Origin of the sequence: Aliiroseovarius sp. YM-037 (assembly GCF_048060095.1) — a bacterium.
GTDB lineage: Bacteria > Pseudomonadota > Alphaproteobacteria > Rhodobacterales > Rhodobacteraceae > JBLUOA01.
This window is the reverse complement of the sequence record NZ_JBLUOA010000001.1, coordinates 1528594-1750757: the sequence shown is the minus strand read 5'-3', so window position 1 is coordinate 1750757 and position 222164 is coordinate 1528594. Positions and strand designations below refer to the sequence as shown.

General features: G+C 59.7%; 219 protein-coding genes, 4 tRNA genes and 1 pseudogene (2 of these 224 only partly in view). 114 read left to right on the top strand and 110 right to left on the bottom strand.

Features of this window, described 5'->3' with window-relative positions; all coding sequences use genetic code 11:
• From bamA to lpxB, 6 genes are all read left to right on the top strand, one after another.
• A protein-coding gene (gene bamA, locus ACEWPJ_RS08640; RefSeq protein ID WP_416512456.1) for an outer membrane protein assembly factor BamA crosses the window boundary here: on the top strand, positions 1–1972 show its 3' portion. It extends 374 nt beyond the left edge of the window; 1972 of the gene's 2346 nt are visible here — the last part of the coding sequence; the start codon falls outside the window, past its left edge; the stop codon is at positions 1970–1972.
• Between the two features lies 1 nt (position 1973).
• Positions 1974–2543: an OmpH family outer membrane protein gene (locus ACEWPJ_RS08635; protein ID WP_416512455.1), complete on the top strand. Its 570-nt coding sequence runs from the start codon at positions 1974–1976 to the stop codon at positions 2541–2543.
• Between the two features lie 75 nt (positions 2544–2618).
• A complete protein-coding gene (fabZ, locus tag ACEWPJ_RS08630; protein WP_416512453.1) occupies positions 2619–3077 on the top strand; it encodes a 3-hydroxyacyl-ACP dehydratase FabZ in 459 nt (152 codons plus the stop codon).
• A 6-nt stretch (positions 3078–3083) separates the two neighbouring features.
• Complete coding sequence (gene lpxA, locus ACEWPJ_RS08625; protein WP_416512451.1) at positions 3084–3881, top strand: acyl-ACP--UDP-N-acetylglucosamine O-acyltransferase; 798 nt, start codon at positions 3084–3086, stop codon at positions 3879–3881.
• A gap of 4 nt (positions 3882–3885) precedes the next feature.
• Positions 3886–4704, top strand: a complete 819-nt coding sequence (locus ACEWPJ_RS08620) for an LpxI family protein (RefSeq protein ID WP_416512450.1) — start codon at positions 3886–3888, stop codon at positions 4702–4704.
• Complete coding sequence (lpxB, locus tag ACEWPJ_RS08615) at positions 4704–5873, top strand: lipid-A-disaccharide synthase (RefSeq protein ID WP_416512448.1); 1170 nt, start codon at positions 4704–4706, stop codon at positions 5871–5873. The genes ACEWPJ_RS08620 and lpxB overlap by 1 nt, the downstream gene beginning before the upstream one ends.
• Here the strand turns inward: lpxB and mnmA are convergent.
• Positions 5870–7015, bottom strand: coding sequence for a tRNA 2-thiouridine(34) synthase MnmA (gene mnmA, locus ACEWPJ_RS08610; RefSeq protein ID WP_416512446.1), 1146 nt, complete (start codon positions 7013–7015; stop codon positions 5870–5872). The two genes, lpxB and mnmA, sit on opposite strands and share 4 nt — an antisense overlap.
• 120 nt (positions 7016–7135) lie before the next feature.
• Between mnmA and ACEWPJ_RS08605 the strand changes: the two genes are divergently transcribed.
• From ACEWPJ_RS08605 to ACEWPJ_RS08585, 5 genes are all read left to right on the top strand, one after another.
• Positions 7136–7414 (top strand): DUF1153 domain-containing protein, encoded by a 279-nt coding sequence (locus ACEWPJ_RS08605; RefSeq protein ID WP_416512444.1) that lies wholly within the window; start codon positions 7136–7138, stop codon positions 7412–7414.
• A 93-nt stretch (positions 7415–7507) separates the two neighbouring features.
• Entirely contained in the window at positions 7508–8221 is a 714-nt protein-coding gene (ctrA, locus tag ACEWPJ_RS08600) for a response regulator transcription factor CtrA (protein WP_416512442.1), read from the top strand.
• A gap of 112 nt (positions 8222–8333) precedes the next feature.
• Complete coding sequence (gene ligA / locus ACEWPJ_RS08595) at positions 8334–10454, top strand: NAD-dependent DNA ligase LigA (RefSeq protein ID WP_416512440.1); 2121 nt, start codon at positions 8334–8336, stop codon at positions 10452–10454.
• Positions 10451–12541, top strand: coding sequence for an ATP-dependent DNA helicase RecG (gene recG, locus ACEWPJ_RS08590; RefSeq protein WP_416512439.1), 2091 nt, complete (start codon positions 10451–10453; stop codon positions 12539–12541). Before ligA ends, recG begins: the two co-directional genes overlap by 4 nt.
• Positions 12542–12647: 106 nt before the next feature.
• The gene (locus ACEWPJ_RS08585; protein ID WP_416512437.1) at positions 12648–12770 is read left to right on the top strand and encodes a hypothetical protein; all 123 of its coding nucleotides are present in this window, start codon (positions 12648–12650) and stop codon (positions 12768–12770) included.
• Positions 12771–12941: 171 nt separating this feature from the next.
• Here the strand turns inward: ACEWPJ_RS08585 and ACEWPJ_RS08580 are convergent, their stop codons facing one another.
• The gene (locus tag ACEWPJ_RS08580; RefSeq protein ID WP_416512435.1) at positions 12942–13394 is read right to left on the bottom strand and encodes an iron-sulfur cluster assembly scaffold protein; all 453 of its coding nucleotides are present in this window, start codon (positions 13392–13394) and stop codon (positions 12942–12944) included.
• 64 nt (positions 13395–13458) lie between these two features.
• Between ACEWPJ_RS08580 and hisI the strand changes: the two genes are divergently transcribed.
• Positions 13459–13821 (top strand): phosphoribosyl-AMP cyclohydrolase, encoded by a 363-nt coding sequence (hisI, locus tag ACEWPJ_RS08575; RefSeq protein WP_416512433.1) that lies wholly within the window; start codon positions 13459–13461, stop codon positions 13819–13821.
• Between the two features lie 44 nt (positions 13822–13865).
• Here the strand turns inward: hisI and gluQRS are convergent, their stop codons facing one another.
• The 4 genes from gluQRS to gyrA form a co-directional block, all read right to left on the bottom strand.
• A complete protein-coding gene (gluQRS, locus tag ACEWPJ_RS08570) occupies positions 13866–14750 on the bottom strand; it encodes a tRNA glutamyl-Q(34) synthetase GluQRS (RefSeq protein ID WP_416512432.1) in 885 nt (294 codons plus the stop codon).
• On the bottom strand, positions 14747–15358 hold the full coding sequence (locus tag ACEWPJ_RS08565) for a class I SAM-dependent DNA methyltransferase (protein ID WP_416512431.1): 612 nt from the start codon (positions 15356–15358) through the stop codon (positions 14747–14749). Before ACEWPJ_RS08565 ends, gluQRS begins: the two co-directional genes overlap by 4 nt.
• Before the next feature lie 22 nt (positions 15359–15380).
• Positions 15381–16718 carry a methylenetetrahydrofolate--tRNA-(uracil(54)-C(5))-methyltransferase (FADH(2)-oxidizing) TrmFO gene (gene trmFO, locus ACEWPJ_RS08560; protein ID WP_416512429.1) on the bottom strand — a complete coding sequence of 446 codons (1338 nt, stop codon included), beginning with the start codon at positions 16716–16718 and terminating at the stop codon, positions 15381–15383.
• Between the two features lie 69 nt (positions 16719–16787).
• Positions 16788–19526, bottom strand: coding sequence for a DNA gyrase subunit A (gene gyrA / locus ACEWPJ_RS08555; RefSeq protein ID WP_416512427.1), 2739 nt, complete (start codon positions 19524–19526; stop codon positions 16788–16790).
• Positions 19527–19719: 193 nt separating this feature from the next.
• Here gyrA and ACEWPJ_RS08550 point away from each other — a divergent pair, with 193 nt between their 5' ends.
• Positions 19720–19989 carry an usg protein gene (locus ACEWPJ_RS08550; RefSeq protein WP_416512425.1) on the top strand — a complete coding sequence of 90 codons (270 nt, stop codon included), beginning with the start codon at positions 19720–19722 and terminating at the stop codon, positions 19987–19989.
• Positions 19990–20031: 42 nt separating this feature from the next.
• On the opposite strand, the gene nhaC is transcribed toward ACEWPJ_RS08550, so the two are convergent.
• From nhaC to rocF, 3 genes are all read right to left on the bottom strand, one after another.
• Positions 20032–21453 carry a Na+/H+ antiporter NhaC gene (gene nhaC / locus ACEWPJ_RS08545; protein ID WP_416512424.1) on the bottom strand — a complete coding sequence of 474 codons (1422 nt, stop codon included), beginning with the start codon at positions 21451–21453 and terminating at the stop codon, positions 20032–20034.
• Positions 21454–21533: 80 nt separating this feature from the next.
• Positions 21534–22586 carry an ornithine cyclodeaminase gene (locus ACEWPJ_RS08540; RefSeq protein WP_416512422.1) on the bottom strand — a complete coding sequence of 351 codons (1053 nt, stop codon included), beginning with the start codon at positions 22584–22586 and terminating at the stop codon, positions 21534–21536.
• A gap of 44 nt (positions 22587–22630) precedes the next feature.
• Positions 22631–23557 carry an arginase gene (gene rocF / locus ACEWPJ_RS08535; protein WP_416512420.1) on the bottom strand — a complete coding sequence of 309 codons (927 nt, stop codon included), beginning with the start codon at positions 23555–23557 and terminating at the stop codon, positions 22631–22633.
• A 125-nt stretch (positions 23558–23682) separates the two neighbouring features.
• Here rocF and ACEWPJ_RS08530 point away from each other — a divergent pair, with 125 nt between their 5' ends.
• Entirely contained in the window at positions 23683–24126 is a 444-nt protein-coding gene (locus tag ACEWPJ_RS08530; protein WP_416512418.1) for an Lrp/AsnC family transcriptional regulator, read from the top strand.
• Here ACEWPJ_RS08530 and ACEWPJ_RS08525 read toward each other — a convergent pair.
• Complete coding sequence (locus tag ACEWPJ_RS08525) at positions 24123–24566, bottom strand: disulfide bond formation protein B (protein WP_416512417.1); 444 nt, start codon at positions 24564–24566, stop codon at positions 24123–24125. The two genes, ACEWPJ_RS08530 and ACEWPJ_RS08525, sit on opposite strands and share 4 nt — an antisense overlap.
• 8 nt (positions 24567–24574) lie before the next feature.
• Positions 24575–25153, bottom strand: coding sequence for a YqaA family protein (locus ACEWPJ_RS08520; RefSeq protein WP_416513026.1), 579 nt, complete (start codon positions 25151–25153; stop codon positions 24575–24577).
• Between the two features lie 118 nt (positions 25154–25271).
• On the opposite strand from ACEWPJ_RS08520, the gene ACEWPJ_RS08515 reads away from it, so the two are divergent.
• The 3 genes from ACEWPJ_RS08515 to ACEWPJ_RS08505 all read left to right on the top strand — a co-directional run bounded on the left by ACEWPJ_RS08515 (position 25272) and on the right by ACEWPJ_RS08505 (position 27533).
• Positions 25272–26120 carry a neutral zinc metallopeptidase gene (locus ACEWPJ_RS08515; protein WP_416512416.1) on the top strand — a complete coding sequence of 283 codons (849 nt, stop codon included), beginning with the start codon at positions 25272–25274 and terminating at the stop codon, positions 26118–26120.
• Between the two features lie 61 nt (positions 26121–26181).
• Positions 26182–26267, top strand: a tRNA-Leu gene (locus tag ACEWPJ_RS08510).
• A 630-nt stretch (positions 26268–26897) separates the two neighbouring features.
• The gene (locus ACEWPJ_RS08505; protein ID WP_416512415.1) at positions 26898–27533 is read left to right on the top strand and encodes a Hint domain-containing protein; all 636 of its coding nucleotides are present in this window, start codon (positions 26898–26900) and stop codon (positions 27531–27533) included.
• Between the two features lie 6 nt (positions 27534–27539).
• On the opposite strand, the gene ACEWPJ_RS08500 is transcribed toward ACEWPJ_RS08505, so the two are convergent.
• On the bottom strand, positions 27540–29948 hold the full coding sequence (locus tag ACEWPJ_RS08500) for a GcvT family protein (RefSeq protein ID WP_416512413.1): 2409 nt from the start codon (positions 29946–29948) through the stop codon (positions 27540–27542).
• 210 nt (positions 29949–30158) lie between these two features.
• Here ACEWPJ_RS08500 and ACEWPJ_RS08495 point away from each other — a divergent pair, with 210 nt between their 5' ends.
• Positions 30159–32573, top strand: coding sequence for a GcvT family protein (locus ACEWPJ_RS08495; RefSeq protein ID WP_416512411.1), 2415 nt, complete (start codon positions 30159–30161; stop codon positions 32571–32573).
• A gap of 1 nt (position 32574) precedes the next feature.
• Here the strand turns inward: ACEWPJ_RS08495 and ACEWPJ_RS08490 are convergent, their stop codons facing one another.
• From ACEWPJ_RS08490 to ACEWPJ_RS08470, 5 genes are all read right to left on the bottom strand, one after another.
• On the bottom strand, positions 32575–34113 hold the full coding sequence (locus ACEWPJ_RS08490) for a trimethylamine methyltransferase family protein (RefSeq protein ID WP_416512410.1): 1539 nt from the start codon (positions 34111–34113) through the stop codon (positions 32575–32577).
• 214 nt (positions 34114–34327) lie between these two features.
• Positions 34328–35176: a TPM domain-containing protein gene (locus ACEWPJ_RS08485; protein ID WP_416512408.1), complete on the bottom strand. Its 849-nt coding sequence runs from the start codon at positions 35174–35176 to the stop codon at positions 34328–34330.
• Between the two features lie 33 nt (positions 35177–35209).
• Entirely contained in the window at positions 35210–36052 is an 843-nt protein-coding gene (locus ACEWPJ_RS08480) for an isocitrate lyase/PEP mutase family protein (RefSeq protein WP_416512406.1), read from the bottom strand.
• Positions 36049–37221, bottom strand: a complete 1173-nt coding sequence (locus ACEWPJ_RS08475; protein ID WP_416512404.1) for a pyridoxal phosphate-dependent aminotransferase — start codon at positions 37219–37221, stop codon at positions 36049–36051. The genes ACEWPJ_RS08480 and ACEWPJ_RS08475 overlap by 4 nt, the downstream gene beginning before the upstream one ends.
• A 79-nt stretch (positions 37222–37300) precedes the next feature.
• Entirely contained in the window at positions 37301–37639 is a 339-nt protein-coding gene (locus ACEWPJ_RS08470; protein WP_416512403.1) for an MmcQ/YjbR family DNA-binding protein, read from the bottom strand.
• Between the two features lie 204 nt (positions 37640–37843).
• On the opposite strand from ACEWPJ_RS08470, the gene cysS reads away from it, so the two are divergent.
• Genes cysS through ACEWPJ_RS08455 form a run of 3 tightly spaced genes read left to right on the top strand, consistent with a single transcriptional unit; the run spans position 37844 to position 41696 of the window.
• Complete coding sequence (cysS, locus tag ACEWPJ_RS08465; protein WP_416512401.1) at positions 37844–39307, top strand: cysteine--tRNA ligase; 1464 nt, start codon at positions 37844–37846, stop codon at positions 39305–39307.
• Positions 39304–40923 carry a citramalate synthase gene (cimA, locus tag ACEWPJ_RS08460; RefSeq protein ID WP_416512399.1) on the top strand — a complete coding sequence of 540 codons (1620 nt, stop codon included), beginning with the start codon at positions 39304–39306 and terminating at the stop codon, positions 40921–40923. The genes cysS and cimA overlap by 4 nt, the downstream gene beginning before the upstream one ends.
• Positions 40920–41696 (top strand): squalene/phytoene synthase family protein, encoded by a 777-nt coding sequence (locus tag ACEWPJ_RS08455; protein WP_416512398.1) that lies wholly within the window; start codon positions 40920–40922, stop codon positions 41694–41696. Before cimA ends, ACEWPJ_RS08455 begins: the two co-directional genes overlap by 4 nt.
• A 4-nt stretch (positions 41697–41700) precedes the next feature.
• Here ACEWPJ_RS08455 and ACEWPJ_RS08450 read toward each other — a convergent pair whose 3' ends face one another.
• Positions 41701–42933: an MFS transporter gene (locus tag ACEWPJ_RS08450; RefSeq protein WP_416512396.1), complete on the bottom strand. Its 1233-nt coding sequence runs from the start codon at positions 42931–42933 to the stop codon at positions 41701–41703.
• A 161-nt stretch (positions 42934–43094) separates the two neighbouring features.
• Here ACEWPJ_RS08450 and ACEWPJ_RS08445 point away from each other — a divergent pair, with 161 nt between their 5' ends.
• Both ACEWPJ_RS08445 and ACEWPJ_RS08440 read left to right on the top strand, forming a co-directional pair.
• The gene (locus ACEWPJ_RS08445) at positions 43095–43748 is read left to right on the top strand and encodes a DNA-3-methyladenine glycosylase family protein (protein ID WP_416512394.1); all 654 of its coding nucleotides are present in this window, start codon (positions 43095–43097) and stop codon (positions 43746–43748) included.
• Positions 43745–44413 (top strand): alpha/beta hydrolase, encoded by a 669-nt coding sequence (locus ACEWPJ_RS08440; RefSeq protein WP_416512392.1) that lies wholly within the window; start codon positions 43745–43747, stop codon positions 44411–44413. The genes ACEWPJ_RS08445 and ACEWPJ_RS08440 overlap by 4 nt, the downstream gene beginning before the upstream one ends.
• Here ACEWPJ_RS08440 and ACEWPJ_RS08435 read toward each other — a convergent pair.
• Positions 44410–44826, bottom strand: a complete 417-nt coding sequence (locus tag ACEWPJ_RS08435) for a VOC family protein (RefSeq protein ID WP_416512391.1) — start codon at positions 44824–44826, stop codon at positions 44410–44412. The two genes, ACEWPJ_RS08440 and ACEWPJ_RS08435, sit on opposite strands and share 4 nt — an antisense overlap.
• A gap of 186 nt (positions 44827–45012) precedes the next feature.
• Here ACEWPJ_RS08435 and ACEWPJ_RS08430 point away from each other — a divergent pair, with 186 nt between their 5' ends.
• Entirely contained in the window at positions 45013–45597 is a 585-nt protein-coding gene (locus tag ACEWPJ_RS08430; RefSeq protein ID WP_416512390.1) for an HNH endonuclease, read from the top strand.
• A 12-nt stretch (positions 45598–45609) separates the two neighbouring features.
• Here the strand turns inward: ACEWPJ_RS08430 and ACEWPJ_RS08425 are convergent, their stop codons facing one another.
• Positions 45610–46563, bottom strand: coding sequence for a radical SAM protein (locus ACEWPJ_RS08425; RefSeq protein ID WP_416512388.1), 954 nt, complete (start codon positions 46561–46563; stop codon positions 45610–45612).
• A 163-nt stretch (positions 46564–46726) separates the two neighbouring features.
• Between ACEWPJ_RS08425 and zwf the strand changes: the two genes are divergently transcribed.
• Genes zwf through pgi form a run of 3 tightly spaced genes read left to right on the top strand, consistent with a single transcriptional unit; the run spans position 46727 to position 50466 of the window.
• Positions 46727–48178: a glucose-6-phosphate dehydrogenase gene (gene zwf / locus ACEWPJ_RS08420; protein WP_416512387.1), complete on the top strand. Its 1452-nt coding sequence runs from the start codon at positions 46727–46729 to the stop codon at positions 48176–48178.
• On the top strand, positions 48179–48853 hold the full coding sequence (gene pgl / locus ACEWPJ_RS08415) for a 6-phosphogluconolactonase (protein WP_416512386.1): 675 nt from the start codon (positions 48179–48181) through the stop codon (positions 48851–48853).
• 2 nt (positions 48854–48855) lie between these two features.
• Positions 48856–50466, top strand: coding sequence for a glucose-6-phosphate isomerase (gene pgi / locus ACEWPJ_RS08410; RefSeq protein ID WP_416512384.1), 1611 nt, complete (start codon positions 48856–48858; stop codon positions 50464–50466).
• 3 nt (positions 50467–50469) lie between these two features.
• Here the strand turns inward: pgi and ACEWPJ_RS08405 are convergent, their stop codons facing one another.
• Positions 50470–50940, bottom strand: a complete 471-nt coding sequence (locus ACEWPJ_RS08405; RefSeq protein WP_416512382.1) for an acyl-CoA thioesterase — start codon at positions 50938–50940, stop codon at positions 50470–50472.
• Positions 50941–51095: 155 nt separating this feature from the next.
• A tRNA-Gly gene (locus tag ACEWPJ_RS08400) sits at positions 51096–51169 on the bottom strand.
• Between the two features lie 362 nt (positions 51170–51531).
• Between ACEWPJ_RS08400 and ACEWPJ_RS08395 the strand changes: the two genes are divergently transcribed.
• Positions 51532–52236, top strand: coding sequence for a DUF6998 domain-containing protein (locus ACEWPJ_RS08395; RefSeq protein ID WP_416512380.1), 705 nt, complete (start codon positions 51532–51534; stop codon positions 52234–52236).
• Between the two features lie 62 nt (positions 52237–52298).
• Here ACEWPJ_RS08395 and ACEWPJ_RS08390 read toward each other — a convergent pair whose 3' ends face one another.
• Both ACEWPJ_RS08390 and ACEWPJ_RS08385 read right to left on the bottom strand, forming a co-directional pair.
• Complete coding sequence (locus ACEWPJ_RS08390) at positions 52299–54350, bottom strand: ASKHA domain-containing protein (protein ID WP_416512379.1); 2052 nt, start codon at positions 54348–54350, stop codon at positions 52299–52301.
• Positions 54351–54460: 110 nt separating this feature from the next.
• A complete protein-coding gene (locus ACEWPJ_RS08385) occupies positions 54461–54775 on the bottom strand; it encodes a hypothetical protein (protein ID WP_416512378.1) in 315 nt (104 codons plus the stop codon).
• Between the two features lie 179 nt (positions 54776–54954).
• Between ACEWPJ_RS08385 and ACEWPJ_RS08380 the strand changes: the two genes are divergently transcribed.
• Positions 54955–55515 carry a cytochrome P460 family protein gene (locus ACEWPJ_RS08380; protein WP_416512377.1) on the top strand — a complete coding sequence of 187 codons (561 nt, stop codon included), beginning with the start codon at positions 54955–54957 and terminating at the stop codon, positions 55513–55515.
• Positions 55516–55595: 80 nt separating this feature from the next.
• On the opposite strand, the gene ACEWPJ_RS08375 is transcribed toward ACEWPJ_RS08380, so the two are convergent.
• From ACEWPJ_RS08375 to ACEWPJ_RS08360, 4 genes are all read right to left on the bottom strand, one after another.
• A complete protein-coding gene (locus ACEWPJ_RS08375) occupies positions 55596–56207 on the bottom strand; it encodes a DUF6778 family protein (protein ID WP_416512375.1) in 612 nt (203 codons plus the stop codon).
• A 168-nt stretch (positions 56208–56375) separates the two neighbouring features.
• The gene (locus ACEWPJ_RS08370; protein WP_416512374.1) at positions 56376–57332 is read right to left on the bottom strand and encodes a methyltetrahydrofolate cobalamin methyltransferase; all 957 of its coding nucleotides are present in this window, start codon (positions 57330–57332) and stop codon (positions 56376–56378) included.
• Between the two features lie 30 nt (positions 57333–57362).
• Entirely contained in the window at positions 57363–58295 is a 933-nt protein-coding gene (locus ACEWPJ_RS08365) for a methylenetetrahydrofolate reductase (RefSeq protein ID WP_416512372.1), read from the bottom strand.
• Positions 58296–58321: 26 nt separating this feature from the next.
• Positions 58322–58621, bottom strand: a complete 300-nt coding sequence (locus ACEWPJ_RS08360; protein ID WP_416512370.1) for a virulence factor — start codon at positions 58619–58621, stop codon at positions 58322–58324.
• A gap of 381 nt (positions 58622–59002) precedes the next feature.
• On the opposite strand from ACEWPJ_RS08360, the gene aroQ reads away from it, so the two are divergent.
• The gene (aroQ, locus tag ACEWPJ_RS08355) at positions 59003–59443 is read left to right on the top strand and encodes a type II 3-dehydroquinate dehydratase (protein ID WP_416512369.1); all 441 of its coding nucleotides are present in this window, start codon (positions 59003–59005) and stop codon (positions 59441–59443) included.
• Complete coding sequence (locus ACEWPJ_RS08350) at positions 59443–60201, top strand: helix-turn-helix transcriptional regulator (RefSeq protein ID WP_416512368.1); 759 nt, start codon at positions 59443–59445, stop codon at positions 60199–60201. Before aroQ ends, ACEWPJ_RS08350 begins: the two co-directional genes overlap by 1 nt.
• Positions 60202–60530: 329 nt before the next feature.
• Here ACEWPJ_RS08350 and tsf read toward each other — a convergent pair whose 3' ends face one another.
• On the bottom strand, positions 60531–61406 hold the full coding sequence (gene tsf / locus ACEWPJ_RS08345) for a translation elongation factor Ts (protein ID WP_416512367.1): 876 nt from the start codon (positions 61404–61406) through the stop codon (positions 60531–60533).
• Positions 61407–61476: 70 nt separating this feature from the next.
• The gene (gene rpsB / locus ACEWPJ_RS08340; protein ID WP_416512365.1) at positions 61477–62292 is read right to left on the bottom strand and encodes a 30S ribosomal protein S2; all 816 of its coding nucleotides are present in this window, start codon (positions 62290–62292) and stop codon (positions 61477–61479) included.
• A 222-nt stretch (positions 62293–62514) separates the two neighbouring features.
• Here rpsB and ACEWPJ_RS08335 point away from each other — a divergent pair, with 222 nt between their 5' ends.
• The 4 genes from ACEWPJ_RS08335 to ACEWPJ_RS08320 all read left to right on the top strand — a co-directional run bounded on the left by ACEWPJ_RS08335 (position 62515) and on the right by ACEWPJ_RS08320 (position 65458).
• The gene (locus tag ACEWPJ_RS08335; protein ID WP_416512364.1) at positions 62515–62850 is read left to right on the top strand and encodes a cupin domain-containing protein; all 336 of its coding nucleotides are present in this window, start codon (positions 62515–62517) and stop codon (positions 62848–62850) included.
• Positions 62851–62894: 44 nt separating this feature from the next.
• Positions 62895–63785, top strand: a complete 891-nt coding sequence (locus ACEWPJ_RS08330) for a PfkB family carbohydrate kinase (protein ID WP_416512362.1) — start codon at positions 62895–62897, stop codon at positions 63783–63785.
• Complete coding sequence (locus ACEWPJ_RS08325; RefSeq protein WP_416512360.1) at positions 63782–64687, top strand: pseudouridine-5'-phosphate glycosidase; 906 nt, start codon at positions 63782–63784, stop codon at positions 64685–64687. Before ACEWPJ_RS08330 ends, ACEWPJ_RS08325 begins: the two co-directional genes overlap by 4 nt.
• A gap of 81 nt (positions 64688–64768) precedes the next feature.
• The gene (locus ACEWPJ_RS08320; protein WP_416512358.1) at positions 64769–65458 is read left to right on the top strand and encodes a DUF502 domain-containing protein; all 690 of its coding nucleotides are present in this window, start codon (positions 64769–64771) and stop codon (positions 65456–65458) included.
• Here the strand turns inward: ACEWPJ_RS08320 and ACEWPJ_RS08315 are convergent.
• Positions 65455–66486: a patatin-like phospholipase family protein gene (locus ACEWPJ_RS08315; protein WP_416512357.1), complete on the bottom strand. Its 1032-nt coding sequence runs from the start codon at positions 66484–66486 to the stop codon at positions 65455–65457. The two genes, ACEWPJ_RS08320 and ACEWPJ_RS08315, sit on opposite strands and share 4 nt — an antisense overlap.
• A gap of 34 nt (positions 66487–66520) precedes the next feature.
• Complete coding sequence (locus ACEWPJ_RS08310) at positions 66521–67294, bottom strand: 3-hydroxybutyrate dehydrogenase (protein WP_416512356.1); 774 nt, start codon at positions 67292–67294, stop codon at positions 66521–66523.
• Between the two features lie 268 nt (positions 67295–67562).
• Here ACEWPJ_RS08310 and ACEWPJ_RS08305 point away from each other — a divergent pair, with 268 nt between their 5' ends.
• From ACEWPJ_RS08305 to ACEWPJ_RS08275, 7 genes are all read left to right on the top strand, one after another.
• Positions 67563–69380: an extracellular solute-binding protein gene (locus tag ACEWPJ_RS08305; RefSeq protein ID WP_416512354.1), complete on the top strand. Its 1818-nt coding sequence runs from the start codon at positions 67563–67565 to the stop codon at positions 69378–69380.
• Between the two features lie 3 nt (positions 69381–69383).
• A complete protein-coding gene (locus tag ACEWPJ_RS08300) occupies positions 69384–69500 on the top strand; it encodes an entericidin, EcnA/B family (RefSeq protein ID WP_416512353.1) in 117 nt (38 codons plus the stop codon).
• Positions 69501–69544: 44 nt separating this feature from the next.
• Positions 69545–70021 (top strand): arsenate reductase ArsC, encoded by a 477-nt coding sequence (locus ACEWPJ_RS08295; RefSeq protein WP_416512352.1) that lies wholly within the window; start codon positions 69545–69547, stop codon positions 70019–70021.
• Positions 70018–70668, top strand: coding sequence for an MIP/aquaporin family protein (locus tag ACEWPJ_RS08290; RefSeq protein WP_416512350.1), 651 nt, complete (start codon positions 70018–70020; stop codon positions 70666–70668). The genes ACEWPJ_RS08295 and ACEWPJ_RS08290 overlap by 4 nt, the downstream gene beginning before the upstream one ends.
• Before the next feature lie 46 nt (positions 70669–70714).
• A complete protein-coding gene (locus tag ACEWPJ_RS08285) occupies positions 70715–72244 on the top strand; it encodes a class I adenylate-forming enzyme family protein (RefSeq protein ID WP_416512348.1) in 1530 nt (509 codons plus the stop codon).
• Positions 72231–72875, top strand: a complete 645-nt coding sequence (locus ACEWPJ_RS08280; protein WP_416512346.1) for a DsbA family oxidoreductase — start codon at positions 72231–72233, stop codon at positions 72873–72875. The genes ACEWPJ_RS08285 and ACEWPJ_RS08280 overlap by 14 nt, the downstream gene beginning before the upstream one ends.
• Positions 72876–72986: 111 nt before the next feature.
• On the top strand, positions 72987–74201 hold the full coding sequence (locus tag ACEWPJ_RS08275) for a multidrug effflux MFS transporter (RefSeq protein ID WP_416512345.1): 1215 nt from the start codon (positions 72987–72989) through the stop codon (positions 74199–74201).
• Positions 74202–74205: 4 nt separating this feature from the next.
• Here the strand turns inward: ACEWPJ_RS08275 and mfd are convergent, their stop codons facing one another.
• Positions 74206–77676, bottom strand: coding sequence for a transcription-repair coupling factor (gene mfd, locus ACEWPJ_RS08270; protein WP_416512343.1), 3471 nt, complete (start codon positions 77674–77676; stop codon positions 74206–74208).
• A 12-nt stretch (positions 77677–77688) separates the two neighbouring features.
• A complete protein-coding gene (locus ACEWPJ_RS08265) occupies positions 77689–78216 on the bottom strand; it encodes a component of SufBCD complex (RefSeq protein ID WP_416512341.1) in 528 nt (175 codons plus the stop codon).
• Between the two features lie 115 nt (positions 78217–78331).
• Between ACEWPJ_RS08265 and hemB the strand changes: the two genes are divergently transcribed.
• From hemB to ACEWPJ_RS08245, 4 genes are all read left to right on the top strand, one after another.
• Positions 78332–79330, top strand: a complete 999-nt coding sequence (gene hemB / locus ACEWPJ_RS08260; RefSeq protein WP_416512339.1) for a porphobilinogen synthase — start codon at positions 78332–78334, stop codon at positions 79328–79330.
• A gap of 201 nt (positions 79331–79531) precedes the next feature.
• Complete coding sequence (locus ACEWPJ_RS08255; RefSeq protein WP_416512337.1) at positions 79532–79966, top strand: universal stress protein; 435 nt, start codon at positions 79532–79534, stop codon at positions 79964–79966.
• A 43-nt stretch (positions 79967–80009) separates the two neighbouring features.
• Positions 80010–81512: an alanine/glycine:cation symporter family protein gene (locus ACEWPJ_RS08250; RefSeq protein ID WP_416512335.1), complete on the top strand. Its 1503-nt coding sequence runs from the start codon at positions 80010–80012 to the stop codon at positions 81510–81512.
• Positions 81513–81685: 173 nt separating this feature from the next.
• Positions 81686–82246: a YSC84-related protein gene (locus ACEWPJ_RS08245; protein ID WP_416512333.1), complete on the top strand. Its 561-nt coding sequence runs from the start codon at positions 81686–81688 to the stop codon at positions 82244–82246.
• A gap of 63 nt (positions 82247–82309) precedes the next feature.
• Here the strand turns inward: ACEWPJ_RS08245 and ACEWPJ_RS08240 are convergent, their stop codons facing one another.
• Together ACEWPJ_RS08240 and ACEWPJ_RS08235 are read right to left on the bottom strand one after the other, a co-directional pair.
• Entirely contained in the window at positions 82310–82945 is a 636-nt protein-coding gene (locus tag ACEWPJ_RS08240) for an FMN-binding negative transcriptional regulator (protein ID WP_416512331.1), read from the bottom strand.
• 42 nt (positions 82946–82987) lie between these two features.
• Positions 82988–83860: an NAD(P)-dependent oxidoreductase gene (locus tag ACEWPJ_RS08235; protein ID WP_416512329.1), complete on the bottom strand. Its 873-nt coding sequence runs from the start codon at positions 83858–83860 to the stop codon at positions 82988–82990.
• Between the two features lie 80 nt (positions 83861–83940).
• On the opposite strand from ACEWPJ_RS08235, the gene ACEWPJ_RS08230 reads away from it, so the two are divergent.
• The gene (locus ACEWPJ_RS08230) at positions 83941–86406 is read left to right on the top strand and encodes a penicillin acylase family protein (protein ID WP_416512327.1); all 2466 of its coding nucleotides are present in this window, start codon (positions 83941–83943) and stop codon (positions 86404–86406) included.
• A 3-nt stretch (positions 86407–86409) separates the two neighbouring features.
• On the opposite strand, the gene hflX is transcribed toward ACEWPJ_RS08230, so the two are convergent.
• The 9 genes from hflX to dusB all read right to left on the bottom strand — a co-directional run bounded on the left by hflX (position 86410) and on the right by dusB (position 98226).
• Entirely contained in the window at positions 86410–87687 is a 1278-nt protein-coding gene (hflX, locus tag ACEWPJ_RS08225) for a GTPase HflX (RefSeq protein ID WP_416512326.1), read from the bottom strand.
• Positions 87688–87690: 3 nt separating this feature from the next.
• Complete coding sequence (hfq, locus tag ACEWPJ_RS08220) at positions 87691–87924, bottom strand: RNA chaperone Hfq (protein ID WP_039003554.1); 234 nt, start codon at positions 87922–87924, stop codon at positions 87691–87693.
• A 136-nt stretch (positions 87925–88060) separates the two neighbouring features.
• The gene (locus ACEWPJ_RS08215; protein WP_416512323.1) at positions 88061–89581 is read right to left on the bottom strand and encodes a TrkH family potassium uptake protein; all 1521 of its coding nucleotides are present in this window, start codon (positions 89579–89581) and stop codon (positions 88061–88063) included.
• Between the two features lie 3 nt (positions 89582–89584).
• Positions 89585–90961 carry a Trk system potassium transporter TrkA gene (gene trkA / locus ACEWPJ_RS08210; RefSeq protein ID WP_416512321.1) on the bottom strand — a complete coding sequence of 459 codons (1377 nt, stop codon included), beginning with the start codon at positions 90959–90961 and terminating at the stop codon, positions 89585–89587.
• Positions 90962–91022: 61 nt separating this feature from the next.
• Positions 91023–92429 (bottom strand): sigma-54-dependent transcriptional regulator, encoded by a 1407-nt coding sequence (locus ACEWPJ_RS08205; protein WP_416512319.1) that lies wholly within the window; start codon positions 92427–92429, stop codon positions 91023–91025.
• Positions 92430–92433: 4 nt separating this feature from the next.
• The gene (locus ACEWPJ_RS08200) at positions 92434–94698 is read right to left on the bottom strand and encodes an ATP-binding protein (RefSeq protein WP_416512317.1); all 2265 of its coding nucleotides are present in this window, start codon (positions 94696–94698) and stop codon (positions 92434–92436) included.
• Between the two features lie 98 nt (positions 94699–94796).
• Positions 94797–96164 (bottom strand): response regulator, encoded by a 1368-nt coding sequence (locus tag ACEWPJ_RS08195; RefSeq protein WP_416512316.1) that lies wholly within the window; start codon positions 96162–96164, stop codon positions 94797–94799.
• A complete protein-coding gene (locus ACEWPJ_RS08190) occupies positions 96164–97243 on the bottom strand; it encodes a two-component system sensor histidine kinase NtrB (RefSeq protein ID WP_416512314.1) in 1080 nt (359 codons plus the stop codon). Before ACEWPJ_RS08190 ends, ACEWPJ_RS08195 begins: the two co-directional genes overlap by 1 nt.
• Positions 97240–98226, bottom strand: coding sequence for a tRNA dihydrouridine synthase DusB (dusB, locus tag ACEWPJ_RS08185; protein WP_416512312.1), 987 nt, complete (start codon positions 98224–98226; stop codon positions 97240–97242). The genes ACEWPJ_RS08190 and dusB overlap by 4 nt, the downstream gene beginning before the upstream one ends.
• A gap of 180 nt (positions 98227–98406) precedes the next feature.
• On the opposite strand from dusB, the gene ACEWPJ_RS08180 reads away from it, so the two are divergent.
• The 4 genes from ACEWPJ_RS08180 (at position 98407) to ACEWPJ_RS08165 (ending at position 101840) form a co-directional block, all read left to right on the top strand.
• Positions 98407–99552 (top strand): bifunctional 2-C-methyl-D-erythritol 4-phosphate cytidylyltransferase/2-C-methyl-D-erythritol 2,4-cyclodiphosphate synthase, encoded by a 1146-nt coding sequence (locus tag ACEWPJ_RS08180; RefSeq protein ID WP_416512310.1) that lies wholly within the window; start codon positions 98407–98409, stop codon positions 99550–99552.
• Positions 99549–100037: a phosphatidylglycerophosphatase A gene (locus tag ACEWPJ_RS08175; protein ID WP_416512309.1), complete on the top strand. Its 489-nt coding sequence runs from the start codon at positions 99549–99551 to the stop codon at positions 100035–100037. Before ACEWPJ_RS08180 ends, ACEWPJ_RS08175 begins: the two co-directional genes overlap by 4 nt.
• On the top strand, positions 100034–100504 hold the full coding sequence (locus tag ACEWPJ_RS08170) for a CinA family protein (protein ID WP_416512307.1): 471 nt from the start codon (positions 100034–100036) through the stop codon (positions 100502–100504). Before ACEWPJ_RS08175 ends, ACEWPJ_RS08170 begins: the two co-directional genes overlap by 4 nt.
• Before the next feature lie 154 nt (positions 100505–100658).
• A complete protein-coding gene (locus ACEWPJ_RS08165) occupies positions 100659–101840 on the top strand; it encodes an ammonium transporter (RefSeq protein WP_416512305.1) in 1182 nt (393 codons plus the stop codon).
• Here ACEWPJ_RS08165 and ACEWPJ_RS08160 read toward each other — a convergent pair.
• The gene (locus tag ACEWPJ_RS08160) at positions 101837–102283 is read right to left on the bottom strand and encodes a type II toxin-antitoxin system RatA family toxin (protein WP_416512303.1); all 447 of its coding nucleotides are present in this window, start codon (positions 102281–102283) and stop codon (positions 101837–101839) included. The genes ACEWPJ_RS08165 and ACEWPJ_RS08160 overlap by 4 nt on opposite strands.
• Positions 102284–102438: 155 nt before the next feature.
• Here ACEWPJ_RS08160 and hpt point away from each other — a divergent pair, with 155 nt between their 5' ends.
• The 3 genes from hpt to ACEWPJ_RS08145 all read left to right on the top strand — a co-directional run bounded on the left by hpt (position 102439) and on the right by ACEWPJ_RS08145 (position 104244).
• Positions 102439–102981 (top strand): hypoxanthine phosphoribosyltransferase, encoded by a 543-nt coding sequence (gene hpt, locus ACEWPJ_RS08155; protein ID WP_416512302.1) that lies wholly within the window; start codon positions 102439–102441, stop codon positions 102979–102981.
• A gap of 102 nt (positions 102982–103083) precedes the next feature.
• Positions 103084–104043: a hypothetical protein gene (locus tag ACEWPJ_RS08150; protein WP_416512300.1), complete on the top strand. Its 960-nt coding sequence runs from the start codon at positions 103084–103086 to the stop codon at positions 104041–104043.
• Between the two features lie 18 nt (positions 104044–104061).
• Entirely contained in the window at positions 104062–104244 is a 183-nt protein-coding gene (locus tag ACEWPJ_RS08145; protein WP_416512298.1) for a hypothetical protein, read from the top strand.
• On the opposite strand, the gene lipA is transcribed toward ACEWPJ_RS08145, so the two are convergent.
• Positions 104241–105191 carry a lipoyl synthase gene (gene lipA / locus ACEWPJ_RS08140; RefSeq protein WP_416512296.1) on the bottom strand — a complete coding sequence of 317 codons (951 nt, stop codon included), beginning with the start codon at positions 105189–105191 and terminating at the stop codon, positions 104241–104243. The genes ACEWPJ_RS08145 and lipA overlap by 4 nt on opposite strands.
• Positions 105192–105415: 224 nt before the next feature.
• Here lipA and ACEWPJ_RS08135 point away from each other — a divergent pair, with 224 nt between their 5' ends.
• On the top strand, positions 105416–105964 hold the full coding sequence (locus ACEWPJ_RS08135; protein ID WP_416512295.1) for a peroxiredoxin: 549 nt from the start codon (positions 105416–105418) through the stop codon (positions 105962–105964).
• Positions 105965–106030: 66 nt separating this feature from the next.
• On the opposite strand, the gene ACEWPJ_RS08130 is transcribed toward ACEWPJ_RS08135, so the two are convergent.
• The gene (locus ACEWPJ_RS08130; protein WP_416512294.1) at positions 106031–107161 is read right to left on the bottom strand and encodes a DUF6456 domain-containing protein; all 1131 of its coding nucleotides are present in this window, start codon (positions 107159–107161) and stop codon (positions 106031–106033) included.
• Between the two features lie 217 nt (positions 107162–107378).
• Here ACEWPJ_RS08130 and ACEWPJ_RS08125 point away from each other — a divergent pair, with 217 nt between their 5' ends.
• Positions 107379–107663, top strand: a complete 285-nt coding sequence (locus ACEWPJ_RS08125; protein WP_416512292.1) for a DUF6477 family protein — start codon at positions 107379–107381, stop codon at positions 107661–107663.
• Here ACEWPJ_RS08125 and ACEWPJ_RS08120 read toward each other — a convergent pair.
• Positions 107656–109200 (bottom strand): trimethylamine methyltransferase family protein, encoded by a 1545-nt coding sequence (locus ACEWPJ_RS08120; protein ID WP_416512291.1) that lies wholly within the window; start codon positions 109198–109200, stop codon positions 107656–107658. The two genes, ACEWPJ_RS08125 and ACEWPJ_RS08120, sit on opposite strands and share 8 nt — an antisense overlap.
• Before the next feature lie 189 nt (positions 109201–109389).
• On the opposite strand from ACEWPJ_RS08120, the gene guaA reads away from it, so the two are divergent.
• The 9 genes from guaA (at position 109390) to ACEWPJ_RS08075 (ending at position 117802) form a co-directional block, all read left to right on the top strand.
• Entirely contained in the window at positions 109390–110964 is a 1575-nt protein-coding gene (gene guaA, locus ACEWPJ_RS08115; RefSeq protein WP_416512290.1) for a glutamine-hydrolyzing GMP synthase, read from the top strand.
• A 46-nt stretch (positions 110965–111010) separates the two neighbouring features.
• The gene (locus ACEWPJ_RS08110) at positions 111011–111382 is read left to right on the top strand and encodes a hypothetical protein (RefSeq protein ID WP_416512288.1); all 372 of its coding nucleotides are present in this window, start codon (positions 111011–111013) and stop codon (positions 111380–111382) included.
• Positions 111361–112257, top strand: coding sequence for a DMT family transporter (locus ACEWPJ_RS08105; protein WP_416512287.1), 897 nt, complete (start codon positions 111361–111363; stop codon positions 112255–112257). Before ACEWPJ_RS08110 ends, ACEWPJ_RS08105 begins: the two co-directional genes overlap by 22 nt.
• A 96-nt stretch (positions 112258–112353) precedes the next feature.
• Positions 112354–113403, top strand: a complete 1050-nt coding sequence (locus tag ACEWPJ_RS08100; protein ID WP_416512286.1) for a hypothetical protein — start codon at positions 112354–112356, stop codon at positions 113401–113403.
• A 110-nt stretch (positions 113404–113513) separates the two neighbouring features.
• Positions 113514–114380: an ATPase gene (locus ACEWPJ_RS08095; protein ID WP_416513025.1), complete on the top strand. Its 867-nt coding sequence runs from the start codon at positions 113514–113516 to the stop codon at positions 114378–114380.
• A 34-nt stretch (positions 114381–114414) separates the two neighbouring features.
• Entirely contained in the window at positions 114415–115332 is a 918-nt protein-coding gene (gene metA, locus ACEWPJ_RS08090; protein WP_416512285.1) for a homoserine O-acetyltransferase MetA, read from the top strand.
• Positions 115322–116317: an alpha/beta fold hydrolase gene (locus ACEWPJ_RS08085; RefSeq protein ID WP_416512283.1), complete on the top strand. Its 996-nt coding sequence runs from the start codon at positions 115322–115324 to the stop codon at positions 116315–116317. The genes metA and ACEWPJ_RS08085 overlap by 11 nt, the downstream gene beginning before the upstream one ends.
• A gap of 5 nt (positions 116318–116322) precedes the next feature.
• Entirely contained in the window at positions 116323–117192 is an 870-nt protein-coding gene (ppk2, locus tag ACEWPJ_RS08080; protein ID WP_416512282.1) for a polyphosphate kinase 2, read from the top strand.
• Entirely contained in the window at positions 117185–117802 is a 618-nt protein-coding gene (locus ACEWPJ_RS08075) for a TetR/AcrR family transcriptional regulator (protein WP_416512280.1), read from the top strand. The genes ppk2 and ACEWPJ_RS08075 overlap by 8 nt, the downstream gene beginning before the upstream one ends.
• Positions 117803–117935: 133 nt before the next feature.
• Here ACEWPJ_RS08075 and rpsI read toward each other — a convergent pair whose 3' ends face one another.
• The 3 genes from rpsI to ACEWPJ_RS08060 form a co-directional block, all read right to left on the bottom strand.
• Positions 117936–118424, bottom strand: coding sequence for a 30S ribosomal protein S9 (gene rpsI, locus ACEWPJ_RS08070; RefSeq protein WP_416512279.1), 489 nt, complete (start codon positions 118422–118424; stop codon positions 117936–117938).
• Positions 118425–118426: 2 nt separating this feature from the next.
• On the bottom strand, positions 118427–118891 hold the full coding sequence (gene rplM, locus ACEWPJ_RS08065) for a 50S ribosomal protein L13 (RefSeq protein ID WP_416512278.1): 465 nt from the start codon (positions 118889–118891) through the stop codon (positions 118427–118429).
• A gap of 203 nt (positions 118892–119094) precedes the next feature.
• Complete coding sequence (locus ACEWPJ_RS08060; protein ID WP_416512277.1) at positions 119095–119520, bottom strand: PaaI family thioesterase; 426 nt, start codon at positions 119518–119520, stop codon at positions 119095–119097.
• A 57-nt stretch (positions 119521–119577) separates the two neighbouring features.
• Here ACEWPJ_RS08060 and ACEWPJ_RS08055 point away from each other — a divergent pair, with 57 nt between their 5' ends.
• Positions 119578–120369 carry an enoyl-CoA hydratase gene (locus ACEWPJ_RS08055; RefSeq protein ID WP_416512276.1) on the top strand — a complete coding sequence of 264 codons (792 nt, stop codon included), beginning with the start codon at positions 119578–119580 and terminating at the stop codon, positions 120367–120369.
• 9 nt (positions 120370–120378) lie between these two features.
• Here the strand turns inward: ACEWPJ_RS08055 and ACEWPJ_RS08050 are convergent, their stop codons facing one another.
• From ACEWPJ_RS08050 to ACEWPJ_RS08040, 3 genes are read right to left on the bottom strand one after another with little or no spacing between them, the layout of a single operon-like run.
• Complete coding sequence (locus ACEWPJ_RS08050; protein ID WP_416512274.1) at positions 120379–121857, bottom strand: carboxypeptidase M32; 1479 nt, start codon at positions 121855–121857, stop codon at positions 120379–120381.
• 1 nt (position 121858) lies between these two features.
• Positions 121859–122998 (bottom strand): heme A synthase, encoded by a 1140-nt coding sequence (ctaA, locus tag ACEWPJ_RS08045; protein ID WP_416512273.1) that lies wholly within the window; start codon positions 122996–122998, stop codon positions 121859–121861.
• A 54-nt stretch (positions 122999–123052) separates the two neighbouring features.
• Positions 123053–123808, bottom strand: a complete 756-nt coding sequence (locus ACEWPJ_RS08040) for an RNA methyltransferase (RefSeq protein WP_416512272.1) — start codon at positions 123806–123808, stop codon at positions 123053–123055.
• Positions 123809–123970: 162 nt separating this feature from the next.
• Here ACEWPJ_RS08040 and ACEWPJ_RS08035 point away from each other — a divergent pair, with 162 nt between their 5' ends.
• Positions 123971–124591, top strand: coding sequence for a thiamine phosphate synthase (locus tag ACEWPJ_RS08035; RefSeq protein WP_416512270.1), 621 nt, complete (start codon positions 123971–123973; stop codon positions 124589–124591).
• Positions 124592–124654: 63 nt separating this feature from the next.
• Here ACEWPJ_RS08035 and ACEWPJ_RS08030 read toward each other — a convergent pair whose 3' ends face one another.
• The 3 genes from ACEWPJ_RS08030 to ACEWPJ_RS08020 all read right to left on the bottom strand — a co-directional run bounded on the left by ACEWPJ_RS08030 (position 124655) and on the right by ACEWPJ_RS08020 (position 126589).
• The gene (locus ACEWPJ_RS08030) at positions 124655–125506 is read right to left on the bottom strand and encodes a lysophospholipid acyltransferase family protein (RefSeq protein ID WP_416512268.1); all 852 of its coding nucleotides are present in this window, start codon (positions 125504–125506) and stop codon (positions 124655–124657) included.
• Positions 125503–126282: a GNAT family N-acetyltransferase gene (locus ACEWPJ_RS08025; protein ID WP_416513024.1), complete on the bottom strand. Its 780-nt coding sequence runs from the start codon at positions 126280–126282 to the stop codon at positions 125503–125505. Before ACEWPJ_RS08025 ends, ACEWPJ_RS08030 begins: the two co-directional genes overlap by 4 nt.
• Before the next feature lie 124 nt (positions 126283–126406).
• Positions 126407–126589 (bottom strand): DUF3553 domain-containing protein, encoded by a 183-nt coding sequence (locus ACEWPJ_RS08020; protein ID WP_416512267.1) that lies wholly within the window; start codon positions 126587–126589, stop codon positions 126407–126409.
• A 27-nt stretch (positions 126590–126616) separates the two neighbouring features.
• Between ACEWPJ_RS08020 and ACEWPJ_RS08015 the strand changes: the two genes are divergently transcribed.
• Positions 126617–127228 (top strand): histidine phosphotransferase family protein, encoded by a 612-nt coding sequence (locus ACEWPJ_RS08015; RefSeq protein ID WP_416512266.1) that lies wholly within the window; start codon positions 126617–126619, stop codon positions 127226–127228.
• A gap of 8 nt (positions 127229–127236) precedes the next feature.
• Here the strand turns inward: ACEWPJ_RS08015 and ACEWPJ_RS08010 are convergent, their stop codons facing one another.
• The 7 genes from ACEWPJ_RS08010 to ACEWPJ_RS07980 form a co-directional block, all read right to left on the bottom strand.
• Complete coding sequence (locus ACEWPJ_RS08010; protein WP_416512265.1) at positions 127237–128502, bottom strand: glutamate-5-semialdehyde dehydrogenase; 1266 nt, start codon at positions 128500–128502, stop codon at positions 127237–127239.
• Positions 128503–128561: 59 nt separating this feature from the next.
• Entirely contained in the window at positions 128562–129668 is a 1107-nt protein-coding gene (gene proB / locus ACEWPJ_RS08005) for a glutamate 5-kinase (protein WP_416512264.1), read from the bottom strand.
• On the bottom strand, positions 129656–130693 hold the full coding sequence (obgE, locus tag ACEWPJ_RS08000) for a GTPase ObgE (protein WP_416512263.1): 1038 nt from the start codon (positions 130691–130693) through the stop codon (positions 129656–129658). Before obgE ends, proB begins: the two co-directional genes overlap by 13 nt.
• 66 nt (positions 130694–130759) lie before the next feature.
• Positions 130760–131302 (bottom strand): GNAT family N-acetyltransferase, encoded by a 543-nt coding sequence (locus ACEWPJ_RS07995; protein WP_416512262.1) that lies wholly within the window; start codon positions 131300–131302, stop codon positions 130760–130762.
• Positions 131299–131904, bottom strand: coding sequence for a LysE family translocator (locus ACEWPJ_RS07990; protein ID WP_416512260.1), 606 nt, complete (start codon positions 131902–131904; stop codon positions 131299–131301). Before ACEWPJ_RS07990 ends, ACEWPJ_RS07995 begins: the two co-directional genes overlap by 4 nt.
• An 83-nt stretch (positions 131905–131987) precedes the next feature.
• Positions 131988–132257 carry a 50S ribosomal protein L27 gene (gene rpmA / locus ACEWPJ_RS07985; RefSeq protein WP_416512258.1) on the bottom strand — a complete coding sequence of 90 codons (270 nt, stop codon included), beginning with the start codon at positions 132255–132257 and terminating at the stop codon, positions 131988–131990.
• Positions 132258–132268: 11 nt separating this feature from the next.
• Positions 132269–132964, bottom strand: coding sequence for a 50S ribosomal protein L21 (locus tag ACEWPJ_RS07980; protein ID WP_416512257.1), 696 nt, complete (start codon positions 132962–132964; stop codon positions 132269–132271).
• A 188-nt stretch (positions 132965–133152) separates the two neighbouring features.
• Here ACEWPJ_RS07980 and ACEWPJ_RS07975 point away from each other — a divergent pair, with 188 nt between their 5' ends.
• Together ACEWPJ_RS07975 and ACEWPJ_RS07970 are read left to right on the top strand one after the other, a co-directional pair.
• Positions 133153–133464, top strand: coding sequence for a hypothetical protein (locus ACEWPJ_RS07975; protein WP_416512256.1), 312 nt, complete (start codon positions 133153–133155; stop codon positions 133462–133464).
• Positions 133465–133527: 63 nt separating this feature from the next.
• Complete coding sequence (locus ACEWPJ_RS07970; RefSeq protein ID WP_416512254.1) at positions 133528–135684, top strand: sulfotransferase; 2157 nt, start codon at positions 133528–133530, stop codon at positions 135682–135684.
• Here the strand turns inward: ACEWPJ_RS07970 and ACEWPJ_RS07965 are convergent.
• Positions 135681–136502: a hypothetical protein gene (locus tag ACEWPJ_RS07965; protein WP_416512253.1), complete on the bottom strand. Its 822-nt coding sequence runs from the start codon at positions 136500–136502 to the stop codon at positions 135681–135683. The two genes, ACEWPJ_RS07970 and ACEWPJ_RS07965, sit on opposite strands and share 4 nt — an antisense overlap.
• Positions 136503–136672: 170 nt before the next feature.
• On the opposite strand from ACEWPJ_RS07965, the gene ACEWPJ_RS07960 reads away from it, so the two are divergent.
• Positions 136673–136762, top strand: a tRNA-Ser gene (locus ACEWPJ_RS07960).
• Positions 136763–136822: 60 nt separating this feature from the next.
• Here the strand turns inward: ACEWPJ_RS07960 and glpK are convergent.
• Positions 136823–138307: a glycerol kinase GlpK gene (gene glpK, locus ACEWPJ_RS07955; protein WP_416512252.1), complete on the bottom strand. Its 1485-nt coding sequence runs from the start codon at positions 138305–138307 to the stop codon at positions 136823–136825.
• Positions 138308–138436: 129 nt separating this feature from the next.
• Complete coding sequence (gene glpD, locus ACEWPJ_RS07950) at positions 138437–140041, bottom strand: glycerol-3-phosphate dehydrogenase (protein ID WP_416512250.1); 1605 nt, start codon at positions 140039–140041, stop codon at positions 138437–138439.
• A 271-nt stretch (positions 140042–140312) separates the two neighbouring features.
• Here glpD and ACEWPJ_RS07945 point away from each other — a divergent pair, with 271 nt between their 5' ends.
• Positions 140313–141071: a DeoR/GlpR family DNA-binding transcription regulator gene (locus ACEWPJ_RS07945; protein WP_416512249.1), complete on the top strand. Its 759-nt coding sequence runs from the start codon at positions 140313–140315 to the stop codon at positions 141069–141071.
• Here the strand turns inward: ACEWPJ_RS07945 and cueR are convergent.
• Together cueR and ACEWPJ_RS07935 are read right to left on the bottom strand one after the other, a co-directional pair.
• A complete protein-coding gene (gene cueR, locus ACEWPJ_RS07940; RefSeq protein WP_416512247.1) occupies positions 141058–141465 on the bottom strand; it encodes a Cu(I)-responsive transcriptional regulator in 408 nt (135 codons plus the stop codon). The genes ACEWPJ_RS07945 and cueR overlap by 14 nt on opposite strands.
• Positions 141462–143768, bottom strand: a complete 2307-nt coding sequence (locus ACEWPJ_RS07935) for a heavy metal translocating P-type ATPase (protein ID WP_416512246.1) — start codon at positions 143766–143768, stop codon at positions 141462–141464. Before ACEWPJ_RS07935 ends, cueR begins: the two co-directional genes overlap by 4 nt.
• Positions 143769–144049: 281 nt before the next feature.
• On the opposite strand from ACEWPJ_RS07935, the gene ACEWPJ_RS07930 reads away from it, so the two are divergent.
• From ACEWPJ_RS07930 to ACEWPJ_RS07920, 3 genes are read left to right on the top strand one after another with little or no spacing between them, the layout of a single operon-like run.
• Entirely contained in the window at positions 144050–144757 is a 708-nt protein-coding gene (locus tag ACEWPJ_RS07930) for an ABC transporter permease (RefSeq protein WP_416512245.1), read from the top strand.
• Positions 144750–145490, top strand: coding sequence for an ATP-binding cassette domain-containing protein (locus ACEWPJ_RS07925; protein ID WP_416512244.1), 741 nt, complete (start codon positions 144750–144752; stop codon positions 145488–145490). Before ACEWPJ_RS07930 ends, ACEWPJ_RS07925 begins: the two co-directional genes overlap by 8 nt.
• 12 nt (positions 145491–145502) lie before the next feature.
• A complete protein-coding gene (locus ACEWPJ_RS07920) occupies positions 145503–146321 on the top strand; it encodes a substrate-binding domain-containing protein (protein WP_416512242.1) in 819 nt (272 codons plus the stop codon).
• On the opposite strand, the gene ACEWPJ_RS07915 is transcribed toward ACEWPJ_RS07920, so the two are convergent.
• Positions 146318–147019, bottom strand: coding sequence for an RlmE family RNA methyltransferase (locus ACEWPJ_RS07915; RefSeq protein ID WP_416512240.1), 702 nt, complete (start codon positions 147017–147019; stop codon positions 146318–146320). The genes ACEWPJ_RS07920 and ACEWPJ_RS07915 overlap by 4 nt on opposite strands.
• 2 nt (positions 147020–147021) lie before the next feature.
• Positions 147022–148137 carry a Ppx/GppA phosphatase family protein gene (locus ACEWPJ_RS07910; protein WP_416512238.1) on the bottom strand — a complete coding sequence of 372 codons (1116 nt, stop codon included), beginning with the start codon at positions 148135–148137 and terminating at the stop codon, positions 147022–147024.
• Positions 148138–148360: 223 nt separating this feature from the next.
• On the opposite strand from ACEWPJ_RS07910, the gene ACEWPJ_RS07905 reads away from it, so the two are divergent.
• Entirely contained in the window at positions 148361–151387 is a 3027-nt protein-coding gene (locus ACEWPJ_RS07905; RefSeq protein WP_416512236.1) for an aminotransferase class III-fold pyridoxal phosphate-dependent enzyme, read from the top strand.
• On the opposite strand, the gene phoB is transcribed toward ACEWPJ_RS07905, so the two are convergent.
• From phoB to ACEWPJ_RS07870, 7 genes are all read right to left on the bottom strand, one after another.
• Positions 151384–152073: a phosphate regulon transcriptional regulator PhoB gene (phoB, locus tag ACEWPJ_RS07900; protein ID WP_416512234.1), complete on the bottom strand. Its 690-nt coding sequence runs from the start codon at positions 152071–152073 to the stop codon at positions 151384–151386. The genes ACEWPJ_RS07905 and phoB overlap by 4 nt on opposite strands.
• A complete protein-coding gene (gene phoU, locus ACEWPJ_RS07895) occupies positions 152073–152792 on the bottom strand; it encodes a phosphate signaling complex protein PhoU (RefSeq protein WP_416512232.1) in 720 nt (239 codons plus the stop codon). The genes phoB and phoU overlap by 1 nt, the downstream gene beginning before the upstream one ends.
• An 11-nt stretch (positions 152793–152803) precedes the next feature.
• The gene (gene pstB / locus ACEWPJ_RS07890) at positions 152804–153601 is read right to left on the bottom strand and encodes a phosphate ABC transporter ATP-binding protein PstB (protein WP_416512230.1); all 798 of its coding nucleotides are present in this window, start codon (positions 153599–153601) and stop codon (positions 152804–152806) included.
• Between the two features lie 9 nt (positions 153602–153610).
• Positions 153611–154936 carry a phosphate ABC transporter permease PstA gene (pstA, locus tag ACEWPJ_RS07885; RefSeq protein WP_416512229.1) on the bottom strand — a complete coding sequence of 442 codons (1326 nt, stop codon included), beginning with the start codon at positions 154934–154936 and terminating at the stop codon, positions 153611–153613.
• Positions 154933–156156, bottom strand: coding sequence for a phosphate ABC transporter permease subunit PstC (gene pstC / locus ACEWPJ_RS07880; protein ID WP_416512227.1), 1224 nt, complete (start codon positions 156154–156156; stop codon positions 154933–154935). Before pstC ends, pstA begins: the two co-directional genes overlap by 4 nt.
• Positions 156157–156220: 64 nt before the next feature.
• Positions 156221–157249, bottom strand: a complete 1029-nt coding sequence (locus tag ACEWPJ_RS07875) for a substrate-binding domain-containing protein (protein ID WP_416512226.1) — start codon at positions 157247–157249, stop codon at positions 156221–156223.
• Between the two features lie 129 nt (positions 157250–157378).
• Positions 157379–158485 (bottom strand): ATP-binding protein, encoded by a 1107-nt coding sequence (locus tag ACEWPJ_RS07870; protein WP_416512224.1) that lies wholly within the window; start codon positions 158483–158485, stop codon positions 157379–157381.
• 171 nt (positions 158486–158656) lie between these two features.
• On the opposite strand from ACEWPJ_RS07870, the gene ACEWPJ_RS07865 reads away from it, so the two are divergent.
• Positions 158657–159028: a hypothetical protein gene (locus ACEWPJ_RS07865; protein WP_416512222.1), complete on the top strand. Its 372-nt coding sequence runs from the start codon at positions 158657–158659 to the stop codon at positions 159026–159028.
• On the opposite strand, the gene ACEWPJ_RS07860 is transcribed toward ACEWPJ_RS07865, so the two are convergent.
• From ACEWPJ_RS07860 to ACEWPJ_RS07845, 4 genes are read right to left on the bottom strand one after another with little or no spacing between them, the layout of a single operon-like run.
• A complete protein-coding gene (locus tag ACEWPJ_RS07860) occupies positions 159009–160205 on the bottom strand; it encodes a trans-sulfuration enzyme family protein (RefSeq protein WP_416512220.1) in 1197 nt (398 codons plus the stop codon). The genes ACEWPJ_RS07865 and ACEWPJ_RS07860 overlap by 20 nt on opposite strands.
• Positions 160206–160231: 26 nt before the next feature.
• A complete protein-coding gene (locus tag ACEWPJ_RS07855) occupies positions 160232–160756 on the bottom strand; it encodes a gamma carbonic anhydrase family protein (RefSeq protein ID WP_416512219.1) in 525 nt (174 codons plus the stop codon).
• Positions 160753–161397: a guanylate kinase gene (gene gmk, locus ACEWPJ_RS07850; RefSeq protein WP_416512217.1), complete on the bottom strand. Its 645-nt coding sequence runs from the start codon at positions 161395–161397 to the stop codon at positions 160753–160755. The genes ACEWPJ_RS07855 and gmk overlap by 4 nt, the downstream gene beginning before the upstream one ends.
• A 3-nt stretch (positions 161398–161400) precedes the next feature.
• On the bottom strand, positions 161401–162306 hold the full coding sequence (locus ACEWPJ_RS07845) for a YicC/YloC family endoribonuclease (protein ID WP_416512216.1): 906 nt from the start codon (positions 162304–162306) through the stop codon (positions 161401–161403).
• Between the two features lie 198 nt (positions 162307–162504).
• Between ACEWPJ_RS07845 and ACEWPJ_RS07840 the strand changes: the two genes are divergently transcribed.
• Positions 162505–163113 carry a PAS domain-containing protein gene (locus ACEWPJ_RS07840; RefSeq protein WP_416512214.1) on the top strand — a complete coding sequence of 203 codons (609 nt, stop codon included), beginning with the start codon at positions 162505–162507 and terminating at the stop codon, positions 163111–163113.
• A 6-nt stretch (positions 163114–163119) separates the two neighbouring features.
• Here ACEWPJ_RS07840 and ACEWPJ_RS07835 read toward each other — a convergent pair whose 3' ends face one another.
• Entirely contained in the window at positions 163120–164490 is a 1371-nt protein-coding gene (locus ACEWPJ_RS07835; protein WP_416512213.1) for a class II 3-deoxy-7-phosphoheptulonate synthase, read from the bottom strand.
• A 183-nt stretch (positions 164491–164673) separates the two neighbouring features.
• On the opposite strand from ACEWPJ_RS07835, the gene ACEWPJ_RS07830 reads away from it, so the two are divergent.
• A complete protein-coding gene (locus tag ACEWPJ_RS07830) occupies positions 164674–165675 on the top strand; it encodes a GlxA family transcriptional regulator (RefSeq protein WP_416512212.1) in 1002 nt (333 codons plus the stop codon).
• A gap of 4 nt (positions 165676–165679) precedes the next feature.
• On the opposite strand, the gene ACEWPJ_RS07825 is transcribed toward ACEWPJ_RS07830, so the two are convergent.
• Positions 165680–166783, bottom strand: a complete 1104-nt coding sequence (locus ACEWPJ_RS07825) for a PQQ-dependent sugar dehydrogenase (protein ID WP_416513023.1) — start codon at positions 166781–166783, stop codon at positions 165680–165682.
• 184 nt (positions 166784–166967) lie between these two features.
• Between ACEWPJ_RS07825 and ACEWPJ_RS07820 the strand changes: the two genes are divergently transcribed.
• From ACEWPJ_RS07820 to ACEWPJ_RS07800, 5 genes are all read left to right on the top strand, one after another.
• Complete coding sequence (locus tag ACEWPJ_RS07820) at positions 166968–168155, top strand: ABC transporter substrate-binding protein (RefSeq protein ID WP_416512211.1); 1188 nt, start codon at positions 166968–166970, stop codon at positions 168153–168155.
• A gap of 105 nt (positions 168156–168260) precedes the next feature.
• Entirely contained in the window at positions 168261–169043 is a 783-nt protein-coding gene (locus tag ACEWPJ_RS07815; protein ID WP_416512210.1) for an ABC transporter ATP-binding protein, read from the top strand.
• A gap of 82 nt (positions 169044–169125) precedes the next feature.
• On the top strand, positions 169126–169950 hold the full coding sequence (locus tag ACEWPJ_RS07810; RefSeq protein ID WP_416512209.1) for an ABC transporter ATP-binding protein: 825 nt from the start codon (positions 169126–169128) through the stop codon (positions 169948–169950).
• Positions 169951–170305: 355 nt separating this feature from the next.
• Entirely contained in the window at positions 170306–171316 is a 1011-nt protein-coding gene (locus ACEWPJ_RS07805) for a branched-chain amino acid ABC transporter permease (protein WP_416512207.1), read from the top strand.
• The gene (locus ACEWPJ_RS07800) at positions 171313–172623 is read left to right on the top strand and encodes an ABC transporter permease subunit (RefSeq protein WP_416512206.1); all 1311 of its coding nucleotides are present in this window, start codon (positions 171313–171315) and stop codon (positions 172621–172623) included. The genes ACEWPJ_RS07805 and ACEWPJ_RS07800 overlap by 4 nt, the downstream gene beginning before the upstream one ends.
• 4 nt (positions 172624–172627) lie before the next feature.
• Here ACEWPJ_RS07800 and ACEWPJ_RS07795 read toward each other — a convergent pair whose 3' ends face one another.
• Positions 172628–172999, bottom strand: a complete 372-nt coding sequence (locus tag ACEWPJ_RS07795; protein WP_416512205.1) for a hypothetical protein — start codon at positions 172997–172999, stop codon at positions 172628–172630.
• A gap of 153 nt (positions 173000–173152) precedes the next feature.
• Here ACEWPJ_RS07795 and ACEWPJ_RS07790 point away from each other — a divergent pair, with 153 nt between their 5' ends.
• The gene (locus ACEWPJ_RS07790) at positions 173153–173908 is read left to right on the top strand and encodes an SDR family NAD(P)-dependent oxidoreductase (RefSeq protein ID WP_416512204.1); all 756 of its coding nucleotides are present in this window, start codon (positions 173153–173155) and stop codon (positions 173906–173908) included.
• A 133-nt stretch (positions 173909–174041) separates the two neighbouring features.
• Positions 174042–174566, top strand: a complete 525-nt coding sequence (locus ACEWPJ_RS07785; protein WP_416512203.1) for a GrpB family protein — start codon at positions 174042–174044, stop codon at positions 174564–174566.
• Positions 174567–174624: 58 nt separating this feature from the next.
• Here ACEWPJ_RS07785 and ACEWPJ_RS07780 read toward each other — a convergent pair whose 3' ends face one another.
• From ACEWPJ_RS07780 to ACEWPJ_RS07770, 3 genes are all read right to left on the bottom strand, one after another.
• The gene (locus ACEWPJ_RS07780; protein ID WP_416512202.1) at positions 174625–176436 is read right to left on the bottom strand and encodes an ABC-F family ATP-binding cassette domain-containing protein; all 1812 of its coding nucleotides are present in this window, start codon (positions 176434–176436) and stop codon (positions 174625–174627) included.
• A gap of 39 nt (positions 176437–176475) precedes the next feature.
• Positions 176476–177228: a GNAT family N-acetyltransferase gene (locus ACEWPJ_RS07775; protein WP_416512201.1), complete on the bottom strand. Its 753-nt coding sequence runs from the start codon at positions 177226–177228 to the stop codon at positions 176476–176478.
• 104 nt (positions 177229–177332) lie between these two features.
• A complete protein-coding gene (locus tag ACEWPJ_RS07770; RefSeq protein WP_416512199.1) occupies positions 177333–177797 on the bottom strand; it encodes an outer membrane protein assembly factor BamE in 465 nt (154 codons plus the stop codon).
• 87 nt (positions 177798–177884) lie between these two features.
• Between ACEWPJ_RS07770 and ACEWPJ_RS07765 the strand changes: the two genes are divergently transcribed.
• The 8 genes from ACEWPJ_RS07765 to ACEWPJ_RS07730 all read left to right on the top strand — a co-directional run bounded on the left by ACEWPJ_RS07765 (position 177885) and on the right by ACEWPJ_RS07730 (position 183409).
• Positions 177885–178445, top strand: a complete 561-nt coding sequence (locus ACEWPJ_RS07765; protein WP_416512198.1) for a YceD family protein — start codon at positions 177885–177887, stop codon at positions 178443–178445.
• Between the two features lie 164 nt (positions 178446–178609).
• A complete protein-coding gene (gene rpmF / locus ACEWPJ_RS07760) occupies positions 178610–178819 on the top strand; it encodes a 50S ribosomal protein L32 (RefSeq protein WP_416512197.1) in 210 nt (69 codons plus the stop codon).
• Positions 178820–178845: 26 nt separating this feature from the next.
• Complete coding sequence (plsX, locus tag ACEWPJ_RS07755; RefSeq protein ID WP_416512196.1) at positions 178846–179958, top strand: phosphate acyltransferase PlsX; 1113 nt, start codon at positions 178846–178848, stop codon at positions 179956–179958.
• Positions 179955–180926 (top strand): beta-ketoacyl-ACP synthase III, encoded by a 972-nt coding sequence (locus ACEWPJ_RS07750; protein ID WP_416512195.1) that lies wholly within the window; start codon positions 179955–179957, stop codon positions 180924–180926. Before plsX ends, ACEWPJ_RS07750 begins: the two co-directional genes overlap by 4 nt.
• A 93-nt stretch (positions 180927–181019) precedes the next feature.
• On the top strand, positions 181020–181322 hold the full coding sequence (gene ihfA, locus ACEWPJ_RS07745) for an integration host factor subunit alpha (protein ID WP_416512194.1): 303 nt from the start codon (positions 181020–181022) through the stop codon (positions 181320–181322).
• 14 nt (positions 181323–181336) lie between these two features.
• Entirely contained in the window at positions 181337–182128 is a 792-nt protein-coding gene (locus ACEWPJ_RS07740; RefSeq protein ID WP_416512193.1) for a MerR family transcriptional regulator, read from the top strand.
• A gap of 63 nt (positions 182129–182191) precedes the next feature.
• Positions 182192–182268 (top strand) — tRNA-Pro (locus ACEWPJ_RS07735).
• 58 nt (positions 182269–182326) lie between these two features.
• Complete coding sequence (locus tag ACEWPJ_RS07730) at positions 182327–183409, top strand: 2'-deoxycytidine 5'-triphosphate deaminase (RefSeq protein WP_416512192.1); 1083 nt, start codon at positions 182327–182329, stop codon at positions 183407–183409.
• A gap of 7 nt (positions 183410–183416) precedes the next feature.
• Here ACEWPJ_RS07730 and ACEWPJ_RS07725 read toward each other — a convergent pair whose 3' ends face one another.
• The 6 genes from ACEWPJ_RS07725 to argS form a co-directional block, all read right to left on the bottom strand.
• Positions 183417–183632 carry a hypothetical protein gene (locus tag ACEWPJ_RS07725; RefSeq protein ID WP_416512191.1) on the bottom strand — a complete coding sequence of 72 codons (216 nt, stop codon included), beginning with the start codon at positions 183630–183632 and terminating at the stop codon, positions 183417–183419.
• 13 nt (positions 183633–183645) lie between these two features.
• A complete protein-coding gene (scpB, locus tag ACEWPJ_RS07720) occupies positions 183646–184305 on the bottom strand; it encodes an SMC-Scp complex subunit ScpB (RefSeq protein WP_416512190.1) in 660 nt (219 codons plus the stop codon).
• Complete coding sequence (locus ACEWPJ_RS07715; protein ID WP_416512189.1) at positions 184298–185116, bottom strand: segregation and condensation protein A; 819 nt, start codon at positions 185114–185116, stop codon at positions 184298–184300. Before ACEWPJ_RS07715 ends, scpB begins: the two co-directional genes overlap by 8 nt.
• Positions 185109–186116, bottom strand: coding sequence for a glycoside hydrolase family 3 N-terminal domain-containing protein (locus ACEWPJ_RS07710; protein ID WP_416512188.1), 1008 nt, complete (start codon positions 186114–186116; stop codon positions 185109–185111). The genes ACEWPJ_RS07715 and ACEWPJ_RS07710 overlap by 8 nt, the downstream gene beginning before the upstream one ends.
• Before the next feature lie 2 nt (positions 186117–186118).
• Positions 186119–187042, bottom strand: a complete 924-nt coding sequence (locus ACEWPJ_RS07705) for an SPOR domain-containing protein (protein WP_416512187.1) — start codon at positions 187040–187042, stop codon at positions 186119–186121.
• 76 nt (positions 187043–187118) lie between these two features.
• The gene (gene argS, locus ACEWPJ_RS07700) at positions 187119–188864 is read right to left on the bottom strand and encodes an arginine--tRNA ligase (RefSeq protein WP_416512186.1); all 1746 of its coding nucleotides are present in this window, start codon (positions 188862–188864) and stop codon (positions 187119–187121) included.
• Between the two features lie 588 nt (positions 188865–189452).
• On the opposite strand from argS, the gene ACEWPJ_RS07695 reads away from it, so the two are divergent.
• Positions 189453–189701, top strand: coding sequence for a hypothetical protein (locus tag ACEWPJ_RS07695; protein ID WP_416512185.1), 249 nt, complete (start codon positions 189453–189455; stop codon positions 189699–189701).
• A gap of 43 nt (positions 189702–189744) precedes the next feature.
• Here the strand turns inward: ACEWPJ_RS07695 and ACEWPJ_RS07690 are convergent.
• Positions 189745–190887, bottom strand: a pseudogene (locus tag ACEWPJ_RS07690) (deoxyguanosinetriphosphate triphosphohydrolase); the annotation flags it as partial.
• A gap of 80 nt (positions 190888–190967) precedes the next feature.
• Here ACEWPJ_RS07690 and ACEWPJ_RS07685 point away from each other — a divergent pair.
• Positions 190968–191294: a HesB/IscA family protein gene (locus tag ACEWPJ_RS07685; RefSeq protein ID WP_416513022.1), complete on the top strand. Its 327-nt coding sequence runs from the start codon at positions 190968–190970 to the stop codon at positions 191292–191294.
• Here ACEWPJ_RS07685 and ACEWPJ_RS07680 read toward each other — a convergent pair whose 3' ends face one another.
• Positions 191295–192197 (bottom strand): Hint domain-containing protein, encoded by a 903-nt coding sequence (locus ACEWPJ_RS07680; protein ID WP_416512184.1) that lies wholly within the window; start codon positions 192195–192197, stop codon positions 191295–191297.
• Between the two features lie 253 nt (positions 192198–192450).
• Between ACEWPJ_RS07680 and xth the strand changes: the two genes are divergently transcribed.
• Positions 192451–193230: an exodeoxyribonuclease III gene (gene xth, locus ACEWPJ_RS07675; RefSeq protein WP_416512182.1), complete on the top strand. Its 780-nt coding sequence runs from the start codon at positions 192451–192453 to the stop codon at positions 193228–193230.
• Positions 193231–193236: 6 nt separating this feature from the next.
• Here the strand turns inward: xth and ACEWPJ_RS07670 are convergent, their stop codons facing one another.
• Both ACEWPJ_RS07670 and dksA read right to left on the bottom strand, forming a co-directional pair.
• Positions 193237–194415 (bottom strand): FAD-dependent monooxygenase, encoded by a 1179-nt coding sequence (locus ACEWPJ_RS07670; RefSeq protein ID WP_416512181.1) that lies wholly within the window; start codon positions 194413–194415, stop codon positions 193237–193239.
• A gap of 84 nt (positions 194416–194499) precedes the next feature.
• The gene (gene dksA / locus ACEWPJ_RS07665) at positions 194500–194922 is read right to left on the bottom strand and encodes an RNA polymerase-binding protein DksA (RefSeq protein WP_416512179.1); all 423 of its coding nucleotides are present in this window, start codon (positions 194920–194922) and stop codon (positions 194500–194502) included.
• Positions 194923–195109: 187 nt separating this feature from the next.
• Here dksA and ACEWPJ_RS07660 point away from each other — a divergent pair, with 187 nt between their 5' ends.
• Genes ACEWPJ_RS07660 through ACEWPJ_RS07640 form a run of 5 tightly spaced genes read left to right on the top strand, consistent with a single transcriptional unit; the run spans position 195110 to position 199125 of the window.
• The gene (locus tag ACEWPJ_RS07660; RefSeq protein ID WP_416512177.1) at positions 195110–195949 is read left to right on the top strand and encodes an AAA family ATPase; all 840 of its coding nucleotides are present in this window, start codon (positions 195110–195112) and stop codon (positions 195947–195949) included.
• Complete coding sequence (locus tag ACEWPJ_RS07655; RefSeq protein WP_416512176.1) at positions 195946–196395, top strand: GNAT family N-acetyltransferase; 450 nt, start codon at positions 195946–195948, stop codon at positions 196393–196395. Before ACEWPJ_RS07660 ends, ACEWPJ_RS07655 begins: the two co-directional genes overlap by 4 nt.
• Positions 196395–197768: a DUF2927 domain-containing protein gene (locus tag ACEWPJ_RS07650; protein WP_416512174.1), complete on the top strand. Its 1374-nt coding sequence runs from the start codon at positions 196395–196397 to the stop codon at positions 197766–197768. Before ACEWPJ_RS07655 ends, ACEWPJ_RS07650 begins: the two co-directional genes overlap by 1 nt.
• A gap of 3 nt (positions 197769–197771) precedes the next feature.
• Complete coding sequence (locus tag ACEWPJ_RS07645) at positions 197772–197936, top strand: hypothetical protein (RefSeq protein ID WP_416512173.1); 165 nt, start codon at positions 197772–197774, stop codon at positions 197934–197936.
• 4 nt (positions 197937–197940) lie between these two features.
• Positions 197941–199125, top strand: coding sequence for a vWA domain-containing protein (locus tag ACEWPJ_RS07640; RefSeq protein ID WP_416512171.1), 1185 nt, complete (start codon positions 197941–197943; stop codon positions 199123–199125).
• Here ACEWPJ_RS07640 and ACEWPJ_RS07635 read toward each other — a convergent pair.
• Entirely contained in the window at positions 199115–199447 is a 333-nt protein-coding gene (locus ACEWPJ_RS07635; RefSeq protein ID WP_416512169.1) for a hypothetical protein, read from the bottom strand. The genes ACEWPJ_RS07640 and ACEWPJ_RS07635 overlap by 11 nt on opposite strands.
• On the opposite strand from ACEWPJ_RS07635, the gene ACEWPJ_RS07630 reads away from it, so the two are divergent.
• On the top strand, positions 199434–200132 hold the full coding sequence (locus ACEWPJ_RS07630; protein ID WP_416512168.1) for a M48 family metalloprotease: 699 nt from the start codon (positions 199434–199436) through the stop codon (positions 200130–200132). The two genes, ACEWPJ_RS07635 and ACEWPJ_RS07630, sit on opposite strands and share 14 nt — an antisense overlap.
• On the opposite strand, the gene ACEWPJ_RS07625 is transcribed toward ACEWPJ_RS07630, so the two are convergent.
• Positions 200129–200668, bottom strand: a complete 540-nt coding sequence (locus tag ACEWPJ_RS07625) for an RSP_2648 family PIN domain-containing protein (RefSeq protein WP_416512167.1) — start codon at positions 200666–200668, stop codon at positions 200129–200131. The genes ACEWPJ_RS07630 and ACEWPJ_RS07625 overlap by 4 nt on opposite strands.
• Positions 200668–201867, bottom strand: a complete 1200-nt coding sequence (locus tag ACEWPJ_RS07620) for an RSP_2647 family RNA methyltransferase (RefSeq protein ID WP_416513021.1) — start codon at positions 201865–201867, stop codon at positions 200668–200670. The genes ACEWPJ_RS07625 and ACEWPJ_RS07620 overlap by 1 nt, the downstream gene beginning before the upstream one ends.
• A 131-nt stretch (positions 201868–201998) precedes the next feature.
• Here ACEWPJ_RS07620 and edd point away from each other — a divergent pair, with 131 nt between their 5' ends.
• Positions 201999–203804 (top strand): phosphogluconate dehydratase, encoded by a 1806-nt coding sequence (gene edd, locus ACEWPJ_RS07615; RefSeq protein ID WP_416512166.1) that lies wholly within the window; start codon positions 201999–202001, stop codon positions 203802–203804.
• A 48-nt stretch (positions 203805–203852) separates the two neighbouring features.
• Positions 203853–204497, top strand: a complete 645-nt coding sequence (gene eda / locus ACEWPJ_RS07610) for a bifunctional 4-hydroxy-2-oxoglutarate aldolase/2-dehydro-3-deoxy-phosphogluconate aldolase (protein WP_416512165.1) — start codon at positions 203853–203855, stop codon at positions 204495–204497.
• Here eda and ACEWPJ_RS07605 read toward each other — a convergent pair.
• Positions 204494–204778 (bottom strand): hypothetical protein, encoded by a 285-nt coding sequence (locus ACEWPJ_RS07605; RefSeq protein ID WP_416512164.1) that lies wholly within the window; start codon positions 204776–204778, stop codon positions 204494–204496. The two genes, eda and ACEWPJ_RS07605, sit on opposite strands and share 4 nt — an antisense overlap.
• A gap of 1 nt (position 204779) precedes the next feature.
• On the bottom strand, positions 204780–207569 hold the full coding sequence (locus tag ACEWPJ_RS07600; protein WP_416512162.1) for a glutamine-synthetase adenylyltransferase: 2790 nt from the start codon (positions 207567–207569) through the stop codon (positions 204780–204782).
• 83 nt (positions 207570–207652) lie between these two features.
• Here ACEWPJ_RS07600 and ACEWPJ_RS07595 point away from each other — a divergent pair, with 83 nt between their 5' ends.
• The 4 genes from ACEWPJ_RS07595 (at position 207653) to ACEWPJ_RS07580 (ending at position 210066) form a co-directional block, all read left to right on the top strand.
• Positions 207653–208123: a YbaK/EbsC family protein gene (locus ACEWPJ_RS07595; RefSeq protein WP_416512161.1), complete on the top strand. Its 471-nt coding sequence runs from the start codon at positions 207653–207655 to the stop codon at positions 208121–208123.
• 115 nt (positions 208124–208238) lie between these two features.
• A complete protein-coding gene (locus ACEWPJ_RS07590; protein ID WP_416512160.1) occupies positions 208239–208640 on the top strand; it encodes a DUF2852 domain-containing protein in 402 nt (133 codons plus the stop codon).
• A gap of 47 nt (positions 208641–208687) precedes the next feature.
• Positions 208688–209158: an RDD family protein gene (locus ACEWPJ_RS07585; protein WP_416512159.1), complete on the top strand. Its 471-nt coding sequence runs from the start codon at positions 208688–208690 to the stop codon at positions 209156–209158.
• A gap of 77 nt (positions 209159–209235) precedes the next feature.
• The gene (locus tag ACEWPJ_RS07580; protein WP_416512157.1) at positions 209236–210066 is read left to right on the top strand and encodes an arginyltransferase; all 831 of its coding nucleotides are present in this window, start codon (positions 209236–209238) and stop codon (positions 210064–210066) included.
• 144 nt (positions 210067–210210) lie between these two features.
• On the opposite strand, the gene ACEWPJ_RS07575 is transcribed toward ACEWPJ_RS07580, so the two are convergent.
• The 3 genes from ACEWPJ_RS07575 to ACEWPJ_RS07565 form a co-directional block, all read right to left on the bottom strand.
• Positions 210211–212565 (bottom strand): TRAP transporter large permease, encoded by a 2355-nt coding sequence (locus tag ACEWPJ_RS07575; RefSeq protein WP_416512156.1) that lies wholly within the window; start codon positions 212563–212565, stop codon positions 210211–210213.
• Positions 212566–212582: 17 nt separating this feature from the next.
• Entirely contained in the window at positions 212583–213473 is an 891-nt protein-coding gene (locus ACEWPJ_RS07570) for a TRAP transporter small permease subunit (protein WP_416512155.1), read from the bottom strand.
• Positions 213474–213567: 94 nt separating this feature from the next.
• Complete coding sequence (locus ACEWPJ_RS07565) at positions 213568–214650, bottom strand: TRAP transporter substrate-binding protein (RefSeq protein WP_416512154.1); 1083 nt, start codon at positions 214648–214650, stop codon at positions 213568–213570.
• A 230-nt stretch (positions 214651–214880) separates the two neighbouring features.
• Between ACEWPJ_RS07565 and ACEWPJ_RS07560 the strand changes: the two genes are divergently transcribed.
• A complete protein-coding gene (locus tag ACEWPJ_RS07560) occupies positions 214881–216308 on the top strand; it encodes a cache domain-containing protein (protein ID WP_416512153.1) in 1428 nt (475 codons plus the stop codon).
• Complete coding sequence (locus ACEWPJ_RS07555; protein ID WP_416512152.1) at positions 216305–216949, top strand: response regulator; 645 nt, start codon at positions 216305–216307, stop codon at positions 216947–216949. The genes ACEWPJ_RS07560 and ACEWPJ_RS07555 overlap by 4 nt, the downstream gene beginning before the upstream one ends.
• 3 nt (positions 216950–216952) lie before the next feature.
• Here ACEWPJ_RS07555 and ACEWPJ_RS07550 read toward each other — a convergent pair whose 3' ends face one another.
• Together ACEWPJ_RS07550 and ACEWPJ_RS07545 are read right to left on the bottom strand one after the other, a co-directional pair.
• Positions 216953–217267 (bottom strand): protealysin inhibitor emfourin, encoded by a 315-nt coding sequence (locus tag ACEWPJ_RS07550; protein ID WP_416512151.1) that lies wholly within the window; start codon positions 217265–217267, stop codon positions 216953–216955.
• Between the two features lie 10 nt (positions 217268–217277).
• Complete coding sequence (locus ACEWPJ_RS07545) at positions 217278–218363, bottom strand: M4 family metallopeptidase (protein ID WP_416512150.1); 1086 nt, start codon at positions 218361–218363, stop codon at positions 217278–217280.
• Positions 218364–218760: 397 nt separating this feature from the next.
• Between ACEWPJ_RS07545 and ACEWPJ_RS07540 the strand changes: the two genes are divergently transcribed.
• A complete protein-coding gene (locus tag ACEWPJ_RS07540) occupies positions 218761–220515 on the top strand; it encodes an acetolactate synthase 3 large subunit (RefSeq protein ID WP_416512149.1) in 1755 nt (584 codons plus the stop codon).
• Between the two features lie 13 nt (positions 220516–220528).
• The gene (ilvN, locus tag ACEWPJ_RS07535) at positions 220529–221089 is read left to right on the top strand and encodes an acetolactate synthase small subunit (RefSeq protein WP_416512148.1); all 561 of its coding nucleotides are present in this window, start codon (positions 220529–220531) and stop codon (positions 221087–221089) included.
• A 144-nt stretch (positions 221090–221233) separates the two neighbouring features.
• Here the strand turns inward: ilvN and ACEWPJ_RS07530 are convergent, their stop codons facing one another.
• Positions 221234–221479 carry a hypothetical protein gene (locus ACEWPJ_RS07530; protein ID WP_416512147.1) on the bottom strand — a complete coding sequence of 82 codons (246 nt, stop codon included), beginning with the start codon at positions 221477–221479 and terminating at the stop codon, positions 221234–221236.
• Between the two features lie 256 nt (positions 221480–221735).
• On the opposite strand from ACEWPJ_RS07530, the gene ACEWPJ_RS07525 reads away from it, so the two are divergent.
• A protein-coding gene (locus ACEWPJ_RS07525) for an RNA polymerase sigma factor (protein WP_416512146.1) crosses the window boundary here: on the top strand, positions 221736–222164 show its 5' portion. The gene runs 84 nt beyond the window's last position; only the first 429 of its 513 coding nucleotides appear in the window; it begins with the start codon at positions 221736–221738; its stop codon lies beyond the right edge, outside the window.

The following is a 222164-nucleotide window of genomic DNA, read 5'->3' as shown; positions in this document are numbered from 1 at the left end:
TCGTCTGAAGGACGATGCCTTGACGTCTATCCTGCAATCCCAATCCCGCCGGGTTTACAGCCCCAGCGTTGCAGAAGCTGACGCCGCCGCGATCACCGAAGCCTATCAGGTTGAAGGGCGTCTGGCCGCCACCGTTGATCCTAAGATCATCCGCCGGTCCGATAACCGTGTGGACCTTGTGTTCGAGGTGACAGAGGGCCGCGTTTCAGAGATTGACCGGCTGAGCTTTGTCGGCAACCGCGCGTTTTCCGAGCGCCGCCTGCGCCGCGTTCTAGAGACGAAACAAGCCGGTATCCTGCGTGCAATCATCCGCCGCGATACGTTCATCGCCGACCGGATTGAGTTTGATAAGCAAGTTCTGCGCGATTTCTACCTGTCGCGTGGCTATGTCGACTTCGAAGTTCTGTCAGTCACATCCGAACTGTCCCGCAGTCGTGATTCCTTTTTCGTGACGTTCAACGTGCGCGAGGGGCAATCGTTTGATTTTGGTGAGATCACGACGACGACGGACATCCCCGAGATTGATCCGGATGAATTTCAAGAGGCCATCCGCATCCGCCCCGGCGACACCTATTCGCCGAGCCTTGTCGAAAACACGATTGCGCGGCTTGAACGCCTCGCGCTTCGCAAAAACCAGAACTTCGTGCGGGTCGAACCGCGCATCTCGCGGAACGACCGCGATCTGACGCTTGATGTTGAATTTGCCCTAACGCGCGGCCCGCGCATTTTTGTTGAGCGGATCGATGTCGAAGGTAATTCCACCACGCTCGATCGCGTCGTGCGGGAACAGTTCCGTGTCGTTGAGGGCGATCCGTTCAACCCCCGCGAAGTCCGTGAGGCGGCGGAGCGCATCCGTGCGCTTGGCTTCTTTGAGAATACAGAGGTCAACGCGCGCGAAGGATCTAGCCCCGACAGCGTGATTGTCGATGTTGATGTCGAAGAAGCCCCGACCGGCAGCCTGTCGTTCGGTGCCAGCTATTCGATTGATAGCGGCGTTGCCTTTATCATCGGGTTCTCTGAACGGAACTTCCTTGGCCGGGGCCAGCGGATCAGCTTTTCGATCAACACGGCCTCTGACAGCGCATCAGGTGCGTTCAGCTTTACCGAACCCCGACTACTCGGCCGCGATTTGGAGCTTGGCCTCGCCCTGGCTTACCAGACGACCGACAATGACAACTCTGCTTACTCAACACGCAGTGTTTCGTTCCGACCCTCGTTGGAATTTCCTGTAAGCGAGAACGGGCGCCTGAACCTCAACTACAGAATCGCCAAGAGCAAATTGTTCAATGTTGAGGCTGACTCTTCCACGATCCTTCAGGCGGAAGCCGCTCAGGGCTCATTGTTCACCAGCTCTGTTGGATATTCCTACAGCTATGACACGCGACGCACCGGTCTGAATCCGAACGCTGGTGTGATCTTGCGGTTCAGTCAGGACTTCGCTGGGCTTGGTGGTGACAACAAATACATCCGGACGACAGCGCTGCTTGGCGCGGAAACGAAAGTCTGGAACGAAGAGGTGACGCTGCGGGCCGTATTCGAAGGCGGTGCGCTGCATATGCTTTCGGGCGATAGCCGCATCACAGAGCGCTTTAACCTAAACAGCCGGAGCTTGCGTGGGTTTGAGGCGAACGGCGTAGGGCCGCGTGATCTGGGGGCGGTCAACGAAGACGGCCTTGGCGGTAATCTGTTTGCCGTCGCCCGGTTTGAGGCGGACTTCCCGCTTGGTTTGCCTGAGGAATACGGGATAACCGGCGGGCTGTTCTTCGACGTCGGTTCAGTTTGGAGTCTCGACAACGTCGCAGGCACTGGTGGCCCGGTTGACGACAGTTTTAACCTTCGGGCAACGCTTGGCTTCTCGGTCTTCTGGGACACGCCGCTTGGGCCGCTGCGGTTCAACTTCTCCAAAGCGCTCAAGAAAGAAGACTACGACCGGGAACAGACGTTCGATCTGACGATTTCCACGACGTTCTAACATGATGGGCTTGGTCAAACGCGTGATGCTGGCAACGGGACTAACCCTGTTGCTGGGGACGCAGTCTGTCGCGCAACAGCAACCTCAGCCGGGGGCCAACGGTATTCTGACAGTTGAGCCAGAAAGGCTCTATGCCGAGAGCATGTTCGGCCAAAAAATCGAGGCCGAGCTGGACCAGGCGCGATCAGCGTTGATCGCCGAAAATCAAGCTTTGGACACATCGCTGAGCGAGGAGGAGGCGAGCCTTGCAGAACGCCGCCCCACCATGCCAGCGGATGAATTTCGCCAACTCGCCGACGCGTTTGACGAGAAAGTGCAAGGCATCCGCGAAACGCAGGAAAACAAATCGAAGGAACTGACCCAGCGCCGCGAATCCAGCCGGCAGGAGTTCTTTTCGACCGTCATCCCAATCCTTGCCGAAATCACCGAAGCGCGGGGCGCGGTCGCGGTTCTGGAACGTCGCGTTGTTCTTCTCGCTGCAGATAGCATCGACATCACCGATCAGGCCATCGCGCGGATCGACGCTGAATTGGGCGACGGCGAAGGCGTCGAAGACCCTGCGCCGAAATAGCCCCGGCTTGTCTGCGGACATTGTTATTGCTACTCAGGCTTTTACCGATATTGACCGTAGAACAAGGGCTCCCTCATGGCAGAGTTGATCACCGAAGCTGACGTCGATCTCATTCAGCGGATTATTCCGCACCGCTACCCATTCCTGCTAATTGACAAGGTCGAAGATATCGTCGCTGGCAAAAGCGCGGTTGGAATCAAGAATGTCACTTACAACGAGCCGCACTTTCAGGGCCATTTCCCCGGCGCACCGATCATGCCCGGCGTCACGATTATTGAGGCTATGGCGCAAACCGCTGCCGTTATGGTTGGGGTGACGCTGGATCTGATCGACAAGCCACTGCTGGTTTATTTTATGTCCGTCGACAACTGTAAATTTCGGCGCAAGGTGGTTCCCGCTGATGTTCTGAAACTGAATGTGACAGTCACGCGGGGCGGTTCAAAAATCTGGAAATTCCACGGTGAAGCAATGGTCGGCGACGAACTCGCCACCTCCGCAGATTTCGCGGCGATGATCCATCTGCTAGAGGACTAGCGCCATATGACCGTTCATCCCAGCGCGGATATTCACCCTTCGGCCGTCATTGAAGACGGGGCCGAGATTGGCGAAGGCTGCGTCGTTGGCCCGTTTTGCACGGTCGGCGGGCAGGTATCGCTTGGCACGGGCGTGACGTTGAAAAGCCATGTCGTTGCGACCGGGCAAACCCGCATCGGTGATGAATCCGTGGTGTTCTCCTTTGCCTGTGTTGGGGAAATCCCGCAGGATCTGAAATTCAAAGGCGAAGCTACCCGGCTTGAAATAGGCAAGCGCGCCCGGATCCGCGAAGGCGTGACGCTAAATTGTGGAACCGACGGCGGTGGCGGAGTGACCCGCGTTGGCGATGACTGTCTGCTGATGGCTGGCGCGCATGTCGCACATGATGCGCAGGTCGGGGACCGGGTTATTATGGTCAACAACTCCGCGCTCGCGGGCCATTGCATCATCGAAGACGACGTTATCATCGGTGGGTTATCGGGCATCCATCAATGGGTTCGCATCGGGAAGGGCGCGATTATCGGCGCGGTCACGATGGTGACGAACGATGTCATTCCCTACGGCCTCGTCCAAGGGCCGCGGGGCGTTTTGGATGGGTTGAACCTCGTTGGGTTGAAGCGGAAAGGCGTTGCCCGCGCCGACATCACCGCGCTGCGGGCGGCCTATCAGATGCTCGCGCAGGGGGACGGTGCGTTTCAGGACCGTGCGCGGCGATTGGGCGATGAAACCGACAGCGACTATGTGCGCGAGATTGTCGATTTCGTCATGGGCGCCAGCGACCGCTCGTTCCTGACGCCGAGTTGACGGGATGCTTGCGCTGATCGCAGGGCAGGGGCGGCTACCGGTTGCGATTGCCGACAGGTTGGAGGCGGAGGGAACACCCTTCCACCTGTGCGAAATGGAGGGCTTCCCGGTTGAGAACTGCGGGGGCCGGCCCATCATCCGGTTTCGGATCGAACAGGTCGGTAGTTTCTTGGAAAAGCTGACGGGTCTTGGTGTGAACGACGTGGTCTTTGCCGGAACGGTGCACCGTCCGCCAATTGATCCTTCCCAGATAGATTCCAAAACGCTGCCGTTGGTCCCACGAATGCTTGCCGCGATCAAGGCGGGCGATGATGCGGCCCTGCGTGGCGTGCTGTCGATCTTTGAAGACGCAGGGTTTGCGATCAAGGCAGCGCATGAGGTCTTGCCGGAATTGCTACCCGCGGCGGGTGTGTTGAGCGACGCCCAACCTGATGAAACGGCGCAGTCCGACGCGGCGCGCGGAGCGGAGATTGTCGCGGCGATGGGCGCGGTCGATGTGGGGCAGGCGTGCGTTGTGTCGCGGGGGCAAGCACTTGCCATCGAAGCGCTGCCCGGGACGGATTGGATGTTACAAACGCTCAGCGATGGGGGCGGTGGCCCGCAGCGACCGGAGGGCGGTATCCTGTTCAAAGCGCCGAAGCCGATGCAGGACCGGCGCGTTGATCTGCCCGCGATAGGCCCGGAAACAGTTCGCGGGGCGAAAGCTGCGGGACTTTCGGGAATCGTGATCGAGGCGGGGGGCGTCATGGTGCTTGACCGTGACGCGACAATCGCAGAGGCAAATGCCCTTGGCCTGTTCCTTTGGGTACGGGAGTCTGCGTGATGCGCGTCTTCCTGATCGCAGGGGAGCCGTCGGGCGATAAGCTTGGCGGGGCGCTGATGGCAGGGCTCAAAGCCTTGATGCCAGACGTGACATTCTCCGGCGTCGGTGGGCCACTGATGCAAGCAGAGGGTATGGAGAGCCTTTTCCCGATGGACGAACTCTCCGTCATGGGAATCGCAGAAATCGCGCCGAAGTATTTTCATCTGAAACGGCGGATCAGCGAGACGGCCGCCGAAGTGTTGAAACAATCGCCGGACGTTCTGATCACAATCGACAGCCCGGATTTCTGCCTGCGTGTCGCGCGGCTGGTGAAGGCTGAAAGCGATATTCGCACCGTTCACTATGTCGCTCCGACGGTCTGGGCCTGGCGGGCTGGTCGGGCGGAGAAGATGGCGAAGGTGATCGACCAAGTGCTCGCCCTATTTCCGTTTGAGCCGCCTTATATGGAAGTCGCGGGAATGCGATGCGATTTCGTCGGTCATCCGGTTGTGGCCGAACCGCAGGCGACGGATGATTACGCTGCGTCCTTCCGTGCCGCAAACGGTATTTCGCCAGAGGATCCGTTGATCCTCGCGCTGCCCGGATCGCGGTCGGGTGAAGTGCAGCGCCTGGCCGACGTGTTCGGCGAAGCGCTTCGGGTGTTCGCAGCGGACCACCGCGCCGCCCGTGTCGTTGTGCCGGCGGCCGCTCCGGTTGCCGATCAGGTCAAGGCGCAGGTCGCGGCGTGGCCCGGCGACCCCATCGTGATTGATCCGCGTGTGGGCGATGCGGCTGCCGCGTTATCGACCAAGCGGGCGGCGTTCCGGGCCGCGGATATCGCCTTGGCGGCGTCTGGCACGGTGTCACTTGAACTCGCCGCCGCAGAAACGCCGATGGTGATCGCTTATGACATGAGCTGGCTAAGCCGGGTCATTATCAAGCGGATGCTGAAGGTCGATACCGTCACGCTGGTCAATCTGGTCGCCGAAAGCCGCACTGTGCCGGAGTTTCTAGGCGCTGATTGCAAGCCCGCCGCCATCGCTGCGGGGTTGGTCGATGTGTTCAACCACCCTGACGCGCAGAAACAGGCGATTGCACTGACAATGGCTCGGTTAGGCAGGGGCGGCGAAGCCCCCGGCCTTCGTGCGGCGCGTGCTGTTCTGGATGCCTTGGCGAGCGCTAACGCTTAGTGCCCGCGCCAGATCCAGCCGCCGCCGAAAATCCGGCTGCTATCCGTGTCGTAGAACACGCAAGCCTGACCCGGCGATACGCCTTCCTCGGGGGTTAGCAGCTCCACCTCGGCTTCGGTCGCGGAAATCGGTCGCAGGATCGCAGGTTGCGGCGGCCGGGTCGATCGTACGCGAACAGCGACATGCCACTCGGGCTGGCTGTCGAACGGCGCATCCCCCAGCCAGTTGATTTCGCGCACCGGCACGATCCGGGTGGCGAGCATCTCTTTCGGGCCGACGATCACGCGGCGATTGTCGACATCCAGTTTTACGACGTAAAGCGGGGTCTCCAACCCGCCAATGCCCAGACCCCGCCGCTGGCCGACCGTGTAGTGGATGACGCCGTTATGGGTGCCGAGGACGTTGCCCTCGGTATCCACGATCTCTCCGGGTTCAGCAGCACCGGGGCGGAGTTTTTCGATCACGCCCGCATAGTCGCCATCAGGCACAAAGCAGATGTCCTGGCTGTCGGGCTTGTCCGCAACGCTCAGCCCATATTTTGCCGCCAACGCGCGGGTTTCATCCTTGGAGGCCAGATGGCCCAGCGGGAAGCGCAGGAACGACAACTGCTCGGGCGTCGTGGAGAACAGGAAATACGACTGATCCCGGTTGGCATCGGCCGCCGAATGAAGTTCTGGCCCGGCGGGGCCGTCGAACCGCTGGATATAATGACCGGTCGCCATGCAATCCGCATCAAGGTCTTTGGCGGTCTCCAGCAAATCCTTGAACTTCACACGTTCGTTGCAGCGAATGCAGGGCACCGGCGTCGCGCCAGCCAGATAGCTGTCGGCGAATTCATCGATCACTGCGTCCTTAAAGATGTTTTCATAATCCAGAACGTAATGCGGAAAGCCCATTTCCTCCGCCACGCGGCGGGCGTCGTGAATATCGATTCCGGCACAACATGCGCCTTTTTTGGCCAGCGCTGCGCCGTGATCGTAAAGCTGCAAGGTGACGCCAACGACGTCATACCCTTCGTCCGCCAACATCGCTGCCACGACCGAACTGTCGACACCCCCGGACATAGCAACGACAACCCGCGTGTCCGCCACGGGTTTCGCAATGCCGAGTGAGTTCAGCGGAGTGTCCGCGTCCAGTGCCATATCACGCTCCTGATGATCGTGCGGAATATATGAAAATCTTACAGACTAACAAGGGGTCGCTTCATATCCCTTTAAGTCCGATCCGCAATGCTTGTGCCATCAGAAACTGAGGGGTGTGTGATGTTTCTAAAGAAAGTCGATGGCCCACGCGCCGTCACGCTGCCGGATGGCACCGTGATGACACGGGCGGATTTGCCCGATCCCAACACGACGCGATGGGTGGCGAGCCGCAAGGCGGCAGTGGTCAAAGGGGTCGCCTTTGGCCTGATCCCGCTCAGCGAGGCCTTGCAGCGCTACGGATTGTCGCACGAGGAGTATGAGGCGTGGGAAACTGCGATAAAAATGCACGGTGAAGGGGCATTGAAAGCAACGACGCTTCAGACATATAGACAATCATAGGTTGTATAGATATCTCCCGCTTAACGGTAACGCGAGATTAACCATTGTTAGCCAAGGTTAAGGCTCCAGAAGGGAAAGTAGCGGAGAATTAGTATGCGTGTCTTGCTTGTCGAAGACGATCCAACAACGTCAAAAAGCATCGAATTGATGCTGACCCATGCCAACCTGAACGTGTATTGCACGGATCTAGGGGAAGAAGGCATCGATCTGGCGAAACTTTATGATTACGACCTGATCCTGCTGGATCTGAACTTGCCTGACATGAACGGGCATGACGTTCTGCGGCAGCTTCGCCTGGCGCGGGTCGAAACGCCGATTCTGATCCTATCCGGGGTCGATGATACGGAAAACAAAATCAAGGGATTCGGATTTGGAGCCGATGATTACTTGACGAAACCGTTCCATCGCGAAGAACTCGTCGCCCGTATCCACGCGATTATCCGGCGGTCGAAGGGCCATTCGCAATCTGTCATCAAGACGGGACGGATCGCGGTGAATCTGGATGCCAAGACGGTCGACGTCGAGGGAAAATCCGTTCACCTGACCGGGAAAGAGTATCAGATGCTCGAACTGCTCAGCCTGCGGAAGGGTACGACCTTGACGAAAGAGATGTTCTTGAACCACCTTTACGGTGGGATGGACGAACCAGAACTGAAAATCATCGACGTGTTCATCTGCAAGCTGCGCAAAAAACTCAGCGAAGCGACGGGCGGCGACAATCACATCGAAACGGTGTGGGGCCGTGGATATGTGCTGCGCGACCCGGAACCGAGTGAGATTGCCAGCCCGATTGCCATCGGTGCCTGACCGGCCGGGCCTCTGTTAGCGAACGCGATAATTTCACTCCGTCGAGGCTTGTCCCTCTGGACCTCTCTCGGGCTGGCTCCTATCAAAGTATGAGACAGCCGGGGAGGGCGGGATGACTGCCGATATCGCAGTTGAAAAGCTGAGCGAAGCAGAGGCGGAGCGTGAACTCGCGCGGCTGGCAGAGGTTTTGCTGCGGGCGAACACGGCGTATCACGGCGAAGATGCGCCGGATATATCCGATGCGGACTATGACGCGCTGAAGCGCCGAAATACTGAGATTGAGGCCCGGTTTCCGCATCTTAAGCGGGCCGATAGCCCGAGCGATGTCGTCGGCGCCCCCGTTGCAGAGAAATTCGACAAGGTCCGCCATGCGGTGCGAATGTTGTCGCTGGCGAATGCGTTTGACGATGATGATATCTCCGAATTCGATGATCGCGTTCGCAAGTTCCTGAACGTCACCGCCGAGACCTCGCTCTCCTACACGGCGGAACCGAAGATTGACGGGCTATCGCTGTCGCTGCGCTACGAGGGCGGCAAGCTTGTCCAAGCCGCGACCCGTGGTGATGGCGAGGTTGGCGAGAACGTAACCGGCAATGCCCGAACGATTGACGATATCCCCGAAACCCTGACCTCAGCACCCGACGTGCTTGAGGTGCGCGGTGAGGTGTATATGTCTCACGCCGATTTTGAGGCGCTGAACGAACGGCAGGCGCAGGCCGGGGAAAAGACCTTTGCCAATCCGCGAAACGCGGCGGCGGGCTCGCTGCGCCAGCTTGATTCCGCGATCACGAAATCCCGCCCGCTCCGGTTTTTTGCCTATGCGTGGGGCGAGGTGTCCGAACCGCTTTCCACGACGCAAATGGGCGCGATTGAACGGCTGGGAAAGTTTGGATTTTCTATCAATCCGGAAACGAAGCTTTGCACTGATGTTGAAGGCATGATCGCGCAATATCGGGTGATCGAACAAAAACGCGCGACGCTCGGCTATGATATTGATGGCGTTGTTTACAAGGTGAATGATCTCACGCTGCAGGGGCGGTTGGGGTTCCGCTCCACCACGCCCAGATGGGCGATTGCGCATAAGTTTCCCGCCGAGCTCGCCTGGACCCGGTTGGAGGCAGTGGATATTCAGGTTGGGCGCACTGGCGCACTGTCCCCAGTTGCGCGGCTTGCGCCTGTGACGGTTGGCGGTGTCGTTGTGTCGAACGCGACACTTCACAACGAAGACTACATCGCAGGGCGCGATTCCAAGGGCGCCGAAATTCGCGGGGGCAAAGACATCCGCGTTGGGGATTGGGTGCAGGTTTATCGCGCGGGCGACGTCATTCCGAAGATTGCCGATGTCGACCTGTCCAAACGACTGGACGACGCAGTTGCCTACGAATTTCCGACGATTTGCCCGGAATGCGGATCGGACGCAATCCGCGAGGAAGGCGACGCCGTCAGGCGATGCACCGGCGGCATTATTTGCCCCGCGCAAGCCGTTGAAAAGCTGAAACACTTTGTCAGTCGGGGTGCATTTGATATCGAGGGGCTTGGCGCGAAACAGGTCGAACAGTTCTACGCCGATAAATGGATCGCTGAGCCGGCCGATATCTTTCGCCTGAAAGAATGCTACGGCAGCGGTATGCAGCAGTTGAAGAACCGCGAAGGTTGGGGCGAAAAATCCGCGACCAACCTGTTCGAAGCGATTGATGAAAAAAGAGAAATAGATCTTCACCGGGTGATCTTTTCCCTTGGCATCCGGCATGTTGGGGAAAGCGCGTCGAAATTGCTCGCCACGTCTTACGGAAGCTGGGCCGCGCTTGAAGAGGCGTTGACCCAAGCCACCGTCGGCGAAGGCGATGCGTGGGACCATCTGCTGTCAATCGACGGGATCGGCGCGGTTATGGCGGCCTCTCTCGTTACCACGTTCCAGCAAGAGGCGGAGCGCGCTTCCATCGACCGATTGATCGCGGAGCTTTCGGTGAAAGATGCGATCAGCACGGCCCCAACGGACAGCCCCGTGGCCGGAATGACGGTCGTGTTCACCGGCACGCTCGAAAAGATGACGCGGGCCGAAGCGAAGGCGCGGGCAGAGTCGCTTGGCGCTAAGGTATCCGGTTCGGTGTCCGGCAAGACAGACCTGCTTGTCGCGGGACCGGGGGCCGGATCAAAAGCGAAGAAGGCAGCGGACCTTGGTGTGAAAACCATCGACGAAGACGGCTGGCTTTCGTTGATTGAGGGGGCATGAGCAGCCGCCCGGAAATCCTGTTTCCGCTATTTGCGGAGCTTGAAACGCTGGATGGCGTCGGGCCAAAAACCGCGCAGACCTTTCAACAGATGGGGGTGGAGCGTCCGCGCGATCTGCTGTTCACTTTGCCGTATTCGGGGATCGATCGCCGCCGTCGGGACACGATCCAAGGGGCTGAGGTGCCAGCAGTCGTAACTGTTGAGGTTACCGTTGGCGCGCATCATCCCCCAAAGACCCGCGGGCGGCCCTATCGGGTTCACGTGCAGGACGCGAAGGCGGACTTTCAGCTCGTGTTTTTCCATGCCCGCGCGGATTATCTGCAAAAACTCCTGCCGCCCGGGCAGCGTCGGTTGGTGTCAGGCAAGCTCGAAATCTTCGACGGCATTGCGCAAATGGTGCACCCGGACCATGTCGTGCGGGTAGAGGAGGCGGAGTCGATACCGGACTTTGAACCGGTCTATCCGCTGACGGCGGGCATCACCCAAAAAGCAATCATGAAGGCGGCCGCGGGAGCCTTGAAGCGCGTGCCAGACATAGCTGAGTGGATCGATCCCGGCGTCAAAAAGCGCGAGGGATGGCCCGACTGGTCGGAGGCGGTGCGCGCGGCGCACAGCCCGACAAACGCGGCGGACTTATCGCCGGAAGCGGCAGACCGAATGCGCATCGCGTATGATGAATTCTTCGCGCACCAGCTAACGCTCGCACTGGCCCGCGCCGCGACTCGGCGAAAGCCGGGCATCCCGTCGGTCGGCACCGGAGCGCTGCAAAAACGCGTGTTGGGGGCTTTGCCCTACAAACCGACATCCGCCCAAGACCGGGCAATCGCTGAAATTACCGAGGATATGGGCAGCGATCACCGCATGAACCGACTGCTTCAGGGGGATGTTGGGGCGGGCAAAACGCTCGTCGCGTTTATGTCGCTGCTAGTCGCGGTTGAGGCGGGCGGGCAGGGCGTGATGATGGCGCCGACAGAAATACTGGCCCGACAGCACCTCGATAGCCTGAAACCGTTGGCGGAGGATGCGGGCGTCGTCCTCGAACTCCTGACCGGGCGCGATAAGGGGGCGGAGCGTCGGGCCAAGCTCGCCGCACTTCAGCGCGGAGATATTCAGATTCTCGTTGGCACCCATGCGGTCTTTCAGGACGATGTGACGTTTCATGATCTTCGCCTTGCGATTATCGATGAACAGCACAGATTTGGCGTGCGACAGCGGCTGCAACTCGGCGCGAAGGGGCAGGCGGTCGATGTTCTCGTAATGACTGCGACGCCGATCCCGCGCAGCCTCGCACTCGCGCAATATGGTGATATGGACGTGTCGGTGCTGGATGAAAAGCCAGCGGGACGGCAGCCGATCAAAACAGCGCTGGTGTCAACCGGGCGGATGGAGGAGGTGGTCGACCACCTTCGCAAGGCGATTGCCGATGGGCGTCAATGCTATTGGGTCTGTCCGCTTGTCGAAGAAAGCGAAGCGGTTGACCTGACGGCGGCGGAGGCGCGGTTCAAACACCTTCGCGCGGCACTTGGCGAGGGGACAGTCGGCCTTGTTCACGGGCAAATGCCCCCGGCTGAGAAAGACGCGGCGATGGCCCGCTTCGTCGCCGGAGAGACTTCGGTGCTGGTTGCAACGACGGTGATTGAAGTCGGCGTGGATGTGCCCAACGCCTCAATCATGGTGATCGAACGCGCCGAATATTTCGGCCTCGCGCAACTTCACCAACTTCGGGGGCGTGTGGGGCGAGGCACCGCCGCGTCGACCTGTCTGCTGATGTTCCAATCGCCGCTTTCGCAGGGGGCGGAGCGTCGCCTGACGACCCTGCGCGATAGCGAGGATGGCTTTCGGATTGCTGAAGAAGACCTTGCCATGCGCGGTGCGGGCGATGTGATCGGCACGGCACAATCCGGGCTGCCGCGTTTCCGGGTTGCCGATTTGGAGCGACAGGCCGGATTGATGGCAATGGCGCAGAAAGACGCGCGAAATCTTCTTGGCTCTGATCCGAAACTGTCAACAGAGCGCGGGCAGGCTGCGCGTGTGTTGCTTTGGTTAATGGAACAGGACAAGGCAATTCGTTTACTTTCAGTCGGTTAGCCGTAAAAATCCCATTTTGTTCACAAATGTTCTCAAAAAGTTCTTTACATGGCGTTAACGATATGAGAACAAAGTGGCAACACTACACAGAAGGTAGGTTGAGAGCATGTTGAAAGAAATCAAATCCGTTATTGAGCGTTCGTCCGGCACCCTGTTTCAAGATGTGCTGGGGGCGAGCGCGCTTTGCCTCATGCTGCTGATCGGCCTTCATCTACCGACATTTGTTTAGGTTTCTGCCTGCGTTCTCTGTTACTGGGTCGCGCATCCTGTCCCCAATCCGATGCGTTCCACATTGACTGCCTGTCAAAGTCCGGGTGCTACCCCTTCACCCCGTCGACCCATATCTGCCGAGAGACACGCATACTTCCGCCGCCGTCCATCAGGATGCGCGGCGGTTTTTTTATGCGCAGCAGCTATTGGTGGCGTCGTCGAATGCATCGAGCGTGGCATCAAGCGCAAGCAGGATGGAGCCGTGCCTATTGGCAAACCCTCGCGCGGGGATCAGAACCTCAAGCTCGTTGAACGGCGCGTCAGGGGCGGGGCCGTCGGATTTCAGCATGGCGCGGAGTTGATTGCGGGCGGTTTCAACCTCTGCCCGTGTCCGGCCGATGATGTTGGCACCGACGACGGATGCGGCGGCTTGACCGAGCGCGCAAGCCTTCACATCCTGCGCAAATTTGGACACGCGCCCATCCGCCACGCAAAGATCGACCGTGACGGCAGATCCGCAGAGCGGTGCGCGCTTCTTGACGGTCGAGTGGGGGTTGGAAAGCCGATCGGTCAACGGGATATCCGCCGCGAGCGCCAGAATACGGGTCGAGTAGAGCTTGAATAGGTCCGCGTCGGTCGTCATGGCTTTCCCTCATCGCCGCTCTGACTTAGATAGGCTTTGCTGACAGCAATCAAATGGGTATGCCATGTCCTTCGATCCCGCAACGCTGAAATTTGATGACCAAGGCCTGATCCCGGCGATTGCGCAGGATGAGACGAATGGAGACGTGCTTATGATGGCGTGGATGAATGCGGATGCCGTGGCGCGGACGTTAGCGACCGGGAGGGTCACGTATTGGTCCCGTTCTCGCCAATCGTTCTGGGTAAAGGGCGAAACGTCAGGTCATACGCAGGAGCTGGTCGACCTACGTGTGGATTGTGACAGCGATTGTTTGCTTCTGCTCGTCCGGCAAGAGGGGTCAGCGTGCCACACCAATCGGCGGAGTTGTTTTTATACGGCGGTTCGGGATGGTGAAGAAGTCGAGTTGTTAAAGCCCGAGGCGCAATAGATTTTATGCCTCCGGCGGGAGTATTTTGGGCAAGATGAAACCGGTTAGAGTCCGACCATTCGGCGGATGTCTTCCGGGGTCGCGCCATCCTGTCTGAATTTCGCGATGGCGCGGGCGTCATCCCGTTTGGCAAGGCGCTTACCGTTTTCGTCGCGGATCAGTTTGTGATGGTGGTAGATCGGCGTCGGCAGACCCAGCAGTATTTGCAGAACGACGTGGATTTTGGTGGCCTCGAACAAATCCTGACCACGCACGACATGGGTGATGCCCTGCGCCGCGTCATCGAGGACGACGGAGAGATGATAGGACGTGCCCATATCCCGTCGGGCAAGGACAACGTCGCCGATTGAATTGATGAGGGTATCTTGGCGGATTTCGATGGGGCCGTGTTTGCCATCGGGTCCGGTGCCGTCTTCGGTGAAATTGGTTGGGTGGTGATGGGCAATGCACTGGATAGCTCGATCCATATCAAGGCGTAGCACCACGTCTTTGGGGCGCTCTAATTCTGGATCAATCGGGCCATGCCCTTTGTCGCGGCATGTTCCCGGATAAATTAATCCGTCCGGCCCAAAGGTCGGTTCGACACCTTCTTGCGGAGCGCTGGCGGCAAGTTCGATGTCCCGTCGGCTACAGGTGCAAATGTAGACAATCTCTCGCTGCCAAAGTTCGTCCAGTGCCGATTGATAGGCAGCGGTTCGCTCTGATTGCCGCATGGCGGGATCGGGCCACCAGATACCGAGCCAGCGAAGATCGTCATATATTTGCTCTTCCCATTCCGGGCGAGCGCGGGACCGGTCGATATCTTCTATGCGGAGGAGAAAATCGCCACCCGCAGCCATCGCCATGTCATAGGCTAGCAGCGCCGAGTAGGCGTGACCGAGGTGCAGGGGGCCAGTGGGTGACGGGGCGAAACGGGTTCTGAACGTCAATTTTTGCGCAGCACGTAGACCATGGATTTCAGATTGATCCCCGGAAGGTGATCGCCATGTTCGCGAAATTCCAGCCGCGCGGCGCCGCAATCGGTGTATTCCATCACCTTGGCCTCAAACACCGGATCAGCAAGCGCGTGATCGTTAAGCGAAAAGACGAACAGCCCATCTTTGTCCAGCAGATTCATCAACACATCGACCACCTCAATTGGTGCGGCGCCGACGCCGATCGCGCCACAGGCTGTCACGGCGCCGTATTTGCCTTGATGCGTGGAAAGGTCATCGCCCGCTTCGACTTGCTGAAGGTCGCGATAAACGCCCTTTGCTTTCGCCTCTGCCAGCATATCTGCTGACAAATCCACGCCATCAATCATCGTGAACCCGGCGGCTTTTAGGGCTTCGCCGCTTAGCCCGGTGCCGCAGCCGAAATCCAGAATGACCGTGTCGCGATCGGCGAATTGTCGGAGCGCGTCCGCGATCCTGTCCGGGGTCTGGTAGCCGTTCTCGGCGATCTCGGCGTCGTAGCTTTCGGACCAGTCGTCGTAGAGCTTTCGCGTGTCCGCCGAGGTGAACAACTCATACGCTTTGCTTAGAAATGACTTACCCATGGGATCAGCATAGAACACCCGGTCACTTTTCGTCCAGCCACCGTTGCCATGCTGCCTTCGCCCGGTCCGTGTAGGCCTTGTAGCGCGCCTTGCGGTTCCGTCGACCACCCTTGGCGTCAACCTCGGGGAACAGGCCGAAATTGACGTTCATTGGTTGAAACGTCTTGGCGTACGCGCCGCCGGTGATGTGATGGATCAGGGCGCCCATCGCAGTCACGTTGGGTGGCGGGGGGAGAGGTTTGCCCGTGATCTCTGCCACAGCAAGGCGACCAGCCAGCAGGCCCATCGCAGCGGATTCCACGTAGCCTTCAACCCCCGTGATCTGCCCGGCGAACCGGACGTTGGAGCGGGATTTCAGCCGCATCTGATCGTCGAGCAGCGTTGGGGAGTTCAGGAACGTATTGCGATGAATACCGCCAAGCCGGGCGAACCGCGCGTTTTGAAGGCCGGGGATTATCCTCAGCACATCCGTCTGCGCGCCGTACTTCATCTTGGTCTGAAACCCGACGATATTAAACAGCGTGCCAAGCGCATTATCACGGCGCAGTTGCACGACCGCGTAGGGCTTCACATCGGGCTGATGCGGGTTGGTGAGGCCAACGGGTTTCATTGGGCCGAACCGCAGTGTTTCGCGCCCGCGCTCTGCCATCACCTCAATCGGCAGGCAGCCGTCGAAATAGCCGGCGGTTTCGCCTTCGTGGAATTCGGTCTTGTCGGCGGCAAGCAGGGCGTCGATGAACGCCTCGTATTCGTCGCGGGTGAGGGGGCAGTTCAGGTAGGCTTTCTGCTCCGCCTCGGTTTCGCCTTTGTCGTAGCGGGACTGCATCCACGCGATGTCCATGTCGATGCTGTCGGCATAGACGATCGGCGCAATCGCGTCGAAAAAGGCGAGGCTGTCGGTTCCGGTCTCGGCGCGAATACTCTCAGCCAAGGTGCCGCTGGTGAGGGGGCCAGTCGCGATGATCCAATGACCATCGGTCGGCAGTTCCGTGATCTCACCCTCATCAACCGTGACCAGCGGATGCGCTTTCAGGCGGGCGGTCACGTCGGCGGCAAACGGGTCGCGGTCGACAGCGAGGGCGGAGCCCGCAGGCAGCGCGTGCTTGTCCGCCGTTTCAATAATCAACCCGTTGGCCGCGCGCATTTCCCAGTGCAGCAGGCCGACCGCGTTTGCCTCATCATCATCTGACCGGAAGGAGTTTGAGCATACCATTTCCGCCAGATGCCCGGTCTGGTGCGCGAAGGTGCCGACCTTTGGCCGCATCTCGTGGATAACAACGGGAATGCCCGCCTCGGCTGCTTGCCATGCTGCTTCGGACCCGGCCATGCCGCCGCCAACGATGTGGAGTGTCTCAGTCATGGCGCGGAGATAGCCCTTGGACTGCGAAAAGAAAAGACCGGGTATGTTGTTTGCGGGGAGGGCGGTGGTTTATTCGCCGCCGTCCCCGTCAATCTCTTCCTCGTCGTCCTGATCGGCGATCCATGCGACCGATACGACCTCTTCCTTCTTCGCGGTGTCGAACACCTTGACCCCGCCGGCAGAGCGTGACCGGAAGGAAATGCCATCAACCGGGCAGCGGATAGATTGCCCTTTTGATGTGGCGAGCATGATCTGGTCATCCATATCGACCGGGAAAGACGCGACGAGCTCGCCACCGCGCATCGCCTTATCCATTGCCGCGACGCCGAGGCCACCACGCCCGCGCACTGGATAGTCGTGTGACGAACTGAGCTTGCCTGCGCCGTTTGCTGTAATCGTCAGGATCAGATCCTCAGCCGCGGACATCTCGGCGTAGCGGTCCGGCGTGATTGATCCCTCAACCGCGTCTTCATCCTCGTTCTCTGCGTCATCCGGCAACCCGGCGACAGCGCGACGCATTTTCAGATAAGCGGTGCGCTCCTCGCTCGTCGCTTCGAAATGGCGGATCACGGACATCGAAACAACCCGATCATCACCGTTCAGGCGGATACCGCGAACCCCGGTGGATTTACGCCCTTTGAACACACGAACGTCGGTGGTGCGGAAGCGAATGGCGCGGCCCGAATTTGTGACAAGCATCACGTCATCGTCCTCGCTGCAAATCCGCGCGTTCACCATTTCAACGCCTTCCGGCAGATCCATCGCAATTTTGCCGTTACGCATGACGTTGGTGAAGTCTGACAGCGCATTGCGCCGCACATCGCCCGCCGTAGTCGCAAAGACAATCTGAAGCTGATCCCATTCCTTTTCGTCCCGGTCGACCGGCATGATCGCCGCAATCGAAACGCCCTGCGGAATCGGCAGAATGTTGATGATCGCCTTGCCCTTCGCGGTGCGCCCGCCTTGGGGCAGACGCCATGTTTTCAGTTTGTAGACCATGCCGTCGGTCGTGAAGAACAACAGCTGCGTATGGGTGTTCGCAACGAAAAGGGTCGTAACGACATCCTCTTCTTTCGTCGCCATACCGGCGGTGCCTTTGCCTCCGCGTTTCTGGGCGCGGAAATCGGCAAGCGGTGTGCGCTTGATGTAGCCGGACTGCGTGACGGTCACAACCATATCTTCGCGTTCGATCAGGTCTTCGTCATCCATATCGCCGGACCAATCGACGATTTCCGTACGACGCGGCACCGCGAACTGTTCGCGCACGCTGCGGAGTTCGTCGGCTATGATCCCCATGATCCGGTCGCGGGACCGCAGGATATCGAGGTATTCGCGGATTTTTCCGGCAAGTTCCTGAAGTTCGTCCGTCACCTCTTTCACGCCGATTTGGGTCAGGCGTTGCAGCCGCAGCTCAAGGATCGCGCGGGCTTGCGTTTCGGACAGGTAATAGGTTCCGTCGTCGTTCATCGTATGGGTCGGATCGTCGATCAGCTTGATGTATTCGGCAATGTCTTGCGCAGGCCATTGGCGGGTCATTAGCTTTTCGCGGGCTTCCGCCGCGTCGGCGGAGGATCGGATCGTCGCGACAACTTCGTCGACATTGGTGACAGCGACCGCCAGACCGCACAGGATGTGGCTGCGTTCGCGAGCCTTGCGAAGTTCATAGGCCGTGCGCCGTGCGACGACTTCTTCGCGGAACTCAATAAACGCCGTCAGGAATTTGCGCAGGGTCAGCGTTTCCGGCCGCCCGCCATTCAGCGCGAGCATGTTGCACCCGAAATGCGTTTGCATCGGGGTGAAGCGGAACAGTTGGTTCAATACGACCTCGGCAGTCGCATCGCGCTTCAGTTCGACAACGACGCGGACACCGTTACGGTCGGATTCGTCCTGAACGTGGCTGATGCCGTCGATCCGCTTGTCGCGCACCATCTCTGCGATTTTTTCGATCATAGAGGATTTGTTAACCTGATAAGGAATCTCATCAATAACAATGGCGTAGCGGTCTTTCCTGATCTCTTCGATCCGTGTTTTGGATCGAATGATGACACTGCCGCGCCCTTCAAGATAGGCTTTACGCGCGCCGGAGCGCCCCAGCAAAATGCCGCCTGTCGGAAAATCCGGGCCGGGGACGTAATCAATCAATTGTTCGCTGCTCAGGTCCGGCTCATCAATCAGCGCAAGCGTTGCATCAACGACTTCGCCAAGGTTGTGCGGCGGGATGTTGGTCGCCATACCAACCGCAATGCCGCCAGCGCCGTTGACCAGCATGTTTGGATAGCGGGCAGGCAGGACGGTCGGTTCCTGATCCTTGCCGTCGTAGTTGTCCTGAAAGTTGACAGTATCCTTGTCGATGTCTTCCAGCAGCGCTTGGGCGGCCTTTTCCATCCGAACTTCGGTGTATCGATAGGCCGCGGCCTTATCACCGTCCATTGAGCCGAAGTTGCCCTGACCATCCAGCAGCACCAGCGACATCGAAAAATCCTGCGCCATCCGCACCAAAGCATCATAGATCGCAGAGTCGCCGTGCGGGTGGTATTTACCCATCGCCTCGGCCACGGGGCGGGAGGATTTCCGATACGGTTTGTCGTGCGTGTTGTTGGTTTCGTGCATCGCGTAAAGGATGCGACGGTGCACCGGTTTCAGGCCGTCACGCAGGTCCGGGATGGCGCGGCTGACGATAACGCTCATAGCGTAGTCGAGGTAGGATGTGCTCAGCTCATCGGTGATATCGATGGACGGGCCGTCATACGTCGAAACGGGTGGCGTATTTTCGTCTTCGTTTTCAGGAGTTTCCGGAGTGTCGTTCACGTTCTCAACCGCTCTGTTATTTTGGCCATTTCTGCCCTTTCGCGGACTATACAGGAGGCGGCACAAGCAGCGCAATCCCGCAGCGAAAACCAGTTTGTCAGCCGGACCAGAAGACTGCTAACAGATTGTTTTTATTGAAAAGTAATTCTTTCGTGGCATCCTGTTGTTAAGACTAACAATAAATGAGGCAGAAATGGAGATTTCGGAAACCGAATTAATGCTGAAAGGGTATGGGCTGACGACCGCAGAAATGTTCTACCACATGCCGGACTACGCCCACGTGTTAAACACGTTTGTCTGGCAGGAATACGACCTTGCGCCGGACCATCCAAGATTGTTCAAGTTCATTGAATTCTGGCAGGACGAAATTGAAGGTCCGCTACATTCCGTGCGCTTTACGCACCGCAAGATGATTTCTCCCGGTGAATGGCAGAACGTCGTCGGGGAAATCCCACTGCATTAGGGTTCGGAAGGTAAGGGGCGACGTTCGCCGCCCCGGATATTGTCAAACCTCGGCCGCCTCGGCGGCGGCTTCGGGTTCGATCCTGTGGATCGTCCAGCCGGTGATGCCAAAGATGATCGTCACGATTGGCGACAACCAGCAGAAGAAGTTGAACGGCAGGTAAGCGATTGTCGCGACGCCCAATGTTGCCGCCTGATATGCGCCACCAGAGTTCCAGGGCACGAGGTTCGCTGTCACCGTCGCAGAATCTTCAACAGCGCGGGACAGATTTTCCGGCGCAAGGCCACGTTCCCGATAGGCTGGCGCGTAGGTTCGTGCGCCCATGACGATTGCCATATATTGATCGCACAGGATCAGGTTCGCGGCGATGGATGTCAAAACCGTCGAAGTGATCAGCGACGCGGTCGACTTTGCGTAAGACAGGATTTTATCTGCAATCACCTTCAACTGGTTCGTCCGCTCCATCACACCGCCGAACATCATCGCGACGATAATCAGGCTGATCGTGAAAAACATGGATTCGAGCCCTCCGCGGGAAAGGAGGGAGTCGACCTCATCAACGCCGGTGTCCGAGCTGAATCCGCCGAATGCTGCGTTCGCGAGGGCTTCGTAATTTGCGCCCTGCAAGCCGACTGCACAGATAACTCCGGCGATGACGCCAAGTGTGATCCCTGGAATGGCGGGCATCTTGCGGTAAGACACGAACAGCACCACGAGGGGCGGCAAAAGCAAAACCGGGTTGATCGTGAAGTTATCGGCCAACGTGGTCAGCATCGTGTCGATCCGTTCAAGATCGCCACCCGCCGCGCTGTAGCGTAGCCCCAGAACGATTTCGATTATCAGCGTCAGGGTGATCGAAACGCCGGTCGTATAGGACATATGCTTGATGTGGGTGAACAGATCCGTTCCCGCCATCGCAGGCGCAAGGTTCGTGGTGTCGGACAGCGGTGACATCTTGTCCCCGAAATAGGCGCCCGACAAAACGGCACCTGCGACGAGCGGGAGTGGAAAGCCAAGCCCGGCCCCGATCCCCATCAGCGCAACACCGATGGTGCCTGACGTGCCCCAGCTTGTCCCGGTGGCAAGTGAAGTGATCGCGCAGATAATCAGCGTTGCAGGCAGAAAGATCGTGGGCGACATGAATTGCAGCCCGTAATAGATCAGCGTCGGCACAACGCCCGCCAGAATCCAGACCCCGATCAGGATACCGACGACAAGCAGAATGATCATCGCGGGCAGGGCGTTCGTGATCCCTCGCACCATCCCGTTCTGAATGTTCTGCCAGCTAAAGCCACAGCGCAGCGCGACAAGGCTTGCCACGATCACGCCCAGCAGCATCGGAATCTGCGGATCGAGCCCGTAGGCCACGATTGAAATGCTGATCCCGACGACAAGCGAGAAGAGCGATATGGTCGCCTCCCACAGATGAGGCATCCGCGCCCCTGTTGGAATATCGGTCTTCATGTTCTGTCCTCTCATAGAGCCGCGGCGCGGCGTATAAAGAGGGAGTTGTCTCTCCCGCAGACTTTTTATTGCTCGGAAGTTTAGGGTTTCGCCCTTTGCAGCATACCAAACAGATCGCGGGGGTCATCGGGATCCGCCACCATGTCGAGGTCTTGATATAGCCCGGTATCTTCCAGCCGATCACGGACATATCGTAGCGCTGAAAAGTCTTCGATGGCAAAGCCGACTCCGTCAAACAGCGTGATCTGGCGGTCGTTGACGCGGCCGGGCACGTCGCCATTGATGACCTGCCACATCTCGGTCACGACGAAGTCTTCGGGCATCTGCTGGATCTCGCCTTCGATGCGGGTTTGCGGGGGATATTCGACGAACACGTCGGAGCGGCCAAGGATGTCTTTGTGCAGTTCGGTCTTGCCGGGGCAGTCGCCGCCGATTGCGTTGATGTGGACGCCAGCGCCGACCATGTTGTCGGTCAGGATCGTGGCATATTGCTTGTCAGCGGTGCAGGTGGTGATGATTTGCGCGCCCTCAATCGCCTCTTCGGGCGTTTGGCAGGGGGTGAGAGTCATGCCCAGCCCCTCAAGATTTCGCATCGCCTTTTCGGTCGCAGCTTTGTCGATGTCATATAGCCGCAAGGAGTCGATGCCGCAGATCGCCTTCATGGCAAGCGCCTGAAATTCAGACTGCGCGCCGTTGCCGATCATCGCCATTGTCTTTGCGCCCTGCGGGGCAAGGTGGCTTGCTACCATCGCGCTGGTCGCGGCGGTTCGTAGGGCGGTGAGGACGGTCATCTCGCTCAGCAACACGGGATAGCCCGTGTCGACATTGGCGAGCAGCCCGAACGCGGTCACGGTCTGAAGCCCCTCGCGAGTATTCTTCGGGTGGCCGTTGACGTATTTGAAGCCATAAACCTCTCCGTCAGAGGTTGGCATCAATTCGATCACGCCCTCCTTGGAATGCGACGCAACGCGCGGCGTCTTGTCGAACAACTCCCACCGGCGGAAGTCATCCTCGATGTAGCGCGACAGGTCGCACAACATCGGTTCGATCCCGATATGATGGACAAGCTTCATCATATTCTCAACGCTGACGAACGGAACGTAGGCGAGTTCGGATGGCTTGGGGGCGGTCATGGTTTGGGTCTCCGGGTCAGGCGGCGATAGGGTGCTCAGCGATGTCAAAAGCTCTGGGTTGGGCGATCAAAGACGCGGCGGCCAAGCAGCGATGCGGTCAGGTCCACCATCAACTGCGCGGTGCGCCCGCGTTCATCGAGGAAGGGGTTAAGTTCGACGAGGTCGAGAGATGTGACAAGTCCGCTGTCACATAGAATTTCCATCACCAGATGCCCTTCGCGGAACGTCGCACCGCCCGGCACCGTCGTGCCAACAGCGGGCGCGATTGACGGGTCAAGGAAATCGACGTCCAGCGAAACATGCAGCATTCCGCCCGCGTCAGACACTTTCTTCAGAAACGCCTTGAGCGGCGTCGCGATTCCACGCTCGTCAATCGACCGCATGTCATGCGCTTGCATGTCGGTGCTTTGCAGGGCAGCCCGTTCGGCGGCATCGACGGAACGCAAGCCGATGAGGCACACGTTTTCGGTCGGAACCATGGCGGGCAGGGCAGGGAACGCTTCGAACCCCTCACGGCCAGTGACGTAGCCAAGCGGCGTGCCGTGCAAGTGGCCGGAATCGGTGGTGAGCGGTGTGTGATAATCCGTATGCGCATCGAGCCAGAGAACGAACAGCGGGCGGTCAGCTTTCTTCGCGTGCACCGCAACCCCGGCGACTGTGCCAAGCGACAGCGCATGATCCCCGCCAAGGAAGATGGGGAAACCTTCGGCTGCGGCGGCCTCTGCCGCTTCGCTCAGCGCTTCGGTCCAGGCGACGTTTTTCGGCAGATCATAGACCTGCGCATTGCTGCTTTCTGCGGGGCGTTCGTCTTTCGGTGTCACATTGCCAATGTCACGAACGCTGTGGCCGAGCTCTTCGATCACCTCAGCCAGTCCGGCGGTCCGGTAGGCATCCGGCCCCATTAAGCAACCCTGACGGCGCTTGCCACTATCGACCGGCGCCCCAACCAATACGCATGTCTTCGGTTCCATATCGGCCCCCTACGATTCAAGAAAATGAGTTGCGGCAAGGATTCGCACAAAACGGGGTGGATAGGAGGCGTGTTTTTGATTAATTTGCATATCGAAAGTTCAAATCGCAGGGTGATTTTAACAAAATGGATAATACAGACGCAAAATTGATCGCAGCGCTCCGCCGCGATTCACGCAAATCGGTTTCGGAACTTTCGTCAGAACTTGGCCTGTCCCGAACCACGGTGCGCAGCCGTATGGATCGTCTGATCGAAAGCGGCGTGATCCTTGGCTTCACGGTGATCCTGCGGGATGAGGCGAGCCAAAGCCCCGTGCGGGGGTTGATGCTGCTGGGGATCGAAGGGCGCGGCACGGATCGGATCGTGCATCGGTTGAACGGTATCCCGGCGGTGCAAGCGATACATTCGACCAACGGAAAGTGGGACCTGATCGCAGAAATCGGGACGGACACGCTTGAGGAGTTGGACAACGTGCTTGCCGAAATTCGTCGGTTTGATGGGGTGGCGACCAGCGAAACCAATCTGCTGTTGGCGACGCGCCGCGCGTCCGGGCCTGCGGGGCGGCGTTAGCGCCGGGCGGCGATGATCCAAAGACCGGCCAGCGCGAATGACGCGATTGCGTTCCAGCTTGCCATCGACAGGGTGAACATCTCCCACGCGACATCATCGCACCGGACCAGCGGCGCGTTCAGGATCTGGGTCATCAGGTCTTTGGCGGAGATGTCATTGATCGCGCCGGAGGTGCAGGTCGTCGGGCCTTCCCACCAGTCCCTTTCGACGCCTGTGTGATAGGCTCCGACAAACCCACTTGCCGCAGCCGCACACGCGCCGAGGATGCACCAGATCCGGTCCTTCAGGGCGAGGGCGATTACGCCGCATAACACAGCGACTCCATGCGGATAGCGTTGCCAGATACACAGCTTGCAGGGTGCCATGTCGCCAATAAACTGAAACCCCAACGCGGCAATCAGTAGCGCGAGGGAGCCTCCGGCGGCGAAAAGGATAAGCATGGAACGGGTCATAGATACCGAACGAGATAGAAACCGCCGAGCAAGATCACAAGGAACACCACGAATAGTAGCCCAAGACGTTTCTCGATGAAGTCGCGGATCGGAGCGCCGAATTTCCACAGCAATGCGGCAACGATGAAGAACCGGACGCCGCGCGCAACGATTGACGAAACGATGAATACGGGTAGCGATAGCCCCGTTGTGCCGGACAGGATCGTGATGACCTTGTAGGGGAACGGTGTCATGCCGGCGATCAAAACGCTCCACGCGCCCCATTCGTTGTAGCGGGTTGCGAAATCCTCGAAATAGGCATCTTTTCCATAAAATTCGAGGATCGGCCGCCCGACCGTTTCAAACAGGCTCGCCCCGATATAGTAGCCGAACAGCCCGCCAAGAACCGAAGCAACAAGCGCAACGCCTGCGATCAGCCAAGCGCGGGACGGTCGGGCCAAAACCATCGGGATCATCAGAACATCCGGCGGGATCGGAAAGACAGAGCTTTCCAGAAACGCCACAACCGCTAACGCCCAAAGCGCGTGCGGCGTCTGTGCCAAGTTTATGGTCCAGTCGTAAAGCCGCCTGATCATCCGCTCTGCCCGTTTTTCTTTCCCATGCACCACGCCCAAACCCCTACGTCAAGCACTTCTGCGTTGCCGGATGAAGCGAAGACGTTAATATCGGATGATGTAACGAGGAGATGTGTCGATGAAATGGCGTGGGCGACGGGGAAGCCGGAACATTGAGGATCGACGCGGCAGCAGGGCTGGCGCGATTGGTGGAATAGGCGGGATCGGTTTGATCGCCGTGCTTGTGATTGGCTACTTTCTGGGCATCGACGTATCGCCGTTGTTGAACAACCAATCGATCGGCGCGCAATCATCGGGTTCGGTCGAAATCACAGAGGCCGACCAGCAGGCGGGCGAGTTTGTTTCGGTCACGCTTGCCGATACCGAAGAGGTTTGGGCCGATCTCTTCCGCACTCAGGTCGGGCAGGAATATAACCCGGTGACGTTGGTTCTGTTCAAGGGTGCAACCACCTCGGCCTGCGGCGGGGCGAATGGCGCTGCCGGTCCGTTCTACTGCCCGCTGGATAAGAAAGCCTACCTCGACACCGAATTTTTCACGACGTTGTCGCGCCGCCTTGGCGCATCGGGGGACTTCGCGGCGGCCTATGTCGTGGCGCATGAGGTCGCGCATCATGTTCAGGATGAACTTGGCATTCTATCGAAAGCCAACAATGTGCGCGCGCAGTCCAGCGAAACGCAAAGCAATGCGATTTCGGTTCAGATCGAACTGCAGGCCGACTGCTTCTCTGGCATCTGGGCGCGACAGGCGCAGGCCAAGTTTGGTTCCTTGGAGCGGGGTGATATTGCCGAGGCGATGAATGCGGCACGTCAGATCGGTGACGACACGCTGCAACGCAATGCCGGACGCAGGCCCGTGCCGCACACCTTTACGCACGGCACGTCAGAGCAGCGGCAGAACTGGTTTCAGCGGGGATACGAAACCGGTGACATGCGGGAATGCGACACATTCTCGGCCCGGCAGCTTTGATGGCAGTCGGGCGCATTTTCCGGTAGACGCGCCAAGACCGAATAGGTAAATCAGCGCCGTGGCCCGAGTGGCGGAATGGTAGACGCAGGGGATTCAAAATCCCCCGATGGCAACATCGTGCGAGTTCGAGTCTCGCCTCGGGCACCACACCCAACAACGAAACAAGCCGACAGAGCGTATTCGCGAATCGTCGGATGCTGGAATTGGAAACAATCGGGCTGATGTGGCGCGTTCGTAGGGTTATCGCGAACAATGCGGCGTTTGGATGGGTGACTGCCACCCCGTTTCATCACAACCAGAACGCGGCGGCCGTATCAAAGACTCGTGTTAAGCTACTGCTTTGTCGCGAGAAACGGGCATGGCGATTTGGGCAGGTGCCGGGTTTAGGCGCCGCCAGAGATGTTTGAAAAACAACCAAGAATCCCGCGACAGGCCTGTTTCTTCCATCGCAACAATACCCGATCAATCGCGTGACAATCCTGAATGTTAAACAAATCCGCCGTATTACCTGTCGCAGCGTCATCGGCGCACGGCAGGGGTTTTTCCTTTTTGCACGGGCTGGAACTTGGTATTTTCGGTGTGTCCGTGGGGGAATTGGAGGGTGTCAGGCGTTTTGGCCGTGACCCTCATCTTTGTTCAAGCGCCCCGACGGAACGATCAAGCCTCGCTTTTCCGAGGTTTGCGAAAGGCATTTTAGACCGCCGGGCAACCGGTTTTTGACGACAAATAATTGGTGCGAGCCGTTCGATTGGCTTGGCAAAGAAACGGATTAAACGAATGACATTGGACCGTCAGATATTTGATGACGCCGAAAACACCGCAGCAACGCCGTGCTTTACCCCCGGAACGCATATCGCGACTCCGAAGGGTGAACGGAAGATTGAGGATTTGAAGCCCGGCGACGCGGTCGTGACTCGCGACAACGGACTTCAGACCGTCCGTTGGGTTGGGGCGAAGGTCTTTCCGCGGCGCAAGGTGGCGCACACGCCGCATCTGCGCCCGATTCTGATCCGCGCACGATCGCTCGGGAATGGCCTGCCAGAGCGGGATATGATGGTCAGCCCGAACCACCGGATGCTTGTGACGAAGGATCGCACGTCGCTTCATTTTGAAGAACCGGAAGTGCTGGTCGCCGCGAAACACATGGTCGACAATCGCGGCGTCTGCCGCGCCGGGGCGGTTGATACCTGCTATGTCCACATCCTATTCGATCACCATCAGGTTGTTCTGGCGAATGGCGCATGGACCGAGAGCTTTCAGCCCGACGATCATACGCTGAAAGGCATCGGCAATGCCCAGCGGACCGAGATTATGGAGTTGTTCCCGGAGTTGGAAACCAAAGAAGGCTTACGCAACTACGCCCCCGCCCGCCGTGTTTTGACGCGGGAAGAGGCGATTCAATTGGTTGAGTAGCCTGCGCTAACCGCGCATTCGCGCCCCTTCCGGGTCAAACAACGGGGTGCTGATGAGCGTCGCGGGCCGCATGTCGCCTAGAATCTCAATCTCAACCGCCAAACCATCCTTCGCATGTTCCGTCGGGATCAGCGCGAGCGCGATTGATTTGTCCGTGTAGTGCGAATACCCGCCGGAGGTGCAGAAGCCTTTGACCTCGCCATCAATCCACACCGGTTCATACGCAACTACGTCGGCGTCATCCGCATCGACTTCGAAAGCGACCAGCGTGCGGGCGGTGCCGTTTTTCCGTTCAACCTCTGCGGCGGATCGTCCAATGAAATCAACATTCTTCTTGAAAGAGATAAAGCGATCCAGCCCCGTTTCGGCGGCGGTATAGTCGGGCGAATATTCACTCAGCCAAGAGCCGAAGAATTTGTCGAGCCGCAGGCTCATCATCGCGCGCATCCCGAAGGGGCGCATGCCGTGGTTCTGCCCCTCGGCCCATAGGTCGTGGAACAGGGCGCGCTGGCTCATCGCGTCTGTATAAATCTCGTAGCCCAGATCGCCGGTATAGCTGACCCGTTGCACAATGCAGTCGCACATGCCGATCGTCATGCGCTGCACATCGAGGAATTTCATTGAGGCGACATCGGCGTGAGTCACAGCGGCCAGCACATCACGTGCCTTCGGCCCGGCGATCTGAAAGCCAGTGCGCCGGTCCGAGATGTTCTCAAGCGTCACGCCATCGTCGAGGTTCCGACGCAACCAGCGTTCGTGAAACGCTTGGGAGCCGTAGGAGGCGGTAAGCTGGAATTCAGCCTCCGACAGGCAGGACACTGTGAAATCGCCGATCAGCCGACCCCTGGGCGACAGCATCGGGGTCAGTGACAGCCGCCCCGGTTTCGGCATCCGACCTGCCATGACCCGGTCAAGCCATGCGCGGGCACCTTCGCCAGTGACACGAAACTTGCCGAAGTTTTGAACCTCATTGATTCCAACGGCTTCACGGACGGCCTTTACTTCCCGTCGCGTCGCATTCCACGCGTTTGAGCGGCGGAAAGACGGCGTTTCGTAACGCGGTTCATCCCCTTCCGCGAAGTAGTTCGGCACCTCAAGCCCGAATTGCTGGCCCCAAACCGCGCCCATGCTGTCCCAGATGTCATACATCGGGGTCGTCTGGAATGGCCGCGCAGCCGGGAGCTCTTCGTTCGGGTAACTGACGGAAAAGCGGTTTTGATAGTTCTCAACGACCTTTGGTAGGGTGTAGCCGGGGGTGATCCACTTGCCGAAGCGGGCGATGTCCATCGCGAAGACGTCGCGCGCCGGCTCTCCTTCGATCATCCATTGGGCAAGGGTCAGGCCGACCCCGCCGCCTTGGGAAAAGCCCGCCATGACTCCGCAAGCCGACCAATAGTTGCTTAGGCCCGGGACTGGGCCGACAAGTGGGTTTCCGTCGGGCGCGAAGGTGAAGGGGCCGTGGATGATGTTCTTGACCCCTGCATCTGCCAAAACGGGGAAGCGTTTATAAGCGAATTCAATGCTTTCTTCGATCTTGTCAATATCGTCGGGCAGCAATTCATGCCCGAATTCCCAAGGGGTGCCGCCGACGGCCCACGGCTTGCAGGTCTGTTCGTAGAACCCGATGCATAGCCCGCGCCCTTCTTGCCGCAGATAGCTTTCACCGCCGGGGTCCATGACGTGCGGGTGTTCGGCGTCGCGTTCGTAGATCGATGGGATATCATCGGTGACGAGGTATTGATGCTCCATCGGGTGGAGTGGCAGGTAGACGCCGGCCATCGCCCCGACTTCGCGCGCCCAAAGGCCCGCGGCATTGACAAGGTGTTCCGCGATGATCGTGCCCTTGTCGGTCACGACCTCCCAGCTTCCATCGGGGCGGGGGTTGGTTTCTTCGACTTTGGTGTGAAGAACCACCTCAGCCCCGTTCATCCGGGCACCCTTCGCATAAGCGTGTGTCGTGCCGGACGGGTCGAGGTGGCCGTCAAGCGGGTCATAAAGCCCGCCGAGCACGCCTTCGACATTGGTGACGGGGGCGATCTTGGCGATTTCTTCCGGTGACAGGATTTCGGTTTCAAGGCCCATATAGCGGTGCTTGGCCCGCTCTGCCTTCAGCATATCCATGCGCTCCGGCGTGTCGGCGAGGGTAACGCCGCCAACGTGGTGAAGACCACAGGACATGCCTGTCAGTTCCTCAAGCTCCTTATACAGCCGGATCGTGTAACCCTGGAGCGCCGCCATGTTGGTGTCGCCGTTCAGCGTATGAAATCCGCCAGCCGCGTGCCATGTTGAACCTGACGTTAGTTCCGACCTCTCTACCAGCATCACGTCGGTCCAACCGAGCTTGGTCAGATGGTAAAGGACGGATGCCCCGACGACGCCGCCGCCAATGACACAGACACGCGTATGGGTTTTCATGGTCGGGCCTTTCACATCTTGATTTTCCGGCAGCGTCCGATGCGTGGCCGTTCAAATCATGTAGATTTGCGGCATGTTGCGTCGCAAACGAAATAGGGTCAAACGCCGAAACTTGACGCTGTGAGGAAACTCTGTGTCGGGATCGGGCATTATTTTTCTGGGCGTCCCGTCAGGGTGAAAGCAATTGAAACGCAACAAAACGCGGGTCCCATGCGCACACACGCTCAAGTCGTCGTCATCGGAGGAGGGCTTGTCGGGTGCTCCATCCTCTATCATCTGGCAAAACTTGGCTGGACCGATGTTGTCCTGCTGGAGCGGGATGAGCTGACATCGGGGTCTACCTGGCACGCGGCGGCGAATATCCACGGGCTGCATGACAGCACCAATATCAGCCGCATTCAGCACTACACGATGAACCTGTATAAACAGCTTGAGCAGGAAACCGGGCAGGGTTGCGGGGTTTTTCAGCCGGGCTCTCTCTACCTCGCGCAGACCGAGGCGCGGGAACATCAGTTACGGCTGCAAGAAGCCAAGGCAAAGCTTTATGGCATGAATTTCCACGAGGTGAGCCGGGATGAGGCGGAGCGGTTACACCCGATGGTCAATTTCGACGGCATCCGCTGCATCATGTATGAACCCGACGGTGGCAACGTCGACCCGTCGGGCGTCACGATGGCCTATGCTGCTGGCGCGCGAAAAATGGGGGCGGAAATCATGCGGTTCACCCCCGTCACGGCAACCGTGCCGCAGCCGGATGGCACATGGGTCGTCGAAACCGCGAAGGGCAGCATCAAGGCCGAATGGGTCGTGAACGCCGGTGGGCTTTGGGGGCGAGAGGTTGCGGCGATGGCCGGGATCGAACTGCCGCTGATGCCGACGGAACATCAGTATTTCGTCACCGAAACTATTGCAGAGATTGCGGATATGGGCCGCCGCTTGCCGTCAGTCGCGGACCGCGATGGCGAATACTACCTGCGTCAGGAAGGCAATGGCCTGTTGGTCGGTGCCTATGAAAAGGCGATGAAGTTCTGGGCAGAGGAGGGCACCCCCCAAGGGTTCGGCCACGAATTGTTCGCCGACGATCTGGAGCGGATCGAGGATAACATGATGCGCGCCATCGACCGTGTGCCAGCCGTCGGTGAGGCGGGGATCAAGCGCGTCATCAACGGCCCGATGATCTGGTCGCCGGACGCGAACGCGCTGTTCGGGCCGGTGCCGGAGCTTAGCAATTACTTCTGTTGCAACGGCATCATCCCCGGTTTTTCGCAATCGGGCGGTTTGGGGATGCTGGCGGCGGAATGGATTGTCGAGGGTGAACCAAAGCTCGACCTCTTCGCGTGGGATTTGGCACGGTTTGGCGTTTGGGCGGGCAAGGCCTTCACCAAGGCGCGGGTGCAGGATCAATACGCGCATCGCTTCAAAATCCATTTCCCGAACGAAGAACGTGACGCCGGGCGCCCGGCGCGGACGCGACCGATCTATGAGTTGCAGAAATCAATGGGCGCTGTGTTCGGCCTAAACTACGGCTGGGAACACCCGCTTTGGTTCGCTGAGACACCCGGCACCAAGGATACGGACGGGTTCAAACGCCAGAACTGGTTTGAACCGGTCGGCCGCGAATGCCGGATGCTTCGAGAGGCTGCCGGGATCATCGATATTTCAAATTTCGCCAAATACATCTGTCGCGGCCCGGGGGCAGAAGATTGGTTGAACGCGGTCTTCGCCAACAGGATGCCGACCGCGGTGGGACGGTCCTGCCTAACGCCTCTGATCGGGGTGCGCGGCGGTGTCGCCGGGGATTTCACCGTCACGCGCATCGCGGAGGAGGAGTTCTGGATCATCGGCTCGGGCATGGCCGAACGCTATCACAACCGATTCTGGAAACAGGTGCCGCTGCCAGACGGAACGACGTTCGAAAGCCGGACCGAAGCGGTCTGCGGGTTCAACATCGCAGGGCCAAAATCGCGGGCGTTGTTGGAACGGTTGACCAATGCGGACCTATCGACCGAGGCATTCCCGTTCATGCGGTCAAATCGGATCGTGGTCGCGGGTGTCGAGGCCGTCGCGCTTCGGGTGTCCTTCACCGGCGATCTGGGGTGGGAACTTCATTGCGATGTGGGCGATCAACTGGCGCTCTACGAAGCTCTGTTGAAAGCTGGCAAAGACGTCGGGGCCGGGCCTGTCGGCGGTCGCGCTTTGATGTCGCTGAGGGTCGAAAAGGGTTACGGCAGCTGGGGCCGGGAATACTCGCCCGAATACTGGCCGCAAGAGGTTGGGCTGGCACGGTTGGTTAAGATGGACAAGGAATTCCTGAACAAGGCCGCCTATGCCGCCGTGATGGACAAGCCCGCCCGCGAAACGCTCTCGCTGTTCGAGGTTGACGTAACGGACGCCGACGCGACGGGCGGAGAGCCGATCTTCACGCTGGATGGCGCGCCCGCGGGCCACGTGACATCCGGCACCTACGGCCACACGGTCGGGGCGTCGCTGGCGCTGGGTTACCTCAAGGCAGGCACCGCGGCGCCGGGGGATGAGGTTGATATCTTCATCCTAGGCCGGCCACACCGGGCGCGAGTTTTGGCAGAGCCGCCGTTTGATGCGAAAGGCGAACGGCTCCGCGCTTAGCCTACGTCGGCAAGTGGATGTTGAACTTGGCCCTGATCGCCGCATCGAGGGCGGGGTCAAACTGGGCGGCTGAGCGTTCGGACAGGATCTCTTCCTTTCGCGCCGTCGCCTTCTTGACGAGGTCGGGCTTATCAAGCTCTGCCCATTCCTTTGGTGAGGTCCGATCGCCCAGCGCGGGGTAGACGTGATCGGTCTGCATCCGGCCCAGCGTCGCATCCGTGCCAAGGTAGTGACCAGGCCCGCCAAGGCAGACCTCGCGCATCTGATCGAGGCCGAGCGTTTCGTCCGTCACTTCGATCCCCCGCACGCAGCGCATCGCCTGTCCGATCAGATCGTCGCCAAGGATCAGGGATTCGTGGCAGAAACCAAGCAATGAGGCGTGCATTCCCGCGGCCTCATAGACCATGTTCAGCCCGGACAGCCCGGCCATGACGTTGGAACACATCTGTTCCCACCCGGCTTGCATGTCGGGAAGTTTTGAATCCGACGCGCCAGCCGCCGCGCCGCCGGGGATGCCGTAGAATTTGTGCATCTGTGCGCAGCCCGCTGTCAGCAATGCCTGCTCACCCGACCCGACGGTCATAGCGCCGGTGCGTAGGTCCAGCCCGAACGGCCAGGTGCCGAAGATCGCCGGATGACCGGGCCGGATAGCGTTCACGTAGACGATCCCGGCCAGACATTCCGCGCACGCCTGCGTGATTGCGCCCGCGATGGTCGAGGGCGCGGTTGCGCCCGCCATGCCCGCGGACAGAAGCAGCACGGGCATTCCGCCTTCGATGCAAGCCTCCATCACCTGGCAGGCTTCGGTGGCGAATTTCATCGGCGGCACGACGAAGCAGTTTGAGTTGCTTAGAAATGGCCGTGCGCGCCATGCCTCTTCACCGCCCGCAATCATGTGCAGCATATCAAACGCGCCGGGGACGAAGGCGGGCTCCGTAAAGCTCGTGCCGATGTGTTTCGTGGTGCCTGCGCAGGTCGCGTAGATGGTGTTCAGGTCCATCTCGTAATTGTCGGGAATGTCCCGGCACACCATCGGGCGCTGGAGAAAGTGGATATTGTCGAGCTGATCGACGATCCGCGCCGCGTCATGCAAATCCTGCACGGTCGACTCGCGGTAATTGCGCCCATCGGGATCGACCATGTGAACGGCCGCCCCGGCGGTGCCGAAATGCACGCGGTTGCCGCCAAGTTGCAGGTCATGCGCCGGGTCGCGCCCGCATAACGTTATTTCTTTCGCGGCTTTCGCCAGCATGTCTTCGACCAAGGCGCGGGGGAAGCGCAGGCGACCATCGTCGCCGAGGATCGCGCCGACCGCGGTCAAAATCTCCACCCCTGATGGGGGCGCGTCCGCAAGGCCGATCTGTTCCAGCGCCTCAAGTGCTGCAGCATGGATGCGGGCGACTTGCGCACCGGTCAGCGGCTGATAGGTGCCGCCCTCCATGCCGGGGCGGATCGGGCGGATATCGTCGGTGAGCGGGGCAGCCCGCATAGCGCGGCGCGCGGCGCGTCCACCGGAACGGCGTGGGGATTGATCTGTCATGGAATACTCGGGTTTTGGGAGTGGGGCAGGGGCTACGGCGGTGGATTACACCGACGGCCGCCCGCGCGCTGCGCGCCCTCTTTCCGCACCGATGGTTCTGATCACCAACGCGATGACCCAATCGTGCCCGGCCATGACCCCTCCGCTTTTCCACAGCGTAAGAAGGAGTTTAGGCCGCTGTCAGGTCTGTTTCCGCCAAAATGTCGTTTTTAGACTACCATTTGCCGGACGCCCCACCGCCTGAGGAGCTTCCGCCGCCAAATGACCCGCCGCTGCTGCTGCTTGATCGCGTTCGGATCGGGATCGTGACGTTCCGATGATCGTTATAATCGCAATGGCTGCAATTGGTGGTCTCGGTCCGAAGGCCGGTTTCTTCCTTCGTGGCGTGGGTCACGACCTCGCGATGCCGATGCAACCCGCGCCGTCCGCAGTTTGGGCATGATTTAAAGCGGGTGAACAGATCGCCGATGAACCGGCGGAAGATAATCAGCAGCGCCACGCCCGCAAACATGATTGGGATCAGGAAACGTGGCAGACCCGCGCCGGAGCGTTGACGCTCTTCCGGGGCAAGGCCGTCCGCGTGGCGTTCGGCAATGCGAATGATGGTTTCGGTGGTGCCCCTGACGATCCCCTCGCTGTAGTTCGCATCGCGGAAGGCGGGAATGAAGTGCTGGTCGATGATGTCTCCCGCGACGATGTCAAACGATTCCGAATACCCGTTCCCAAGCTCGATCCGCATGTCGCGATCATTCTGCGCCACGAGGATCAGGATGCCGTCGCTCCGGTTCGCGTCACCAATGCCCCAGTCATTGAACAGCCCGGTTGCGAAGCTTTCCACCGTATCGTGGCCGCCAAAGGTCTTCCAACTGCGCAAGGTCAGGACGGTCATTTCGATCCCGGTGTCGTCGCGCAGCTTTTCGAGCTTTGCGGCAAGCGCGGCCTCCGCCTCATCCTCGATCAGACTGCCGTAATCGTTGATGTAGACGGAGTCGTAGGCCGGATAGGTCTGCGCCATCAGGGCGGTCGGGCAGAGCAGGGCGAGGATCAGCAGAATACGCTTCATGGGTTTCTCCGGACTGGCAGTGTCGGCTTGTTCCTACACGGTTTTTCGGGCTTCGTCTGCGGTTCCGGTCAGAAGCCCGTCGATCAGGTCGCCGCTGATTCCGTTGCCGAGCGGGGCGAACGATCCGTCATCGAACATCGCCTTCGCGGCGTCGTGGATCACGCGATGCGTCGCGCGGGCGAGGGCGCTGCCGAGGGAGATGCGGGCGACCCCCGCCGCGGCGAATTCGGCCCGCGTGACATTGGTGTAGGGACCGGCGGCAAGCGCGTTGATCGGTAGGCTGGTCGCCGCGCAGATGCGTTTGAGGTCGTCCATCGTGGCCGGAAGCGGGGCGTAGAGACAATCGGCGCCTGCCTTCTCATACGCGGCGAGGCGGCGCAGGGCTTCCTCGATATCGTATTCCCCGTTCATGATCCCGTCGGCGCGGGCGACCAGGACGAAATCACCCTTCAGGGTACGCGCGGCGGACGCTGCGGCGCTGATACGTTCGACGGACAGGTCGAATTCGTAGGGCGTGGCGGAGGGGAGATCCGTATCCTCTATCGAAATTCCGGCAAGCCCGACTTCGGCGGCGAGGCGCACGGTTTCCGCGACGCCATCAGGATCGGTGGCGAAGCCGTTTTCGAAATCGCCTGATACCGGGACGTTGACGGCGGCGACAAGATCGGCGGCGTGGGAAAGTGCTTCGTCCCGCGTGACATGTCCCATGTCGGGCCGCCCGAGCGTGAAGGCGTGCGCGGCGGAGGAGGTCGCAATCGCTTCCGCCCCCAGCGCCTCAAGCATCTTCGCGCTGCCGATGTCCCATGCGTTCGCGAGGATGAACGGCTTGCCGGGGCGGTGAAGCGCGCGGAAATCCGCGCCGATATCCTTGCTCATGCTCTGTTCCTTTCTGCGAAATCGACAAGGCTTTGGAGGGCGCGGGCAAATTCATCGTCCGGCACGGTCATCGCGACCCGGATGTGACCAGAGGCGGCTTCGCCAAAGCTTTCCCCCGGCATCGTGGCGATAAGTTCTTCGTCAAGCAAGCGATCCGCGAAGTCGTCGCCCGACAGCCCCGTCGCGCGGATGTTCAGCATCAGATACATCGCCCCATCGGCAGGAACGAGGCTAACGGTGTTTTGCTTCGCGAGAATGTCTTGCGCAATCGCGCGGCGGCGGCGGAAGGGGGCGGCGACCTCCTCCTCCAACGCAGCACCTTCGTTCAGGGCAAACAACGCGGCATCCTGCACAAAGCCCGGCACGCCGTATGTCGTGTGGGTCGCAAGGTTTATCAAATGCGCGATGACATCAGGCGGCCCGACGACCCACCCGACGCGGCTGCCGGTCATGGCGTGGCTTTTCGACATCGACCCGACGACCAGCGTGCGCTCTGCCATGCCGGGCAGGGCCCGGGGGCTGATGTGGTTGCCGCGCCAGACCTGGGTGTCGTAAACCTCATCCGAAATGAGCCAGAGGTCGTGGGTGCGGCACACCTCGGCAATCCCTTCCAGCGTTTTCTGCGTGTAGACCACCCCCGTCGGATTGTTGGGGGAGTTGATGAGCAGCGATTTCGCGCCGGCCGCTTTTGCCGCAATATCGTCGGCGCTTGGCTGGAACCCGTTGCTGGCATGGGCAGGGATCGCCACGGGCTTCGCACCTACGCCGCGCAATGTGCCGGGGTAGGTGGCATAATAGGGATCAATGAACAGCGCCCGGTCGCCCTCGTCACACACCGCGTGATGGGCCGCGAACAAGCCCGCCTGACCACCGGGGGTAATCAGCACGTTTTGCGGCCCGGTTTTAACACCGGTGCGTTCCGTGACCCGCCGCGCGACGGTTTCCCGCAGCGCGTCCACGCCCGGAACAGCGGCATAGCCCGTATGCCCGCCCAGCGCGGAGGCCTGCATTGCGTCGAGAATTTTTGGAACCGTCCGAATATCATGCTCACCAATCGTCAGTTCAACAACCGGGGCACCCGCCGCCTTCATCTGGCGTGCTTTCAGGAACAGATGCCAGCCGTCCGACCCGCCGCCCGTCAATCCGGTGATCCTGTTCGATAGCTTCATCTCCGCCTCCGCCACCTGTTTCGGGCACGCGACCACGGAGGTGCGGGATTGTCAAACCCTGAGAGCGGCGAACAGGTGATTATCCCAAAGTCGCCTGCACCTTTTTGGTGAGACCCGAGCGGATGATGCGATAGGACGCCTCCAGCCGTTCGGCAAGTTCGCCGTCCTCAACCATACCCCACGGGATATGGACCCAGCTCTTGTGGAAATAGGGTGCGCGTTTGGCGTGGCCGACTTCGATCAGCAGTTGCGCGGTTTCGATGTCGGCGCATTTCACGGACACCCCGTCACCGACAGACCCGACGCAGGCGAACATCTTGCCGCCAACCTTCCACGCGTCATGCCCGCCGCCCCACGGGTCGGAGACTTCGGCCCCCGGAAAGGCGGCGCAGGTGGTGTTAACAAACTCTCGGCTCATAGCCGTCAGTCTGCGGATCAGGCCCGCCAAAATCAAGGTACTTGGCGGATCGGGCCGCCTGCGCTATGCTCTGCCACATGAAAACGGCAACCATCGTTACGATTTGTATTATCCGCTGACATCGTCACGCGGGCCGTCTTTCATGTTTCCATACAAGATCGAAGTTGATAAGCCCGCGTGCGGCACCGCGCGTGAGAGGGACTTATGGTCGAGATCAAGCTTCATAACACCAAGACCCGCAAGAAAGAGGTCTTTTCCCCGCTAAACCCGGACAATGTGCGAATGTATGTCTGCGGGCCGACGGTCTATGACCGCGCCCATCTTGGTAACGCCCGCCCGGTGATCGTGTTCGACACGCTGTTCCGGCTGCTGCGGCATGTCTATGGCGAAGACCACGTAACCTACGTGCGCAATTTCACCGACGTTGACGACAAGATCAACGCGACGGCGCTCGCGCGGAAAGAGGCGGGCGATCCGCGCTCGCTCGAAGAACTGGTGCATGAGCGGTCCGAAGAAACGATCGGTTGGTATCTTGAGGACATGAAAGCGCTTGGCGCGCTTGAGCCGACAGAGATGCCCCGCGCGACGGAGTTCATCCCGCAGATGGTGGCGATGATCGAAGATCTGATCGCGAAAGGGCACGCCTACGCCGCCGAGGGTCACGTGCTGTTCGCTGTCGAAAGCTACAAGGATTACGGCACGCTGTCGGGCCGCTCTGTCGATGACATGATCGCCGGGGCGCGGGTTGAGGTTGCGCCCTATAAGAAGAACCCGATGGATTTCGTGCTGTGGAAGCCTTCAACCGACGATTTGCCCGGCTGGGATAGCCTCTGGGGCCGCGGGCGCCCCGGCTGGCATATCGAATGCTCGGCCATGGCGCATGATCTGCTGGGGGAGAGTTTCGATATCCACGGCGGCGGCAACGACCTTCAGTTCCCACATCACGAAAACGAAATCGCCCAGTCGAAATGCGCCCACCCGGAGGGCGACTTTGCCAATGTCTGGATCCACAATGAGATGTTGCAAGTCGAGGGTAAGAAGATGTCAAAGAGCCTTGGCAACTTCTTCACCGTGCGCGATCTGCTGGATCAGGGCGTGCCGGGCGAAGTGATCCGGTTCGTGATGCTGAGCACGCATTATCGGAAGCCGATGGATTGGACGGAGAAGAAAGCCAACGACGCCCGCGAAAAGCTTGGTCGCTGGCGCGCAGAGACGAAGGATGTTGAAGCAGGTGAGGTATCGGCTGACGTGATTGCTGCACTTGTCGGCGACCTAAACACCTCGGGAGCAATTTCCGCGCTGCATGGATTGTTCCAGAAGAAAGACTTTGCCGCGCTGAAGGCGTCAGCGGTTTTCTTGGGACTCCTCGAAGATGGACTTGGCGAAAAATACGCTGCGCCCGCCAAATACGTTTTATCGGCGGAAACTGGTAAAATAGGTGTGACAGGCAACGCCGCCCAGTTTGTTGTTTCGGGCGGGGTCGACGAAGATATCCAGAAAATCGCCGCAGCCCGAGATAAAGCCAAGAGAGCCAAGAACTTTGCCGAAGCGGATCGAATTCGGGACCAGCTTGCGGATGCAGGAGTCGTATTGGTCGATACCAAGAACGGTTCGATCTGGGAAAAGACCGAGAACTTCGACCCCGCCAAGCTGGAGGCACTCAAATGACCCGCGAACGCCTCTCACTCTATGACACGACGCTCCGCGATGGGCAGCAGACTCAGGGCGTGCAGTTCTCTACGTCTGAAAAGCAGCAGATCGCGGCGACGCTGGACTCGCTGGGTGTCGATTATATCGAGGGCGGCTGGCCCGGTGCGAACCCGACGGATAGCGAGTTTTTCGAGGTCGCGCCGAAAACGAAAGCCACGCTCACGGCGTTCGGAATGACCAAGCGGGCAGGGCGGTCGGCTGAAAACGACGATGTGCTCGCCGCTGTGATGAACGCGAATACGCCTGCGGTTTGTCTTGTCGGTAAGACGCATGATTTCCATGTGACGGATGCGCTTGGGATTACGCTTGAGGAAAACGTCGAGAACATCGCAGCCTCCGTCGCCCATATCGTCGCGTCTGGCCGCGAAGCGCTGTTCGATGCGGAGCATTTCTTTGACGGCTACAAGGCGAACCCCGACTACGCGCTGACCTGCGTGAAGGCCGCCCATGACGCGGGCGCGCGATGGATCGTGCTTTGTGACACCAATGGCGGTGCGATGCCGTCGGAGGTGGCCGCAATCGTGGCCGACGTCATCGCGGCGGGCATTCCGGGGATGCATGTCGGCATCCACACCCATAACGACACGGAAAACGCTGTGGCCAACACGCTCGCCGCCGTTGACGCGGGGGCGCGGCAGGTTCAGGGCACGCTGAACGGCCTGGGCGAACGCTGCGGCAACGCGAACCTGACGGCACTGATTCCTACGTTGTTGCTGAAGCCTACGTATGCGGAGCGCTTCGATATAGGCGTGACGCCAGAGGCGCTTGAGGGGCTGACGCAGGCGAGCCGGATGCTCGACGATATTCTCAACCGCGTTCCGCTGCGGCAGGCGGCTTACGTTGGCGCGTCTGCCTTTGCGCATAAGGCGGGGCTGCACGCCAGCGCGATCCTGAAAGACCCGTCGACCTACGAACACATTGACCCGGCAGTGGTCGGCAACGCCCGCATCATCCCGATGTCCAATCAGGCGGGCCAATCGAACCTGCGCAAGCGGCTTTCTGATGCTGGATTGGACGTCGCGCGGGACGATCCCGCGCTGCCGCGCATCCTCGACAGGATCAAGGCACGCGAGGCGAAGGGCTACTCCTACGACACCGCGCAGGCGAGCTTTGAACTGCTGGCGCGGGACGAGCTTGGCCTGTTGCCGCAGTTCTTTGAGGTGAAGCGCTACAAGGTGACGGTTGAGCGGCGCAAGAACAAGCGCAACAAGATGGTGTCGCTCTCCGAAGCCGTGGTGGTCGTGAAGATCGGCGAGGAAAAGATGCTGTCGGTGTCCGAAAGCGTGGATGCGGAGGGCAACGACCGCGGCCCGGTCAACGCGCTGTCAACGGCGCTGGCGAAAGACCTTGGCCCGTATCAGAGCCTTATTGAGGATATGCGGCTGGTCGACTTCAAGGTGCGGATCACCGATGGTGGGACCGAAGCCGTCACCCGCGTTGTGATCGACAGCGAAGACAGCAAAGGCCGTCGCTGGTCGACGGTCGGTGTGTCGCCCAACATCGTCGATGCGAGCTTTGAGGCATTGCTGGACGCGATCAATTGGAAACTGATCCGGGACGGGGCAACCGCGTGACCCTCGCTGCCTGCGCAGAGATGGTGCGCCGGGGCGACCCGGATCGGTTTCTGTCGACGATGACAGCCTCGCCTGGGGCGCGGGCTAAGCTGTTCCCGCTTTATGCCTTCAACCTTGAGGTCGCCCGCGCCCCGTGGGTCACGCAGGAACCGATGATCGCCGAAATGCGCCTGCAATTCTGGCGCGATGCGTTAGAGGAGATCGCAGCAGGCAAACCCCCGCGCGCGCATGAGGTCGCCGCGCCACTGGCCGAGGCGATCCGGGCAGGCGAGATTGACACCGAACCACTCGACGCACTGGTCGCCGCGCGGCGGTGGGATATCTACCGTGATGCGTTTGAGGATCAGGCGGCGTTCGATGCCCATATCGACGCAACCGCCGGACATTTGATGTGGTCTGCGGCGACAGCGCTTGGCGCGGATGTCGCGTCGGAACCCGTGGTGCGGGATTTCTCGTTCGGGGCAGGGGTCGCGGGCTGGCTGCAAGCCGTGCCGGAGCTTGAGGCGCGGGGGCGTATTCCGCTGCTTGATGGCCGCCCGGACGCTGTGGTCGCGTTGGCGCAACGGGCGTTGTCGCGGTTGAAATCCGCGCGGGCGAAGCGGGGGCAGGTTGCTTGCGCCGCAACGCCAGCGCTGCTTGCGGGGTGGCGCGCGGAAAGCGTGCTGAAGGCGGCGATTGCCGATCCGCGCCGGGTCGCGGATGGGGCGCTTGACCAAAGTGAATTTGCGCGGCGCTGGGGATTGCTCTGGCGAGGCCAGACAGGGCGATGGTAAGCGCCTAAGCCTCCTCCGGGCGGCGCAGCATCAACCAGATCAACGCGCCGCCTGCCAGCATCAGGAACGGGGCCATCGCTAGGTTCACCGCATTCCACCCTTCCGCCGCAGTTCCGCCGGAACAATTCATCAATCCACCGGAGGCGAGCGAGGCAATCGTCACGCAGCCGAACACGATCATGTCGTTCATGCCTTGCACCCGTCCGCGTTCCTCCGGCGCGTGCGCCCCGGCAAGCATCGACGTTGCGCCGATAAAGCCGAAGTTCCAGCCGAACCCCAGCAGGATCAGCGCGATGAAGAAGTTTTCAACCTCCACCCCCGCAAGGGCTACGGCCCCCGCCGCAGCAAGGATAATCAAGCCTAGCGCCACAATCCGCTCTACCCCGAAACGGGCGATCAGGTGGCCGGTGAAGAAAGACGGCGCAAACATCGCGAGGACATGACCGGTCACGACATCGGCGGCCACGTCCTTTTCAAATCCGCATCCAACCACCGCGAGGGGCGTCGACGTCATGACGAGGTTCATCAGCGCGTAAGACACCATTCCGCAGATGATCGCGACAGCGATGCGAGGGGTGCGCAACAGTTCTAGCCGCGACCGTCCCTTAGGGGAGTCCATCGTAGGTGCAGGCGGTTTCGGGATGTCGAGCAGCAGGAACAGCGCCGATCCGATGATGTTCAGCACAATCACCGCGACGTAGCTGCCCAGAAACACGACTGGGAACACATCATCCGTGACCTTCACAAGCTGCGGGCCGATCACTGCGGCGGCGAGGCCACCGGCCATGACGTAGGAGATCGCCTTGGGCCGGAACGCGTCGGACGCCGTGTCAGCAGCCGCAAATCTGTAAAAACCCTGCGCGGACATATAGATACCGGTCACAAATGATCCGACAAGGAATAGCGTGAACGAGGATTGGTAAAGGCCAAGTGCAGCAATCGCAGCTCCGATCGCTCCAGCGAAGGAGCCGATAAAGAATCCGAGCGTCCGCCCATATTTCTGCATCAACGCCGAAAGCGGCTGCGCCGCGAGCATTGAGCCGAGCACGATCAGCGAGATCGGTAGTGTCGCGAAGCAGATATTTGATGCGAGCCCCTGTCCAGCCAGCCCGGCAATCGTGAACAGGATTGGCATTTGTGAGCCTAAAATCGCCTGCACAAACACCAAGACGGTCACGTTCCGTCGGGCGCGACGGTCGGTTTCTGCGGCGGTCGTGGGGGCGGCAAGGTCGGACATGAAACGCTCGTATCCGGTTTTGCTGGAAAGGGGAAGTGTGGCCGGTGGCATTCCCGCGCGGAAGCTATTGCTGACCGTGCCGGGGCGCGTATAGTTCGCCGGATGAACCGATTTGATGACCCTCTGTTAGTGGATGTGAAGGCCGGAGTTTCTCCGTCTTTATGCGTCCAAGGCGTGTGCTTTCGGTGATCGGGCGCGTGATCGAAGGGCCAGCTTGTGTTGCTGAAGGTGCGGCCGTGCTGGCAGGGCAAGAGCCCCGCTTTGCGGATGCGCTGGAACAGACGGGGCCGCTGCCGCTTCGCCTCAAAAAAGATGGGTTTGAGGCGTTGCTTGATGCAATCGTCAGCCAACAGATTTCGGTCTCTGCCGCTGCGGCGATCTGGGCGCGGTTGCGGGCGGCAAAGATGACCGGGCCGCGCAAGGTGTTGTGGGCGACGGATGAGGATTTACGCGCCTGTGGCCTGTCGCGGCCAAAGGTCCGCTATGCCCGCGCGCTGGCAGAGGCGCGGATTGACTACAAAGCCCTGCGAAACACCCCCACGGATGAGGTTATCGAAACACTCGTCGCGATTCCCGGTATCGGGCGCTGGACGGCAGAGATTTATGCGATGCTCGCGCTGGGGCGGGCGGATGTGTTTGCGCCGGGTGACCTTGCTTTACAGGAATCCGCGCGGATCTTGTTCAACCTCGACGCTCGACCAAGCGAACGCGCGTTCCGCGAAATGGCCGAAGCGTGGTCCCCCTGGCGATCGGTTGCGGCGCGGTTGCTATGGGCCTACTACAGGGTCGAAAAACAACGGGAAGGGATCAGATGACTCGCAAACTGGAAAGCGCCCGGCGGGCGGCGGCGTCCGGTACAACGAAAAGCGTTGTGGTGTTCCTGCATGGCTATGGCGCGGATGGAGCGGACCTGCTTGGGTTGGCTGATCCCTTATCGCAGCACATGCCGGATACGGTCTTCCTGGCCCCCAACGCGCCAGAGCGGAGTGCCGCGAACCCGATGGGGTATCAGTGGTTTCCGATCCCTTGGCTTGACGGATCGTCCGAGGAAGCAGCCGCCGAAGGGATGGCCGCAGCGGTCGACGATTTGAACGCATATCTTGACGCCGTGCTGGAAGAAGAGGGCGTAAGCACCGAAAAAATGGTGCTTTTCGGGTTCTCTCAAGGCACGATGATGAGCCTTCACGTCGCGCCGCGCCGGGCGGAGCAGGTCGCCGGGGTTGTCGGCTTTTCTGGTCGTTTGATCGAACCGCAACTGCTGGCAGCGGAGGCTGTTTCCAAGCCTCCGGTCCTGCTAGTGCATGGCGATCAGGATGATGTGGTCCCACCGCAAAGCCTGAACGAAGCAGGCAACGCCCTACTGGAAGCTGGTTTTGAGGTTTACAGCCACGTCATGCAGGGCACCGGGCACGGAATCGCGCCGGATGGGTTGGGTGTGGCGCTGTCATTCATGCATCAGAAGCTTGGGATTGAGGGCTAATCCGCCCATAGCACCGGATTTGCTATTTCGACGGAATTGCCCGCGGGGTCGCGGAAATAGAGTGATCGCGCGCCGTTTGGCCACGCGAATTCCGATTCGATTTCAATACCTTCCGCGACTAACTTCGCGCGCCAAGCGTCGATCTCCGCCGTCGACACAGAGAAGCATAAATGCCCCGGCCCCCGCGCACCATGCGGCGGCACCGGAAGGTTTGGATTATCGGTCGGCTTCTCAGTCTCATACGGATTGAAGATCAGCAGGATCACGGGTCCGACGCGAAAGAACACGTGACGGTCGCGGACGCGGATAATCTTTTCAAGCCCCAGCTTGTTCTCATAGAATTCTTCGGCTGCGTCCAGATCGTCGGCGTAGAGTGTCGCTTCGAGGATGGAACGGAGCGGCGGTGGCGGCATGGAATCTCCGGTCGGGTCGGCGTCATGGTTGTGTTGCAGTCACAGGATAACACAGGTTCAGCAGCGTCGCACATCATGGGGCTTGCCAGAATGCGAACGCCATATATAGTTATCCACAAGCTGGGGCGGGACGTCCCGCCCTCGCAAGGTCAAAAGACCTCACAGGGCGAGGACGGAGTCAGTTAGATGGACGGCGATTTCAGGACACATTTCACCCATGAGCCGACGCGGTTGAGGCACAACCCCGCGCTGGTTCTGAACGCCGATTACCGGCCCTTGTCTTACTATCCCCTGTCGCTGTGGCCCTGGCAGGACGCGGTCAAGGCTGCCTTTCTTGAACGTGTTGATATTGTTGCGGAATACGAACAAGTGGTGCGCAGCCCGTCGGTTGAAATTCGCATCCCGTCGGTTGTTGTCCTTAAGGAATACGTAAAACCGCAGAAGCGCATCGCGTTCACCCGGTTCAACCTGTTTCTGCGGGATGAATTCCGCTGCCAGTACTGTGGGGCGAAGGGGGATCTGACCTTTGACCATGTCGTGCCGCGCGCGGCGGGTGGGATCACCAGTTGGGAGAACGTCGTGGCCGCCTGTGCGCCGTGCAATCTTCGCAAGGGGTCGAAGTCATTGCGGCAGGCGAACATGTCCTTGCGCAAGCCGCCACGCGCCCCGGCGGTGCAGGAATTGCAGAATATGGGGCGGAAGTTTCCGCCTAACTTCCTGCACGAAAGCTGGATGGATTTCCTTTACTGGGATGCTGAACTGGATGCGTAACGCGCCGCTTGCCTAAGCCGAACAACTCGCCCCACCCAGAACGCAGAACTTCGCGCAATGCGGGTGGTTGAGGGCGACGTCACGTTCGGCCTCTTCCAAGGTTTCTCCCAACTCAAATTCCGGCGAATAGGGCAGAAGAGTGCAGGCGAGGACCGCAGGTTTCGCAGCGCCTTTGCGCTTCACCACCATCCGGGATGACGAACACATTACATCGGCCGGGGATTTGTTCAGGATACCCCAGCAAGCGGTGGTTATTTCCGGCACTTCGACGGAGGCGTCCATTTCGGGAAACAACACGGTCATGCCCGGATTTTCGGCATCGATATCAAAGCCGTGTTGGGCGAAGAACTCGGCGTAACCTGCGCGTTCTTCTGGCTCGGTCTCGCCCCACAGCATCCGCCCGGCAACGGCCATCCGCGCACCGATGGAGCGGAGCCATTCCATCCCCTCGACCGTTTTTGCATAGCTACCCGCGCCGCGCATTTCATCGTGGTGCTGTTCGGACCAGTGGTCGAGCGAGACGCGGAAGGTGATGCGGTCGCCAAATTCCTTCACCAGTCGCGCGATACCCTCGCGCACGGTCTTGCGCATCATCGGGCGCATCGCGTTGGTGAGGATCAGAACCTCATACCCGCGTTCAAGGCAGCGGCGGGTCATCTTGTTCATTTCCGGGTTCATGTAAGGCTCCCCACCGGTGAAGCCGATTTCTCGGACTCCCCAAGCGCGGGTGTCAAGTTGGTCTAGGTAGTCGCTCACCTCATCCGCGGTTATGTAAACCAGCGCGTCATTGGTGGGGGAGCTGAGGATATAGCAGTTCACGCATTCGATATTGCACAGCGTTCCGGTGTTGAACCAAAGCGTCTGGGGCTCGGTCAGTGCGACCGTCGCACGGTCAGATCCGTCAGCCGTAACTGCGGGGTCGACAAATTTGCCCTGATTGGCACTGCCTTCGATCTGATCCTTCATAACCTGCCTTCTATTCGCCTTCACCTTCTGTGCTAACTGGCAGGGTTCGGCAATAAAACCCCCAGATGGGGGTTTGACGCCATTGTGATGGAAATTCTGCGTGCTAGACTCTGGCTGGCGGAGCGGGTAAGACGCATCCGTTAGCGCTAACAACAGGTGAAGCATGGTCTCTCGCGTTATTCCCGTCGACGATTTCGATCTTGTGATTTTTGGCGGAACAGGGGATTTGGCCCGCCGCAAAATTATTCCTGGGCTGTATCGTCGCTTTCTAGCCGGACAGATGCCGGAAAAAGCGCGGATCATCGGTGCCGCGCGGGGCGAGATGGACGATGCGGGCTACCGCAAGCTTATCACCGACGCGCTGAATGAATTCGTGCCAGCAAGCAAGCGGGACGCGACGACGATCGAGGATTTCGTGGCGCAGGCGCATTACACGCCGATCGACGCAATGGGCGATGCCGGTTGGAAAGACCTGGCCGCGCTGATGCGGCCTGATGTGATCCGGGCGTTTTATTTCTCGGTCGGGCCCCGGCTGTTTGGGCCGTTGGCAGAACGGTTGCACGACCACAAGATTGCCGATGACGACAGCCGGATCGTGGTCGAAAAACCCTTCGGGCGCGATCTGGAAAGTGCCAGGGCGCTCAACAAGGTTTTGGCGAGTTCCTTTGACGAGCATCAGATTTATCGGATTGACCATTACCTCGGCAAGGAAACCGTACAGAACTTGATGGCGGTTCGCTTTGGCAACATTCTTTTCGAACCGCTGTGGAACGCGCAATACGTCGATCACATACAGATCACGGTGGCCGAAACTGTCGGTGTCGGTGGGCGCGGCGGTTACTACGATAAGTCCGGCGCGATGCGGGATATGATCCAGAACCACCTGATGCAGCTTCTCTGCCTCATCGCGATGGAACCGCCCAGCCATTTCGACCCCGATGCGGTTCGCGATGAAAAACTGAAGGTGATCCGCGCGCTTGACCCTGTTGAGCGGGACGAGATCGTGCGTGGCCAGTATCGCGCGGATGACGGATCGCCGTCCTATATCGAAGACTCCGAAAATCCGAAAAGCACGACCGAAAGCTTCATCGCAATGCGGGTGCATGTGTCGAACTGGCGCTGGAAGGGCACGCCGATCTACCTGCGGACCGGTAAGAAGCTCCGCGCACGTGCGTCTGAAATCGCGGTGGTGTTCAAGGATCCGCCGCATTCGATTTTCGGCCCGCAAGAGGGGCGGCGCGGCAACGTGTTGGTGATCCGCCTGCAACCGGATGAGGGTATGAACCTGCGCGTCACGATCAAGGAACCCGGCCCGGGCGGAATGCGTTTGATCGAAGTGCCGCTGGATATGTCATTCGCAGAGGCGCTGGGTGAAGAAGGGGCCGACATCCCGGACGCATATGAACGGTTGATCATGGACGTGATCCGGGGCAACCAAACCCTATTCATGCGCGGTGATGAGGTTGAGGCTGCATGGGCCTGGACCGATCCGATCATCGCCGCATGGGAAGAACGCGGCGACAAGCCGAAACCATACGATGCGGGTAGCTCTGGCCCTGAAGACGCGCTGATGCTGCTTCACAAGGACGGGCGCCGCTGGCGGGAGATCAAGTAAATGAACCTCATCGAATATCCAGACGCCGATATGATGATGATCGATCTGGCAAACACCCTTGCCGGAGAGTTGAATTCAGCGCTGCGAAGCAATGACCGGGTTAGTTTCGCGGTGCCCGGAGGAACGACTCCGGGGCCGCTATTCGATGATCTGTGCGCAGCCGACTTGCCGTGGGATCGGGTCGATGTGCTTTTGACCGACGAACGCTGGGTGCCTGAAAGCTCGGAGCGATCAAACACCCGCCTGCTGCGCGAACGGCTTTTGACCGGGCGGGCCGCGGCGGCGACCCTGATCCCGCTTTATGCAGACACCGAAACGCCAGAAGAAGCGATGCCGACCCTGCGCCAGAAAATCGGGCCGATCCTGCCGCTGAATCTGTTGTTGCTCGGGATGGGCACGGATATGCACACGGCGTCACTGTTTCCCGGCGCGGATCGGCTGGAGGAGGCATTTGACACACACGCCCCGGTGCTTCTGCCGATGCGAGCCGACGGCGCGGATGAGCCGCGCGTGACCCTGACCGCGCCGGTGTTGAAAGGCGCGATCACCACGCATGTTCTGATCACCGGCGCTGAAAAACGCGAGGTGCTGGAACGCGCCCGCAATATCCACGACCCGATGGAGGCGCCGATCAGCGCGATCCTCGGCGACGCAACCGTGCATTGGGCGGAGTGAATATGGGCTGGAGCGACCTGAAAGACCTTGCCGGCGCGGTCGGGGATCGGCGCATTGAGGATCTGTTCGACGCGGACCGGGCAGGGGCGTTCTCCGTCCGTGCCGATGGAATGCTGTTTGACTATTCCAAGACGAATATCGACGCGGAGAGTCTGAAGGCGCTGATTGCGCTGGCTGAGATTGCAGATGTCGCCGCCAAACGCGACGCGATGTCTACGGGCGCAAAGATCAACGAAACCGAAGGCCGTGCCGTGCTGCATACCGCCCTGCGCAACCTTGATGGCGGTTCGGTTAAGGTTGGCGGCGACGATGTCATGCCGGAGGTGCGCGCAACGCTCGACCGGATGGCGGAATTTGCCGAGGGCGTGCGCTCCGGTGTCATCAAGGGGCAGGGCGGGCCATTCACCGATGTAGTGAATATCGGGATTGGCGGGTCCGACCTTGGCCCGGCGATGGCGACGCTCGCGCTCGCGCCTTATCACGACGGGCCGCGCTGCCATTTCGTATCAAACGTCGATGGCGCGCATATCCATGACACGTTGCGGGGGCTGAACCCTACGACGACGCTGGTGATCGTGGCATCGAAGACATTTACCACCATCGAAACCATGACCAACGCGGAAACCGCGCGGGACTGGATGGCGAAAGACGTGACCGACCCAGGCGCGCAATTCGCCGCCGTTTCGACGGCAGAGGACAAGACTGCCGCGTTCGGCATCGACAGCACCCGCGTCTTCGGGTTCGAGGATTGGGTCGGCGGGCGTTATTCGATGTGGGGGCCGATTGGCCTGTCGCTGATGCTCGCCGTAGGGGCCGATGATTTCCGGGCGTTTCTGCGGGGCGGGCAGGCGATGGACACGCATTTCCGCGATGCGCCTCTAGCCGGCAACATGCCTGTCATCCTGGCGCTGGTCGGGATCTGGCACAATCAGGTGCTTGGCTACGCGACCCGCGCGGTGTTGCCCTATGACCAGCGGCTGTCCCGGTTGCCCGCCTATCTGCAACAGCTTGAGATGGAGTCAAACGGCAAGCGCGTGGCGATGGATGGTGGCGCGCTCGCGCAGCATTCCGGCCCCGTCGTTTGGGGAGAGCCCGGCACCAACGGGCAGCATGCGTTTTATCAGTTGATCCATCAGGGCACACGGATCATCCCGTGCGAATTCCTCGTTGCCGCGGAGGGGCATGAGCCTGAGTTGCAACACCAGCATCGCTTGTTGATGTCAAACTGCCTCGCCCAATCCGAAGCGCTGATGCGGGGCCGTGATCTTGACACGGCTCGCGCACGAATGGCGGAGAAGGAGCTGGAGGGCGCAGAGCTTGAACGACAGTCGCGGCATCGGGTGTTCCCCGGCAATCGACCTTCGACCACGCTGATTTACCCGAAGTTGACGCCGCATGTGCTCGGCCAGATCATCGCGCTTTATGAGCATCGCGTGTTCGTCGAAGGGGTGATCCTTGGCATCAATTCCTTCGACCAATGGGGCGTCGAGCTTGGCAAGGAACTTGCCGTCGCGCTTGAACCGATCGTGTCGGGAAAGGAGAGTGCTGGGGGCAAGGATGGGTCAACCCGGATGCTGGTCGATTTCATCCACGAAAACGGGCCGGTTGGCTAAGACCTATTCTTGCGTTGCCCCGTCTCGATCCTTGAAGGTTTGCTTTTGCGCATCCGTCAGCGGAACCCGGTCAGCGCCGTCCTGCGTCATCAAAACAATCACCGCGTCACCCGTCGCGCACAGCCCATCGGACCAGCAGGCGTATTCCATCGTGAAGCTCGTATTGCGAAACCGCGTCGTGCGCCCGGTGATGATGTAGTCCTGCCCAAGCCCCATCTCGCGGTGAAACCGCGCCGAAACGGACCGGAGCACCAGCCGCGGCGCGGTCGGTCCGTAATCCGATACACCATAGGCGTTGAGGTAAGGCAGGCGAAAACTCTCGAACCAGCGCAGGTAGACCGCGTTGTTCACATGGTTCAGCGCGTCGAGTTCATAGAACTGCACTCGATTGGCGAGGCCGAAGGTCCAGTCATCCGGCACGCCGTGGGCGGCGAGGATATCGGCGGGCAGGGGCGTGTGATAGGGCAGCGTCATGGGATCGGTTTAGGCAATGGTGCGCGCGGCTGCAATGGCGTGCTGCGTCGGCCGGATGCGTCCGTTGTGCGCAGAGGAGCCTCCCCCTCTCGGTGGGAAACCCACCTGACGGGCAATGGGCGGGAGTATTTGGAGCAAGATGAAGCCGGGGGAGGTGGAGCGGGTGAAGGGAATCGAACCCTCGTCGTCAGCTTGGGAAGCTGCTGCTCTACCATTGAGCTACACCCGCGTGAGCGTTGAGGTAGGCGAAGCCGCGTGGCGCGTCAAGATTGAAACGTGAAACGGGCCGCCCACGGGAGAGGGCGGCCCGCCTTACTCAGTCACTCGTTACGCATCTGGTGCGTGTCAGTGTGTCAGAAGGACAAGGATCGCGGCGGCGATAAGGATGGCCTCGGTCGATGTTGGCATGAGTTCCCCCTGACACTGGGCGGGTTGTCCGCCGTTGTGAGAGGAGACACGGGAGAGGAGCGGGGAAAGTTTCAGGGGGGGGGTGGTTTTATATAATTGATTTTGTGAGGGACACTGGCGCTTGGCATCTTGTTATTCGTTTGGCATTACAGCTTAAGAACCCGCTAAATTGATGAGACTGATATGTCGCAAAACCTCTCCCAAACTCAGATAATTCGTTCGCTAGGACAGGCTCTCGAGTGGTTCGAAAAAGAAGTCGGATGGGGTGTCTCTCCGGGCGAGCTCAATCACCTGACCGGAAGGATCGGCGAGCTATACGCCGCAATGGTTACCCGTGGGCAGATGGCTCTTGCAACCAATCAACGGGGTTACGATGTTGTCTCGCTGGAAGGCGAGCGTATTTCGGTCAAGACCGTAACTAGCTCAAATCATGTCAGTTTTCGTGCCAGCACTTTCGATTTAGTCGACCGAATAATGATCCTCCGTCTGGTGGTGGAGGACGACGAAGTTTCGATTGAAGAGTTTTTGGACTGCTCGGCTAAGGATATCCGCGAGCGCGGTGTCAACAGCGGCGGAAACTATAACGTCTATATCAATGGACCGGACTCGGAAGGTGGAGCCGAATCGAATAATCCCGGTCGTCGCCGTCTTTCTATTGAAGAGCTGCAGAAACTCGAAGAAACCGGAAGTGCCAATTACGGCGAATATCGGATTGTGCAGTATGAGAATGGAACAATTATGATTGAGACCGATGGACGTGTTGAGGACGTGGCTAAGCCTATCCTTCGGGAGATAGCGAAAGATGTTGGTGTCGACATTCTCAACAACGCTGGAAACATGAAGAACACGCGCTCTTTAGGTGCAGATATTATTAAAGCCATGCAATAGTCTGCTGATTGTTTTAGTGGGCGGTGCGGTCGGGCAAGACACCCAACCAACCAGCCCCAATCTCACCCCCGCCGCCGCCGTCTCCTCCGACCGCCTTCTTCTCCGTCCCCGCCATCTCCGGCGTTGAAGTTCACGTCGGGCAGGGTGACGACTGTGCCGAGGATGGGGAACGGCTCGACCGAATTCGGGATGTTGCTGGCGTTGACGAAGTGTTCCTGAAAGCGCGGCTCTATCGCGGTTTCGATCTTGTGGATTTTGCGGACGGTCTCTTCGATCTGGGTGCGGGATTCCGTGTTCAGCAGGGCGATGCGCGCGCCGGTGCCGGCGGCATTGCCGGCGCTTGTGACTTTTTCAAGCGGGCAGTCGGGGATCATACCAAGCACCATCGCGTGTTTCGGGCTGATATGCGCGCCGAAGGCTCCCGCAAGAACGATGCGTTCAACGGTGTCCACGCCGAACTTGTCCATAAGCAGGCGCGCACCGGAGTAGAGCGCGGCCTTCGCCATCTGGATTTCGCGGATGTCGCGGTTGGTGACGGTGATTTTCGGGCCGCCATCCTCGCTGCCATCCCAGACGAGATAGGAATAGGTGCGGCCGTCGAGGAAGCAGCGGTCTGATCCGGTCTGTTCCGGGCTGCCGATCAGGCCGGGGCCGTCGACGATGCCCGCGATGCGCATTTCGGCGACCATTTCGATGATGCCGGAGCCGCAGATGCCGGTGATCCCGGTCGTGGCGATTTCATTGGCGAAGGCTGGATCGTCTGACCAGAGGTCAGAGCCGATGACCTTGAAGCGGGGCGCTTTGGTGACCGGGTCAATCTCAACCCTCTCAATCGCCCCCGGCGCGGCGCGTTGGCCGGAGCTGATTTGCGCACCCTCAAAGGCTGGGCCAGTGGGGGAGGAGCAGGCAAGCACCTTTTCGGTATTCCCCAATAGGATTTCCGCGTTGGTGCCAACATCGACGACGAGCACGAGGTCTTCGGATTCATCAGGCGCTTCGGACAGGGCAACGGCGGCGGCGTCCGCACCCACATGGCCCGCGATGCAGGGCAGGATGTAGGCGCGGGCGGCTGGGTGGATTGTCAAATCAAGCTCCGCCGCGCGCAGGTGTAGCGCGTCCGAGGTGGTGAGCGCGAATGGTGCTTGGCCCAGTTCAAACGGGTCGATGCCTAGGAAAAGGTGGTGCATGACCGGATTGCAGACAAACACCGCGTCGACGATCATCGCCTTGTCGATCCCGGCCTCCTCCGCGATCTGGTCGAACAGCGCGTTCATCCCTTCGCGCACGGCGGCGGTCATTTCGGCAGCGCCGCCGGGGTTCATCATGGAATAGCTGACGCGGCTCATCAGGTCTTCGCCAAAACGGATCTGCGGGTTCATGATGCCGGAGGACGCGATGACTTCGCCCGTGTCGAGAGAGCAGAGATGCGCCGCGATGGTGGTGGAGCCGAGATCGACGGCGAGGCCGTATAGCGGCCCTTCAAAAAAGCCGGGCCAGACGTGCATGATGCGGGGCGGCGTGACCGCGTCGCCGAGGTGGACGGCGACGGTGACTTTCCATTCGCCCTTGCGCAGGATCGGCTGCATTGTCTGCAGCACGTGGAGGTCTGCACGGACACCTTCGATCTGCCATTGTTTTTCAAGGGCATTGACCAAGCGTTCAAGATCGCCAGAGGGGTCGTGCATGTCCGGCTCGGCCACCTCGACGTAATAAAGCCGGGTGGAGGCGTTCATGACGATATCCCGCGCCTCTGCCCGTTTGCGGACGACCTGTTTGTGCACCTGGCTTTCGGCGGGCACATCGATCACCACGTCGCTTTGCACGGCGGCCTGACAGCCGAGGCGGCGACCTTTCTTCAGGCCGCGCTTGTCTTCGTAGCGCTGCTCAACCGCGTTCCATTCGGTGAGGGCGTCGTCGGCGACTGTGACACCATGTTTCGAAAACTCGCCATAAGACGGAGTGATCTGGCATTTCGAACAGATTCCGCGCCCGCCGCATACGCTGTCCAGATCAACGCCAAGCTGACGCGCGGCGGTCAGGATGGGTGTGCCAACAGGAAACCGCCCACGTTTGCCGGACGGGGTGAAGACCACGAGGGGATCGGAATCAGCCATGCGCGCACCTTTCCTTCTGCTGCCCCGTTTCTATAGGCCAGCACGGCGGTTGCAATGGCGGAAGGCGTCGCTTAGCGGTCGATCTCCGGCAGATTGGGGCAGGGGGCGGATCAGTTGGTATTTGAGGCCCAAGCGCAACGGTCGAATTCGGCGTAGGCGAACAGCGTGTCGGCCTCGCCCGGCGCAACAAGACGGGAGCATCCTTCGAGCACGTCTGCGGATTCAAAAACACTGACCACGCCGCCGTCTTCACCGTCCGCGCACAGGATTTCGCCGGGGGCAAGCGGGGCGGTGATCCGGTCGGCGCCGGTTGCCTCGGCGGCGAAGAGATAATCGTGTTCCGACCCGTTGGTCACGCAAACACCCTCAGCGAACGCCGAGGCGGGCAGGACGAGCGTCGCGATGAAGGCAAGGCAGGTGCGCAAGAAGGATTCCTCCGGGATTGGGTGATTCAGAGTGTCACGCGGTCTGCGCTGTCTGTCCAATCATCTTGGATGCCATCGTGTCACCTCATGGTGATTGAGAGTTGAAACGGCGTGCGCGGAAATTCGACTACTCTGGCCGCATGTAGCCACAGACACAGCAACGAAAAGGGAGATGGACAATGAAAAGATTGTATATTGCAGGTGCTGTTGCGTTGGCACTTACGACCGCAAGCCCGGCCGCCGCGCAGGATGCGCCGTTTGGCACCGAGGCCGACGCCGAATACGCCGCACTTCTTTGGCAGGTCATGACGGAAAACAAATTGGTCGGTGAAGGCGCGATCCAATCGTTCCCTTACGAGGGGGTGGAGCCGCACGGCATGATGCTTGAAACCTTCTATTCAAGCGCGACCGTTGACGGGCATACCGGGACGCTGATCGTTAAGCGCAATTACGGCCCCGAAGGCGTCAGCATTGACGAGGTGTTGGCCGATCCCGCCACGCATTTGGGCGCACTTACCGTGATGTTCCAACGCGAGGAAGGATTTGACGCGGACAATCAGGATTGGTTCTGGGTGAAATATCTGCCTGACGGAACGCTCGACAAAAACCCTGCCGGGATGCAATTGGCCGGACGTGTCGCCAAGGGCGCCGACGCGGGCTGTATCGCTTGCCATTCCGGTGCTGGCGGTGAGGATTACATCTTTACCACCGACGGGATCGGCATGGCGATGATGGAGTAATCAACCGCCACCGCATGAAAAAAGGAGAGCCCGCGAGGGCTCTCCTTCAAGGCTAAGGGGGAGGGAGCGAGCAGGGACCCTCAACGACCCCGCCGTAGGAAAGATCCGCGGACATCCGGGCCTGCGCCCAGCCATCCTGCAATCACTTTCGTAACATGTTTGACGATGCGCACACGTTGGGTGTTGCCCTCGGCCTCAGCCTCAATCGCTTGCTGACCGGAATAGGCGACCAGGTCGGCTTGGATCGGCGAGGGCGGGGTCAGCGGTGCGCCGGTGCGGGCATCAAGGACCTGCGCGGTGAAGGCGATATTGTGGACGCCGGCGTTTTCGACACCGTAGCGGGTTTTTTGCGTCAGCGCGTGGAACTCAGCCACTTCGATAACCAGGTTCACCGGCTTGCTGCCGCGCAATCCAGATGCGCCAGCGGTCGCGGCTTCGGTGATAATGGCGTCGACCTGCGCATAGCGGTCGCCAGCTGGTTCACCGCGCCAGACGATGTCGGCTTCGGGTGCATAACTGTTCGCCTCAGTCACCGTCAGGGTGTTTGGCACGGTCACACTTACGGATGCCACGCGCCAGTTTCGGGATGTATCGGAGGAAAGCGGGGCGTAGTTCGTTTCGAAAGAACCCCCGCTACAAGCGGCGAGCGTGCAGACGCCAACACCTAGCAAAATCTTACCAAAAACACTCATGCGGAACCTCGCGCTGATACTTTTTTTCATTGCCGTGAAGCTAGTGGAACGAACTAAAATTGTATCCCAATAAATTTTGTCGGGCTACCGTTCCGTAGAGAGTGTTGCAAAATATATGCTTAACATGCCCAAAAGGGCATGTCCGCTTTTCGCTAGGTTTTGGCCAGATTAGCCGCGGCGGCGGCGCCGACGTCCTGCCGGATTGGCCTCGGCCCCGGCGCGGGATGCGTCGGCAAAGCTTGTGCCATCTGCCGTCGCTTCAAGCACCTTGGCAAAGCGGATCCAGTTGCCTCCGTTGGCGTCATTGTTCATCAGGAAATTGGCGGCCTTGATCGCCTCCATCTCAACCTGACGGACGGGGTTCATGATCGCGCTGGTCATGCCGGACGCAATCGCCATCGGCAGGAACGCCGCGTTGATGCCGTGACGGTTCGGCAGGCCGAAGCTGATGTTGGATGCGCCGCAAGTCGTGTTGACGCCCAGCTCATCGCGCAGTTTCCGCACGAGGGTAAAGACCTGGCGACCCGCCGTGCCCATCGCGCCGACAGGCATGACGAGCGGGTCAACAACAATGTCATGCGCCGGAATGCCGAAATCGGCGGCCCGCTCAACGATTTTCTTCGCGACCGCAAAGCGCACATCGGGGTCTTCCGAGATGCCCGTGTCGTCGTTCGAGATCGCGACGACTGGAACATTATATTTCTTCACCAACGGCAGGACGAGTTCCAGTCGATCCTCTTCCCCCGTGACGGAGTTAAGAAGCGGGCGGCCTTCGCACGCCTCAAGCCCAGCCTCCAGCGCGCCGGGGACACTTGAATCGATACATAAAGGAATGTCCACAAGCCCTTGAACTAGATCAACAATTTTTCGCATCAAGGGCGGTTCGGTTTCGTTCGGATTGGGGTTGGAGTTATAGACGACACCCGCGTTGATATCGAGCATTGTCGCGCCGCACGCCACCTGTTCCAGCGCATCTTTTTCAACGGTTGAAAAATCGCCAGCCTCAAGCTCCGCCGCGAGTTTCTTGCGGCCCGTCGGGTTGATCCGCTCACCAATCACACAGAAGGGTTCGTCAAATCCGATGACTGCGGTCTTGGTCTTGCTCTCTACAACGGTACGGGTCATGGGTGGTGCCTTGTGCTTGGGCCTGTGGCCTTATTGTTGATTGGCGGGCAGGGCGGACGACCCGCCGTTTTCGATTGCCCAGTTCGCATTGGTCTTGATCCCGCCAAGCGGGAAGAAATGGACGCGTTCGATGTTGAAATCGGGGTGTGCAGCCTTGTGTTCGGCCAGATCGGTGATGAACTGATCCGGTTCAAACGGCAGCAACAGCTTGGTGACATCCTTCGCGCGTTTTTGCAGGACACGAAGGCTCGCGCCGACACCGCACGCGATTGAGAACTTGATGAGCGTTTGCAGCTTTGCCGGACCTGCAACGCCAATATGGATCGGCAGATCGACGCCCGCGTCTTTGAGGGCATCGGCCCATTTGATGACCGGAGCGGCCTCAAAACAAAACTGCGTGGCGAGCGCCATGTCCGCGTCGGTACGTTCGTTGAAGGATTGTTTCCAGCGCACTGCATCCATTACATTTTTATCAGAACCGTCGGGGTCGATGTCCTTATTGCCTTCGGGGTGGCCGGCGACGTGAAGGCGTGTGAAACCGGCTTTGTCAAACAGCCCGGTTTCAAGCAACTGCATTGAGCTGTGGAAGTCGCCATGTGGTTTGTCGACACCACCGGCAAGCAGTAGCGCCTGATCAACGCCGGCTTCGCCCTGATAGCGCGAAATCCAGTCATTGAGGGTCGCGGCATCCTTGATGATCCGCGCTGGGAAATGCGGCATCACGCGGAAACCTTCGGCGGCCAGTCGCTTGGCGGTCGCCACCATATCGTCAATCGGCGTGCCTTCGATATGGGCGACATAGACGCGGGTGCCGGCGGGCAGCAGATCGCGGAAATCTTCAATCTTTTCAGCGGTTCGCGGCATAACCTCAATCGAATATCCGTCAAGGAATGCTTCAACCGCAGGGTTCACGGGCTTTGGCCCGGTTTCCGTGGTCTTCTTCTTGAACTGCAAAAGTGCCATCAACGCTTCCTTCACAGACGGTGGGATCAGGCCCATCCGTCGTTTGCGATCAACGCCTTGATCCGGTCGTGATCATACTCAGTTTCCAGTCGGGCTGCTTCTTTTGCTGCAACTTCGGCTGGATCGTCACCATCAACGGGGAAGGGGGCGGCCTTGCGCCACTCGGCCAGATAGGCGTCTGCATCTTTTGCATTCACCTTCATTGCCGCGCGGTCGATCGCTTGTTCAAACCGTTCTGGCAACTGCACCTTGGATCCGCGACGGCCCTTGCCGACGATGACTTGTGCCGGGATGTCGCGCCAGTAAACGATCGTCACGTCGTGCATCAAGCTGATTCCTCTTCCTCTGCGTTTGCTTTTACGCGCGCTGTGGGTGTCGTTTGCGTCGATTTTCGACACAAGGCGCGTTCGGAGCGACGTTGAGCCACTATGCAGGGATATACGGTCTGAGTAGGGACTGGTGCAAATGAACGTTGTTCATCATGTTTATTGGAGGCGCTCATGGCGTATCTGAATTACGTATAATACATATTATGTAACTTCTAAATACACCTAGAAACCAGGAAAACAACGCCTTTGCGCAAATCCCTGCCGAAAACGCAAGTCCCCACACAACATATTTACGTCAATCATTGGCGGAGCTGTTCGGTATCTCGACAACTCCGGGTCACTTTGGCTAGAAAGGTTCAGAAATCAAAGGGATATTCCATGCCGTCGCTCTTGCTGCTGAATGGTCCAAATCTGAATTTGCTAGGAACCCGTCAGACCGATGTCTACGGCACCACGACGCTTGCAGAGATTGAGGAACGGTCAGTTGCCCATGCCAAAACGCTTGGCGCGACGCTGACGGCGGTTCAGTCGAACCACGAAGGCGTTCTGATCGATCACATCCATGAGGCACGCGGAACGCATGATGGCCTGATCCTGAACGCCGGTGCATATTCCCATACATCGATTGCCTTGATGGATGCGGTGGCGTCAGTGTCGCTGCCGCTTGTCGAACTGCACCTTTCAAATATCCACGCGCGCGAAACGTTTCGACATGAATCCCATGTCGCACGTGTGGCAATCGGTCAGATATGTGGTTTCGGACCGCACGGATACATACTCGCGATAGATGCTTTGGTGGAACATCTAAGGGGGCGTTAGTGCTCGCAACATTTCTGGAAACGTTGACGGAGTCTCCGTCGGCTGAGGATGTCTGGAACCGTCTTGTCGATAAGATGGCGGAGTTCGGATTTGACCGGCTGATCTATGGCTATACGCAGTTCCGATCCGAACGGTCGCTGGGCGATATTGAGGATTTTCTGATCCTGTCGAACCACAGCCGGGAATTTCTGGATCGGTTTCTGGGTGACAAGCTCTACTTCAATGCGCCGATGGTGCGTTGGGCGCTTGAGAATGACGGCGCGTGCAGTTGGCGGCACATTTCTGAACAACTGGAGCGCGGTGAGCTGACGCCGGAAGAGATTGAGGTTTACGAGTTCAATCGTAAGATGGGCATCACAACCGGTTATGCGCTGAGCTTTCATACGGTGTCACAACGGGCCAAGGGTGGTTTGGCGCTGACGGCCAAGGCCGGGCTGACCCATGACGATGTGGACGAGATCTGGGCGAAGCACGGCACCAACATCAAGGTGATCTGCAACGTCGCGCATCTAAAGCTGATCAATCTCCCCTACTCCGGGTTGCGCCGTCCGCTGACCAAACGCCAGCGCGAGGCATTGGAATGGGTCGGTAACGGAAAGACGATGCAGGACATCGCGACGATCATGGATCTGAAGCCCGCTACGGTCGAAAAACACCTGCGTCTGGCGCGCGAGGTTTTGGACGTGGACACGACAGCGCAGGCGGTGCTGAAAGCCGCGTTTCAAAACCAAATTTTCATGCTCGATCCAGAAAGTTAACAGCGGGTAAGGAATCCCGGACTTCCTTTACCTTAGGTAAGGATGCAAACTGATAAAGTTCCGTGAGTGGTGGCTTTGAGCCTGGGAACATACGAGGTTGGGGACCTGATATTGATAGGCTCTCTGGACTCGTCCGGGAAACTGGATCGTCGATCGATTGGTGTATATTCAGCTATATCGGTCGACAACCCCGGGACGCTTTGTTCCTCATCCCCAGATGTTATGGAGCGCGCCCAAAAGAAACGGAGCAGTCCTTCCCGGGCCTGCTCCGTTTTGATTTTGTGACCTGATGCGCTGGCAGGGCTGTGCGCCCTGCCCTCACCGATTGCTTAGCCTTGGGCGGCTTTCGCAACTTCGGCGGCGAAGTCTTCTTCTTTCTTCTCAATACCTTCGCCAAGTTCAAGGCGAACGAACGCCAGAACCTCAACACCGGCATCGGCGGCTGCCTCGGCAACCGTAACGTCGGGGTTCACGACAAAGGCCTGACCCAGAAGCGTGACTTCGGACAGGAATTTTTTCATGCGCCCTTCGATCATCTTTTCGATGACCTGTTCAGGCTTGCCGGACTCGCGCGCTTGCTCGGTCAGAACGTGCTTTTCGCGTTCAACCAGCGCGGGGTCGAGATCCGCTTCGCCCAAGGATGCCGGGTTCGCAGCCGCGACATGCATCGCGATCTGCTTGCCGATTCCGTTGTCCGACCCTTTCAACGCGACGAGAACGGCAATCTTGCCCATGTCGTCGGCTGCAGGGTTATGAATATAGGACACAACAGCATCGCCTTCGACGGACGCCATGCGGCGCAGCGCCATGTTTTCGCCGATTGTCGCGATCTTGTCGGTGATGGTTTCTTCAACCGTCTTGCCGCCGAGATCGACGTTTTTCAGCGCCTCAACATCAGACACGCCAAGCGCGGCTTTGGAAATGGCCGAAACCATGCCCTGAAACTCTGCGTTTTTCGCAACGAAGTCGGTTTCGGAATTCACCTCAACCGCGACACCGCGGCCACCGTCAACCGCAACGGCGACAAGGCCTTCGGCTGCCGTGCGGCCGGATTTCTTTGCGGCCTTTGCAAGACCCTTGGTGCGCAGCCAGTCAACGGCGGCTTCCATGTCGCCGTCCGTTTCGGTCAGCGCTTTCTTTGCGTCCATCATGCCTGCGCCCGTGGAATCGCGCAGTTCTTTCACCAGTGCAGCGGTGATTGCCATGTCGGCTCTCCTGATTTGTCGTAATGGTTCGGGGCAGGCTTACCCTGCCCCGCTATCCGTTAAGTAAAGCTCAGCCCTCGGCTGCGGCTTTCTCTTCTGCGGGGGCGTCAGCAGCGGCTTCTGCCGGTGCATCTTCCGCAACCGCTTCTTCCTCGAGCGACGCTTCCATCTCGCCCAGATCAACACCAGCGGCGCCAAGCTGTGCGGTCATCCCGTCAAGGGCCGCGCGCGACGCGAGGTCGCAGTAAAGGCTGATCGCCCGCGCTGCATCATCGTTGCCCGGAATGATGTAATCCACACCATCGGGGGAGCAGTTCGTATCAACCACAGCCACAACCGGAATGCCCAGTTTCTTGGCTTCGAGGATGGCGAGGTCTTCCTTGTTCACGTCGATGACGAACAGAAGATCAGGCACACCGCCCATTTCGCGAATACCGCCAAGCGAGGCTTGCAGTTTCGCCTGCTCGCGTTCCATGCCCAGACGTTCTTTCTTGGTGAGGCCATCGGCGCCTTCAGCAAGCTTTTCGTCAATCGCTTTCAGGCGGCTGATCGAGTTGGAAACGGTTTTCCAGTTCGTCAGCGTGCCACCCAGCCAGCGGTGGTTCATGTAATACTGTGCGCATTTTTCCGCAGCTTCCGCGATCGGCTTTTGCGCCTGACGCTTAGTGCCAACGAACAGCACGCGACCGTTCTTTGCAACGGTTTCGCGGATAACATTCAACGCAGCGTCCAACATCGGGACGGTTTGCGTCAGGTCCATGATGTGGATGCCGTTACGGTCGCCGTAGATGAACTCCTGCATACGCGGGTTCCATCGCTGGGTTTGGTGACCAAAGTGAACGCCAGCTTCCAAAAGCTGACGCATAGAAAATTCAGGGAGCGCCATGTCCAAGTTTCCTTTCCGGTTTGCGCCTCGGCGAAGCTGTCAAGGGCATGTGCCCAACCGGCGGACCTTACGGGATGTCTCCCCGTTCGGCCCAAGCCTCGCCTGTGAAGTGGGTGCGCTCTACCCCACCTATTCGGTTTGCGCAAGCCCTCTGGGCGATAATCGGCAGCCAAAACGGTGGCGAAACGTGCTAGGACGGGTCGATCAAAGAAAGGTCTGATTATGTCCCTACCTGATTTCATTCTGAATTTCCCCGAGATTGATATCCCCTTCCCCGCCGATGTCGTCACCACTAACGTCGTGAAGTCCGACAGCGGTTTGGTGGTTTTCTTTACATTTCATAAAGATATGGACTTGCCGCCCCATTCGCATCTGGGCCAGTGGGGCACCATCGTTGCAGGCTCCGCCCAACTGACTATCGGGGACGACACTCAGACCTATAGACCCGGCGATTGTTACAACATACCGGCCGGGGTCGTTCACAGCGGCAAAATTGCCGCCGGGACCGTCGCGATTGACGTGTTTGAAGAACCGGACCGCTATCCGCTGAAATCCTGATTGGGTCGGCTTGCACCCCCAGCCGAAAGGTTCAATAAGGGCGCATGAATTCGACCCAGATCATCTGCATTGGCTCCGTCCTGTGGGACGTGATCGGCCGCAGCGCAAGCCATATGCGCGCCGGGTCAGACGTGCCGGGGCGGATCACCCGCCTGCCCGGTGGCGTAGCGATGAATATCGCGATGACATTGACGCGGTTCGGCTTGCGCCCGGTGCTGCTGACCGCCATCGGGCGAGACGAACAAGGTGATGAGTTGATTGCTGCCGCCGCGCGCATGTCGATGGAAACTGATCTGATCTATCGGTCCGACGACCTGCCAACCGACATCTATATGGCGATTGAGGGTGCGAACGGCCTGATCGCGGCGATTGCCGATGCCCACTCGCTTGAGGCGGCGGGCGACAAAATCCTGCGCCCCCTCGCAGACGGACGCCTTGGAGACACGGCCGCGCCGTTTGACGGCACGATCGCACTTGATGGCAACCTGACCGAAACGCTGCTGGAGGAGATTGCCGGCAGCCCCCTGTTCCAGAACGCCGACCTGCGAGTCGCGCCCGCCTCACCCGGCAAGGCCGAACGGTTGATGCCCTTCCTGCGGCATCCCGGCGCGACGCTTTACGTTAATCTTGAAGAGGCCGGATTGCTCTGCAAATCGGAGTTCACGTCGGCCACCGACGCCGCCCGCGCCCTCGTTGATCGCGGCGCACACCGCGCGCTCGTTACGGACGGCGGGAAAGAAGCGGCGGTTGCGGATACCAACGCCCTGCTGACCCAAGCGCCGCCCGAAGTCATGGTAACTCGTGTCACGGGCGCGGGCGATACCTTCATGGCCGCCCATATCGCGGCTGAACTGCGCGGCGAACAAGGCGGTACTGCGCTAAGAACCGCGCTGACCGCCGCCGCAAACTACGTTGCCGGAGAGACCCCTTTATGACCCTATCCCTTCGCTACGCGCCCGAAGTCGAACAGGCGCGCGCCGCGGGCGATCCGATCGTCGCGCTGGAAAGCACGATCATCACCCACGGAATGCCCTACCCGCAGAACGTCGAAACCGCCCGGCAGGTTGAGGCGGCTATTCGAGAGAACGGAGTCGTGCCTGCCACGATGGCAATCATCGATGGGCAGATCCATATCGGGCTGACCGATGCCGAGCTTGACGCACTGGCGCAGGCGAAGGACGTCGCGAAACTTTCCCGCGCCGATATCGCAGCCTGCATCGCGACAGGCGGAACCGGCGCAACCACTGTTGCCGCGACGATGATCTGCGCAAGACTCGCAGGAATCAGCGTCTTCGCGACCGGCGGCATCGGCGGCGTGCATCGCGGCGCGGAGGAGACCTTTGACATCTCAGCCGACCTTCAGGAACTGGCGCAATCGCCGGTGACGGTTGTGGCTGCGGGGGCGAAGGCAATCCTCGATCTGCCAAAAACACTCGAAACCCTCGAAACCCTCGGCGTTCCGGTCATCACCGTTGGCCAAGATGCATTCCCGGCGTTCTGGTCCCGCGACTCCGGCGTTCCGGCACCGATCCGTATGGACTCTCCGACAGAAATCGCAGCGGCTCACCAGACGCGCGTCGCGATGGGACTGCCCGGCGGCCAGCTTGTCGCCAACCCGATCCCGGCAGAGGCTGAGATCAGCCGCGAAACGCTCGACCCTGTGATCGCCCAAGCGCTAGATGAGGCTGCGGCGCAGAACATCACGGCAAAGGATGTGACGCCCTTCCTGCTCCAGCGGATATTTGAGTTGACCGAAGGCCGCTCCCTCACCGCGAATATTACGCTGGTCATGAACAATGCGCGTCTTGCGGCAAAGATTGCCCGCGAGATGACCTAGTTCGCGCGGTTTCAGCATTCTTCTTATTGTCTCAATGCGCCCAAGCGCCTAAGTTCGCTTGATTGACACAAGAGACCATGCATGAAACTTGATGACGACCAGACCCCAGAACCGCGCGTGCGCCGCAGACGGTTTGCAGGACTACGCGCCAGCTTTCTGACCGGGCTTGTCGTCATTGCCCCCATTTTCCTGACCGCGTGGCTGATCTGGACGCTGGTCGGTTGGATCGACAGTTGGGTGCTGCCGTTCATTCCGTGGAACCTGCGGCCGGAGCATTACATCGGCATCAACCTGCGCGGCCTTGGCGTCATCGTCTTCCTGATCTTCACGGTTTTCGTGGGATGGATGGCGAAAGGGATCATGGGGCGGTCGCTGCTTCACTGGGGCGAAAGCATCGTCCAGCGGATGCCGGTCGTGCGGTCCGTCTATAGTGGGCTGAAACAGATTGCGGAGACTGTGTTTTCGCAGGCCGACACGTCATTCGACAAGGCCTGTCTGGTCGAATACCCGCGCAGGGGCATCTGGGCCATCGCCTTCATTTCCACTAGCGCGAAGGGAGAGATCGACGCCAGCATCCCAAGCGATGGCGGGCTGATGTCGGTCTTCCTGCCAACGACACCAAACCCAACCTCGGGCTTTCTGCTGTTCGTTCCGAAAAAGGACGTGATCGAGCTTGAGATGACGGTTGAAGATGCGGCAAAACTCGTCATCTCTGCCGGGCTGGTCTATCCGAATGGCAAAGACCCAAAAATTCCACCACCCACCGATTAATCAAACATCGCTCCAAGGTTCAGCGTATCGCGATTGTTCAGATCGTCGAAATGCGCCGACAGGAAAGCGTCTGCCGCCGCGCGCCCGGCCTCTTTCAACTGGGCCAGCAGTGTTGGCACTGGCACCATCTTGGTCGCGACGGACAGATCGTTCATCAAGTCGTCGTCGGCGATCATATGCACCCGCACGTTTTTCATCTGTCCGGGCTCCAGCCGCCCCTCTGCCAGTAGGCGTTTGACAAAGGCGATAGACCGCAACTCCGCCAGCAATGAAGTATTGAACCCGATTTCATTGATCCGGTTCTGAATTTCAGGCGCGGAGCGTGGCAAATCCTCGCGATAAAGCGGGTTGATATTCACAACAACGATGTCGTCCGGCAATGCGTGGTCATAAAGCGGAAACAGCGCGGGATTCCCGGTATATCCGCCGTCCCAATAGGCTTCCTTCTTGCCTGTCGCGGGGTCCGGGATCTCCACCGCCTGAAAGATCGTCGGCAGGCAGGCGGAGGCCATCAGAACCTTCGTATTGATGTCTTCGCCAGTGAAGACCCGGATACGTCCGCTGCGCACGTTGGTCGCGCAGACAAAGAACCGCGGCCCCTCAGCCGCACAAACCTTGTCATAGCGAAACCGCCGCGCGATCCGCTCAATTGGATTACGATAGGCCGGGCCAAGCGCATAGGGGCTGAACACACGCGACGCAGCATCTGCGAACTGATACCCGGGCGAATGTCCGATCAGGTTTGACAGCATCGCCGCCGAGGGTGCGACCCCGGCGACCCAATCAAGGTATCCTGCCCCCGTCGTTGCGCCCATCTGGTCCCACAACCAGTTAAGGTTTTCGCGGGCTGCATCACGGCCGCCAACGACAAACCCCGCCTTGATCGCGGCCCCGTTCAGCGCCCCCGCGGAGGTGCCGGAAATCGCCGCAATCTCAATATCGCCTTCATCGAGAATCCGATCGACGACACCCCAGGTAAACGCCCCGTGGGCGCCGCCGCCCTGAAGGGCCAGATTGATCCGTTTCATCTTGCTCAAAATACTCTCGCCGAAGGCATTAATCTTATAGCGCGGTCCAACCGCCATCGACGCTGATGGTGGTGCCCGTGATCTGCGCCGCAGCGTCGGAACACAGGAACACGGCCGTGCCGCCCATCTGTTCGACCGTCGCAAATTCTTTCGAGGGTTGCCGCTTCAGCATGACGTTCTTGATCACGTCCTCGCGGCTCATGTCGTATTCCTTCATCGTGTCGGGAATCTGCGCTTCGACCAGCGGGGTTAGCACGTAGCCCGGACAGATCGCATTGGCTGTGATCGGTTCTTCCGCCGTTTCCAAAGCTACCGTTTTGGTCATACCGACAACACCATGCTTTGCAGCGATATAGGCGGATTTGTAAGGCGACGCGGTCAGGCCGTGGGCCGAGGCGATATTGATCACCCTGCCCCACCCGGCCTTGCGCATCATCGGCAACGCCGCAGCGGTCGTATGAAAGGCAGAGCTCATGTTGATCGCGATGATTGCGTCCCACTTATCGACGGGAAACTCATCAATCGCCGCAACGTGCTGAATACCGGCGTTGTTGATCAGGATATCGCATGCCCGAGCCTTTTCGATCAACGCACGGCATTCGTCGCCCTTCGACATATCCGCCTTGATGTATCGCGCACTCACGCCATGCTCTTTCGCGATGCTCTCAGCCAGTGCGTGATCCTCATCCCGGTCGGTGAAGGAGTTTAGCACGACATCGGCCCCGGCCTTGGCCAATTCCTGTGCGATACCCAATCCGATTCCCGAATTCGATCCGGTGATGATGGCGGTTTTTCCACTAAGCGTCATGCTGTCCCCTGAAGCTCTGATAATATTCGCGGCAGACTATAAATCCTGTGCCAGCGAATACCACAGCGAACCGCACGACAAAAAAAACGCTGGCCGAAGCCAGCGTTAAGTTATTGAGGCAGGTTTCATACAGGCAAGAAACCTATCGAGCAGTGCCCCCTTTATACGCAATCCCCCGCCGCCTTCCAAGCTAAAAGTTTGAATTGATTTGAAACCCTCGTTAGCGTCGGGGTCGAAGTGACACTCGGCAACAGGGATCAAAGCAAAAATGAAATCAGAAATTTTCCGCCCGTTTCGCGCTCTTGGTGCTGCGATTGCATTGATCGGCGCTGCCGGATTCGCCACCGCCGAACCGCAACATGGCATAGCTATGTATGGCGATCCTGTCCTGCCACCGGATTTTGTGTCTCTTCCTTACGCGAACCCGGATGCTCCGAAAGGTGGGCGCATCGTTTTTGGTGAACCGGGGGGGTATGACAGCCTTAACCCTCATATCCGAAAAGGCCGCGCGCCGTGGGGCGTAAGAAGCCATGTTTTTGAAAGCCTTCTGGGGCGAAACTACGATGAACCCTTCACTCTATACGGTCTTCTGGCCGAATCAGTTGAGACCGGACCAGACCGCGAATGGGTGGAATTCACCCTGCGGGAAGAGGCTGCGTTTTCCGATGGCTCCCCCGTCACCGTCGACGATGTCATCTGGTCGTTCGAAACCCTCGGCACGGTCGGGCATCCGCGCTATATAAACGCCTGGAACAAGATCGACTCGGTTGAGGCGACCGGCGAGCGTAGCGTTCGTTTCACCTTCAACACTGAAGACCGCGAACTGCCGCTTATTGTTGGCCTGCGCCCGATCCTGAAGAAAGCCCAATATGGCGGTGTCGATTTTGCAGAATCCGGCGGTATCGACATTGTGCCGATTGGCAGCAGCCCATACGTGATCGACGCGTTCGACGTTGGGCGCTACATCAGCTTCCGACGCAATCCTGACTACTGGGGCAATGACCTGCCCTTCAATCGGGGCCGCCACAACCTCGACGAAATCCGCTATGATTATTTTGGCGATGGTGATGTGGTATTTGAGGCGTTCAAGGCCGGCGAAACCAACAGCTTTCGCGAATCTAACGGGGCGAAGTGGGATACGAACTATAATTTCCCGGCCATTCAATCCGGCGACATCGTGCAAAGCCTCATTCCCCACGAACGCCCGTCCGGCATCAAGGGGTTCGTGATGAACACTCGACGCGACGCCTTCAAGGACTGGCGCGTGCGCGAGGCGATGATTCAGGCGTTCAACTTTGAATTCATCAACCAAAGCCTGAATGGCGGGCGCGATCCGCGTATCACCTCGTATTTCTCTAATTCCGTCCTCGGCATGTCGCATGATCCGGCAGAGGGTCAGGTGCTCGCCCTTCTGGAGCCGTTCTCAGATGACCTGATGCCCGGCGCGATTGAAGGCTACAGCTTGCCCGAAGGCGACGGGACGGAGCGGAACCGCAAGAACCTTCGCGCGGCCCTCGCGTTGATGGAGGAGGCCGGCTGGACCGTGCAGGAGGGCGAGATGAAGAATACCGAAGGCCAACCCTTCACCTTTGAAATCCTGTTGTCGCAAGGGGCGACGCAGACGCATCAGATGATCGATATCTACACCGAAGCCCTGTCGCGCATGGGAATCACGCCGACCGTCACGATTGTCGACAGCGCCCAATACAAAGAGCGCACAAACGCGTTCGATTTCGGCATGGCCTATTATCAGCGCAGCCTGTCCCTGTCGCCGGGCAACGAACAATGGCTCTACTGGGGGTCCGAGGCCGCCACGCAGGAAGGATCGCGCAACTGGATGGGCGTTCAATCCCCGGCAATCGACGCGATGATCACAGAAATCCTCACCACCGAAACGCAGGAGGGCTTTCGCGCCGCAACCCATGCGCTTGACCGTGCGCTGACCAGCGGGCGCTATGTCGTTCCAGTTTGGCACAACCCCGTTTCCCGTCTTGCCCATGTGAAAGAGCTGCATTATCCCGAAGCCTTGCCGATGTATGGCGACTGGGTCGGCTTTCAGCCCGACGTTTGGTGGTGGGAGGAATAGAGAATGACAATCCGTATCCTGTTGATCGCATCCGTGCTTGGGCTTGCCGGATGTGCAACGGTTGAGGGTATTGGCCGCGACATTTCCCGCGGCGCGCGGGCCGTGGATAACGCAATCTAAACATTCGTCATACCGATGTTACAAATGCCGTCTAAGCGGCTGGCATGAATATTCTCGTTCTTTGCACCGGCAACTCCGCCCGGTCGATCATGCTTGAGTCGATCTTCAATCGCTCGGGGCAGGGTCGCGTCACCGCCTTCTCTGCCGGGTCGCAACCTGCGGGGAAGGTCCATCCGCAATCCCTGACACTGCTGGCGCGCGAAGGTTACGACGTCAGTCCCGCTCGGTCCAAAAGCTGGGATGAGTTTGCAGAACCCAACGCCCCTGAAATGGACTTGGTGATTACCGTCTGTGGCTCCGCCGCTGGTGAAACCTGCCCGATGTGGCCCGGCGCGCCGCTGCGCGCCCATTGGGGCGTTGAAGACCCCGCCGCCGCGAGCAAGCCGGAGTGGGAATCCGCGTTTGATGAAGCCTACCGCATCCTGCGCAAACGCGCCGAAATGCTTCTTGCCTTGCCGATTGAGACGATGGACAAGGCGACCCTGAAGCAAGAGCTTGATCGCATAGGAACACTGACATGAGCCACAAACTGCTGGCCGAATTCATCGGCACCGCCTTTCTGTTGATCGGTGTCGTAGGGTCGGGGATCATGGCGGCGAACCTGGCGGGTGATAATATCGCGCTCGCGTTGCTCGCCAATGCGATTGCGACGGGCTGTATCCTTTATGCGATCATTACGACGCTTGGCCCGGTTTCAGGCGCTCATTTCAATCCGGCGGTGACGCTCGCCTTCGCGCTCAGGGGGGAGCATGGCTGGAAAAACGTCGCGCCCTACGTGATTGTTCAGATCGCTGGCGGGATCATCGGCGTCTGGCTGTCTCATCTGATGTTCGACCTTCCGATTCTGCAAAGCTCCACCACCGCCCGCGCTGGCGTCGGCCAATGGTCGAGCGAGATCATCGCAACCTTCGGGCTGTTATTCGTGATTTTCGGCGGCGCGCGACATCGGCCTGACGCAGTTCCGCCACTCGTCGGGCTTTATATCACGGGGGCGTATTGGTTCACGTCGTCCACAAGTTTCGCAAACCCTGCGGTGACAATCGCGCGGGCGTTTTCGGATACCTTTGCTGGGATCAATCCCGGCGACGTTCTGATGTTCATTCTGATGCAGGGTGTCGGTGTCGCCGTCGCGGCCGCAATCCTGCCGATCCTGTTTGATCGCGACTGATCCACCCGATCTTGCAACCCGCCCCATGCGGGACTAGCACAGGCGGATGGTTTCCATCTTTGACACTGGCCCGCCGCCGCCCTGCCCCGCGCCGTTCAATATGGCGGCATACGTGCTTGGCCGCGCCGCATCGCTTGGCGACAAACCGGCGCTGGAGGTTTTGCACGCGGATCACACCGAGATCTGGAAATACGCACAGCTTGAACGGGCGGTTCTGGGCACGGCGTCGGGCTTGCTTGCGAGTGGTGCGAAGCCCGGTGATCGCGTTTTAATGCGGCTTGGGAACACGGTTGAGTTTCCGCTGACCTATCTTGCCTGCATCGCGGTTGATCTTGTCCCGGTGCCAACAGCGGCGCAACTGACAGAGCCTGAGGTCGCAAAGATCATCGCCGACGTTACGCCGACGCTGATTGCGCGGGGCGATGGCATCCCCTGCCCCGAAACCCACGTGCCACAGATCGCCGAGGCGGAGCTTGAGGTGATGCAATCGCTACCGCCCGCGGACTACGCGAAGGGTGATCCAGAACGGCTCGGCTACATCATCTATACTTCCGGCTCCTCTGGCGTTCCGCGTGCGGTGTGCCACGCCCATCGCGCGATTTGGGCGCGACGGATGATGTGGGACGGCTGGTATGGTCTGACGGCCGACGACCGCGTGCTGCATGCAGGGGCGTTCAACTGGACCTACACGCTTGGCACCGGCCTGATGGACCCATGGACGGTTGGCGCGACGGCGTTGATCCCGGCGGCGGGGATGCCGACCGAGGCCCTGCCGAAGCTAATCGGTGAGCACGGTGCGACGTTGTTCGCCGCGGCACCGGGTGTTTACCGCCAGGTGCTCCACAGCGCCGACAAACTGCGCACGCCGACGTTGCGGCACGGTCTTTCTGCTGGCGAAAAACTCTCGCAGAGTGTCGCGGACGGATGGACCCGCGCAACCGGAACCCCGATCTTTGAGGCATTCGGCATGTCGGAATGTTCGACCTTCCTGTCAGGCAGTCCGACCTCCCCGCCACCGCCCGGCGCTTCGGGTTATCCCCAACTGGGCCGAAAGGTCGCGATCTTGGACGACGCCGGAGCGCCCGTTCCCCATGACACCCCCGGCGTTCTGGCCGTCGACCGCCACGACCCCGGCCTGATGTTGCGCTATTGGGGGGCGGAGGATGAAACCCGCGCACGTTTTGTTGGCGACTGGTTCCTCACCGGTGATACCTGCGCAATGGCGGCGGACGGGGCGATTACTTACCTTGGGCGGGCGGATGACATGATGAACGCCGGGGGTTTCCGCGTTTCCCCGCTTGAGGTCGAAGCGATCCTGAACGCACACCCCCATGTGCAGGAATCCGCAGTTGCGGAGGTCGCAGTAAAAGCCGATACAACCGTGATCGCCGCCTTCTATGTCTCCAACCCTTCGCTGGACGACGCGGATTTGACCACCTTCGCTTCGCAGCGGCTGGCCCGCTACAAACAGCCGCGCATTTATCGACGGGTCGCGGCATTGCCCAAAGGGGCGAACGGCAAACTTCTAAGGCGCGAACTGCGCCAGCGCTATGAGGATACCCATGGTCAGACTTGATATACTCTCCGACCCGATCTGCCCGTGGTGCTATATCGGCAAGGCCAATCTGGACCGTGCGCTGGAACAGCACCCGGATCATCCCTTCGTGATCGAATGGCATCCTTACCAGTTGAACCCCGAGATGCCCGCCGAAGGCATGGATCGCCGCACCTATCTGGAAACGAAATTCGGCGGCAAGGAGGGTGCCGTAAAAGCCTACGCCCCGGTCGTCGAACACGCAAAGGCAGCTGGGCTGGAGATCAATTTCGAAGCTATCGAGACGACGCCGAATACGCTCAACGCGCACCGCTTGATCCATTGGGCGGGGCTTGAGGGTCGGCAGACCGCTGCGGTCTCCGCCCTGTTCCGCGCCTATTTCAAGGAAGGCCGCGACATTGGCGATACCGAGGTTCTGATCGACATCGCAGACGGGATTGGCATCGACGCAAAGATGATCCGGCATCTGCTTGGCACTGACGCCGACGTTGACGACATCCGCGACCGGGACGCGAACGCCCGCGAAAAGGGCGTGACGGGCGTGCCATGCTTTATCATCGCCAACCAGCACGCTCTGCCCGGCGCGCAATCGCCAGAGCTGTGGGCGCAGGTGATTGATGAGGTCGTCGAACAGATCAAGGACGCTGAATGACCTCTCTCCGCAGCCATGCGTCCTTACCCATTGGACATTCCTGTTTGAACTTGGGATATGGGCAGCTGCAGCGTTTCTGTTTTGGAACCGCCCTCAGCCGAAAGTGATCTGATGCCCCGCCGCCTGTCCACGCCGGAATTCATTGCCATGATCGCAATGTTGTTCGCGACAATCGCCTTTTCGATTGACGCGATGCTGCCCGCGTTGCCGACGATTGGGGAGGAATTGACACCCGACGATCTGAACCAGGCGCAATTGGTCATCACGAGTTTTGTGTTCGGCATGGGGGTCGGCACGCTGTTTACCGGGCCGCTGTCCGATGCGTTCGGGCGCAAGGTCGTCCTGCTGTCCGGGGCCGCACTTTATGCGGCGATGGCGCTCCTGGCGTGGTGGGCAGAGTCGCTGGAAACCCTTCTTGCAGCGCGGGCGTTGCAGGGGCTAGGCGCAGCCGGGCCGCGAGTCGTGGCGCTCGCCATCGTGCGGGATCTTTATTCCGGGCGCCAAATGGCACGCATCATGTCATTCGTCATGCTGGTGTTTTCACTGGTCCCCGCGCTCGCCCCATCGCTGGGCGCTGTCATTATCTATTTCTTAGGTTGGCGCGCGATCTTTGCGACCTTCGTGATCTTCGCCGCTGCGACGGGCTTGTGGCTCGCCCTTCGGCAATCCGAAACCCTACCGATAGAGGCGCGCATTCCTTTCCGGTTCGCGAACTTCATGTCCGCGTTCCGTGAGGTCGGCAGCAACAAAATGTTCGTTCTATCGGTGCTTGTGCAGACCCTCGTCTTCGGGATGTTGATGTCGGTGATTTCGACCACGCAACAGATCTACGACGTGACGTTTGACGAAGGCGCGCGGTTCCCGCTTTGGTTCGGGGCAACCGCGATCATCGCCTCAAGCGCGAGCCTCGTGAACGCCGCTTTGGTGGTTCGGCTTGGCATGCGCTACCTCATCTCGGTCGCGCTGGCCGGGCAGTTTATCGCATCGCTGTTGATGGCCGTGATGACGGCTGGCGGGTTGTGGCCGGACTGGGCTTACTTTCCGGCTTATTTTGCGTGGTCAACGTCGATCTTCTTTATCCTCGGTCTGACGCTTGGCAATCTCAACGCTCTGGCGATGGAGCCTATGGGCCATATCGCGGGCATGGCCGCGTCGATCATTGGCGCGGTGTCGACCGTTCTGGCGGTGCTGATTGCGGTTCCAATCGGGTTGGCGTTTGACGGCACGCCAGTTCCATTGGCGGTCGGCGCAGTGGTTCTGACCGGGATCGGCTGGCTGCTGATGCGTCGCGTCGCACAGTTGGAGCGGGTCGCAAGCAGCACCTGATCCGTCAGGATTTCGCGGCGGCCTTCCCAGCCTTTTTCTTCGCAACAACCTTTTCGGCCAGATCGCGGGCAATGGCAAACGCACCCTTGATCTTGTCACTGTCCTTGCGCCAGTCGCGGCGCACGATGACCTTGTTGTCGCGGACCTTGGCCAGCCCATCCTGCGCGTGCATGAAATCAACCAATCCTTCGGGCGACGCAAACTTGTCGTTGTGGAACTGAATCGTCGCGCCCTTCGGTCCACCATCCAGCTTGGCAATCCCCGCGCGTTTGCACATCGCCTTGATCCTGACGATCAACAGTAGGGTGTTCACCTCTTTCGGCAGCTTGCCGAAGCGGTCGATCAGTTCGGCGGCGAAGCCTTCAAGTTCAACCTTGGTGGCAAGGCCCGATAGTCGCCGATAAAGACCCAAGCGCACGTCAAGATCGGGCACGTAGTCTTCGGGGATCAGGACCGGCACGCCCAGGTTGATCTGCGGCGCCCATTGACCGTCGTCGTCGGTGATCCCTTCGACCTCGCCCGACCGAATCTTGGCAATCGCCTCTTCCAACATCTGTTGGTAAAGTTCATAGCCGACTTCGCGCATCTGGCCGGATTGTTCTTCGCCAAGCAGGTTGCCCGCCCCCCGGATGTCGAGGTCTTGCGAGGCGAGCGTGAACCCCGCCCCGAGTGTATCGAGACTGCCCAGCACCCGAAGCCGCTTTTCGGCGTTCGGCGTCAAGGGCACGCGGGGTTTCGTGGTGAGGTAAGCATAGGCCCGCGTTTTTGACCGCCCCACACGACCTCTTATCTGATAAAGCTGCGCGAGGCCAAACATGTCGGCGCGGTGAATGACCATCGTGTTTGCGGTCGGAATATCGAGGCCGCTTTCCACAATCGTCGTCGCCAGCAGCACATCATACTTACCGTCGTAAAAGGCATTCATCCGGTCATCAAGCTCGCCCGCCGCCATCTGACCATGCGCGGTGATAAAGCTGACCTCCGGCACCTGATCGCGCAGAAATTCCTCTATCTCCGGCAGGTTTTTGATCCGGGGCACGACGAAAAAGCTTTGCCCGCCGCGATAATGTTCGCGCAGCAGTGCCTCGCGGATCGTGATCGTATCGAATTCCGACACATAGGTGCGGATTGCCAGCCGGTCGACCGGGGGCGTGCCGATGATCGACAGATCGCGCACCCCGGACAGCGACATTTGCAGCGTGCGCGGGATCGGCGTCGCGGTCAGCGTTAGAACGTGAATGTCGGACCGCATGGATTTCAGGCGTTCCTTGTGGCTCACGCCGAAGTGCTGTTCTTCGTCGATCACCAACATCCCAAGGTTCTGGAACCGCACAGATTTCGCCAACAAAGCATGGGTGCCGATGACGATATCGACGGTCCCACGGGCCAGCCCCTCGCGGGTTTGGGCGGCTTCCTTTGCGGGCACGAAACGCGACAGGGTCCGCACATTGATCGGAAAGCCGCGGAACCGGTCCTTGAAGCTTTTGTAGTGCTGCCGCGCCAACAGAGTCGTCGGCGCAATAACCGCGACCTGCACGCCTGACATGGCCGCAACGAACGCAGCCCGCATCGCAACCTCGGTCTTACCAAAGCCCACATCGCCGCAGACCAGCCGATCCATCGGCTGACCGGAGGCCATATCGGCCAACACATCCTCAATCGCGCCCAACTGATCGTCAGTTTCCTGATACGGAAACCGAGCGGAAAACGCGTCCCACATGCCGTGTGGCGGCTCCATAATCGGGGCGCGGCGCAAGGCGCGTTCGGCGGCGATACGGATCAGCTTGTCCGCGACCTGCCGGATGCGTTCCTTCAGCTTCGCTTTCTTCGCCTGCCACGCGCCGCCGCCCAACCGGTCAAGCAACCCCTCCTCATGCCCGAATTTGCTGAGGAGTTCGATATTCTCCACCGGAAGGAACAGCCGATCCCCGCCCGCGTATTCCAGCGCGATACATTCGTGCGGTGCGCCCATCGCGGTAATCGTCTCAAGCCCCGTGTAGCGCCCGACCCCGTGATCGACATGGACGATCAGATCCCCCGGAGACAGGCTTTGCGCTTCGGTCAGGAAATTTTCGGCCCGTCTTTTGCGTTTTGGTGCACGGATCAGCCGATCGCCAAGCACATCTTGTTCAGAAATGACGGTCAGCCCGTCGCCTTCAAACCCATGCTCCAGCGACCAAATCGCGAGGTGAACACCCCCTGTCGTATCAGCAACGTCGCGAAAATCATTGATAAGATGCGCTTTTTCTAAGCCTTCATCTTGCATCAACCCATGCAGACGTTCCCGGGCCCCTTCGGAATAGCTGGCGAGGATGACCTGACTATCTTTGCGTTTCGCGTTAATATGATCCCTCAACGCACCGAAAAGGCTGACCGATTCCTGTTGGCGCTCGGGTGAAAAATTGCGTCCGATCCGCCCACCTGCGTCGATCACCCCCGGCCCGGTGCTTTTGGGCAGTGCCGACATCTGAACCACGCGATGCCCCTCGACCGCCTTTTCCCAAGCGGCATCGTCCAGATATAGAAGCCCCGGTGGCACCGGTTTATAGACTGTATCCATCCGGCTTTTCTGATCGAGCGCGAGTTTCCGCGTCTCATACTGATCTTCAATCGATTCCCACCGCGCGATCCGGGCTGGGGTCACTTGATCGTCAAGGAAGATGCTGGCGTCGGGCAGATAGTCGAACAGCGTTTCGAGCCGTTCATGGAAGAACGGCAACCAATGTTCGACGCCCTGATGCTTGCGCCCGGCGCTGACGGCTTCGTAAAGCGGATCGTCCGTGCCCGCCGCGCCAAATTCGATGCGGTAGTTTTGACGGAAGCGCGTGATCGCTGCGTCGTCGAGGATGACTTCGGAAACCGGCGCAAGCTCCACCACGCTCAGCGGCTCTGTTGTGCGTTGGGTTGCGGGGTCGAACCGTCGCGCGCCATCCAGAACGTCGCCGAACAGGTCAAGCCGGACTGGGCCGCTATCCCCCGGCGGATAAATATCGATGATCCCCCCGCGCACTGCGAAATCCCCCGGCTCCGTCACTGTTGGTGTCTGGGAAAACCCCATGCGGACGAGGAAAGCGCGCAGTTCCGCCTCATCAATCTGATAGCCGACACGGGCGGTGAAGGCAGCTTGTCTCAGAACGTCGCGCGCTGGCACTCGCTGGCTGACGGCGTTCAAGGTCGTCAGCAGGATGAACTGCCCCGGTATACCGTGGGCCAGCGCGGCAAGTGTCGCCATACGGGTCGCGGAAATACCCGGGTTTGGCGACACGCGGTCATAAGGCAGGCAATCCCAGCCTGGAAAATCGACCACCGTAACATCCGGCGCAAAGAACGACAGCGCCGCGTGGGTCGCCGCCAGCCGTTTGTCATCGCGCGCGACATGGATGACCGGGCCGCCGGTCTTGGCCAATTCCTTAGCGATCAGCCTTGCGTCAAAGCCTTCGGGCGCGCCACCCGCGATGATGTGCCGTTCTGACATGCGTGTTCTCCGTCAGCCGCCCAGAACACCGAAAGTGACGTTCTGATACATGCCCCACATCGCCGTCACGAAGATCGAGATCATACCAATCAGCTGCGTCCAAAGGCGGTGGTTATACATCCGCTTGCAGAGATCTTCGCCCGTCGGTTCATCCCTAACGAACGCTCGCGCGGTTTGCAGGCTAAGCATGGCGACAAAGCTCATCGGAAACAGCAGTAGAAAGACGGCTTGCGCAAATTCGACCCGGTAGTGAAAGCCAAGCAGGGCGAGGCTTGTCAAAACGAAGAATCCGAACGCCATCAACCAGACACCCGAGACATTTGCGATATAGATCATGCGCGATGTGTTGATCCGCACCATATCCTCAAGATCAGCCATCGCCTCACCACCATTGCGCCGCGCCCGCAGCACGAGGTCGTAGGGAACGCCCAGCACCCAATGGCTTGTGGACGACCACAAAACGGCCAACGCGATCCAGAACCAAAGGTTTGAAAAGGACCGCATGTCGATCAGTTCGAATACGGTCTGATACCAGTCCAATTCTGCGTCCCCGTTTTGCCTGTTTTCGGACTTTATCGCCGCAATTGGGGATATGCCAGCTTGAGGTGAAGCGCAATCCGTGCAACCCAAGGGAAACGATTTTCTGAGGTTTGATATGCGTCCGACCGTTGCCCCCTACCCGACCGCCCGCTTCAGACGGTTGCGCCGCACCCCAGCACTTCGGGCGCTGACGCGCGAAACGCACTTAAGCGTGGATGACCTGATCTGGCCGGTATTCGTGACCGGTGGCAAGGGTCAGCGCGTGCCCGTCGCCTCCATGCCAGGGGTGGAGCGTCTTTCGGTCGATCTGGTCGTGAAGGCTGCCAAGAAAGCCCGCGATCTGGGAATCCCCGCGATCTGCATCTTTCCCTACACCCAGAAATCGCTGCGGACTGAGGATTGCAAAGAGGCTTGGAGCCCCGACAATCTGTCAAACCAAGCCATCCGCGCGATCAAGGACGCGGTGCCGGAGATCGCAGTGATGACGGATGTCGCGCTCGACCCCTACAACGCCAACGGCCACGATGGGATCGTGCGTAATGGCGAAATCGTCAATGACGAAACGGTTGATGCACTGGTCAAGATGGCGTTGGCGCAGGCGGATGCGGGAGCGGACATCATTGGCCCGTCTGACATGATGGACGGACGGATCGGCGCGATCCGAAACGCGCTTGAGGCCGACGGTCGCCATAACGTCGCCCTGCTTTCCTACACCGCGAAATACGCGAGCGCTTTTTACGGCCCGTTTCGGGATGCCGTTGGCGCATCCGGCGCGCTGAAGGGCGACAAGAAAACCTATCAGATGGACCCCGCCAACAGTGATGAGGCGCTGCGGCTGGTCGAACGCGACCTGACCGAAGGGGCCGATATGGTGATGGTGAAGCCGGGGATGCCCTACCTCGATATCTGCCGCAGGGTGAAAGACACCTTTGGCGTGCCGACCTTCGCCTATCAGGTTTCCGGCGAATACGCTATGATCGTGGCGGCGTCCCAGAACGGTTGGGTCGATGGCGAATACGTGATGGTCGAAAGCCTGCAGGCCTTCAAACGCGCAGGATGCGATGGGATTCTGACTTATTTCGCGCCACGGGTGGCAAAGCTCCTGAACCTGTGATTGCGCCCAACGTAAGCTGAATTCAGCCTGAAAAACGACCAAATCGCCCGTTTTGGTCCAATTTCCCGCGCGTTTCTTCAAAAACTGGATATAGTCGAACGCGAGAGTGGCCTGCACACTTCGCGCGACAGTTGCAGTCCGGCGTAAGATCGGACGCAGGTGCACCCAACCGACAACCGGTTTGACCGCAAGGAGGGACAGATGAACAACAAGGTTTTATTGGCCGTGGACGGAAGCCCCGGCAGCGAAAGGGCGCTGGACTACGCTGCGGCCCGTGCCAAGATCGGCGGGGCCAAGATGGTCGTCGCCTATGTGATTGAATGGTCCGCCTACAGTTTCAATACACCGGAAGAAAACGCCGAACGGCATAAGCGGCGCGAGCAAGAAATCGAGCGCGCCAAAAGTTCGGTCGTGGAGCCGGCAGCGGCAAAGCTGAAAGCCGAAGGGATCGATGTCGAAACCATCGTGAACCACGGCCCTCCTGCCGAAACCCTGATCCGACTGGCCGAAGAACACGACGTTGCGCAGATCGTGATCGGGCGCCGGGGGCAAAGCGGAATCAAGGCGCTGCTGTTTGGTTCGGTCGCTGCGAACCTGATCCAGACATCCCCTGTCCCTGTCGTGGTTGTTCCCTAAAGGGGCGCTGCATCTTTCGTGATTCAACAGAGAGGACTTTCGCATGACGCGCCTAATAACCTCGATCTTCGTCCTGATCTGCCTCGCCCTTCCCGCGCAGGCCGGCATTGACGAAACCATCAACAACATCACCGCACCGATCGCGACGCTGATCGGGCAAATCGTCTTTTTCAAGATCCCGGTTTTCGGGGCGAACCTGCCGCTTGTCGTGTTGTGGCTTGTCGCCGGGGCGGTGTTCTTCACCTTCTACATGGGCTTCGTGAACCTGCGCGGTTTCGGTCACGCCATCCGGCTTGTCCGGGGCGACTACGCCGACCCGAACAGCGCCGGTGAGGTCAGCCATTTCCAAGCGCTCGCCACGGCGGTGTCCGGCACTGTCGGTATCGGCAACATCGGCGGCGTCGCCGTCGCCGTGACCGTCGGCGGCCCCGGCGCGACCTTCTGGCTGATCGTCGCAGGGTTTTTGGGCATGTCGACCAAATTTGTCGAATGTACGCTCGGCGTGAAGTATCGGAACGAAAACCCGGATGCGTCCGTTTCCGGCGGGCCGATGTATTACCTGCGTCAAGGCTTTGCCCAACGTGGTATGGAAGGCTTTGGCAAGTTCATGGGCACGTTCTACGCCATCGGTATCTTTATCGGGGCACTCGGGATCGGCAATATGTTCCAGTCGAACCAGGCCTATGTGCAGTTGAACGGTGTGACCGGCGGGCGGCTTGACGGGCTCGGCTGGTTGGTTGGGTTGATCCTTGCCGGGGTCGTCTTTTCCGTCATCATCGGCGGTATCAAGTCCATCGCGCGTGTGACCGAAAAGATCGTTCCATTCATGGCGGTGTTCTACTGCGTCTTTGCGATCATCGTTATCCTGATGAACGTCACCACGATCCCGACGGCCATCGGCAACATCTTTAGCGGAGCCTTTACCGGCGAAGGTGTCACCGGCGGTGCCCTCGGCGCGATGATCATTGGTTTCCAACGGGCTGTGTTTTCGAACGAAGCGGGGATCGGCTCCGCTTCTATCGCACACGCTGCGGTTAAGACGGACGAGCCGGTGACAGAGGGCTACGTTTCCCTGCTGGAGCCGTTCATCGACACTATCGTGATTTGCACTATCACCGCGCTGGTGATCGGCACGTCGCAAGTGGCCGATCCGAACTTTGCCAATGGTGCCGAAGGGGTCGCGATGACCTCTGCCGCGTTTGAACGTCAGCTTAGCTGGTTCCCGCTGCCGCTTGCTTTCGCGGCACTGCTGTTCGCGTTCTCGACGATGATCTCGTGGTCTTACTATGGCCTCAAGGGCTGGACCTATCTGTTTGGCGAAGGCCAGACCGGGCAGACGATCTACAAGCTGATCTTCTGCGCGTTCGTCGCACTGGGCTGCGTCGTCCAACTGGGGCCGATCCTCGACATCTCGGACGCGCTGGTCTTCCTGATCTGTGTTCCGAACATCCTCGGCCTCTACTTCCTCGCGCCCATCGTGAAGGCGGAAATGAACGCCTATCGCGCGAAACTCGCGAGTGGAGAGATCAAGGTTTTCAAACACTAATTCCCGCATAACGGGAAACCGGCCCTCGCACCCCGCGTGCGGGGGCCTTTTTTGTCCGCAGATTTTATCAATCCGGTGCATCAACGGATGACAATCGGCGGCGTTTGGCTTAGGTTATTGTCAAGCGGCATCAAAAAGTCGCGCTAAGTCAGGCAACCACAAAGGCGAAAGATATGAGCAGTTTCTCACGGCGGAGCTTTATCGTCAGCGCAGGCGCAGCTGCGGCCAGCACGGCGGCATGTAGCAACGGCATCGGTAGCAACGGGGCCGAAACCATCGATTCCCGCGTCGCATCGACGCGTAACTTTATGTATCAGCAATATCCGGGCACGCAGGATTTGCGGAACAAGTCAGCAGGTATGCTGATCATGCCGCTGGTCACCGAGGCCGGGTTTGGCGTCGGCGGGTCCTACGGACGCGGCGCGTTGCAGATCAATGACGTGACGGTCGATTACTATTCTGCGGCCTCGGCCAGTTTCGGCCTTCAGATCGGCGCGCAGCAGTTTGCGCACGTGCTGTTCTTCATGACCGAAGAAGCGCTCGCTGAATTCCGGCGTGGCAGCGGATGGGCCGCGGGCGGTGACATCGAATATGCGGTCAGCGACCGGGGTGGCAATCTGGGTGTCGACACGACAACTGTTTTGGACCCCATCATCGCGGTGGTCTTTGGCCAAGCTGGTTTGCATGTTGGCGCGACCCTTGAAGGCACGAAATACACCCGGATCATTCCGTAAGGTTTACTGGCCTAAACGAAGTAAGCGTATGCCTGACATCGGTTGGGCATACGGACATGTCATCTACTTGGCGGCGCGCTTCACTAGATCGGACATCGATGCGGCATCGGCGGTGTTTTCATCCAGCAGGCCCAGTTCGACCCCTACCCTATCTTGATCGTTCTTGTTCTGACTGACCTTCCAGTTGCCGTTCAGCGTTTCGACTTCGATCTCGAAACCAACAAGCCCTTTTAGCTGTCGTTCCAAGAACTCCGCGGGGGCATCCGTCACAGCCCACGGCGTCGCCCGATTGCCTTCGTGACGATTGGTCAATTCGGCCAGATGTTCCATAAGCCAATCGTGATCCCGGCAAAACCGAAGCACCCCATGCGCGTGAACGACGGCGTAGTTCCACGTCGGGACGACCTTGCCATGCTCTTGCTTTGACGCATACCAAGACGGCGTTATGTAGGCGTGCGGCCCCTGAAATATCGCCAGCACTTCAACATCACGCTCCGTTTTTCGCCAAAGCGGGTTGGCGGCGGCAAGGTGGCCGCGAATGTTGCCGTTTTCGGAAAGCTCTGGATGGATGACCAGCGGAATGTGATCCGCGGATAGACCGCCCGTCGCCGCAGACACGAGCGTTGCAAACGGATGCGCTTTCATCAACGCCTGCATCACGTCGATACGGGTTTCCCGGAACAGAGGGGGTTGAAACATGATCGCATCCTTTGCTTGCGGGCGTTCAGCCCGCTATCTGACCTAACCGAGCGCCCGAAGCCTTTTCACAAGGCTCGACGTGTCCCACCGTCCGCCGCCCATCTTCTGTACATCTTTGTAAAACTGATCGACGAGCGCCGTCACTGGCAGGCTCGCCCCGTTTTCATTCGCCGTGCTGAGGCAGATGCCAAGGTCTTTGCGCATCCAGTCAACGGCGAAGCCATGTTCGAATTCGTCGTCGATCATGGTTTCGTAACGGTTCGACATCTGCCAGCTTCCCGCCGCGCCCTGGCTGATGACTTCGACAACGTCGCGGCCATCCAGCCCGGCCTTTTCCGCAAAATGCAGCGCCTCGGACAAGCCTTGCACCAGCCCGGCGATGGCAATCTGGTTGCACATCTTGGTCAATTGACCCGCACCTACGTCGCCCAAACGGCGACAAATCCGGGCGTATGCCGCGATAATCGGATCCGCTTGATCATATGCGGTCTGATCGCCGCCGCACATGACGGACAGGGCGCCATTTTCCGCCCCCGCCTGCCCGCCCGAAATCGGCGCGTCGACAAAGCTAAGGCCGCGTGATGTCGCGATATCGCTAAGCTCCTGCGTGACCGCTGCGGAAACCGTGGTGTGATCGACAAATACTGCGCCGTCGTCCATCCCTGCAAACGCCCCATCAGGCCCGTCGCACACCCCGCGCAGATCATCGTCATTCCCGACGCAGGCCATCACGAACGCCGCGCCCTTCGCCGCCTCGCGCGGTGTTGTGGCCATCGCGCCGCCATGTTGGTCGACCCAAGCCTCGGCCTTCGCGCTTGTGCGGTTATAGACCGTCACCTCATGCCCTGCGGCGGCGAGATGCCCGGCCATTGGATAGCCCATGACCCCAAGGCCCAAAAACGCGACTTTTGCCATGGCTCAATCCTTCCGTTTGCCTTCAATCTGTGTTCCCCTTAATGAAGGGGCCGCGCTGAGGCGTCAACAAAGGGGTTGGGATGGCACAGGTCTTTCGCTGGTTGCTCAGGATAGTGGTTGTGCTGCTTCTCCTGATCGCCCTTACAATCGGCGTTGTGTATCATTTGGCCAGCAAATCGCTGCCGCCCTACAATGCGGAATACGACGTCGCGAGCGTTAATCAGCCCTTCGAAATTGTCCGCACGAACTCTGCGGTTCCCCATATCCTCGCAAAAACCGATGAGGACGCGTTCTTTGGCCTTGGGTTCGTCCACGCACAGGACCGACTGTGGCAAATGGAGCGGTTGCGCCGCACCGCGCAAGGGCGCTTGTCAGAGCTTCTCGGGCCGGAAATGATCGAGATTGACGCGCAAATGCGGCGGCTCAATATCTATAATCTGGCGCTGCAATCGGTGTCGGCGCAGGACGCCCAGACGCTTGACGCGCTAAACGCCTATTCCGCCGGGGTGAACGCGTGGTTGGAGCAGGTCAGCATGGGCACCCATGGCCGCGGTGCGCCGGAACTGTTCATGTATGGCCGGGACATTGCACCGTGGCAGCCTGCTGATTCAATCGCGCTGCTCAAGCTCATGGCCGTTCAGATGTCATCGAAGCTGGAGGAAGAAGTGATCCGCGCCCGCCTGTCGCTGATTTTGCCAGAAGAGCGCTTGAAGGACATCCTGCCCGACGCCCCCGGCCCCGGCCTAGCGGAGCTTCCGGAGTATGCGGAGCTGTTTCCCGGCATCACGCCGAGCACGGAGCCGCTGCGGGTCGCGACCAATCCGCTGTCTCCGTTCAAAGGGCGCGACCGTGCGGGCGCTTCAAACGCATGGGCCGCCGCGCCGGAACGGTCCGCAGCGGGCGGCACGTTGCTTGCCAATGATCCGCATTTCGAATTCACCGCACCGTCAATCTGGTATCTTGCTCGGATGGATTTCACCGAAGGCGGTCTGATCGGCGCGACGATCCCCGGCATCCCGATTATTCTGAGCGGCCGCAGCGATTACCTTGGGTGGGCGATCACGGCGTCCTACCTCGACGATCTCGACGTGTTTATCGAGCGCCTGAACCCCGACAATCCTGAGCAATACCAGACGCAGGATGGTTTTGCCAATTTCATAACAGAAGAAGTTGAGATCAAGGTGAAAGGCGGCTCACCCGTGCCGCTTACTCTTCGCTGGACGCAGAACGGCCCCGTCCTGCCCGGCACCCACGCGGGTTTGGAGCATATCACGCCGCCGGGGCACGTCGCGTCGGTGTCGTGGACGGCACTGTCGCCCCGCGATACGTCGCTTAGCGCGGCGATCCGCATCATGCGGTCGCAATCCGTCGATCAGGCGATTGAGGCGGGCGAAGATTTCATCGCACCGTCGATGAACCTGACGCTCGCCGGTGGCGATACGGTCGCGATGAAAACACTCGGCGCGTTCCCGCTTCGCGCGCTTCGGCATCAAAGTCAGGGGCGCTACCCGAGCCAAGGTTGGTTGCCGGAAAACCGCTGGCAAGGCCGCGCGGGCTATGCCGGGAACCCCGCTTTCAAAGATCCCGCAGGCGGCGTGCTGGGTAACACGAACAACAAGATCGTCGACCGGATTTTCCCCTTCCACATGAGCTTTGTCTGGGGCGATACGCAACGGGTGCAGCGCTGGGAACACTTGATGCAAAGCCGCGAGGTTCACACCCGCGATAGCTTTGTCGAGGCGCAGCTTGATACCGTCAGTTTTACTGCCCGCGCCCTGTTGCCGCTGGTCGCAGCCGACCTTTGGTATACCGGCGATGCCGCCCCCGATGGCAGCGCCGAACGTCGCCGGGTTCAGGCGCTCGCGATGCTTGCCGAATGGAACGGTGAGATGAATGAACATCTGCCCGAGCCGCTGATCTACGCCGCGTGGATGCGGGCGTTGCAGGATCGCCTGATCCGGGATGAACTTGGCCGCCTGTCGCAGGGTTTTCGGCATGTGGAGCCACTGTTTATTGAGCGTGTCTTCCGCGACGTTGAAGGGGCCGGGATTTGGTGTGACGTGATCCAGTCAGCGCCTGTTGAGACCTGCACAGAGATCGCGCGGCAATCACTGGATGACGCGCTGCTTTGGATCGACGAAACCTATGGTGGAACGCTTGAATCCCTGCGCTGGGGCGACGCGCACCTAGCGGTGCAGGATCATCCGACCCTTGGCGAAGTTCCGTTTCTCGGCTGGTTTCTGAACATCCGCCAGTCGACCAGCGGCGGCGACAATACCCTGATGCGTGGGCTGACCTCCGGGGCGCCGAACGCGCCGTTCCAGAACGTGCACGGGGCTGGGTATCGCGGGGTCTATGACTTCTCTGACCCCGACAGTTCGGTGTTCATCATTTCCACCGGGCAATCGGGACATCCGCTGTCGCGTCACTACGATGATCTGGGGGAGCTTTGGCGCCGGGGCGAGTATATTCCGATGTCGCTGGATCCGGACCTCGCCCGCGCTGCGGCGGATGGCATCATCATCATGAACCCGGCGGCGGAGTAGCCGTTAAAGCCTGCGAAACGCCTTCGCCTGACGTGCGGTCCAGAGGACGCGGAGCGAGAACCCATCCTCTGTCTGCTCCTCATCCTCAATGACGCCCTGTTCAAACAACCACGCCCGCTTGCGCCCTTCGGAGAATGGGAGGAGCAGCGTTTGCTCTGTCTTAGGCTCCGTCAAAGCGGCAGAGACCGCGTCGAGCAACTCCGGCACCCCTTCCCCGGTCAAAGCAGAAATCGCGAACAGATCGTCCTGCCGCGCGGCTGTCGTTTCAAGTTGCCGCCGCGTTTCAGCGTCCAGTTCATCGAGCTTGTTCAACACCTCGATCCGGGGCGTCGTTTCGGAAATCCCGAGTTCGGTCAGAATCTCTTCGACATCGTTCGCCTGTGCCTCGGTCTCAGGGTGCGAAATATCACGGACATGCAGGATCAGATCGGCGCCCAGCACTTCCTCAAGCGTTGCGCGAAAGGCTGCGACAAGCTGGGTCGGCAGGTCCGAGATGAAACCAACCGTGTCTGACAAGATCACATCCCGGCCAGACGGCAGCGTGACCGACCGCATCGTCGGGTCAAGCGTCGCAAACAGCATGTCTTTCGCCATCACCTTCGCGCCCGTCATGTGGTTGAACAGCGTGGATTTGCCCGCGTTGGTATAACCCACTAGCGCCACGACCGGATACGGCACCTTCGCCCGTGCGGCGCGATGAAGCTGCCGGGTTTTGACCACCTTCGACAACTGTTTCTGAAGCCTGTTGATCTGATCGTCGATCGCGCGGCGGTCTGCCTCAATCTGCGTCTCGCCGGGGCCGCCGACGAAGCCGAGTCCGCCGCGCTGCCGTTCAAGGTGGGTCCATGCCCGCACAAGCCGCGTGCGTTGATAAGACAGTGCTGCCATCTCAACCTGCAATACACCCTCGCGGGTCGCGGCTCGGTCCGAGAAAATCTCAAGGATCAGGCCCGTGCGGTCGAGGATTTTGACCTTCCACTCGCGTTCCAGATTGCGCTGCTGAACCGGCGTGACCGGACCGTCGATCAGGACGAGTTCAACCTCATGCTCTTTGAACAGCTGACCGAGTTCCTCGGTCTTTCCCGATCCAAACAGATAACCGGGCCGAATGGCGGACAGGCGCACGATATCGGCCCCGACCACCTCAAGCCCTGGCAATGCACCCGCCAATGCGCGCGCCTCGCCCAACGCGTGGCTCGCATTGCGGCGCTGTCGATCAGAGGTGAGTTCAGGGTGCAGAACCCAGGCGCGGGTTGCGATTTCGCCGTGTTCGACGGTCAACGGTTACTCTTCACCATCGTAAAGGCTGATTGGCTGCGACGGCATGATCGTTGAAATCGCGTGCTTGTAGACCAGCTGTGATTGACCATCGCGGCGCAGAAGGACGCAGAAATTGTCAAACCACGTAATCACGCCCTGCAATTTGACCCCGTTGATCAGAAAGATCGTCACCGGAACCTTTGTCTTGCGCACATGATTGAGGAATGCGTCCTGCAGGTTTTGTTTATCGGCAGCCATCGGATTCACGCCCTTTTTTCGGTCTTATGCCCTCGCGGTGGGCCTTTCAGTATCAAGTTTAAGAGTATGGGGATTATTTTATCAAGATTCCACCCAAAAAAATCAGCCCGTTACGGACCTATCCATTACCCGCCGATCATGATCGCCACAAGTCAGGATTCAGCAAAGCGATAATGGCGAGGGTCTCAAGCCTGCCGACCACCATCGCGGCTGCAAGGATCATCTTCGCCGCACTGCCCATTGCGCTGTAGGCGACCGGCGTTTCAGCCGCGACCGAGGCCAACGGCCCCGTGGTTGACAGCGATGCAACCGTCAGAACGATCGTCGTTTCGAAGGTCAGACCGGTCAGTGAAAGCGAGACCATCACGACCGCGACGGAGAGGGCAAACAGCATGAAGAAGATCCACGCCATGTAAGCCCCCTGCCGTCTGAGGTGCCGGGCCTCAGCGCCGCTGCCCCCAACCGATGACGGATGGACGAGCCTGTCCATCTCCCGCAGCCCGTGCTTGTAGAGCGCATAGACCCGCAGCAGCTTGACCCCACCCGCGGTGGTCGCGACCCCGCCGCCGACCAGCGACAGCCCGACAAGGATCAACCCCGGTGTTTCAAGCCCGGACCAGCCTCGCGCCTCTGACCAGTCGCCGGATTCAAACCCGGCGGTGGACAGGAACGACAAGACAGTAAACGCGCTGCCCCATAGCGCTTTCAGCGCGGCGATGGCGTTTTCTTCATCATCGACTTCATAAGCGCCGACCCAGTGGCGCACGAACAACAGCGTTGGCACCATCACGATAAAAAACAGGCCCATTCGAAATTCTGGATCGCGCGACAGGCGGGAAATCGATTCTGACTGCGTTTCCGGCGCGAAGGTCAGGCGTGAGATAGCGAAGAACAGGAAGATGAAGATCAGCCCTTCACCCACATAGCCCGCATTGCCGTTTGAAATCCCGCCAATCGGGGAAATCCCGCTGGTCGCGAGCGTCGACATCGCATGACACACCGCAACGAATGGGCTTTCCCCCGCGAGGATCAGGAATATCCAAAGGGCGAGCGTCAGGCCGGAGTAAATCGGAAGCAACGTTATCGCATGTTTCGCGAGGCGTTTTGACGGGTCCGCGCCGCCCTCGACCTGCGAATAATACGTGCCCGTCAACCCGATGCGAGACCGAGAGGTAACCTCAAACCCGCCAAGGTTCAGCGGCGCGAGCACCGCGATCCCCATCACCCAGACGAAAAACCCACCCATCCAGCCGACAATCGCCCGCCACAGATGCAGCGTCGAAACCAGCCGCCCCGGTTCATCAAACAGCGTCGCCCCGGTAGTCGTCAGCGACGACACCATTTCGAAATAGGCGTTAAGGAACGACGTGTTCTGGAGCGTTTCGTAGAACGGGATCGCCAGCAGCGCGGGCAGAACCAGATAGGTGCTTAGCAACGCGACCAAGTGGCTACGGGCCACAGAACGTGATGGGTTGTTCGCCGTCGCAATCGCAATAAGGGACGTGAGCGTCAACAACAGAACGCCCGCATAAAGAAAGACGCGGGCGGCGTGCAGTTCCCGCACCAGATAGCCATAGGTCGCCGGGAACAGCATCGCGATCGCGCCCAGCCCCATCAGGATGACGATCAACGGAAGGGAAAGGAGCCGCTGGATCATGACTCAGAAAAAGTCGATCGAGACCTGAAGCAACCGTTCGACTTCCGGCACGTCTGCGGCCAGTGAGAATAGAACGATCACGTCGCCCTCTTCGATCCGGGTGCCGCCCGTGGGTCGCACGATCTTGTCGCCCTTCTGGACAGCCCCGACAAGGACACCTTCAGGGAAATCAACGTCGCGGATCGCTTGGCCGGAGATCGGGGATGTCGACAGCACTTGCGCCTCGATGACCTCAGCCTCGGCGTCGCCAATCGAATAGATGTCGCGGACGCGGCCATGGCGGATGTGGCGCAGGATTGAACTGACGGTCGTGGCACGGGGATTGATATAGGCGTCGATGTCGAGCGGACCCATCAGCGGCGTCAGGGTCGGGTCGTTCACCAGACAGATCGCCATCGGACATCCCGCCGCCTTGGCCCGCACCGCCACCAGCATGTTGGTTTTGTCGTCGTCCGTGACGGCAAGCACGGCGTCGGCACGGTCGATATTTGCTTCCGACAGCAACTCCGCGCTCATCCCGTCGCCGTTCAGAACAATCGTGCGTTCAAGCGCATCGGCGGCCCGTTCCGCACAGCGGCGGTTCTTTTCGATCACCTTGGCGCGGATGCGGGTCGCTTGTTTCTCAAGACGGCTTGCCACCGCAAGGCCGACATTGCCACCGCCGATGATGACAACGCGTTCCTGTTTCTTCGAATCTTTGCCGAAGACTTCCATTGTTCTATTGATATCAGCGGATTGCGTGACGACGTAAATCTCATCCCCCGCGAAAAGCTGATCCCCCGGCTCTGGCGCGAACAGCGATCCTTCACGCCGCACCCCGACAACAATGGCCGTAAGTGTGGAAAATAGATCGGTGAGCTGCCGAAGCGGGGTGTTGAGGACGGGGCAGTCCTCCTCCAGCAAGATACCAAGAAGCTGGACGCGCCCCTCCAGAAAACTCTCCGTATCGAAGGCAGACGGGGCCGAAAGCCGCTGCAGGGCAGCCGCGGCAACCTCCCGTTCGGGACTAATCACCACATCGATTGGCATGTGGTCGCGCCGATAAAGGTCAGAGTAGATCGCGTCGAGGTAACTTTGCGCCCTCAGCCGCGCGATCTTGCGCGGGACCGCGAAAACCGAATGGGCCACCTGACAGGTGACCATGTTGACCTCATCCGAATGGGTCGCGGCGATAATCATGTCGGCGTCACGGGCACCCGCGCGGGTCAGGATATCAGGGTAGCTCGCGAACCCCGCAATCCCCTGCACGTCAAGCGTATCCGTCGCACGGCGCACAAGTTCGGCGTTGTTGTCGACCACGGTAACATCGTTATTCTCGCTGGACAGATGACGGGCGATTTGCCAGCCAACCTGTCCTGCCCCACAGATGATAACTTTCATGCGTTCTACCTTTGGCGGCCGCGGGCTTCATCCATGGCAGAAGCCAATGCTGCGGTCAATCTCAGGCGTCGGTCGTGTCCTCAACATGCGCGACCCGCGATCCGGCCTTGTTCGACGTGACCACGTTCAGCGATTTCAGCTTTCTGTGCAGTGCTGACCGCTCCATCCCGACAAAGCTGGCCGTGCGGCTGATATTGCCGCCAAATCGGTTGATCTGCGTCATTAGGTATTCGCGCTCAAACAGCTCTCTCGCCTCGCGCAATGGCAGCGTCGCAAGCGAGCCTGACAGCACGACGCGGTCCGTATCGGCGCTGGGTTCGTCGGGCTGGGGCAGTTCTTTCGCCTCAATCGGGCCGTTGCCATTGCCAAGGATCAGCACCCGCTCCAGCACGTTCTTCAGCTGACGCACATTGCCCGGCCACATCATCGTCTGAAGCAACGCCTGCGCCTCGCCGCTGAGTTCGCGCAGCGGCAAGCCCTGATTGGTGTTTAGCGCTTCGATGAAATGTTCGGCAAGCTCCGGTATATCCTCGCGGCGTTCTTCAAGGGAGGGAACAGAGATCGGAACCACATTCAAACGGTGGTAGAGTTCTTGACGGAAGTTGCCCGCGCTAATCTCGCTCTCCAAGTCTTTGTTCGTGCTGGAAATAACGCGAATATCGACGTGAGTTTTCGAAACCCCTCCAACACGCTGGAATTGTTGATCCACAAGCACGCGCAGGATTTTCGACTGCGTTCCGGCGGGCATGTCGGCGACTTCGTCAAAGTAAAGCACGCCGCCGTTCGCCTGTTCCAGCATCCCTGGTTCGATAGTCCCCTCTGGCGTTTCGCGTCCAAACAGAACCTCCTCCATCCGGTCGGGTTCGATCGACGCAGAATTGACCGTGATAAAAGGCGCGTCCGCCCGATTTGAATTCGCGTGGATATAGCGCGCGGCGACTTCCTTACCCGACCCGGCAGGCCCAGTCAGCATCACGCGACCGTTGGATTTCGTCACCTTATCAAGTTGCGATTTCAACACCTTGAAGGCAGAACTTGATCCGATCATCTCGCCCAGACCATCATCCTTGCGCCGAAGCTCCGTATTTTCGCGCCGCAAGCGCGATGTTTCCATCGCGCGGCTGATGACGACCATCAATTGATCAATGTTGAACGGCTTTTCGATGAAGTCATACGCCCCTTGTTTGATCGCAGCGACGGCAATTTCGATGTTGCCGTGGCCCGAGATGATGACAATCGGAATATCAGGTCGGTCACGCTTGACCGCTTTCAGGATGTCGATCCCGTCCATATCGCTGTCTTTCAGCCAGATATCGAGGATCATCAACGCCGGTGGCTCTGCCTCGATCTGCGACATGCAGTCGTCGGAGTTTGCGGCCAACCGGGTCGTGAAACCCTCATCCTTCAGGATGTCCGCGATCAACTCCCTAATATCGCGTTCGTCGTCAACAATCAGAATATCGCCCATATCATCACACCTCACTGTCATGGACCGCATTTGCGGCATACCGCTCGTTAATCAGCCCGAGCGGCAAATTGATTACGGCGCAGGCGCCGCGGTGGTCATTGCCTTCAAAAATCTCTGCATCTTCCAGCGACAGGGTGCCGCCGTGTTCTTCGATAATCTTGCGCACAATCGGCAGGCCAAGGCCGGTGCCCGATGCGCGCGTGGTCACGTAGGGTTCAAACAGTTGCGCCCGATCCTCGGGCAGTCCGACACCGTTATCTGCAATCCTGATCCGAACGCGATCATTCTCAATCGTCATGTTCAGGCGCACTTCGGGTTGATAGCCATCAGGTGCGCCATTTTCGACAAGACTTTCCGTGGCTTCGCCAGCGTTCTTAATCAGGTTCGTGAGTGCTTGGGATACCATGGTGGCATCGACCTCGGCCTCCAGCGGACCCTCTGGCAGCGAGACAGAGAACCGCACCTCTTCCTGTGCCGTTTCGCGCAGAAGCACGGCGTCTTTCACGATTTTCAGCAGATCTTCGCGCCGCCGCTCTGGTTCGGGCATACGGGCGAATTTAGAGAATTCATCCACGATCCGCCGCAAATCGCCGGTCTGACGGATAATGACGTCTGTGTATTGGTCCAGCTGCTCTGCGTCCTCCCCAGCGACGCCGCGGAACTTGCGTTTGATCCGCTCCGCCGAAAGCTGAATCGGGGTCAGCGGGTTCTTAATTTCATGCGCGATGCGTCGGGCAACGTCGCCCCACGCCGCCATGCGTTGGGCTGACACGAGGTCGGTTACATCGTCAAAGGCGATCACGTAGCCTTCAAGTTTTCCCCCAGCGTTCCGGCGTGTCGACATCCGCACCAGCAGGTTTTCCAGCTTGCCGTTTCGGGCCAGCTTGATTTCGCGCTGCGCAACCTCGCTGCCGCTTTCCGAAAGGTCGGAGAAAAGTTCAGCAAACTCCGGTACGGCGTCGGACAACTTCTGGCTTGGGTTGTCGGGATCAAGCGACAAAAGCCGTTCGGCAGAGCGGTTGACGAACGCCACCTGCCCTTCGGCATCAAGCCCGATGACGCCCGCCGTGACCGAGGACAGCACGGAATCAAACAGCCGCCGCCGCCGCTCCGTCTGTCGGTTGTTTTCCAGCAGCGTTTCCCGTTGCCCCTTTAGCTGCCGGGTCATCTGGTTGAACAGTCGGGCGAGCATGGCGATTTCGTCGTCGCCCTCATCCTCAAGAACCTGCACGTCCAGATCCCCCGCCCCGACTTGCTGCGCTGCGCCAGCGAGCCGCCCGACCGGCCGGGCAAGGCGCTCCGCAAACCACAAGCCAAGCCAGATCGCGGCAAGGATCAGGATCACCGCAAAGCCCAGATAAAGCAGGCCAAATTCAAACAACAGCCGCCCGCGTTCGCTTTCCAATTGCTGATAAAGCAGCACGGTTTCCTGCGTGTCATCAAGAAGGCTCAGGATATCGCCATCGACGTTTCGGCTGACGTAGAGGATACGGTCTGCAAAGCTTGGCAGTCCGACAAGGGCGCGGAATTCGTTGTTGTCCCAGTCTTCGATGATGACCGTTTCGCCGGACAGCGCGCGCTGCATTTCCTCGTCACTGGGGCGTTCAAAATCGAACAGGTAGGATCGTTCGCCCCGCGCCCGAATCTCGCCGGAGCCGTCAATCACGTAAGCCTCGCGCAGGCCACGTTGGACGAGCGCTTGGCCCTGCGTCAAAATCTGCCGCAAATCCCCATCGGGCAACAGAAACGCCGCCTGTCGGGCTGCGTTGATATATTGCGAAAGCGCCTCGGCGTCCTGCACCAGATCGCGGCGGTGTTCTTCTTCATAGGCTTCGGCGGCAGCAAGTGACGTGCCAAGAACATTCCGCACCCGGTCGGAAAACCATCCCTCTAACCCGAAATTCACGGTGATGGCGGCGAATACGGCGACAAGCACCGTCGGCACCAGCGCGACAAAGGCGAATACCCCGGTCAAACGCAGGTGCAATCGAGAGCCTGCCGATTTCGCCCGACGGGCAGCGACCATCCGGGCGACGCGCTGCATCACCAGCGCCGCAACGACCAGCACATAAACGAGGTCTGCCAGCAGAATCAGTCGCAGGCCCGATGCCCGCGACCCTTCGTCGAGCGGTCCGAGGACAAGGAAGGTGACAAGGGCCAGAACCGGGCCCAGAACCACGAGTCCAAAGGTCGTTATATTCTGAAAACGCCGTTGGCGCCGCAGGCGGCTGACCTTTTCCCATGTTGCACGTCGTGCAGGGCTCGGCATGTGCCGACCTCATCTGATTGTGCTGCTCGTGCAGCGGACCGCCAAATCTGGTGGCTTATTTTCGGCTGGCGCCGAATAGCCACTCTTCTGTTGCGCTTTTACATCAACTTACGGCGGCGTGTCACGCGAATATCGAGGTCGGTGATTTTCTTGCGCAAAGTATTGCGGTTCAGGCCAAGTAATTCGGCGCATTTCGCCTGATTTCCGGCGGTGGCGTCCAGCGCGATTTCGATCAGTGGATGCTCCATCTCTCGCAGGATTCGCGGATAAAGGCCGGGCGGCGGCAATGCGCCGCCGTGCATATCGAAATAACGGCGCAGATGCCGAGCGACGGATTGCGATAGCTGATCGCCATAATCCGCGCCGTTGCCGGCCGCGGTCGGGGTATGGGTGCCAAGGATCGCCTCAAGCTCCGCCTTTGAGATTTCGTCGGTCGCGCTTGTCAGGGTCAGACGCCGCACGGTGTTTTCCAATTGGCGCACGTTGCCGGGCCACGGAAAGCTGCGCATCCAGTCAAGTGCCGGGGCCGAAAGTTGTCGCTTGTTTCCACCACCCGCCGCGCTTTGCGCAAGGAAATGATCGGCCAGCACGTCAATATCATCCACCCGATCGCGAAGCGGCGGCACGGTGATCGGCACACCTGCCAAGCGGTAAAACAAATCTTCGCGGTAGTCGCCGTCTGCGGTCTTGCGGTCCAGATCGACACGACTGGTCGAGATGATGCGCGGCCCGGTATCGGTGAGGTTATCAAGCGTTCGGACAAGCCGGGCCTGTGCCGCGTCGTCAAGATCGGCGACCTCATCCAGCAACAATGTGCCACCGCGCACCTCGGTCAGCAGCCGTGCGGTTTTGTCCGGGTCCGAAAGCTCCTCTGCCCCCGCGACCACGAAGGGCAATGTGCGCCGGTCGCACAAATCATGGATCGCGCGTGCGATCAGCGATTTTCCCGACCCGCTTTCGCCAGTGACGAGAACCGGCAGGTCGGCGTTCATTACGCGTGCGACCAGCCGATAAAGCTCTTGCATTGCCGCACTTTTGCCGACCAGCGGCAGGTCTTGCGTCTCGGCATCTTCGGTCGTTTCGCCCGTCTGGCGGGCGGGTTTGCGCTGCTCCAACGCTTTTGCTGCGCGTTTCATCAGGTCCGGCAGATCGAACGGTTTTGGCAGGTAGTCATACGCCTCGGCTTCTGCCGCTTGAATGGCGGTCATGATCGTGTTTTGGGCGGAGATGACGATGACCGGAAGATCGGGGCGTTCCTCGGCAATCTTCGGCAACATCTCAAGGCCGTTGCCGTCCGGCATGACAACGTCCGAGATTACAAGCTCCCCCTTCCCTTCATCGACCCACCGCATCAGCGTCGTCAGCGACGACGTCGCGTGCACCTTGCATCCGGCGCGGGTCAGCGCTTGCGTCAAAACCGTGCGAATGGTGCGGTCGTCGTCTGCAATAAGGACAGTGCCGTCCATCAGTCAGCTCCTTCGGTTTCTTTGGCGAGGGGGAGTGATAGTCGAAAGACCGTGCGGCCCGGTGCGCTGTTCGCGGTGATCCAGCCCTCGTGATCCGCCACGATCTTGCTAACGAGCGCGAGGCCGAGGCCCGTGCCGTTTTCATGGCCAGACACGAAGGGTTCAAACACATGATCGGCGATTTCCGGCGGCAGCCCGTTGCCGTTGTCGATGACCTCAACCTGCAACGGCAGTCCAAAGGCGGAGCCGTCTGGCCGACGCAGGTGCATACTGTGGTCGTAGAAGGTGCGCAGGGTGATAGTCGCGTCGTCGACCCCGGCAAGCGCAGCGGCAGCGTTGCGGATCAGGTTGTGAAACACCTGAAGCAGTTGATCGGGGTCCGCGAATGTGTCGGGCAATGACGGGTCATAGTCATCCTTGATTGCGACATTTGACGCAAATCCGACCTGCGCCGAGCGTCGCGCCTGATCGAGCACATCGTGCAGATTCACCCGGCGGCGCGAGGGCGGCAAGAGGTTGCCGAACTGCTCCACCTGATCGAGCAGTTTCAGAATGCGGCGGGTTTCGGCAACAATCAGGTCGGTCATCTCCCGATCCTCTCCGGACAGGCCCATCGACAAAAGCTGCGCGGCCCCCGTGATCCCCGCCAGCGGGTTCTTGATTTCATGCGCCAGAAGTTCGGCCATTCCAATCGCGGATTTCACGACCGATGATCCGCCGCGCGGATGCCCAAGCTGGCCAGAGATTTCGCGCGGTGTGATCAGGATCAGCAGGTATTCGACACTGTCGCCAAGCGGCGCGATCTGGATCTGGCACAGGATCCCCGCCCGCGCGACACTGCCAAGCACGGCGTCGTTGATGAATATACCGGAATGCCCTGCGATGACGCGGGCGATGGCATCGGGCAGCGATGCGTCGCAGATCAGCTTGTCCGTGATGGTGCCACCGATGAGCGCCTTGCGGGAGAGGTTCAGGAAACTCTCTGCCGCCGGGTTGCTATCGGTAATGATCCCGTCCGCCTTTACGATCAGCGCAGACGACGGCAGGGACGCCCAGAGGGTTGGGTCGTCAACGCTCATGCGACGGCCCTCGGCACTGCATGACCGACGGCATCCGGCAACAGGCGCAGGACAGTCTGCGGGTCACGCTCTGTCAGGATAGACTTGCGAAGCCCCTGCCCCGTTTCCACATAGTCCATATACCAGCCAAGATGTTTCCGCGCGACCCGCACGCCCAGCGTTTCGCCATAGAAGGACAGCATCGCCTCGTAGTGGTTTGCCACCATATCGGCAAAGGCCGACCCTGCCGGGATGTCCGGCGCTGGAGTGTCGTAGATCGCGTGCGCAATCTCCGCCAGCCGCCACGGTGCACCTTGTGCACCCCGGCCAATCATAACGCCATCCGCACCGGACAGGCGCAGCGCCTCGCGCGCTGTTGCGGCGTCGGTAATATCGCCGTTCGCGATGACAGGGATCGACACCGCATCCCTTATCGCGCGGATTGCGGCCCAGTTTGCGCGGCCCTTGTAGAACTGACACCGCGTGCGCCCGTGGATCGTCACCATCTGGATACCGCTCGCCTCAGCCCGCCGGGCAAGCTCCGCCGCGTTCAGTGTTGCGTCGTCCCAACCCAGCCGGGTTTTCAGCGTGACGGGAATATCGACCGCTGCAACCACCGCGTCGATCAGAGAGATCGCGTGATCGAGGTCACGCAACAGCGCCGATCCCGAATAGCCGTTCACGACTTTCTTGGCCGGACAGCCCATGTTGATGTCGATTAACCGCGCGCCGTTGGCCTCAACCTGCCGGGCGGCTTCGGCCATCCAATACGCTTCCCGCCCGGCGATCTGAACAGACGTGTTGGCAAGGCCAAATCCCAGCTCTGCCTTTTCGCGGACGCCGGGCTTCGCCTGCACCATCTCCTGACTCGCAACCATTTCGCTGACGACCAGACCTGCGCCGAACCCCGCGACAAGTGTGCGAAACGGCAGGTCCGTGATCCCCGCAAGCGGAGCCAGAAAAACAGGTGGATCAATGGGAAGGGGGCCGATCGAAAGCGTCAACTGCCTAATCCTTGTGCATACGGGTTTCTACGGTCCAAGGCCGAAATGAACAATAATTAGGCGGTATTATCCCCGTGTCGTTCGCAAACTGCCTAATTTTTGGGCAGTTCTGACGGAGAATGCCGCCATTGTCACGCCTTTAAGAACGTCATAGACACTCCGAAGCCAAACGGAGACCTCATGAGCATTGCTGTCATCATTGTTGCAGCTGGGCGCGGAACGCGGATGGGCGGCGGCGTTCCCAAGCAATATCGGATGCTTGCGGGGCAGTCTGTATTGAACCGAACGTTGCACAAATTCACGCAAGTTCCGAAGGTCAGCGCGATTGTCGTTGTCATCAACCCGGAGGACGAGGCGCGGTTTGTCGACAGCGTTAGTTTACCCGTGGGCCTGCCCATCAAGATCGTTCACGGTGGTGCAGTTCGGCACGAGTCCGTTGCCGCCGGGTTGTCGGCGATCCCGGATGACTGTGATCGTGTGCTGATCCACGACGGTGCACGACCCCTCGTCAGCGATGCGGTGATTGGCCGTGTGATTGACGCGCTCGACGTTTCGACCGGGGCCGCCCCCGGCCTTGCAGTCACCGACGCGCTTTGGCGGGCTGACGACGGGCGCGTGTCTGATATCGCCTCTCGTGATGGTCTGTTTCGGGCGCAGACTCCGCAGGGGTTTCGTGTCGCGTCACTTCGTGATGCATATGCTGAATATGAGGGCGAGGCTGGGGACGACGTCGGTGTTGCTCGTGCATATGGCCTTGACGTTCAGATCGTCGAGGGTGACGAGGACAACTTGAAACTGACCTATGCTGCGGACTTTGCCCGCGCCGAACGGATATTGGGGGCGGACATGGATATACGCACCGGAAACGGGTTTGACGTGCATCGATTTGGCGATGGCGACCACGTGATGTTGTGCGGGATCGCTGTGCCGTTTGATTGCGGTCTTCAAGGCCATTCGGACGCCGATGTCGGTATGCACGCGGTGACAGACGCGATCTACGGTGCACTGGCAGAGGGCGACATCGGCCAGCACTTCCCGCCGAGCGATCCGCAGTGGAAGGGGGCCGAAAGCCACATCTTCCTCGATCACGCCTGCACGCTCGCCCGCAGCCGTGGCTATCAAATCACCCACGCCGACTGCACGCTGATCTGCGAGGTCCCTAAGATTGGCCCGCATGCCGACGCGATGCGGGCAGAGATGGCGCGGATCATGGGGCTGGACGTCAGGGCTGTTAGCGTCAAGGCGACAACGTCGGAGCGTCTGGGCTTTACCGGACGCGGCGAAGGGATCGCCGCCCTTGCCACCATCACGCTGGTCCGGACATGAGCAAACTGATCGCGACATTCTTCGGCGCTGGATTGCTGCGCCCTGCCCCCGGCACCTGGGGATCGCTCGCGGCCCTGCCCGCGGCTTGGCTGATTATGGAATGGGCCGGGTTCTTTGGACTGCTGTTCTGCGCGTTCATCGTCTTTTGGGTCGGCTATTGGGCGACGCTGGAGGAAACGAAGGGTAAAGACGATCACGACCCCTCAGAGATCGTGATCGACGAGGTCGCCGGCCAATGGATCGCGTTGCTACCCGTCGCATATGGCGCCGGCATGATGAATGTTGAAACGCTGCGCCTGTGGCCGGGTTGGATTGCTGCGTTTCTGTTTTTCCGGCTGTTTGACATCCTGAAACCCGGCCCGGTCGGCTGGGCGGATAGGAAGCATGACGCGATGGGCGTAATGCTTGACGACGTGATCGCCGGCGTTTTCGCGGCGATTGCAGTCATTGTGGTGGGGTCATTCTTTCATACGGTGATGGGATGAGCGTTTCCGCCGACATCCTGACCCGCGCGCGGGATGCGGGCGTGATGATCGCGACGGCTGAAAGCTGCACTGGCGGCATGGTTTCCGCCGCTTTGACCGATATCGCCGGATCGTCCGATGTGTTCGAACGCGGCTTCGTAACCTACACCAACGCCGCGAAGGTTGAGATGTTGGGCGTTTCCACCGCGACACTGGACGCGCACGGCGCGGTGTCGGAGGAAGTTGCGGCAGAAATGGCGGAGGGCGCCCTTGCCCTCTCCCGCGCGCAGCTCGCGGTGTCTATCACCGGAATTGCCGGGCCGGGTGGGAGTGAGTTCAAACCTGAAGGTCGCGTTTGTTTTGCCATCGCGGAGTCTGGCACCCCAGCCAAAACCGAAACCGTTGAGTTCGGGCCGCTCGGCCGTGCCGAGGTGCGCAAGGCTGCACGGGATCACGCGCTTAATCTGCTTCTGGTCACGCTGACCTGAACCAGCACAGATTTCCGGCAGCTCACCCAAAAACCGCACAAAAAACAGGCATCGAAAGAAATGCCCATGAATTAGGCATGATCTGCACCTGCCTGCCTTTTCTTTAATCGCCCTCTCCGCTTCAACGCGCCAAGCAACCGGACCGGAGAATGATATGAACGCCGCAGATACAGCTTGGATCATCGTCGCCACGGCGCTTGTCCTCTTCATGACCTTGCCGGGGCTGGCGCTGTTCTACGGTGGTCTTGTTCGGGCGCGGAACGTGCTGAGCGTCTTTATGCAATGCTATGCCATCGCCTGTTTGATGAGCATCCTGTGGCTTGCCTTCGGGTATTCCATTGCGTTCGGTGCGGGCGAAAGCGGCGTTTGGGGTGGCTTGGGCAAAGCGTTCTTGGCAGGCGTGACGGCGGACAGCCTGTCCGGAACCCTGCCCGAAGTTCTGTTCTTTGCCTTCCAGATGACTTTTGCGATTATCACCCCGGCCCTGATCGTCGGCGCTTATGTCGAACGGGTCGGCTTTGGCTTTGTGCTGCTTTTCTCGGGCCTTTGGATGCTGCTGTGCTACGCGCCGGTTGTGCATTGGGTTTGGGGCGGCGGTTTTCTGGCAGATGGTGGAATTTTCGGTGAAACAGGCGTCAAGGATTTCGCCGGTGGCATCGTTGTTCACGAAACGGCGGGGATAGCAGCACTGCTGATCGCCGTATTCCTCGGGCCGCGTCGCAATCGCACGACGCCGCCGCACAATCCGGGGTTTGTGATGATCGGGGCGGCGATGCTGTGGGTCGGTTGGTTCGGTTTCAACGGCGGCTCACAACTCGCCGCCGACGGCGGGGCGGCGATGGCGCTGACAGTCACGCATATCTCAGCCGCGACGGCATCGCTTAGCTGGGCGCTGTGGGAGAAGATCAAGTATGGCAAGGCATCGTTGGTGGGCATTGTCACGGGCACCATTGCGGGCCTTGCCTCGATCACACCGGCGTCGGGGTTTGTCGGTCCGATTGAGGCGCTGTTGATTGGCGCGGTCGCGGGTATCCTGTGTCAGGAAGCGGTGAACTTCGTGCGCAACGCGCTCGGCATTGATGACACGCTTGATGTCTTCGCGGTTCACGGGGTCGGCGGGATCTTCGGCACGATCATGATCGCGGTATTCGGCGCGGGAACATGGACGGCGCAGCTTGGGTCGCTGGTGATCGTTGGCGCGTTCACCGTCATCATGTCGGTCGTGCTTATCAAGATAGTAGGGTGGATCACGCCGATCCGCGTCGATCATGAGATCGAGGTCAACGGCCTCGACCTTGAAGTGCACGGGGAACGCGCCTACGACATGGCGTCCTAGCTGTAGAGTTCGTTCGCGCGGTTTTCGAATGCGCGGACGATGCGGTGCATGGCTTCGTTGAACACAACGCCGATCAGTTTTTGCAGGATCATATTGCGGAATTCGAAATCAACGAAGAACTCGACCCTGCAGTGGTCGTCGGGAAGGTCGGTAAACGTCCAGTAAGATTTCAGATACTTGAATGGGCCGTCGAGGTATTCGGTGTCGATCCGCATCGCTGCTGGATCAAGCGTCACGCGGCTGCCGAACCGTTCGCGGAACACTTTGAACGAAATCACGAGGTCGGCGAGCATGATTTCCCGTTCGCCCTTCCGCTCCGTCGATCTGATGCGGGCGGCGGCGCACCACGGCAAGAACTCCGGGTAGGACGCGACGTCGGCCACCAGATCATACATCTGCTGCGCCGTGTATGGCAGATCGCGTGAATCGTGATGTTTCGGCATGTCTTTCCCTTCGTCCCGGTCTGTCATTTCGAGGGTCGAGCGTCAGAAATCAAGGGATGAATGGGTATTCGCGCCGATCTGTCCCGAAAATGGGTTGGCCTGCGCCCCGCTGTCGCGCTAGGAAAGCAACGCACATTCCCCGGCAGGAGAGCCAGATGCCAGATCGCCCGTATGTCATTGATGAAATGATCTCTGCCAAGACCATCGCGGCCCGGATCGAGGATTTAGCGCGCGAAATACGGGAGGAGTTCGAAGGCACCGACAAGCTGGTCGTCGTCGGGCTGCTGCGTGGATCGTTCGTGTTCATCGCGGACCTCGTGCGAGAGCTAGATTTGCCGGTTGAGGTCGATTTCCTCGAAGCGTCCTCCTACGGCGACAGCATGGAAAGTTCGCGCGAGGTGCGGATTTTGAAAGATCTGCGCGGAGAGATTGCCGGCCGCGACGTGCTGTTGGTTGAAGATATCGTCGATACGGGGTTCACGCTGAAGCATGTCATCAGCTTGCTGCGCACCCGAAACCCGCAAAAGCTGCGCACCATTGCCCTGCTCGACAAGCCATCCCGCCGCGAGGTGGACGTGAAGGCGAGCTGGACCGGATTCGAGATTCCAGACGAATTTGTCGTGGGCTACGGCATCGACTTTGCCCAACGCAATCGCAACCTGCCCTATATCGGTAAGGTCCGGTTTACCCAGACGTGACAGATTGGCCACATCGCTGTTTGGGTCGCTTTTGACGATGCGCTCACCGTGCTATGTTGCGGCTGAGCAGAACAATTAAGAATCGTGCAGGAACAAAGTCTTATGAAATATTCCGTTTCGCTGGCTCTCGCATCCAGTCTTTTTGCGACGACAGGCGCGCTGGCGCAGTCCTCAAACCCGTTCAGCGGACCGACGCAGTTCTTCGTCGAAGGATATGTCGACCTGTCTTACCTCGACGCATCGGGCGGTCAGGACGGCACATTGCTACGGTCTGAGGTTGATCTTGGCTTCCGCCCCGACGGCGACGGTCTGGGGTTTGAATTGGGTCTGGATGGCTACTGGCTCGATTCCTCAACGGTGGATGAAGACAATACAGCGATCTATCCGGCTGTCACGCTCGACACCGCCTTCGGACAATTTTCTGCCGGTATCCCCCGTTCGGTGCTTGATCGGGGCTATACAGCGGACACGGTGTTCGCGCGGTCGAGCTTTCTTGACCTTCAGTTGAACACCTTTACCGACTCCTTCCTCGGCAGCGCATATCTGACGTCGTCAGAAACGCCCTATGGTTTGCGTTACGATGGGGAATTTGGTGCGACGAAGATCGGGCTGTCCTACCATCAGATCGATCTTGGCGGCGGTGAAACCGACAACTATGCGCTTGCCCTGCGGCATGAATTTGACGCGATCAGCAGCTTTTACGACTTCGCGGTCTTTGGTGGTTTCGAACACGTCACCAATTCGACGACCGACGCGACCAATTACACGATCGGGGCCGAGAGCGGCGCGGACAATTGGACAGTTGGTCTGCAACTCACCGACAATGAATTGATCGGCGATTCGAGAATTGCTGAAGTCTATGCCGACTACTCCATCAATAACTTCACGATCAGCGGTTCGGTGCTTGACGTAAATCCGGGCTTTGGCCCGTCGATCAGCTATTACGGTGTTGGTGCGGAGTATCGTTTCCTGCAAAATGCCTACGTCGATGCCGGCGTCGTCGATAGCGACGCATTTGGGTTTGAAAGAACCTACGAAGTATCGCTCGGCTGGCGCTTCTAAACAGCTCCGGTTGCGCCCATGAACCCACTCCACTTTCTACGGATGGCGAAATGGGCGCGGCTTCCGCCATCGGCGACGCGGGTCAAGCTGGTTTTGGGCGTAATCGCGATTTGCCTGATTTTGTTTGCGATTGAGCGTGTTTTTGGCTGGCCGGAGCTTTTGACGCCAAACGACCTACGCGGAACGAGAGCGCGTCCCTAAGCTTTGCCGAGCTTCTTCATCCGCGCATCCCGCAGACGGGCAAAATCATCCCCCGCGTGATAGCTTGACCGGGTCAGCGGGGTTGACGACACCATCAGGAACCCCTTGCCATACGCGGCCTTTTCATACGCTTTGAATTCATCCGGCGTAACGAACCGATCAATACGGTGGTGCCGCGTCGTCGGCTGCAGATACTGACCGACGGTCAGGAAATCCACATCTGCGGCGCGCATATCATCCATTACCTGCGTTACGGCCTGCCGATCTTCGCCAAGGCCGACCATGATGCCGGATTTCGTAAACATTGTTGGGTCGAGTTCCTTAACCCGCTGAAGCAGCCGCAGAGAATGGAAATAACGCGCGCCGGGGCGCACCTCGGGATAGAGGCCCGGCACCGTTTCAAGGTTGTGGTTAAAGACGTCAGGGCGCGCTTCGACCACGGTTTCGACGACCTTCGGATCGCATTTCAGAAAATCCGGCGTGAGAATTTCAATCGTGGTCCCCGGCGATTGACGGCGCACCGCGCGTATCGTTTGGGCAAAATGCTCTGCTCCGCCATCTTCCACATCATCGCGATCAACCGAAGTGATGACGACGTGATTCAGGCCAAGCTTTTTCACCGCGTCCGCCACCCTGCCCGGTTCAAACACATCAAGTGCGTCGGGCTTGCCGGTCGCCACATTGCAGAACGTGCAGCCACGGGTGCAGATTTCACCCATAATCATCATGGTCGCGTGACCTTGCGACCAGCATTCACCGACATTCGGACAGCCAGCCTCTTCACACACGGTCGTCAGGTTGTTTTCCCGCATGATCTTTCGTGTATCGGCGTAGCCCTTTCCGCCGGGTGCGCGAACGCGAATCCAGTCGGGTTTCTTTGGTTGTGCGTTCTCCGGGCGGTGGGCCTTTTCGGGGTGGCGTTCAGCCGGAACTTTCAGATCGCGCATGAAAATCGTCCTTTGATGTCCGCGCCACTATAGGGATTTCCCGTGTGGTGACCAGTGCTGCCAAATGTCGCTATTCGCTGGCTGCACAGCAGCTATGTGTCCTGCGGGGGCGACAAAGACGCCCACCTGCCTTTTCCCGAATTGAACTCAGATTAGAATCATTTTAAAGAGCGGCAAAGCTCTCTGAGCATCGAAATTCGTATTCAGTTTGAAGGAGATACACCATGAAAGCAGGACTTCATCTGCCTAACGTCACGTTCAAAACACGGGTGCGGGACGAGTCGATCGGTGGATCGAATCCCTTCCGCTGGGAAGACAAAACCACCGCTGATTATTTTGCGGGCAAGCGCGTCGTTCTGTTCGCACTGCCGGGCGCGTTTACGCCGACCTGCTCGACCTATCAACTGCCGGGGTTTGAGGATAACTTCGAGACGTTCCAAAACTACGGAATCGACGAAATCTACTGCCTGTCGGTCAATGATAGCTTTGTGATGAACAAATGGGCCGAAGCGCAGGGCATCAAGAAAATCAAGGTGATCCCTGACGGTTCGGGCCGCTTCACCCGCAAGATGGGAATGCTGGTCGACAAGGATAACCTTGGCTTTGGCGCGCGGTCTTGGCGCTATGCGGCCGTCGTGAACGATGGCGTTGTTGAGGCTTGGTTTGAAGAGCCGGGGATCGAAGATAACCACGCGGAAGATCCCTATGGAGAGTCTTCGCCCGAGACGGTTTTGAACTGGCTGGAAGGCGACGCGCAGGCGTTGGCGTCGTAAATACAACCGATAAACGAAAAAGGCCCGCAATGACGCGGGCCTTTTTTATGCGCGGCAGATGTCGGACTATCCGATCATCGGACCATATCGCCCATGCGTTTCGTCATAGTGGCGTTTCAGCCGTTGCAAGGCGATCCGCAAAACCACCTTGCCGGACCGCGCCGACCAACCCATGCGTTTTTCGGCCGTTTCCATACCTTCCAGATAGCAACAGCACCGAAGCACCACATCGCCAAGCCCCGGCCCAAGGTCGCGCAAAGCGGCGGAGACCCGATCCCGCGCCTTGGTCGGCCCTTCGGCAATGCCACTTCCGCTGCCGAAATTTCCGCGATCCCCGCCGGTCAGGAACTTCTCCCAGTTCTGGGCGACACGCGGACCCATCTGCGCGAGCTCAAAGTCTTCGCGCAACCGCTCACCCGCTGTGACGAGATCATCGGACAAAAACGGCTTGCCTGACTTATCCTTTCGTCGGGCGAGCGCGGCCAAAGGCGATTCCGCCAGGTTGTAGCGGATCTGGCGGGGGCGTTCTTCTGTCCCGGTGGCCATTTGCTTTTCGCCCCAAACCCGGTGTTGATCGCCAAAGGCCGCCTGCGCATCCTGAAACCCCGGTGCCGCGCCGTTGCCCAGCATCCGCTTCAGTGACGCGCGCCCGACCGAGGTGATTTCATACTGCGCGATCCGTCCTGATTTCACGCAGGTGATCCAATCCTTCAGCGCCATCGCCTGTGCGATATCGCGATCAACGACGGCAGTGCGGGTTGTCTTACCCCCCGGCAGGTCACGCACGACGGCGGCTTTGTCCATATCCTTCGCCACCGCAAGGACAGCGCCTGTTTCGCTTAGTCGGCGCAGGACGCGGCAGGCTTCGCGTTCGATCTTTACGTCCAGTTTCGTGTGGGAGGTGTGTCTGACAGGGGCGTTCATGGGTGGCATTTCCTCTTCAAGCTTTGGAATTTGGCTCTGGAAATGGGAACGACCCAGGTAACGCAGCGCTTCGTCCACAAGGGGGTCATCGCGGCGGTTCTCGTAACGACGCACTTGTCGCAGAACGGTCGAGGCGTGACAGCCGGACCGCCGCGCGACCGCCCGGATCGAAAGGCCCGTCTCCGTGTGCATCAAATAGCGTTGCGCAGATTCGGGCACCCAGCGCGGTAGATTGGGCCTGACATCAGACCCAGTGCCGGCTGCGATATTCATCGGCAGACAGTCCTTTCCTCCGGCCGAAGGGGCGAGTTGAGAAACAACCTTGAGTTGCATGTATTACCTGATCGTTTAGTTTTCCAGATTTAGGCATCATTCGAATTTATTCCTAAACAACTTTGAAACCATCGCGCGGACGTTGCGGCCAAGCCGCAACACCACCACAGGTTGCATTAGATCATCTGGACCTCTGCTGACAATTGAAGGACCAGCGATGACCGACCTGCTGACGATGTTGAAGCATTTGCACCGCCCCCGCCTACTGATCCGGGCCGCACGATTTGGGGTGGAGGACTATTCCCGCAGCCGTGATTTGCCGCGCCTGATCAAATGTACTGGATTGCCCGACCCGGCGCGTGCGATCACCGCGTTGATGAACGAAGAAGGATATCTGGAAGAAAAACGACAAACGGGCGACGCTGATTACAGCATCGCCCGGCATATTGAGGTTCTGATCGCCCTAATGGGCGAGGCGCGGTTGCTACCAACGATTAAATGAAGGCGTCAGGCTCCGCCGCTTTCTTCTTGGTGACGAATTCGTTCAACGCCTCTTCAATGGCGGGGTCGATGGCGGGTTTCGTGTAGTCCGAAAGCAGCTTTTGAACCCGCTCGGCCGCCAAAACTTGAGAATCCCGCGCGCCTTCTTCGTCCCACGTTTCAAACGGCTTGTAGTCGAGCACGTTGGAGCGCCAGAATGCGTCCTTGAAATTCGCCTGTGTATGGGCGCAACCGAGGTAGTGGCCACCCGGTCCGACTTCGGCAATCGCGTCCATCGCCTGACCGGTTTCGGAAACATCGACGCCCTTGGCGATGTGGTGAAGCACGCCAAGCTGATCGGCGTCGAGAACAAACTTTTCAAAGCTGGCGACCAGCCCGCCTTCAAGCCAGCCGCAGGCGTGAAGCATGAAGTTCACCCCGCCAAGCAGCGCCGCGTTCAGCGTGTTGGCGGTTTCGTAGGCCGCCTGCGCGTCGGGCAGTTTCGATCCGCACAAGCTGCCGCCAGATCGGAACGGCAGGTTCAGCCTGCGCGCCAATTGTCCTGCGCCATAAAGAATGTTCGACGCTTCTGGCGTGCCGAAGGTCGGTGCGCCGGAGTTCATGTCGATCGAGGTTACGAACGCGCCAAAGATAACCTTCGAACCCTTTTGAACGAGTTGGCTATAGGCGACCCCAGCCAGCACCTCGGCCAGAACCTGCGTCAGTGTCCCGGCGACCGAAACAGGCGCCATCGCGCCCCCAACGATGAACGGAGAGATGATGCACCCCTGCCCGTTCTTCGCATAGACATCCAGCGCGCCGACCATGATTGGGTCAAACGTCAGCGGAGAGTTGATGTTGATCAGCGACGTTGTAACCGCGTTGTTCTGAACGAACTCATCCCCAAACAGCACACCGCACATATCGACGGTATCCTGCGCCCGGCTGGGTTCGGTGACAGAGCCCATGAACGGCTTGTCCGACAGCGTCATATGGGCATGAAGCATATCAAGGTGGCGTTTGTTCACTGGCACGTCGGTCGGCTCGCAAACTGTGCCGCCACTGTGATGCAGCCATTTCGACATATAACCTAGCTTCACGAATTTCTGGAAGTCGTCGATGGTTGCATAGCGACGCCCGCCATGCAGATCACGCACGAAGGGCGGACCGTAAACCGGGGCGAGCACGAGGTTGTTGCCGCCGATCACCACCGATTTTTCGGGATTGCGGGCGTGCTGGGTGTATTGCGACGGCGCGGTTTTGATCAGCTCTCGGGCCAAACCACGGGGGATGCGCACGCGTTCGCCATCAATATCCGCGCCGGCTTCGCGCCAAAGCTCTAGCGCGTGGGGGCATTCGACGAAGTTCACGCCAATCTCGGCCAGAACGGTTTCCGCGTTCTCTTCGATGATTTGCAACGCTTCCTCGTTCAGAACCTCAAAATTGGGGATGTTCCGTTCGATATATTTCGCAGTTTCGATGCTGACTGCGGTGCGTTCTGCACGTCGGGCGGCACCACCGCCACCCCTTGCCCGCCGACGGCTTGCTGCTTCTTCCATATTCTGAACTCCGAAAATCATGCTGCGCAGGTTTGTCGGGCGTATTCTAGCGGATCGCGGCCCGCAGCGTGAATTGATAGCGGCGATTGACGGGCAAAAGCGACACATTCGCCGGATCGTGGGGCGGATCACGCCTTGCCGTGCCCCTGCCCCCTTGCAGAACACGCAGCACCTATTTATTGCCAGCCTATGACTCAGATCGCCCCAGACATCGCCCACGAGCGGCTGCTTATCATCGACTTCGGCAGTCAGGTTACGCAATTGATCGCGCGTCGCCTGAGAGAGCTGAACGTCTATTGCGAAATCCACCCCTTTCAGAACGTGACCGATGCGTTTCTGGCGGAATTTCAGCCGAAGGCGGTTATTTTCTCCGGCGGCCCGGCCAGCGTCATTGACGAAGAGTCCCCCCGCCCGCCGGAAAGTGTTTTCGATCTTGGCGTGCCGATTCTGGGCATCTGCTACGGCCAACAAGTGATGATGCAAATGCTCGGCGGTCATGTCGAACGCGGCCATGGCACGGCGGAGTTTGGTCGCGCCTATGTCACACCCAATGATGACCGGATCGACCTGCTGACCGGCTGGTTCCTTGAGGAGCGCGAACAGGTCTGGATGAGTCATGGCGACCACGTCAGCAAAATCGCCCCGGGCTTTAAGGTCTACGGCACGTCACCGAATGCGCCCTTCGCAATCACCGCCGATCTTGATCGTGATTTCTACGCCGTGCAATTCCATCCAGAGGTGCACCACACCCCGAACGGCAAAACGCTTTACGAAAACTTCGTGAAACGTGCAGGCTTCACCGGCGACTGGACGATGGGTGCCTATCGGGATGAAGCGATCCGCCAAATCCGTGAACAGGTTGGTGATGCGAAGGTAATTTGCGGGCTGTCCGGCGGCGTTGATTCTTCTGTCGCCGCAGTGCTGATACACGAGGCGATTGGCGACCAGCTCACCTGCGTTTTCGTCGATCACGGTTTGCTGCGCCAAGGCGAAGCCGAAGAAGTCGTGACCATGTTCCGCGACCACTACAACATGCCCCTGATCCACGCGGACGAGCAGGAGCTGTTCCTTGGCGCACTCGACGGTGTCAGCGACCCAGAGGTGAAGCGCAAAACCATCGGCAAGCTATTCATAGACGTGTTCCAGAAACACGCGGCAGAGGTCGGCGGTGCCAAATACCTCGCCCAAGGCACACTGTATCCCGATGTTATCGAAAGCGTCAGTTTCTCTGGCGGGCCATCGGTCACGATCAAATCGCATCATAATGTCGGCGGCTTGCCCGAAAAGATGGGGCTGAAGCTGGTCGAACCCCTGCGCGAGCTATTCAAGGACGAGGTGCGCGCGCTGGGCCACGAACTAGGCCTGCCCGACAGCTTTATCGGCCGTCACCCTTTTCCCGGCCCCGGCCTCGCCATCCGCTGCCCCGGAGAGATCACGCGCGAAAAGCTCGATATTCTCCGCAAGGCGGATGCCGTCTATATCGACCAGATCCGCAAGCATGACCTTTATGATGAGATTTGGCAGGCGTTCGTCGCGATCCTTCCTGTGCGCACCGTCGGCGTTATGGGTGACGGACGGACCTACGATTTCGCCTGCGCCTTGCGGGCTGTGACATCCGTTGATGGCATGACTGCGGATTACTACCCGTTCAGCCACGATTTCCTTGGCGAAACCGCGACCCGGATTATCAATGAGGTGAAGGGCATCAACCGCGTGACCTACGATGTCACGTCAAAACCCCCCGGCACGATTGAGTGGGAATAGACCCCGCGCCCTTGCGCTGCCCAAGGAAACACGCGACCAAAGCGGTATGACACGTCTGTTCGGATCAGTGCTCCTCGCGGGGCTATGCTTTGGTGCGGCCATGGCCGAGGCGGAACTGCCACCGCTTGCCTGCGAAGGCGCGGCGCCTGACTGGACACTGACCCTAGCCGGTCCGGTGGCACAGCTTACCATTGAGCGCCCGATTGACATGACCGTACCGCAAAGCAGTGTGGCCGAGGGGGCGGATTGGCCCCGCGCACTGACGCTTGTTGGGGATCGTGACACGGCGATTGTCATTCTGGATGAGGAGATGTGCAGCACCGCGCACGCGAAGGGCTTTCCGATAGAAGCCCACATCCTCACCCAACGCGGCACGACCCCGATCCTCCTGACCGGATGCTGCACGGTGGCGGAGTGAGCGCGCCCGTTCTGAAAGCCGCGGCCTGGATGTCCGGCGCGGTTGTGTCCTTCACCGCCATGGCGATTGCGGGCCGCGCGGTCAGCCATACACTCGATACGTTCGAACTGATGCTTTATCGGTCGCTGGTCGGGATCGCGATTGTCGTCACCGTCGGGCTGGCTGCCGGGACGCTCAATCAGGTCAGCTTCCAACGCGTGCACCTACACCTTTTTCGCAATATCGCGCATTTCTGCGGTCAGAACCTGTGGTTCTTTGCGATCCCCCTGATCCCGCTTGCGCAAGTCTTTGCGTTGGAGTTCACGACTCCGCTTTGGGTTATGATCCTCGCGCCGTTCTTTTTGGGGGAACGATTAACGCGGATGCGCGCGCTTTCCGCCTGTGTCGGGTTTCTGGGAATATTGCTGGTCGCACGGCCGGATGTCGGCGGCATCAGCGTTGGCGTCGTATCAGCCGCGCTTGCCGCCATCGGATTTGCGACGAGTGCAATTTTGACGAAACGACTGACACGAACCGAATCGATTACCTGCATTTTGTTCTTCCTCACGACGATGCAGGCGTGCTTCGGCTTGCTTTGCGCAGGGATCGATGGCGACATCGCGCTGCCAACGGCGCAAATCTATCCGTGGTTGGTTGTCATCGGCTGTGCCGGATTGCTCGCCCATTTTTGCATTACCAGCGCGCTGAATATCGCGCCCGCCGTCGTGGTGATGCCCTTTGATTTTGCACGCTTACCTGTCATCGCGGTGATCGGCATGCTGTTCTACAATGAACCCTTGGACCTGATCGCCATCCTTGGCGCGGTGATCATCTTTGGCGCCAGTTACCTCAATATTTTCGCCGAAACCCGCAACTGGGCAAGTGTGCAACGCTGAGTTGCAAACACGCTCTGACGCGGCGTCATTGATTGACCTGTAATACTTCGGCCCCGTAATCTTTACGAAAGAAATAAAATAATCAGGGAAGTGGAAATGAAGTTACTTTGGTCATCTGCGGCGGCCCTTGCGATCATGGCAGGCGGAGCCCAAGCAGGCGCGATTGAGCGATCAACTCAATCCGTTGGTATTCTGTTCGAAGAAGGGCGCTACGGCGAGTTTTCACTGTCGTTCGTCAGCCCATCGGTTAGCGGCACGTTAGGGGGCACACCCAGTGGCGATATGGCACCCGCCTACCTTACCTATTCCTTCGGCTACAAGCAGGATCTGTCAGATAATCTGGCCATCGCGCTGATCCTCGATCAACCGATTGGGGCGGATGTATCGTATCCGACCGGTGGCTACCTGTTTAACACGTCCACGGCCGAGCTTCGGTCGAACGCTCTGACCGGGCTCCTGAAATATCGGTTCCCATCGAACGTCAGCGTCTATGGCGGCGTGCGGGTTATGCGGACTAAGGGCAACGTGTCGATCCCCTTCCTGGGCGGTTACACGCTGGACGCAAGTCCCACGACTGACCTTGGATACGTCGTTGGTGTTGCTTACGAGCGCCCCGATATCGCACTGCGCGTCGCGCTGACCTACAATTCTGCGATTGACCAAGACTTCAACGTGACCGAGTTCGGCGCAGCGACATCGGTTATGCCGGTCGAAATTCCGCAATCGGTGAATCTGGAGTTCCAGACTGGCGTTGCAGAAGACACGCTGCTGTTCGGGTCGATCCGCTGGGTTGACTGGACCGCTTTTCAGCTCGACCCGGCCGCCTACCCGCCCGCCACTCCGCTGGTATCTTACGCTAACGACGTGACGACCTACACTCTGGGTGTTGGCCGCCGGTTCAACGAACAGTGGTCCGGCGCGGTTACGATTGGCTATGAAAAGCACCACGGCGATCCGGTGGGCAACCTTGGCCCGACCGATGGTCAGACCAGCCTCGGGGTTGGCGCGACCTATACGCAGGGCAACGTCGAAATCTCCGGCGGCGTGCGTTACATCTGGATCGGTGACGCTGTTACGACCGCCGGGGCCCAATTTAGCGGAAACGACGCGATAGCAGCGGGTATCCGGGTTGGCGTGAAGTTCTAAACTCACACAAGATACAACACCCAGCACCCCGCCACATCGGCGGGGTGTTTTCGTTTGACCCCCTGCGCTCTGCTGGCTACCAAGTCTAAACTCGAACAGGAACGGCAATGATGCTTTATTCTTCGGCTCAGGACTGGCGGGATGCGGACGCGAAGCGCGTGCTGTTATTTGGTATGTCCGGCCTCGGAAAGACGCATGTTTCCAATATCTTGCGCGCCGAAGGGAATTGGTTTCACTACTCCATCGATTATCGGATCGGCACCCGGTATATGGGCGAGCATATTTCGGACAACTTCAAGCGCGAAGCGATGCGGGTGCCGTTGCTGCGCCAACTCTTATTGACCGACTCCGTCTATATAGCGTCCAACATCACCTTCAATAACCTCGCGCCCCTGTCGACGTATCTTGGCAAGCCCGGCGACCCGGACAAGGGCGGCTTGCCGTTTGACGAATACATGCGCCGTCAAGACCAGCACCGCGCGGCAGAAATCAGCGCGCTCTATGACACACCCCGCTTTATCGCCCGAGCGGAGGAGCTTTACGGCTATGGCAATTTTGTCTGCGACAGCGGCGGATCGATCTGTGAAGTCGTCGATCCCGACAACAAGAACGATCCGGTTCTCTCCGCGCTTGTCAAAAACGTGTTGTTGGTCTGGATCGAAGGGTCCGAGGCACACACGGAAGCTCTGATCAGGCGGTTCGAGAAAGCACCGAAGCCGATGTATTACCACCCGGACGTGCTTTCGGACTATTGGCAATCGTATCTCAGCGAAAACAACGCTGTAGAAGGCGACGTTGATCCTGATGACTTCATGCGCTCGGCCTATAAACGCGCCTTGGCGCACCGTCAGCCACGTTATGAGGCGATGGCGCAGAATTGGGGTGTTTCCATTTGCGCAGAGGACGTTGCGAACGTCACGACAGCCGACGATTTCACCGATCTCGTCGCCGCTGCACTGGAAATGCGCGACCGCTAACCATATTTCCCTTCATCCGATCTAGGAGTCATCTATGCCGATCAAATTGCCCTCCAGCCTGCCCGCCTTCGACGTATTGTCGAACGAGGGCGTGATGGTGATGGGCGAAGGTCGCGCCGCCCGTCAGGATATCCGCCCGCTTCAGATCGGGTTGCTGAACCTGATGCCGAAAAAAATCCAAACGGAAACGCAGTTCGCCCGGTTGATCGGCGCGACGCCACTTCAGATCGAACTGTCGCTGATCCGCATGTCTGAGCATGAAACGAAGAATACCGCCGCCGAGCATATGGAGGAGTTCTATCAGTCGTTTCAAGAGATTAAGGAGCAAAAGTTCGACGGCCTCATCATCACCGGCGCCCCCATCGAACACCTGCCGTTCGACAACGTCACCTATTGGGATGAGTTGAAAGAGGTTATGGACTGGACGCAAACCAACGTCCATTCCACCTTTGGCGTGTGCTGGGGCGGCATGGCGATGATCAATCACTTCCATGGCGTTGAAAAACACATGCTCGACGCCAAGGCGTTCGGCTGTTTCCGCCACCAAAACCTTGCGCCCGCCTCGCCCTATCTGCGCGGGTTTTCGGACGATTGCGTGATCCCGGTCAGCCGTTGGACCGAAATGAAACAAGCCGAAATCGACGCGACGCCTGACCTTATCACCCTGCTTGGCAGCGACGATGTCGGCCCTTGTCTGGTTGAGGATACGGCGCACCGGGCGCTCTATATCTTCAACCACTTTGAATATGACAGCTTCACGCTGAAGGAAGAATATGATCGCGACGTAGAGGCCGGCACGCCGATCAATGTGCCGATCAACTACTATCCCGACGATGATCCAGAAAACGTCCCGCAAAACCGGTGGCGCAGCCATGCGCATCTGCTTTACGGTAACTGGATCAACGAGATCTACCAGACCACACATTTCGACATGGAAAAAATTGGCACTTAGAAGGATCATCCTGTCTGGCCTCGCGGCGACGCTCGGCCTCGCCGCGCTGACGTCGTGCACGGCCAGCCAGCGGGAAGCCTCCGCGCGCGATCAGTATCCGCCGCAGGGCCGCTTCGTCGAGGTCGACGGCACGCGCATGCACGCGGTCGTCGAAGGCAGCGGGCCGGATCTCGTGCTGATCCACGGCGCGTCGGGGTCCCTGCGCGACTTCACCTTCGACCTGGTAGGCAGGCTCGCGCAGGAGTGGCGGGTGATCGCGATCGACCGCCCCGGCTTCGGCTGGTCGGAGCTGCCGGATGAAAGCCCCGGCCTCGCCGTGCAGGCCCGACTGTTGCGCGGAACCGCGCGCTCGCTCGGGGCAGAAAAACCCGTGGTCATGGGGCACAGTTATGGCGGTGCGGTCGCGCTCCGCTGGGCGTTGGACTATCCAAACGACATTGCCGCGCTCGTGCCGTTGTCGGCGCCTTCGCAAACTTGGGAAACCGGCCTTCCGCCGTTCTACAGCTTCCTCAACTCTGACTTCGGCGATGCGGTCGGCGTGCCGCTCATCACCGCGTTTGCTCCGGATTCGACGCTTGAGAACGCGGTGCGAGAGGTCTTTGCACCGAACCCGATGCCCGAAGATTACGCCGCGCATTTCGGTCCCGAAATGACACTGAGGCGCCAGACGTTGCGCACGAATGCGTGGCAGCGCAAGGTGCTGAAAGAGGAACTGCGCGGCATGATCCCGAACTATCCGCGCATTTCCGTCCCGGTCGAGATCGTGCACGGCGTGGCGGACACGACTGTCGGTTTGTCGATCCATTCGGAACCGCTGGCGGGCCAGATCCCCGGCGCGCGCCTGACACCGATGCCGGGAATCGGCCACATGCCGCATCACGCCGATCCAAAGACGGTCATCGCAGCGATCAACCGTGCTGGCGCGCGCGCCGGATTGCGCCGGCCCTCGCCGAACGCCATAGTCGAACCAGAGGCCGAGGAGTAAGCACGATGACCCTTCCCTTCGACGGTGCGATCAGCGCATTTTACAAGAACGAGGCTCCGAAAGAGGTGCGCGAGGCCATCGCGGAGGGTGGAAAGAAAGACATCCTGTCCGAAAGCTACCCCTATGACGACCGGATGGACCGCAACGAATACGAAGACACACTGCGCGCGCTCCAGATCGAACTGGTGAAACTGCAGGCTTGGGTCAAGGACAGCGGCGCGCGCCTTTGCGTGGTATTTGAAGGGCGCGATGCTGCCGGAAAAGGCGGCACAATCAAACGCTTCCGCGAAAACCTTAATCCAAGGGTCGTCAAAACAGTCGCCCTGTCAAAGCCGACTGAAAAGGAAGCGACACAGTGGTATTTCCAGCGATATGTCGAACATCTGCCTGCGGGTGGTGAAATCACGCTGTTCGACCGCTCTTGGTATAACCGCGCAGTGGTGGAGCATGTGTTTGACTTCTGCACCCCCAAACAGCGCGCGCATTTCTTTCAGCAGTTGCCAGAGTTTGAAAATATGCTGGTCGACGAAGGCATCCACTTCGTCAAACTGTGGCTGAACGTCGGTCGCGCCGAACAACTCCGTCGTTTTTTGTCGCGCGAGGGTGATCCCCTGAAGCAGTGGAAGCTTAGCTGGATCGACGTTGAAGGCCTGAACCGGTGGGATGAATACTCCGCCGCGATTGCCGAAACCTTTGAAAAGACGCACCGCCCTGACGCGCCGTGGACGGTCGTTCGGTCCGACGACAAGCGCCGGGCAAGGATTGCCGCCATGCGCGCTGTCCTTTGTGGGATTGACTATGCCGGCAAGGACAAAGACGTCGCCTGCCCGCCCGATCCCAACATTTGCGGCGGACCGGACATCTGGGATGTCTAAGCGGGGCTACCATCATGGCAACCTGCGCGCCGCTTTGGTCGAGGCGGCGCTCGCTTTGATCGAAGAAAAAGGCCCGACCGGATTCACTCTATCTGAGGCTGCGAAACAGGCCGGTGTGACCCCAGCCGCCGTTTACCGCCATTTCGAGGGGCGCGAAGACCTGATCGCCGAAGCCGCACTTCAAGGCTATGAGATTTTTGGCGACCTGATGGCGCACGCTTATGACAAGGGCCAACCGTCTGCGCTTGCATCGTTTGAGGCGACGGGTCGCGCCTACCTCGCCTTCGCGCGACGGTTCCCGGGCCACTATGTTGCGATGTTCGAAAGCGGCATCTCGGTCAACCGCTCGCCCGAACTCGCCCATGCCGCGACCCGCGCGATGGGCGTGCTGGAACGCGCCGCCGAGGAACTCTCCCGCCATATCCCTGCTGATAAACGCCCCCCCGCCAAGATGTTCAGCGCGCATATCTGGGCGATGAGCCACGGCGTTGTTGAACTCTTCGCTCGGGGCTCTCCCGGCACGAAAAGCCCCTTTCCGTCCGAAGACCTCCTCGAGTCCGGGATTGGCATTTATCTCAGGGGCCTCGGCCTTATCGACCCCGATACTTAACCATTTTCCCCAAATATCCTCGCCCGGCGCCCGACAGGCGGGTTTCCCGCCGAGAGGGAAGGCGAAATAAGTATGCCAACAGAAAAGGCCGCCCCAAACAGGAGCGGCCTTTCCAACAACATGTCGCAGTGAATTAACGCTTGGAGAACTGGAAGCTCCGGCGGGCCTTGGCCTTACCGTATTTCTTCCGCTCAACCACACGGCTGTCGCGGGTAAGGAATCCAGCGGCTTTCAACGCGCTACGCAGGCTGGGTTCGTAAAGCTGAAGCGCTTTCGAAATACCGTGCTTGACCGCACCGGCCTGACCGGACAATCCACCGCCTTTGACGGTTGCAACAACGTCGAATTCACCGTCGACACCGGCAACCGAAAACGGCTGGCGCAGGATCATTTGGAGCACCGGACGGGCAAAGTAGGCGTCCATGTCCTTACCATTGACCGAGACCTTGCCGGACCCCGGCTTGATCCAAACGCGGGCAACCGCATCTTTCCGTTTACCGGTCGCGTAAGAGCGGCCGAATTCGTCGCGAACAGGTTCACGCGGCGCAGCGACTTCAACAGCTGCTTCGGTACCGGACACGGCTTCGTTCAGCTCATCGAGAGATTTGATATCTTCAGCCATGATCAAGCGTTCCTGGTGTTTTTGGAATTCATGGATTTTACATCCAGCACTTCGGGGCTTTGCGCCTCATGTGGATGATCGCCGCCCGCATAAACGCGCAGGTTCGTCATCACCTGACGCGACAGACGGTTGCCGGGCAGCATGCGCTGAACGGCCTTGGTCACGACGCGTTCCGGGTGTTCCCCTTCAAGGATCTGACCCGCGGTGCGGGATTTGATCCCACCGGGGTAGCCGGTGTGACGGTAATAGACCTTGTCAGAGCGTTTCTTGCCGGTCAGCTGAATCTTGTCAGCATTGATGACAATAACATTGTCGCCCATGTCCATATTCGGTGTGAAGCTCGCCTTGTGCTTGCCGCGCAGGCGCATGGCGATGATCGAAGCAAGACGACCCAGAACAACGCCTTCGGCGTCGATCAGGATCCATTTCTTTTCGATATCCGCCGGAGTAGCGGTGAAGGTTTTCATTTGTATTAACCCTGTAATATCTGGGTGCAGAGGCGATGCCGCCCCTCTTTCATTCGGATGGACGGGTTTTACAGGGTATGTGCGCACAGTCAAGCGCCATCGTGTGCAATTTAGTGAAGAAAATCAACGCGATATAAATACGGTATTATTTTACCCCACCATCTACACCGCGAAACCACCTGAATAACATGCAACCGGGCCCACTACGCCCGCTCCGGTGGGATCGAATAAGTCAACCCAGCCCTCGCAACGGGCTGCCCCCCGCCTTCCGAATAGATCAGAACATCGCCAACCGCCAAAACTCGCCCTAGTTTCAGTAACCGCGCGGTGGCAACCAAGGCACGACCCGATTCCGGCTTGCGCATAAAGTCGATTGAACAATTCGTAGTCACAGCCAGCGCCTTCGGCCCGATTCGAGACAAAATTGCAAGATAGATGCTGACATCCGCGAGGCTGAACATCGACGGCCCCGACACCGTTCCGCCGGGCCGCAGGTTTCGATCACTCACCGCCATCCGCACAGTGATCTGCGCATCATTGACGGTCAGCACTTCGAAATCATCCGAGACTTGGGGAAACGCCTTAACCAGAAACGTTTGCAACTCATCACGCGACATTTTCAACGGCATACTTTTCCTCTCGGCATTGACGGCCTAAGGTTTGCCCGAAACCCGAGGGAGGGCAAGATGGCAGATCTGGTTTTGCGAAAAGATTCCGGCGCGGTCGCGCGGCTGACCTTGAATAGCCCCGGCAACCTCAACGCGCTGTCCGACACCATGATCGCGCGGTTGCAAGACGAACTGTCCCGCCTTGCCGAAGACCGGTCGATCCGGGTCATCATCCTCGCGGGCAGCGGCAAAGCCTTTTGCGCCGGGCATGACCTGAAAGAAATGACGCGCGGGCGTTCGGCGGAGGATGGCGGCAAGGCCTATTTCGCCGATCTATTTGAACGCTGCGCGACGCTGATGATGACGCTGCCGCAGCTTCCGCAACCTGTCATTGCCGAGGTCCACGGCATCGCCACAGCCGCCGGGTGCCAGTTGGTCGCGTCTTGCGATATGGCCGTTGCCGCCGCCGGAACGCGGTTTGGTGTCAATGGTGTGAATATCGGCCTGTTCTGCTCAACCCCCATGGTCGCGCTAAGCCGCAACATTCCCCGCAAGCAGGCGTTTGAGATGCTGACAACAGGGGCGTTCATTGAGGCCGAAAAAGCGGAAACGCTTGGCCTCATCAACCGGGTCGTGCCGCAAGACGATCTGGCGGCGGAAACCATGCGATTGGCAGAGACGGTCGCCGCAAAACTCGGGTCCGCCGTGAGGATCGGCAAGCAGGCGTTCTATGAACAGGCGCAGATGCCGCTTGATCAGGCCTACGCCTACACCGGTCAGGTCATGGTCGAAAACATGCTGGATCGCGATACCGAAGAAGGAATTTCCGCTTTCCTTGAAAAACGCGACCCGGAATGGGAACAGCCCTGAGTCGATCGCTCAGAGCTTGTAGATCGCGCTGAACTTCTCTTCGAGATAGTCGAGCAGCGGTGCCTCAGTCGGCCGGAACCCGCAGGCCTGTTCAACAACCTCGCGCGGCTCAAAAAGGCCACCGTGCCGCTGCAGGTTCTCGCCCAGCCAGCCCGTCGCGGCAGAGGTGTCGCCCTGCGCCAACCCCTCGTCCAGATCCGGCACCGCATCCCGCAGCGCCTTGTGCAGACACCCGGCATAAACATTGCCGAGGCTGTAGGTCGGGAAATAACCGAACAAGCCAACCGACCAGTGTACGTCCTGAAGGCATCCGTTCGACGGCTTATCGACGGCAAAGCCAAAGTCCGCCTCAAAACGCTCATTCCACGCGCCGGGCAGATCGGCGACTTGCAGATCGCCAGAGATAAGCGCGCGTTCCAGATCGAACCGCAGCAGAACGTGGAGGTTATATTGCAGCTCATCCGATTCCGTGCGGATGTAGCCCTGCCCGACCCGATTGACGACGCCGTAGAATGCGTCCGCATCCCCAACGCCGATGTCACCGAAGGACGCCGTCATCTGATCGAACAACCACCCGGTAAAGGCACGCGAGCGACCAATCTGGTTTTCGTAAATCCGGCTTTGGCTTTCATGCACCCCCATCGACACGCCCTGTCCAAGCGGCGTCAGCAGATACGCGTCGTCGATCCCAAGCTCGTAAGCTGCATGGCCGACCTCGTGAATCGTCGAATAGAAACAATTGAACGGGTCATCCGCCGCCGTCCGCGTCGTGATCCGAGCATCCGTGCCGGAGCCGGAGGAAAACGGATGCACCGCCTTATCCAGCCGCCCACGGTCAAAGTCATAGCCAAAGGTTTCGGCCAGCTTGCGGGCCAGCACCAGTTGCTTGCCTTCATCGAAGCTGCCGGAAACTCCTCCGGGCTGGTGATCTGCGCCCATGATGCGTTCCCGCAGCGCGATCAGGCGGGGCCGAAGCGCGCCGAACATCGCCTCAAGCTCTGCCCCGGTCGCACCGGGTTCGTAGTCCTGCAACAGCGCGTCGTAGCGGCTGCCACCATTTGCCAGCGCCTCCGCTTCCTCGCGCCGCAATTGCAGCACCTTGGCGAGTGTCGGGGCGAAGGCGTCGAAATCCTCATTCGCACGGGCGTCGGCCCAAACGCCTTGGGCAAGGCTCGTTTCCCGCGCGATGGCGGCGGCAAGGGCGGCGGGCACCTTGGTGTTGCGGTCGTAGTCACGGCGGATGTGACGCAACTGGGCCTGCCCCTCGCTCGACAATGTGCTCGCATCAATCGCGGCCAACCACTCACCCACACGCGGATCTGTGCGGCGGGCGTGGAGGACACCTTCAATCGCTGCCATCTCCTCGCCCCTCTGGGCCGCAGCACCACGAGGCATGACGGTTTCCTGATCCCAGCCAAGCCTACCCGCGATCTGCGCCAGCGCTTCGGTGTCGCGCTGGAACTCCATCAACTCATGATAGGCGGGCATCTTAACCTCTTACGCTTTGGGATAACGGATATTGCGCGCGGTGACGGGCGCGCAGGATCAGCACCCACGCTACAATCGCACCGATCTGGTGAGTGATGGCAATATGCCACTGCGCAGCCTGCATGACCGTGACAATCCCAAGCAGCATTTGCAGGATGAGCATCGCGAAGGCAGCGGTAAACGCGCCCTTGGTCGCGGTATAGCCACTGGTACGAGTGCGACGCCAGACGACAATGGCAAAGATAACAAGCAGATAGCCCGAGACCCGGTGCAGGAACTGAACCAACGCCGGGTTTTCAAAGAAATTCGACCACCACGGCGATAGGTTCATCATTCCATCGGGGATCACCTGGCCGCCCATCAAGGGCCAATCGATATAGCCGCGCCCGGCATCAATCCCCGCGACCAGCGCACCGAGCAGGATTTGCAGAAACGCGAAATGCATGAGGCCCGTCGACAGCGAAAATAACTTTCCCTCCCGGCCCCGCCGCGCCTGCATCAACTGCGCTTCGGGTCGGCTGAGCATCAGGATATACCACGTGGTCAGCCCAAGGATCACAAAGGCAAGGCCAAGATGGATCGCCAACCGGTATGACGCGACATCGACCATCCGCCCGGTCAGGCCAGACGATACCATCCACCAGCCAATCGCGCCCTGAACACCGCCAAGCACACCGAGGCCAAGCAATCGTCCCGTCCAACCCGTCGGCATCCGCTTCGTCAGCCAGAAAAACAGGAACCCGACACCCCAGACGAGGCCGATGACCCGGCCAAGCTGGCGATGCCCCCATTCCCACCAGAAGATCGATTTGAACTCCGCCAGCGTCATCTCGCTGTTCTGAATCCGGAATTCGGGGATCGCCTGATATTTCTCAAACTCCGCTTGCCAATCGGTGTCGGAGAGGGGCGGCACAGCACCGCTGATCGGTTGCCATTCGGTGATCGACAGCCCGCTATCGGTGAGCCGCGTCAGACCGCCAACCACAATCATGATCGCGACTAGGGCGAAGATCGCGATCAGCCATCCCCGAACCGCCCGCCGGGCACCCCTCGGTGCGCGGTCGATCACGCCGGTCTTCGGCGTGGCCTCCGCAGGCTTTGCGTCGTCGACCTCTTCAAAAATACTGCGCTTCTGACTCATCTCAGCCCCCGGCCCGTTTCCGGCAAACTATGGTGGCGGCGGGGTGTCTGCAAGTCACTCCCCGCGTTCTTTCCAACGCACCATTTGCCGCAGGATGCCGTGAAACACCTGCACATCCGCGCGGGTCATCGGCATCCGGCTCCAGAGGTTTCTGAGGTTGGTTTTCATACCGTCGGCCTTGGTTTCGGGAAAGAAAAACCCGGCCTGCGCCAACCGTTCCTCATAGTGATCGCCGAGCTTTTGAACCTCAATCGCCTCGGCGAATTCGGTCTTAGCCATCTCAACCACCTCGGCCGGGGCGTCCACCGACTGTCGGCGCCACTCATACGCCGTCAGCAAAACGCACTGAGCCAAGTTCAGCGACGCGAAATCAGGATTAACGGGAACAGAGATAATGGCATTGGCAAGTGCAACATCTTCATTCTCAAGCCCCGCACGCTCAGGCCCGAACAGAACACCGACCTTCTGACCGCTCGCAATCAGGGCGCGGGCATGATCCATCGCGCGTTCAGGCGTCATGATCGGTTTCGTCAGCCCGCGATGCCGTGCCGTCGTCGCAAATACAAAGTTACAATCGGCAATCGCCTCGCCAACGTCAGAGAACAACCCCGCCTCGTCCAGCAACCGCCCTGCCCCCGATGCCATCGCGCCCGCTTTGGGGTTCGGCCATCCGTCGCGCGGTGCTACGATCCGCATCCGATCAAGGCCAAAGTTCCACATCGCACGGGCCGCCGCGCCAATGTTCTCGCCCATCTGCGGGCGAACAAGGATCATCGCGGGCTGTGGCCCGGTCCAGGGTCTGTCGGTCATCATGCGCGCCTTCGGAAAATTGCCTGCGGCGTGATACGCTCTGGACCGGCCTCTGGCAAGGCGCGGGGGCAACGCGAAACTGGCGACCCGCAGCCGACATCAAGTAGCCAATTGGGAAAATCCCCGCTATAGCAGCCACACCACCAATGACGGAGCCCGACAATGGCCGACGCCGAGCAGCCACAGATCTACCTCATCACCCCGGCAGAGTTCGAACTGCTGCAATTTCCGCAAACGCTTTCGAGGGTTCTCGATGTGACGAACATCGCCTGCGTGCGCCTTGCCATGGCAACGCGGGATGAGGATCGGATCGCAAAATCCGCGGATGTGCTCAGGGAACTGTGCCATGCCCGCGACATTGCGCTCGTGATCGACAGCCACGTGATGCTGGTCGAACGGCTTGGCCTTGACGGTGTGCACCTGACAGACGGCGCCCGGTCAGCCCGGAAAACCCGCAAGACGCTTGGTGCGGATGCAATTGTCGGTGCGTTCTGCGGCGCGTCCCGTCATGACGGCATGACAGCGGGCGAGGCTGGCGCGGACTACATCAGCTTTGGCCCCGTTGGCGCGACCCCGCTGGGCGACGGCACGCAAGCCGACCCCGATCTGTTCCAATGGTGGTCCGAAATGATCGAAGTGCCCGTGGTCGCCGAAGGCGCGCTCGACATTGAAACGATCCGCGCCCTCGCGCGCTACACGGACTTCTTCGGGATCGGAGAGGAAATCTGGAACGCCGAAGACCCGGCTGCGCATCTCGGCCATCTCCTCTCCGCCATGCACTGACCGCCGCCACCATTTTCCAAAAATATCCCGCCGGAGGCTTTGTGCGACCAAAGGTCGTGCAAATCACGTGGTCGGCTGCAACACCTCTTCTGCCTCAAACGGTAACGCGCCGCGCACAACCGCTTCGCAGTGCTTTGCAAGCGCCTTGCGATCTGGAAAATCTGCGACCCTGACCGGCGGGTGGTAGACCACTTCAACCCGGCCCTGCCGCGCAACGGCCAGAGTGCGCAACAGATGCGGGCCAAATCCCATATCGCCCCACCAGCCGTAAAACCGCGCGTCATGTCCCGGCGGTGCGTAGTAGACGACCGTAACCGGCTGCACCTCCAAACTGTCGCGCAGATTGTCGGAAAAGAACGCTGAAAACAGCGTCGACTTGAACGACAACACGCGAAGCCCGTCGGTCGATGTTCCTTCCGGAAAAAACAACAGCTTGTGCCCGGCGTTCAGCCGCTCCTCGAAAATCCGTTTCTGCTCAACGGCTTCGCTGCGGTTTCGATTGATGAACACCGTTCCCGTCGCCCGCGCGAGCCAACCGATACCGGGCCAGTCTGCGACCTCGGACTTTGATACAAAGTAAATCCGCTTCCGCGCATTCAGCGCAAATATATCAAGCCATGACGCATGATTTGACACCACTGCCCCCTGCCCCCGCATCGCGGTGCCGCGGGTCGAATATCCAAGGCCGAGGATGACAAACGCAGAACGGCAGACAAACTGCGTGATGTAAGGCGTAACAGGGCGGCGCACCCCGAACAGGGGCCGCTCGACGATCCGTATAAGGATAAGTAGCAACAAGCACCCAAAGGTCACAAGCGCAAGGGCCGTTCCGCGAAAGACGGCCCGGACCCAACCGGGCAGCGAAATCCGCTCAGGCTCCGGTTCAACCTCCGGCCGCCAGGTTGAGGATGTCACGCCCCCCGCCCCTCGACATACAGCTTGGTTTGCTTGGGGTTCAGGCGTTTCGTGTCCATCAGCACGCACACATCCGTGGTGTTGAATGCGTGGTCGATAAACGCGCCATCCCCAACGAAACCGCCCAAACGCAGATAGGCTTTGATCAACGCGGGCGTCGCCACCATCGCGCGGCGACGATCGACAGCATCCCCATCAAGCAGGTTCATCGACTGGTAATGTGCGCTCTGTGCCCGGACCCGTAGATCCTCCGGCGCGAGGTGATTGTGATAGAGGTAGGAAAGAGGTTCTTTTACCTCGTCAACATCGGTGCCGTGGAACGACGCAACGCCGAACAGCACCTCCACCCCGTTCTTCAGCACATACTCGGCCAATCCGTTCCACAAGTGGAACATCGCCATCCCACCGCGATAATCCGCGTGAAGGCAGGATCGGCCAAGCTCCAGCAGTTTACGTCCGGTTTTCTTGAGCGGGTCGAGGTCATATTCATCTTCGGAATAGAACCGCCCGATTTCGTCGGCCTTTTCCCCCAAAAGAAGCCGATAGACCCCGATGACGTGATCCAACTCCGCCTCACTCCGACGTTTGTCAATCAGGATCAGGTGATCATAGAACGGATCGAACGCATCGCGCTCTAGCCGTTTGTCGTGATCCACAAGCTCTCCGTCACCGCCGAGTTCGTCTACGAAGACGTCATAGCGCAAGCGCTGCGCCGCCAGCAGGTCGGGTTCTCGCTGGGCCAGACGGATCTCAAACTTCGGATCGGCGACTTTCATCGTGTCGTAAATGTCCTGTTCCCCTTGTGTTCGTGGCGTTCTACGCAGCGGACCACTGATTTGCAACATGCGCCCCGGCGGCAATGTATACTCGCGTTATGGTTGTAGTCGCTTTGCTGGTATGTCAGGAGTCAAACACCAACTCCAGCTCAACCCGCGATGTATTGAGAACCACCTTGCCGATCTCTTCGAAGTTAACCGTTAATTTACCACCGATGTTCGATTGTATCTGCCCAAGCCCCCAATCAGGCTCGGCCGGATTTCGAACGAGCATTCCGGGCTCATAGATCGCACTCGGATCATCCATATCGCTCTCCTGACAGGATCATCGCCCATGACGACGCCCCAAACCTTGACCAAGCCAGATCTGACCGCCCTGCTCGGCTCTCGTATCTGTCACGACCTTATTAGCCCTTTGGGCGCAATCGGCAATGGGGTAGAGCTTTTGGCGATGGCGCAAGCGTCCGATAGCCCCGAACTGTCGCTGATCAGCGAGAGCGTGGAAAACGCCAACGCCCGCATCCGGTTCTTCCGGGTCGCGTTCGGCGCGGCGGACACTGACCAGCAGATCGCCCGGCGAGAAGTGTGTTCGATCCTGACCGCCTACTGCAAGGCCGGGCGGATTTCGATTGATTGGCAGGTCACGGCGGACCCGATCCGCGCGACGGCCAAGCTCGCGTTTCTCCTCATCCAGTGCTTGGAAACGGCAATGCCCTTCGGCGGGCAGATCGTTGTCACCGAAGACTCCGGGCGCTGGCAGTTGGAAGGCCGGACCAAAAAGCTAAAGATCGAACCGGAGTTGTGGGAGGTATTGTCAAACCCCACCGCCGCGCAACAAGTGCGGCCCGCAGAAGTGCAATTCGCCCTAGTGCCGCAAACGATCCACGACCTGAACCGCAAATTGCAAGTATCCGTGGAAGATGGCGGCGTGCGTATCAGTTTCTGACGCAGTGCTTAGTCGCGCGTCGTCCCGTTCCCGGCGACGAGGTATTTGAAGCTGGTCAGTTGCTCTGCCCCGACCGGGCCGCGTGCGTGCATTTTTCCGGTCGCGATACCAATCTCGGCCCCCATGCCGAACTCTCCACCATCCGCGAATTGGGTTGAGGCGTTGTGCATCAGAATTGCACTGTCGAGCCGTTGAAAGAACCGCGCGACTGCGGCGTCGTCTTCAGTCAGGATGCAGTCCGTATGAGAGGAGCTATAGCGCCGGATATGAGCAATCGCGTCGTCGACATCGTCAACGACCCGCGCCGCGATAATGGTATCAAGGTATTCCCGGCCCCAGTCGTCGTCTGATGCGGCGGTCGTGCCTTCAATCTGCTGCAAACCGTCATCTGCACGCACCTCAACACCCTCAGCGATCAGCGCCCGCACGATCTCTGCCCCCAAACCGTCAGCAATGTCGCGGTGGATCAGCAGGCACTCCGCCGCGCCGCAAATCCCGGTGCGCCGGGTCTTTGCATTCAGAACAACACGCAGCGCCTTTTCGCGGTCGGCAGCCGCATCGACATAGATATGCACGATGCCTTCCAAATGGGCGAAAACCGGCACCCGCGCTTCCCTTTGAACAAGGCCGACAAGCCCCTTGCCACCACGGGGCACGATCACATCGATATGGTCGGTCATCGTCAGCATTTCGCTGACGGCAGCACGATCACGGGTCGGCACCCTTTGGATTGAGTCTTCGGGCAGGTTCGCGGCCTTCAATCCCTCGACCAGACAGGCATGGATCGCGTCGGAGCTATGAAAACTCTCCGACCCACCACGAAGGATCACGGCATTCCCGGCCTTCAGGCAAAGTGCGCCGGCATCCGCCGTCACGTTGGGTCGACTTTCGTAAATCACGCCGATCACGCCAAGCGGGGTTCTGACCCGTTTGATGTTCAGGCCCGTCGGGCGATCCCACTCGGACATCACCTCGCCAACCGGATCAGGCTGCTCGGCTATCGCGCGAAGCCCATCCACGATGGATCGCACCCGCCCCTCATCCAGCATCAACCGGTCAAGCATTGCGTCGGACAGGCCTTTTTCGCGGGCGTAGTCCATATCCTTCGCGTTCGCCGCAATAATGTCCGCACGGCGCGCCCAAACGGCATCGGCGGCAGCGATCAAGGCGGCGTGTTTGCGCTCGGCTGAGGCGAAGGCAAGCTCCGCACTCGCGGCGCGGGCGCGGCGGCCAATGTCATCCATCAGCGTTTGAATCGAGTCTTGGTCTTTCATCGGATCGGTCCGTGATTTGGGCGGGTCTATCCCGAGGGATCGTTTTAGCAGCAAGCCCGCTAAAGCGCCATATCATCGCGGTGGATCAAGGCGGCGCGGCCCGGATAGCCCAAGATGTCTTCGATCTGGCGGGATTGGCAGCCTTTGATGGCCGTTGCCTCGTCTGCTGTATAGCGGATCAAACCGTGGCCGAGGCGCTCTCCGTCTGGGCCGAGGATAGCGACTGGATCGCCCCGGCCAAACGCACCGGATACACGGGTTACACCAGCGGGCAGCAAGCTTTTGCCCTGTTGCAAGGCGTGGGCGGCCCCCGCATCGACCTGCACGTCGCCCCTGGGGTTCATCGACGCGATCCAGCGTTTGCGGGCGGCTTGCGGGTCCGTTTGCGCCAGAAACCACGTGGCGCGAGCGCCGTTTTCGATGGCCTGAAGCGGGCGGATCACCGACCCTTCCGCAATCGCCATCGCGCAGCCCGATCCGGTCGCGGTCTTCGCCGCGAGCAGCTTGGTGCGCATCCCGCCTTTCGAGGTTTCTGAGGTCGCCTCCCCCGCCATCGCTTCGATTTTGGGTGTGATGGCTTCGACAATCGGCAAATGTTCTGCGGTCGGGTCGACCTGCGGATTTGCGGTGTAGAGGCCGTCAACGTCGGACAGCAGCACAAGCTGATCCGCGCCAACTGTCACCGCAACTTGCGCGGCAAGCCGATCGTTGTCACCAAACCGGATCTCATCGGTTGCGACAGTGTCGTTTTCATTGACGATTGGCACGACCCCAAGCGACAGCAGCTGTTCAAACGTCGCGCGGGAATTCAAATAGCGCCGTCGGTTCGCGCTGTCCTCCGCCGTCACCAGAACCTGCGCCGTTGTGATGCCGTGGGGGGTCAGCGCCTCTTCATAAGCTCGGGCGAGCTGGATTTGCCCGACGGCGGCGGCAGCTTGGCTTTGTTCGAGCGATAGCGTGCCATCGGGCAGCTTCAAAACCCGGCGCCCAAGCGCGATTGATCCGGAGGAGACGAGAACGACATTCGCCCCCCGCCCCCGCGCTGTGGCGACATCCTCTGCCAACCCGTGCAGCCAGTCGCCGTGCAGCCGCCCCGTTTCGCGATTGACCAACAGGGCAGAGCCGATCTTGACAACCAGCGTGCGCGCTGTGCTTAGGGTCGCCACGGCTGAGGCTCCTCACCCGCTTCCTTGATGCGGATGCGATCATCTTCGATCTGGGCGCGCACGGCCCGCAGCACCTCCGTCAGCCCTTCGTGGCTGACGCCAGACATCTGCAAGACGGGACCGCCGACAGCCTCCTGCAGAAGTGCGGCACGTTCTGCGCGTTCCTCATCATCCAGCGCGTCAATCTTGTTCAGCGCGGTGATGCGAGGTTTTTCGGCAAGTGCACCGCCATAGGCTTCAAGCTCGCCAATAATGGTCTGATAATCCTCGACCAGCGTTTCGGACGTTCCGTCAACCAGATGCAACAGCACCGCGCAACGCTCGACGTGGCCAAGGAAACGATCCCCGATCCCGCGTCCCTCATGTGCGCCTTCGATCAGGCCGGGAATGTCCGCGACGACGAACTCCGCATTGTCTACGCCAACGACCCCGAGGTTCGGGTGCAGCGTGGTGAACGGATAATCCGCAATCTTGGGGCGGGCATTCGATGTCGCCGCTAGGAAGGTGGATTTACCGGCGTTCGGTAGGCCCAGAAGGCCCGCGTCCGCGATCAGTTTCAGGCGCAGCCAAAGCGTTCGCTCGACGCCCGGCTGGCCCGCGTTCGCGCGGCGCGGTGCTTGGTTCGTTGAAGACTTGAAATGCAGGTTGCCAAAGCCGCCATTGCCCCCCTTCGCAAGCACAACGGTCTGGCCGACCGCTGTCATATCGGCAATAACCGTTTCCTGATCTTCGTCGAGGATTTCGGTGCCGACCGGCACGCGCAGAATGATATCATCGCCGTCATGACCGGTGCGCTGCTTGCCCATTCCGGGCTGGCCACTTTTGGCAAAAAAGTGCTGCTGGTAGCGGAAGTCGATGAGCGTATTGAGCCCGTCAACAGCTTCGGCAATCACATCACCGCCGCGCCCGCCGTCGCCGCCATCAGGGCCACCATATTCGATATACTTTTCCCGCCGGAAGCTGACACAGCCCCCGCCACCACCACCGGAACGGATATGAACTTTGGCGAGATCGAGGAACTTCATAGGTGCGGCTTTCGATTGGTTGGCCCCCGCGATAGTCGAGTTCGCGGGCGACCTCAAGCCTTGCTGCTAGGCGCTAAGCTTTCGCAGGTAGGTCCATGTCGCAACATTCGCGCCACGTGCAACGCTGTGCGTCTCGGCATCGCCAAGGTATTCAAACCCGGCCTTCGTCAGAACACGGGCCGAGGCCGGGTTATCCTGAAATACCTGTGCAAAGATCGTTTCGCAATTCTGCGGGTTGGCACGCAACAACGCTTCGACCGCTTCGGAGGCGAGGCCTGTGTTCCAGAACGCAGGCGCCACCCAATAGCCGACCTCAGACTGCGCACGCTCCATCCGGTCAAGACCGATCACACCCAGCACTTCGGAATGACCAAGCTCTGTCCCGTCCATGATCCAAACGTCCTCGGTCCGCTCCTCATCAAGTGCGCGGGCGATAAACGCGTCTGTTGTTCCGGGCGGCAGCGGATGCGGAATCGAAGATGTCGCCTCGGCGACGCGCTTGTCAGACGCATACATTTCCAGAAGCCCGGCATCGGAACGGCGCACGGGGCGCAGGATGAACCGGTTGGCTTCGATCACAGGTTGGGTGACGATCGTCTCGTATCTCATGCCTTCCCTCCTCCGAAAAGCACATAGAGGACGCTGGCGACTGTCAGCGCCGCCAATGTCCACATCAGGTATTTTTCTGCCGTATGTCCGGCGACTGCTCTTGCAAGCCTCTCTCCCCCGTACGTCCAGATAGGGTGCAGGACGATTTGGGCCGTAAAGAGGCAGATGGCGATCAATGCTGTGGCGTTCAAGGTTGACGTACCCGCCGAAACGAATGCGGTGAACCCGGTTGTCGTCATCGCCCACGCCTTTGGATTGAGTGGGTGAACAAGCAATCCGGCCTTAAAACCAGGCGCTTTCGCGCTTTTCGTATCCATATCCAGCCGCATATTGGCGACGCGCCAGGCCAGCCAGAAAATATATCCGGCCGAGATCCATTTCAGCGCCTCAAACAGCAGTGGAACGCGGTCCGCGAGGCCCATCAGGCCAAAACCAATCGGCCAGATGATCAGCTGCTTTCCGACCACAACGCCCGCAACAAACGGCAGTGCTGCCTGCAAGCCATAGCGCGCACCCGTTGCCATCAGTGCCATGTTAGCGGGCCCCGGCGTGCCGACCTGACTGACGGCGAAGATCAGAAATGCACCTGTTGCGACGGCCATCTAACGGGCCTTTCAAACATTGAAACGAAAAAGGGATCGGCGGTCTGCCGATCCCCTGATATCTTTAACCTATGCGGGTTCGGCTATTCAGCGGCCTCCGCCACTGGAAGGACCGATACAAAGGTGCGGCCTTTGAAGCCCTTGCGGAAGGTCACTTTCCCTTCGGCGGTCGCGAACAGGGTGTGATCCTTGCCCTGCCCTACGTTTTCACCCGGCCACCATTTGTTGCCGCGCTGACGCGCGATGATGTTGCCCGGGATCACGTCCTGACCACCGAACTTCTTGATACCCAGACGACGACCGGCAGAGTCGCGACCGTTTCTGGATGAACCGCCTGCTTTCTTATGTGCCATCGTGTCTCTCCTTAACCTTTAGCCAGTTCTTTGGCCTGAGCGATCCAGTCTTCACGCTCGATCCGGCCTTTGAACGACAGTTTCTCGTCCATCTCTGCAACGTCTGCGTCCGACCATGCCGCGATTTGGGCAAAGGTAGTGACGCCAGCTTCGTTCAGCTTCTTCTCAAGCGCGGGACCAACGCCCGACAGTTGCTTGAGGTCATCAGCCGCTGCTTTCGCCGCAGATTTCTTCGGCGCCGCTTTTTTAGCTTCGGCTTTCGGCTCTGCCTTCTTCGGCTCGGCTTTCTTGGCTTCGGCCTTCTTCGGCGCTGCTTTTTTCTTTGCGGGCTTCGCGGCTTCGACTGCGACTGCCGAAACGGAGCCCGCACCGATTGCTGCCTTGACCCCGGATTTATCACCGCCTTTTTCAAGGATATCGGTGATTTTCAGCAGGGTCAGCTGCTGACGATGGCCCTTCGTCCGCTGCGAGCCGTGCTTCCGGCGGCGCTTGACGAAGTGGATGACTTTATCGCCTTTGATCTGGTCGACGACTTCGGCTTGAACAGCCGCGCCTTCGATGGTCGGTGTGCCAACGGTGGCCCCAACCATAAGAATCTCATTGAACTGGACTTTTTCGCCAGCATCTGCAGCCAGTTTTTCAACGCGGAGCATATCGCCCGATTGAACCTTGTACTGCTTGCCGCCAGTCTTGAGGACTGCAAACATTCGCTTTTCCTTCGTTTCCCGCGTCCTGTGGCCCCCGGCGTTCCGGGTGTTTGTGCCGTTTCCGGCGCCGCGAACAGCGCGCCCTATCCGAGCGTGGTTTCGCTTATCTCTGCAAGCATCCCTTGCACAGAGCCGCGTATATCTGTGCATATGACCGCGAAGTCAAGCCATTCATCGCGGGAAATACCATGCGCACCACCCTTTTTCTTACGGTTCTTTTGTCGGCCCTTTGGGGGTGCTCCACCCTACCGCCGATGGCGTCGTCAAATCCCGCAACTGCACCCGGTCAGAATACCGAGGTTTTCGTTAAACAAAACCACGCAGCCCTAATCGCGGACATCGAAGCGGGCGGCGGCGCAACGCTGACGCAAGCCTATGACATGATGGATGTCAACGCGGCCACTCGCGACATCGCAACGCTGCGCCTGCAATCGGAACTGTCGTTATATCGCACAAGCCCCGGTGCTTTGATGATCGCGCTAAGGCTGCACAGCGGATAACCCCCTTGGACCTTGCGGTGCTTTTCGCTAGAGACCGGATAAGCATCGTAAACGAGGTTCTGAATGCTACCGATCAATCCTTCGAAGATCCCGCAGCTTTATTCGCAAGCGCTCGATTTGCAGAATAAGGGCCGCGCGAAGGAAGCTTTGGCGATCTACCAGAACATTCTGCAAGCCAATCCGAAGATCGCAGAGGCGCATTTTCAAATTGGCCAAATCCGCATGAAGGCATTGGATTTCGAAAGCGCCGCAAAGGCGTTTGGGCAAGCTGCGGCCCTCAAACCGAAACAGCCCGCAATCTGGCAAAGCTATGCAGAGGCGTTGTTGCGGCTGGACGACGCAACCGCCACCTCAGCAGCATTGCGCCAGCTTGAGGCATCCGGTCTGCCCAGCGACACTCGCCAGAAGATTAGCCAAAGGCTTTCCAATCGATCCGGTAAGACAAAGGTCGATACCGGCGGCATACGGCCCGAGCGTCTGCAGGATGTCGTCAGGGCGCTCAATGCGGGCGACGCTGCTGCAGCGGAACGCAAGGTGCGCGCCCTGCTGCGTCAACATCCATCTGTCCCGGTTCTTCATACCATGCTGGGCGGAGCTTTGCGGCAAAAGGGCGACTTGGATGGTGCCGGTAAGACATTTCGCAAGGCCATCGCGCTCGACGGATCATACGCCGAAGCCTATTCCAACTACGGCGATCTGCTGCTCAGCAGTGGCGATGCGGCCGGCGCGGTCGAACAACTTGAACACGCGCGATCCCTGACGCCCCGCGCGCCTGCTACGCTCGCCAACCTCGCCAACGCCTATCTTTCGCTGGATCGGCGGTCCATAGCGCTTGATCTGCTGGATCGGTCGATCAAGATCGACCCGAACAACCCCATCGCCTACCGGACCCGCGCACAGATCCACGCCAAGGACGGCCTGCATGACAAGGCGCGGGATGACCTAAAGAAATGCCTCGCGCTCGGCCTAAAAACCGCGCAGGTCCATCAGTTGCTTGCCAAAGCCCTCGCCGCGCTTGGGGATCGCGACGCCTCTATCGCGACGATCGACAAGGCCATCGCGATGGAGCCAAAGAACGCGGCTATGTATTCGGCCAAGGCCACAATCCTGCAATCGCTTGGCGATTTCGACGCTGCCGCCGACATCTTTCGGCAGGCCTATGAGGTTGATCCGACGAACGGCCAAATCTATCGCACCTTCAGCGCATCCCATAAGTTCACCGAGGATGATCCCGTGCTGGCGTTGATGGAAGACACCTATGCCCGCGATGATCTGCGCCAGCATGACCGGATGCAGCTTGGGTTTGCCCTGTCAAAAGCGATGGAGGACATCAAGGCGCATGATCGCGTATTCACCTACCTCAACGACGCAAACCGCCTGGTGCGCGAGGAACACAAGTATCACATCAGCCAGCGCCGGGATGAAGTTGACCGTATGAAAAAAGCGTTCGCGGGGTTCAAGCCTGACGGCCACCCCCTGACGAACGACAGCGATTATGCTCCGATCTTTGTCACCGGTATGCCCCGGTCGGGCACAACGTTGATCGAACAAATCCTCGCCAGCCATTCGACCGTCACCGGTGCCGGTGAGACAGGCCGCTTCGCCCGCCAAGGCTACGGTTTGATGCTGCCACCGAGCGGGGATCGCGCGATTGGGAATATCACCCGCGCCGAGATCAGTGCGCTTGCGGATGACTACAAAGCCTATATCGAAACGCTGCTGCCCGGTTCCGACCGCATTACCGACAAGTCGATCCAGACTTATCTGGTGATGGGGCTTGTCTGGCTTTCCATGCCGAACGCCAAGGTGATCGTCGTGCGCCGTGATCCGCGCGACAACCTGCTGTCGATCTACAAGAACGTCTTCCCGGACGGCACACACCTATACAGCTATGACCTACACGACCTTGGCCAATATTATCGGATGTTCGTTGAAATGATCGACTTCTGGCGCGGCATCGCCCCGGATCGGTTCCATGAAATCAGGTATGACGATCTGATCGAAAATCCAGAGGAAGAAAGCCGCAAGCTTGTCGCGGCGGCCGGGCTTGAATGGGAAGACGCGTGCCTGAACTTCCACGAAAACAAGCGCAAAGTGGACACGCTAAGCGTCTATCAGGTGCGTCAACCGATCTACAAATCGTCGCTGAAAGCGTGGAAACGATATGAGGCGGAGCTTCAACCGCTGTTTGACAGCCTCGGCGACGTGCTTGACGATTAAATGTCTTCGCCCGCGATAAACAACGCGACGGCGTCGCCCAGATTGTGCGAAATCTCAACGAACATCTCGTCAAACGCAACGAACAGCGCGCGATTCATCGCTTGGCCCTCTTCGGTTTCGGACATGGCGATATACGCTTCGATATCGTCATCGGTGAGCGGCCCGTAGGCCATCAGAAGGTAGGACAACACCCATTCGGTGGTTTCCATCCTTATCTCTGGCTCTTGCGACCAAACGTCGATCAGGATTTGCTGCTCCGTCAACTCGCCCTCGAACGCGCCGCCTTCCTGCAAGCCGCGAAAGAACGCTAGGTTTGAGTTGAGCGCCCCTTCGACATTGGCATCGATCAGATCGTTCACATCCGAATAGCGGCGGATCAGTTCTAATCGGTCCGATCCGTCGGATTCCGCGATGTGCAGGGTTTCTCGCGCGGTTTCCTCTACCGCTTCGTCGAGCAGTGCGCGGCGCGCGCTTAGCTCCAACTGGATGATTTGATGGCCCCTGTCCGAGCTGAAGAAGTTAATCAGCGGCGTCTGATCGACACCCGCCATTTCTGTTTCAAAATGGCGGTCGAACATCGCCCGCATGCGGGACGTGTCGTAGATTTGGTCGATCCGCTCATCCCAATGCGCGCCACCCTGCCCGCCGAGCATTTCATCGCGAAGCTCATCGCCATAGCCAAGCCCTTCTTCGCGCATGATTTCGATCACCTCGGCGATCCCAATGACCTCAGACAGCGCGTCAACGTCCTTCGCCTGCGATGAGAGCGGCACCAGACCCAGCGCGAAACAGGCTGCTGTTACGAATTTCCTGATCATCGGACCCTCCACACCCTCATTGGTCGATGATCCCGTGGTAGAGCGTCCGAACGGGATTGCCAAGGGAGGAGCGTGTGGAGTTTCGAAGGTTTGATCTTCGGCGCAGTCGTCCCAAAAATAGGTTGCGCCCATCGTGCTCGCGGATTACATCCCCCCGCGTGACCCTTCGCGGAGAGGTGCCGGAGTGGTCGAACGGGGCGGTCTCGAAAACCGTTGTGGGTGCAAACCCACCCAGGGTTCGAATCCCTGTCTCTCCGCCACATGCCTTTCGCGCTGCGAAATGCCTGGAAAATCCCCCACATCGGCAAGTGGCAGTCGTTTCAAACGCTTAGCGTCGCCTGAACAGCCCGTTTCCAGCCATCGTATTTCCGGGCGCGATCACCTGAGTCCATCGCAGGATCAAACCGCCGCTCCAGCGCCCACGCCTCGGCGAACCCTGCCTGATCCGGGTAGATGCCGGCGCGCATCCCGGCGAGCCATGCAGCGCCGAGCGCCGTTGTTTCCAACACCTCTGGCCGATCGACTGGCGCGTCAAGAATGTCAGACAGGAACTGCATCGCCCAGTCAGAAGCGCTCATCCCGCCGTCGACCCGCAAGACGGCGCTGTCGCCGCCTTCCCAGTCGGCGTTCATTGCCTCCATCAGATCGCGAGTCTGGTAGCCGACGCTTTCAAGCGCCGCGCGCGCGAATTCGGCAGGGCCGGAGCCGCGAGTCAGACCGTAAATCGCGCCGCGACAATCGGCGTTCCAATACGGTGCGCCAAGGCCCGTGAACGCAGGCACCAGAATAACATCCTGCCCCTCATCCGACGCTTCGGCGAGGGGCTGGGTTTCTTTCGCATCCCGGATGATTTTCAGACCGTCCCGCAGCCATTGTACGACCGCGCCCGCGATAAAGATCGACCCTTCCAGCGCGTAGGTCGGCTTTCCATCGAACTGGTAGGCAATCGTCGTCAAAAGCCTGTTTTCCGACTTAACCGGCGTATCGCCGGTATTCAGTAGCGCGAAACACCCGGTTCCGTAGGTGGATTTCAGCATCCCCGGTTCAAAACACGCCTGCCCGACCGTCGCCGCTTGTTGATCGCCCGCGACGCCCAGAATCGGAATCTCTCGCCCGAACAGATCGCTTCGAGTCATGCCAAAATCAGCGGCGGAGTCCTTCACCTCCGGCAACATCTCCATCGGAATGTCGAGAATATCGCAAATCGTGCTGCTCCAGCGCCCTTTGTGGATATCGTAAAGCAAGGTCCGCGCGGCATTCGTTGCATCGGTGACATGTGACTGGCCTCCGGTCAGCTTCCAGATCAGGAAGCTATCGACGGTGCCGAACAAAAGCTCCCCTTTTCGGGCGCGGTCACGGGCACCATCGACGTGATCGAGAATCCATTTCAGCTTGGTGCCCGAAAAATACGGGTCAAGCAGCAGTCCGGTCTTTTCGGTGAATGTCTCTTCTTTCCCGGCATCCCGCAGTTCCCGGCACAATTCGGCCGTGCGCCGGTCCTGCCAGACAATCGCGTTGTGGATCGGCTTGCCGGTTTCGCGATCCCAAACGACGGTGGTTTCCCGCTGGTTAGTGATACCGATCGCGGTGATATCTGCGGCTGTGATCCCGGCGCGTTCGATCACTTCGCGGCAAGTGCCCGCAGTGGTCGACCAAAGATCGCTAGGATCATGCTCCACCCATCCCGACTTTGGGAAATGCTGCGGAAATTCTTCCTGCGCCGTGGCGGTGATCTTCATCGACTTGTCAAACAAGATCGCGCGGCTGGAGGTCGTGCCCTGATCGATAGCGAGGATATAGGTCATGAAGCAGTTATACCTTCTTGTCTAAAACGGCGGGGGTGATCCCAGAGATCGACCCCCGTCACTGCTTAGCGGCATGTGGCCCACACGATACCGCCGAGCATACTCGGAAGGGAAGAGGCTGCGACGCCCCTACCCCGTGATCGCCTTGGCAGTGTGATCGGACCGTGCGTCGGCCATCCACTTTTCAAGGTGCCCGATCTGGTCAGTGCTCAACCGCAGGCCAAGCCGGCTGCGGCGCCAAACGACATCCTCGGCGGTTTGGGCATATTCGTGAACCATTAACCAGCGGACTTCGCGCTCTGTGAGGGTCGCGCCAAACGCCTCGCCGAGTGCGTCGGCGTCTGTCGTGCCCTCAAGCATCACGAACGCATCCGTTCCGTATCCGCGCACCAGCCGCCGCGCCCAGAAATCATCAAGGAACGGGTGTTGGGTTTTGAGGTCGGCAATCAGCTTTTCAACATCCGCGACCGGAAAGTCGCCACCGGGCAAGGGCACGCCAGCAGTCCAGCTTTCCGGCGTTCCATTGAAGAACGGAGCGATCTTTTCAAGAGCGTGTTCAGCGAGCTTGCGATAGGTCGTGATCTTGCCGCCAAAGACGTTCAGCAACGGTGCGCCGTCATCGTTGACCTTCAAAACATAGTCCCGCGTCGCTGCCGTCGCGGATGTCGCGCCGTCGTCGTAAAGCGGCCTGACGCCCGAATAGGTCCAGACGATATCGTCCTCAGTCACCGGGCGCTTGAAGTATTGCGAGGCAAATTTGCGCAGATAATCCGCCTCTTCCGGCGTGCAGACGGGTTTGACGGAGACATCTTCGTGGTCCGCATCCGTCGTGCCGATCAGCGTGAAATCCGTCTCATACGGGATCGCAAAGATGATACGCCCGTCCTGCCCCTGGAAGAAATAGCATTTGTCATGATCAAACAGCTTTTTCGTCACGATATGGCTGCCGCGAACAAGGCGCACGCCTTCGGTCGCGTTGATGCGGGCGGTGTTGCGGATGATGTCTTCGACCCACGGGCCACCGGCATTGACCAACATCCGCGCCTTGTGGACGGTGACCGCGCCGCTTGCGGCGTCCTCGGTCGTTACCTCCCAAAGATCGCCTTTGCGCTCGGCGGCTGTGACCTTTGTGCGCGTCATAATCCGCGCGCCCCGCGCCTCTGCATCGCGGGCGTTCAGCACCACAAGGCGCGAGTCCTGAATCCAACAATCCGAATATTCATAAGCGGTTGCAAATCGATCTTGAAGTGGCTCTCCAACCGGATCGGTCCGCAAATCGACGGTCTTTGTGCCGGGCAGTATCTTGCGCCCGCCGAGATTGTCGTAAAGGAACAGGCCGAAGCGGATCAGCCACGCCGGGCGACGCCCCTTCATCCACGGCATGACAACGCTCAGGATCTTCGACGTCGGCGTTTCGCCCTCGAACCGCATATCCTTGTGATAGGGCAGCACGAACCGCATCGGCCAGCCTATGTGGGGCATGGCGCGAAGCAGCGTTTCACGCTCTTTCAGCGCTTCGCGGACCAAGCGAACCTCAAAATACTCCAAATAGCGCAAGCCGCCGTGGAACAGCTTTGTCGATGCTGAGGACGTGGCGGAGGCAAGATCGTTCATCTCGGCCAAGGTCACGGACATGCCGCGCCCGGACGCATCACGGGCAATGCCGCAGCCGTTGATACCGCCCCCGATAACGAACAGATCGACTACACCGTCTCTTCCCGACGACTCCGACATGATGGCCCCTGATTTGGTTTGTTGAATAGGTGCAAGAAACACAAACGCGCAAAATAGGTCAACTCGAATATTCGTTTTCTTTCGGTTTATAGATTTTCATGTGAAAGCAGGACGTTGAAAGATGACCATGTAAACGAAGCGTGTAACTTATGGAAAAAAGCGCGATAGAAACGCTATCACCGATCAAAACGCCTCTCAGAATCAACAAAATTCTTGCGCTTCGCTTCTCTTCGCGACAAAGTCGCGCATAATCGAACATTGGCAGCACGACATGGCTCAGAACTTCCGCGAACCCGACATTCTGAATATCGCCCGGACCGAAGGAAAGGTGCTGGTCGAAGACCTCGCTCGACGCTTCGGCGTGAGCGTTCAGACGATCCGCCGCGACCTAAGCGATCTGGCTGATGCGGGCAAACTCGAACGGGTGCATGGAGGCGCAGTCTTGCCTTCTGCCGTGTCCAATATCGGCTACGAAGACCGCCGCGGGCTGCATGACGCGGCGAAAGCCGACATCGCCCGCCGCTGCGCGGAGGCGATTCCCGATGGGGCCTCGCTGTTCCTCAACATCGGCACCAGCACCGAGGCCGTGGCCCGCGCCCTGCTCCACCACACCAATCTGATGGTGGTTACCAATAACATGAACGTCGCGAATATCCTCGTCGCGAACACCGACTGTCAGATTATGGTCGCGGGCGGCATGTTACGCCGATCAGATGGCGGATTGGTCGGTGACATGGCGGCCAGAAGCATTGAACAATTCAAGGTCGATTACGCGGTGATCGGCTGCTCTGCGCTTGATGCGGATGGCGACTTGCTGGATTTCGACGTGCAGGAGGTCGGCGTGAGCAAAGCGATCATCCGACAAGCGCGGCGGGTGTTTTTGGTGGCCGACCATTCAAAGTTTCAACGCAGCGCCCCGGTGCGGATTGCATCGTTGAGGGACATGAGCACGCTATTCACCGACGCGCCCCTATCGCCTCCGCTTACCGATCTTTGCGCCCGGTGGGACACGACGGTCAGTTACGGCTAGTCCCATCGTCACCCACCGCGAGGTCATTTAATATCGGGCAATCCGGCCGATCGTCGCCTGCGCACGCCTCAACCAGCGCGCCGAGCGTTGCGCGCAACTCCTGCAACTCTGCGATCTTCTCGTCGATCCTGACCAGATGTTCCGATGCGATGGTTTTAACGTCCGAACTCGTCCGCGTGTGATCTTCGTACAGCGCAAGAAGGCCACGACAATCCTCAATCGAAAACCCCAACGACCGCGCGCGGCCCAGAAAGCTGAGTTTGTGCAGGTCGTTGCTGGCAAAACTGCGATATCCGTTCGCGTCCCGTGCTGGTGCAACAAGGCCAATATCCTCGTAATATCTGATCGTTTTCGCGGGCAGCCCGGTGCGATCCGCCGCGTCACCGATATTCATGTCTGCACCTCCTGCGGGATCGCGCGGCCAGCGGTTTCTGCTGGCGCTCTTTTGGGTGTATCTGCTTTCAACGCCGGTTCCACAAACCGCAGGCGAAGCGCGTTTGTCAGGACAAACACGCTCGACAGCGCCATCGCACCTGCGGCCATCATCGGTGACAGCAGCATACCCGCGAAGGGATAGAGAACGCCCGCCGCGACCGGGATCAGCAACGCGTTATAGCCAAACGCCCAGCCGAGGTTCTGCCGGATATTGCGCATCGTCCGACCGCTGATTTCAAGCGCATTGACGACGCCCGTCAGATCACCGGACATCAACACGACATCCGCAGCCTCAATCGCAACGTCCGTGCCGGTGCCGACCGCGATACCGACGTCAGCGGCGGCCAGCGCGGGCGCGTCATTGATCCCGTCGCCAACGAACGCGACGCGGCCAGTGGCGCCGCGCAGTTCTTCGACCGCGTCAATCTTGCCGCCGGGCAGCACATCCGCGACGATGTGGTCGACGCCAAGCTGCGCGGCGATAACCTCTGCCGTTGCCCGGTTGTCGCCCGTCACCATCGCGACCTTCAGCCCACGGGCTTTGATCGCGTCGACCGCGTCTGCACTCATCGGCTTGGCGGGGTCGGCCACACCGAGCAAAGCCGCAAGCTGACCGTCAACTGCCGCGTAGATCGGTGTTTTACCAGCGCGGGCGAGGGCGTTGGCGGCGTCGGACATTGTATCGGTCGCAATGCCGTGACGGTCCATCAACCGCCCTGCGCCAACGAGGATGGATTGGCCCTCTACGACCGCCTCAACCCCAAAACCAGTCACTGAATCGAATTCGCTCGTTTCAAGTGCTTGCAGCCCCCTGCCCTCCGCCGCCCGCACGATGGCCTGTGCGATGGGATGTTCTGACCGGGCCTCAACGGCGGCGACCCATTGCAAGACGCTGTCGGAGTCAAACCCCTCTGCCAACTCGACATCCGTCAACTCCGGTTGTCCGGCCGTGAGGGTTCCGGTCTTGTCAAAGGCGATCACATCTACGTCTTGTAAGCGCTGCAGCGCGTCGCCCCGCCGGAACAACACACCAAGCGATGCGGCACGGCCCGTGCCGACGATGATCGATGTTGGCGTCGCAAGCCCCATCGCACAGGGGCACGCGATAATCAGAACGGAGACTCCGGCGACCAGCGCAGCCCCGATCCCCGGCCCGACCGACAGCCAGACGATGACCGTCAGCGCAGCAATCATAATAACCACCGGCACGAACCACGCAGTCACGCGATTGACGAGGTTTTCGATGGGCAGCTTCGCGCCTTGCGCAGCCTCGACCATCTTGATCACCTGCGACAGCACCGTATCGCGTCCAACCGCTGTGACTGAAATCGACAGCGCTCCGGTGCCGTTGATCGTGCCGCCGACGACGCTGTCGCCGCTGGTTTTCTCTACCGGAACAGGCTCACCCGTCACCATGCTTTCGTCGACGAACGACCGGCCATCTACAACATCGCCGTCACTGGCAATCCGCTCTCCTGGTCGGGTCTGGATGATGTCGCCGACGACCAACTCCGCGATCGGCAGATCTTGAACTTGCCCCGCCCGTTCGACGCGCGCGGTTTTGGGGCGCAAGCCGACAAGTTTGCGGATTGCGTCGCCTGTGCGGCCACGCGCGCGCGCTTCCAGCCACCGCCCCAGCAGGATCAACGTCACGATCACCGCTGCGGCCTCGAAATACACAAATCGCGCGTCGTCGGGCAGCAAACCCGGCGCGAATGTCGCGATGGTCGAATACCCCCAAGCCGCCGACGTGCCGAGCGCGACGAGGGAGTTCATTTCCGGTTTCCCACTCAGCAACGCCGGAACACCTTTGGCAAAGAACGGGCGCCCCGCCCAGAACATTACCGTCGTTGTCAGCACAAACTGGATCAGCCAGTTTGCCTGCATCCCGATCGTCCGCGCGATCAAGTCATGGACAGCGGTGAACATATGCCCGCCCATCGCCAGCGCGACGACCGGCAGTGTCAGCAGTGCGGCGATCAGCACGCGTCGTTTCATCTCATCCGCTTCGGAGGAGTTGCGCACGCCCTCCGCGTCGTCCGAACGCACCTCGGCCGGATAACCCGCGTCAGTCGCGGTTTGGGCAAGGTCGGCGGCGGTCATAGCCCCGTCCTGATACTCCACATGCGCGCTGTGCGTGGCGAGGTTGACCCGTGCGGACACCACTCCGGGCGCATCGGTCAGAGCGGTTTCGACCCGTCGGACGCAGGATGCACAGGACATTCCGTCGAGAGTGAGGGTCGCTTGCGATGTTGGTTTCATTCCATCCTCGACATGGTTTTGATCTTGGTCACCACCTCACATAAGGCTTCCAGTAAGTGGAAGGTCAAGGTGTGTTTGGAACATTTGTGGTGCGACAGAATGCACTGATGATTCGCGCTGATCAGCGAAAGGCCGCGACGGACCGAACTCCGTCGGTCTTCTCGCATCAAACCCGACGCCCGCCAAACCGTTTGCGTCACGACTTGTTCGTTTCACGCCGCGCCGATTGACAACGGACAAGCGAGCGAAAATGATCGGGACCGACGACAGGAGCCTGCCAAATGCAAGATTTCCTTGCTGCATTCCAAGCTGCATTCGGTTTGATCGCCTCAGGCGACCGGGCATTGTATGAGATCGTAGCACTGTCGCTTCAAGTCACCTTCAGCGCGGTGTTCCTTGCGACGCTGGTGGGCCTGCCGCTTGGCGCGATCCTCGCGATAGGTCGCTTTCCGGGGCGCGGGTTTCTGACGGTCGCGGTCAGCGCGTCGATGGGCCTGCCGCCGGTTGTCGTCGGCCTTGGCCTATATATGGTGCTAAGCCAGGCCGGACCGCTCGCGGTTTTGCAACTGCTTTACACGCCGACCGCGATGATTATCGCGCAGTTCATACTCGTAACGCCGATCATCGCGGCAATCTCCCGTCAGGTATTGGTTGAGATCCACCGCGAATACGACGAAACCCTCCGCGCGATGCGGGCGAGTGGTCGGCAGGTGATGATGACTATCCTGTGGGACGCCCGCCCGCAGCTTTTGACCGCCGCGCTTGCCGGGCTGGGCCGCGCGTTTGCCGAGGTGGGCGCGGTGATGATCGTTGGCGGGAATATCAACCATGTGACAAGAGTGATGACGACTGCGATTGCGCTTGAAACTTCGAAGGGTGAACTTGCCCTCGCGCTTGGGCTCGGGATCATCTTGCTGGCGCTGTCATTTTCAATCAACGCCGCTGCGATGGCTCTAAGGCCGCGCCGGGGGGCGATTGCCTATGGCTGAAACCCGGATACTCCCCTTCCCGTCGAACACGACTCCGAACGCTGCACCCATCCAGCTCGACGATTTGCACCTGTCGCGTGATGGAAAAGTGCTGCTGGACGGCGTGACGCTCGGCCTTCCGGGGCGCGGGATCACGGCGCTGATGGGGCCGAATGGCGCGGGAAAAAGCCTGCTGTTGAAGGTGATTGCCGGTATTCTGGCCCCGAACCGGGGCCGCGTCAGCCTTCCAAGCGCGATGGAGCATCCGGCGCTTGTCTTTCAGAAACCCGTCCTGCTGCGTCGCACGGTTCGCGCGAACCTGATGCACGCGTTGAAGATGCACAAAATTCCCCGCAAGGAACGGCCCGGCCGTCTTGCCGAACTGCTTGTCATGGCCGACCTCGCGCGCATTTCCGAGGCGCCGGCCCGCGCATTGTCGGGCGGTGAACAACAGCGGCTTGCCATGGTGCGCGCCTTGGCCGCGCGCCCGCGCCTTCTGCTGCTGGATGAACCAACGGCGAGCCTTGATCCAGCCGCAACAGCCGCCATCGAAGCCCTTGCAACGCGCGCGTCCGAGGATGGCGTCAAGCTGATCCTGATTACGCATGATCGCGGCCAAGCCGCACGGCTGGCGGACGACATTGCCTTCTTGCATCGCGGCAAGATAACGGAGCATACGAAGGCATCCGAATTCCTCGACTCGCCGCGCTCAGCCCAAGCACGCGCTTATGTTTCGGGCGAACTGCTACTCTAAGGAAATAACATTATGCGCCGACTTCTCCTTGCCCTCGCGCCGGTCTTCTTTGCGACTTCTGCGGTCGCGGAAACCCCGTTCATCATCGTTCAATCGACGACGTCGACCCAGAACTCCGGCCTGTACGACGCAATCCTGCCCCAGTTTCAGGAGGCTGCGGATATCGAGGTGCGGGTCGTTGCGGTCGGGACCGGCCAAGCGCTGAAGAACGCGCAGAACTGTGATGGCGATGTGTTGCTGGTGCACGCGAAATCGGCGGAGGAAAAATTCGTCGAAGACGGCTTTGGCCTGTCGCGATCCGACGTGATGTATAACGATTTTATCATTGTTGGCCCGGCAAATGACCCCGCCCAAATCCATCAGCTTGGCTCCGCATCCGCGGCACTGACCGCCATCGCGTCGACGGAGGAGCCTTTCGCCTCACGCGGGGATGACAGCGGCACTCATAAGAAAGAACGCGCGTTGTGGGAGGATGCGGTCATCGACCCGAATATCGGAAGCGGCACATGGTATCGCGAAACCGGCTCCGGCATGGGGGCTACGCTGAACGCCGCCATCGGCATGAACGCCTATACGATCACCGACCGGGCGACGTGGCTTGCCTTTGGGAACAAGGAACAGCACGGTATTTTGCTAGAGGGCGATGACGCGCTGTTTAACCAATACGGCGTCATCGCCGTGAACCCCGCCGCTTGCCCGAATGTGAAGCAGGAAGAAGGGCAGATATTCATTGATTGGCTGCTGTCCGAAGAAGGCCAGACCGCGATCGGAGAGTATCGCGTCGAGGGGCAGCAATTGTTCTTTCCGAACGGTGACGGAACGCCGCTTTAGCCGCGGAACCCTGTTGCGACGACGAACTTTTCCGAACTATCAGATCGGCTCGCCGGGGGTTTCATATTCGCGACCTTGGTGAACTTCTGCTTCAGCAGTTTCTGCAGTTCCCCTTCCGCGCCACCGGCCAGCACCTTCGCAACGAAGGTGCCGCCATCATCCAGCACGTCGAACGCGAAATACGCCGCAGCCTCGCACAATGCGATGATGCGCAAATGGTCGGTCTGCTTGTGACCGGAGCTTGCGGCGGCCATGTCGGACATCACGACATCAGCCTTGCCATCCAGCCATCCCTTGACGGTTTCGTCCGCGTCATCCGCCATGAAGTCGAGAACGTGAATTTCCGCACCCGCAATCGGCTCCACCTCTTGCAGATCGACGCCGAGGACCGTTCCGACCTTCTTGCCGGGCTTCTCGCCTAACGCATTGACGCGCTTCACCGCAACCTGACACCACCCACCGGGGGCGCAGCCAAGGTCAACGACCCGCGCGCCGGGCACGAGAAAGCGATATTTATCGTCGATTTCCAATATCTTGAACGCCGCCCGGCCCCGATATCCCTCGACCTGTGCCCGCTTTACATATGGGTCATTCAACTGACGTTCCAGCCAAAGGGTAGAGCTTAGCTTCCGCCCCCGTGCGCTTTTGACTTTCACTCTCAGGTCGCGCTCTCCGCGCCCGCTCGTCTTCTTCGTCATGGTCAGTAATGTCCGTCTTCCAGAACGCCATCCGCGCTCATCAATGCGTATAGCAGCCCTTCGCGCAGACCGCGATCCGCGACCGACAGACGGTCCGTCGGCCAGATGCGCATCAACGCCTGCAAAATCGCCGAACCCGACATAATCAGCGTGGCCCGGTCACGTCCGATCCGCGGATCGCTGCGCCGTCCGTTGGGGCCGAGGTTGAGGTAGCCGTGGATCACCTTGTCGATCTGATCGGTCGTCATCCGCAACCCGTCGACTTTGTTGCGATCATAGCGCCGCAGCCCAAGGTGTGACGCGGCAACCGTCGTCACGGTGCCGGACGTTCCAATAATCTGGAACCCCTCGCGGATGTGGTTGCTTTCGTAGGGTGCGAATTCGCGCAGGTTTTCCTCAAAATGCCAGCTCATCAGCGCGAAACGGGCGGAGTCGTCTTCGACATCATCAAATTGTTCGCGCAGTGTCGCGACGCCCAGAGGGACAGAGATCCAGTCAACCACACGCGCCGCCGGGAACGGTGTGCCGTCCTCTGGCCGGAACCCCGAATGAAGTCGCATGATCGCGCGGGGGCGTTCGACACTTGGCACTTTCGAGAGGTCGATCCAGACGAGTTCCGTCGAACCACCGCCAATATCGACAACCAGCAATTGCTCGGTCTTGGTCGACACCAACGGCGCGCAACTGATTACGGCCAGCCGCGCCTCTTCCTCCGGTTGGATCACCTCAAGCTTCAGCCCGGTTTCCCGCTTCACATGCCGAATGAAATCGCCGGAATTGCGCGCACGGCGGCAGGCTTCGGTCGTGACCAGCCGCATCCGCCGAACATTGTGATGTTTCAGCTTTTTCTGGCAAATCCTAAGCGCCTGAATCGTGCGATAGATTGAATTTCGGGACAACCGCCCGGTCGCCTCGAGACCCGCCCCAAGCTGGACGGATTTCGAAAAGCTATCGACCACATGGAACTGGTTGCCCTTCGGTTGGGCGACCAACATGCGGCAAGAATTTGTCCCCAGATCAAGCGCAGCATAGAGCTGGGCCGGGTCTGGGCGAGTCGGCGCGGGTGGCTCAACCGCTTTCGGGAACGCGCCCGCACCATCGGGACGCTTGGGCGCCATCGTCGCCCTCCATTTCAAGTTGAGATCAGAGTAGCGACCGAGCGGCGCACGCGCAAGATAGCAGATCGTCTTGGATCGCATCAGCGAGGTCCGGGCGACCGCCACCTACCCAAGCTTTTCGCATGACTAACCAATGAATTATCGCGTTTCAAAGGATCGACAGAGCGCGGGTTCAATGCAACCTTGACTGTGTTGCAACAGCAGTCTGGAACCGGAGGCGAAATTGCTTGATCACTGGCGAACTCTCCTGAAATCGCATTGGGGAATTGCGGCGTCTTTGCACCAGTTGAACGGGGAATATGACCTCAACTTCATGGTGAAATGCGATGACGGGAAACGCTTTATCCTGAAAGTCATGCGCGACGGCTGTGCGCGTGATCTGATCGATATGCAGATCGCGGCCTTGGCGTTCGTCGCGGAGAATGACCCGGCCCTGCCCGTTCCGCGCGTCGTTCAGAGTATTGACGGAGAGGCCATCGTCAGCCTGCAAGACGAAGGAGGCGCAAACCGGCTCTGCTGGCTGCAAACCTGCCTTGAGGGCGTCACCTACGCTCGTTTTAAGCCCAAGTCCGCCAAACTGATCCGCGATCTGGGCGAAAAGCTTGGTCGCTTGGATGTCGCGCTGCGTGGATTCAAGCACGCCGCACTTTCCCGAGACTTCAAGTGGAACCTCGTTGGGGCGGATTGGATCACGTCGAAGCTCGACCTGATTGATGAGCCGACGCGGCGCGAGCTGCTCGCCGACATCCTTGCCGCTTTCGCGGATATCAAGCCAGAACTGACGCGCCTTCCCGCGGTCGCCATTCACAACGATGTGAATGATCACAACATCTTGGCGCACATATCTCATTCAACAACGGCAAACGTAACCGGCCTGATCGATTTCGGCGACATGTGCGCCGCACCTCGGATCTGCGAACTCGCCATCGCTGCCGCTTACGTCGTGCTGGATCACGAGACGCCCGAAGCCGCGCTCTCAGACCTCGTTGCCGGGTATCACGCCGCGGCCCCTCTGACTGCGGAGGAGGTCGATCTGATTTGGCCGCTTCTGCGGATGCGTCTGGCGGTGAGTGTGGTGAATTCGACAGAGATGGCGAAAGAAAACCCGGGCGACCCGTATGTCACGATCTCCCAAGCGCCGGCCTGGCGGTTTTTGGAGCGTTTTCCGACCCCGCCCACGCTTATCAACGCCCGCCTGCGCGCGGCTTGCAGCCTTCCGGTCGTTGATCACGCCCCCTGCGTTATGGAGTGGCTGGACGCGCAGCGCGGCACATTTGCCGACCTCTTCGGGCGAGTTTTGTCGGATGCGCCGATGGGATCGCTGTCGGTCGAATCCAGCACTTGGCCACAAAATCCATTCGATATGCCAACGGAAGAGGCCGCACGCGTCGGGGAGGAGTTCACCGAGGCCCACGAAATCTGGCTGGGCTATTACAAGGAACCGCGCCTGATTTACACGTCGCCTGCCTTCCGCGCTGGCCAGCATAAGTCTAGCAGTCGGCGCACCGTTCATCTGGCAATCGATGTCTTCGCCCCGGCGGACACCCCGCTTTTCGCACCGTTCGACGGCACGGTATACGCCGTCGAAAACCGCGATCATCACCTCGATTATGGCGGGGTGGTTATTCTTGAACATGGAACCCCGGATGGCGATCCGTTCTTCACGCTGTACGGTCATCTCAACTCCGATGTCGTCTCATCATTAAGCGTAGGCGCTAAGATACTGAAAGGGAATGCATTCTGCCGACTTGGTGTAGTCAGTCAGAACGGCGGTTGGGCGCCCCACGTGCACTTCCAGCTCGCGCTGACAACAGAGGGGATGGGCGACGACTGGCCCGGTGTAGCGGACCCCGACGATCTTCAACTTTGGACGGGAATCTGTCCAAATCCGGCAGCACTGCTGAACTTGCCGGATGAAAAGGTTGCATTCCAACCCATTGATAAGAAATCCGTTCAGGAGCGCCGGAGCACCTATTTCGGCCCGAACCTCAAACTCAGTTACGACGATCCCGTGATGTTCGTCCGGGGCTGGCGCCACCATCTGTTTGACCAATGGGGGCGGCCTTACCTCGACGCCTATAACAACGTGCCGCATGTCGGCCATGCGCATCCGCGTATTCAGGCCGTCGCCGCGGATCAGCTGAAACGTTTGAATACAAACACGCGCTATCTGCACCCCGCGCAGGCCGCGTTTGCGGAGAAGATTACGTCCAAACTGCCCGACCAACTCAGCGTGTGCTTTTTCGTTAATTCGGGGACAGAGGCGAACGAACTCGCGCTTCGTTTGGCGCGGGCGCATACCGGCGGGAAAGCGATGATAACGCCCGATCACGGCTATCATGGCAATACGACCGGCGCGATGGATATCTCAGCCTACAAGTTCAACGCGCCGGGCGGAGCGGGTCAGCCGGATTGGGTGGAATTGGTTGAGGTTGCCGATGATTATCGCGGTAGCTTTGATCGGCAAGATGCTGATCGTGCGAAGAAATTAGCGATTTTTGTTGACGACGCCATTGCCCGGATCGCCACCAAAGACGGCAAGCTCGCCGGGTTCATTGCTGAAACATTCCCAAGCGTCGGTGGCCAGATCATCCCGCCGAATGGCTATCTTCCCGCTGTTTATGACCGCATCCGCGCCGCGGGCGGTATCTGCATCGCGGACGAGGTGCAGACGGGGCTTGGGCGATTGGGCCACCACTATTTCGGTTTTGAACATCAGGGGGCCGTTCCCGACATTGTTGTGATGGGCAAACCCATCGGCAACGGGCATCCACTTGGCGTGCTGGTGACGACCCCGGCCATCGCCGAGAGTTTCGCGCAGGGGCCGGAGTTCTTTTCGACCTTCGGCGGGTCCACCCTGTCTTGCCGTATAGGCAAGGAGGTGTTGGATATCGTGGACGACGAAGGGCTGATGGAGAATGCCCGCAATATGGGGGATCGCCTGCTGGCTTCGCTCGCAGACCTCAAGAATCACCACACGGCGATTGGCGATGTTCGCGGTATGGGACTATTTGTCGGCGTTGACCTCGTCACTGATCGCCAAGCCAAGACCCCGGCCACCGCGCTTGCGTCTTACGTTAAGAACCGCTTGCGGGAATGCCGTATTCTGGTCGGAACCGAGGGCCCCGCTGATAATATCTTGAAAATCCGCCCGCCCCTCACGATTGACACAGAAGATATTGATCTGATTGTCAAAACACTCGACAGCATCCTGTCGGAAACGGCCAGCGCCGCACATTTGGACACCTAGCCAAGCGCGTATCCCGCGCCGCGGACTGTTCGCACTGGATCATCGCCGCCGCCTTTGGTCAGCGCCTTGCGCAGTCGTCCGATGTGAACATCTACCGTGCGGGTATCGACATAAATGTCGCGCCCCCACACGCGGTCGAGCAGTTGCTCGCGCGACCAGACCCGCCCCGGTTTTTCCATGAATGTCGTCAGCAGACGAAACTCCGTCGGGCCAAGCTTGATCAGGGTGTCGCCGCGAAAAACCTTGTGGGTTTCGGCGTCCAGCACGATGTCGTCGAAGGTCAACCGCTCTCCGACCGATGCGGGGCGCACGCGACGAAGCTGGTTTTTGACCCGCGCCATCAGTTCAGCGACCGAATAGGGTTTGACGATGTAATCATCCGCGCCGGTTTCCAGACCGCGCACCCGATCCAGCTCTTCCGACCGGGCAGAGAGCATGATGACCGGCACGTTTTTCGTCTCGGCCCGGGTTTTCAACCTGCGGCAAATTTCGATGCCCGATACGTTCGGCAGCATCCAGTCGAGCAAGATCAGATCGGGCGCGTCCTCGTCAACAAGCAACAGCGCCTCCTCCCCGTTCTCGGCCCGGCTGACACGAAATCCCTCGGCCTCAAGGTTGTAGGCCAATACCTCCCGCTGTGCCGGTTCGTCCTCTACCACAAGAACAGTCGGCTGGTCGGCTGACATCAGCTCTCCTCCCCGACGTCGGGATCAAGATATCCGGTCGTCGCCTTCGGTCTGCTGTCATCAGGCAGATCTCCGGTCGCAAGATAAATGACCTGTTCCGCGATCGAGGTCACATGGTCGCCCATCCGTTCGATGTTTTTCGCGATAAAGTGCAGGTGCATACAGGCCGTGATGTTGCGCGGGTCTTCCATCATGAAGGTCAGGAATTCGCGGAACAGCGCGTTATACATCTGATCGACTTCGTGATCGCGCTGGCGGACATCCTCGGCCAATTGCGCGTCGCGCTGGATATAGGCGTCCAGCGCGTCTTTCAGCATCACTTCGACTTCCTTGGCCATCCGTCGAATGGCTCCGGGCGTTCCGTTGATGACAGGCATCTGAACCAGCACCGAAGTCCGCTTGGCGAGGTTCTTCGAATAATCGCCGATCCGCTCAAGATTGCCGGAGATTTTCATGACCGTCAGAACCGTGCGCAGGTCGGTGCCCATCGGCGCGCGCAGAGCAATCAATCGCGCGGCCTCTTCATTCACCTGCTCTTCCAGCGCGTCAATGGCCTTGTCGGCCTTGCGCACTTGCTCGGCTAATTCCTCGTCCCGTGCCTCAAGCGAACGGGCGCTATCAAGGATCGCGGCTTCGACCAGCCCGCCCATCTTCATGATCTGCGCCTGAATACCCTCAAGATCGCGGTCGAAGGCCGACGCGATGTGTTGGTCCTGCATGGAGCCCTCCATCAACCGATCCTCCCGGTGATATAGCTTTCGGTCCGCGGATCGCTTGGGTTTGTGAATATCTGTCCGGTTTCGCCGAATTCGACGAGATTACCGAGGTGGAAGAAGGCCGTTTTCTGACTGACACGTGCGGCCTGTTGCATCGAGTGGGTTACGATCACGACCGAATAACGCTTGCGCAGCTCATCGATCAGTTCTTCGACCTGCGCCGTCGCGATGGGATCAAGGGCAGAGCAAGGTTCATCCATCAGCAGCACCTCAGGTTCGGTCGCGATCGCCCGTGCGATGCAAAGGCGCTGTTGCTGACCGCCGGAAAGTCCGGTGCCCGGCGCGTCGAGCCTGTCCTTGACCTCATCCCAGATCGCGCCACGGCGGAGCGCCTTTTCAACGATCTCATCAAGTTCGGCCTTCGACCGAGAAAGTCCGTGAATACGCGGGCCGTAAGCGACATTGTCGTAGATCGACTTTGGAAACGGGTTCGGTTTCTGGAACACCATGCCGACCTTGGCGCGCAACTGCACCGGATCGACCTTGGGGTCGTAGATGTCCTCTCCGTCAAGCAGGATGTTCCCTTCGACACGGCAGATGTCGATTGTGTCGTTCATCCGGTTCAGGCATCGCAGGAAAGTCGACTTGCCGCAGCCCGACGGGCCGATGAAGGCCGTGACGGTCTTGTCGGTGATATCGACGTCGACGTCGCGGATCGCCTGCGCTTCGGCATAGTAGACCTGCACGCCGCGCGCGGAAATTTTTGTATCTTTCACGTCCACGGCTCTCTCCGTCAGTGTCATGTCATTCATCATCTGTCCTCACCAGCGGCGTTCGAAGCGACGGCGCAGCAGGATCGCAACCGCGTTCATTGTAACAAGAAAGATCAGCAACACTATGATCGCGCCCGATGCCCGTTCGACAAAGGCCGGATCAGCGCGTTGCGTCCAGTTGTAGACCTGAATCGGCAATGCGGATGCGGGGTCAAAGAAGCCTTCCGGCGGCGCGTCGGGAAATTCCTTCACGAAGGCGACCATGCCGATCAGCAGCAACGGAGCGGTTTCGCCCAAGGCTTGCGCCAATCCGATGATCGTGCCGGTCAGGATACCCGGCGCGGCGAGCGGCAGAACGTGGTGGAACACCGACTGCATCTTCGACGCACCAACGCCAAGCGCGGCATCCCGGATCGACGGCGGCACCGATTTCAGGCTGGCGCGGGTTGCGATGATGATGGTCGGCAGGGTCATCAGCGTCAGAACCAGGCCGCCGACGATTGGTGCTGATTGCGGCAGCCCGGCGAAGTTGATGAAGATCGCGAGGCCGAGGATACCGAACACGATAGACGGAACGGCGGCGAGGTTGGAGATGTTGACCTCGATCAGATCGGTCCAGCGGTTTTTCGGCGCGAACTCCTCCAGATAGATCGACGCGGCGACACCGATTGGCAGGGACAGGACCAGCACGATGATCATCATGTAGAGCGATCCGAGGATCGCAACACCAAGGCCGGCAGATTCCGGTCGCTGGTCGGACGCATCTGGCGAGGTCAGGAAGGCCCAGTTGAACCGGGTTTCAAGCAGACCCGCCGCTGCCAATGCATCCGTGATATCAAGCTGCTCCGGTGATACATTGCTATCAAGCGCAGCACTTGCGCGGTCGACGCGGCCCTTTTGGTAGCCGTCGATCCGCCCGTTCGCGAGGAATTCCACGGTGATCGTCTGCCCGACCAGTTCGGGGTTGGCCAGCACGAAGTCGCGCAGCTGCGCCGGCGCATCTTTCGACACGATCGCGCCGACCTCTTTGTCCTTGATCTCCGTTTCAAACCCGATTTCTGCCAGTTGCGCGACAGCCGCATCTCGGATCAGCGGCGCGTAGCCGAAGGTCGAAACCGATTTCATCTCTTCCGGGTCGCGGTTGCCTTCTTTGTCGAGCTTGTCGGCCGACAGCGTCACGTCGAGTGTCAGGTAGGTCTGACGGAACGACCCTGCCCCGTTGCCGATAATCGTGACCAAAAGCAGGATCAACGCGAGAATGCCGACAAAAATCGCGGCTAGACCGTAAACTTTGAACCGTCGCTCGGCCGCGTTCCGCTTTTTCGTGCGCGGGCTTTCGGTGAACAGCGAGGTGTGGTTTGCGGCGTCGCTCATTCATACTGCTCCCGATATTTGCGCACAATGAAGAGCGCGAGGACGTTGAGGCCCAACGTGATGACGAAAAGCGTCAGGCCAAGTGCGAAGGCGACCAGCGTTTCCGGCGCCGCAAAGTCGGTATCGCCCGTCAGTTGGCTGACGATCTTGACGGTTACGGTGGTCATCGCCTCAAACGGGTTCACGGCTTCGCCCAATCCATCGGTCAGTTGCGCGGCGGCAGCACCTGCCCCGAGAACGACGATCATCGTTTCGCCGATGGCGCGCGAGGCCGCCAGAAGAACCGCGCCGACGACGCCGGGCAACGCGGCAGGGACAACAACTTGCCGGATGGTTTCGGATTTCGTTGCGCCAAGGCCAAGCGACCCGTCCCGCATCGCCTGCGGAACGGCCGTGATGATGTCATCGGACAGTGACGACACGAACGGGATCAACATGATCCCCATCACCAACCCGGCGGTCATGACGGATGAGCTGCTTTCGCCAAGCCCCAACGGTTGCGCAAAGTAGTCGCGTAGCATCGGGCCGACCGTCACCAGCGCAAACAGCCCGTAAACAATCGTCGGAATACCGGCGAGGATTTCGATCAGTGGTTTGGCAACCGTGCGAAGCTTCGGTCCTGCATATTCCGACATGTAGATCGCCGCGAACAGGCCAACCGGAACCGCGACCAGCAGCGCGACAAAGCTGATGTAGAGCGTGCCCCAGAGCAGCGGCAGGATGCCCAGCTCGCTGTCTCCGCGGAAATCGGGCGACCATGTCAGGCCAAAGAAGAACTCCGCCGCTGAATACTGCGAAAAGAAGTTCATGGTTTCAAACAGCATCGACAGCACAATGCCAAGCGTTGTGAGGATCGCTATGGACGCCGCGAAAATCAACAGGCCAAGCACCCAGCCTTCGGTCAGGTTCCGCGCCCTGCGATTGGCAGCGGTTTTGGCGAAGGCCCAGGCGCAGCCGATGACCGCGACAACAATGACAGCGATGGCGAGTTCCCATCCGCCCGCCTTGGGCAACAGGTCAAACCGCGCGAGCAGCAACCAAACCATCAAAAGGGCAAGCGCGGGCACAAGCCCGCTCAGCGCTACATTGGCACCGTGATAGACTGGCCGGGAATGAAAGGCGCGACTGTCGTCGCCCACGACCGCTGCACGCGCGCGGCCTGCAACGAAGGCAGAGGCACCCAAAAGCAACAAGGTCAGGATGATCCAGATAAGGGGCATATGCAGCAGCTTTCCAGAAGACAAGCGAAAGGGCGGCCCGGACCGGGCCGCCCTCATTCATGCATTACATGTTGTTTTCGGCTGCGACCGCGGATTGCGTCGCTTCAAGCTCCGGGTCTGCAACCAGACCGTATTCGGCCAGCGGGCCATCCGGGCCTGCAATTTCATCGGCAACAAAGAACTCAGCGTACTCTTTCAGGCCGGGGATCACGCCGATGTGGTCCGCTTTGATGTAGAAGAACAGCGGGCGCGAGACGGGGTATTCGCCAGTCGAAATGGTCTCGGTCGACGGTGCTACGCCGGACATGTTTGCAACTTGCAGCTTGTCGGTGTTGTTTTCGTAGAACGACAGACCGAATACGCCGATGCCTTCCGGATTGGCTTCGATGCGGGCTAGCGTTTCGGTGTAGTCACCGTCGATATCGACCGAACGGCCGTCGGTGCGCAGGCCGATACATGCCTTTTCGGCGGCTTTCTTGTCGCCACCGTTGGCCTCCATCAGAACGTCGAAGTCACCGGTTGCTTCACAACCGGCGAGGATCACCTTGTCCTCGAAGACTTCGCGTGTGCCGTGCTTGGTGCCCGGAACGAACGCCTGGATTTCCTGCTCGGGCAGGTCAGGGTTCACTTCGTTCCACATGGTCACTTCGTTCGTGACGACTTCGCCGTCGACGACGACGGTATCAGACAGCGCACGGTACCAGTCTTCGGGTGTGAATTCGAACGCGTTGCCGTCGATGTCGGACGCAAAAACGATGCCGTCATAACCGATGCGAACTTCGATGATGTTGGTCACGCCGTTTTCGGCACATGCAGCAACTTCGGCTTCCTTGATCGCGCGGGAAGAGTTGGCGATGTCGATAGTTTCTTCGCCTACACCTTCGCAGAACTTCTTGAGACCCGCGGAAGAGCCACCGGATTCAACAACCGGTGTCGGGAAGTCAAAGTTTTCGCCGAAGGCTTCGGCAACGATCGCTGCGTAAGGCAGAACGGTCGAAGAACCGGCAATCTGAATCTGGTCGCGCGCGGTCGCGGCAGTTGCGGACAGCGCAGCAACGGCCAGAACAGAGGCGGAAATTTTCAAACGAGACATCTAAATGCTCCTGTTAACGTTTCGCGGTCACCCCCCGGGCAACCTCGCGGCCTCTCTAGGCCCTGCGCGCAATCCTTTTGTGACAGGCGCGTAACAGTTTTATGACAAAGGGCGGGTTCGCCGAAAAAACTAGCCGGCAGGGTCCGTGGCGGCGGGAAGGATCACCATGAACTGGCTGCCCTGCCCCAACGTGCTTTCGATCTTCAAACGGCCCCGATGCCGATTGACGATATGCTTGACGATCGCAAGCCCGAGGCCAGTGCCGCCCATCTCTCGCGACCGATGGGTGTCGACGCGGTAGAACCGTTCGGTCAGTCGCGCAATATGTTCCGGGGCGATACCGTCGCCATTGTCACGGACGATCAGCCGGTAGCCGGGCGCGCGCAGCGCGGTTTCTTCTTGCGGGCCGGTGATCGAAACCACGACCTCTCCGCCCTTACCGCCATATTTGATCGCGTTTTCGGTCAGGTTGCTGACGACTTGCCGAAGCTGGTCGGAATCGCCGATGACGTTCGTTGGCCCCTCGCCAAGTTCCGCCCGCAACGTCACATCCCGATCATCCGCGAAGGGTCGCAGCGCTTGCAGCACCGAATTGACTTGCGCCGATAGGTCGACCGTTGCGGTTGGCCGTTGGCGTTCGTCATCCTCAACCCGCGACAACGACAGCAAATCGAGCACGAGCCGGTTCATCCGCGCCGCCTCGTTCTCCATGATCGAAAGGAACCGATCCCGCGCCGCCGCGTCATCGCGCGCGGCACCACGTAGCGTTTCTATGAAGCCCGACAAGGCGGTCAGCGGCGTGCGCAGCTCGTGACTGACATTGGCAACGAAATCGCGGCGCATCTGGCCGGCTTCCTCAACCGCCGTGACATCGTCGAGACTAACCAGAACGCTGATGTTGTCGTCCTCGCCGACGACCGGGGCGCAGTGAACCACGTAGGTCGTCTCTCGCCCCGCCTCGTATCCCAGATACCGCGTGTCGCGCGGCCCTGCACCCGCCAGCACTGCCTCGATTGATTCGAGCAGATCCGGCTGCCGCATCACAGTGATGAAGTGGCGATCCAGAATCCCCGGCCCAAACAGCGATTCCGCGGCGGAATTCGCCTGCGTAATCCGCTCATCCGGGCCAATCAGAACGATGGGCAACGGCACAGCGGCCAAGAGGGAAGCGATCTGTTTTTTGTCCACTATGTCGCGCTCGTTTTCTGATCTATCGCGTTGCCTTTCGTGCCACATTTTGAGACATAGGACACCCGACGAAAACAGGCGAAAATCCGCCCGTTTGAAGCCGGTCTATTGTGCGGCCTGTACCAAGTAAACTTTTTTCCCCGTTTTGCCCACGACGACAACGAAAACAAGGCCGCAGGCGCTGGAATGGCGCCTGGGATCGAACAGGTAAGTGCGCGGATGAGCAGTGCAGCCCCGAATGATACAAGCGAACTGATTCTCGTCGTCGGCAATGTCCGCACGTGGATCGCGCAGGGGCGTGAACTGCCGCAGGATTCGGGGTTCCGCTACCTCGACTATGCCGACATGGATGCCGAGGCGCTATCGGACGCGGCACCGAGCATCGTGCTGTCCCCGCTTGTTGCGAACGGGTTTGACGCGCTCGACGTGGCGGCGCGGCTATATACGCTGGGGTTCACCGGACGATACCGCGTTCTGTCACCGAAACTGCCCCATCCCGATATGGTGCTGACAGAACTCCGCGCCCAGGCGCCGGGGATCGATTGTGAGCTTTATCAGGTGACGAACCCGCTTAAACTCCGCGTGGTTTGACGGCGGCCGCGACTGCCTCGGCAAATTCGCGTTTCAGTAGGGCGATATCTTCAACGCCGACGGAAACGCGAAAGAATCCTTCGGAAATCCCGATCGCTTCGCGGGCTGCCGCGTCCAATCCACGGTGCGATGACGATGCCGCGTGCGACAGGGTCGTGCCGATATCGCCGAGTGTTGGGGCAAAGGCGATGTTCGCAGCCGCTTCAGTCAGCGCATTGGCGGCAGCGCGGCCGCCTTCGACCTCAAAGCTCACCATATTGCCACCTTGCCCGCCCAACAGATGCGCAGCACGGTTGTGGTCCGGGTGATCGGCGCGTAGCGGATAAAGCACACGGCGCACACCAGGAAGACCTCCGAGGTGATCGGCAAGCTCCGCCGCGTTTTGTGACGCGCGGTCAAAACGCAGGTCGAACGAATACAGCCCCCTTTCTGCCAGCCAGCAGTCGAACGGGCTGCCGACCATGCCCCAGGTGATAACCGTTGTCGTGATCTGTTCCTGAAGCGCAGGATTTTTCGCAACGACATAGCCCAACATCGCGTCCGAATGCCCGGCGAGCAGCTTGGTGACGGAGTGAATCACAACATCCGCACCGTGATCGAATGGTCGATAGGCGCGCGGCGTGGTGAAGGTGTTATCAACCATCAGCAGCAGGTCGTATTCGCGGGCGAGTTGTGCCAATCCCTCCATATCCGCCACCCGCAGCGTCGGGTTCGATACAACTTCGACAAGGATCGCGCGGGTTTCGGGATGAAGCGCCTTCCGAAACGCCTCAATATCTGTCGGGTCGGCCAAGGTCGCGCCAATCCCGAGGCGCGGCAGATCCTCCTGCATCAGCCGCAGCGACCGCCCATATAGCTGATCGCCTGCGATGATGTGATCGCCCGCATTCAGCAAGCCCAGAACAGCCGCCGTAACCGCCGCCATGCCTGAAGACGTGACGATCCCGCCAACCGCCCCTTCCATCCCGTCGATCTTTGTCGCAAGGATTTGCGCGTTTGGATGCCCCTCCCGCGAATAGGCGAAGCCTTCGGTGCGTCCCTCATACTGCGCGTCGAGCGCGTCTGGATTGCGAGAGGCATAGACGACCGAGGGCTGAAGCGGCGTCCCAACGGGGCGCGACGCGCTCTCTGGCCACGGGGTCCGGCGGATCAGCGATGGACGGTCGGTGTCTGACATGAAGTGGCCCCCGGATTGCGTGTGGTTTAGTCGCGAACAGCCAGCCCGTCACGGAACCGGCGCATGTTCTGCACATACCCCTCGGCGGAATCATAAAGCGCGGCGATACCCGCCTCATCCAACTGCCGCACGACCTTGCCGGGCGCACCCATGACGAGAGAGCCATCGGGGATCGTCTTCCCTTCGGTAATCAGCGCCCCCGCCCCGATCAGGCAGTTCTTGCCGATGGTCGCGCCATTCAGAACGGTCGCGCCCATGCCGATCAGACTACCTTCGCCAATCGTGCACCCGTGCAGCATCGCCTTATGGCCAATCGTGCAGTTCTCGCCAATCACCAGCGGGTAGCCCATATCGGTGTGGCAAACGGTGTTTTCCTGAATATTCGTGCGTGCGCCGACGGTGATGCGTTCATTGTCACCGCGAAGGGTCGCGCCGAACCAAACGCCAACACCGGCGCCCAAAGTAACTTTGCCGATCACATTCGCATCCGGGGCGACCCAGCTGTCGTCGTCAAGCTCGGGTGCCAGTCCATCCAAAGTAAAAATCGTCATTGCCGTTCCTCAAATTCAGAGTTCAGGTTGCGCACGATGCCGACAAGATCGGGCTGCTGCGACTTTCTCATCCGCTCTGCCGTTACGATGGTTTTCAGCCGCTCGAAGGTCGCATCCAGATCGTCGTTAACCAGAACGTAATCGTATTCCGCCCAATGGCTGATTTCATCCCGACTTTTCTGCATCCGGCCTGCAATCACCTCTTCGCTGTCCTGACCACGTGACCGCAGACGTTTTTCCAGCTCGGAGATCGACGGGGGCAGCAGAAAGACCGACAGCGCGTGCTGTTTGCCGATTCCGGTTTCGCGAACCTGCTGGCCGCCTTGCCAGTCGATGTCGAACAACACGTCCTGCCCACCCCTGATCGCCTCCTCAACCGGGGCGCGGGGACTGCCGTAGAGGTTGCCGAAAACCTCTGCGTGTTCCAGCATATCACCGCCTGCGATCATCGCTTCGAATTCCTCGCGAGTGCGGAAATAGTATTCGCGGCCTTCCTCCTCACCCGGTCGGGCGGGGCGGGTCGTGGCGGACACCGAAAAGCGGATGGTGTCGTCCCAATCGCGCAGGCGCTTGGCCAGTGTGGATTTCCCGGCCCCTGAGGGCGACGAAAGGATGATAAGAAGACCGCGCCGCTGTCCCATCAATTACTCCACATTCTGAACCTGTTCGCGCATCTGATCGATGGTGGCTTTCAGGTCAAGGCCAAGTGCGGTCAGGTCGACGGATTGCGACTTTGAACAAAGCGTATTCGCTTCTCTGTTGAACTCCTGCATCAGAAAGTCGAGCTTGCGTCCGATCGGCCCCTCTGCCCGCAGCAGCGCACGCGCCGCGTCGATATGGGCGCGAAGACGGTCGAGTTCTTCGGTCACGTCGGTCTTGACCGCAAGCAGCGCGAGTTCCTGCGTCAGTCGCGCTTCGTCGATGCCATCGGTATTCTCAAGCAGTTTCGCGACATTGGCACGCAGCGTTTCGGCCACATCGTCTTTACGCGCTTCGGCAACTTTCGACGCGTCAGCGACCAGCGTTTCAATGCGGTCGAGCTGGCCGCTGATGACCTGCTGCAAGGCCTCCCCTTCGGCGGCTCGCATGGCGCAGAATGCGTCGAGAACCTGCGCAAAATCAGCCATCAACGTCTTTCGCAGGCCGGCTGTATACTCCGCCTCCGACGACATCTCCTGCACGCCACGTATGGCGAGCACGTCCATCGCTGACGACGGCGACAGGGCGATGTCGGCCTCTGCCGCCAATTGCTCCACCCGCTTTAGCGTTTCGAAATGCCGGGCCAGCGCGGTTTCGTTCAGGGACGCCGCTGCGGCAGAGTCGTCCCGTGCAAGCCGCAACGACAGCGTGATATTGCCCCGCCCGATCCGGGCAGACATTGCCGTGCGCAACGCCTGCTCCAACCCCTCAACCCAATCCGGCACGCGCAGGCGCAGATCAAGCCCCTTGCCGTTGACCGCCCGCAGGTCCCAGCCCCAGCTAAAGCCGTCAGCTTCGCCCCTGCCGGACGCGAACCCTGTCATCGAAGTCACGGAGTGTGTGTTAACCATTCGTTTAGAATTTCCACCAAATTTTCGCAAAACATGCGACGTTAACGGAACAGTAATCTTTATCTAGATAGGGTTAACAGAGCGTAACCCGTTGGACAACAAACCGAGTTTTTTTCGGACACCAGATCGGGTGATGCGATGTGCGATACGAGTAACCAAGGGCAGAATATTGTTTCACTGCCAAGCGGCAATGGTGACATGACTTTTCCAGCAATCAGACAAGTCGAAGCCTATTGGGATGGCCTGCGTCGTGGCCGCGCCGTTCCGTTGCGGTCGGAGATCGACCCTCGGGGTATCGAATCCGCGTTGGAATACGCATTCGTGCTTGAAAGGATTGCGCCCGGCCTCGCCCGCTTTCGTCTTGCGGGGATGCACCTTGTCGATGTGATGGGGATGGAGGTGCGGGGTATGCCGATCACTTCATTCGTCGTGCCGGAAGACCGAAACGCGCTGTCTGAAGCGTTGGAAGGGTTGTTTCAAAAGCCGGAAACGCTCGAACTGAAGCTGAGTGCCGAAACCGGATTTGGTAAACCGAAGCTGGACGCGGGCCTGCTGCTGCTTCCGCTCAAAAGTGATCTGGGGGATATTTCGCGGGCGCTTGGTTGCCTTGTCAGCAAAGGTGCCATCGGACGGGCGCCGCGACGCTTCAAGCTGCTTGAATGTCGGCACAGCCAGATCGAACAGTGCAAGCCACAGATAACTGAACGCAGCCCGGTCGCTGGTTTCGCAGAGCCTGCAGAACCGTTTTCGTCTGCCCGTCGACCCCACAAGCCGCCAAAATTACGGCTTGTGAAGTCAGACGACTAAGACGGATCAGACCGCAGCGGCCTGCGCGTCTTTTCGGTTTGATGACAGTTCTTCGGCAATCAGGAACGCCAGTTCCAACGCTTGGCTGGCGTTCAGGCGCGGATCGCACGCAGTGTGATACCTATCCGACAGGTCCTCATCCGTAACCGCACGAACGCCGCCTGTGCATTCAGTCACATCCTTGCCGGTCATCTCAAAATGTACACCACCGGGAATCGTGCCTTCGGCGTTATGAATAGCAAAGAATTCCTGCACCTCGCGCAGAACGGAATCGAACGGCCGCGTCTTGTAGCCCGAGGATGACTTGATCGTGTTGCCGTGCATCGGATCACAGGACCAGACGACGTTCGCGCCCTCGTCCTGCACCGCCTTGATCAGGCGGGGCAGGTGGTCACCGACGGACCCTGCCCCGAAACGCGCGATCAAAGTCAGACGCCCAGCCTCATTCTCCGGGTTCAGCTTTGACATCAGAACCTTCAGATCATCCGCAGTCGTCGTTGGCCCGCATTTCAACCCGATCGGGTTCTGCACACCGCGCGCGAATTCGACATGCGCGCCGTCCGGCTGACGGGTGCGATCTCCGATCCAGATCATATGCCCCGACCCCGCAACCGGCAGACCCGAGGTTGAATCGATCCGGCACAGCGCCTCTTCATATTCAAGCAGCAGCGCCTCGTGGCTGGTGTAGAAATCGACGGTCTGCAAGGTATGGGACCGATCGCTGTCCACACCTGCCGCCCGCATGAAGTCGAGCGTGTCGGAAATCCGATCCGCCAGATCACGGTAGCGTTCGGCCTTGTCGCCCTGAGTGAATCCAAGCGTCCAAGCGTGAACCTTGTGAACATCCGCGAACCCGCCCTGACTGAACGCCCGCACAAGGTTCAGCGTCGCCGCCGCCTGCGTGTAAGCCTGCAACATCTTCTGCGGGTCGGGAATCCGGGATTCAGGCGTGAAGTCGAGTTCGTTGATGATGTCACCGCGGTAGCTTGGCAGTTCGACCCCATCCTTGACCTCGGTCGGCGCGGAACGGGGCTTAGCGAATTGCCCGGCAAGGCGGCCGACCTTCACGACCGGCACCTTGGCGCCGTAGGTCAGGACCATCGCCATCTGCAACATGACCTTGAACGTGTCGCGGATCGTGTCGGCGGAAAACTCCGCGAAGCTCTCGGCGCAATCACCACCTTGCAGCAGGAACGCATTACCACGCGAGACATCGCCAAGCGCCGCTTTCAGCCTGCGCGCCTCACCCGCAAAAACGAGCGGCGGATACTGTCCAAGCTGCGCCTCGACCTTCGCCAGTGCCTCGCTATCGATATAGTCCGGCATCTGAACTCTGGGTTTTGCACGCCAGTCAGATTTTTTCCAAACCCTCGCCATGGTTCTCGCTCCACGAATAAAATTTCAGGCCATACCTATATCTTTGCAATGGAATGGTTGCCAACCTAAGAAATCCATGACATCCGCCGATTTGATCGTTTTTGGCAAAAAATGACCGCATGAGGCTTGATCCGCCGCGGCAAACCTGATCGGGTTCAATCGTTACAACGGGATTTAACGACTATGTCCTCAGACCAGACTCAGAACATCGCGTCCAGTGACGGGAAACCGCGCCGGATGGTCTTTGTTTTGCTGGAGAATTTTACGCTCCTGTCCTTCGCCGGCGCGTTGGAGCCGTTGCGCATCGCGAACCGCATGGCAGGAAAAACGGTTTATGAATGGACCCTGATCGGCGAAGGCGGCACGACGGTCGCGTCATCTTCGGGGACGGAGTTCAACGTCAACGCCGATCTGGATGAGGTTGGGCGCGACGACACCGTTTTGATCTGCGGCGGGCTGGACGTGCAGCGAGCGACGACGAAGCGCCTGCTCGCATGGCTACGGCGCGAAGCGCGGCGTGGAATCGTTATCGCGGGCCTGTGCACCGCGGCGCACAGCATGGCGCGGGCCGGGCTTCTGGATGGCAAGCGGGCGACGATCCACTGGGAAAACCAGGACAGCTTTGCCGAAGAGTTCGACGATGTGAACTTGACCAAATCGGTCTTTGTGATGGATGGCAACCGCTACACCACGGCGGGCGGCACATCTTCGATCGACCTGATGCTGAAGCTGATTGCAAATGACCACGGCGAAGAAATGGCGAACGTGGTCGCAGATCAGTTGATCTATTCCTCAATCCGAACTGATCAGGACACGCAGCGCCTTTCGGTCCCGTCCCGTATCGGGGTCCGTCATCCGAAACTGTCTGCCGTTATTCAGATGATGGAACAGAATATAGAGGAGCCGATCAGCCCCTCCGTGCTCGCCAAAGATGTCGGGATGTCTACGCGACAACTTGAACGGCTGTTCCGCCGCTACCTCAACCGCTCACCCAAGCGGTATTACATGGAGCTTCGGCTGCAAAAGGCACGCAACCTGCTGATGCAGACGGATATGAGCGTGATTAACGTCGCGCTTGCCTGTGGGTTTGCTTCGCCCTCGCATTTCTCAAAATGCTATCGGTCGCATTATGACACGACCCCCTATCGGGAGCGTGGATCGCAGGCCGTGCGGCTGTCGATCTAAAACATCAACCTTCTGGCACGATCCGGTAAAGCGCACCCAGTCCGACGGACAGGAACCAAATGCTGCCGTCTGGCGCCTCCCTCACATCGCGAACACGCTGCGTTTCGCGGGTTTCGATTCGATCAGCTTCACGGAGTTGGTCGCCATTTCGTTCCAGCCGGGCGATGTGGTCGAATTTCAGGCTGCCAACGAAGAAATCGCCCTGCCAGTCCTCCCACAGTTCGCCGGAATAGATCGCAAGGCCCGAAGGCGCGATGGACGGGTCCCAGTAATACGCGGGCTGCTCCATTCCCTCTTTCTCGGTTCCCTCGCCGATCTGCCCGCCGGAATAATGGCGCCCATACGAAATCACCGGCCAGCCGTAATTCGCGCCGCGTTCGATCCGGTTCACCTCATCCCCGCCTTGCGCGCCGTGCTCATTGACCCAAAGCAAGCCCTCTGCGTCCAAAGCGGCCCCTTGCGGATTGCGGTGGCCGATGCTCCAAAGCTCCGGCCTTACGCCCGGTTGATCGACAAACGGATTGTCCGAAGGAACAGTGCCATCTGAATTGATCCGTATGACAGACCCGTTGTGGCGGGCCATGTCCTGCGCAGAGGGCCGATCCCCCCGTTCCCCAATCGTCAGAAAAATCCGCCCGTCTTCGGCCTCGACAATCCTCGACCCAAAATGCCGCCCGCCAGAATTGCCGCCTGACATTTCGAATATGACGCGGAAATCTTCAAGCGCGCGGTTGTCGTCAGACAAGCGCCCTACGCCAAGTGCTGTCCCCGCGCTGGCCCCCTGTTCTTTCGCAAAGCTCAGGTAGACAAGACGGCTCTCGGCAAAATCGCGCGGCAGCATCACATCAAGCAGACCGCCCTGCCCGACTGCGGCCACCTCGGGCACGCCACTAACCTCTTGCAGATCACCCCCATCGCCGAACCAAAGGCGCCCATCCCGCTCGGTCACAAGGAACCGCTGCGCGCCGTCTGTCGGCGGAAGGAAGGCAACCGCCCAAGGCGCCTCAAGCCCGCTGACGACCGGTTCAATCCGAAAATTCTCAGCCCGCAGCGTGGTTGCCGTAAGGGCCACAGTAACAGCAAACACAACCGAAATCAGACGGATCATTCGTATCGGCACAGACACCTCCTACGCCCGCTTTCCCTAAGGGAACAATGCCAACAGGCGCGCACCGGCGTCAAATCACGTCTTGAAAATAACGCTTTGACAAAGTCACCCGGACAAGTCTTTCCTACTGCGCAGGTGCGGCAACAGCGCCGCACAGACGATTACGTCCTAATGGGAGAGAAAAATGAAAAAACTACTTATGGCAACCACTGCCACCGCGCTGGTCAGCGCGGGCGCGGCAGCCGCCGAAGATGTGAATATCGGCGTATTGCTCGGCTTTACCGGCCCAATCGAATCGCTGACGCCGCATATGGCGGACTCGGCCGAACTCGCCATTGCTGAGATCAACGAAGCTGGCGGTATTCTTGACGGCAAGATGCTGGCAGCGGTGCGCGGGGATTCGACCTGCGTTGACTCGGCTGCAGCGACAGCCGCCGCAGAACGCATGATCAACAGCGAAGGCGTTGTGGCGATCATGGGTGCTGACTGTTCCGGCGTAACTGGCGCGGTTCTGGCGAACGTGGCAGTGCCGAACGGCGTTGTGATGGTATCTCCGTCCGCAACCAGCCCCGGCCTGTCGACCGCAGAAGACAACGGCCTGTTCTTCCGCACCTCGCCCTCCGACGCGCGTCAGGGTGAAGTTCTGGCGAGCATCATGAAGGACAAGGGCGTTGAAAGCGTTGCCGTGACCTACACCAACAACGACTACGGCAAAGGCCTGTCCGACGCCTTTATTTCAAGCTTTGAAGGCATGGGCGGATCGGTCACGCTGAACGCACCGCATGAAGACGGCAAGGGCGACTACTCTGCCGAAGTTGGCGCGCTGGCCTCGGCCGGCGGCGAAGTGCTGGTCGTGCTCGGATACTCCGACCAAGGTGGCCGCGGTATGATCCAAGCGGCGCTCGATTCAGGCGCGTTTGATACGTTCGCGATGGGTGACGGCATGTATTCCGACGCTCTGGTTGCCGACATTGGTGGCGATATCGGCGGGTCATACGGGTCTGTTCCGTGGTCCGAAGGCGAAGGCGCTGACGCGTTCAAGGCGATCACCGAAGCGGCTGGCGTGAATGGCGAAAGCTCCTTCACCCGCGAAAGCTATGACGCGGCGGCCCTTCTGGCCCTTGCTATGCAGGCCGGTGGCGCTGCGACGAGCGAAGCGGTTGCGGCCAACCTGCTGAACGTCGCCAACGCACCGGGCGAACCGATCCTGCCGGGCGAACTGGGCAAAGCGCTCCAGATCCTCGCTGAAGGTGGTGAAGTCGACTATGTCGGCGGCACCGGCGTTGAATTGATCGGACCGGGCGAAGCGGCTGGCACTTATCGTGAATACACCATCACCGATGGTGCTTACGAAACGGTGACCTTCCGCTAAGTCGGTCACTGCGTTAGAATTGGATGGCCCGAAGCCCTGCGCTTCGGGCCATTTGAATAACAGACGGCGCGTCAACGGCGCCGCATTCGGGAGGGGATCAAGGGGATGATCACCGTAGAGGGGCTGGCCAAGCAATTCGGCGGATTTCGTGCTGTCGATGGGGCGACGCTGACCATTGAGCAGGGGGCGATCACCGGCCTTATCGGGCCGAATGGCGCGGGAAAAACCACTCTTTTCAACGTGATCGCGGGCGTTCTTGAACCAACCGCCGGACGAGTCACGATGCTGGGTGAGGACATTACCGGTCTGCCGCCGCATACGCTGTTTCACAAGGGGTTGCTGCGAACATTCCAGATTGCGCATGAGTTCAGTTCGATGACCGTGCGGGAGAACCTGATGATGGTGCCCGGCGCGCAGTCGGGAGAGACGCTTTGGAACACCTGGTTTCATCGCGGACGGATCGCGCAGGAGGAATCGGAGCTTCTGAAGAAAGCCGATGAAGTCCTTGATTTCCTTACGATTGACCACCTGAAGGACGAGAGGGCCGGCAACCTTTCCGGCGGCCAAAAGAAGCTGCTCGAGCTGGGGCGGACGATGATGGTTGACGCCAAGATCGTCTTTCTGGATGAGGTCGGCGCCGGGGTGAACCGCACGCTGCTGAACACCATCGGCGATGCCATCGTAAGGCTGAACAAGGAACGCGATTACACCTTTGTGGTGATCGAGCATGATATGGATTTCATTGGAAGAATTTGTGATCCGGTCATCTGTATGGCCGAGGGAAAAGTGCTTGCAGAGGGCACGCTGGACGAGATCAAGGCGAATGAACAGGTGATCGAAGCCTACCTTGGCACGGGCCTGAAAAACAAAGACAAGGTGGGCGCATGATTTCCGTACGCAACCCGTCTGACTCGCGTATGACTCCTGTGCATACGTTTGTGCATACGACCGCCAAACCAGAGGTGCTGTGATGAGTGGCGGAGCCTATGACGATCGCGGGAACAAAGACCACTCCATCGCCAATCCGCGCCCCGGCGGCACGTCGGAGCACCGGCGCAGCAGCGGCGCGACAAGCCCTGCCCCCGGAACGCCGTTTCTGATCGGTGACACGATGATCGGCGGCTACGGCAAGGGGCCGGACATTCTGCACGACTGCACCATCGCCGTGAACGAGGGAGAGATCGCAGTGATCGTCGGCCCGAACGGAGCGGGCAAATCGACCGCGATGAAGGCGGTGTTTGGGATGCTGAACGTCCGTTCGGGCTCCGTGAAGCTGGACGGCGAAGATATCACCCAACTGACCCCGCAAGACCGGGTGGCGAAGGGTATGGGGTTCGTGCCGCAGACATCGAACATCTTTACCTCCATGACCGTCGAAGAGAACCTTGAGATGGGGGCGTTCATCCGGCTCGATGATTACTCGGAGACCATGCACCAGGTCTATGAGCTGTTCCCGATCCTCAAGGAAAAGCGCCACCAGGCGGCGGGCGAACTTTCGGGCGGCCAGCGCCAGCAGGTCGCCGTGGGTCGGGCGCTGATGACGAAGCCGAAAGTCCTGATGCTGGACGAACCCACCGCCGGGGTCAGCCCCATCGTGATGGACGAACTGTTCGACCGCATCATCGAAGTCGCCCGCACCGGCATCCCGATCCTGATGGTCGAACAAAACGCCCGACAAGCACTTGAAATCGCTGATAAAGGCTATGTTCTGGTGCAGGGGCGCAATCGCTTTACCGGGACCGGCAAGGAATTGCTGGCCGATCCCGAAGTGCGCAAGAGTTTCCTGGGGGGGTGAGGATGCGATACCTGGTTTTGTTCGCAGCGATATCCGTAGTGTCAAATGCCTCGGCGGCAACAGTATGCCAGTTCGAAACTGAGTGTTCTCAGGAGGGGGACTGCACCCCGACGAGTTTTGGCGTCTCATACGAGGCCGGACCAAATGGTCATGACGACTTTGTGCTCTCGACTCCTACCGGTGATCTGCCCGCATCACCGCCAACCACCTCGGGGTCGCGCACCTTCATTTTAGCCGTTTCCGATACAGCGCTCCATTCGCTCAACTTCTCTACGATAGGCTTCGCACATTATTCGCTTCACTTGGAGGGGCCAACCCGCGTCACTTACAAAGGCAAATGCGAGGAAACAGAATAATGGACTTCCTCAACGCCTTCGTGGCGCTTTCCAATTTCGTTCTGATCCCGGCGATTGCCTATGGCAGCCAGTTGGCGCTGGGGGCGTTGGGGGTGACGCTGATCTACGGCATCCTGCGGTTTTCGAACTTTGCCCATGGCGACACGATGGCGTTCGGCGCGATGGTGACGATCCTTGTGACGTGGGGGTTGCAGGCGCTGGGGATCAGCCTTGGGCCGGTGCCGACGGCGCTGCTCGCCCTGCCCTTCGGGATACTCGGGACGGCGCTGCTGCTGCTCGGGACGGACAAGCTCGTCTATCGGTTTTACCGTGAACAAAAGGCGGCGCCGGTCATTCTGGTGATCGTGTCGATGGGCGTCATGTTCATTATGAACGGCATTGTGCGGTTCATCATCGGGCCGGACGATCAGCGGTTTGACGATGGCGGCCGCTTTATCATCGGTGCGCGGGAGTTTCGGGAACTGACCGGCTTGCAGGAAGGCCTGGCCCTGCGGACGAGTCAGGGGATCACGATTGTCACGGCGATCATCGTCGTCGCGTTTCTGTTCTGGTTTCTGAACCGGACGCGGACCGGGAAATCCATGCGGGCGTTTTCGGATAACGAGGATCTGGCCCTGCTGTCGGGGATCAACCCCGAACGTGTGGTGCGGATCACGTGGATACTCGTCGCGGTTCTGGCGACGGTTGCGGGGGTGCTTTACGGGCTGGACAAGGGCTTCAAGCCGTTCACCTATTTCCAGCTTTTGCTGCCGATTTTCGCCTCGGCCATTGTCGGGGGCTTGGGCAATCCGCTGGGCGCGATTGTCGGCGGGTTCGTGATCGCGTTTTCGGAGATCACGATCACCTATGCGTTCAAGAAGGTGCTGGTGTATCTGCTGCCTGAGAGTTTGGAGCCGACGGGACTCGTCCAGCTTCTCAGCACGGATTACAAGTTCGCGGTCAGTTTCGTGATCCTGATTATCGTGCTGTTGTTCCGTCCAACCGGTCTGTTCAAGGGGAAAGCGGTATGAACGTGAATGTAAGGAATATCGCCCTGTTCGCGGTGCTGGCGGTGCTGATCCTGCTGGCGGGCTACATTCAGGGCTGGAACACGGCACTGGTGATCCTGAACATGGGGCTGGTGTCCGCGATCATGGCGCTGGGCGTCAACCTGCAATGGGGCTTCGCGGGTCTGTTCAACATCGGCGTCATGGGGTTCGTCGCGCTGGGCGGGCTGGCGGCGGTGCTGGTGTCGATGCCGCCAACGACGGACGCCTGGGCCGCGGGCGGCCTGCGGGTGCTGGTGGCGCTGGCCTTTGGTGCGGCGACGATCATCGCGGCGATCTTTGTGTTCAAGGCGATGGCGCCGGGGCGAAAGCGCACGCTGGCGCTGATTGCCCTGCTGATCGCCGGGTTCTTCATCTTCCGTTGGTTGTTTGACCCGGCGACGGGCGCGATCGAGGGGGTGAACCCGGCAGCGACGGGATACCTTGGCGGGATCGGCCTGCCGGTGCTGATTGCGTGGCCCGTGGGCGGGCTGTTCGCGGCGGGGGCGGCGTGGGTCATCGGCAAGACGGCGCTGGGCTTGCGGTCAGACTACCTTGCCATTGCGACGCTGGGGATTGCTGAGATCGTAATCGCGGTCCTGAAAAACGAAGACTGGCTGTCGCGCGGCGTGAAGAACGTGATCGGCATTCCGCGCCCGTGGCCGGTGCCGTATGAGATTGACCTGCAACGCTCCGCCGAATTTGTCGAGCGCGCGAATGAGTTTGGGATCAATCCGGTCACGGCCTCGACGCTATACGTCAAATTGCTCTATGCGGTGCTGTTCACCGTGGTTCTGTTGATCCTGCTGTGGCTTGCCGAAAAGGCGCTGAATTCACCCTGGGGGCGGATGATGCGAGCGATCCGCGATAATGAGGTCGCCGCCGAGGCGATGGGCAAGGACGTGACCGCCCGGCATTTGCAGATCTTCGTGCTGGGGTCCGCCATCTGCGGAATCGCCGGGGCGATGATGACGACGCTCGACAGCCAGCTGACGCCGACGTCTTACCAGCCGCTGCGCTATACGTTCCTGATCTGGGTGATGGTGATCGTCGGCGGATCGGGCAACAACTGGGGCGCGGTGCTGGGCGGGTTCCTGATCTGGTTCCTGTGGGTTGAGGTTGAACCGCTGGGCGCGCTGCTGATGGATGTCGTTACCGCGCCGATGGCGGATGGATCATGGCTGAAGGAGCATTTGCTTGATTCCGTCGCGCATATGCGGCTGCTAACGATGGGGGTTATCATGATCCTTGTGCTGCGGTTCAGTCCGAGGGGGCTGATACCCGAACGATAGCCGATCAGTTCAACTGATTGCCCTCCATCACGGTAAAGGGATGCGTGTCGCCCGCGCCGTCGATCCAGGCGTAGCCGTCTTCCGTCTGGGTGATCGCGTAGCCGGCCCAATCGGCGTTGGTCCACCAGGATTCGTATAGGTCTTCGTCCGCGTTGATGCGCCATTTGCCCTCGTCCGCCATGCCACCTTCGGGCACGTAGGTCGTCGCGCCGCCCTCTGAAAAATACTGTTTGTAGGCGGTTCCGGCCCAGACTCCGTCAATTGTGTTACCGCTGAGGAGGGTTTCAATCTCAGCCGCTTTCAGGTTTTCAATGTCGGCCCATGCGGGGCTTACGGCCAGTGCAAGGGCCGCGGCGAGGAGAGTTCTGCGTTTCATCGTAATGCTCCGTTATGATGCCCGGCACATGATAGCGCCGATCCCTGCCCCTGCGGGTCACATTATCCGGCGCGGCTGGTTTTGGCTGGCTCGCAGCTTTACAGACCGGCCGCGTTGCCTTATCTGAACGAGTGTTCAATTCGAGGGAGCGTCATGCAAATATCATCGACCAAAGCCATCATTACCGGCGGCGCATCGGGCCTTGGCGAAGCGACCGCGCGTGTCTTTCGCGAGGCGGGCGCGGCGGTCACGCTGTTTGATCGGGATGCGGATCGCGGACCGCAGGTCGCGGAGGAAATCGGTGCGCGGTTCGCCAATGTCGACGTGACGGACGAAAGTTCGGTCGCGGCGGGGGTGGCAGACGCGGTCAAGGCGATGGGCGGCATCAGCGCCTGCATCAACTGTGCAGGCATCGCGACGGGCGAAAAGACCGTTGGCAAACACGGCCCCCATGCGCTCGGCAGCTTTCGCAAGACGATCGACATCAACCTTGTCGGCAGTTTCAACGTGCTGCGCCTTGCGGCGGCTGAGATGGCGAAGAACACCCCGAACGAGGACGGAGAGCGTGGCGTGATCGTCAACACAGCCTCAATCGCCGCGTTTGACGGGCAGAAGGGCCAAGCGGCTTATGCGGCGTCAAAAGCGGCGCTGGCCGGGCTGTCCCTGCCCGTGGCGCGCGACCTTGCCTCAACCGGTATCCGCATCATGGCCATCGCGCCGGGGATATTCCTGACGCCGATGCTGGAAGGCTTGGGCGAAGAGATCATCGAGTCGCTGTCCGCTGACGTGACCTTCCCCAAGCGGCTGGGCAAACCGTCGGAATACGGAAAGCTCGCGCAGTTTATCGTGGAGAACCCGTATTTGAATGGTGAGACAATTCGGCTTGATGGTGCGCTGCGGATGCAGTGAGGGGTGGTTTTGCCGGACGCTCTGGATAGCTTGAGCGTGCGGCGTGAGGCGGCTGTGGAAGGGATGGGCTGAAAGGCCGCTATCTGGACAAGTTGTCGTTGCCAATCGTGAGCAGCCCGCCCAATATTTGTCCATGGTTGCTTTCGTCGTTCCTCATGATCCGCGTTGGAAAATGGCTTTCGAAGATGAAGCCAAGGCAATCAAACATGCTTTCGGGAACAGTTCAGTGCAAGTCCATCACATCGGCAGCACTGCGGTCCCCGGCATCCTGGCTAAGCCCATAATTGACCTTCTTGGCGTGGTCTCCACGCTCGATGATGCGGATGCCAATGCTCGCGGTCTCGAAGGATTGGGGTATGAGGTTATGGGCGCCTACGGCATTGAAGGCAGGCGGTATTTCAGGAAGATCGACAGCTACGGGACTCGGACACACCACTTCCACGTGTTTGAAGAAGGTTCACCGCATGTCGAGCGCCACCTCGCATTCAGAGACTACCTGATTGCGCATCCGAAGGTAGCCAAGGAGTACTCCTCGTTGAAGGAACATCTAACACGAGGCGATGCTCCCACTTGGGATGCGTATATCGATGGAAAGGACCCGTTCGTCAGCCGTGTCGAACCGCAGGCTGTCGATTGGTTTCGAAAACTGACGCGGTAGGTTTGGGCTCTCACCGGGCCTTTACCCAAACATCATCTTCGCCGAATTTCAAACCCCCTCACCCTTCCGCCTTCTCGGCCAGCGTCAACCATTCCTCCTCGGCCTCGGCGAGCGCCTGTTGGCGTTCGGCCAGCGCCTCTGTCCCCTTCTTGAACTTCGCGGGCTGTTCGGTGAACAGGTCCGGCGCGGAGAGGAAGGATTCGAGCTTGGCGATCTCGGCCTCAAGCCGTTCGATCACCTTGGGCAGCGCTTCCAGCCGATGTTGTTCGGTGAAGGACAGGCCGGGTTTCTGTTCCTGCTGCTTGGGTTGGGGTGACGATTTCGCCTTTGCGGGTTTCGCAGCGGGTGTCGGTGGGGCCTCCGCGCCCCGCTGGGCCTGATAGTCGGACCAACCGCCTGCGTAGATCGTCGCGCGACCGTCGCCTTCCATCGCGATGGTTGTCGTTGCGACGCGGTCGATAAAGTCGCGGTCGTGGCTGACCAGAAGCACCGTGCCGTCGTAGTCTCCCAGCACATCTTGCAGCAGGTCGAGTGTTTCGACGTCGAGGTCGTTCGTCGGCTCATCGAGCACCAACAGGTTCGACGGTTTCGCCATGAGTTTCGCGAGCAGCAAGCGGGCTTTTTCACCGCCCGAAAGGGACCGAACCGGCGCGCGGGCCTGCGCGTCGTCAAACAGGTATTCCTTGAGGTAACCGACGACGTGTTTCGGCGTGCCGCGCACCATGATCTGATCGGCCTTGCCGGAGACTCGCATGTCGGGATCACCGGTCAGGCTGTCCCAAAGCGACATGTCGGGGTCGAGGCCCACGCGGTTCTGGTCGAACACGGCGAGTTCGAGGTTGGTGCCAAGTGTCACCTGCCCCGCGTCGGGTTCGATCTGTCCGATCAGCATTTTCAACAGCGTTGTCTTGCCTGCGCCATTCGGCCCGACAAACGCAACCCGGTCGCCGCGCTGCACCTTGAGGGTAAAATCGGTCACGATGGGCTTGCCGTCGAAACGCTTGGCGATCCCCTCGGCCTCGATCACCTTCTTGCCGGATTTTGGCCCAGCGTCCAGCGCCATGGCTGCCGCGCCCTGCCGGGTGATCTGTGCGGCGCGGTCGGCTTTCATCGCCTGAAGGGCGCGCAGGCGACCCTGGTTGCGCTTGCGGCGGGCGCTGATACCTTCGACGGCCCACCGTGCCTCGGCCTTGATCTTGCGGTTCAGCTTGTGGCGGGCGTCGTCTTCGTCGGCCCAGATCTTGTCGCGCCATTCACCGAATCCGGCGAAACCGCTTTCGCGACGACGGACGATTCCCCTGTCGATCCAGAGGGTTGCGCGGGTGAGTTCATTTAGGAACGCCCGGTCGTGGCTTATAAGGACAAAGGCGGTCTGCGTGTCTTTCAACTGCGCCTCAAGCCAGCGGATCGCGTTGATATCAAGGTGGTTGGTCGGCTCATCCAGCAGCATGACGTCGGGCGCTTCGGCCAGCAGCTTGGCAAGCGCCGCGCGGCGGCGTTCCCCGCCGGAGGCGGTGGCGACGGAGGTGTCGGGGTTGAACTGCAATCCATCCGCGACCATCGGGACGCGGTATTCCTCGCCCGCGTCAAGCGTGCTGGCGGCGAAGTCTCCGAGGGTTTCGAACCCCGACATATCCGGGTGCTGTTCCATATACCCGACACTGGTGCCCGGCGCGATGACGCGGCTTCCGCCGTCAGGTTCGACAAGGCCGGCCATCACCTTCATCAGCGTCGATTTGCCCGATCCATTGCGCCCGACCAGCGCAACGCGGTCACCCGGTTTCACGACAAGATCGAGGTCGGCAAAAACCGGATCGCCCCCGAAGGTCAGGGAGATGTCGGAAAGCTGAAGAAGCGGTGCGCGTGCCATGCTTGCGGGCTATCGCCCAGATGGGGCGGCGTCAATGACCTAACCGGCGACGCCGCGCAGCAGACGCTTGCGGGCCTTGGGGATCGCGCGAACTTCAAGTCCGGTAAAGACGTGGAGCGTGTTCATCTCGCGGTCGACAACCGCATGGTCGCTGACCCACCCGCCCATGACAAGGTAGCTGCGCAGCAAGGGTGGCATCCCCAGAATGGCGCGCTTCGCGTCGGGTTTGCGGCGCAGGCGGTCGGCAAAGCGAAACACGTTCGGCGCCTTGACCCGTGGCAGCCAGCGTTTCGGGGCGAGGTGGCGTTGTTTCAGCAGAGCGAAGGCATCCATATAGGCCGCCGCTTCGGTGCCTTTGAAGGAAGAGCAACCGAACAACATCTCGACCCCCTCTTCATCCACAAAGCGGGTCATCGCGCCCCACGCGACGCGCAGGATGTCAGGGTCGGTATAGTCGGGGTCGACGCAAAAGCGGCCCATTTCAACCATCGGCCCGTCGAAGGATTGCAGTGCGGATAGTTCATAATATTGCGCCGAATAGCTTTGCCCGATCTCGCTGCCATGCTTGAGCGGCAGAAGGCGAAAGCAGCAGACCAGCCGCCCGGTGCGGAGTTCTTCCACCAGAATATGTTTGCAAATCGGATCGAACGCGTCGGCGTCAACGGTGCCGGATGGCCCGACCGCCCCGGTTTCGGCGAGGAAGCAGCGATGGCGCAACCCTTGGGCCGCCTGAACGTCAGTCGCGGACTCTGCCATGCGTGCGGCGTAGCGGCCTTTTTTAAGCGCAAGCATCACGGCCTCCCCTCATGCTCCACCCGGTCGATCGGATAGCATATGTGCGTGACAGAGTGTGCCCGCAAGGTGTGACAGTGATTTGACAGGCCGATGACAGCGCGTCAGTTATCGTCCCCAAGGAACTGATCGGCGGTGAAGTTGCCAAGGTTGCCAAGCAGTTGCCGGATGAACGACACGCCGCGAATGTTGCTGTCCGTCACGCGACGGGACAGAACGATCACGCGGCCGTCTTCAAGGCCGAAGCGTTCGATATTCTCAACAACGCCGGACTGGTTGAACCGGATCGCAAGCACTTCGCGGTCAAGTTCTTTCGGTTTGCGATAGGCAAAGTGGCGCCAGCGGCTTTGGACGTAATACCAATCGGCCCCCTGCAGCAGACCGGACGCGGTCGGGCGGCCAATGGTTTCCCCCACGGTTTCCTGCGTATCAACGCCGACGATGACGTTTTCGAGGTCGGCGTCGGTCGGCACATAGCCATGATTGCGATAGGTCGCGGCACAAGCGCCCAAGGACAGCAGGACAAGCCCCACCACCATGCTTTTCAGCCAGATTCCGGATTTCACCATGTCGGAGCCTCTTGCCACGCCTGTCTTTGCCTCTTATCCGGCTTACAGAAGGAACGCCGCCTGTTCAAGAAAGGAAGCGTGGTTCAGATGAGCGACAGCAAAAAAAGCCAACCATTTCAGCAACTATTGCGTGTGTCGGACCTGCCGACGCGCAAACCGACCCGGTTTGAGGTGACTCCGGAGGCGGAGGTGCGGCAGGCGATTGCGGAGTATCTGGGGCTGCTGGACCTGAAAAAACTGCGGTTTGAGGGCACGCTGACCGCCCGGGGGCCGGAAGACTGGGTTCTGAACGCAAATCTGGGCGCGACGGTGGTGCAGCCGTGCGTAGTCACGCTTGAGCCTGTGGTGACGCGGATCGATGAGGCGGTTGAGCGCAGCTATGTCCGCGATCTGCCGGAATTGGACCCGGCGGAGGAGGCCGAGATTCCCGAGGATGTCGATGTCGAACTGCTGAAGGCCGACATTGATCTGGGTGCCGCGATGATCGAGGCGCTGGCGCTCGCCCTGCCCGCCTACCCGAAAGCCCCCGGCGCGGAGCTTGGCGAGGTGGTTCATGCCGCGCCCGGTGTGACGCCGATCAAAGACGAAGATTTGCGCCCCTTTGCCGGTCTTGCAGGCTTGCGTGACAAACTGAAAAAAGACGATTAAGACAGGCAAAGAAAAGGGTTGCGTCGCTTGGGAATCGCAGTATGTTCCCGGCCTTGTTTACACGCAGGGTTAGACGGCTGTGCACGTTCGGTGCCTTTGCTGTAAAATTCTGTAATAACCGGGGCTTAGAACGACGAATGCCCCCCGAATACCGAGGTTGAGACATGGCTGTCCCTCAGAATAAGATTACGAAGTCCCGCCGTAACATGCGCCGTGCGCATGACGCGCTGGTCGCTGGCAACCCGGCAGAGTGCCCGAATTGCGGCGAGTTGAAGCGTCCGCACCACGTTTGTGGCGCCTGCGGGCACTACGACGACCGCGAAGTCGTCGCGCTGGCGGATGAGGTCGATCTGGACGACGAAGACGCAGCATAAGCTGCGTTTTCGCTTCGCGACCAGGCATGACGACGGATAGTTCCACTCAGACGGCCTCGGGCGCGGGAAAGCGCACCATTATATCTATCGACGCCATGGGCGGAGATCGTGGCCCGGCGGCAGTTGTCGCCGGCCTTGCCTTGTCTGCGGGTATTAATTCGGACATCGGGTTTATCGTGCATGGCGACGCGGCAAAGCTGAACGCGTTGATCGCAAAGCGCCGCGGTCTTGCCGACGTGTGCGAGGTCCGCCACGCCGACGACGTCGTCACGATGGACGCGAAACCCAGCAATGTCGTGCGTTCAGGTAAAGGCACGTCGATGTGGTCCGCGATTGAGGCCGTCCGCAACGGAGAGGCGACCGTCGCCGTATCTTGCGGCAATACCGGCGCGCTGATGGCGCTGTCGATGATCCGCCTGCGGAAACTGCCCGGCGTGAACCGCCCCGCGATTGCGTGCCTTTGGCCATCCCGTAACGCGGGTGGGTTCAACGTGATGCTGGATGTCGGCGCGGATATCAAAGCGGATGAACAAGACCTTCTGCAATACGCGCTTATGGGCGCGTCTTACGCGCGCAACGGCATGGGGATCGATCCGCCGCGGATCGGCCTGTTGAATGTCGGCACCGAAGAGCACAAGGGCCGGGCTGAGCTGAAGCTGGCCCATGATTTGATCGAAGAAGCCTCGGGCCCCGCGAATTTTGAATTCGTCGGGTTTGTTGAGGGTGGCGATATCCCCTCCTCCCGCGTGGATGTGATCGTGACCGATGGTTTCACCGGAAATGTCGCGCTGAAGACCGGCGAAGGCACGGCCACGCTGATCCGGGAATTGCTGCGCAAGGCTTTTGGTTATTCGCCGCTGTCCCGCCTTGGGGCGCTGTTCGCGGTCACGTCGCTGAGGCGTCTGACCAAACGGATCGACCCGCGGCGGCAAAACGGCGGTGTGTTCCTTGGGCTGAACGGAACGGTTGTGAAATCTCACGGCTCTGCCGATGCGACGGGAATTTCGGCGGCGATCAAGCTTGCCTTTACGTTAGCGCAGTCAGGATTCTCCGAACGGCTCGCGGCGCGGGTTGCATCTGCCGCGGCTGCAAGTCAGGATGCCGGCAACTCAGAAGAATCCGACAGGTTGGATGAATGACACAACGCGCCGTTGTCAGGGGCGTCGGGCACTATCTGCCCGAACGGGTCGTCCCGAACGCTGAATTTGAAAGAACCATCGAAACCAGTGATGAGTGGATTCGCAGCCGCTCTGGTATCGAACGCCGCCATTTCGCGGCCGAGGGAGAGACGACCTCTGACCTTGCTGCTCGCGCGGCGAAGGCCGCGCTAGCAGACGCAGGGCTGAGTGCCGACGACATCGACGCGATTGTTTTGGCAACATCCACCGCCGATCTGACTTTCCCGTCCGCCGCGACGATGGTGCAAGCCGCCCTTGGCATGACGCGGGGCTTTGCGTTTGACGTTCAGGCGGTCTGCGCCGGGTTTGTTTACGCCCTGTCGAACGCCAATGCGCTGATCCTGTCGGGGCAAGCCAAACGGGTGCTGGTGATCGGCGCGGAAACCTTCAGCCGGATCATGGATTGGGAAGACCGCACGACCAGCGTGCTGTTCGGGGACGGCGCAGGCGCGCTGGTGCTTGAGGCCACCGAAGGATCGGGCGACAGCAACGACCGGGGTATCCTTTCAACCGATCTGCATTCCGATGGACGGTTCCGCGATATTCTCTACGTCGATGGCGGCACCTCGACCGGAAGCACTGGTTATCTGCGGATGCAGGGGAAAGAAGTCTTCCGTCATGCCGTTGAAAAACTCGCAGAAACCGCGCATACCGCGCTCGACAAAATCGGGCTGACGGGCGACGATGTCGATTGGATCGTGCCGCATCAGGCGAATATTCGGATCATCCAAGGCACTGCAAAGCGTATGAGCGTCCCGATGGAGCGTGTCGTCGTCACCGTTCAGGATCATGGCAACACTTCTGCCGCATCGATTCCCCTCGCCCTGTCCGTCGGCAAAGCGCGCGGTCAGATAAAAGAGGGCGATTTGCTGGTCACAGAGGCGATCGGCGGCGGATTGGCGTGGGGATCGGTCGTAATCCGCTGGTAATCGGCCAATTAACGGCGTGCGCCAAGCCGTTGATATTGACTCGGAAAATTTCAACGCTCTATTGTGTCTCCAATCATAAAAGGGACGCCGGCAATGAGTGACAAGACCTTAACGCGTATGGATCTGAGCGAAGCGGTGTTTCGTGAAGTTGGACTTTCCCGCAACGACTCCGCCAATCTGGTGGAAAGCGTGCTTCAGCACATATCTGATGCGCTGGTCAGCGGCGAAAGCGTAAAAATCTCATCCTTCGGGACATTTAGCGTGCGCGATAAGGCGGCACGGATCGGGCGCAACCCGAAAACCGGGGAAGAGGTTCCGATTCATCCCCGTCGTGTCATGACGTTCAGACCGTCCCACCTGATGAAAGATCGGGTCGCTGCCGGGAATAGCCGGTAATTGGGGCGATAGGCATGGACAAATCGCCCGATGCCTTCCGAACGATCCGCGAAGTTTCAGAGTGGCTCGATACGCCAGCGCATGTGCTGCGCTTTTGGGAAAGCAAGTTCAGTCAGGTAAAACCGGTGAAGCGCGCCGGGGGACGGCGGTATTACCGCCCCAACGATATGCTGCTGCTTGGCGGCATCAAGAAGCTGCTGCATCAGGATGGGATGACGATCAAAGGCGTGCAAAAACTGCTGCATTCCGAAGGGGTTAAGGTCGTTTCCGCGTTCTCCCAGCCGCTTGATACGGATGAAAGCGACGTGATCGAGGGGACTGCGCACCGGATTGAGGAGCGCCCGGAGCCCGCACCCGTCGTGGAAACCCGGCCAGAGCCGGAGCCAGAACCTGTGGAAGAGGCTGAGGTCGGTCTTGAGGAACCCGAATTCGATCTGACCGAAGCGCTGCGGGCGAATGCCATTGAAACGCCGCAACAGGAACCGGTCGAGATGCCGAACGATCTTGCGGTCGATGAGGAAGAGGCGGAGCAGGCTGAACCATCTGACCCCGCGCCAACCTTCATGCACCGACGGCCAGAGCCGGAGGAGCCGTCGCAAGCCGCGAAGACCCCTGCCCCGATTACCCCCGTCGATGTTCCCGACGATCCGGCGGACGACGCGGATATTAAGGTCGAAGACCCCGTTTCCGCCCTTTTGCTGCGGGCAACGGCGGAGCATCTGCACTCCAAGAAAGACGCAATCGCGCCGCTTTACGAACGGTTGAAAACCCTTCAATCCCGGCTTGGCGACGCAAAGCAGGATTGACCCCACGGGTATGTGTATTCCGTCTTGCCCCTGCGGCGAAAACCAGTATGAAGGGGTCCAGTTCGGGCTATGGCGCAGCCTGGTAGCGCGTCCGTCTGGGGGACGGAAGGTCGCAGGTTCGAGTCCTGCTAGCCCGACCAACAAACACAGCCGCCCACGCCCCTTGGCGTTGGGCGGTTTGTTTTGAGAGGTGGAAAGATGAACGGCATCGGCGTCCTTCCCAGCCAAGCCTTGCAGCAAATGATCGCGGATGGCGCGCTGTCCGGCACGCCTGCGATTGTTGATGACCAGATACAACCTGCGTCGCTCGATCTTCGTTTGGGAACAAAGGCTTACCGGGTGCGCGCGTCGTTCCTTGCCGGGGCCGGAAACACCGTCACCGACCGAATTTCCGAATTTGAGATGCACCAGATCGACCTCGCCGGCGGTGCGGTTCTGGAAAAGGGCTGCGTCTATGTCGTGCCGTTGATGGAGAGTCTGTCGCTGCCCGAAGGCGTGCAGGCGGTTGCCAACGCGAAATCCTCAACCGGTCGCCTCGATCTTCTGACCCGTACGATTGTCGATGGCGGGGAGGAGTTCGACCGGATTCCCCCCGGCTATTCCGGCCCGCTTTATGCAGAGATTTGCCCCCGCTCCTTCTCCGTGCTGGTGCGCCCCGGTATGCGGCTGAACCAGATCAGGTTCCGCGCAGGGCAAGCCGTGCTGACGGATGCGGAGCTGTCCAGCCGCCACGCCGAAGAAGCGCTGGTCGATGGTGAGGCGGTGATCGACGATGGCCTTGGGTTTTCCGTCGACCTGCGGCCCGCGAAGGGCGATCTGGTCGGATACCGCGCGAAACCGCATACCGGCGTGATTGATCTGGAAAAGATCGGCCACTACGACCCCGCCGAATATTGGGAGGAAGTGCGCACGACGGAGGGGCGCATCATCCTCGACCCCGGTGCGTTCTACATTCTGGTCAGTCAGGAGGCCGTGACGATCCCGCCTGATTGCGCCGCCGAAATGGCGCCCTACCTTGCGATGGTTGGCGAATTCCGGGTGCATTATGCGGGGTTCTTCGATCCGGGCTTTGGTCATCACTCCGCCGGAGGGGCCGGATCGCGCGGTGTGCTTGAGGTGCGCTGCCACGAGGCGCCGTTTGTGCTGGAACATGGGCAGGTTGTCGGACGGCTGGTTTATGAACGCATGTCCGCCGTGCCGGAGCAGCTATATGGCGCTGATCTGAAGTCGAATTATCAGGGTCAGGGTCTAAAATTATCCAAGCATTTCAAAGCAGTGTAGACGATTTCTAAAATCGACCGATGCGCTTGGTCGCCCGCTGCGCCTGCCGCGCGCGCTTTGCCATCTCTTTCGCGTCTTGTGCTTGCTTGCGGTCTGCATCAGTCATCTCCGCATCGCTCTTGCCGCGCTTGGATGCCATATCGATGCCCTTGTTAATGCCGAGATTGACCAATCGGCGGGTGATCTGGCGGATGACCATATTGATAAGCCGGTTCGCGTTCATGATGCTATCCCGTTCATTCGTCCTCGAATAGTTCGCTTTGGCCGCGAACGACCTCGTCATCCTCATCCGCGTCGCTCTCCGGCCCACCTGGCAATAGCCCCGGCGGTGGACGGCTCTCCAGCAACCCGGCGGCGCGGAGCTCTTTCACACCCGGAAGGTCGCGCGCATTTTCCAGCCCGAAGTGGTCGAGGAACCCCTGCGTCACGACATATGTAACCGGTCTGCCCGGCGTCATGCGGCGACGGCCGAAGCGAATCCACTCCATCTCAAGCAACTGGTCGATCGTGCCACGGCTGACGGAGACGCCGCGAATTTCCTCAATCTCCGCCCGGGTCGCAGGCTGATGGTAAGCGATGATGGCAAGGGTTTCGACGGCGGCGCGGGACAGCTTGCGCGTTTCGACCGTTTCCTTCTGCATCAGGAACCCAAGATCGCCCGCCGTGCGCATCGCCCAAGCGTCGCCGACGCGCATCACCTGAACGCCGCGTCCGTCATAGCGTTTGCGCAGATGCACCAACGCTTCGGCGGCGTCGCAGCCATGCGGCATCCGGTCTTCCAGATCCTTGACTGTCACCGGGTCGGCGCTGGCGAACAACACGGCTTCGACCATGCGTTCTTGTTCGGCCATCGGCGGGGCTTCGAACAAGCTGTCATTGGGGTGCTTTTCAGCCATCTCTGGCGGCTTTCCTTCGGATCTGGATGGGGGCAAAGATTTCGCCCTGTCTGATATCAATCTTGCCTTCCTTGGCAAGTTCCAGCGTCGCGGCGAATGTCGATGCGGTCGCGCTGCGCCGCTTCGCGGGATCGGTTTCCCAGCCTTCGGGCAGATAGCTGCCAAGTTCGGTCCAGTCTCCGGCAAAGCCAATCAGGCCCCGCATGCGCTCAAGCGCCTGTTCCATCGTGAACACCGCTTCGCGATCCATCGTGAAGGGGCGGAAATCGTCGCGGGTGCGGATGCGGGCATAGGCCTGCATCAGATCAAGAAGCGTTGCGGTGTAGGAGGTTTTCCTGACTCGCATCACGTCTTCGGGCACGCCGCGCGCAAAGAAATCGCGGCCTAGCTGATCCCTTGCCATCAGCTGCGCCGCGGCATCCCGCATCGCCTGCAAGCGTTCCAGTTGGAAGGCGAGGTGCGCGGCAAGCTCTTCGCCGGACGGACCCTCTTCGCTGGGGTCCGGGGGCAGCAGCAGGCGCGATTTAAGAAAGGCGAGCCATGCGGCCATCACTAGATAATCGGCGGCGAGTTCGATCCTGAGCGATTTTGCCCGGTCGATAAACGCCAGGTATTGCCGCGCGAGTTCAAGAACCGAGATCGTGCGCAGATCGACCTTCTGCGTGCGCGAAAGCATCAGCAGCACGTCAAGCGGCCCTTCAAAGCCGTCAACGTCGACGATCAGGGCTTCGGCGGCAAGACGCGCCTCGACCCGCGATTTTTCATCGCCGCCGGCATCTTCGAACCTGTCGTCGACCACTTGTTCAACCATCCAAACGCACCCCAAGAAGCGCGTTAAGTTCCGCTGTCGCCTCGTCGATGTCAATGGGCGCAGGCGGTTTGCGGTGTTGAAGCGCAGCGTCGGCGCGGCTTTGCGCAATCTCGGTCATTTCCCCGGCGGTTTCCGCAACGCTGCGCATCTCGGCAAGGTCGCCGTTGCAGTGCAGGATGACGTCGATCCCTGCGTCGAGCGCGGCCCGGCTGCGCTGTGCAACCGTCCCCGACAGGGCGTTCATCGAAAGATCGTCCGTCATCAGCAATCCGCCAAAGCCGATATCATCGCGGATGCGGTGGATCATTGCGGGCGAGGTCGTCGCGGGTCCGGTTTCGCCGAAGGTTTCAAAGACGATATGCGCGCTCATCCCCATGGGCAGGTCGGCGAGCGCTCGGAAGGGTGCGAAATCGCGCTGTTCCAGATCATCGGCGGGGGCCGTGACATGTGGCAGGTCGTGATGGCTGTCGCTTGTTGCCTGACCATGGCCGGGCATGTGCTTGATGACCGGCAGCACGCCGCTGTCGAGATGGGCAGCGGCGACGGCCTTCGCCACCTTCGTCACCGTCGCCGCATCATCGCCGTAGCAGCGGTTGTGCAGCACGGGGTGAGTATCAGCATGGGCCACGTCGGCGCAGGGGGCGCAATTCACGTCGATGCCGACGGCAAGCAGCTCCGCCGCGATCAGGCGATAGCGCAGATACATGCTGCGGGTGGCGTTGGCAGGATTCGCGGCAACCTGGTCAAGCGGCGGCAGCCACTCCGTCCAGTGCGGCCCGCGCATCCGGGCGACGCGCCCGCCTTCCTGGTCGATCAGGATCGGGGCGTTCCGGCCAACCGCGTCACGCAGATCACCGGTCAGCCTGCGCAACTGGTCGGGCGTATCGACGTTGCGGGCGAACAGGATGAAGCCCCAAGGATCGCTCTGCTTGAAAAACGCGCGTTCCTCGGGGCCAAGCGCGGTATCCGCGCAACCGAAGATCGCGGCGCCCTGCCCCATGCTTAGCGGACTTCGACGGGGATGCAGGCGGCGTCCTTCACCAGCAGGACCGAGCAGAACCGGCGCGCATCGCTCAGGTCGTCAAAGCCCATGGCGCGAAGCCGATAGAAGGTGCGCCCACCGCTTGTCGCTTCCTGCACGACGCGGGATTTCCCCTCGAAATAGTCACCGAACCCACCGACAAGCCGCGCCCATTCTTCTCGGGCCATGTCAGGGGTGTCGAACGCGCCAAGCTGGACCAACCTTGTGCCGGCCGGGATCGACGATGCGTCGACCTCCTGCGTTTCGCCGGCCGGTGCGCTGACGGTTTCAGCCGCGGCGGCGGCACGGGCGACAAAGTCGCCTTCCGGGCGCGGCTTGGGCCGCGGGGATTTCGATACGCCGGGAACGGACGCCGCGATGATCTCGACGGTGTCGCCTTCTTCAGCGGCGGCGTCCTGCGCGAGTTCGGTCGTCACACTTGCCGCGACCTGGTTGGCGAGTGCATCGACATCCGTAACCTCCGACGGGCTGACCTGCGCGGATGCGAGAACCGCCGTCTCCTCGTCGGGCTGTTCCTCGACCGTGACGGAGGCGGGTCGCGTCGCCTGGATGGGTTGGTCCGCAGCGATCAGGTCGATCGGCGCCGGGGCCAGGATCAGGGTGTCTGCCGTCGGTTCCGCCTGTCCGTCGGACTGCACGTTGTTGACTGCAAGCCCCTGGTAGGAGGCCTGACGCCCGCCGGGGTTTTCCGGCTGAATGCGCATCGGCCCTTCAAGCGCCCGCACGACCGGCACGCCGGTCACGTCCCGGACGGCCAGCTTGTAGCCCCAGACGGCCAGTCCGGCCAGAAGACTGATGGAAATCAGTGCGCCAACCCAGTTCAAAAGGGACAGCCGCTGGCCACCCTCATCTTCTTCGATGTGATCAAATTCAACGTCCGCCATACCTGCCTCACTGCCCTATCCATTCGCGGATCGGTCGTTCTTGCCTGCCTCATCGACGGTCGCGCAGCGCTTGTTGTCAGCGCATTTCTTCGACCGGCGTTACGCCAAGAATACCAAGACCTGCAGAAATAACAACGGCAACGGCCCGGATCAGCGCGATTTTTGCCTGCGACGTGGCGGGATCGTCTTCCTGAAGCGCCCGGAGACCGGACTCCGACTTTCCAAGATGGTAAAGCCCGTGGAATTCCGATGCGAGGTCATAAAGGAAAAACGCGATCCGGTGCGGTTCATGCGTCCGTGCGGCGATTTCAACCTGACGGGGCCATTCGGCCAGTTTTTTGGCAAGGGCCAGCTCTGCCTCATGGTCCAGCTTCGAAAGGTCCGCGGCGGCCAGCGTGGCGTCCGATACGTCGATCCCGGCCTCCGCCGCCTTACGCAGGACAGAGCAGACGCGGGCATGGGCGTATTGAACGTAAAAGACCGGGTTGTCCTTCGATTGATCAAGCACCTTGTCGAAATCGAAATCCAGCGGCGCGTCGTTCTTCCGGGTCAGCATGACGAACCGGGTCACGTCAGGGCCGACCAGATCGACAACGTCGCGCAGGGTTACGAAGGTGCCTGCCCGCTTGCTCATCTTGAAGGGCTGACCGTCTTTCCACAGTTTGACAAGCTGCGTCAGCTTCACATCAAGCGGCACCTGACCGGCGGACAGCGCCGAAACCGCCGCCTTCATCCGCTTCACATAACCGCCGTGGTCGGCGCCAAAGACGTCGATCAACTCATCAAACCCCCGCGTCACCTTGTCGTAGTGATACGCGATGTCGGGCGCGAAATAGGTCCACGCGCCGTCGGATTTCTTGACGGGGCGGTCGACATCGTCCCCATGTTCCGTCGACTTGAACAGAGTCTGTTCGCGCGGTTCCCAATCGTCGGGCTTCTTGCCCTTCGGCGGTTCCAGCACGCCTTCGTAGATCAAGCCCTTTTCGGTCAGCGCGGCAAGGGCCGCTTCGATCTTACCCGTGCCGTAAAGCGATTTTTCGGAATAAAACACATCCATCTCAACCCCGAGCGAGGCAAGGTCAGCGCGGATCAGTTTCAGCATCGCTTCGGTCGCGAATTCGCGCACCTCAGACAGCCAGAACTGTTCGCCCTTGTCGATATAGGCGTCGCCAACTTTGTCTTTCAGCGCCTCACCCACCGCGATCAGGTAATCGCCGGGATAGGTGCCATCCTCAAACGCGACGTCCTGCCCGTGGGCTTCGAGATACCGAAGATAGACCGACCGGGCGAGCACATCGACCTGTGCGCCGCCGTCGTTGATGTAGTACTCGCGTGTGACATCGTAGCCTGCGTAATCAAGCAAGCTCGCCAGCGCGTCACCAAAGACCGCGCCACGTGTATGCCCGACATGAAGCGGTCCCGTCGGGTTGGCCGAGACATACTCAACATTCACCTTCCGCCCCTGCCCGAGGTCCGAGCGACCGAACGCATCCCCATCGACCAGCGACGCCTTGACGATCCCCTGCCAGACAGAGGGTGACAGCCGCAGGTTCAGAAAGCCGGGGCCAGCGACCTCGGCGGTCTCAACCCGGCCATCCTCTGCCAGACGCACCGACAGCGTATCCGCGATGCCGCGGGGCTTCATACCCGCCGGTTTCGCCAACACCATCGCGGCGTTCGTCGCCATGTCGCCATGCGCCGGATCGCGCGGCGGCTCAACCGCGACGTTATCAAAGCTCAAGCCCTCGGGCAGCGTGCCGTCCGCAACCATTGCGTTCAGATTATCGACCACGACAGCGCGGATTTCGGAAAACAGGTTCATCTTGTTGGCCTCGTTGGGGTTCGAGGCGGTTTAACACGAGGCACGGAGAGGTCAACGGGGCTTCGCTAATCGGTCGCTATCGCAGCATAACGATTCGCGTCGGACCGCTGTTGTTCCCCGCGTAGCACAGACGCATTCCGGGTAGTGCCGGAACTCGACGCAACCCCAACATGTGCCAATCTTACATACGGGGGAAAACTCAGGACAAAACCCGCCGATTGTGCGGGAAATGGCCGACTTTTCCGACCAGCGTTTGACTTAAAAATCGGCGCGGACCTAACGTCAGGTAAATACAAAGCATCATCAAGGTCGGGGGGCTGTCTAACTAAAGAGTATGAAGATTTAATCGCTGTGTGACGCGTGCAATTTCAGATTGCTCGCTGAGCCCAGCAAAGTGTTTCACCCCGACTATTTCTGAAGACTGGCCAGCCTATTCGTGGCCCCAAAAATCGCCTGCTAGTTGCAGTGGCGAGCCAAGTGGTGTGTGCGTATTGCCCAATAAAACAAGGCCAAAAAGACAGGTTCACCCTGCGTAATCCCAGCCATAGGTTGGGCGATACGGACTATTAGTACCGAAGGAATCCTATAATGAAGTTACCTAGTAAATTTGTAACCGCCCTCGTGTTTTCAACCCTTATTTCGGCACCTGTTTCAGCGGGTAATCTTGTGTCACCGGTCATGGAAGAAGAAGTTATCGCGCGCGAGACCGCAGCGGTCGCATCGTCGTCCGGCGGCATCATCATTCCGTTGATCCTGATCGTCCTGCTGGCCGCCGCCGCAAGCTCTGGCGGGGGTGGTGCGCCCGCTGCGCCCGTAAAGATCTTTCCGGTTCCCTAGACGGGCGTTCCGCTCCTCTCCCGTCCGACCGCCTGATGGACGCTCACTCCATCAGGCGCGCGTGTTCCTGTAATGCAAAGCGGTCGGTCATCCCGGCAATGTAATCCGCAACGATCCGCGCCAGCGCGGTTTCGTCTGCGGCCTCGGCCACATCCTTGCGCCATTGCTTTGGCAACAGGTCGGTTTGCGCCATGAACAGCGGGAACAGATCTTTGACGGCAGCGGTAACGACTTTGCGCATCTCGACAACCTCGGGTGCGCGATACATCCGGTGGAACAGGAATTCGCGGATCACCTTCAGGTCCGCGAAAACCGGGTCGGAAAACCGCACCATCGGTTGTCCGGCGGCACGAACATCGCTGACCGATTGCGGCCCAAGATCGGCAAGGTTTTCGCGGCTGACGTTGATCACATCCTCAACCAACACACCGAAAAACCGGCGGAGCGCTTCGTGTCGGCGGCGATAGTAATTCAACCCTTGGTATTTGCGATCAACTCTTGCAAAACAATCCTTTAACAGCGGAAGTTCAGCCAGCTCATCGGTCGAAAAAAGCTCTGCCCGAAGGCCGTCATGCAGATCGTGGTTGTTGTAGGCCACGTCATCGGCAAGGGCCGCAACCTGCGCCTCGGCGCTCGCGTAGGTGTGAAGCTCAAGATCATGGCGTGCGTTGTAGTCCGCCAAGGCGTAGGGCAGATCGCCCGTCACCGGGCCGTTGTGCTTGGCTATGCCTTCCAGCGTTTCCCATGTCAGGTTCAGGCCGTCCCATTCGGCATAGTGCCTTTCCAGCGAGGTCACGATGCGGATCGCCTGCGCGTTGTGGTCAAAGCCGCCATAGGGCGCCATCAGCTCTTGCAGCGCGTCTTCGCCAGTGTGGCCAAAGGGCGGATGGCCAAGGTCATGGGCCAGCGCGACAGCTTCAGTCAGCTCTGCATTCAGATTCAGCGCCCCTGCGATTGTCCGCGCGACCTGCGCCACCTCAATCGAATGGGTCAGGCGGGTGCGGTAATAATCGCCCTCATGCTCAACAAACACCTGGGTTTTGTGTTTGAGCCTGCGGAAAGCCGAAGAATGAATGATCCGGTCCCGATCACGCTGAAAGCATGAGCGGAACGCGCTTTCTTCCTCTGCATACAGCCGTCCCCGGGCCGATGCAGGATCAGAAGCATAGGGTGCGCGCATCTGACTGCCTGTTGTCGCCTGTTGTTGGCGTCCTTATATTACGCCTGACACTGGATTGAAACGCATGAGGCGCGAAAGATATGGAGCTGACCCTCCCCCCCAAAGTGACGGACCGCGCGTTTGAGCGTCTGGCAGAGATCAACGACGGCAGCGACAGCGCCAAAGCGCTGCGCGTCGCGGTCGAAGGCGGCGGCTGTTCCGGGTTTCAGTATGACATCAAACTTGACGAACCCGCCGACGATGACCTGATCCTTGAAGGAAAAGGGCAGAAAGTCGTGGTGGACAGCGTATCGCTGCCGTTTCTTGAAAATGCAGTGATTGATTTTTCCGAAGAACTGATCGGCGCACGGTTTGTCGTCGAAAACCCAAACGCGAGCAGTTCTTGCGGCTGCGGCACCAGCTTTTCGATGTAGTCAGCCAAGCAGCATCGCGGCCTCGAACCCTCGTGCGATGGGGCGTGCAGATTCGTCATGCCAGCCGTGTTCGATGATCTCGGGGAAAAGCTCTCGCAATTCCGTCACCAGCGCGCCCTCGTCATCGTTTTTCGCCGGTCCGATCAGAAAGCTCTCGGTGGGCGACCCTTCAGCAAAAACAACCTCATGCCGGTCGAACATGAAGTGACAGTAGGTGACGCTTTCACATGGGGCGCGGTTGATTTTGTCGCTGTTGCACAGGCGATTGGCGGGGCATAGAACCTCATCCTCTCCCATGAACAACTGTGCACGCCAACCTTCCAGCATCATCCGATGTTGTGGGGAGACGTAAAGATCGCGTTCATTCCCAAGCGCCCCGGCCGCGATGCGAACCGGCGCAAAGCGGCCAAGACCGCCGACCGTCCGCCTACCGACCCAGCGGATCGTCTGCGGGCCGTGATCCATCGTTTCAACCAGATCGCCGACTTTGAGGTCTTCGACCGCACAGGTACCGCCGGGAACGGTTATCAAGGTGCCCTCGACAAAGCAGGGCGGGCCGAGGTTCGCGACCGGAAATTGGGTGCTCGTGTTTACAAATGTCGTTGCTGTCGCCGTTCCGGGCGTCAGGACAGAACCGTCACTTGGCGTGAAATAGCGACTGCCATCGGCGGTATAGAACGTAACGCCCGTAATCGTTGTTCCGTCAATCGTAACCGTATCGTTAACCCACACCCGCGTGACATTGCTGCCGTTCACCTGATCGGTGCCGTTCGCTTCGATCAACCCGTCATCGTCAAAATCGAGAATAGTGATCCCAATCACCGTTACGGCAGCGGGCAAACCCGGCGGTGCGCCGGGGTCAAAATTGCCGCCAAGGGCTTGGTCATTGTAGGTCGTGGGCATTTGTTCTGACTGCTCTCGTAAAATCGCTATTCGGGCTTCGGCTTGGTCGCCGATTAACCGCTTGCTGTAATTTTCGGGGTGATTTGGGGCGGAATTAAGGGCAAGATTTGCGCGAGGCGCGTCAGAAAACCGCAAAACCTATCCATTTAGATAGGTGTTTTACAGATCGCGTGAAAAAATTTCGCGGTCCAAAGCGGCTGGGGTTGTATGCCCTTGGATCAAAACGCAGTTTGGGACCAGCGGAGGCGAATCGATGAAAATAGCGACGTTCAACATCAACGGTATCAAGGCGCGGGTCGGTGCGCTTGGCGATTGGTTGGACGAAGCGAAACCCGACGTCGCGCTATTGCAGGAAATCAAATCGGTTGATGAGAATTTCCCCCGCGAAATGTTCGAAGATCGGGGCTACAACGTCGAGACCCACGGGCAGAAAGGGTTCAACGGAGTCGCCATCCTGTCAAAGCTGCCGCTGGAGGACATAACCCGTGGGTTACCCGGCGACGATTCCGACGAACAGGCCCGCTGGATCGAAGCGACCGTCGTTGGCGACCGTGCGGTTCGTGTGTGCGGTTTGTATCTGCCCAATGGCAACCCGGCGCCGGGGCCGAAATACGACTACAAACTCGCCTGGATGGCACGGCTTGAGGCGCGGGCGAAGGCGCTGTTGGCAGAGGAAATGCCGGCGCTCATGGCAGGCGATTACAACATTATCCCGCAACCCGAAGACGCCAAACAGCCAGAGGCGTGGGCCGATGACGCATTGTTCCGACCGGAAAGCCGCGCGGCGTGGCGGCGGATCGTCAATCTGGGCTTTACCGAAGCGTTCCGCGCCCGAAACCAGCAGCCGGAGCAATTCAGTTTCTGGGATTATCAGGCGGGCGCGTGGAACAAGAATGACGGCATCCGCATCGACCATTTCTTGATGACACCGCAATGCGCCGATCTGCTGCTGGACTGCCAAATCGACGCCGACATTCGCGGGCGGGAAAAACCGTCGGACCACGTGCCGGTTTGGGTCGACCTCGCCGCCTGACGCGGGTCAGGCTTTGGTCACGTCGTAGCTGTAAAGCCAATCGAACTTCTTCAACGCAAGGCCCGGCGCGAAGCGTTCGGTCGCGCGCAGCAAACCATGCGCGAAGGCGCGATATGGCGGAAAGCTGATGTGGTAGTTCTGCGCATTCTTGCTGGCCGCGGCGACCACACGCTCCGCCCGTCTGTGGCGACGGTGCTGATAGCGGGTGAGACCGGATTCCACATCCTCCGCATTGGCGAGCGAATCCGCCAGAACCCACGCATCCTCCATCGCCATGACCGCGCCCTGGGCCAGAAACGGCAGCGTCGGATGCACCGCATCACCCAGCAAAGCAACGCGGCCCCTATGCCAGCGTTCGGCAACCGGGTGGCGAAACAGGCCCCACAGGTGCACCTCCTCGACCCGGTTCAGAAGCGCTGTCGCATCAGGGCAGAACCCGGCAAAAGCCGCGCGCATATTCTGTGGATCATCCTTGTGCCACCAGCCTTCGTCGGTCCATTCGGTCCGTTCCTCGACCGCGACGATGTTCATCTGCGTTCCGCCGCGTAGTGGATAGGTTACCATATGCCGCTTCGGCCCCATGAAAACCGTCGCAACTTCAGGCTCATCCCCGCGGGCGGGAACAATGGCGCGCCATGCGACGTGCCGGGTAAAATAGGGTGTGCGGGGTTCGTTCAGAACGCCACGCGTGATCGACCGGACACCATCCGCGCCGATCAGGATATCCGCGTTGCCCTTCGCGCCCTGCGCCGTCTGCCAGACCGCACCGCCATCATCCGTTAGATCGATCTTGGTGATCTGGTGCAGCAGCCGCAGCGTGACGCCCGCATCATGTGCCGCGATGTGTAGCATCGCGATCAGATCCGCGCGGTGAACAAAGTAATACGGCCCCGCGCCTTCCATCGCCATTAGGTCGAGGCCAAAGACCCCCTGCCCGTCCCGACCGTTAAGAAGCGCAACCGCTTCGGCGCGCACGCCTATCTCCGCCAGTTTTTCACCAAGTCCAAGCGCTTTCAGAACCGCGACCCCGTTCGGGCTGACCTGAAGCCCCGCGCCGACCTCTTTGATCTTTTCCGCCTGGTCCAGCACCGTAACCCGTGCGCCCCGTTGGGCGAGTGCGATGGCCGCCGTCAGCCCGCCGATCCCTGCGCCCAGAACGGTGATTTTTCTGCCGTCGATGCTCATCTTCTGCCTTTCCGGCCTATCAGAAAAATAAAGGGCGCCCCGGCATTTGCCACGGCGCCCCCCAAACCTTGCAATTCATCACGATCAATCGTCGCGGTGGACTTTCTCGCGCCGCTCGTGACGCTCCTGCGCCTCAAGGCTCATCGTGGCAATCGGGCGTGCGTCCAGCCGCTTGAGAGAGATCGGTTCCCCCGTCTCTTCACAATAGCCGTATTCGCCTTCTTCGATGCGCCGCAGGGCCGCGTCGATCTTGGCGACCAGCTTGCGCTGACGATCCCGCGTCCTGAGCTCCAAGGCGCGATCTGTTTCCTCTGACGCGCGATCCGCGACATCGGGTATATTACGCGTGCTGTCCTGAAGGCCCTCAAGGGTATCCTTGGTGCCGACCATCAGTTCATTTTTCCACGTATTCAACTTGCGACGAAAATATTCCAGCTGGCGATCGTTCATGAACGGTTCGTCTTCAGCCGGGCTGTAGTCGTCTGGCAGGAAAACTTCAGCTTTCATACCTGCTCCCTTCAACTTGCCGGAGGCTATCTCTGAATGTGATTTTGACATCCGGCACCCTCTTCTCTCGGCAGTGCTCTAATCCAATCCAAACTGTTTGTCACTACCGGATTGCAATGAGTTGAAGCAAAGTTTCCATGTGGTAGTGTTACGTGAAATTTTTCCAACTAGGCCCCGAAAACAAAAGATGAAATTCACTGGCACCGACTCTTACGTCGCAACAGAAGACCTATCGATTGCGGTAAATGCCGCCGTTACACTTGAACGCCCCCTGCTTGTCAAAGGCGAACCGGGCACAGGTAAAACCGAACTTGCGCGGCAAGTCGCCGACAGCCTGAAGATGCCGATGATCGAATGGCACATCAAATCGACGACCAAGGCGCAGCAGGGTTTGTATGAATATGACGCCGTCAGCCGCCTGCGCGACAGCCAGCTTGGCGATCCGAAAGTTCAGGATGTGTCGAACTACATCAAGAAGGGCAAGCTGTGGCAGGCGTTTCAGGCGGACGAACGTGTGGTTCTGCTGATCGATGAGGTCGATAAGGCCGATATCGAGTTTCCGAACGACCTTCTGCAGGAACTCGACCGGATGGAGTTCCATGTCTACGAAACCGGCGAAACCATCCGCGCGAAGCATCGCCCTGTCGTCATCATCACCTCGAACAACGAAAAGGAACTGCCCGACGCGTTTCTGCGGCGCTGTTTCTTCCATTACATCCGCTTCCCCGACATGGAAACGATGAAGCAGATCGTCGATGTCCACTATCCGGGGCTGAAGGAGTCGCTGCTGGCGGCGGCCTTGACGCAGTTCTATGAAATCCGCGAGCAGGCCGGGTTGAAAAAGAAACCGTCGACGTCTGAGGTGCTCGACTGGCTGAAACTGCTGTTGGCCGAGGATTTGACCGCCGAGGATCTGAAACGCGACGGTGCGTCGGCGCTTCCGAAACTCCACGGCGCGCTTTTGAAGAACGAACAGGATGTGCATTTGTTTGAGCGTTTGGCCTTCATCGCACGGGGCGAGAGATGACGGTCGCCATCCGCCCCCTCAGACAGTCGGATGAGGCTGAGTGGCGGGCGCTGTGGACCGCGTATCTGGAGTTTTACGAGTCGTCCGTTGAGGAAGAGGTGTATCAAACCACCTTCCAACGGCTACTCGGGTCGGACCCGCATGATTTTTCGGGATTCGTCGCTGAAAATGACGGGCGGCTTGTCGGACTGACGCATTACGTCTTTCATCGGCATGGCTGGAAGGTTAACAACGTCTGCTACCTTCAGGACCTTTACGCGACGCCCGAAATGCGGGGCAAAGGCGTTGGGCGGAAGTTGATTGAGGCTGTGTATGACGCCGCAGACCGGGCCGGTGCGCCGGACGTTTATTGGATGACGCAGGACTTCAACGCCGAAGCACGCGTGCTTTACGACCGGATCGGCACGCTGACGCCGTTCATCAAATACCAGCGGGTGACGGCATGATGCGGCGCGTCGCCCTTCTGATCCCGCTTGTGGTGCTGGTGGCCTGCGCTCCCGGCCGAGCGCCGGAGCGGACAAGTCGCGCCCCTGCCGCGACACAACCCCTCCCACCGATGAAGTTGTTTGCGCCGCGCCGCGCCGCCCCGACGAACCGAACGAACGCTGAGATTGCGCGGGATTTCCTCGACCTTAGCTTTCAGATGGAAAGCGGCAGACCGCTCGACCGGATGAGCCGCTTTGAAGGCGCGATCACCTTGCGCGTTATTGGCCGCGCGCCGCCCAGCATGGGGCCGGACCTTGGGCGCTTGCTGTCGCGGTTGCGGAATGAGGCGGGTATCGAGATCGCGCAGGTCAGCGGCGATGAACCCGCCAACATAACGATTGAGGCGATGCCGCAGGCGCAGCTGCAACGGCTCGTCCCCAAGGCCGCCTGTTTCGTCGTGCCGCGCGTATCAAGCTGGTCCGACTTCCGCCGAAACCGTCGCGGGCGCACGACGGATTGGACGACGCTGACGACCCGCGAACAGGTCGCCGTGTTCGTTCCGAACGACGTCAGCCCGCAAGAGGTGCGCGACTGCCTGCACGAAGAGCTTGCCCAAGCGCTCGGGCCGCTGAATGACCTCTATCGACTGCCCGACAGCGTATTCAACGACGATAACTTCCATACCGTTCTGACCGGGTTCGACATGCTGATGCTGCGCGCTTACTACGCCCCGGAGATGCGCAGCGGTATGACGCGGGCGCAGGCCGCTGCCGTTCTGCCCGGCGTCCTTGCCCGCCTTAACCCGCGCGGGCTGCGCCAGCCGCGCCGGGCGTTTGCCTCGACACCGCGTGCATGGATCAATGCCATCGAAACATCGCTCGGCCCCCGAACCGGGAACACCCGACGACGTAACGCCGCACGCGAAGCCGTCGACATCGCCCGCGCCCGTGGGTGGGAAGATAACCGACTGGCCTTCGCGTTGTTTTCGTTTGCCCGACTGACCGCGAACCAGAACCCAGAAGCATCGCTCGCCGCGTTTGCCGAGGCGAACGCGATCTATGCGGCAAGCCCCGACACGCAGCTTCACGCCGCCCATGTCGCAACGCACCTTGCGGTGTTTGCGCTTTCCGCCGGGCGCTTGGATACCGCGCTTGCCCTGATCGACCGGTCCGTGCCTGCGGTGGAGCGGGCAGAGAACGCCGCGTTGCTTTCCACCCTTCTAATGATCCGCGCTGAAACGCTGGAACAAATGGGCCGCCGAACCGAAGCGCAAGCGACCCGGCTCGACAGTCTGGGCTGGGCGCGATATGGCTTCGGCGCGGACGATACGGTGCGCGCGCGTTTGCGCGAAATTGCGGCACTCGCCCCTCGTCCGCCGCGGTTCGGAGGCTAGTAAATGCTTGTTCTTATTGGATTGATTGTTGGTGCCATCATTGGCGCTATGACCGCCAAGCGGCGCGGTGGCAATCGGCTTGACCTTCTGCAATATGCGGGCGTGTTCGCCCTGATCGGCGCGGTGATCGGTTTGTTCGTGACGGTCGGCGTCGAACGGATGCTGTAGCCCCGTGTTCCTGCCGTTTTTCGACAACCTCAGATCGACTGGCATTCCCGTCAGCCTGCGCGAATATCTGTCCTTTCTCGGTGCGATGCAGGCGGGTCTTGTCACCTACGACATCGAAGGGTTCTATTACCTCGCCCGCACGACGATGGTGAAAGATGAACGCAACCTCGACAAGTTCGACCGCGCCTTTGCCAAGAGCTTTGAGGGGTTGGAGAGTATTTCAGCCTCCGACGTGCTGGAGGCCGTCGATATCCCCGCCGAATGGCTGCAAAAGATGGCCGAAAAGCATCTGAGCGACGAAGAAAAGGCCGAGATCGAAGCGCTTGGCGGATTCGACAAGTTGATGGAGACGCTGAAAGAGCGGCTGAAGGAACAAGAGGGCCGCCATCAGGGCGGTAACAAATGGATCGGCACCGCCGGCACCTCCCCGTTCGGCGCCTATGGCTACAACCCCGAAGGCGTGCGGATCGGGCAAAAAGAAAGCCGCCACCAACGCGCGGTCAAGGTCTGGGACAAGCGCGAATTTCGCAACCTCGACGACACGATCGAACTTGGCACCCGCAACATCAAGGTGGCGCTGAAACGCCTGCGCCGCTGGGCGCGTGACGGCGCGGCAGAGGAGCTCGACCTCGATGGAACGATCCGCGCAACGGCAGAGCATGGCTATCTAGATGTGAAAACCCGGCCAGAGCGGCGCAATGCGGTGAAGGTGCTGCTGTTTCTCGATGTGGGTGGATCAATGGACCCCTATATTCGCGTGGTCGAAGAACTGTTTTCCGCCGCCCGCGCTGAATTCAAGCACCTCGAATACTACTATTTCCACAACTGCCTTTACGAAGGCGTCTGGCGCGATAACCGCCGCCGTTGGAACGCGCAAACCCCGACATGGGAGGTGTTGCGCACGTACGGATCAGACTACAAGTGCATCTTTGTCGGCGATGCGTCGATGTCCCCTTACGAGGTCGCGTATCCCGGCGGCGCTAATGAACATTGGAATGAAGAGGCCGGCGCGACATGGCTTCAACGCGCGCGGGAGCATTGGCCGCAAAACCTGTGGATCAATCCCCTACCGGAAAGCCACTGGCGCTACACCCAGTCCGTTCAGATGATCCGCGAGATTTTCGAAGGGCAGATGGTCCCGATGACACTTGCCGGTATCGAAAGCGGGATGAAAAGCCTTAGCCGGTAGCGCGACGGCAGGGTTGTTCTTCGCGTTCGCGATTCCGTTCGACCGCCGCCATTTTGTCCAGAAGGCGCGTGAATTCGGGCGGAAGCGTTTGCTCCGCCTCAAAAGCCTTATCCAACGCGGCTTTCAATTCCTTCTGTCCAAGGCGTTCGTTCAACGGTCTTCTCTCTTCTTCGTGTCTCCTGAAGCTTTCGCCGGGTAAACGCCTTACCGCGCGTATTGGTTCCAAAATTCTTTCGCGATGATCACAAACCACCGGGTTTCGGTCGGTTTTCGTTGCCGTTCCGCATCTGCCACCCCATATCTTCAACATGTTGAAGCTCACCCCCATCCTGCTTGCGATTCTCTATGCGTTGGCGATGTATCGCTTCTCTGCCTGGCGAACCGCGCGAGAGCTTGATGCGCGCTCGACCGAGCTGGCCGATCCAATCCTGAAGCATCACTGTGATGAGATGGCAAAGGCGCTCGACCTGCCGCGCATTCGCGTTCATGTCTACGAAATCGACCCGGTGAATGGCCTTGCTGCGCCGGACGGGCGGATATTCATCACGCGCGGGTTCTTTCGGAAATACCAGAACGGTGAGGTTTCGGGTGAGGAGTTGTCTTCGGTCATCGCACATGAACTTGGGCACGTCGCGCTTGGACATTCCCGGCGGCGGATGATCGACTTTTCCGGGCAAAACGCCTTGCGCACCGCGCTTGCTATGATCCTGTCGCGGATCATTCCCGGTGTCGGGGTTTGGATCGCGAACATCCTGACGACGCTGCTTGCCGCACGGCTGTCCCGGTCTGATGAGTATGAGGCCGACGCCTACGCCGCCGCGCTGCTGACCAAGGCGGGGATCGGAACCGGGCCGCAGAAATCGCTGTTTGAAAAGCTTGAGGCGTTGACGCAATCCCGGTCGGGCGCCATGCCCGCGTGGTTGATGAGCCACCCAAAAACACCGGAACGCATCCGCGCGATTGAGGTGTTGGAGGAGAAGTGGGCCGCTGTGCCTGATCGTTCCTAGCCGAGCGCTTTGCCAAGCCGCGGCAGGCGGGCTTTCTTCAAAAGGGCGCGCGCGCTCCATGGTTCGCCCGATAGATCCTCTGCCTTCAGCCTCACCTTTTCGACGACGGCTACCATCCGATCAGGGTCAGCCGCGCGGAACCCCAGCAATAGTTGATCGGGGTCCGAGCGCGACAGACCCTCCTCCGCCAGAATATTCCGTGGGAAGTCCTTGGCGTTTACGGTGACGATGGTATCAGCAGATCCCGCAATCGCGGCGGCGAGGACGTGGATATCGTTCGTATCCGGAAGCCAAAGGCGATCGAGGTCGCCGGCTTTCGGTCTGGCTTTTGCCCGCGGCCAGTCGATGGACAAAAGCGCGATCTCGCCCCGCGCTTGCGCCTCACCCTCTGGCCCGAGCTTTTGGGTGGCTCGCGCCCATTCTTCCAATACACGTTCCGACCATTGGGGTTCATAAAAACCCGCTTTGGCCGCGCCCAATAGGACTTCACGCATGACGGTCGGGTATAAGACGCAGGCGTCCAGAAAGGCACGCATCAGCCGTCCAGCCGATAGAACAGCGCCTTCAGATACCCGCTTTCGGCAAGCTGTGGCAGAAGCGGATGGTCCGCCCCCGCGAACCCCGTGTAGATCAACTGCGCCTGTCGCCCGCCGCGACCGATGCCGCGATTGCAGGCTTTCTGAAAGCGCGACACGTCCGCTGCGTGAGAGCACGAACAAAGGACGAGATACCCCCCAGCCGCGACCAGCGGTGCAGCCAGTCGCGCGACCCGTTCATACGCCCGCAGCCCGGCGTCGAGTGACTGTTTGGTTGGCGCGAAAGCGGGCGGATCACAAATAACGACGTCGAAGACCTCTCCCTGCTCGCCAAGACTGGTCAACGCATCAAATGCATCCGCCTTCATCGTGGCGAACCGATCAGCAACGCCCGTCGCCTCTGCCCCCTGTTTCGCGAGGTCGAGCGCCGCAGTGGACCCATCGACGGCCAGCGCCGATGTCGCCCCACCCGCCAGCGCGGCAAGGGCGAAGCCGCCGACATGGGAAAACACGTCAAGCACCCGCGCGCCATCCGCAAGACGCTGCGCAAAGGTATGGTTCGCGCGTTGATCGTAGAATAGGCCGGTTTTCTGACCGCCGGTCAGGTCGGCCATATAGGTCGCGCCGTTCATCGTCACGGGAACAGGCGCTGTCACCTCGCCGCCGATGATCGCACTGTTCTCGTCTAAGCCCTCCAGCTTGCGGGCGCGGCCTGTTGCGTTTTTGATGATCGTGCTTACCCCCGTAACCTCTGCCGCCGCGGCGGAGAGGTCATCGAACAGCACATCGGCCCATGCGGCATTCGGTTGGATAACGAGCGTGTCGCCAAACCGGTCGATGATGACGCCCGGCAATCCGTCGGCCTCTGCATGGATCAAGCGATAGAACGCCGTGTCGAACAGCCGCTCACGGTGCCGCAACGCACGCGTCAGCTTTGCGGCAAGCCACGCCTTGTCGATCACGGCGTCCGGGTCGCGATCCAGCATCCGGCAGAAGATCTTTGAATTCGGGTTCGCTGTGACCACACCCAGGGGCGCCCTCTCCGAATCTTCCAACCGCGCCAGCGCGCCGGGGAGTATCGCCTTGGTGCGCCGGTTCGTTACGATTTGGTTCGCATAAACCCACGGAAAGCCGTGGCGAATGGGGCGGGCATCGGTCTTTGGCTTTAGCCGAACGACGGGAAGATCACGGGTATTCATCGCCATCCCATAACCCTTTCGCTTGGGATGAGGAAGTGCCTCTTCACCCTGTTCTGGAACAAAGTTTGATTGGTTGTTAGCGCTAACGAAATGTGATAGTGCGCAAGCAATCGAATTGAGATGAGCATCCAATGACCCTGCACACCACCTTGCGAGACGTAACAGACCGTATCATTGAACGGAGCGCCGAAACACGCGCGGCCTATCTAAAAATGATTGACGGCGCGGCGGAGTCCGGCCCGGCCCGCGCCCATCTAAGCTGCGGCAATCAGGCCCACGCCTACGCCGCGATGGAAGGGCAGAAGTCCCGCTTGGCCGAAGGACGTGCACCGAACCTTGGGATTGTGACGGCCTATAACGATATGCTGTCAGCCCACCAACCGTTCGCCCGCTTCCCCGATCTGATCAAAGCCGCGGCGCAAGAGGTTGGCGCAACCGCGCAAGTCGCGGGCGGCGTTCCCGCCATGTGTGACGGGGTGACGCAGGGCCAACCGGGGATGGAGCTTTCGCTGTTCTCTCGCGACGTGATCGCACTCGCCGCCGGGGTATCGCTGTCACACAACACGTTTGACGCAGCACTTTACCTTGGGGTGTGCGACAAGATCGTGCCCGGCCTTGTGATCGCAGCGGCAAGCTTTGGTCACATCCCGGCGGTGTTCCTTCCGGCTGGCCCCATGCCGTCCGGTCTGCCCAACGATGAAAAGGCCAAGGTCCGGCAGGAATTCGCGAAAGGCGATTGTGACCGCGATGCCCTGATGGCCGCCGAAATGGCAAGCTACCACGGCCCCGGCACCTGCACATTCTATGGAACCGCCAACACCAACCAAATGCTGATGGAGTTCATGGGCCTGCACCTGCCCGGCGCGTCTTTCGTGAACCCGAATACAGAACTGCGCGACGCCCTGACAACCGCCGGCGCGAAACGCGCGCTTGAGATTACGGCGCTTGGCAATGACTTCCGTCCGGCGGGACATGTGCTTGACGAAAAGGCCTTTGTGAACGGCATCGTCGGATTGATGGCGACGGGCGGGTCGACCAACCTTGTGCTGCATCTGCCTGCAATGGCACGCGCTGCAGGCATACAACTCGACCTACAGGACTTTGCCGATCTGGCGGATGTGACGCCCCTGATGGCGAAGGTTTATCCAAACGGCCTTGCCGACGTGAACCATTTTCACGCGGCGGGCGGGCTTGGCTACATGATCGGCCAACTTCTGGATGCGGGGCTTCTTCACCCCGACACGATCACGGTCGCGGGCGACGGGCTTGGCCGCTATGCGGAAGAGCCAAAGCTGATCGACGGGGCCCTGACATGGCAGGCGGGCGCGAGCGAAACACTGAACGACAAGATCCTGCGCCCTGCGGACGCGCCGTTCCAACCGACGGGCGGGCTGAAGGACTTGAAAGGCAACCTCGGACGTGCGGCGATCAAGATTTCAGCGGTGGCAGAAGAGCGGCACGTGATCGAAGCCCCTGCCCGTGTTTTCCACAGCCAAGAGGCCGTAAAGGACGCGTTCAAAGCGGGCGAGTTCACCACCGACGTCGTCGTCGTCGTCCGCTTCCAGGGGCCGCACGCCAACGGAATGCCGGAACTTCACAGTCTGACGCCGACGCTTGCCGTGCTGCAGGATCGAGGCCTGAAAGTCGCGCTCGTCACCGACGGACGGATGTCGGGTGCCTCGGGCAAGGTGCCCGCCGCGATCCATCTGTGTCCAGAAGCCGCGATGGGCGGACCAATCGCGCATATCGCGGACGGGGACATTATTCGCGTTGATGCGGTCAAGGGATCGATTGACGTTCTGACCGATGGCGCGCTTGATCGCCCGGCCGCAGAACACGATCTGACGCCGAACCAATCCGGTATGGGGCGCGAGTTGTTTGAAGTGTTCCGTCGCAATGTCGGCCTTGCGACCGATGGCGCGGGCGTCGCCGTTTGATTTGAACCGACACGGCAGGCCGACGCCGCCGAAAGACAGGAGCAGTCCATGACCCCCGAAGAATCCAGCCAGTGCGCCCGCGATATCTGCGCACTCGCCCCCATTGTCCCGGTGCTGGTCGTGTCCGACCCGGCCACCGCACGCCCTTTGGCCGAAGCGCTTGTCGCCGGTGGCCTTCCGGCGTTAGAGGTGACGCTGCGGACCCCCGCCGCGCTTGGCGTGATCCGCGAAATGGCGAAGGTTAGTGGTGGCCATGTTGGGGCGGGCACCTTGCTGACCCCCGATGATGTCCGTGCGGCAAAGGATGCGGGCGCAACATTTGGCGTGTCACCCGGCGCAACAGACATCCTGCTGCAAGCGTGTGAAGACGAAGACCTGCCGCTGCTGCCCGGTGCCGCCACGGCAAGCGAGGCGATGCGCCTGTTGGAGCGAGGCTATACCGTGCAGAAGTTCTTTCCCGCCGAAGCCTCTGGCGGCGCGCCTGCTTTGAAGGCCATCGGCGCACCAATCCCGCAGGTCAGCTTTTGCCCCACGGGAGGGGTCAGCCTGTCGAATGCGAATGACTATCTTTCGCTGACGAACACGCTTTGTGCTGGCGGATCATGGGTCGCACCGCAAAACAAGATCGCGGACGGCGATTGGGCCGGGATTGAAGCGCTCGCGAAAGAGGCCGCCGCCCTGCCCCGAAGCTAATCCGCGCGATCCGCTTTCACGCGCGCCGCGCGGCCACCGCGCCGCCCGGTCTGCCGCGCCTCGGCCATACCCTGATGGAGCACACTGGTCATCGGGTGATCCGGGTGCTGCGGCGCGTAGAGCGCGTAAATTTCCTCAACCCACGGGCGGGCGTCTTGCCCGGCGGGCAGCATGATCGCCCAGTCAAGAAAAATCGACCGGCATTCCCCCTCGGTGATCCCGTCGATTTCATAGCTGTCCTTGAACAGTCCACGTGGGTCGAGCGTTTTGATGTCGATCATGTCAAATCCCCTTGGGTTCGCGCGACAAGGCGTCGTCGATCACGGCGGCGGCGTCAGAGGACAAAGCAGCAATGGCATCCTCTAGCGTCGACAGGTTGTCTTGTTCCGTTTCGCGCAGCATGAATGCCTGCCCGCCTTCGCCAACCTCATCCATATCAAGCGGTCTGTCCGACAACAGCTTCGCCCCGGACTGCACGCGCCACATCAGATCGTAGCTTTTGCGGAGTGTTTCAGCCGCGCCATCGTTCAGCCAGCCGATCCGAGATGCAGCGGCAAGCTGGGTGTCGATATCACGCGCTGTTTCGCCCGCCATCAAAGCGGCTGCTTGCGACAGAAGTTCGATATCCTGCATCCGTCCCGATCCAAGCTTGGCCTCCCACCTGTGGGTTGCGGGTTTTGCACGGGCCAGACGCTCGCGCATCTCGATCACATCTTGCAGCACCTTCTTTGGCTCGCCGTTTTCCGACAACAACTCCGCGCGAAACGACTCAATCCGTTCGCCAAGCTCCTCTGCCCCGGCGACGACACGAGCACGGGTCAGGGCGAGGTGCTCCCACGTCCAGGCTTCTTCCCTCTGGTATGTCGTGAAGGACTGGATCGCGGTTGCAACCGGCCCCTGCCTCCCTGACGGGCGAAGGCGCATGTCGACCTCATAAAGCCGCCCCTCGGCCATTGGCGCAGTCAGCGCGGTCAGCATAGCTTGTGTAAGACGGGCAAAATACGGCCGCGTCGATAGGGATCGTGGACCATCGGACGCCTCTGCCCCATCGGCATCGTAGATTACGATCAGATCAAGGTCCGACCGCGCGTTCAGCCGCCGGGCGCCCAGTGATCCCATGCCCAGCACGACCGCCCCTTTCCCCGGCGGCGGGCCGTGTTTGCGGGCAAATTCGGCGACAACCAGCGGCCACAACGCGGCCACAACCGCCTCTGCCAACTCGGCGTATTGCGTGCCCGCATCTTCGGCGCTGATCAAGCCGCGCAGATGGTGAACCCCGATCCGAAAATGCCATTCCTGCATGAACCGTCGCGAGGTATCGAGCGCGCGTTCGTAGTCATCCGCCTCAACCATCTGGGCGGAGAGCTGTTCGCCAAGCACACTCACCCCCGGCCAGTCGCTAAAGAACGCGCCGCCGATCACCGCGTCGAGCACTTTGGAATTCCGCGACAAATGCCGCGCAAGCGCCGGGGCGGTTGCGCAGATGTCTACAAGCAGATCAATCAGCTGTGGGTTCGCCTCAAACAACGACAGCAGTTGGACGCCTGCCGGAAGGCCCGCGAGGAAGCTATCGAATTGCACGAGCGCCTCATCCGGCTTCGCGGCGCGTGTCATGCGAGACAGGATGTCAGGTTTCACACGCTGAAAAATCTCCTGCGCGCGGTCAGAGCGGAGCGCGGGATAGCTTCGCCAGCGCGAAACAATCTCTGACGCCGACTCCGACAGGTCGGGGGCGGCGGGGGTCTCCTCTGGGGCGAAGAAACTCTCGGTCAGTTCGTGCACATCCGACAGCCGTGACATCAGGTCTGCTTTCAACGTGTCCGTGTCACCGATCCCCATGAACCGCGCGAGCCGGTCAAAGCCCTCATCCGAATTCGGCAAATCATGGGTTTGCGCGTCGTTAATCATCTGAAGGCGGTGTTCGACCTCGCGGTGAAACCGATAGTGATCGGTCAGGGTGTCGGCAACATCCGCCGGAACCCAACCCTTTTGCTGAAGCTGCGCCAACCCTTCGACCGTTTCGCGGGATCGCAGGTCCGCATCACGCCCACCGGCGATGATTTGGCGGGTTTGGGTGAAAAACTCTATCTCGCGAATACCGCCGCGCCCGAGCTTCATGTTATGCCCCGGCAAGGTGATCGGACCGCCCAGCCCTTTGTGGTCGCGTATCCTCAACCGCATGTCGTGGGCGTCCTGAATGGCCGCAAAATCGAGATGCTTGCGCCAGACAAACGGGCGCAAGCGTTCCAGATACTCCCACCCCGCGTCGAGATCACCCGCGCAGGGCCGCGCCTTGATATGCGCGGCACGTTCCCATGTGCGGCCAACGCTTTCGTAATACCGCTCCGCCGCTTCCATGGCGAGGCAGACGGGTGTGACCGACGGGTCAGGCCGCAGCCGCAAATCCGTGCGAAACACGTAACCGTCGCCGGTCATGTCGCTTAGCATCGCTGCCATGCGTCGCGTCGCCCGAATGAAACTGGCCCGCGCCTCGTGATAATCATCGGGATCAAATCGGCGTTCATCGAACAGGCAGATCAGGTCCACGTCCGAGGAGTAATTCAACTCCCCCGCGCCCATCTTGCCCATGGCGAGCGCGACCATGCCGCCAGCGGTTTCCACATCCTCCGGCTCCATACCCGGCAGCTTGCCACGCCGTATCTCAGCCCCGATCTGCGCTTTCATGGCGAGGTCAACCGACAGATCGGCAAAGCGGGTCAACGCCCCCGTCACGTCATGCAACACCCACACGCCCCCCAGATCACATAGCGCGGTCAGCAGTGCGACCCTGCGTTTTCCCTGCCGCAATGCTGCGCCAAGTTCATCCGGCGCGACGGCCGCGAGGTCCGCGCAAATCTCATCCAGCACACCTTCCGGCGCGGCGGAAAGCGTGCCTTGCAGCCACTCCGCCTCTTTCTGGATCAACCCGGCGAGGTATGGGCTGCACCCCGCCGCGCCCGCCACAAGCTCAGTTGTTTCAGCGGTGGCATCCTTCAGCAAAGCGGTCGCGTCGACCCCCCGCTCCTCATCAAACGGAATCGGACAACGGGTGATGCGGCTCGAAAAATTCATGCGGTGAAGATGCGGCGCGGCTGCGGGGTGGTCAATGGCCGAAACGGTCGATACGACTATTGCGACAGCCAAAGGACGGATGGATGAGCAAAAGCCTGAAACGGGTCGCCCGCGCGCTTGAGGATGCGGGCCTTGAGGTCGAAATCCTTGAGATGCCCGGCGAAACCCGCACGGCGCAGCAGGCCGCAGCCGCCGCTGGCTGTGCGCTTGATCAGATCGCCAAGTCCATCATCTTTCGCGGCGAGGATAGCGGCGAGGCTTACCTATTCCTTACAGCTGGCGGAAATCAGGTCTGCCCTGCGCGCGCATCAGATTGCGCGGGCGAACGTCTCGGCAAGGCCGACGCGGCATTGATCCGCGCGAAAACGGGCTTTGCCATTGGTGGCGTGGCCCCCATCGGCCTTATCTCCGACGTTCGGGCCTTTATGGACCCAAAACTTGCGTCGTTTGACGTGATTTGGGCCGCGGCAGGCACGCCACGGCACATTTTCCCCATCGATCCGCAGATTCTCAGGGAAGTATCCACCGCACAACCTGCTGATTTCACGTCATAATCGGAAGTAATGTAAATATCTTTCACATTTCTCTTGAAATTGTGATCGAACATGCCAATCTCTGTAATGTGAAAGACATTCACATAGACCCGCAAACTGGATTGGAGACCAATTAATGAGCACCGTAGCCACTTGGCCATCCCAAGCTGAAACTTGGCTGGACGCGCGCGGCAAAGGCGCATGGATCGCGGCAATGATCCTGAGCTTTATCTTCTTCTGGCCGCTTGGCCTCGCCCTTCTCGCCTACATGATCTGGAGCAAACGCATGTTTTCCGGCAAATGCGGTCACGCACGCCGCGCCAAGACACACTACAAGTTCAACTCTTCCGGCAACACGGCATTCGACGCCTACAAGGCCGACACCCTGCACCGCCTTGAGGAAGAACAGAAGAACTTTGAGGCATTCCTGCAGCGCCTGCGTGAAGCCAAGGACAAATCGGAATTTGATGAGTTCATGGACGAACGGGCCAAGAAAGCCAAAGAAGACGAAATCGACGATACCCCCGTCGAAGCGTGATGCGACCCACAAACCGGACAGCGGCCCCAATGACGGGGCCGTTTTCGATGACAGAGGATACAATGACCCATTCCAGCGCCCTCTGGGGCCTACCCGACCCTGACCGCGAGGCGGAGTTTTATCAGGATATCCCCATGAAACGCTTTTTCGCGTGGGTGATCGACACTCTGCTGACCGGGCTGCTTACCCTTCTGATCGTGCCATTCACCGCATTCACGGCGCTGTTCTTCCTGCCATTGCTCTACGTCACCGTGAACTTCATCTATCGCGTCGTTTCGATCAGCCGTCACTCCGCCACGCCGGGGATGCGCCTTGTGTCAATCGAACTGCGCACCGGAAATGGAGAGCGTTTTGATTTCGCAACAGCCCTGCTACACACAATCGGCTACGTGATATCTGTATCGATGGTCATCATTCAGATCGTCTCAATCGGTTTCATGCTGACCAACTCACGCGCCCAAGGTCTGACCGATATCGCGCTTGGAACCGCAGCGGTAAACCGCGCCGCCCGATCGTGATTTCCGAAACTCAACAAAGGCTTGGCGGCACCAGTTTCGGTTGCTAACCTTGGACAAAGGAACGACCAAGGAAATCCATGCGCCATTCGCTGCCCATTGCACCGCAGTTCTACGTGACCGCCCCCCAGCCCTGCCCCTATCTTGAGGGTCGGAAGGAACGGAAGCTGTTCACAGCGCTGCAAGGCGAAAACGCAGAACAGTTGAACGATTCACTGTCAAAACAAGGGTTCAGGCGGTCGCAAAACGTGCTTTACCGCCCGTCCTGTGCGGATTGCTCCGCCTGCCTTTCAGCGCGGATCAGGGTGGCGGATTTCAAGCCATCCAAAAGCCAACGCCGGACCCGCCGGCGCAACGAGGCGCTGAACAGAAATGTGACAAGCCCTTGGGCCACCGAAGATCAATACGAACTGTTCCGCAGCTATCTCGATGCCCGCCACGCCGATGGCGGCATGGCCGATATGGATGTGTTCGAATTCGCCGCAATGGTCGAGGAAACCCCGATCCGGTCCCGCCTTATCGAATACTCACGCCAAACCGATGACGGAGATCAGGAACTTCGCGCGGTCTGCCTGACCGACGTGTTGGAGGATGGGCTATCGATGGTCTATTCTTTCTACGCCCCCGACAGCGCCCGCGACAGCGTTGGAACATACCTCGTCCTCGATCACATCGATATCGCGCGGGAAGCCGGTCTGCCCTACGTCTATCTGGGCTATTGGGTGCCGGGCAGCGCCAAGATGGGCTACAAAGCCAAGTTCGGCGCGCTTGAGGTCTACCGCAACGGCGCGTGGGAAAACATGAAATCACCCGAGGCTTACGAGGCCGACACGCACCCCCTTTCCGTCGATCCGATCGCCGAACAGGTCGCGAAAATCAGCCTGCCAGACACAATGGCCCGAAAGGGCTAACCCAACCCGACCATTTTCCCAAAATATCCCCGCCGGAGGCATCCGACGGCCAACACCGGGCGTCGTCCTCGCAAATGATACACCCGAAATAGAAACGCGCCCTAAATCCGGGCGCGTTTCACGTCGTTCTCTATGCTTTTCCGATTACGCCCCGATCAGGTTCGGCACAATCGTAACGACCCATGGGAACAACCACAGCAGCGCCAGCCCGAGCACCTGGATCAACACGAACGGTATGATCCCACGATAGATATGCCCAGTTGTGACTTCCGGCGGCGCAACGCCGCGCAGATAGAACAGCGCGAAGCCAAAGGGTGGCGTCAGGAACGACGTCTGAAGGTTCACCGCAATCATGATCGTGACCCATTTCGGGTCCATCGTGCCGCCATAGATAACCGGCCCGACAATCGGGATCACGATGTAGATGATCTCAAGAAAATCGAGCACAAAGCCGAGGATGAACAGCACGAGCATGACGATCAGGAAGACGGTCAGCTCATTATCAAAGCTGCGGAGGAACTGCTGAATATAGTGCTCTCCCCCGAAGGAGATCACGACGAGGTTCAACAATTGCGACCCGATCAGGATGGTGAACACCATCGACGTCACCTTGGCCGTTTCGCGCACGACAGGCGTCAAAACACCGCCGCGGAACAACACCCAGCAGCCGTAAAGGATTCCGAACATCGCGAACAGGAACGCAGCTTGGGCCGCGAAGTAGGCGACCCAATCCTCAAACGGAACAACAGCGCGGCTAACCCGTAGGTCAAAGTTCACGCCGATCAGGATCAGGATCAGGACGGAGAATGCCGCCATCAGGATCACCCGGCCGGATTTCTCCTCGTCCTGCAACTTGCGATAGGCTGCCAGCAGGATCGCACCGCCCGCGCCAAGCGCCGCAGCGGGCGTCGGGTTGGTGATACCGCCAAGGATCGACCCAAGCACCGCAACGATCAAAACAAGCGGCGGGAACACCACGCGGAGAAGCTGGTTCTGCCCCAGCAGCCCGGCAGCATAGCGACATCCATATAGGATCAGCGCAACCGGAATTGCCAACAACAGGAAGGTCGCGCCAGAGGATGTCGTCGGCCCGATCACCAGAATGTCGATTGCCAAGGCCAACACCACACCGATGCCGCCAATCAGCAACGGGCGACGATCCGCAGACGGTGCGATCCCCCGCGCAAAGGCCAGCACGATACCAAGAAGAACGACCATCGTCAGCACGCCGGTGCCAATCGGAGCGGCGTTGTCGATCTTTTCTTCCATCGCTGCGGCGAGTTCTTCAAGCGTCAGCGCGCGGCTTTGCTGAACACCGCCAGCGTCGTCAATCTCTTGCTGCTGGGCGACGGCGGAGTCCCACCGATCTTGCCCGTGCAGGTCGATCATCGACTGCTGACACTGCTCTGATACGTTCGTGCGCAGCATCGCTGCTTGTGACGCGTCAGAGAAGCTGTCGACAACCGTGCTTTGCGACCCGGCGACATTGAACGACACCGCAAGGATCGTCGCGGCGACCAAGCCAATCGGGGCGCCGAGCAGCCAAAGGAACGCATCGCTTTTCGTGATAATCTCGCCATCGGACTCTTCACTGCGAACCGGCGGGGCATTATGCGGCTTCAGCAGCGCGTAGCCGAAGGAATAAAGCGCATAGAGCAGCGCCAGCATGATACCCGGCAAAAGCGCGGCCTGAAATAGCGTCCCGACCGAAACAACAGCCGCTTCGCCAAGATAGGTCAGCGCATCGGAGCACCCCGCCTCCTGCGCGCGCTGTTCCTGCGCGGCGGAATAAAGATCGCCAGCCAACGTGCCGAGAAGAACGATCACAATGGACGGCGGAATGATCTGCCCCAACGTGCCCGACGCCGCAATAACACCCGTCGCCAGTTCCGGCGAATAGTTGTTCTTCAGCATCGTCGGCAGGGCCAGCAAACCCATTGTCACAACAGTCGCCCCGACGATCCCGGTTGAGGCGGCAAGGAACGCCCCCACGACCACAATCGACACGGCCAAACCGCCCGGCAGCGGGCCAAAAACCTTCGCCATCGTGGTCAGCAGGTCTTCGGCAATCCGCGACCGTTCCAGCGTAATGCCCATCATCACGAACATCAGAACTGCCAGCAGCGTTTCGATGGACTGACCGGCCAGGACCCGTTCGTTCATCCGGTTCACGATGAATGAGATGTTGCGATCAAGCGCGACTTCCCAGCCCTGTGGAAAGACTGGCACACCCACGGTTGGTAAGTCTGGATACCTGAAATGCGAGACGGAATCCGGGTGTGCCCCACCCGCCAACACGTCGCTATAGGCTTGGGTTGAGGTATCTATCGCCTCATGAATCAACAGGCCGGAGCCGTCGAGCGATGCGATGATCGCAAAGGAAATAACCGCCGCGCCGCTGATGGCGAACGCCACCGGAAAACCCGACAAGATGCCTCCGAAGAGGCAGAGAAAGACGATGATCAGGCCGATCTCGACGCCATCAAGTCCGAAAAGCATGGTTTCTGCCCCTAATCTTAGTGTGTGCCTTCGTAGGCTTCTTGACCTTCGCCAAGGGAATCCTTGTCGAGGTATTTTCCAGCGCTCTCCGGTCCTTCTTTCCACTCAAGGAACGAGCGGTAGAAGAACGCGATTGCCTGAAGGAAGACGAGCCCTGCAAACGTGACGAGAAGCACTTTGAACAGGAAGTATCCGTTAAAGCCGTTTGGCGAAAAGCCGATGGTTTCGACGTTCCAGCGCAGCGCCTTGGCTTTCAACATCAAACGGTCAAGCGTGTCGGACGCGGAGGGTTTCGGCACGACAAGGTGCCGCCACATGAAATACCAGCCGTACATCCACGTCAAAATGGCCGACGGCATCATGAAGAACAGCGATCCGCACATGTCGATGATGCGCTTGGTGCGGTGGCTGACGCCGGAGTAAATCAGGTCAACGCGGACATGGCCACCTTGCACGAAGGTGTATGTCGCGCAAAGCGTCACGATCAACGCGTTGTAGAATTTCAACTCCTCGGCCCACCAGCTAACGTCTTTGGTCAGCGCGGCACCGAAGCCGACAGAGATTTCGGCCTGCGCAAAGATGCGCTGCACGAAAACGATCACGATCTGCTGGAGAACCATCAAAAGCCCGGCCCACGCGACGAACCGGCCCAGCGTATTGGCCAACCCCTCAAGCGCACGCACGCAGCCCCACATGAAGCTGTTTTTCCAAAGACCGATCGCTGTCACCACAAGGAACGTGGTGAACACGACGAAGAACAGCTCAACCGATCCGCCGTAATAAATCACGCGCATGATCGCCTCGGGGTTGGCCCAGTCCAGCCACAACTGCGGATGGGTTACCGCATAGCCGAGGTTGTAGAACGCGAGTGCGATGTTTTTGAAAAACCAGACGATGCCGTCCAGCATGGGTGATCCTCCCCAATTTTTGCGACCTTATCGGTCGCGGTTTCCGAAAAGGCCCCCTGCTATGAGGGGGCCTTTTGGAGTGTCGCGGATCGGCTTAGCCGAGGATGCGGTCACGCTGGGTGCGGTATACACCTTCGGACCGTGTCAGCCAGCCGGAAGACGCCTTCATCGACGTCATCGCGCTGTCGTAGATGCGCTTGTAAAGATCATCGCCCATGTACTGCTGCAGCGTTTCGTCGGCAGCAGCGCCCATCGCATCCCAGACAGTATCCGGGAATTCGAGAACCTTGACGCCAGCAGATTGCAGGCGCTGAAGCGCCGCACCGTTGTTGGTCAGGAATTGCGCAAGGTTCCACTGGTGGGATTCAGCGGCAGCGATCTCGATCACTTTCTGATGCGCAGGGCTCAGGCTTTCATAGACGTCGCGGTTCGTTGCGAGCGACAGGCCTGCACCCGGCTCATGGAAGCCAGCGGTGTAGTAGAACTTGGTGATTTCCTGGAAACCGGCCTTTTCGTCCGCCCACGGGCCGATCCACTCCGTCCCGTCAATCGCACCGGACGCAAGCGCCTGATACACTTCGGACCCCGGAAGGTTCTGAACCGATGCACCCATGCGGCCAAGCGCTTCGCCGCCAAGACCCGGCATGCGGAACTTGAGGCCATTGAAGTCTTCCGGCCCGCTGATTTCCTTGCTGAACCAACCGCCAGCTTGCGCGCCAGTGTTACCGCCGAGGAACGATTTCAGGCCGAAAATCTGGCCCAGCTCGTCGTGCAGTTCGTGGCCGCCATCATGGTAATACCAGTTCACAAGTTCCTGCGCGGTCATGCCGAACGGAACAGCCGTGAAGAACGCATAGCCCGGATGCTGGCCTACGAAATAGTAGTCCGCACCGTGATACATATCGGCCTGACCGGATGTCACGGCGTCAAAAACTTCGAACGCGCCCACAAGCTCGCCCGCGGCTTTCAGATCGACTGTCAGTGCACCGTCTGTCATGGCTGTGATCGTGTCGGCGCAGCGCTGTGCGCTGTCGTGGACGCCCGCAAGGCCACGACCCCAGGTCGTAACAAGCGTCAGCGTCCGGTTGCCTTGCGCGTAGGCCGGTGCAGCAAGCGTCGATGCCGCTGCGGCGGTCCCGCCAAGCGCGGATGTTCTCAAGAAAGAACGACGATCCATATGGTATTTCCTCCCGAATTGATGCCCAACCCATTACGTTGGGCGTTTTTGGTAATCGGCACCCTAGCGGCAGCAGTCCGCCGAATAAATACCAACTTCTACGTAGAACCGGTATTTTTGTAAGTTTTTCTTACCAATTTCGGCAAAACCACGGATACTGCAGCGATTGACGGGCTGCCGTCACGCTCGCATTCTATGCCCAAATCCTCAAGAGGAAATACCCTCAGCAGATGTTTCGCATTGCAAGCCTTTTCTCAAAGCCGCTCAGGACGAGCTACGCACAAAAGCTGTTCCTGCTTGCCACGGTACCGCTGATCCTCGCGGTGGCTGCGATTTCGGTGCTGGTGTCACTTCAATCCCGCGCACTTGCCGAACGAGAGATTGCCGCGCTTGAGCGTCAGTTGATCGACGCAAAGAAAGCGGAGCTGAAGAACTACCTCGCCCTCGCCCGCACCGCGTTTTCCGCGATTTACGGCAACGCGCTGCCGGATGATGAAGTAGCGAAGCTTGAGGTTACGCAGATCCTCGCGGCGATGCTCTATGGTCAGGATGGGTATTTCTTCGTCTACGATTATGGCGGGCAAAACCTCGTCAGCCCGCGCCAGACGGAGTTCATTCAGCGCAACTGGGCCGGGCTTGAGGATGCCGAAGGCACGCCCGTCACCGATCAACTGATCGACCTTGCCCGAACCGGTGGCGGCTATCACACCTATCTTTGGAAGAAGCCATCGACCGGCGAAACCGCGCAAATGGTGTCTTATGTTGTCGGCTTGCAGGATTGGCAATGGGCAGTTGGGACCGGAGTTTTCATCGACGATGTGCTGGATAGCGTCGCGGCAGCCCGCGCGGATACCGAAGCGCGGGTGGCGCGAACGTTCCTTTATATCGGGGCGATTACCTTGGCGGCTGTCCTTCTGGTTTTCCTCACCGGACTGCTTATCAATATCCGTGAACGACGGTTGGCTGACGCGAAACTGAAGGAACTGACCCAACGCATTTTCGACACGCAGGAGGAAGAGCGCGGGCGCGTCGCACGGGAATTGCATGACAGTATCAGCCAAATCCTCGTCGGTATTCGCTACGCGCTGGAACTCAGCCGCAAGCGGTTGGCCAGCGGCGATAACCGCGCGAATGAAACACTGGATCAGGGGATCGACCACCTCAACACCGCAATCCAAGAGGTCCGCCGGATCAGCCGTGACCTGCGCCCCGGCGTTCTGGATGACCTTGGCCTCGGCCCCGCCTTGAAAGCGCTGACCGCTGAATTTTCGGAGCGGACGGGCATTGAGATGGAGTTTGAAACCGTCGTCTTCCGCAACCGGCTGGATGGGGAGGCGAAGATCGCGCTCTACCGGATCGCGCAAGAGGCGTTGACCAATATCGAACGTCATTCCGACGCGACGAAAGTATCCGTCAAACTGTTCGGCCATCGAAACGGCGGCACAATGCGGATCGCCGATAACGGCCACGGCATCGAACAACCGACCGAAGCAAACCCCGCCCCGGCTGGCCTTGGCCTGCGGAACATGCAAGAACGGATGGAGCAATTAAACGGCACGCTACGGGTGCTGTCATCCGTCGATGGCACAGTGATCGAGGCACAGGTTCCGCTATCGCACCTGTTGCCGCCCGAGGGAAAAACAAAGGCCAGCGCATGAATGAACCGACCAGAGTTCTCATCGTTGACGACCACCCGATGGTCGCGCACGGGATCGAAGCGATCCTTGAAACCTATGATGACATCAAGGTTGTCGGCACGCTTTCAAACGGTCAGGACGCAATTGACCGGGTGGAGGAGTTGGCCCCGGATGTCATCCTGCTCGACCTCAATATGCCAATCGTGAACGGGTTGACCGCGACTGAGATGATATTAGAGCGGTGTCCCGACACCCGCATCCTGATCCTGTCGATGCACGATAGTTCCGAATATATCTCAACCGCGCTAAGTCACGGCGCGCGTGGCTATATCCTGAAGGACGTGCCGACGGATGAAATCAAGCAGGCGATCAGCAAGGTCATGGCCGGAGAGCAGTATCTTTGCACAGGCACCACTGCGGCCCTCGCGCCGACAACGCAGGATGGACGTGAACCGCTGACCTCGCGCGAACAGACGATATTGCTGGAGCTTGCGCAGGGTAAATCCAACAAGGATGTGGCGCTGGCGCTGGATATTTCGGTGCGGACGGTCGAAACCCACCGGAAGAACATCAAGCGGAAGCTTGGGATCAGTTCGACCGCTGGTCTAACCCGTTACGCACTGGAACACGGGGTTTTGCAGGGCACAGGCGTCGGCCTTTAGCGGCTAATCCTGCAAGCGGTCTATCAGGTCGAGTTCTTCGTCAAGCAACACCGACTCCGCCACTTCATGCACCGATTTTGTGCCGTCGTCGTCAATCACTTCGAACCGATAGGTGATATCGTCCGATACCATCGTTTCCTGCGACGCGGCGGCGGGCAGTCGATCAACAAGTGAACAGACCGCCTCACGCTGCTGATCCTGCAACGCGCCAAGTTCCAGTTCCAACGGCTGTCCCCCGGTTCCCAGCCCGGTAAAACCACCGCTTGTTGTCATCTTAATCAGCACGGCGGCACACAATACCCCTGTCGAACATCCCATAAACGCGTCCTCATATGCTGATACCTACCAATTTCCATGACCGCCGCAGAAGATTTACCTCCAACGCGCCGACACCATAAAGCCTGAGTGCTGCATCAACGGTTTGCGCCGCCCAGTCGTGGAACGTCGCCAACGGATTATTTAGGCGCTGAAGCGCCTGATACCAGACCTGCCCGGCTTTTTGCCAGGAATTGCCACCAAGGTATTGGCAATACAGGTAAAACGCGTGGTTTGGAATGCCCGAATTGATGTGAACCCCACCATTGTCGTCGGTCGTATCAACGTAGAAATCCATGTGATAGGGCTGCGGGTCCTGGCCCAGCGTCGCGTCGGAATAGGCGGTTCCGGGTGCTTTCATACTCCTCAGCGCAACGCCGCGGATGTCGGGGCCCAGGATGCCCTTGCCGATCAGCCAATCGCCTTCACAGCTTTCCTGCCCCAGCCGGTATTGCTGGATCATCGCGCCGAAACAGTCGGCGAAACTTTCGTTCAACGCACCGGATTGCCCGGTATAGCGCAGGCCGCCGGAAAACTGGACGACGCCGTGCGACATCTCATGTGCGATCACCGAAAGTTCAGTGAACTTGACGAAAATCACACCATCCCCGTCGCCATAGGCCATCTGTTCGCCGTTCCAAAAGGCATTGTTGTATTTGCGGCGATGATGGACCGTCGCGACAAGCTTCATGCCGTTCCCGTCAAGGCTGTTGCGACCGAATTCCTTGGCGTAGAGGTCAAAGACCGCCCCCGCCCCGTCATAGGCTTCGTTCACGGTTGGGTCGGACGTTTCCCCATCACCCTCTTTCCGGGCGAGCTTTCCGGGTAGGCCCGCCTTCTCCTGACCGTCATAGATTTCGCGCTTGCAGACCGCCGTTTCGCAGGTTTCCGCCAAGGCAGGCGTCAGAAAGGCGCTTTCAGGCGTTGAGCCATCTGGAACCATGCGTGTCGACATGAATTCCTGACGCGCATCGCGCACCTTCGCGTTCTGGGCGAGCATATCCGTGGCCATTTTTGCCACCTTCGCGTCGCCGCGCATCTGAAGCACCTTGAGCATATGGGGCGGAATGATGCACTGCATCGGGTCGTGGTCACACATCTCTATTCTCCCTGTTCACCACACCCTCGACTCCCGCCACCATGCTAACACGGGTGGGTCATCCGACCAAATTGACCGAACGCGGCGGGATGACGGAAATTTGCTCTCATTTCCTACACAGCCGCCAGCGCGCAACAATCGTGCTATAAATAATCGCCTGACGACACTTTATTGATGGTTTTGCCTGTTGACGCCCCTCGCCCGGCCCCATAATACTCACCGCGCAAGCAAGGAGCTTTCGACCATGACACCACTAGTCGTCATTGTAGGAAATCAGCGCATGGGCCGGTAACGGTAGACCATATCGACACCCATGCGCCCCCGCTTCAACACCGGGGGCTTTTTATTGCGAGCAAGACTTGGCCCGACCCACGGGCAGCGGAACGGAGACGAACAGATGACACGGGCAATGACCGGCGCGAAGATGGTGATCCAGGCTTTGAAGGATCAAGGCGTGGACACGGTATTCGGATACCCCGGAGGCGCCGTGCTTCCGATCTATGACGAGATTTTCCAGCAGAATGACATTCGCCACATCCTTGTGCGCCACGAACAGGGCGCCGTCCACGCGGCCGAAGGCTATGCCCGGTCGACCGGGAAACCCGGCGTCTGCCTCGTCACGTCTGGCCCCGGCGCGACGAATGCCGTGACCGGTCTGACCGACGCGCTGATGGATTCGATCCCGATTGTCGTTTTGACGGGACAGGTTCCGACCTTCATGATCGGCAACGATGCCTTTCAAGAGGCGGACACGGTTGGCATCACCCGCCCCTGCACCAAGCACAACTGGCTGGTCCGCGAAACCGACAAGCTGTCGGACGTGATCCATCAGGCGTTTCATGTTGCAACTTCTGGCCGCCCCGGCCCGGTTTTGGTCGACATCCCCAAAGATGTGCAGTTCGCCAATGGCATCTACACACCGCCGAAATCCGCGAATACCAGCCACTACGCCCCGCAAGTCAAAGGCGACCCGGAGTCGATCGCCGAGCTTGTCGAACTGATCGAAGCGGCGGAGCGTCCGATCTTCTACACCGGTGGCGGCGTCATCAACTCAGGCGACAAGGCAAGCGCTTTGCTGCGGGAACTTGTCGATGCGACAGGCTTTCCGATCACCTCGACCCTGATGGGGCTTGGCGCATACCCGGCCTCGGGCAAGAACTGGCTTGGAATGCTCGGGATGCATGGGCTTTATGAGGCGAACCTCGCCATGCACGGTTGCGATCTTATGATCAATGTCGGCGCGCGGTTTGATGACCGTATCACAGGGCGGCTTGATGATTTCAGCCCGAAATCGAAAAAGGCGCATATCGACATCGACCCAAGCTCCATCAACAAGTCCATCCATGTTGAACTCCCGATCATTGGCGATGTTGCGAACGTTCTGGGGGATATCCTGAAAGTCTGGAAATCCCGCGGTGCCAAGACCAACACGGACGGCCTTCGCAAATGGTGGGGGCAGATCGACGAATGGAAAAAAACCGAATGCCTGCGCTACAACCAATCGACCAAGACGATCAAACCGCAATACGCGCTTGAACGGCTGGAAGCGCTGACCAAAGACCACGACCGTTATATCTGCACCGAAGTGGGCCAGCACCAAATGTGGGCCGCGCAATTCCTTGGGTTTGAAGATCCGAACCGTTGGATGACGTCGGGCGGCCTTGGCACAATGGGCTACGGCTTTCCCTCTTCCATCGGCGTTCAGGTCGCGCATCCGGACGCGCTGGTCATCAACGTCGCAGGCGAAGCAAGCTGGCTGATGAATATGCAAGAACTCGGCACCGCCGCGCAATACCGCCTGCCCGTCAAGCAGTTCATCCTGAACAACGAACGGCTCGGCATGGTGCGTCAGTGGCAGGAATTGCTGCATGGGGAGCGTTACTCCCAAAGCTGGTCCGAAGCGCTGCCGGATTTCGTCAAATTGGCTGAGGCGTTCGGGGCGAAGGGCATCCAATGCTCTGACCCTGCGGACCTCGACGACGCGATCAAGGAAATGCTCGCCTATGACGGGCCGGTTCTGTTCGATTGCTTGGTTGAAAAACACGAAAACTGCTTCCCGATGATCCCGTCGGGCGCACCGCACAATGAGATGCTGATGGGCGAAGTCGATACATCTTCTGCCATCGGCACCAAAGGCGCGGTTCTAGTTTAAGGAAGCTTTGCAAATGTCTGCACTAAAACTGAAAAAGGGCGCGTCGAAGAAATCGGCTTATGATCTCCGCGACCCGAACTCCGACCTGATCGAAACACACACGCTCGCCGTTGTTGTCGATAACGAAGCGGGTGTTCTGGCGCGGGTGATCGGGCTGTTTTCGGGCCGTGGCTATAACATTGAAAGCCTGACCGTGGCCGAGATTGACCATGAGGGTCACAGATCGCGCATTACCATCGTCACCACCGGGACGCCGTCGGTGATTGAACAGATCAAGGCGCAACTTGGCCGGATCGTGCCAGTGCATGAGGTTCACGATCTGACGGTTGAAGGTGCATCGGTCGAACGGGAACTCGCCCTGTTCAAAGTGACGGGCAGTGGCGACAAGCGGGTCGAGGCGTTGCGCCTTGCGGATATCTTCCGCGCCAATGTGGTGGACTCCACGCTCGAAAGTTTTGTGTTTGAGATTACGGGCACGCCTGACAAAGTCGATGCCTTCGCTGACCTGATGCGTCCGCTCGGCCTGATGGAAGTCGCGCGAACCGGGGTTGCGGCCCTGTCCCGCGGCGCATAGCCGCCCCCTACCCGTTCCAGAAACGAAAAACGGCCCGCACTTGGCGGGCCGTTTTCTGTTTCGGCGGTTATTTAGCTGAACTGGGGTGCCCGAAACGCGGGGATCAGCTCGTCATGATATAACGCCGCCGAAACGGTGGTGGACTTATTCCATCGCCGGCAGAACGCCTGCGTCGGTTGCTGCGGTCAGCTCATCAGCGTCGGCCGTGCCGTCACCGTTTGCGTCGATTGCAGCAAAAACTTCTTCGGTCAGGTCAGGGTAGCCGGCCTGAAGCTCCGCAAAGGAAAGAACCCCGTCACCATCGCTGTCCAGCTCAGTCTGAGCGCTGATTGCGGTGGCCGAGATTGCCAGAGCTGCGACAGAACCGAGTGCCAGTGTGATACGTTTCATGTTTTCGTCTCCTTGGACATTACTGATAAGAAGGCTCACCTTTCGTGGCCCTCACAAGTAAAGACGGGATAGACGGGGAATTATTCCCTGCCATCGGCGCACCAACCCGCTTCGTGCAATCTGCCGCCGATCAGGGGTGACCGGATTTGCGGGAAGTCGCCCAAAAAGGGCCATTCCTCCCCACAGGCGAAAATCCCCCAGCTTGTTCTCCGTCAGATTGCAACGATGTTAGGGCTGTGAGGAATAGGAGAACCACATGCCCAGGACATCGGATGATCGCAGCAAAGCCCTTACGGAGCTTATGCCCGATCTCGCCCGCGCCGCACGACGCCTGACACGGGACCGCAGCACCGCAGAGGATTTGATGCAGGAAACGCTACTGCGAGTCTGGGCGAGGATGGATACCGGAACCGAGATCGAAGATCTGCGGCCCTACCTGATGACCACCGTGCGGAACCTGTCACGCCGCCCCCCCCGCGTCTTTGATGAGTTGGAGGAGAAAGACACCCCAGCGACCCCGGCCGGAGGAGATCGCAGATTGATCACGCAGGATGTGGTCCGCGCCATCGAGATGCTTCCGCCTGCGCATGCTCGTCTTTTAACGCTCGCCGCACGCGATCAGGCGCAATATGCCGACATGGCGCGAGAGATCGGCGTTCCCGTCGGCACAGTCATGTCTCGCCTT

What these genes read in the sequence shown, in the direction of transcription:
- ACEWPJ_RS08635 (WP_416512455.1), top strand. Translation starts at nt 1,974, where the DNA reads ATGATGGGCTTGGTCAAACGCGTGATGCTGGCAACGGGACTAACCCTG.
- fabZ (WP_416512453.1), top strand. Translation starts at nt 2,619, where the DNA reads ATGGCAGAGTTGATCACCGAAGCTGACGTCGATCTCATTCAGCGGATT.
- lpxA (WP_416512451.1), top strand. Translation starts at nt 3,084, where the DNA reads ATGACCGTTCATCCCAGCGCGGATATTCACCCTTCGGCCGTCATTGAA.
- ACEWPJ_RS08620 (WP_416512450.1), top strand. Translation starts at nt 3,886, where the DNA reads ATGCTTGCGCTGATCGCAGGGCAGGGGCGGCTACCGGTTGCGATTGCC.
- lpxB (WP_416512448.1), top strand. Translation starts at nt 4,704, where the DNA reads ATGCGCGTCTTCCTGATCGCAGGGGAGCCGTCGGGCGATAAGCTTGGC.
- mnmA (WP_416512446.1), bottom strand. Translation starts at nt 7,015, where the DNA reads ATGGCACTGGACGCGGACACTCCGCTGAACTCACTCGGCATTGCGAAA.
- ACEWPJ_RS08605 (WP_416512444.1), top strand. Translation starts at nt 7,136, where the DNA reads ATGTTTCTAAAGAAAGTCGATGGCCCACGCGCCGTCACGCTGCCGGAT.
- ctrA (WP_416512442.1), top strand. Translation starts at nt 7,508, where the DNA reads ATGCGTGTCTTGCTTGTCGAAGACGATCCAACAACGTCAAAAAGCATC.
- ligA (WP_416512440.1), top strand. Translation starts at nt 8,334, where the DNA reads ATGACTGCCGATATCGCAGTTGAAAAGCTGAGCGAAGCAGAGGCGGAG.
- recG (WP_416512439.1), top strand. Translation starts at nt 10,451, where the DNA reads ATGAGCAGCCGCCCGGAAATCCTGTTTCCGCTATTTGCGGAGCTTGAA.
- ACEWPJ_RS08585 (WP_416512437.1), top strand. Translation starts at nt 12,648, where the DNA reads ATGTTGAAAGAAATCAAATCCGTTATTGAGCGTTCGTCCGGCACCCTG.
- ACEWPJ_RS08580 (WP_416512435.1), bottom strand. Translation starts at nt 13,394, where the DNA reads ATGACGACCGACGCGGACCTATTCAAGCTCTACTCGACCCGTATTCTG.
- hisI (WP_416512433.1), top strand. Translation starts at nt 13,459, where the DNA reads ATGTCCTTCGATCCCGCAACGCTGAAATTTGATGACCAAGGCCTGATC.
- ACEWPJ_RS08565 (WP_416512431.1), bottom strand. Translation starts at nt 15,358, where the DNA reads ATGGGTAAGTCATTTCTAAGCAAAGCGTATGAGTTGTTCACCTCGGCG.
- trmFO (WP_416512429.1), bottom strand. Translation starts at nt 16,718, where the DNA reads ATGACTGAGACACTCCACATCGTTGGCGGCGGCATGGCCGGGTCCGAA.
- ACEWPJ_RS08550 (WP_416512425.1), top strand. Translation starts at nt 19,720, where the DNA reads ATGGAGATTTCGGAAACCGAATTAATGCTGAAAGGGTATGGGCTGACG.
- nhaC (WP_416512424.1), bottom strand. Translation starts at nt 21,453, where the DNA reads ATGAAGACCGATATTCCAACAGGGGCGCGGATGCCTCATCTGTGGGAG.
- ACEWPJ_RS08540 (WP_416512422.1), bottom strand. Translation starts at nt 22,586, where the DNA reads ATGACCGCCCCCAAGCCATCCGAACTCGCCTACGTTCCGTTCGTCAGC.
- rocF (WP_416512420.1), bottom strand. Translation starts at nt 23,557, where the DNA reads ATGGAACCGAAGACATGCGTATTGGTTGGGGCGCCGGTCGATAGTGGC.
- ACEWPJ_RS08530 (WP_416512418.1), top strand. Translation starts at nt 23,683, where the DNA reads ATGGATAATACAGACGCAAAATTGATCGCAGCGCTCCGCCGCGATTCA.
- ACEWPJ_RS08525 (WP_416512417.1), bottom strand. Translation starts at nt 24,566, where the DNA reads ATGCTTATCCTTTTCGCCGCCGGAGGCTCCCTCGCGCTACTGATTGCC.
- ACEWPJ_RS08520 (WP_416513026.1), bottom strand. Translation starts at nt 25,153, where the DNA reads ATGATCAGGCGGCTTTACGACTGGACCATAAACTTGGCACAGACGCCG.
- ACEWPJ_RS08515 (WP_416512416.1), top strand. Translation starts at nt 25,272, where the DNA reads ATGAAATGGCGTGGGCGACGGGGAAGCCGGAACATTGAGGATCGACGC.
- ACEWPJ_RS08505 (WP_416512415.1), top strand. Translation starts at nt 26,898, where the DNA reads ATGACATTGGACCGTCAGATATTTGATGACGCCGAAAACACCGCAGCA.
- ACEWPJ_RS08500 (WP_416512413.1), bottom strand. Translation starts at nt 29,948, where the DNA reads ATGAAAACCCATACGCGTGTCTGTGTCATTGGCGGCGGCGTCGTCGGG.
- ACEWPJ_RS08495 (WP_416512411.1), top strand. Translation starts at nt 30,159, where the DNA reads ATGCGCACACACGCTCAAGTCGTCGTCATCGGAGGAGGGCTTGTCGGG.
- ACEWPJ_RS08490 (WP_416512410.1), bottom strand. Translation starts at nt 34,113, where the DNA reads ATGACAGATCAATCCCCACGCCGTTCCGGTGGACGCGCCGCGCGCCGC.
- ACEWPJ_RS08485 (WP_416512408.1), bottom strand. Translation starts at nt 35,176, where the DNA reads ATGAAGCGTATTCTGCTGATCCTCGCCCTGCTCTGCCCGACCGCCCTG.
- ACEWPJ_RS08480 (WP_416512406.1), bottom strand. Translation starts at nt 36,052, where the DNA reads ATGAGCAAGGATATCGGCGCGGATTTCCGCGCGCTTCACCGCCCCGGC.
- ACEWPJ_RS08475 (WP_416512404.1), bottom strand. Translation starts at nt 37,221, where the DNA reads ATGAAGCTATCGAACAGGATCACCGGATTGACGGGCGGCGGGTCGGAC.
- ACEWPJ_RS08470 (WP_416512403.1), bottom strand. Translation starts at nt 37,639, where the DNA reads ATGAGCCGAGAGTTTGTTAACACCACCTGCGCCGCCTTTCCGGGGGCC.
- cysS (WP_416512401.1), top strand. Translation starts at nt 37,844, where the DNA reads ATGGTCGAGATCAAGCTTCATAACACCAAGACCCGCAAGAAAGAGGTC.
- cimA (WP_416512399.1), top strand. Translation starts at nt 39,304, where the DNA reads ATGACCCGCGAACGCCTCTCACTCTATGACACGACGCTCCGCGATGGG.
- ACEWPJ_RS08450 (WP_416512396.1), bottom strand. Translation starts at nt 42,933, where the DNA reads ATGTCCGACCTTGCCGCCCCCACGACCGCCGCAGAAACCGACCGTCGC.
- ACEWPJ_RS08445 (WP_416512394.1), top strand. Translation starts at nt 43,095, where the DNA reads ATGCGTCCAAGGCGTGTGCTTTCGGTGATCGGGCGCGTGATCGAAGGG.
- ACEWPJ_RS08440 (WP_416512392.1), top strand. Translation starts at nt 43,745, where the DNA reads ATGACTCGCAAACTGGAAAGCGCCCGGCGGGCGGCGGCGTCCGGTACA.
- ACEWPJ_RS08435 (WP_416512391.1), bottom strand. Translation starts at nt 44,826, where the DNA reads ATGCCGCCACCGCCGCTCCGTTCCATCCTCGAAGCGACACTCTACGCC.
- ACEWPJ_RS08430 (WP_416512390.1), top strand. Translation starts at nt 45,013, where the DNA reads ATGGACGGCGATTTCAGGACACATTTCACCCATGAGCCGACGCGGTTG.
- ACEWPJ_RS08425 (WP_416512388.1), bottom strand. Translation starts at nt 46,563, where the DNA reads ATGAAGGATCAGATCGAAGGCAGTGCCAATCAGGGCAAATTTGTCGAC.
- zwf (WP_416512387.1), top strand. Translation starts at nt 46,727, where the DNA reads ATGGTCTCTCGCGTTATTCCCGTCGACGATTTCGATCTTGTGATTTTT.
- pgl (WP_416512386.1), top strand. Translation starts at nt 48,179, where the DNA reads ATGAACCTCATCGAATATCCAGACGCCGATATGATGATGATCGATCTG.
- pgi (WP_416512384.1), top strand. Translation starts at nt 48,856, where the DNA reads ATGGGCTGGAGCGACCTGAAAGACCTTGCCGGCGCGGTCGGGGATCGG.
- ACEWPJ_RS08405 (WP_416512382.1), bottom strand. Translation starts at nt 50,940, where the DNA reads ATGACGCTGCCCTATCACACGCCCCTGCCCGCCGATATCCTCGCCGCC.
- ACEWPJ_RS08395 (WP_416512380.1), top strand. Translation starts at nt 51,532, where the DNA reads ATGTCGCAAAACCTCTCCCAAACTCAGATAATTCGTTCGCTAGGACAG.
- ACEWPJ_RS08390 (WP_416512379.1), bottom strand. Translation starts at nt 54,350, where the DNA reads ATGGCTGATTCCGATCCCCTCGTGGTCTTCACCCCGTCCGGCAAACGT.
- ACEWPJ_RS08380 (WP_416512377.1), top strand. Translation starts at nt 54,955, where the DNA reads ATGAAAAGATTGTATATTGCAGGTGCTGTTGCGTTGGCACTTACGACC.
- ACEWPJ_RS08375 (WP_416512375.1), bottom strand. Translation starts at nt 56,207, where the DNA reads ATGAGTGTTTTTGGTAAGATTTTGCTAGGTGTTGGCGTCTGCACGCTC.
- ACEWPJ_RS08370 (WP_416512374.1), bottom strand. Translation starts at nt 57,332, where the DNA reads ATGACCCGTACCGTTGTAGAGAGCAAGACCAAGACCGCAGTCATCGGA.
- ACEWPJ_RS08365 (WP_416512372.1), bottom strand. Translation starts at nt 58,295, where the DNA reads ATGGCACTTTTGCAGTTCAAGAAGAAGACCACGGAAACCGGGCCAAAG.
- ACEWPJ_RS08360 (WP_416512370.1), bottom strand. Translation starts at nt 58,621, where the DNA reads ATGCACGACGTGACGATCGTTTACTGGCGCGACATCCCGGCACAAGTC.
- aroQ (WP_416512369.1), top strand. Translation starts at nt 59,003, where the DNA reads ATGCCGTCGCTCTTGCTGCTGAATGGTCCAAATCTGAATTTGCTAGGA.
- tsf (WP_416512367.1), bottom strand. Translation starts at nt 61,406, where the DNA reads ATGGCAATCACCGCTGCACTGGTGAAAGAACTGCGCGATTCCACGGGC.
- rpsB (WP_416512365.1), bottom strand. Translation starts at nt 62,292, where the DNA reads ATGGCGCTCCCTGAATTTTCTATGCGTCAGCTTTTGGAAGCTGGCGTT.
- ACEWPJ_RS08335 (WP_416512364.1), top strand. Translation starts at nt 62,515, where the DNA reads ATGTCCCTACCTGATTTCATTCTGAATTTCCCCGAGATTGATATCCCC.
- ACEWPJ_RS08330 (WP_416512362.1), top strand. Translation starts at nt 62,895, where the DNA reads ATGAATTCGACCCAGATCATCTGCATTGGCTCCGTCCTGTGGGACGTG.
- ACEWPJ_RS08325 (WP_416512360.1), top strand. Translation starts at nt 63,782, where the DNA reads ATGACCCTATCCCTTCGCTACGCGCCCGAAGTCGAACAGGCGCGCGCC.
- ACEWPJ_RS08320 (WP_416512358.1), top strand. Translation starts at nt 64,769, where the DNA reads ATGAAACTTGATGACGACCAGACCCCAGAACCGCGCGTGCGCCGCAGA.
- ACEWPJ_RS08315 (WP_416512357.1), bottom strand. Translation starts at nt 66,486, where the DNA reads ATGAAACGGATCAATCTGGCCCTTCAGGGCGGCGGCGCCCACGGGGCG.
- ACEWPJ_RS08310 (WP_416512356.1), bottom strand. Translation starts at nt 67,294, where the DNA reads ATGACGCTTAGTGGAAAAACCGCCATCATCACCGGATCGAATTCGGGA.
- ACEWPJ_RS08305 (WP_416512354.1), top strand. Translation starts at nt 67,563, where the DNA reads ATGAAATCAGAAATTTTCCGCCCGTTTCGCGCTCTTGGTGCTGCGATT.
- ACEWPJ_RS08300 (WP_416512353.1), top strand. Translation starts at nt 69,384, where the DNA reads ATGACAATCCGTATCCTGTTGATCGCATCCGTGCTTGGGCTTGCCGGA.
- ACEWPJ_RS08295 (WP_416512352.1), top strand. Translation starts at nt 69,545, where the DNA reads ATGAATATTCTCGTTCTTTGCACCGGCAACTCCGCCCGGTCGATCATG.
- ACEWPJ_RS08290 (WP_416512350.1), top strand. Translation starts at nt 70,018, where the DNA reads ATGAGCCACAAACTGCTGGCCGAATTCATCGGCACCGCCTTTCTGTTG.
- ACEWPJ_RS08285 (WP_416512348.1), top strand. Translation starts at nt 70,715, where the DNA reads ATGGTTTCCATCTTTGACACTGGCCCGCCGCCGCCCTGCCCCGCGCCG.
- ACEWPJ_RS08280 (WP_416512346.1), top strand. Translation starts at nt 72,231, where the DNA reads ATGGTCAGACTTGATATACTCTCCGACCCGATCTGCCCGTGGTGCTAT.
- ACEWPJ_RS08275 (WP_416512345.1), top strand. Translation starts at nt 72,987, where the DNA reads ATGCCCCGCCGCCTGTCCACGCCGGAATTCATTGCCATGATCGCAATG.
- mfd (WP_416512343.1), bottom strand. Translation starts at nt 77,676, where the DNA reads ATGTCAGAACGGCACATCATCGCGGGTGGCGCGCCCGAAGGCTTTGAC.
- hemB (WP_416512339.1), top strand. Translation starts at nt 78,332, where the DNA reads ATGCGTCCGACCGTTGCCCCCTACCCGACCGCCCGCTTCAGACGGTTG.
- ACEWPJ_RS08255 (WP_416512337.1), top strand. Translation starts at nt 79,532, where the DNA reads ATGAACAACAAGGTTTTATTGGCCGTGGACGGAAGCCCCGGCAGCGAA.
- ACEWPJ_RS08250 (WP_416512335.1), top strand. Translation starts at nt 80,010, where the DNA reads ATGACGCGCCTAATAACCTCGATCTTCGTCCTGATCTGCCTCGCCCTT.
- ACEWPJ_RS08245 (WP_416512333.1), top strand. Translation starts at nt 81,686, where the DNA reads ATGAGCAGTTTCTCACGGCGGAGCTTTATCGTCAGCGCAGGCGCAGCT.
- ACEWPJ_RS08240 (WP_416512331.1), bottom strand. Translation starts at nt 82,945, where the DNA reads ATGTTTCAACCCCCTCTGTTCCGGGAAACCCGTATCGACGTGATGCAG.
- ACEWPJ_RS08235 (WP_416512329.1), bottom strand. Translation starts at nt 83,860, where the DNA reads ATGGCAAAAGTCGCGTTTTTGGGCCTTGGGGTCATGGGCTATCCAATG.
- ACEWPJ_RS08230 (WP_416512327.1), top strand. Translation starts at nt 83,941, where the DNA reads ATGGCACAGGTCTTTCGCTGGTTGCTCAGGATAGTGGTTGTGCTGCTT.
- hfq (WP_039003554.1), bottom strand. Translation starts at nt 87,924, where the DNA reads ATGGCTGCCGATAAACAAAACCTGCAGGACGCATTCCTCAATCATGTG.
- ACEWPJ_RS08215 (WP_416512323.1), bottom strand. Translation starts at nt 89,581, where the DNA reads ATGATCCAGCGGCTCCTTTCCCTTCCGTTGATCGTCATCCTGATGGGG.
- trkA (WP_416512321.1), bottom strand. Translation starts at nt 90,961, where the DNA reads ATGAAAGTTATCATCTGTGGGGCAGGACAGGTTGGCTGGCAAATCGCC.
- ACEWPJ_RS08205 (WP_416512319.1), bottom strand. Translation starts at nt 92,429, where the DNA reads ATGGGCGATATTCTGATTGTTGACGACGAACGCGATATTAGGGAGTTG.
- ACEWPJ_RS08200 (WP_416512317.1), bottom strand. Translation starts at nt 94,698, where the DNA reads ATGCCGAGCCCTGCACGACGTGCAACATGGGAAAAGGTCAGCCGCCTG.
- ACEWPJ_RS08195 (WP_416512316.1), bottom strand. Translation starts at nt 96,164, where the DNA reads ATGGACGGCACTGTCCTTATTGCAGACGACGACCGCACCATTCGCACG.
- ACEWPJ_RS08190 (WP_416512314.1), bottom strand. Translation starts at nt 97,243, where the DNA reads ATGAGCGTTGACGACCCAACCCTCTGGGCGTCCCTGCCGTCGTCTGCG.
- ACEWPJ_RS08180 (WP_416512310.1), top strand. Translation starts at nt 98,407, where the DNA reads ATGAGCATTGCTGTCATCATTGTTGCAGCTGGGCGCGGAACGCGGATG.
- ACEWPJ_RS08175 (WP_416512309.1), top strand. Translation starts at nt 99,549, where the DNA reads ATGAGCAAACTGATCGCGACATTCTTCGGCGCTGGATTGCTGCGCCCT.
- ACEWPJ_RS08170 (WP_416512307.1), top strand. Translation starts at nt 100,034, where the DNA reads ATGAGCGTTTCCGCCGACATCCTGACCCGCGCGCGGGATGCGGGCGTG.
- ACEWPJ_RS08165 (WP_416512305.1), top strand. Translation starts at nt 100,659, where the DNA reads ATGAACGCCGCAGATACAGCTTGGATCATCGTCGCCACGGCGCTTGTC.
- ACEWPJ_RS08160 (WP_416512303.1), bottom strand. Translation starts at nt 102,283, where the DNA reads ATGCCGAAACATCACGATTCACGCGATCTGCCATACACGGCGCAGCAG.
- hpt (WP_416512302.1), top strand. Translation starts at nt 102,439, where the DNA reads ATGCCAGATCGCCCGTATGTCATTGATGAAATGATCTCTGCCAAGACC.
- ACEWPJ_RS08150 (WP_416512300.1), top strand. Translation starts at nt 103,084, where the DNA reads ATGAAATATTCCGTTTCGCTGGCTCTCGCATCCAGTCTTTTTGCGACG.
- ACEWPJ_RS08145 (WP_416512298.1), top strand. Translation starts at nt 104,062, where the DNA reads ATGAACCCACTCCACTTTCTACGGATGGCGAAATGGGCGCGGCTTCCG.
- lipA (WP_416512296.1), bottom strand. Translation starts at nt 105,191, where the DNA reads ATGCGCGATCTGAAAGTTCCGGCTGAACGCCACCCCGAAAAGGCCCAC.
- ACEWPJ_RS08135 (WP_416512295.1), top strand. Translation starts at nt 105,416, where the DNA reads ATGAAAGCAGGACTTCATCTGCCTAACGTCACGTTCAAAACACGGGTG.
- ACEWPJ_RS08130 (WP_416512294.1), bottom strand. Translation starts at nt 107,161, where the DNA reads ATGAATATCGCAGCCGGCACTGGGTCTGATGTCAGGCCCAATCTACCG.
- ACEWPJ_RS08125 (WP_416512292.1), top strand. Translation starts at nt 107,379, where the DNA reads ATGACCGACCTGCTGACGATGTTGAAGCATTTGCACCGCCCCCGCCTA.
- ACEWPJ_RS08120 (WP_416512291.1), bottom strand. Translation starts at nt 109,200, where the DNA reads ATGGAAGAAGCAGCAAGCCGTCGGCGGGCAAGGGGTGGCGGTGGTGCC.
- guaA (WP_416512290.1), top strand. Translation starts at nt 109,390, where the DNA reads ATGACTCAGATCGCCCCAGACATCGCCCACGAGCGGCTGCTTATCATC.
- ACEWPJ_RS08110 (WP_416512288.1), top strand. Translation starts at nt 111,011, where the DNA reads ATGACACGTCTGTTCGGATCAGTGCTCCTCGCGGGGCTATGCTTTGGT.
- ACEWPJ_RS08105 (WP_416512287.1), top strand. Translation starts at nt 111,361, where the DNA reads ATGCTGCACGGTGGCGGAGTGAGCGCGCCCGTTCTGAAAGCCGCGGCC.
- ACEWPJ_RS08100 (WP_416512286.1), top strand. Translation starts at nt 112,354, where the DNA reads ATGAAGTTACTTTGGTCATCTGCGGCGGCCCTTGCGATCATGGCAGGC.
- ACEWPJ_RS08095 (WP_416513025.1), top strand. Translation starts at nt 113,514, where the DNA reads ATGCTTTATTCTTCGGCTCAGGACTGGCGGGATGCGGACGCGAAGCGC.
- metA (WP_416512285.1), top strand. Translation starts at nt 114,415, where the DNA reads ATGCCGATCAAATTGCCCTCCAGCCTGCCCGCCTTCGACGTATTGTCG.
- ppk2 (WP_416512282.1), top strand. Translation starts at nt 116,323, where the DNA reads ATGACCCTTCCCTTCGACGGTGCGATCAGCGCATTTTACAAGAACGAG.
- ACEWPJ_RS08075 (WP_416512280.1), top strand. Translation starts at nt 117,185, where the DNA reads ATGTCTAAGCGGGGCTACCATCATGGCAACCTGCGCGCCGCTTTGGTC.
- rpsI (WP_416512279.1), bottom strand. Translation starts at nt 118,424, where the DNA reads ATGGCTGAAGATATCAAATCTCTCGATGAGCTGAACGAAGCCGTGTCC.
- rplM (WP_416512278.1), bottom strand. Translation starts at nt 118,891, where the DNA reads ATGAAAACCTTCACCGCTACTCCGGCGGATATCGAAAAGAAATGGATC.
- ACEWPJ_RS08060 (WP_416512277.1), bottom strand. Translation starts at nt 119,520, where the DNA reads ATGCCGTTGAAAATGTCGCGTGATGAGTTGCAAACGTTTCTGGTTAAG.
- ACEWPJ_RS08055 (WP_416512276.1), top strand. Translation starts at nt 119,578, where the DNA reads ATGGCAGATCTGGTTTTGCGAAAAGATTCCGGCGCGGTCGCGCGGCTG.
- ACEWPJ_RS08050 (WP_416512274.1), bottom strand. Translation starts at nt 121,857, where the DNA reads ATGCCCGCCTATCATGAGTTGATGGAGTTCCAGCGCGACACCGAAGCG.
- ctaA (WP_416512273.1), bottom strand. Translation starts at nt 122,998, where the DNA reads ATGAGTCAGAAGCGCAGTATTTTTGAAGAGGTCGACGACGCAAAGCCT.
- ACEWPJ_RS08040 (WP_416512272.1), bottom strand. Translation starts at nt 123,808, where the DNA reads ATGACCGACAGACCCTGGACCGGGCCACAGCCCGCGATGATCCTTGTT.
- ACEWPJ_RS08035 (WP_416512270.1), top strand. Translation starts at nt 123,971, where the DNA reads ATGGCCGACGCCGAGCAGCCACAGATCTACCTCATCACCCCGGCAGAG.
- ACEWPJ_RS08025 (WP_416513024.1), bottom strand. Translation starts at nt 126,282, where the DNA reads ATGAAAGTCGCCGATCCGAAGTTTGAGATCCGTCTGGCCCAGCGAGAA.
- ACEWPJ_RS08020 (WP_416512267.1), bottom strand. Translation starts at nt 126,589, where the DNA reads ATGGATGATCCGAGTGCGATCTATGAGCCCGGAATGCTCGTTCGAAAT.
- ACEWPJ_RS08015 (WP_416512266.1), top strand. Translation starts at nt 126,617, where the DNA reads ATGACGACGCCCCAAACCTTGACCAAGCCAGATCTGACCGCCCTGCTC.
- ACEWPJ_RS08010 (WP_416512265.1), bottom strand. Translation starts at nt 128,502, where the DNA reads ATGAAAGACCAAGACTCGATTCAAACGCTGATGGATGACATTGGCCGC.
- obgE (WP_416512263.1), bottom strand. Translation starts at nt 130,693, where the DNA reads ATGAAGTTCCTCGATCTCGCCAAAGTTCATATCCGTTCCGGTGGTGGT.
- ACEWPJ_RS07995 (WP_416512262.1), bottom strand. Translation starts at nt 131,302, where the DNA reads ATGAGATACGAGACGATCGTCACCCAACCTGTGATCGAAGCCAACCGG.
- ACEWPJ_RS07990 (WP_416512260.1), bottom strand. Translation starts at nt 131,904, where the DNA reads ATGGCCGTCGCAACAGGTGCATTTCTGATCTTCGCCGTCAGTCAGGTC.
- rpmA (WP_416512258.1), bottom strand. Translation starts at nt 132,257, where the DNA reads ATGGCACATAAGAAAGCAGGCGGTTCATCCAGAAACGGTCGCGACTCT.
- ACEWPJ_RS07980 (WP_416512257.1), bottom strand. Translation starts at nt 132,964, where the DNA reads ATGTTTGCAGTCCTCAAGACTGGCGGCAAGCAGTACAAGGTTCAATCG.
- ACEWPJ_RS07975 (WP_416512256.1), top strand. Translation starts at nt 133,153, where the DNA reads ATGCGCACCACCCTTTTTCTTACGGTTCTTTTGTCGGCCCTTTGGGGG.
- ACEWPJ_RS07970 (WP_416512254.1), top strand. Translation starts at nt 133,528, where the DNA reads ATGCTACCGATCAATCCTTCGAAGATCCCGCAGCTTTATTCGCAAGCG.
- ACEWPJ_RS07965 (WP_416512253.1), bottom strand. Translation starts at nt 136,502, where the DNA reads ATGATCAGGAAATTCGTAACAGCAGCCTGTTTCGCGCTGGGTCTGGTG.
- glpK (WP_416512252.1), bottom strand. Translation starts at nt 138,307, where the DNA reads ATGACCTATATCCTCGCTATCGATCAGGGCACGACCTCCAGCCGCGCG.
- glpD (WP_416512250.1), bottom strand. Translation starts at nt 140,041, where the DNA reads ATGTCGGAGTCGTCGGGAAGAGACGGTGTAGTCGATCTGTTCGTTATC.
- ACEWPJ_RS07945 (WP_416512249.1), top strand. Translation starts at nt 140,313, where the DNA reads ATGGCTCAGAACTTCCGCGAACCCGACATTCTGAATATCGCCCGGACC.
- cueR (WP_416512247.1), bottom strand. Translation starts at nt 141,465, where the DNA reads ATGAATATCGGTGACGCGGCGGATCGCACCGGGCTGCCCGCGAAAACG.
- ACEWPJ_RS07935 (WP_416512246.1), bottom strand. Translation starts at nt 143,768, where the DNA reads ATGAAACCAACATCGCAAGCGACCCTCACTCTCGACGGAATGTCCTGT.
- ACEWPJ_RS07930 (WP_416512245.1), top strand. Translation starts at nt 144,050, where the DNA reads ATGCAAGATTTCCTTGCTGCATTCCAAGCTGCATTCGGTTTGATCGCC.
- ACEWPJ_RS07925 (WP_416512244.1), top strand. Translation starts at nt 144,750, where the DNA reads ATGGCTGAAACCCGGATACTCCCCTTCCCGTCGAACACGACTCCGAAC.
- ACEWPJ_RS07920 (WP_416512242.1), top strand. Translation starts at nt 145,503, where the DNA reads ATGCGCCGACTTCTCCTTGCCCTCGCGCCGGTCTTCTTTGCGACTTCT.
- ACEWPJ_RS07915 (WP_416512240.1), bottom strand. Translation starts at nt 147,019, where the DNA reads ATGACGAAGAAGACGAGCGGGCGCGGAGAGCGCGACCTGAGAGTGAAA.
- ACEWPJ_RS07910 (WP_416512238.1), bottom strand. Translation starts at nt 148,137, where the DNA reads ATGGCGCCCAAGCGTCCCGATGGTGCGGGCGCGTTCCCGAAAGCGGTT.
- phoB (WP_416512234.1), bottom strand. Translation starts at nt 152,073, where the DNA reads ATGTCAGCCGACCAGCCGACTGTTCTTGTGGTAGAGGACGAACCGGCA.
- phoU (WP_416512232.1), bottom strand. Translation starts at nt 152,792, where the DNA reads ATGCAGGACCAACACATCGCGTCGGCCTTCGACCGCGATCTTGAGGGT.
- pstB (WP_416512230.1), bottom strand. Translation starts at nt 153,601, where the DNA reads ATGAATGACATGACACTGACGGAGAGAGCCGTGGACGTGAAAGATACA.
- pstA (WP_416512229.1), bottom strand. Translation starts at nt 154,936, where the DNA reads ATGAGCGACGCCGCAAACCACACCTCGCTGTTCACCGAAAGCCCGCGC.
- pstC (WP_416512227.1), bottom strand. Translation starts at nt 156,156, where the DNA reads ATGCCCCTTATCTGGATCATCCTGACCTTGTTGCTTTTGGGTGCCTCT.
- ACEWPJ_RS07875 (WP_416512226.1), bottom strand. Translation starts at nt 157,249, where the DNA reads ATGTCTCGTTTGAAAATTTCCGCCTCTGTTCTGGCCGTTGCTGCGCTG.
- ACEWPJ_RS07870 (WP_416512224.1), bottom strand. Translation starts at nt 158,485, where the DNA reads ATGTGGCACGAAAGGCAACGCGATAGATCAGAAAACGAGCGCGACATA.
- ACEWPJ_RS07865 (WP_416512222.1), top strand. Translation starts at nt 158,657, where the DNA reads ATGAGCAGTGCAGCCCCGAATGATACAAGCGAACTGATTCTCGTCGTC.
- ACEWPJ_RS07860 (WP_416512220.1), bottom strand. Translation starts at nt 160,205, where the DNA reads ATGTCAGACACCGACCGTCCATCGCTGATCCGCCGGACCCCGTGGCCA.
- ACEWPJ_RS07855 (WP_416512219.1), bottom strand. Translation starts at nt 160,756, where the DNA reads ATGACGATTTTTACTTTGGATGGACTGGCACCCGAGCTTGACGACGAC.
- gmk (WP_416512217.1), bottom strand. Translation starts at nt 161,397, where the DNA reads ATGGGACAGCGGCGCGGTCTTCTTATCATCCTTTCGTCGCCCTCAGGG.
- ACEWPJ_RS07845 (WP_416512216.1), bottom strand. Translation starts at nt 162,306, where the DNA reads ATGGTTAACACACACTCCGTGACTTCGATGACAGGGTTCGCGTCCGGC.
- ACEWPJ_RS07840 (WP_416512214.1), top strand. Translation starts at nt 162,505, where the DNA reads ATGACTTTTCCAGCAATCAGACAAGTCGAAGCCTATTGGGATGGCCTG.
- ACEWPJ_RS07835 (WP_416512213.1), bottom strand. Translation starts at nt 164,490, where the DNA reads ATGGCGAGGGTTTGGAAAAAATCTGACTGGCGTGCAAAACCCAGAGTT.
- ACEWPJ_RS07830 (WP_416512212.1), top strand. Translation starts at nt 164,674, where the DNA reads ATGTCCTCAGACCAGACTCAGAACATCGCGTCCAGTGACGGGAAACCG.
- ACEWPJ_RS07825 (WP_416513023.1), bottom strand. Translation starts at nt 166,783, where the DNA reads ATGATCCGTCTGATTTCGGTTGTGTTTGCTGTTACTGTGGCCCTTACG.
- ACEWPJ_RS07820 (WP_416512211.1), top strand. Translation starts at nt 166,968, where the DNA reads ATGAAAAAACTACTTATGGCAACCACTGCCACCGCGCTGGTCAGCGCG.
- ACEWPJ_RS07815 (WP_416512210.1), top strand. Translation starts at nt 168,261, where the DNA reads ATGATCACCGTAGAGGGGCTGGCCAAGCAATTCGGCGGATTTCGTGCT.
- ACEWPJ_RS07810 (WP_416512209.1), top strand. Translation starts at nt 169,126, where the DNA reads ATGAGTGGCGGAGCCTATGACGATCGCGGGAACAAAGACCACTCCATC.
- ACEWPJ_RS07805 (WP_416512207.1), top strand. Translation starts at nt 170,306, where the DNA reads ATGGACTTCCTCAACGCCTTCGTGGCGCTTTCCAATTTCGTTCTGATC.
- ACEWPJ_RS07800 (WP_416512206.1), top strand. Translation starts at nt 171,313, where the DNA reads ATGAACGTGAATGTAAGGAATATCGCCCTGTTCGCGGTGCTGGCGGTG.
- ACEWPJ_RS07795 (WP_416512205.1), bottom strand. Translation starts at nt 172,999, where the DNA reads ATGAAACGCAGAACTCTCCTCGCCGCGGCCCTTGCACTGGCCGTAAGC.
- ACEWPJ_RS07790 (WP_416512204.1), top strand. Translation starts at nt 173,153, where the DNA reads ATGCAAATATCATCGACCAAAGCCATCATTACCGGCGGCGCATCGGGC.
- ACEWPJ_RS07785 (WP_416512203.1), top strand. Translation starts at nt 174,042, where the DNA reads ATGGTTGCTTTCGTCGTTCCTCATGATCCGCGTTGGAAAATGGCTTTC.
- ACEWPJ_RS07780 (WP_416512202.1), bottom strand. Translation starts at nt 176,436, where the DNA reads ATGGCACGCGCACCGCTTCTTCAGCTTTCCGACATCTCCCTGACCTTC.
- ACEWPJ_RS07775 (WP_416512201.1), bottom strand. Translation starts at nt 177,228, where the DNA reads ATGCTTGCGCTTAAAAAAGGCCGCTACGCCGCACGCATGGCAGAGTCC.
- ACEWPJ_RS07770 (WP_416512199.1), bottom strand. Translation starts at nt 177,797, where the DNA reads ATGGTGAAATCCGGAATCTGGCTGAAAAGCATGGTGGTGGGGCTTGTC.
- ACEWPJ_RS07765 (WP_416512198.1), top strand. Translation starts at nt 177,885, where the DNA reads ATGAGCGACAGCAAAAAAAGCCAACCATTTCAGCAACTATTGCGTGTG.
- rpmF (WP_416512197.1), top strand. Translation starts at nt 178,610, where the DNA reads ATGGCTGTCCCTCAGAATAAGATTACGAAGTCCCGCCGTAACATGCGC.
- plsX (WP_416512196.1), top strand. Translation starts at nt 178,846, where the DNA reads ATGACGACGGATAGTTCCACTCAGACGGCCTCGGGCGCGGGAAAGCGC.
- ACEWPJ_RS07750 (WP_416512195.1), top strand. Translation starts at nt 179,955, where the DNA reads ATGACACAACGCGCCGTTGTCAGGGGCGTCGGGCACTATCTGCCCGAA.
- ihfA (WP_416512194.1), top strand. Translation starts at nt 181,020, where the DNA reads ATGAGTGACAAGACCTTAACGCGTATGGATCTGAGCGAAGCGGTGTTT.
- ACEWPJ_RS07740 (WP_416512193.1), top strand. Translation starts at nt 181,337, where the DNA reads ATGGACAAATCGCCCGATGCCTTCCGAACGATCCGCGAAGTTTCAGAG.
- ACEWPJ_RS07730 (WP_416512192.1), top strand. Translation starts at nt 182,327, where the DNA reads ATGAACGGCATCGGCGTCCTTCCCAGCCAAGCCTTGCAGCAAATGATC.
- ACEWPJ_RS07725 (WP_416512191.1), bottom strand. Translation starts at nt 183,632, where the DNA reads ATGAACGCGAACCGGCTTATCAATATGGTCATCCGCCAGATCACCCGC.
- scpB (WP_416512190.1), bottom strand. Translation starts at nt 184,305, where the DNA reads ATGGCTGAAAAGCACCCCAATGACAGCTTGTTCGAAGCCCCGCCGATG.
- ACEWPJ_RS07715 (WP_416512189.1), bottom strand. Translation starts at nt 185,116, where the DNA reads ATGGTTGAACAAGTGGTCGACGACAGGTTCGAAGATGCCGGCGGCGAT.
- ACEWPJ_RS07710 (WP_416512188.1), bottom strand. Translation starts at nt 186,116, where the DNA reads ATGGGGCAGGGCGCCGCGATCTTCGGTTGCGCGGATACCGCGCTTGGC.
- ACEWPJ_RS07705 (WP_416512187.1), bottom strand. Translation starts at nt 187,042, where the DNA reads ATGGCGGACGTTGAATTTGATCACATCGAAGAAGATGAGGGTGGCCAG.
- argS (WP_416512186.1), bottom strand. Translation starts at nt 188,864, where the DNA reads ATGAACCTGTTTTCCGAAATCCGCGCTGTCGTGGTCGATAATCTGAAC.
- ACEWPJ_RS07695 (WP_416512185.1), top strand. Translation starts at nt 189,453, where the DNA reads ATGAAGTTACCTAGTAAATTTGTAACCGCCCTCGTGTTTTCAACCCTT.
- ACEWPJ_RS07680 (WP_416512184.1), bottom strand. Translation starts at nt 192,197, where the DNA reads ATGCCCACGACCTACAATGACCAAGCCCTTGGCGGCAATTTTGACCCC.
- xth (WP_416512182.1), top strand. Translation starts at nt 192,451, where the DNA reads ATGAAAATAGCGACGTTCAACATCAACGGTATCAAGGCGCGGGTCGGT.
- ACEWPJ_RS07670 (WP_416512181.1), bottom strand. Translation starts at nt 194,415, where the DNA reads ATGAGCATCGACGGCAGAAAAATCACCGTTCTGGGCGCAGGGATCGGC.
- dksA (WP_416512179.1), bottom strand. Translation starts at nt 194,922, where the DNA reads ATGAAAGCTGAAGTTTTCCTGCCAGACGACTACAGCCCGGCTGAAGAC.
- ACEWPJ_RS07660 (WP_416512177.1), top strand. Translation starts at nt 195,110, where the DNA reads ATGAAATTCACTGGCACCGACTCTTACGTCGCAACAGAAGACCTATCG.
- ACEWPJ_RS07655 (WP_416512176.1), top strand. Translation starts at nt 195,946, where the DNA reads ATGACGGTCGCCATCCGCCCCCTCAGACAGTCGGATGAGGCTGAGTGG.
- ACEWPJ_RS07650 (WP_416512174.1), top strand. Translation starts at nt 196,395, where the DNA reads ATGCGGCGCGTCGCCCTTCTGATCCCGCTTGTGGTGCTGGTGGCCTGC.
- ACEWPJ_RS07645 (WP_416512173.1), top strand. Translation starts at nt 197,772, where the DNA reads ATGCTTGTTCTTATTGGATTGATTGTTGGTGCCATCATTGGCGCTATG.
- ACEWPJ_RS07630 (WP_416512168.1), top strand. Translation starts at nt 199,434, where the DNA reads ATGTTGAAGCTCACCCCCATCCTGCTTGCGATTCTCTATGCGTTGGCG.
- ACEWPJ_RS07625 (WP_416512167.1), bottom strand. Translation starts at nt 200,668, where the DNA reads ATGCGTGCCTTTCTGGACGCCTGCGTCTTATACCCGACCGTCATGCGT.
- ACEWPJ_RS07620 (WP_416513021.1), bottom strand. Translation starts at nt 201,867, where the DNA reads ATGAATACCCGTGATCTTCCCGTCGTTCGGCTAAAGCCAAAGACCGAT.
- edd (WP_416512166.1), top strand. Translation starts at nt 201,999, where the DNA reads ATGACCCTGCACACCACCTTGCGAGACGTAACAGACCGTATCATTGAA.
- eda (WP_416512165.1), top strand. Translation starts at nt 203,853, where the DNA reads ATGACCCCCGAAGAATCCAGCCAGTGCGCCCGCGATATCTGCGCACTC.
- ACEWPJ_RS07605 (WP_416512164.1), bottom strand. Translation starts at nt 204,778, where the DNA reads ATGATCGACATCAAAACGCTCGACCCACGTGGACTGTTCAAGGACAGC.
- ACEWPJ_RS07600 (WP_416512162.1), bottom strand. Translation starts at nt 207,569, where the DNA reads ATGAATTTTTCGAGCCGCATCACCCGTTGTCCGATTCCGTTTGATGAG.
- ACEWPJ_RS07595 (WP_416512161.1), top strand. Translation starts at nt 207,653, where the DNA reads ATGAGCAAAAGCCTGAAACGGGTCGCCCGCGCGCTTGAGGATGCGGGC.
- ACEWPJ_RS07590 (WP_416512160.1), top strand. Translation starts at nt 208,239, where the DNA reads ATGAGCACCGTAGCCACTTGGCCATCCCAAGCTGAAACTTGGCTGGAC.
- ACEWPJ_RS07585 (WP_416512159.1), top strand. Translation starts at nt 208,688, where the DNA reads ATGACAGAGGATACAATGACCCATTCCAGCGCCCTCTGGGGCCTACCC.
- ACEWPJ_RS07580 (WP_416512157.1), top strand. Translation starts at nt 209,236, where the DNA reads ATGCGCCATTCGCTGCCCATTGCACCGCAGTTCTACGTGACCGCCCCC.
- ACEWPJ_RS07575 (WP_416512156.1), bottom strand. Translation starts at nt 212,565, where the DNA reads ATGCTTTTCGGACTTGATGGCGTCGAGATCGGCCTGATCATCGTCTTT.
- ACEWPJ_RS07570 (WP_416512155.1), bottom strand. Translation starts at nt 213,473, where the DNA reads ATGCTGGACGGCATCGTCTGGTTTTTCAAAAACATCGCACTCGCGTTC.
- ACEWPJ_RS07565 (WP_416512154.1), bottom strand. Translation starts at nt 214,650, where the DNA reads ATGGATCGTCGTTCTTTCTTGAGAACATCCGCGCTTGGCGGGACCGCC.
- ACEWPJ_RS07560 (WP_416512153.1), top strand. Translation starts at nt 214,881, where the DNA reads ATGTTTCGCATTGCAAGCCTTTTCTCAAAGCCGCTCAGGACGAGCTAC.
- ACEWPJ_RS07555 (WP_416512152.1), top strand. Translation starts at nt 216,305, where the DNA reads ATGAATGAACCGACCAGAGTTCTCATCGTTGACGACCACCCGATGGTC.
- ACEWPJ_RS07550 (WP_416512151.1), bottom strand. Translation starts at nt 217,267, where the DNA reads ATGGGATGTTCGACAGGGGTATTGTGTGCCGCCGTGCTGATTAAGATG.
- ACEWPJ_RS07545 (WP_416512150.1), bottom strand. Translation starts at nt 218,363, where the DNA reads ATGTGTGACCACGACCCGATGCAGTGCATCATTCCGCCCCATATGCTC.
- ACEWPJ_RS07540 (WP_416512149.1), top strand. Translation starts at nt 218,761, where the DNA reads ATGACACGGGCAATGACCGGCGCGAAGATGGTGATCCAGGCTTTGAAG.
- ilvN (WP_416512148.1), top strand. Translation starts at nt 220,529, where the DNA reads ATGTCTGCACTAAAACTGAAAAAGGGCGCGTCGAAGAAATCGGCTTAT.
- ACEWPJ_RS07530 (WP_416512147.1), bottom strand. Translation starts at nt 221,479, where the DNA reads ATGAAACGTATCACACTGGCACTCGGTTCTGTCGCAGCTCTGGCAATC.